The sequence below is a fragment of the Halomonas cupida genome (assembly GCF_900142755.1).
Classification (GTDB): domain Bacteria; phylum Pseudomonadota; class Gammaproteobacteria; order Pseudomonadales; family Halomonadaceae; genus Halomonas; species Halomonas cupida.
The window spans coordinates 750,952-958,871 of record NZ_FRCA01000001.1; the positions used below are offsets into that span (position 1 = coordinate 750,952).

192 protein-coding genes, 1 tRNA gene and 1 pseudogene (1 of these 194 running past the window's edge) are annotated in these 207,920 nt (G+C 59.2%); 116 read left to right on the plus strand and 78 right to left on the minus strand.

All coding sequences use genetic code 11. The annotated features are described in order from the left end of the window. Both BUE38_RS03230 and BUE38_RS03235 read left to right on the plus strand, forming a co-directional pair. Positions 1-876: the 3' portion of an adenosine deaminase gene (locus tag BUE38_RS03230; protein ID WP_073433547.1), read on the plus strand. The gene continues 144 nt to the left of window position 1, outside the view; 876 of the gene's 1,020 nt are visible here — the last part of the coding sequence; the start codon falls outside the window, past its left edge; its stop codon occupies positions 874-876. Between the two features lie 6 nt (positions 877-882). Further along, complete coding sequence (locus tag BUE38_RS03235; RefSeq protein ID WP_073433548.1) at positions 883-1,761, plus strand: LysR family transcriptional regulator; 879 nt, start codon at positions 883-885, stop codon at positions 1,759-1,761. Positions 1,762-1,810: 49 nt separating this feature from the next. Here BUE38_RS03235 and trhO read toward each other — a convergent pair whose 3' ends face one another. Further along, on the minus strand, positions 1,811-2,848 hold the full coding sequence (trhO, locus tag BUE38_RS03240; RefSeq protein ID WP_073433549.1) for an oxygen-dependent tRNA uridine(34) hydroxylase TrhO: 1,038 nt from the start codon (positions 2,846-2,848) through the stop codon (positions 1,811-1,813). Positions 2,849-3,103: 255 nt separating this feature from the next. Here trhO and BUE38_RS03245 point away from each other — a divergent pair, with 255 nt between their 5' ends. The 4 genes from BUE38_RS03245 (at position 3,104) to BUE38_RS03260 (ending at position 11,579) form a co-directional block, all read left to right on the plus strand. Beyond that, a complete protein-coding gene (locus BUE38_RS03245) occupies positions 3,104-3,880 on the plus strand; it encodes a formate dehydrogenase accessory sulfurtransferase FdhD (protein ID WP_073433550.1) in 777 nt (258 codons plus the stop codon). A 216-nt stretch (positions 3,881-4,096) separates the two neighbouring features. Beyond that, entirely contained in the window at positions 4,097-6,415 is a 2,319-nt protein-coding gene (locus BUE38_RS03250) for an FdhF/YdeP family oxidoreductase (RefSeq protein ID WP_073433551.1), read from the plus strand. A 184-nt stretch (positions 6,416-6,599) separates the two neighbouring features. After that, a complete protein-coding gene (locus BUE38_RS22315) occupies positions 6,600-6,932 on the plus strand; it encodes a hypothetical protein (RefSeq protein WP_143166173.1) in 333 nt (110 codons plus the stop codon). A gap of 378 nt (positions 6,933-7,310) precedes the next feature. Continuing rightward, complete coding sequence (locus tag BUE38_RS03260) at positions 7,311-11,579, plus strand: DUF4190 domain-containing protein (protein WP_143166174.1); 4,269 nt, start codon at positions 7,311-7,313, stop codon at positions 11,577-11,579. 80 nt (positions 11,580-11,659) lie between these two features. Here the strand turns inward: BUE38_RS03260 and guaD are convergent, their stop codons facing one another. From guaD to xdhA, 4 genes are all read right to left on the minus strand, one after another. Further along, positions 11,660-12,955 carry a guanine deaminase gene (guaD, locus tag BUE38_RS03265; protein WP_073433782.1) on the minus strand — a complete coding sequence of 432 codons (1,296 nt, stop codon included), beginning with the start codon at positions 12,953-12,955 and terminating at the stop codon, positions 11,660-11,662. A 116-nt stretch (positions 12,956-13,071) separates the two neighbouring features. Then, entirely contained in the window at positions 13,072-13,917 is an 846-nt protein-coding gene (xdhC, locus tag BUE38_RS03270) for a xanthine dehydrogenase accessory protein XdhC (RefSeq protein WP_073433554.1), read from the minus strand. Further along, positions 13,914-16,313, minus strand: a complete 2,400-nt coding sequence (gene xdhB, locus BUE38_RS03275) for a xanthine dehydrogenase molybdopterin binding subunit (protein ID WP_073433555.1) — start codon at positions 16,311-16,313, stop codon at positions 13,914-13,916. Before xdhB ends, xdhC begins: the two co-directional genes overlap by 4 nt. Continuing rightward, positions 16,297-17,811 carry a xanthine dehydrogenase small subunit gene (gene xdhA / locus BUE38_RS03280; protein WP_073433556.1) on the minus strand — a complete coding sequence of 505 codons (1,515 nt, stop codon included), beginning with the start codon at positions 17,809-17,811 and terminating at the stop codon, positions 16,297-16,299. The genes xdhB and xdhA overlap by 17 nt, the downstream gene beginning before the upstream one ends. Positions 17,812-17,974: 163 nt before the next feature. On the opposite strand from xdhA, the gene BUE38_RS22850 reads away from it, so the two are divergent. Together BUE38_RS22850 and BUE38_RS03290 are read left to right on the plus strand one after the other, a co-directional pair. Beyond that, positions 17,975-18,112 (plus strand): hypothetical protein, encoded by a 138-nt coding sequence (locus BUE38_RS22850; RefSeq protein WP_159438843.1) that lies wholly within the window; start codon positions 17,975-17,977, stop codon positions 18,110-18,112. A gap of 118 nt (positions 18,113-18,230) precedes the next feature. After that, a complete protein-coding gene (locus BUE38_RS03290) occupies positions 18,231-18,950 on the plus strand; it encodes a TetR/AcrR family transcriptional regulator (protein WP_073433558.1) in 720 nt (239 codons plus the stop codon). Positions 18,951-18,963: 13 nt separating this feature from the next. Here BUE38_RS03290 and BUE38_RS03295 read toward each other — a convergent pair whose 3' ends face one another. After that, a complete protein-coding gene (locus BUE38_RS03295; protein ID WP_073433559.1) occupies positions 18,964-20,349 on the minus strand; it encodes an NCS2 family permease in 1,386 nt (461 codons plus the stop codon). Positions 20,350-20,622: 273 nt separating this feature from the next. Here BUE38_RS03295 and hrpB point away from each other — a divergent pair, with 273 nt between their 5' ends. The 4 genes from hrpB to BUE38_RS03315 all read left to right on the plus strand — a co-directional run bounded on the left by hrpB (position 20,623) and on the right by BUE38_RS03315 (position 25,518). Next, positions 20,623-23,196 carry an ATP-dependent helicase HrpB gene (hrpB, locus tag BUE38_RS03300; RefSeq protein ID WP_073433560.1) on the plus strand — a complete coding sequence of 858 codons (2,574 nt, stop codon included), beginning with the start codon at positions 20,623-20,625 and terminating at the stop codon, positions 23,194-23,196. A gap of 135 nt (positions 23,197-23,331) precedes the next feature. Further along, on the plus strand, positions 23,332-24,240 hold the full coding sequence (locus tag BUE38_RS03305) for a glutaminase (RefSeq protein WP_073433561.1): 909 nt from the start codon (positions 23,332-23,334) through the stop codon (positions 24,238-24,240). 87 nt (positions 24,241-24,327) lie between these two features. Beyond that, a complete protein-coding gene (locus tag BUE38_RS03310; protein WP_073433562.1) occupies positions 24,328-24,825 on the plus strand; it encodes a YchJ family protein in 498 nt (165 codons plus the stop codon). Positions 24,826-24,858: 33 nt separating this feature from the next. Next, positions 24,859-25,518: a DUF938 domain-containing protein gene (locus BUE38_RS03315; RefSeq protein WP_073433563.1), complete on the plus strand. Its 660-nt coding sequence runs from the start codon at positions 24,859-24,861 to the stop codon at positions 25,516-25,518. Between the two features lie 66 nt (positions 25,519-25,584). Here the strand turns inward: BUE38_RS03315 and BUE38_RS03320 are convergent, their stop codons facing one another. From BUE38_RS03320 to BUE38_RS03335, 4 genes are all read right to left on the minus strand, one after another. Further along, positions 25,585-26,535 (minus strand): NAD-dependent epimerase/dehydratase family protein, encoded by a 951-nt coding sequence (locus BUE38_RS03320; RefSeq protein WP_073433564.1) that lies wholly within the window; start codon positions 26,533-26,535, stop codon positions 25,585-25,587. Between the two features lie 73 nt (positions 26,536-26,608). Then, positions 26,609-27,901 (minus strand): TRAP transporter large permease, encoded by a 1,293-nt coding sequence (locus BUE38_RS03325; protein ID WP_073433783.1) that lies wholly within the window; start codon positions 27,899-27,901, stop codon positions 26,609-26,611. A 2-nt stretch (positions 27,902-27,903) separates the two neighbouring features. Next, a complete protein-coding gene (locus BUE38_RS03330) occupies positions 27,904-28,431 on the minus strand; it encodes a TRAP transporter small permease (RefSeq protein WP_073433565.1) in 528 nt (175 codons plus the stop codon). Between the two features lie 88 nt (positions 28,432-28,519). After that, positions 28,520-29,494, minus strand: a complete 975-nt coding sequence (locus BUE38_RS03335; protein WP_073433566.1) for a TRAP transporter substrate-binding protein — start codon at positions 29,492-29,494, stop codon at positions 28,520-28,522. Positions 29,495-29,763: 269 nt separating this feature from the next. Between BUE38_RS03335 and BUE38_RS03340 the strand changes: the two genes are divergently transcribed. Continuing rightward, complete coding sequence (locus BUE38_RS03340; protein ID WP_073433567.1) at positions 29,764-30,813, plus strand: LacI family DNA-binding transcriptional regulator; 1,050 nt, start codon at positions 29,764-29,766, stop codon at positions 30,811-30,813. 8 nt (positions 30,814-30,821) lie between these two features. On the opposite strand, the gene BUE38_RS03345 is transcribed toward BUE38_RS03340, so the two are convergent. Both BUE38_RS03345 and BUE38_RS03350 read right to left on the minus strand, forming a co-directional pair. After that, positions 30,822-31,061 (minus strand): hypothetical protein, encoded by a 240-nt coding sequence (locus BUE38_RS03345; protein ID WP_073433568.1) that lies wholly within the window; start codon positions 31,059-31,061, stop codon positions 30,822-30,824. Positions 31,062-31,155: 94 nt separating this feature from the next. Further along, a complete protein-coding gene (locus BUE38_RS03350; RefSeq protein WP_073433569.1) occupies positions 31,156-32,769 on the minus strand; it encodes an OpgD/OpgG family glucan biosynthesis protein in 1,614 nt (537 codons plus the stop codon). 175 nt (positions 32,770-32,944) lie between these two features. Between BUE38_RS03350 and BUE38_RS03355 the strand changes: the two genes are divergently transcribed. The 6 genes from BUE38_RS03355 (at position 32,945) to BUE38_RS03375 (ending at position 37,515) form a co-directional block, all read left to right on the plus strand. Next, positions 32,945-34,006, plus strand: coding sequence for an HlyD family secretion protein (locus tag BUE38_RS03355; RefSeq protein ID WP_073433570.1), 1,062 nt, complete (start codon positions 32,945-32,947; stop codon positions 34,004-34,006). Continuing rightward, positions 33,996-35,078, plus strand: a complete 1,083-nt coding sequence (locus BUE38_RS03360) for a DUF2955 domain-containing protein (protein WP_084541682.1) — start codon at positions 33,996-33,998, stop codon at positions 35,076-35,078. The genes BUE38_RS03355 and BUE38_RS03360 overlap by 11 nt, the downstream gene beginning before the upstream one ends. A 169-nt stretch (positions 35,079-35,247) precedes the next feature. Then, entirely contained in the window at positions 35,248-35,544 is a 297-nt protein-coding gene (locus tag BUE38_RS22320; RefSeq protein WP_143166175.1) for a hypothetical protein, read from the plus strand. A gap of 25 nt (positions 35,545-35,569) precedes the next feature. Then, positions 35,570-35,719, plus strand: coding sequence for a hypothetical protein (locus BUE38_RS22855; protein ID WP_159438844.1), 150 nt, complete (start codon positions 35,570-35,572; stop codon positions 35,717-35,719). 132 nt (positions 35,720-35,851) lie between these two features. Beyond that, a complete protein-coding gene (locus BUE38_RS03370) occupies positions 35,852-37,060 on the plus strand; it encodes a BamA/TamA family outer membrane protein (RefSeq protein ID WP_143166176.1) in 1,209 nt (402 codons plus the stop codon). Between the two features lie 149 nt (positions 37,061-37,209). After that, a complete protein-coding gene (locus BUE38_RS03375) occupies positions 37,210-37,515 on the plus strand; it encodes a hypothetical protein (protein WP_073433573.1) in 306 nt (101 codons plus the stop codon). Positions 37,516-37,630: 115 nt separating this feature from the next. Here BUE38_RS03375 and BUE38_RS03380 read toward each other — a convergent pair whose 3' ends face one another. The 6 genes from BUE38_RS03380 to BUE38_RS03405 all read right to left on the minus strand — a co-directional run bounded on the left by BUE38_RS03380 (position 37,631) and on the right by BUE38_RS03405 (position 44,416). Beyond that, positions 37,631-39,040, minus strand: a complete 1,410-nt coding sequence (locus BUE38_RS03380) for an amidase (protein ID WP_073433574.1) — start codon at positions 39,038-39,040, stop codon at positions 37,631-37,633. A gap of 32 nt (positions 39,041-39,072) precedes the next feature. After that, positions 39,073-40,344: a M20 family metallo-hydrolase gene (locus BUE38_RS03385; protein ID WP_073433575.1), complete on the minus strand. Its 1,272-nt coding sequence runs from the start codon at positions 40,342-40,344 to the stop codon at positions 39,073-39,075. A 10-nt stretch (positions 40,345-40,354) separates the two neighbouring features. Next, positions 40,355-41,629, minus strand: a complete 1,275-nt coding sequence (locus BUE38_RS03390) for a TRAP transporter large permease (protein WP_073433576.1) — start codon at positions 41,627-41,629, stop codon at positions 40,355-40,357. Positions 41,630-41,644: 15 nt separating this feature from the next. After that, entirely contained in the window at positions 41,645-42,166 is a 522-nt protein-coding gene (locus BUE38_RS03395) for a TRAP transporter small permease (protein ID WP_073433577.1), read from the minus strand. A gap of 12 nt (positions 42,167-42,178) precedes the next feature. Continuing rightward, positions 42,179-43,180, minus strand: a complete 1,002-nt coding sequence (locus tag BUE38_RS03400; RefSeq protein ID WP_073433578.1) for a TRAP transporter substrate-binding protein — start codon at positions 43,178-43,180, stop codon at positions 42,179-42,181. Positions 43,181-43,369: 189 nt separating this feature from the next. Next, the gene (locus tag BUE38_RS03405; protein ID WP_073433579.1) at positions 43,370-44,416 is read right to left on the minus strand and encodes an asparaginase; all 1,047 of its coding nucleotides are present in this window, start codon (positions 44,414-44,416) and stop codon (positions 43,370-43,372) included. Positions 44,417-44,690: 274 nt separating this feature from the next. On the opposite strand from BUE38_RS03405, the gene BUE38_RS03410 reads away from it, so the two are divergent. Continuing rightward, the gene (locus BUE38_RS03410) at positions 44,691-45,383 is read left to right on the plus strand and encodes a FadR/GntR family transcriptional regulator (RefSeq protein WP_073433580.1); all 693 of its coding nucleotides are present in this window, start codon (positions 44,691-44,693) and stop codon (positions 45,381-45,383) included. Between the two features lie 41 nt (positions 45,384-45,424). Here BUE38_RS03410 and BUE38_RS03415 read toward each other — a convergent pair whose 3' ends face one another. Together BUE38_RS03415 and BUE38_RS03420 are read right to left on the minus strand one after the other, a co-directional pair. After that, entirely contained in the window at positions 45,425-45,775 is a 351-nt protein-coding gene (locus BUE38_RS03415) for a VOC family protein (protein ID WP_073433581.1), read from the minus strand. A gap of 169 nt (positions 45,776-45,944) precedes the next feature. Further along, a complete protein-coding gene (locus BUE38_RS03420) occupies positions 45,945-46,391 on the minus strand; it encodes a winged helix-turn-helix transcriptional regulator (protein WP_073433582.1) in 447 nt (148 codons plus the stop codon). Positions 46,392-46,601: 210 nt separating this feature from the next. Here BUE38_RS03420 and BUE38_RS03425 point away from each other — a divergent pair, with 210 nt between their 5' ends. Next, the gene (locus BUE38_RS03425) at positions 46,602-47,846 is read left to right on the plus strand and encodes an MFS transporter (RefSeq protein WP_084541683.1); all 1,245 of its coding nucleotides are present in this window, start codon (positions 46,602-46,604) and stop codon (positions 47,844-47,846) included. A gap of 25 nt (positions 47,847-47,871) precedes the next feature. On the opposite strand, the gene BUE38_RS03430 is transcribed toward BUE38_RS03425, so the two are convergent. The 3 genes from BUE38_RS03430 to BUE38_RS03440 all read right to left on the minus strand — a co-directional run bounded on the left by BUE38_RS03430 (position 47,872) and on the right by BUE38_RS03440 (position 49,297). Beyond that, a complete protein-coding gene (locus BUE38_RS03430) occupies positions 47,872-48,303 on the minus strand; it encodes a GNAT family N-acetyltransferase (RefSeq protein ID WP_073433583.1) in 432 nt (143 codons plus the stop codon). Positions 48,304-48,370: 67 nt separating this feature from the next. Further along, positions 48,371-48,844, minus strand: coding sequence for a DMT family transporter (locus BUE38_RS03435; protein ID WP_073433584.1), 474 nt, complete (start codon positions 48,842-48,844; stop codon positions 48,371-48,373). 21 nt (positions 48,845-48,865) lie between these two features. Further along, positions 48,866-49,297, minus strand: a complete 432-nt coding sequence (locus BUE38_RS03440; RefSeq protein WP_073433585.1) for a DMT family transporter — start codon at positions 49,295-49,297, stop codon at positions 48,866-48,868. Positions 49,298-49,383: 86 nt separating this feature from the next. On the opposite strand from BUE38_RS03440, the gene BUE38_RS03445 reads away from it, so the two are divergent. Further along, on the plus strand, positions 49,384-50,295 hold the full coding sequence (locus BUE38_RS03445; RefSeq protein ID WP_073433586.1) for a LysR family transcriptional regulator: 912 nt from the start codon (positions 49,384-49,386) through the stop codon (positions 50,293-50,295). A gap of 823 nt (positions 50,296-51,118) precedes the next feature. Here the strand turns inward: BUE38_RS03445 and BUE38_RS03455 are convergent. After that, positions 51,119-52,060 (minus strand): LysR family transcriptional regulator, encoded by a 942-nt coding sequence (locus BUE38_RS03455; protein ID WP_234986748.1) that lies wholly within the window; start codon positions 52,058-52,060, stop codon positions 51,119-51,121. A 114-nt stretch (positions 52,061-52,174) separates the two neighbouring features. Here BUE38_RS03455 and kynA point away from each other — a divergent pair, with 114 nt between their 5' ends. From kynA to BUE38_RS03475, 4 genes are all read left to right on the plus strand, one after another. Then, positions 52,175-53,020 (plus strand): tryptophan 2,3-dioxygenase, encoded by an 846-nt coding sequence (gene kynA, locus BUE38_RS03460; protein ID WP_371860367.1) that lies wholly within the window; start codon positions 52,175-52,177, stop codon positions 53,018-53,020. A gap of 9 nt (positions 53,021-53,029) precedes the next feature. Then, positions 53,030-53,659, plus strand: coding sequence for an arylformamidase (gene kynB / locus BUE38_RS03465; protein WP_073433589.1), 630 nt, complete (start codon positions 53,030-53,032; stop codon positions 53,657-53,659). Next, positions 53,659-54,900: a kynureninase gene (gene kynU / locus BUE38_RS03470; RefSeq protein ID WP_073433590.1), complete on the plus strand. Its 1,242-nt coding sequence runs from the start codon at positions 53,659-53,661 to the stop codon at positions 54,898-54,900. Before kynB ends, kynU begins: the two co-directional genes overlap by 1 nt. Before the next feature lie 106 nt (positions 54,901-55,006). Beyond that, positions 55,007-55,309, plus strand: a complete 303-nt coding sequence (locus BUE38_RS03475; protein ID WP_174788022.1) for an SLC5/6 family protein — start codon at positions 55,007-55,009, stop codon at positions 55,307-55,309. Positions 55,310-55,421: 112 nt separating this feature from the next. Here the strand turns inward: BUE38_RS03475 and BUE38_RS03480 are convergent, their stop codons facing one another. After that, positions 55,422-56,087: a DUF1826 domain-containing protein gene (locus BUE38_RS03480; protein WP_073433591.1), complete on the minus strand. Its 666-nt coding sequence runs from the start codon at positions 56,085-56,087 to the stop codon at positions 55,422-55,424. 356 nt (positions 56,088-56,443) lie between these two features. Here BUE38_RS03480 and BUE38_RS23450 point away from each other — a divergent pair. Beyond that, positions 56,444-56,788, plus strand: a pseudogene (locus BUE38_RS23450) (response regulator); the annotation flags it as partial. A gap of 33 nt (positions 56,789-56,821) precedes the next feature. On the opposite strand, the gene BUE38_RS23075 reads toward BUE38_RS23450, so the two are convergent. Both BUE38_RS23075 and BUE38_RS03495 read right to left on the minus strand, forming a co-directional pair. Further along, entirely contained in the window at positions 56,822-57,073 is a 252-nt protein-coding gene (locus BUE38_RS23075; RefSeq protein WP_073433592.1) for a hypothetical protein, read from the minus strand. Between the two features lie 92 nt (positions 57,074-57,165). Then, positions 57,166-58,095, minus strand: a complete 930-nt coding sequence (locus tag BUE38_RS03495; RefSeq protein WP_200802124.1) for a sensor domain-containing diguanylate cyclase — start codon at positions 58,093-58,095, stop codon at positions 57,166-57,168. Between the two features lie 726 nt (positions 58,096-58,821). On the opposite strand from BUE38_RS03495, the gene BUE38_RS03500 reads away from it, so the two are divergent. Together BUE38_RS03500 and BUE38_RS22330 are read left to right on the plus strand one after the other, a co-directional pair. Beyond that, positions 58,822-59,571 carry a Hint domain-containing protein gene (locus tag BUE38_RS03500; RefSeq protein ID WP_084541685.1) on the plus strand — a complete coding sequence of 250 codons (750 nt, stop codon included), beginning with the start codon at positions 58,822-58,824 and terminating at the stop codon, positions 59,569-59,571. A 144-nt stretch (positions 59,572-59,715) separates the two neighbouring features. Further along, complete coding sequence (locus tag BUE38_RS22330; RefSeq protein WP_143166178.1) at positions 59,716-62,079, plus strand: glycosyltransferase; 2,364 nt, start codon at positions 59,716-59,718, stop codon at positions 62,077-62,079. Here the strand turns inward: BUE38_RS22330 and BUE38_RS03510 are convergent. The 3 genes from BUE38_RS03510 to BUE38_RS03520 form a co-directional block, all read right to left on the minus strand. Next, entirely contained in the window at positions 62,045-63,094 is a 1,050-nt protein-coding gene (locus BUE38_RS03510; protein WP_073433594.1) for an alanine/ornithine racemase family PLP-dependent enzyme, read from the minus strand. The genes BUE38_RS22330 and BUE38_RS03510 overlap by 35 nt on opposite strands. After that, entirely contained in the window at positions 63,091-64,230 is a 1,140-nt protein-coding gene (locus tag BUE38_RS03515) for an N-acetyltransferase DgcN family protein (protein WP_084541686.1), read from the minus strand. Before BUE38_RS03515 ends, BUE38_RS03510 begins: the two co-directional genes overlap by 4 nt. A gap of 188 nt (positions 64,231-64,418) precedes the next feature. Continuing rightward, positions 64,419-64,928: an AAA family ATPase gene (locus tag BUE38_RS03520; protein ID WP_073433595.1), complete on the minus strand. Its 510-nt coding sequence runs from the start codon at positions 64,926-64,928 to the stop codon at positions 64,419-64,421. A gap of 693 nt (positions 64,929-65,621) precedes the next feature. Between BUE38_RS03520 and BUE38_RS03525 the strand changes: the two genes are divergently transcribed. Continuing rightward, positions 65,622-66,185, plus strand: coding sequence for a GNAT family N-acetyltransferase (locus BUE38_RS03525; RefSeq protein WP_073433789.1), 564 nt, complete (start codon positions 65,622-65,624; stop codon positions 66,183-66,185). A gap of 126 nt (positions 66,186-66,311) precedes the next feature. On the opposite strand, the gene BUE38_RS03530 is transcribed toward BUE38_RS03525, so the two are convergent. Both BUE38_RS03530 and BUE38_RS03535 read right to left on the minus strand, forming a co-directional pair. Further along, complete coding sequence (locus BUE38_RS03530; RefSeq protein ID WP_073433790.1) at positions 66,312-67,148, minus strand: APH(6)-I family aminoglycoside O-phosphotransferase; 837 nt, start codon at positions 67,146-67,148, stop codon at positions 66,312-66,314. Positions 67,149-67,204: 56 nt separating this feature from the next. After that, positions 67,205-67,465: a hypothetical protein gene (locus tag BUE38_RS03535; RefSeq protein ID WP_073433596.1), complete on the minus strand. Its 261-nt coding sequence runs from the start codon at positions 67,463-67,465 to the stop codon at positions 67,205-67,207. Positions 67,466-67,904: 439 nt separating this feature from the next. On the opposite strand from BUE38_RS03535, the gene BUE38_RS03540 reads away from it, so the two are divergent. From BUE38_RS03540 to BUE38_RS03565, 6 genes are all read left to right on the plus strand, one after another. Next, the gene (locus BUE38_RS03540) at positions 67,905-69,245 is read left to right on the plus strand and encodes a site-specific integrase (RefSeq protein WP_073433597.1); all 1,341 of its coding nucleotides are present in this window, start codon (positions 67,905-67,907) and stop codon (positions 69,243-69,245) included. Continuing rightward, a complete protein-coding gene (locus BUE38_RS03545; protein WP_073433598.1) occupies positions 69,242-69,700 on the plus strand; it encodes a hypothetical protein in 459 nt (152 codons plus the stop codon). The genes BUE38_RS03540 and BUE38_RS03545 overlap by 4 nt, the downstream gene beginning before the upstream one ends. Positions 69,701-69,796: 96 nt before the next feature. Continuing rightward, the gene (locus BUE38_RS23080; protein ID WP_073433599.1) at positions 69,797-70,105 is read left to right on the plus strand and encodes a hypothetical protein; all 309 of its coding nucleotides are present in this window, start codon (positions 69,797-69,799) and stop codon (positions 70,103-70,105) included. Further along, entirely contained in the window at positions 70,102-70,419 is a 318-nt protein-coding gene (locus BUE38_RS03555; protein WP_073433600.1) for a hypothetical protein, read from the plus strand. The genes BUE38_RS23080 and BUE38_RS03555 overlap by 4 nt, the downstream gene beginning before the upstream one ends. A gap of 109 nt (positions 70,420-70,528) precedes the next feature. Next, positions 70,529-73,030 carry a phage NrS-1 polymerase family protein gene (locus BUE38_RS23215; protein WP_234986749.1) on the plus strand — a complete coding sequence of 834 codons (2,502 nt, stop codon included), beginning with the start codon at positions 70,529-70,531 and terminating at the stop codon, positions 73,028-73,030. 29 nt (positions 73,031-73,059) lie between these two features. Continuing rightward, entirely contained in the window at positions 73,060-73,359 is a 300-nt protein-coding gene (locus tag BUE38_RS03565; protein ID WP_073433601.1) for a hypothetical protein, read from the plus strand. Positions 73,360-73,407: 48 nt separating this feature from the next. Here the strand turns inward: BUE38_RS03565 and BUE38_RS03570 are convergent, their stop codons facing one another. Then, positions 73,408-74,436, minus strand: a complete 1,029-nt coding sequence (locus BUE38_RS03570) for a tyrosine-type recombinase/integrase (RefSeq protein WP_073433602.1) — start codon at positions 74,434-74,436, stop codon at positions 73,408-73,410. Positions 74,437-74,675: 239 nt separating this feature from the next. Here BUE38_RS03570 and BUE38_RS03575 point away from each other — a divergent pair, with 239 nt between their 5' ends. The 6 genes from BUE38_RS03575 to BUE38_RS03600 all read left to right on the plus strand — a co-directional run bounded on the left by BUE38_RS03575 (position 74,676) and on the right by BUE38_RS03600 (position 77,734). Next, positions 74,676-75,632, plus strand: a complete 957-nt coding sequence (locus BUE38_RS03575) for a hypothetical protein (protein WP_073433603.1) — start codon at positions 74,676-74,678, stop codon at positions 75,630-75,632. After that, positions 75,629-76,114, plus strand: a complete 486-nt coding sequence (locus BUE38_RS03580) for a hypothetical protein (protein ID WP_073433604.1) — start codon at positions 75,629-75,631, stop codon at positions 76,112-76,114. Before BUE38_RS03575 ends, BUE38_RS03580 begins: the two co-directional genes overlap by 4 nt. Then, complete coding sequence (locus BUE38_RS03585; protein WP_073433605.1) at positions 76,107-76,628, plus strand: hypothetical protein; 522 nt, start codon at positions 76,107-76,109, stop codon at positions 76,626-76,628. Before BUE38_RS03580 ends, BUE38_RS03585 begins: the two co-directional genes overlap by 8 nt. Before the next feature lie 124 nt (positions 76,629-76,752). Next, complete coding sequence (locus tag BUE38_RS03590; RefSeq protein ID WP_073433606.1) at positions 76,753-77,121, plus strand: P27 family phage terminase small subunit; 369 nt, start codon at positions 76,753-76,755, stop codon at positions 77,119-77,121. Between the two features lie 9 nt (positions 77,122-77,130). Next, positions 77,131-77,376, plus strand: coding sequence for a hypothetical protein (locus BUE38_RS03595; protein WP_073433607.1), 246 nt, complete (start codon positions 77,131-77,133; stop codon positions 77,374-77,376). A 10-nt stretch (positions 77,377-77,386) separates the two neighbouring features. Further along, positions 77,387-77,734, plus strand: a complete 348-nt coding sequence (locus BUE38_RS03600) for a hypothetical protein (RefSeq protein ID WP_073433608.1) — start codon at positions 77,387-77,389, stop codon at positions 77,732-77,734. 181 nt (positions 77,735-77,915) lie between these two features. On the opposite strand, the gene BUE38_RS03605 is transcribed toward BUE38_RS03600, so the two are convergent. After that, a tRNA-Pro gene (locus tag BUE38_RS03605) sits at positions 77,916-77,992 on the minus strand. Positions 77,993-78,185: 193 nt separating this feature from the next. On the opposite strand from BUE38_RS03605, the gene BUE38_RS03610 reads away from it, so the two are divergent. The 7 genes from BUE38_RS03610 to BUE38_RS03640 all read left to right on the plus strand — a co-directional run bounded on the left by BUE38_RS03610 (position 78,186) and on the right by BUE38_RS03640 (position 84,401). Continuing rightward, a complete protein-coding gene (locus tag BUE38_RS03610; RefSeq protein WP_073433609.1) occupies positions 78,186-78,542 on the plus strand; it encodes a CidA/LrgA family protein in 357 nt (118 codons plus the stop codon). Next, positions 78,539-79,267, plus strand: coding sequence for an LrgB family protein (locus BUE38_RS03615; protein WP_073433610.1), 729 nt, complete (start codon positions 78,539-78,541; stop codon positions 79,265-79,267). The genes BUE38_RS03610 and BUE38_RS03615 overlap by 4 nt, the downstream gene beginning before the upstream one ends. A gap of 218 nt (positions 79,268-79,485) precedes the next feature. Continuing rightward, positions 79,486-79,659 (plus strand): DUF2970 domain-containing protein, encoded by a 174-nt coding sequence (locus tag BUE38_RS03620; RefSeq protein ID WP_073433611.1) that lies wholly within the window; start codon positions 79,486-79,488, stop codon positions 79,657-79,659. A gap of 238 nt (positions 79,660-79,897) precedes the next feature. Next, positions 79,898-81,016 (plus strand): cytochrome c oxidase subunit II, encoded by a 1,119-nt coding sequence (coxB, locus tag BUE38_RS03625; protein ID WP_073433792.1) that lies wholly within the window; start codon positions 79,898-79,900, stop codon positions 81,014-81,016. A gap of 52 nt (positions 81,017-81,068) precedes the next feature. Continuing rightward, the gene (ctaD, locus tag BUE38_RS03630) at positions 81,069-82,697 is read left to right on the plus strand and encodes a cytochrome c oxidase subunit I (protein WP_084541689.1); all 1,629 of its coding nucleotides are present in this window, start codon (positions 81,069-81,071) and stop codon (positions 82,695-82,697) included. 170 nt (positions 82,698-82,867) lie between these two features. Further along, positions 82,868-83,509 carry a cytochrome c oxidase assembly protein gene (locus BUE38_RS03635; RefSeq protein WP_084541690.1) on the plus strand — a complete coding sequence of 214 codons (642 nt, stop codon included), beginning with the start codon at positions 82,868-82,870 and terminating at the stop codon, positions 83,507-83,509. Between the two features lie 28 nt (positions 83,510-83,537). Then, the gene (locus tag BUE38_RS03640) at positions 83,538-84,401 is read left to right on the plus strand and encodes a cytochrome c oxidase subunit 3 (protein ID WP_073433612.1); all 864 of its coding nucleotides are present in this window, start codon (positions 83,538-83,540) and stop codon (positions 84,399-84,401) included. A gap of 161 nt (positions 84,402-84,562) precedes the next feature. Here the strand turns inward: BUE38_RS03640 and BUE38_RS03645 are convergent, their stop codons facing one another. Further along, a complete protein-coding gene (locus BUE38_RS03645; RefSeq protein ID WP_073433613.1) occupies positions 84,563-84,754 on the minus strand; it encodes a DUF2909 family protein in 192 nt (63 codons plus the stop codon). Positions 84,755-84,794: 40 nt separating this feature from the next. Here BUE38_RS03645 and BUE38_RS03650 point away from each other — a divergent pair, with 40 nt between their 5' ends. From BUE38_RS03650 to BUE38_RS03715, 14 genes are all read left to right on the plus strand, one after another. After that, positions 84,795-85,550 (plus strand): SURF1 family protein, encoded by a 756-nt coding sequence (locus tag BUE38_RS03650; RefSeq protein ID WP_234986750.1) that lies wholly within the window; start codon positions 84,795-84,797, stop codon positions 85,548-85,550. After that, complete coding sequence (locus BUE38_RS03655; RefSeq protein ID WP_073433614.1) at positions 85,547-86,116, plus strand: hypothetical protein; 570 nt, start codon at positions 85,547-85,549, stop codon at positions 86,114-86,116. Before BUE38_RS03650 ends, BUE38_RS03655 begins: the two co-directional genes overlap by 4 nt. After that, positions 86,106-87,188 carry a COX15/CtaA family protein gene (locus tag BUE38_RS03660; RefSeq protein WP_084541691.1) on the plus strand — a complete coding sequence of 361 codons (1,083 nt, stop codon included), beginning with the start codon at positions 86,106-86,108 and terminating at the stop codon, positions 87,186-87,188. The genes BUE38_RS03655 and BUE38_RS03660 overlap by 11 nt, the downstream gene beginning before the upstream one ends. Beyond that, a complete protein-coding gene (gene cyoE, locus BUE38_RS03665) occupies positions 87,181-88,086 on the plus strand; it encodes a heme o synthase (protein WP_073433615.1) in 906 nt (301 codons plus the stop codon). Before BUE38_RS03660 ends, cyoE begins: the two co-directional genes overlap by 8 nt. 116 nt (positions 88,087-88,202) lie before the next feature. Beyond that, entirely contained in the window at positions 88,203-88,670 is a 468-nt protein-coding gene (locus tag BUE38_RS03670) for a DUF2489 domain-containing protein (RefSeq protein ID WP_073433616.1), read from the plus strand. A gap of 316 nt (positions 88,671-88,986) precedes the next feature. Beyond that, a complete protein-coding gene (locus BUE38_RS03675; protein WP_073433617.1) occupies positions 88,987-89,793 on the plus strand; it encodes an OmpA family protein in 807 nt (268 codons plus the stop codon). Between the two features lie 339 nt (positions 89,794-90,132). Further along, a complete protein-coding gene (gene thrS / locus BUE38_RS03680) occupies positions 90,133-92,031 on the plus strand; it encodes a threonine--tRNA ligase (protein WP_073433618.1) in 1,899 nt (632 codons plus the stop codon). 63 nt (positions 92,032-92,094) lie between these two features. Continuing rightward, positions 92,095-92,634: a translation initiation factor IF-3 gene (gene infC / locus BUE38_RS03685; protein WP_073433619.1), complete on the plus strand. Its 540-nt coding sequence runs from the start codon at positions 92,095-92,097 to the stop codon at positions 92,632-92,634. Positions 92,635-92,721: 87 nt separating this feature from the next. Then, positions 92,722-92,916 carry a 50S ribosomal protein L35 gene (gene rpmI, locus BUE38_RS03690; protein ID WP_021817420.1) on the plus strand — a complete coding sequence of 65 codons (195 nt, stop codon included), beginning with the start codon at positions 92,722-92,724 and terminating at the stop codon, positions 92,914-92,916. Positions 92,917-92,952: 36 nt separating this feature from the next. After that, positions 92,953-93,306, plus strand: a complete 354-nt coding sequence (gene rplT, locus BUE38_RS03695) for a 50S ribosomal protein L20 (protein WP_073433620.1) — start codon at positions 92,953-92,955, stop codon at positions 93,304-93,306. Positions 93,307-93,498: 192 nt separating this feature from the next. Next, positions 93,499-94,518, plus strand: a complete 1,020-nt coding sequence (gene pheS / locus BUE38_RS03700) for a phenylalanine--tRNA ligase subunit alpha (protein WP_073433621.1) — start codon at positions 93,499-93,501, stop codon at positions 94,516-94,518. Between the two features lie 33 nt (positions 94,519-94,551). Continuing rightward, complete coding sequence (gene pheT, locus BUE38_RS03705; protein ID WP_073433622.1) at positions 94,552-96,933, plus strand: phenylalanine--tRNA ligase subunit beta; 2,382 nt, start codon at positions 94,552-94,554, stop codon at positions 96,931-96,933. A gap of 16 nt (positions 96,934-96,949) precedes the next feature. After that, positions 96,950-97,288 (plus strand): integration host factor subunit alpha, encoded by a 339-nt coding sequence (ihfA, locus tag BUE38_RS03710; RefSeq protein WP_255320719.1) that lies wholly within the window; start codon positions 96,950-96,952, stop codon positions 97,286-97,288. Between the two features lie 108 nt (positions 97,289-97,396). Beyond that, positions 97,397-98,557 (plus strand): AAA family ATPase, encoded by a 1,161-nt coding sequence (locus tag BUE38_RS03715; protein ID WP_073433623.1) that lies wholly within the window; start codon positions 97,397-97,399, stop codon positions 98,555-98,557. A gap of 16 nt (positions 98,558-98,573) precedes the next feature. Here BUE38_RS03715 and BUE38_RS03720 read toward each other — a convergent pair whose 3' ends face one another. Next, entirely contained in the window at positions 98,574-98,780 is a 207-nt protein-coding gene (locus BUE38_RS03720) for a DUF2788 domain-containing protein (RefSeq protein ID WP_073433797.1), read from the minus strand. Between the two features lie 175 nt (positions 98,781-98,955). On the opposite strand from BUE38_RS03720, the gene BUE38_RS03725 reads away from it, so the two are divergent. Continuing rightward, on the plus strand, positions 98,956-99,420 hold the full coding sequence (locus BUE38_RS03725; protein ID WP_073433624.1) for a flavodoxin domain-containing protein: 465 nt from the start codon (positions 98,956-98,958) through the stop codon (positions 99,418-99,420). Further along, on the plus strand, positions 99,420-99,806 hold the full coding sequence (locus BUE38_RS03730; protein WP_073433625.1) for a hypothetical protein: 387 nt from the start codon (positions 99,420-99,422) through the stop codon (positions 99,804-99,806). Before BUE38_RS03725 ends, BUE38_RS03730 begins: the two co-directional genes overlap by 1 nt. Positions 99,807-99,934: 128 nt before the next feature. On the opposite strand, the gene ppnN is transcribed toward BUE38_RS03730, so the two are convergent. Both ppnN and BUE38_RS03740 read right to left on the minus strand, forming a co-directional pair. After that, positions 99,935-101,305: a nucleotide 5'-monophosphate nucleosidase PpnN gene (gene ppnN / locus BUE38_RS03735; protein WP_073433626.1), complete on the minus strand. Its 1,371-nt coding sequence runs from the start codon at positions 101,303-101,305 to the stop codon at positions 99,935-99,937. A 14-nt stretch (positions 101,306-101,319) separates the two neighbouring features. Then, entirely contained in the window at positions 101,320-101,610 is a 291-nt protein-coding gene (locus tag BUE38_RS03740) for a hypothetical protein (RefSeq protein WP_073433627.1), read from the minus strand. A gap of 159 nt (positions 101,611-101,769) precedes the next feature. Between BUE38_RS03740 and BUE38_RS03745 the strand changes: the two genes are divergently transcribed. Beyond that, positions 101,770-102,708, plus strand: a complete 939-nt coding sequence (locus BUE38_RS03745; protein WP_073433628.1) for a LysR family transcriptional regulator — start codon at positions 101,770-101,772, stop codon at positions 102,706-102,708. A gap of 402 nt (positions 102,709-103,110) precedes the next feature. On the opposite strand, the gene gcvP is transcribed toward BUE38_RS03745, so the two are convergent. Both gcvP and gcvH read right to left on the minus strand, forming a co-directional pair. Beyond that, positions 103,111-106,005, minus strand: coding sequence for an aminomethyl-transferring glycine dehydrogenase (gcvP, locus tag BUE38_RS03750; RefSeq protein ID WP_073433629.1), 2,895 nt, complete (start codon positions 106,003-106,005; stop codon positions 103,111-103,113). Between the two features lie 148 nt (positions 106,006-106,153). Next, entirely contained in the window at positions 106,154-106,546 is a 393-nt protein-coding gene (gcvH, locus tag BUE38_RS03755; protein ID WP_073433630.1) for a glycine cleavage system protein GcvH, read from the minus strand. A 566-nt stretch (positions 106,547-107,112) separates the two neighbouring features. Between gcvH and BUE38_RS03760 the strand changes: the two genes are divergently transcribed. Together BUE38_RS03760 and gcvT are read left to right on the plus strand one after the other, a co-directional pair. Further along, the gene (locus BUE38_RS03760; protein ID WP_073433631.1) at positions 107,113-108,501 is read left to right on the plus strand and encodes an alanine/glycine:cation symporter family protein; all 1,389 of its coding nucleotides are present in this window, start codon (positions 107,113-107,115) and stop codon (positions 108,499-108,501) included. A gap of 81 nt (positions 108,502-108,582) precedes the next feature. Then, entirely contained in the window at positions 108,583-109,692 is a 1,110-nt protein-coding gene (gene gcvT, locus BUE38_RS03765; RefSeq protein ID WP_073433632.1) for a glycine cleavage system aminomethyltransferase GcvT, read from the plus strand. A gap of 88 nt (positions 109,693-109,780) precedes the next feature. Here gcvT and BUE38_RS03770 read toward each other — a convergent pair whose 3' ends face one another. The 6 genes from BUE38_RS03770 to BUE38_RS03795 all read right to left on the minus strand — a co-directional run bounded on the left by BUE38_RS03770 (position 109,781) and on the right by BUE38_RS03795 (position 115,157). Continuing rightward, positions 109,781-110,392: an alpha-ketoglutarate-dependent dioxygenase AlkB family protein gene (locus tag BUE38_RS03770; protein ID WP_073433633.1), complete on the minus strand. Its 612-nt coding sequence runs from the start codon at positions 110,390-110,392 to the stop codon at positions 109,781-109,783. A gap of 57 nt (positions 110,393-110,449) precedes the next feature. Next, on the minus strand, positions 110,450-111,025 hold the full coding sequence (locus BUE38_RS03775; protein ID WP_073433634.1) for a phosphatase PAP2 family protein: 576 nt from the start codon (positions 111,023-111,025) through the stop codon (positions 110,450-110,452). Next, positions 110,997-112,157 carry a glycosyltransferase family 4 protein gene (locus BUE38_RS03780; protein ID WP_073433635.1) on the minus strand — a complete coding sequence of 387 codons (1,161 nt, stop codon included), beginning with the start codon at positions 112,155-112,157 and terminating at the stop codon, positions 110,997-110,999. The genes BUE38_RS03775 and BUE38_RS03780 overlap by 29 nt, the downstream gene beginning before the upstream one ends. Before the next feature lie 165 nt (positions 112,158-112,322). Continuing rightward, positions 112,323-113,261 carry a LysM peptidoglycan-binding domain-containing protein gene (locus tag BUE38_RS03785; protein WP_084541692.1) on the minus strand — a complete coding sequence of 313 codons (939 nt, stop codon included), beginning with the start codon at positions 113,259-113,261 and terminating at the stop codon, positions 112,323-112,325. Beyond that, positions 113,204-114,079 carry an acyltransferase gene (locus BUE38_RS03790; protein ID WP_073433636.1) on the minus strand — a complete coding sequence of 292 codons (876 nt, stop codon included), beginning with the start codon at positions 114,077-114,079 and terminating at the stop codon, positions 113,204-113,206. The genes BUE38_RS03785 and BUE38_RS03790 overlap by 58 nt, the downstream gene beginning before the upstream one ends. Positions 114,080-114,251: 172 nt before the next feature. Next, complete coding sequence (locus BUE38_RS03795) at positions 114,252-115,157, minus strand: LysR family transcriptional regulator (protein ID WP_073433637.1); 906 nt, start codon at positions 115,155-115,157, stop codon at positions 114,252-114,254. A 230-nt stretch (positions 115,158-115,387) separates the two neighbouring features. Between BUE38_RS03795 and BUE38_RS03800 the strand changes: the two genes are divergently transcribed. From BUE38_RS03800 to BUE38_RS03810, 3 genes are all read left to right on the plus strand, one after another. Further along, on the plus strand, positions 115,388-116,089 hold the full coding sequence (locus BUE38_RS03800; protein WP_073433638.1) for a CoA transferase subunit A: 702 nt from the start codon (positions 115,388-115,390) through the stop codon (positions 116,087-116,089). A 49-nt stretch (positions 116,090-116,138) separates the two neighbouring features. Continuing rightward, a complete protein-coding gene (locus tag BUE38_RS03805; protein ID WP_073433639.1) occupies positions 116,139-116,798 on the plus strand; it encodes a CoA transferase subunit B in 660 nt (219 codons plus the stop codon). A 325-nt stretch (positions 116,799-117,123) separates the two neighbouring features. Further along, complete coding sequence (locus BUE38_RS03810) at positions 117,124-118,413, plus strand: MFS transporter (RefSeq protein ID WP_073433640.1); 1,290 nt, start codon at positions 117,124-117,126, stop codon at positions 118,411-118,413. Here BUE38_RS03810 and BUE38_RS03815 read toward each other — a convergent pair. From BUE38_RS03815 to BUE38_RS03825, 3 genes are all read right to left on the minus strand, one after another. Continuing rightward, the gene (locus tag BUE38_RS03815) at positions 118,389-119,147 is read right to left on the minus strand and encodes a VOC family protein (protein WP_073433641.1); all 759 of its coding nucleotides are present in this window, start codon (positions 119,145-119,147) and stop codon (positions 118,389-118,391) included. The two genes, BUE38_RS03810 and BUE38_RS03815, sit on opposite strands and share 25 nt — an antisense overlap. 163 nt (positions 119,148-119,310) lie before the next feature. Next, entirely contained in the window at positions 119,311-119,580 is a 270-nt protein-coding gene (locus tag BUE38_RS03820; protein ID WP_021817446.1) for a GrxA family glutaredoxin, read from the minus strand. Between the two features lie 215 nt (positions 119,581-119,795). After that, positions 119,796-120,662, minus strand: coding sequence for an inositol monophosphatase family protein (locus tag BUE38_RS03825; RefSeq protein ID WP_371860365.1), 867 nt, complete (start codon positions 120,660-120,662; stop codon positions 119,796-119,798). Between the two features lie 166 nt (positions 120,663-120,828). Between BUE38_RS03825 and BUE38_RS03830 the strand changes: the two genes are divergently transcribed. Further along, positions 120,829-121,593 carry a 3-hydroxybutyrate dehydrogenase gene (locus tag BUE38_RS03830; protein ID WP_073433642.1) on the plus strand — a complete coding sequence of 255 codons (765 nt, stop codon included), beginning with the start codon at positions 120,829-120,831 and terminating at the stop codon, positions 121,591-121,593. A 136-nt stretch (positions 121,594-121,729) separates the two neighbouring features. Here the strand turns inward: BUE38_RS03830 and BUE38_RS03835 are convergent, their stop codons facing one another. Next, positions 121,730-122,269: a response regulator transcription factor gene (locus BUE38_RS03835; RefSeq protein WP_073433643.1), complete on the minus strand. Its 540-nt coding sequence runs from the start codon at positions 122,267-122,269 to the stop codon at positions 121,730-121,732. Positions 122,270-122,276: 7 nt separating this feature from the next. Continuing rightward, the gene (locus BUE38_RS03840) at positions 122,277-123,551 is read right to left on the minus strand and encodes an ATP-binding protein (protein WP_073433644.1); all 1,275 of its coding nucleotides are present in this window, start codon (positions 123,549-123,551) and stop codon (positions 122,277-122,279) included. Positions 123,552-123,687: 136 nt separating this feature from the next. Between BUE38_RS03840 and BUE38_RS03845 the strand changes: the two genes are divergently transcribed. Further along, positions 123,688-124,938, plus strand: coding sequence for an efflux RND transporter periplasmic adaptor subunit (locus BUE38_RS03845; protein ID WP_073433645.1), 1,251 nt, complete (start codon positions 123,688-123,690; stop codon positions 124,936-124,938). Next, entirely contained in the window at positions 124,935-128,081 is a 3,147-nt protein-coding gene (locus BUE38_RS03850) for an efflux RND transporter permease subunit (protein ID WP_073433646.1), read from the plus strand. Before BUE38_RS03845 ends, BUE38_RS03850 begins: the two co-directional genes overlap by 4 nt. Positions 128,082-128,239: 158 nt before the next feature. Here the strand turns inward: BUE38_RS03850 and BUE38_RS03855 are convergent, their stop codons facing one another. Continuing rightward, a complete protein-coding gene (locus tag BUE38_RS03855) occupies positions 128,240-129,790 on the minus strand; it encodes an alkaline phosphatase D family protein (RefSeq protein WP_073433647.1) in 1,551 nt (516 codons plus the stop codon). 335 nt (positions 129,791-130,125) lie between these two features. Between BUE38_RS03855 and BUE38_RS03860 the strand changes: the two genes are divergently transcribed. Next, positions 130,126-131,715 (plus strand): peptide chain release factor 3, encoded by a 1,590-nt coding sequence (locus BUE38_RS03860; RefSeq protein ID WP_073433648.1) that lies wholly within the window; start codon positions 130,126-130,128, stop codon positions 131,713-131,715. A 91-nt stretch (positions 131,716-131,806) separates the two neighbouring features. Then, a complete protein-coding gene (locus tag BUE38_RS03865; protein WP_073433649.1) occupies positions 131,807-132,667 on the plus strand; it encodes a TatD family hydrolase in 861 nt (286 codons plus the stop codon). 27 nt (positions 132,668-132,694) lie between these two features. Here the strand turns inward: BUE38_RS03865 and ygfZ are convergent, their stop codons facing one another. Continuing rightward, positions 132,695-133,738, minus strand: coding sequence for a CAF17-like 4Fe-4S cluster assembly/insertion protein YgfZ (gene ygfZ, locus BUE38_RS03870; protein ID WP_084541694.1), 1,044 nt, complete (start codon positions 133,736-133,738; stop codon positions 132,695-132,697). Positions 133,739-133,988: 250 nt separating this feature from the next. Between ygfZ and BUE38_RS03875 the strand changes: the two genes are divergently transcribed. The 7 genes from BUE38_RS03875 (at position 133,989) to BUE38_RS03900 (ending at position 141,498) form a co-directional block, all read left to right on the plus strand. Continuing rightward, positions 133,989-134,186: a hypothetical protein gene (locus BUE38_RS03875; protein ID WP_073433650.1), complete on the plus strand. Its 198-nt coding sequence runs from the start codon at positions 133,989-133,991 to the stop codon at positions 134,184-134,186. Next, on the plus strand, positions 134,186-134,611 hold the full coding sequence (locus BUE38_RS03880; protein WP_073433651.1) for an OsmC family protein: 426 nt from the start codon (positions 134,186-134,188) through the stop codon (positions 134,609-134,611). Before BUE38_RS03875 ends, BUE38_RS03880 begins: the two co-directional genes overlap by 1 nt. A 96-nt stretch (positions 134,612-134,707) precedes the next feature. Beyond that, entirely contained in the window at positions 134,708-136,735 is a 2,028-nt protein-coding gene (gene uvrB / locus BUE38_RS03885) for an excinuclease ABC subunit UvrB (RefSeq protein ID WP_073433652.1), read from the plus strand. Positions 136,736-137,035: 300 nt separating this feature from the next. Next, positions 137,036-138,541, plus strand: coding sequence for a fumarate hydratase (locus tag BUE38_RS03890; RefSeq protein WP_073433653.1), 1,506 nt, complete (start codon positions 137,036-137,038; stop codon positions 138,539-138,541). A 184-nt stretch (positions 138,542-138,725) separates the two neighbouring features. Beyond that, positions 138,726-138,872 (plus strand): hypothetical protein, encoded by a 147-nt coding sequence (locus BUE38_RS22860; RefSeq protein WP_159438845.1) that lies wholly within the window; start codon positions 138,726-138,728, stop codon positions 138,870-138,872. Between the two features lie 119 nt (positions 138,873-138,991). Then, positions 138,992-140,410: a cardiolipin synthase gene (gene cls, locus BUE38_RS03895; RefSeq protein ID WP_073433654.1), complete on the plus strand. Its 1,419-nt coding sequence runs from the start codon at positions 138,992-138,994 to the stop codon at positions 140,408-140,410. Positions 140,411-140,580: 170 nt separating this feature from the next. Further along, positions 140,581-141,498 carry a LysR substrate-binding domain-containing protein gene (locus BUE38_RS03900; RefSeq protein ID WP_073433655.1) on the plus strand — a complete coding sequence of 306 codons (918 nt, stop codon included), beginning with the start codon at positions 140,581-140,583 and terminating at the stop codon, positions 141,496-141,498. 81 nt (positions 141,499-141,579) lie between these two features. Here BUE38_RS03900 and BUE38_RS03905 read toward each other — a convergent pair whose 3' ends face one another. After that, positions 141,580-142,671, minus strand: coding sequence for a bifunctional nicotinamide-nucleotide adenylyltransferase/Nudix hydroxylase (locus BUE38_RS03905; RefSeq protein ID WP_073433656.1), 1,092 nt, complete (start codon positions 142,669-142,671; stop codon positions 141,580-141,582). A 160-nt stretch (positions 142,672-142,831) separates the two neighbouring features. Between BUE38_RS03905 and BUE38_RS03910 the strand changes: the two genes are divergently transcribed. Both BUE38_RS03910 and BUE38_RS03915 read left to right on the plus strand, forming a co-directional pair. Beyond that, positions 142,832-143,974, plus strand: a complete 1,143-nt coding sequence (locus BUE38_RS03910; RefSeq protein ID WP_084541695.1) for a YihY/virulence factor BrkB family protein — start codon at positions 142,832-142,834, stop codon at positions 143,972-143,974. 11 nt (positions 143,975-143,985) lie between these two features. After that, positions 143,986-144,255 carry an acylphosphatase gene (locus BUE38_RS03915; protein ID WP_073433657.1) on the plus strand — a complete coding sequence of 90 codons (270 nt, stop codon included), beginning with the start codon at positions 143,986-143,988 and terminating at the stop codon, positions 144,253-144,255. 146 nt (positions 144,256-144,401) lie between these two features. On the opposite strand, the gene BUE38_RS03920 is transcribed toward BUE38_RS03915, so the two are convergent. From BUE38_RS03920 to BUE38_RS03930, 3 genes are all read right to left on the minus strand, one after another. Continuing rightward, entirely contained in the window at positions 144,402-145,343 is a 942-nt protein-coding gene (locus BUE38_RS03920; RefSeq protein WP_073433658.1) for a nucleoside hydrolase, read from the minus strand. Beyond that, the gene (locus BUE38_RS03925; RefSeq protein ID WP_073433659.1) at positions 145,340-146,248 is read right to left on the minus strand and encodes a ribokinase; all 909 of its coding nucleotides are present in this window, start codon (positions 146,246-146,248) and stop codon (positions 145,340-145,342) included. The genes BUE38_RS03920 and BUE38_RS03925 overlap by 4 nt, the downstream gene beginning before the upstream one ends. A 315-nt stretch (positions 146,249-146,563) precedes the next feature. Beyond that, the gene (locus tag BUE38_RS03930; RefSeq protein ID WP_073433660.1) at positions 146,564-147,505 is read right to left on the minus strand and encodes a D-2-hydroxyacid dehydrogenase; all 942 of its coding nucleotides are present in this window, start codon (positions 147,503-147,505) and stop codon (positions 146,564-146,566) included. Positions 147,506-147,709: 204 nt separating this feature from the next. Here BUE38_RS03930 and BUE38_RS03935 point away from each other — a divergent pair, with 204 nt between their 5' ends. Together BUE38_RS03935 and aspS are read left to right on the plus strand one after the other, a co-directional pair. After that, the gene (locus tag BUE38_RS03935; RefSeq protein WP_073433661.1) at positions 147,710-147,967 is read left to right on the plus strand and encodes an FmdB family zinc ribbon protein; all 258 of its coding nucleotides are present in this window, start codon (positions 147,710-147,712) and stop codon (positions 147,965-147,967) included. A gap of 91 nt (positions 147,968-148,058) precedes the next feature. Next, positions 148,059-149,837 carry an aspartate--tRNA ligase gene (gene aspS, locus BUE38_RS03940; protein WP_073433662.1) on the plus strand — a complete coding sequence of 593 codons (1,779 nt, stop codon included), beginning with the start codon at positions 148,059-148,061 and terminating at the stop codon, positions 149,835-149,837. 150 nt (positions 149,838-149,987) lie between these two features. Here the strand turns inward: aspS and ubiM are convergent, their stop codons facing one another. Next, positions 149,988-151,220 (minus strand): 5-demethoxyubiquinol-8 5-hydroxylase UbiM, encoded by a 1,233-nt coding sequence (gene ubiM / locus BUE38_RS03945; RefSeq protein ID WP_073433663.1) that lies wholly within the window; start codon positions 151,218-151,220, stop codon positions 149,988-149,990. 400 nt (positions 151,221-151,620) lie between these two features. On the opposite strand from ubiM, the gene ruvC reads away from it, so the two are divergent. The 10 genes from ruvC (at position 151,621) to BUE38_RS04005 (ending at position 160,181) form a co-directional block, all read left to right on the plus strand. Then, positions 151,621-152,154 (plus strand): crossover junction endodeoxyribonuclease RuvC, encoded by a 534-nt coding sequence (ruvC, locus tag BUE38_RS03955; RefSeq protein WP_073433665.1) that lies wholly within the window; start codon positions 151,621-151,623, stop codon positions 152,152-152,154. Positions 152,155-152,508: 354 nt separating this feature from the next. Continuing rightward, positions 152,509-153,120 (plus strand): Holliday junction branch migration protein RuvA, encoded by a 612-nt coding sequence (gene ruvA, locus BUE38_RS03965; protein ID WP_073433667.1) that lies wholly within the window; start codon positions 152,509-152,511, stop codon positions 153,118-153,120. A gap of 87 nt (positions 153,121-153,207) precedes the next feature. Further along, positions 153,208-154,236, plus strand: coding sequence for a Holliday junction branch migration DNA helicase RuvB (gene ruvB, locus BUE38_RS03970; protein ID WP_073433668.1), 1,029 nt, complete (start codon positions 153,208-153,210; stop codon positions 154,234-154,236). 18 nt (positions 154,237-154,254) lie between these two features. After that, a complete protein-coding gene (gene tolQ / locus BUE38_RS03975; RefSeq protein ID WP_073433669.1) occupies positions 154,255-154,944 on the plus strand; it encodes a protein TolQ in 690 nt (229 codons plus the stop codon). A 13-nt stretch (positions 154,945-154,957) separates the two neighbouring features. Beyond that, positions 154,958-155,404 (plus strand): protein TolR, encoded by a 447-nt coding sequence (gene tolR, locus BUE38_RS03980; RefSeq protein ID WP_073433670.1) that lies wholly within the window; start codon positions 154,958-154,960, stop codon positions 155,402-155,404. Positions 155,405-155,407: 3 nt separating this feature from the next. Then, positions 155,408-156,523 (plus strand): cell envelope integrity protein TolA, encoded by a 1,116-nt coding sequence (gene tolA / locus BUE38_RS03985; protein ID WP_073433671.1) that lies wholly within the window; start codon positions 155,408-155,410, stop codon positions 156,521-156,523. Positions 156,524-156,627: 104 nt separating this feature from the next. Next, positions 156,628-157,878 carry a Tol-Pal system beta propeller repeat protein TolB gene (gene tolB / locus BUE38_RS03990; protein ID WP_234986751.1) on the plus strand — a complete coding sequence of 417 codons (1,251 nt, stop codon included), beginning with the start codon at positions 156,628-156,630 and terminating at the stop codon, positions 157,876-157,878. A 67-nt stretch (positions 157,879-157,945) separates the two neighbouring features. Then, on the plus strand, positions 157,946-158,482 hold the full coding sequence (pal, locus tag BUE38_RS03995; RefSeq protein WP_073433673.1) for a peptidoglycan-associated lipoprotein Pal: 537 nt from the start codon (positions 157,946-157,948) through the stop codon (positions 158,480-158,482). Between the two features lie 32 nt (positions 158,483-158,514). Next, on the plus strand, positions 158,515-159,387 hold the full coding sequence (gene ybgF / locus BUE38_RS04000; RefSeq protein WP_073433674.1) for a tol-pal system protein YbgF: 873 nt from the start codon (positions 158,515-158,517) through the stop codon (positions 159,385-159,387). Between the two features lie 14 nt (positions 159,388-159,401). Beyond that, positions 159,402-160,181 carry a YciK family oxidoreductase gene (locus BUE38_RS04005; RefSeq protein WP_073433675.1) on the plus strand — a complete coding sequence of 260 codons (780 nt, stop codon included), beginning with the start codon at positions 159,402-159,404 and terminating at the stop codon, positions 160,179-160,181. Between the two features lie 76 nt (positions 160,182-160,257). On the opposite strand, the gene BUE38_RS04010 is transcribed toward BUE38_RS04005, so the two are convergent. Further along, a complete protein-coding gene (locus tag BUE38_RS04010) occupies positions 160,258-160,944 on the minus strand; it encodes an HAD-IA family hydrolase (RefSeq protein ID WP_073433676.1) in 687 nt (228 codons plus the stop codon). Then, entirely contained in the window at positions 160,941-161,666 is a 726-nt protein-coding gene (gene ubiG, locus BUE38_RS04015; RefSeq protein ID WP_073433677.1) for a bifunctional 2-polyprenyl-6-hydroxyphenol methylase/3-demethylubiquinol 3-O-methyltransferase UbiG, read from the minus strand. The genes BUE38_RS04010 and ubiG overlap by 4 nt, the downstream gene beginning before the upstream one ends. A 265-nt stretch (positions 161,667-161,931) precedes the next feature. Between ubiG and galU the strand changes: the two genes are divergently transcribed. Both galU and BUE38_RS04025 read left to right on the plus strand, forming a co-directional pair. Beyond that, a complete protein-coding gene (gene galU, locus BUE38_RS04020) occupies positions 161,932-162,822 on the plus strand; it encodes a UTP--glucose-1-phosphate uridylyltransferase GalU (protein ID WP_073433678.1) in 891 nt (296 codons plus the stop codon). A 4-nt stretch (positions 162,823-162,826) separates the two neighbouring features. Beyond that, entirely contained in the window at positions 162,827-164,119 is a 1,293-nt protein-coding gene (locus BUE38_RS04025) for a nucleotide sugar dehydrogenase (RefSeq protein WP_073433679.1), read from the plus strand. A gap of 98 nt (positions 164,120-164,217) precedes the next feature. Here BUE38_RS04025 and BUE38_RS04030 read toward each other — a convergent pair whose 3' ends face one another. Beyond that, positions 164,218-164,826, minus strand: coding sequence for a superoxide dismutase (locus BUE38_RS04030; protein WP_073433680.1), 609 nt, complete (start codon positions 164,824-164,826; stop codon positions 164,218-164,220). 341 nt (positions 164,827-165,167) lie between these two features. Here BUE38_RS04030 and BUE38_RS04035 point away from each other — a divergent pair, with 341 nt between their 5' ends. Genes BUE38_RS04035 through tamB form a run of 3 tightly spaced genes read left to right on the plus strand, consistent with a single transcriptional unit; the run spans position 165,168 to position 172,017 of the window. Continuing rightward, positions 165,168-166,007: a coiled-coil domain-containing protein gene (locus tag BUE38_RS04035; RefSeq protein ID WP_143166180.1), complete on the plus strand. Its 840-nt coding sequence runs from the start codon at positions 165,168-165,170 to the stop codon at positions 166,005-166,007. A 34-nt stretch (positions 166,008-166,041) separates the two neighbouring features. Further along, positions 166,042-167,910 (plus strand): autotransporter assembly complex protein TamA, encoded by a 1,869-nt coding sequence (tamA, locus tag BUE38_RS04040; RefSeq protein ID WP_073433682.1) that lies wholly within the window; start codon positions 166,042-166,044, stop codon positions 167,908-167,910. Between the two features lie 39 nt (positions 167,911-167,949). Next, positions 167,950-172,017 carry an autotransporter assembly complex protein TamB gene (tamB, locus tag BUE38_RS04045; RefSeq protein ID WP_073433683.1) on the plus strand — a complete coding sequence of 1,356 codons (4,068 nt, stop codon included), beginning with the start codon at positions 167,950-167,952 and terminating at the stop codon, positions 172,015-172,017. 81 nt (positions 172,018-172,098) lie between these two features. Here tamB and BUE38_RS04050 read toward each other — a convergent pair whose 3' ends face one another. From BUE38_RS04050 to can, 8 genes are all read right to left on the minus strand, one after another. Beyond that, complete coding sequence (locus BUE38_RS04050) at positions 172,099-173,082, minus strand: hydrolase (RefSeq protein WP_084541697.1); 984 nt, start codon at positions 173,080-173,082, stop codon at positions 172,099-172,101. A 4-nt stretch (positions 173,083-173,086) separates the two neighbouring features. Further along, entirely contained in the window at positions 173,087-174,043 is a 957-nt protein-coding gene (locus tag BUE38_RS04055; protein WP_073433684.1) for a LysR family transcriptional regulator, read from the minus strand. A gap of 156 nt (positions 174,044-174,199) precedes the next feature. Next, the gene (locus tag BUE38_RS04060; RefSeq protein ID WP_073433802.1) at positions 174,200-175,261 is read right to left on the minus strand and encodes an ABC transporter ATP-binding protein; all 1,062 of its coding nucleotides are present in this window, start codon (positions 175,259-175,261) and stop codon (positions 174,200-174,202) included. Beyond that, entirely contained in the window at positions 175,261-176,280 is a 1,020-nt protein-coding gene (locus BUE38_RS04065; protein WP_073433685.1) for an ABC transporter ATP-binding protein, read from the minus strand. Before BUE38_RS04065 ends, BUE38_RS04060 begins: the two co-directional genes overlap by 1 nt. Before the next feature lie 17 nt (positions 176,281-176,297). Then, on the minus strand, positions 176,298-177,260 hold the full coding sequence (locus BUE38_RS04070) for an ABC transporter permease (protein WP_073433686.1): 963 nt from the start codon (positions 177,258-177,260) through the stop codon (positions 176,298-176,300). Continuing rightward, complete coding sequence (locus tag BUE38_RS04075; protein WP_073433687.1) at positions 177,257-178,303, minus strand: ABC transporter permease; 1,047 nt, start codon at positions 178,301-178,303, stop codon at positions 177,257-177,259. The genes BUE38_RS04070 and BUE38_RS04075 overlap by 4 nt, the downstream gene beginning before the upstream one ends. Before the next feature lie 125 nt (positions 178,304-178,428). Continuing rightward, entirely contained in the window at positions 178,429-179,997 is a 1,569-nt protein-coding gene (locus tag BUE38_RS04080) for an ABC transporter substrate-binding protein (RefSeq protein WP_073433688.1), read from the minus strand. A gap of 278 nt (positions 179,998-180,275) precedes the next feature. Continuing rightward, positions 180,276-180,923, minus strand: a complete 648-nt coding sequence (gene can, locus BUE38_RS04085) for a carbonate dehydratase (protein ID WP_073433689.1) — start codon at positions 180,921-180,923, stop codon at positions 180,276-180,278. 149 nt (positions 180,924-181,072) lie between these two features. Here can and gorA point away from each other — a divergent pair, with 149 nt between their 5' ends. After that, the gene (gorA, locus tag BUE38_RS04090; RefSeq protein ID WP_234986752.1) at positions 181,073-182,434 is read left to right on the plus strand and encodes a glutathione-disulfide reductase; all 1,362 of its coding nucleotides are present in this window, start codon (positions 181,073-181,075) and stop codon (positions 182,432-182,434) included. A gap of 121 nt (positions 182,435-182,555) precedes the next feature. Here the strand turns inward: gorA and BUE38_RS04095 are convergent, their stop codons facing one another. Together BUE38_RS04095 and dcuS are read right to left on the minus strand one after the other, a co-directional pair. Then, a complete protein-coding gene (locus BUE38_RS04095; protein ID WP_073433691.1) occupies positions 182,556-183,299 on the minus strand; it encodes a response regulator in 744 nt (247 codons plus the stop codon). A gap of 9 nt (positions 183,300-183,308) precedes the next feature. Next, on the minus strand, positions 183,309-185,000 hold the full coding sequence (dcuS, locus tag BUE38_RS04100; protein ID WP_200802125.1) for a DcuS/MalK family sensor histidine kinase: 1,692 nt from the start codon (positions 184,998-185,000) through the stop codon (positions 183,309-183,311). A gap of 193 nt (positions 185,001-185,193) precedes the next feature. On the opposite strand from dcuS, the gene BUE38_RS04105 reads away from it, so the two are divergent. The 9 genes from BUE38_RS04105 (at position 185,194) to BUE38_RS04145 (ending at position 194,630) form a co-directional block, all read left to right on the plus strand. After that, positions 185,194-186,510 carry a 2-hydroxycarboxylate transporter family protein gene (locus BUE38_RS04105; RefSeq protein WP_143166181.1) on the plus strand — a complete coding sequence of 439 codons (1,317 nt, stop codon included), beginning with the start codon at positions 185,194-185,196 and terminating at the stop codon, positions 186,508-186,510. Between the two features lie 535 nt (positions 186,511-187,045). Further along, positions 187,046-187,630 (plus strand): diaminobutyrate acetyltransferase, encoded by a 585-nt coding sequence (gene ectA, locus BUE38_RS04110; RefSeq protein WP_073433692.1) that lies wholly within the window; start codon positions 187,046-187,048, stop codon positions 187,628-187,630. A 90-nt stretch (positions 187,631-187,720) separates the two neighbouring features. After that, complete coding sequence (ectB, locus tag BUE38_RS04115; protein ID WP_073433693.1) at positions 187,721-188,986, plus strand: diaminobutyrate--2-oxoglutarate transaminase; 1,266 nt, start codon at positions 187,721-187,723, stop codon at positions 188,984-188,986. A 206-nt stretch (positions 188,987-189,192) separates the two neighbouring features. After that, the gene (locus tag BUE38_RS04120; RefSeq protein ID WP_073433694.1) at positions 189,193-189,582 is read left to right on the plus strand and encodes an ectoine synthase; all 390 of its coding nucleotides are present in this window, start codon (positions 189,193-189,195) and stop codon (positions 189,580-189,582) included. 302 nt (positions 189,583-189,884) lie between these two features. After that, positions 189,885-190,892, plus strand: coding sequence for a TRAP transporter substrate-binding protein (locus tag BUE38_RS04125; protein ID WP_073433695.1), 1,008 nt, complete (start codon positions 189,885-189,887; stop codon positions 190,890-190,892). A gap of 47 nt (positions 190,893-190,939) precedes the next feature. Then, on the plus strand, positions 190,940-191,515 hold the full coding sequence (locus BUE38_RS04130) for a TRAP transporter small permease (RefSeq protein ID WP_234986753.1): 576 nt from the start codon (positions 190,940-190,942) through the stop codon (positions 191,513-191,515). Between the two features lie 2 nt (positions 191,516-191,517). Next, positions 191,518-192,798, plus strand: a complete 1,281-nt coding sequence (locus BUE38_RS04135) for a TRAP transporter large permease (RefSeq protein WP_073433697.1) — start codon at positions 191,518-191,520, stop codon at positions 192,796-192,798. A gap of 117 nt (positions 192,799-192,915) precedes the next feature. Beyond that, positions 192,916-193,716 (plus strand): NAD-dependent epimerase/dehydratase family protein, encoded by an 801-nt coding sequence (locus BUE38_RS04140; RefSeq protein ID WP_073433698.1) that lies wholly within the window; start codon positions 192,916-192,918, stop codon positions 193,714-193,716. A 155-nt stretch (positions 193,717-193,871) separates the two neighbouring features. Then, positions 193,872-194,630 (plus strand): FadR/GntR family transcriptional regulator, encoded by a 759-nt coding sequence (locus tag BUE38_RS04145; RefSeq protein ID WP_073433699.1) that lies wholly within the window; start codon positions 193,872-193,874, stop codon positions 194,628-194,630. A 119-nt stretch (positions 194,631-194,749) separates the two neighbouring features. Here BUE38_RS04145 and BUE38_RS22865 read toward each other — a convergent pair whose 3' ends face one another. Beyond that, positions 194,750-194,959, minus strand: a complete 210-nt coding sequence (locus tag BUE38_RS22865; RefSeq protein WP_073433700.1) for a hypothetical protein — start codon at positions 194,957-194,959, stop codon at positions 194,750-194,752. A gap of 38 nt (positions 194,960-194,997) precedes the next feature. Here BUE38_RS22865 and BUE38_RS23455 point away from each other — a divergent pair, with 38 nt between their 5' ends. The 3 genes from BUE38_RS23455 (at position 194,998) to BUE38_RS04170 (ending at position 200,329) form a co-directional block, all read left to right on the plus strand. Next, entirely contained in the window at positions 194,998-195,297 is a 300-nt protein-coding gene (locus BUE38_RS23455) for an autotransporter domain-containing protein (RefSeq protein WP_073433701.1), read from the plus strand. Positions 195,298-195,761: 464 nt separating this feature from the next. Then, the gene (locus BUE38_RS04160; protein WP_200802126.1) at positions 195,762-196,859 is read left to right on the plus strand and encodes a TIGR03032 family protein; all 1,098 of its coding nucleotides are present in this window, start codon (positions 195,762-195,764) and stop codon (positions 196,857-196,859) included. Between the two features lie 158 nt (positions 196,860-197,017). Next, positions 197,018-200,329: an autotransporter outer membrane beta-barrel domain-containing protein gene (locus BUE38_RS04170; RefSeq protein WP_159438846.1), complete on the plus strand. Its 3,312-nt coding sequence runs from the start codon at positions 197,018-197,020 to the stop codon at positions 200,327-200,329. Positions 200,330-200,416: 87 nt separating this feature from the next. Here the strand turns inward: BUE38_RS04170 and BUE38_RS04175 are convergent, their stop codons facing one another. The 5 genes from BUE38_RS04175 to BUE38_RS04195 all read right to left on the minus strand — a co-directional run bounded on the left by BUE38_RS04175 (position 200,417) and on the right by BUE38_RS04195 (position 206,462). Next, a complete protein-coding gene (locus BUE38_RS04175) occupies positions 200,417-201,601 on the minus strand; it encodes an MFS transporter (protein WP_073433704.1) in 1,185 nt (394 codons plus the stop codon). 121 nt (positions 201,602-201,722) lie between these two features. Beyond that, a complete protein-coding gene (locus BUE38_RS04180; protein ID WP_073433705.1) occupies positions 201,723-203,138 on the minus strand; it encodes an ABC transporter ATP-binding protein in 1,416 nt (471 codons plus the stop codon). Continuing rightward, positions 203,135-203,992 (minus strand): ABC transporter permease, encoded by an 858-nt coding sequence (locus tag BUE38_RS04185; protein ID WP_084541701.1) that lies wholly within the window; start codon positions 203,990-203,992, stop codon positions 203,135-203,137. Before BUE38_RS04185 ends, BUE38_RS04180 begins: the two co-directional genes overlap by 4 nt. Then, complete coding sequence (locus tag BUE38_RS04190) at positions 203,989-204,936, minus strand: ABC transporter permease (RefSeq protein WP_073433706.1); 948 nt, start codon at positions 204,934-204,936, stop codon at positions 203,989-203,991. Before BUE38_RS04190 ends, BUE38_RS04185 begins: the two co-directional genes overlap by 4 nt. Further along, the gene (locus BUE38_RS04195; protein WP_073433707.1) at positions 204,936-206,462 is read right to left on the minus strand and encodes an ABC transporter substrate-binding protein; all 1,527 of its coding nucleotides are present in this window, start codon (positions 206,460-206,462) and stop codon (positions 204,936-204,938) included. Before BUE38_RS04195 ends, BUE38_RS04190 begins: the two co-directional genes overlap by 1 nt. A 235-nt stretch (positions 206,463-206,697) precedes the next feature. On the opposite strand from BUE38_RS04195, the gene BUE38_RS04200 reads away from it, so the two are divergent. Beyond that, positions 206,698-207,234 carry a GNAT family N-acetyltransferase gene (locus BUE38_RS04200; RefSeq protein ID WP_073433708.1) on the plus strand — a complete coding sequence of 179 codons (537 nt, stop codon included), beginning with the start codon at positions 206,698-206,700 and terminating at the stop codon, positions 207,232-207,234. A 332-nt stretch (positions 207,235-207,566) separates the two neighbouring features. Here BUE38_RS04200 and BUE38_RS04210 read toward each other — a convergent pair. Beyond that, positions 207,567-207,920, minus strand: a 354-nt coding sequence (locus BUE38_RS04210) for an IS30 family transposase (RefSeq protein ID WP_143166183.1), incomplete at its 5' end; no start/stop codon positions are given.

Here is a 207,920-nt window from a genome sequence, read left to right on the forward strand (position 1 = left end):
GATGTCGAGGCGGCACGAGCCGCCTATGACTTCAGCGACCTGCAGTCCTTTCTCGACCTGTATTTCCTCGGCATGAGTGTTCTGATCACAGCCCGTGACTTTCATGATCTGGCCATGGACTACTTTCGGCGTGCTGCTGCCGAGGGTGTCGTCCATGTCGAGATGCATGTCGATCCCCAGGCGCATCTCGCTCGTGGCGTCTCCCTGGATACCGTCATGCAGGGGCTGATCAGTGCCAGCCGTGTAGCCCGGGATGAGCTGGATCTGTCCACGGCGATGATTCTCGCCTTCCTGCGTGACCAGCCGGTCGAGGATGCCTTGAAGGTGCTGGAACAGGCTGGTCCCTGGCTGGAACATTTCAGCGCGGTGGGTCTGGATAGCGCCGAGCAGGGTAATCCGCCGAGTCTGTTTCGCGAGGTGTTTGCGCGGGCGGGGCAGTTGGGGCTGGCACGGGTCGCCCATGCTGGCGAGGAAGGCCCGCCGAGCTACATTCGCGAGGCTCTTGATGAACTCGATGTGTGCCGCATCGACCATGGTGTCAGGGCGGTCGAGGATGTCGAATTGTTGGAGCGTCTCTCCGACGAGGGCGTTGTGCTGACGGTCTGCCCCTTGTCCAACGTGCGCCTCAAGGTGGTGGATCATCTCGAGCAGCATTCGCTGCCGCGTATGATCGATGCCGGACTCAATATCACACTCAACTCCGATGATCCCGCCTATTTCGGAGGCGGCATGCGCGACAACTTCGCCGCCTGTCAACGTGCCTTTGGTTGGTCGGACGAGACCATGCGCTGGCTGGCCAGCAATGCCATCGAGGCCGCTTTCATGGATGAATCACGTCGCGACGCTCTGCGAGCGCGCCTGGCCGACACCTGGTAGCGGGTTGTGGATCATCGACAGCTTGCCTTCCTGGCCGCCCTGGCCGACGAGCGCCATTTTGGACGTGCGGCCAGGGCCTGCCATGTTACCCAGCCGACTCTTTCGGCTCGTCTCAAGCAACTCGAGGACGAACTGGGAACAGCATTGATTGTGCGTGGGCACCGTTTCGAAGGCTTCACGGCTGAAGGGGAGCGGGTATTGGTTCACGCTCGGCGGGTGTTGGCGGAACTTGACGAACTGCGCGGTGAGCTGACTGCCGGCAGCCCCTTGAATGGACGCTTCAGTATTGGCGTGGTGCCGTCGGCATTGCCCGAGCTGGTGCCTCTACTCAGGCGCCTGCGTGAGAACTTTCCCCAGTTGTCGCTGCGTATTCGTGAACTGGCGACGTCCGCTCTGGCCCAGGGGCTGGAGGACGGTCAGCTTGATCTGGTAGTGGGCTTCCCCGATGCGCCAGCCATGGCGGGGTTTGCCTGCCGTCCGTTGTATCGCGAGTTACCGGTGGTGGTGGCCAATCCCGAATACTTCCCGCTACCTGAGCAACTGGGTTGGCAACAGTTGGGGAACTATCCACTGGTGCTGCTGACTCCGGAGATGCAGCAGCGGCGCAGGCTCAATCAGCGCCTTGAGCTGCATGGCATACAGCCGCGCCTGGTGCTGGAGGCCAACTCTGTCGCCGCTCTGCGGACCATGCTGGATGCCGGCTGCGGTGTCAGCGTGCTCAGTGAGGGCTGGTTGCAGGCATCGTTGGGTCAGGGGCTGGTGGCACGCCCGCTGGATGACGAGGGGCAGAGGGTCGGGCTGCTGTGGCGAGCGGAACAGCGCCACAGCAGGCGGCTCGAGGCCGTTCTGGCGGTCTTGCGTGAAGAGGGGGGAGGCGGTCTCTGACTGACCAGAAGCGCCAGGTCTTCAAGGCGCTTCTGGTCCTCAAGGGCGGTCAGTCCTGCTTCTGCTGGTTGGCCTGGCGAGCCGCTTCACGCTGGTGACGCTTGGCTTGACGACGTTGTTCCATGCGCTCCACCGCCTCGCTACCGAGGTGAGCTTCGCCGCGCTCTCGGGCTAGCTGCATCTGACGCTCGCGTTCGGCGAAGCGCGCCTTCTGTTCATCGCTCAAGCGGTCGTGGCAGTGAGGGCAGCAGACTCCCTGCTGATACAGACCACTGTGCTTGTCATCCTCGGTGATCGGCATGCGGCAGGCGTGGCACTGATCGTAGCTGCCGCGCTCAAGGTCGTGATTGACCGTGACTCGGTCATCGAACACGAAGCACTCGCCCTGCCAACGGGTCTGCCCTTTGGGCACGGCTTCCAGATACTTGAGAATGCCGCCCTTGAGGTGATAGACCTCGTCGAAGCCCTGTTCCTTCAGGTAGGCCGTCGACTTCTCGCAACGAATCCCTCCAGTGCAGAACATGGCAACCTTGCGGTGGCGGCTGGGGTCGAGTTCGCGTTTCACATATTCCGGAAAGTCGCGAAAGGCTTCAGTACTGGGGTTGATGGCGCCTTCAAAGGTGCCGACCTGCACTTCATAGTCATTACGGGTATCGATCAACAGTACTTCGGGGTCGGCGATCAATTCGTTCCACTGCTCGGGGTCAACATAGGTGCCGACCGTATGGCGCGGGTCGATACCCTCTACCCCCATGGTCACGATCTCACGCTTGAGCTTGACCTTGGTGCGAAGGAAGGGGGGCTTGTCGGTCAGTGACTCCTTGGTATCCAGATCGGCTAGACGTGGGTCGGAACGCAACCAGTCAAGCAGAGCATCGATTGCCTCGCGTTGCCCGGCGACTGTGCCATTGATACCTTCCCGTGCCAGCAGCAGTGTGCCGCGCACCTCGTGCTCGAGCATGGTGGCAAGCAGGGGCTCACGGAGTGCCTCATGGTCATCGAGGGTCACGAACTTGTACATCGCGCAAACCACAATGTCGGTGGCTGACGGATGAGAGGGCACAGCGGGCTGCGATGGAGCTGTCATCGAATAGGTTCTCCTTGCGGGCCGGAGCGTAAATCCGGAGCACTGAGTGTAGATTGGCGTCGTTGACGACGAATTCGGCGCGCATGATATCCGATTCCATGGGAGTTTTCCTCCTTCCTGGTATTGACCTGGAGCATTGTTGATAGATGCTGTCTATCATCGCGCTCCCATCATCAATTGGCCGGGAGATGCCGCAGCGTGCCAAAATGATGGAAGTGACAACAAGACAAGCCCCGACGATGAGGAATCCTGATCATGGCTGAGCCCCCCGCCTGCATTGATGGCTGGTCAGCAGGTTATGTTGATCTGACTGGGCAGGCCCTGCGCGATCATCAGGGGCCAACCGAGCTTCCCGTGAGCCTGGCACTCAACGATACGGCCATGGGAACCCTGCTGGCGACGCCTGATGTGCTGGAGCCGCTGGCTCTGGGGCATGCCTTCAGTGAGGGCTGGATCCAGCACCGTAGCCAGGTCACTGATATTCGCCTGTCGCGCCTGCGCCATGGTCTAGCCGTACGCCTGGAAGTCCCTCCCTCGGTGGTGCGGCAGGCGGAACCGCATCGTCGTGTCGAGACCAGTGTGTCGAGCTGTGGCGCCTGCGGGGCCAACGAGGAAGCCCAGTTGTTCTCCGGCTTGAAGCGCCTCGGCCCGCAACCGGCTCTGGCCGCGTCTGTCATCGAGAGTGCCGTTGCACGTCTGGCGTCGATGCGATGTCCGGGGCTACATGTCGCTGTTGGAGTCTCGGAGCAGGGCGACCTGCTTTCCTGTGGCCACGATATCGGTCGCCACAATGCCCTGGACCGGGTGATAGGCCACTCCCTCGACAGTGGCATATGGCCCGCCGCCATCGTCATCTCCAGTCGTTGTAGCGTCGAGCTGGTGCAGAAGACAGTGCATGCGGGAATCGCCACTCTGGTGACCCTCGCCGTACCTTCGCGGCTGGCGCTGGAAGTGGCGAGAGCCTGTGATCTCAATCTGGTCTGCGCCAACCGCGGCCATCAGTTGGAACTGTTGAGCGGCCAGTTGCCCTGAGCTGGTCAGGATCGCGGGCCTGCGTTTTCCGGTATCAGTGCATCAACCGCTGTCCGAGCCGCAAGTCATTGTTCATCACCATTTCATTTTTCTTTCTACCACTCATTTTCCTACCACCATTGCCATGTTGCCATGGTAATGCCGAGGGCTGCCTGCATGAATTGCACAGAACACCCCGAGAGCGAGCAGATTTCCACCCCACTGCAGGATAAGGCAATGACTCGCCATCCGCGCATAGCTCCCTATGAGGGGCCGGCGGGTGGTTGGGGTGCGCTGCGTAGTGTCGGCCGCCACGTCAAGCACTCCCGTGGCCCCTGGAAGAGCGTGCGTTCGTTGTTGCGGACCAACCAGGCGGCGGGGTTTGATTGTCCTGGTTGTGCCTGGGGCGACCCGGAACATGGCTCTTCCTTTGAGTTCTGTGAGAACGGTGCCAAGGCCGTTGCCTGGGAAGTCACCGACAAGCGTCTGGGGGCGGACTTCTTTACGCGCCATACGGTCGCGGAACTTCTCGACTGGGATGATTTCATGCTCGAGGATCAGGGACGCCTGACTGAGCCGTTGCGTTACGACTCCGAAACGGATCGCTATGTGACGGTGTCCTGGCAGGAAGCCATTGATGCCATCGCGGCTCGCCTTGCAGCGCTGGAGTCTCCGCATCAGGCCCTGTTCTATACCTCCGGGCGGGCCAGCAATGAAGCGGCTTACCTGTATCAGTTGTTCGTGCGTCTGTTCGGTACCAACAACTTTCCCGACTGCTCGAACATGTGCCACGAGGCCAGTGGTATCGGCATGACCGCCAGCCTGGGCGTTGGCAAGGGAACGGTGCTGCTGGAAGACTTCGAGCATGCCGACGCGATCTTCGTCTTCGGCCAGAACCCCGGCACCAACCACCCGCGTATGCTCGGCGACCTGAGGCGTGCCTCGCGTCGCGGTGCGCGTATCGTCAGCTTCAACCCGCTTCGCGAACGCGGACTCGAGCGCTTCGCCGACCCCCAGTCTCCATTGGAGATGATCACGCTTTCCAGCCAAGCGATCAGTTCGCGTTATTACCAGCCACGGATGGGTGGTGACATGGCCGCTGTGCGAGGAATGGCCAAGGCGCTGTTTGCGATGGAAGAGCAGGGCGGCTTCCACCGCAGCCAGGCATTCATCGCTGCCTGTACCCAGGGCATCGAGGAATGGGAGAGCCTGGTGCGATCCACCGACTGGGCAACCATAGAATCGCAGTCCGGATTGAGCCGGACTCAACTGGAAGAAGCGGCGGGTATCTATGCCGTGTCCCGCAGCGTGATCTGCACCTGGGCCATGGGCATTACCCAGCACCTGCATGCGGTGGACAGTGTGCGTGAAATCATCAATCTGCTGTTGCTGGGAGGCCATTTTGGTCGTCCCGGTGCGGGAGCCTGCCCGGTACGCGGTCACTCCAATGTCCAGGGGGATCGCACCATGGGCATTGATGAAAAGCCATCGGGATGGATGATTGACGCCCTCGAACAGCGCTATGGCGTCAGCATGCCGCGCCAACCCGGCTACAACACCGTGGAAAGCCTGGCTGCGCTTGAGCGGGGCGAGGCGCTTACCTTCATTGGTCTGGGCGGCAACTTCACCCGAGCGACACCGGATAGCGAGCGAACCGAGGCAGCGATGCGCCGGCTGGATCTCAATGTACAGATCAGTACCAAGCTCAATCGTAGCCATCTGGTGGTTGGCGCCCGAACCGATGCCTTTATCCTGCCATGCCTGGGACGTAGCGAAATCGACGCCAGTGATGAGGTGGAGCGTCAGGCGATTAGTGTCGAGGATTCAATGTCGATGGTGCACGCCAGTGTCGGCTTCAAGCAGCCCGCCAGCCCGCTGTTGCGTTCCGAGCCCTGGATAGTGGCCTCGATTGCCGAGGCAACATTGGCACTTGTGCTGCCGACCCGGGGCGAGAGTGCCGCTATCGACTGGAAGGCACTGGTCGCTGACCATGATCGTATTCGTGATGAGATCGCGGCCGTCATACCTGGGTTCGATGACTTCAATGCCCGCCTGGCCAAACCACGTGGCTTCCACCTCGCCAACCCAGTCCGTGAGCTGGACTTTCCCACCGAAAGTGGCAAGGCCTGCTTCTCGGCGGCGCGCTTGCCTGAAGCCGTTCTACATCAGCAGCTAGCGCAGCGCGAGGGGTGGTTGACGCTACAGACCATGCGTAGCCACGATCAGTACAACACCACGGTCTACGGCTACAACGACCGCTACCGCGGCGTATCCGGCCAGCGCCGAGTGTTGTTCATCAACGAGCGGGATCTGGAACGGCTGGGACTGGCCGATGGCGAATGGGTTGATCTGGTCGGCGAACCTCGCTTCGATGGCAGCGAGCGTAGGGCCCCCGGCTTCCGCCTGGTTCGCTACGATATCCCCTCGGGGTGTGTCGGTGCCTATTACCCCGAGACCAACGTGCTGATCGCTCTGGAGAGCCATGGTGCTGATACTGGCACCCCCGCCAGCAAGGCGGTTGCCATCAGGCTGGAACGCAACCATCGGATTATCTGAACCTGTAGAGATTGTCGGCCCTTGCTGATCTGTTGCCGGCGCCCTGAAGGCGCCGGGGTAGCTGTGGTTGACAAAATCTTACATATCGTAATGTCTTTACAACGCTCCGAGCATTGCGTTGCTGAAAGCTTGAGCTACCTTCTGATATAGCCCCATTCTGTACAGCGTTTTCGCTGGCCGTGGAATGATCAATATACTCACATATGATTCATTTGATCGGGGCTCGCCGCGTCAAGGCATGGCAGCTTCCATTTTCTCTGGACAAGCCTTGCCGCTTCCCGGTGGAGGTAGTGGTACTCAGCAGCTATTCAAGACACAGGAGCGTCCAATGTTTGTATTGAAATATCGAAAGGAAAACGTCGAAGGGGCCAATGGGGCAGGCGGCGGAGGTATTGATGTCGGCCAACTGAAGCAGGTGTTCGAAGAGGCTGCCCAGAAGTCCATGGAAGTGAGCAAGGCCAAGACTGAGGGTAATACTGAAGTCGATACAGCCCGGTCATCACGTCCAAATAATTGATACTTCAACGGATGGCGTGGTCACCCCTACCCGCGGTGACCACGCTATCCGAAAAAGTCGCCCTGCCTGGTTCACATGGCAGTCCGCATAACCAGGCTATTGCGCCCCAGGTTATTGCAATACGAGTGATCGCAACCCCTGCGAGCTCAACCCAGGTGACCCCAACCCATGTGATGAATATCGCGCCTTCCGGGAAGTCTCCCTCAGCCGATTTGATGGAGCCACCATACCAGACCGTATTACCAACCGGTCTGGTATGGGTTTCAACGGCATCACACTCGGAGTTCGTATGTTGTAACAAAGGAATACAACGACGAATACGGTGTTGGGAGGGTTAGCAAGAATGCTTTCTCATGGCCTGTCGAAACAAGGAGAATAATGATGTCAGTACAGCCCGCCAGGTTAAATTTGTCGTCCACTGCAGAATGGCAAGCTAGCGTCAAGCATGGCAGACAGAAGGAGAACAATGAAGTAGACGGAGAGGAGAATTCAAATGATGTCGAGAAGGCCGTAGAGGATTTCAAGAGCGATGCTGAAGAGAATGACTGGAAGATCCTCTCTGAAGGAGATGTTCTTCCACCCGTTTCTCAGCTGAGCCCGGAACGCCAGGATTCGACAACCATTACCTTCGAGTACAAAGGCGAGATATATGCGGTTTCCTCCTATATGGCCCCGTTCAAGTATTCCGTCCTGGGAAGCAAGATAGCTGGAACTGAAATAAGCCATGTGGATAATAATGTAAAGATAGATGTTGCCGATTCCGAAGCTACGGATTTCATGAATGCTGAAACGACCAAGGATGGAAAGACCGTCGGCGAGCTGTTTCATGACAAGATGAAAGATGAATGGGGCGACCTGGATCTGGATGATCCCCGCCGCCAGTATTACGAACTTCTGCAAGCCAAGACAGCGCTAGTGGGTGGGTTCGATTATCTTCCCTATCAAACTGAAAAGGATGCATTCTTCTGGGATGGCGATACCACTGGTTATCTAGATAACTCGACCATCATGGATCAAGCCAGCACTTATGGCTTGCTCAAGGAAAAGGAAATCAACGATAAGCTGGCTGAGCTGTCCGAAAATGAACAAGTTATTGATGGCATTGAAGGGTTTATGGAGGATGCCGTCAGCAAGATAAAAGACAAGAAAGGCCTGACCAACAGAATTTATGAGGCCATGAGCAGCCCGGAATACATGGAGATGCTCGAGGGAATGAACAGTGATGCAGCCAAGGTGCGTTTTTCCAACGACCTGAAGTCACTGGACTACCTGGATAGCGGAAAAGCCAGCGAGATCAGAAATAACGCCCTGGACCAGGGCTTGGTCGAAGAGATATCCAACATCATCGAGAGTGGAGACTATGCTGGCGAGTCCCTGGAACTTGCCATCAGTGATCATGTACAAACCGCACTACAAGGAACATGGTCTGCAATCTTTGGCCTCTCCTTCTCTGACAGGGCGGTACAGAACTACCTGAAGGATGGCAGCGGCAACCTGCCGGATGACGTGAAAAAGGGCCTGGATAGCTACAAGGCTGCGGTCAAGGTTGCTACCGATGCCATTACGGATTCCTTCAAGACCAACGGCAAGTTTGATATCCGCGATGTGTCTTCGAAAATTGCTGCTGCATTGAAGGAAGGTCATGAAGGAGCACCCAAAAGTGCTCAAGTCCGTAATGGTGCAGCCGCGCTATTACAAGCCAGCATGACCAGTGGAGCCCTCCCGGCCATTGCCGGCACCCTGACCGCAACTGCGGCGATCTACACCCTGACCAAGAACCAGGGGGACACAGTTGAAGAGCGGATGGCTGCCGCTCGTACGTTAATGATTACTCTGGCAACCTCCCCTGCGATGGTGACCGTTGGTGCCAAGGTACTGGAAACGATATTCGGCGAGCCCGGAATGGTCACTATGCTGGGGTTGGATGCGGGTTCCAATACACAGCTTCGTGAAGCCTACCTGAAACTATTTCCAAAAGCTGATGATGCTGTCAGTGTCCCATCGCAATCCATAAGCCTTGAGACGCTGGATCAGTATCGTACGGCTATCGGCGGTGGTTTGCCTCAAATAGATGGCATTGTTGAAGAAGGCTGGGCCGATGACATCATACGCAACTTTGATGACATTGGCTCAGGCACAAACGTAGATTTTGAACCGCTGTCCCGTGATGCAGAGATAAGCTTTCAGGAGGTCATGGAAGAGCCGAATGATCGCTTATCACGGGCCAGTTCGGACATCACCATCAACTGGGATATGTTGGAGGAAATGGACCCGGAGCGTCGAGCAGCCATTATGTCCACAGTAGATCAACGCATCGAAGGTATGGGTATTGATCCCAGTAGCATGGATACCCCCGATAAGCTCCGACTGGTGGGAACCGTGCTCAATACGGTAGGCGGTCTTGCCGATGTGGCCGGGGGGGTGCTGGACCTGGCGCTAGGGGCCATGTCGATTGACAAGCTGATCGGTAATCCCGATGCCCTCGATAGCGAATTTGCCGCCGCCTCTCTGCAGCTGCTATCCGGGATCAGTATCGCAGGAGCCGCAGGCACCAACCTGGCCAGCATGATCGCCGGTGGTTCCCTGGCCACCGGACTCGGCATTGCCTCCGGGGCCTTGGGTATTGCCGGGGTCGCTCTGGGGGGAATTGCCGCCATTGTGATGGGGGTCGTTGCCAAGCAGAAGTCGGATCAAAAAGCAGAAGAAGTGCTCAATACCTTCCAGGACTGGAGTACCCTTGGCATTACCGAAGACGATTGGGGCGATAAGCTCAACTATACCATCCACTCTCGCTACGAATACGACCGCGAATATGGCTCGGATGCTTATTACGACCTTTATCCGGAAGACAAGCCAGTCTGGGAGTCACGGCCAGAGCAGTATGAAGACTTTACTGATTATGTGGCGGAACATAAGAATATCTCGGATGACTGGTTTTCCGACTGGGATGATGAACATGATTCCGGTATCGGAGAGAATGGACCAGATCCTTCCGGACGGCAGCGCTTCGGCGATGGTGGCAGCCCGGGCAGCTTCGGTGAGTTCAAGGAAGATATCGACCGAGTCGATGTGGGATCGATCGAACTTGCCGACAATGGCCGGGTCTTCTTTACCAAGGATGGGGTAGAACAGGTCATCGATCCCTTTATCGGAGAAAAGGCCAGTGACTCCACTCGCCAGAACATCATCGACTATCTCACCCAGTTATATGAAATCTCGCACCCCGATGGAAAGAAAGATAGTGATATCGTCGATAGGATAACGGATCTTCATAATGAGTCGGATAAATATAATGATATAGACGCTCTAAAGCGTGCGCTGGATGATTCGGAACCACCGCTCTTCGGCGTTGATGATGACGATCCGGGTACCTTTTATGATTTCAAGATGGATGTTGATCGTGTCGATGTGGGTTCCATTGAACTGGACTCTGGTGATAGCAGTGTCATCACCTTTGAAAAGGACGGAAAGCGTTGGCAGATTGACAAGGATAATCACGGAGATTTGAGCGAGAGTGATGCAGAAGATATCTTCGATTACCTGAAAGATCTTCACATTCTTTCCCACCCAGATGGAAAGTTGGATCAGGATCTGGTCGATCGAATCACGGAATTACACGACGAATCCGACGATCACAATGATATTGATGACCTGCGCGAAGAACTCGACCTTGATATCGACCCCACAGGGCTCCCGGTGTTTGGCGATGGAGGGGATCCCGGCAGCTTCGGTGAATTCAAAGAGGATGTAGACCGCGTGGATGTTGAGGACATTGAGCTGTTGGACGATGGTCGCGTGATCTTTGTCAAGGATGGCGTCAAGCAGATCATCAACCCATCTCAGGGGGACTCTGCAACTCGTGATACTCGCGACAAGATCGTGGAGTATCTTGAAGGGCTATACGACCTGACTCACCCTGAAGGAGAGTTCAGTCAGGAACGCGCGGATATGATGAATGAGGCGTTTGGCCGAACAGATGAATATAACGACCTGGATGATATCCGATCTTACGTTGAGTCAGAAGAGGGGCTGAGTGAGTTCGGGAAAGAATTTATTGAAGATAATAGGGATAACATCAATACCGTTGTTGAGTATTGGGATGATTGGAACGGTAGTGATTCCATTGTCAGTATGAAGGACCTGGAGGGTATCAGTGAGGACGATGGAAGAACCAAAGAAGAAAAGGAAGCAGCGCAATTCCTGATGGATGAATGGAAGTTCTTCGAAATGCTGGATACGGCCAAAAAGAAAGGTGATGGTGATGAAAAAATCAGCACCAACGATCTGGATAGCTGGCTGGAATCTGTTGGCGAGGGTGGATTCGATGAATATCGCCAACAGATGGCCGCCAGTGGATATGGCCGTGCATTCTATGAAGAAAACAAGGATGTCATCGACCCCATGCTGGACAACTGGGATGACTGGAACGGCAGTGATGACATCGTCAGCAGGAAGGATCTTCGCAACCACGGCGGGGATGACGATCGCAGTGATGAGGAACATGCGGCAGCGGAGTTCATGCTGGAAGATGATGGCTTCTTCTCGATGCTGGACACCTTCCAGAAGGATGACGGTGAGGACAGCAAGATAAGCACCGGCGATATTCAGGACTGGCTGGATACCATAGGTGTTGAGAAGTCGGTGTAGTGCGTTGCGAGTCGACCGTGCCGTGCCGCCATTTCCGGCACGGCACGGTCGCGTTCTGGTTTGCGCTACAAGCTATTCTCTCACGGCTGCCGGCGATGCTGTAGTCTGCCGCCTGCCCAGGTTTCGTGTACGGCGCGGTCGTCGCCGAGCATCATCAATGTGAACAGTTCCTCGGCGAGACTGGTACAGCGGGCCATGCGCCTGGCCAGCAGCGGTGAGGCGTGAAGGTCAAGGACCACGAAGTCTGCTTCCATGCCGGGAGCGAGGCGGCCGATACGATCATCCAGGGACAGCGATACCGCGTTGCCACGGGTCAGGGCGTGGAAGCCGGCCCAGGCAGTGAGGGGCTGGCCTCGCAATTGACCGACCTGGTAACCGGCCTTGAGGGTAGCCAGTCCCGACAGGTCGGTGCCGGCGCCGATGTCACTGGCCAGGGTCAGATTCAGGCGGGTGTCGCGAGCAGCGGCTCTGTCGAACAATCCACTGCCGAGAAACAGGTTGGAGCTCGGGCAGAAGGCAATGTTGGCGCCGCGCTCGGCGAGGCGCCTGCGCATACCGTCGTCGAGGTGAATACCGTGGGCGAAGGTACTGCGCGGTCCGACAAGGTGCGACTTCTCGTAGACCTCGAGATAGTCACGGCTGTCGGGGAACAGCTCTGCCACCCAGTCCAGCTCGCCGAGGTTCTCCGACAGGTGAGTCTGCAACCACAGGCTATCATCGTTGCGTAGCAGACCCCCGGCGGCATCCAGTTGCTCGCGGCTCGACGTCGGTGCGAAGCGTGGCGTGACGCTGTAACCGAGACGTCCCGTCCCGTGCCACTCAGCGATCAGGCGTTCGGTATCGTGAATGCCTCCCAGAGTATCGTCGGTCAGCTCGGGCGGCGCATGGCGATCCATCAGTACCTTGCCTGCCAGCATGCACAGATCGCGACGACGAGAGGCGCTGAAGAAGGCGTCCACTGAATTGGGGTGGCTGGAACAGAACACCTGAGCGGTAGTGGTGCCGACCCGCATCAACTCGTCGAGGAAGGCGTCAGCCATCTGCTCGGCATGCTCACGCTGGGCGAAGCGGCATTCCTCGGGGAAGGTGTACTCATTGAGCCAGTCGAGCAACTGGCGACCATAGGACGCCATGATGTCGAGCTGTACGTAATGGACGTGGCTGTCGATGAAACCGGGCATAACCAGCTTGTCACGCTGATCGATCACGCTGACATCGGCAGGTAGTCGGTCGGTCAGTTCCTGCCAACTACCCACGGCACGAATCCGACCGGCCTCCCACCACAGGGCGCCGTCCTCATGATAGACAACACTGCCTTCTGCAGGAGTGTCGCCATCACCGGGGTCGGCATCGAAGCTCAGAATACGCGCACGCATGACCCAGCTGTTACGACTGTTGTGGAACGCTGTCGGCGTGTCCTTCTGTGGAGCCTGGTGCAAGGTCGGCTCAGGGGAGTTACTCATGGTTCGGCTCGCGTCTGGAGAGAGGTTGCTCAATTGAATAGGGAGCGCAGTGAGGCACCATCGATGCCCCGGCCTTCGCCACGTTTCAGATTCTTGTCGTCCAGGCGGGTGCAGATCGGCTGCAATTCCGCCACTGCCGAGAGAGCGACGGCGTAGGGCGCCTTGTTGCCGCCCGAGTCGCCGATGGGACAGCGTACCGTGGAGATGGCTTCGGCAGTGTGGCCTGCGGCTTCGAGACGACGGCGGAAGCTGACCCACTTGCTGCGTGAGCCGATCAATCCGATGGAGGCACAGTCGCCGCGTTTCAGTGCCGCGTCCACCAGCGCATAGTCCTCGGCATGGTCATGGGTCAGGATCAGCAGGTGGCTGTGGCTGGCCAATCCGTCCACCGCTGCCTGGGGATCCGGCATGGTGTGGCGGTGCTGGCGTGGGCTGGCGTCGGGCAGCTCGGCAAAGCCATCATCGCGACTGTCGTACCAGTCGAGGCGCCAGTCGAGAGGCTCGACCAGGTGGGCGATATGACGTCCGACATGGCCTGCACCAAACAACGCCAGCCGAACCTCGCTGCCTGGCCAGGTTTCGAGAATGACATTGACGAAACCACCGCAGCACTGACCGCTGCGTCCCCCCAGGGAAAACGCCTCGAGCTGCATGCCGGCCTTGCCGGCAGCGAGGTTGTCCCTCGCTGCGGCAATCACCTGCCATTCGAAGGTCCCGCCGCCGAGGGTGTCGTAGACCCGATCCGGGGTGATGATCATGCGCGCTCCGGGCTCACGTGGTGTCGACCCCTGGCTGGTTACCTGGGTCGCCACCACATGAGGCATGCCGTCACGCTGCAGGCGCGCCAGTGCCTCGTACCAGGGCTCCCGGTTCATGGCGCGGTCCCCGCTGCCTCGCGTGCAGCTTTGGCTGCCGCCATGACTCGCTCTGGTGTCGCGGGAGTGTCGAGGCGCACAGACTGGCGGTAGTCGCTGAGGCTGGCCAAAGCATCGCGCAGGGCGCACCACACTGACATGCCGAGCATGAACGGTGGTTCACCGACGGCCTTGGACCGATAGATGCTGGCCATGGAGTTGGGGTGCCCCTCCATCAGCCGGACGTTGAAGGTCTCCGGTAGATCCCCGTAGGTGGGAATCTTGTAGGTCGCGGGCCCCTGAGAGATCAACTGGCCCTTGTCGTTCCAGCGCAGCTCCTCACTGGTCAGCCACCCCATGCCCTGGATGAAGCCACCTTCGACCTGGCCGATATCGATGGCCGGGTTCAGCGAGTCACCCACATCGTGCAGGATATCCACGCGATCAACCTGATATTCACCACTCAGGGTATCCACGGAGACCTCGGCTACTGCCGCGCCAAAGGCAAAGTAGTAGAAGGGCCTGCCGTTACCGGTGGCACGATCATAGTGGATCAGCGGCGTGGCATAGAAGCCTTTTTCCGATAGGGAGATCCGCGACAGATAGGCTGTCTGGACCAACTCGCCCCAGACGATACGCTGCTCGCTCTCGCCCAGGCCCGCGACCAGAGCGCCATCTTCCATGCGCATGGCCTCGCGGTCGAAGTGGTAATGTTCGGCGGCGAAGTCGAACAGGCGGTTCTTCAGCTTGAGAGCAGCATCGCGTGCTGCCTGGCCATTGAGGTCAGCGCCACTGGATGCCGCGGTGGGCGAGGTGTTGGGAACCTTGTCGGTGCGTGTGGCGGTAATGCGCACGCGCTCCAGATCAAGTCCCAGCTCGCGGGCCACCACCTGACAGATCTTGGTGTGCAGCCCCTGGCCCATCTCGGTGCCGCCATGATTGATCATCACGCTGCCGTCGGTATAGACATGCAGCAGGGCACCGGCCTGGTTGAGGTGCTGGGCAGTGAAGGAAATGCCGAACTTGACCGGCGTCAGCGCCAGACCCTTGCGAATGATCGGGTTGTTGGCGTTGAACTGGCGGATCTCCTCACGCCTGCGCCAGTACTCGCTGGAGGTCTCCAGGTTCTCGACCAGTTCGTGCAGCAAGGCGATCTGGTCCACGGTCTGCCCGTAATGGGTGACATTGCGGTCCAGGCGATAGAAGTTGCGCTTGCGCACCGTCAGCGGGTCTTCGCCGACTCGGCGGGCGATATCTTCCATGGCCGCTTCGATCACCATCATGCCCTGGGGACCGCCGAAACCACGGAAGGCGGTATTCGAGGCAGTGTTGGTACGGGCACGATGCCCCACTACGCGAGCGGCGCCCAGTGAGTAGGCGTTATCCGAGTGAAACATGGCGCGATCAACAATGGCGTCGGACAGATCCGGGGAATAGCCGCAATCACCGATCACAGTGATATCGCTGCCCTGGATGACACCGGCCTCATCGACACCCAGACGATAGTGATTATGGAAGGGGTGGCGTTTGCCGGTGACACGCATGTCTTCACTGCGCGCCAGGCGAAGGCGGCAACTGCGACCGGTACGTCGGGCCACCAATGCTGCCAGGCAGGCCCAGGGAGAGGCCTGGGTTTCCTTGCCGCCGAAACCGCCCCCCATACGCCGTGTTTCTACGGTCACCGCATGGAAGGGAATGCCGAGCACTTCGGCGACCAGTTTCTGGGTCTCACTGGGATGCTGGTTGGAAGTGTGTACCATCACCCCTTCGTCCTCGGTGGGGTGAGCCACGCAGGCTTGCCCCTCGAGGTAGAAGTGCTCCTGGCCGCCGACGAACTGGTCGCCCTCGACGATATGGGTTGCCTCGGTCAGAGCCTGCTCCCATTCACCGCTGAGCTGCTGGTGGGTCGGACGAACGAAATCCTCAGCCTGTGCCGCTGCGACCGGGTCGAGGCTGGCCGGCATCTCATCGATCTCGATCACCGCCTGGCGAACGGCCTGGCGGGCTGCACGATGGCTGCTGGCGGCGACGGTAAAGAGCACCTGACCGGCGTAGAGAACCTCGCCATCCGCCATGATCGGATCGCCCGGAAAAACCGGGCCGATGTCGGTGTGGCCAGGGACATCGGCGACGGTGATCACGTCAACGACGCCCGGCGCATTGCGTACAGCGGCGAGGTCGAGTTTCGTGATGCGACCGTGGGCCACGGCAGACAGACCCACGGCCAGGTGCAGGGCATCCGCCGGGAGGGCGAGGTCATCGATATAGGCGGCACGCCCAGTGACATGTTTGATGGCACTCTCGTGGCGAGCCGAAGCCCCTGAGAACGACGAGCCTGAAGCCTGTGTCGGAGCTGGTTGTTGTTGAAGGCCCTGCTCGGCGGTGGTGACCGGGGGCAGTTCAGTGAGCGTACGCATGGAGCATCACCTCCTCGGATGTTGTGGCGGAAGCAGGGTGGGAGGTTGTCGCGGACTGACTGGCTATCAGTAAACGAAGGCGCTCGAGCAGAGCCGCTGCGGAGTGACTGCGATACTCAGCAGAGCCTCGCACGTCACTCATCGGCGAGAAATCACCGGCCAGCGCCTTGCGAGCGGCGGCAAATGCCTCCGCATTCGGAGCGTGGCCTTCCAGTGCCGCTTCCGCACCGGCAGCACGGGCGGGAATACCTGCCATGCCGCCGAAGGCAAGACGGACATCGCGCAGACAGCCATCATCGAGTCGCCAGCTGAAGGCGCCCAGTACTGCAGAGATGTCGTCCTCGCGGCGCTTGGAGAGCTTCCAGACCTTGAGCTGGCGTTCCGCCTTGCCCTCGAACTGGCGTGCCGGGATGAAGATTGCCTCCAGGCACTCATCGGCAGCCAATTCCGTCTGCTTGTAGGCATGGAAGAAATCCGCAGCGGCAATCTCGCGGCTGCCGGAAGGTCCGGTCAAGCGCAGGCGCGCGTCCAGTGCCAGCAGTACCGGCGGTGTGTCGCCGATGGGAGAGGCATTGGCCACGTTGCCGCCGAGGGTGCCACGGTTGCGAACCTGAGCGGAGCCCAGTCGGTGCAGTAGATGGGCGAAGGTCGGGTACTCGCGCTCCAGTAATGGCTCGAGGTTGGCGTAGGTCACGGCAGCGCCGACCCACCAGCCCTGGCGGCCCTCGCCGTCGTCACCGGGCTGGATATGGCAGAGTTCGTCGACGCGGGTGACGTCGATGACACGTGCAAAGTCAGCCAGGTGCTGTGTCTGTTCCAACCACAGGTCAGTGCCACCGGCCACCAGTCGGGCATCCGGGTAGCGGCTGCGCAGGGTCACCAACTGATCGAGGGTATGTGGCTGATGGAAGGTGGTGTCGTCTTCGTTCTTTAGATCCTCGCCGACATTGACCGCCAGCTGCTCAGCCAGCTCACTGCTGTTATCCAACCACCGGGGCTGGTGACCGGGCATCTCGTTCATGGCCAGGGCAGCATCGCGGATCGGTCGGTAGCCGGTACAGCGGCACAGGTTACCGCCCAGCGCTGCTTCCAGGCGCTCGGGTGTCAGTGGAGAAGGGCGCAAGCGTTGTTCTTCATGCAGAGTGAACAGCGACATCACGATGCCCGGGGTGCAGAAGCCGCACTGGCTACCGTGGCATTCGACCATGGCCGCCTGACAGGGGTGAAGCTGTTCGCCATCGGCCAGACCTTCCACGGTGACCAGGTGGCGTCCCTGCAGTTGATGAGCCGGCATGATGCAGGCATTGGCGCTGTGATAGCGCAGCTCACCATCCGCGGTGACTTCTCCGATGGCCACGGTGCAGGCGCCACAGTCACCGGACGCGCAGCCTTCCTTGGTGCCGGTCAGCAGCAACTGTTCGCGCAGCAATTCCAGCACACTGAGGTGGGCATCCGCCTGCACGCGCTGCGGCCGCCCATTGAGGTGGAATTCGATCATGTCAGGGTCCTGTTGTGATTATCACTGATCATTGTCATTGGGTATTTGATCGTCCTTGATTCAATAGTTGACCAAATGGTCAGATTCTTCAAGTCCTAATGGTAAAATTCTGTATCCATGGGTTGATGGAGTTATTAACCCGGCACGCTTTCATGTTGGGTTAATGGCGGCACAAGGACGTGCCGCGGCCGACGCGAGCCCGCATCACACCAGCAGATCCGCGCATCTGCGCCAGTGTGGTGCGGACGACAATCACATCGATCAGGATGAGCTGTTTGATTGCCATGTTGATAGCTGGTAAGGGCTGCTTGATGGATGTTGCCAACACGCCTCCCTTGCGTGCAGCGATTGCCTCGACGGGGCCCATCAGGCAATCTCTGTGTCCTTTCCATTGGATTGCACAACAACGAGCAGGTGCCATGGCAAGAGGGTCACAGGACAGGAATACTTCGGCCGCCGCAGCGGAACCCGCCGGGACGGAAACCGGAGGCGCGATTCGCCAGCGCAATGAACGCGACATTCTCGAGGCCGCCGAGCGGGTGTTTTCTCGCCATGGCTATCGCGGCGCCAGTGTTCAACTGGTCGCGGAGGAAGCCGGGTTGCCCAAGTCCAATGTGCTGTATTACATGGGCAGCAAGAAGGCACTCTACGTGCGACTGCTTGAAGGCGTGATGGCTCGCTGGAATACCATGCTCGATGATATCGACGAGGATGATGATCCAGCCCAGGTACTCAGTGCCTTCATCCGCTCGAAGATGGAGATGTCACGCCAGTATCCAGAAGCCTCGCGTCTGTTTGCGACCGAGATCCTGCAGGGTGCGCCCTTTCTCCAGGACTATCTGCGGGGCGATCTGCGCGAATGGGTCGAGGGACGAGCGCGGGTCTTTCGCCGTTGGTCCGAACTCGGCTTGATGGACCCTGTCGACCCGGTGTCGTTGATCTTCCTGATCTGGTCGGCGACACAGCACTATGCCGACTTCGAGGCTCAGGTGCTTGGTATTACCGGTCGTGATCACTTGGGTGATGAGGACCTGGAACGTATTACCGGCTTCCTGGTCGAGGTGGTGCTCAAGGGGTGTGGTGTCAGGTCCAACTCGGGATCCGGTTCACGGAGCCAGCCTGAGGCCGACTCCGTGTAGATGCCGGATATCGCTACTGGGCTGTGACCAGCATGACACCTGCGAGCACTGCCGAGACCCACATCGCCGGTTTGATCTCACTGAACTTGCCCAGCGCCAGCTTGATCAGCACGAAGCTCATGAAGCCGAAGGCAATGCCCAGCGTGATCGAGTACGTCAGCGGCATCAGTATGATGGCGAGGAAGGCCGGAAACGCCTCCTCGAAGCGACTCCAATCGATGCGAGTCACCGGCGCCATCATGAACAGCCCCACCAGCACCAACGCAGGTGCAGTGGCGATGCCGGGTACCAGCGACAGCAGCGGTGACAGGAACAGGAACGGCAGGAACAGCAAGGCAATCACCACCGCAGTCAGGCCTGTACGCCCACCCTGGGCGACGCCTGCACCGGACTCAATGAAGGTCTGGGCGGCGCTGGTGCCCAGCGGAGCGGCGATCATCGAAGCGAAGGCATCTACGGTCATCGAGCGTTTGAGATTGCGCGGATTGCCGTTGGCATCCTTGAGGTTGGCCGACTCCGAGAGTGCCATGAAGCAGGACAGTGCATCGAAGAAGTTGGTGAACAACATCACGAAGATAAAGGGTAGATAGGCGACCTTGAGTGCGCCGAGAATATCGACCTTCCAGACCGCCGAGAAGTCCGGCAGTGCGGCCAGACCGTTCCAGGCCACCAACACATCCTCGCCCCACAGTCGTCCCATGGGGGCCGCCAGCAGAGTGGTTACGGCAATGCCCAGAATCAGGGCGCCGTTGTAACCACGAATTACCATCACCGCGGTGGCTACCAGACCGATGAAGAAGGTCACCAGGCTGGGATCCAGGTTGCCCAGACTGACCAGTGTGGCTGGATTGGCGACGATGAAGCCGGCGTTCTTCAACCCGATGAAGGTGATGAACAGACCGATACCGCAGGTGATCGCGTAACGCAGCGACGGCGGAATCGCCTCGATGATCGCTTCACGAACATTGAACATGGCCAGGATGGCGAACATCACACCGGACCAGAACACACAGCCCAGAGCGACTTCCCAGGAGAGGCCGGCCCCCAGTACCAGGGTATAGGTGAACAGCGCATTCATGCCCATGCCCGGAGCCACCAGAATCGGATTTCTGGCGTAGAGCCCCATGGCAAGGCTACTCAGGAAACTGATCACCACAGTGGCCGAGAGCGCCGCGGAGAAGGGGATTCCAGCATCGGACAGGATCGCCGGATTGACCACGATGATATACATCCCGGCGAGGAAGGTGGCGATGCCGGCCAGGACTTCGGTCTTCACTGAAGAGCCACGGCGGCTGACGTTGAAGTAGCGGTCGAGCCAGCCGGGCGAGGGCGAGGGCGAGGGTGACTCGTTGGCCGACGCAGAAGACTGCGTTGCGTACGAGCTCGAGCTCTGTGTCATGGCGGGGTTCTCTTGTCATTGTCATGGAACGGAAGAAAAACCTGACCTTTTGGTCAGCATTCGGCAGCGTAGACAATAACGCCCATAAAAGGCAACAAACGATAGGGCAATATGTATACAAAGTAGTAGATGGCGTATACCCGACTCGCGCTGGAGGTTGGCCTCCGAGCCGTGACCCTGCGTGGTATGATTCCCGCCATCACGATGCCCCGAATCTGCGGGGGCTGCCGTGACCTGAAATTGCCTCTTGCCCGACTTTTTTCCGGATGCTGTATGGATCTGCCTGCCGACGTTCACAACGAATCTCACTTGCCTATCGAGTCCCGCCTGCCGGCGCTGAGCGATGCTCTGGCACACAGTAGCCGCGTCATGCTGGTGGCCGAGCCCGGTGCCGGCAAGACCACCCGGGTGCCTCTGGCATTGCTGGACAGCGACTGGTGCCGCGGCGAGAACGGCAAGGGGCGCTTGCTGCTGCTGGAGCCTCGTCGAGTGGCGGCGCGTCTGGCGGCAGGCCACATGGCCGCGCAACTGGGTGAGGAGGTTGGTGGGCGTGTCGGTTATCGCATGCGTGGAGAAAGTCGCGTCAGCGGGGATACTCGGCTGGAAGTGGTCACTCAGGGCGTGTTGACACGCATGTTGCAGGACGACCCGATGCTGGAAGGGGTGACCGGAATCATCTTCGATGAATTCCATGAGCGCAGTCTTGAGGCCGATCTTGGCCTGGCGTTGGCACTGGATGTCCAGCAGGGCCTGCGGGAGGATCTGCGCCTGCTGGTGATGTCGGCGACCCTGGATGTCGTGGCCGTCAAGTCAGTGCTCGGAGAGGCGACACCCTTGATCGAGTGCCCCGGTCGCCAGTTTCCTGTTGAAACCCACTATCGGCCTCAGCGCAGCCGTGTCGAGGCTGCAGAACACCAGACACGTGTGGTGACGGAAGCGCTCGCCCACGATGGCGATGTGTTGGTGATTCTGCCCGGTGTGGCAGAGATTGAGCGACTTCAACGCACCTTGAATCAACAACATCCAGAGCTGACCGTGCTGCCACTGCATGGGCGAATGACACTGGATGCCCAGCGACGTGCTCTGCGTCCGCTGGAGAAGAGGGCAGCAGACGGGAAGGGGCAGCGAAAGGTTGTATTGGCCACCGCCATTGCCGAATCCAGCGTGACGGTGGACGGTGTGCGTACGGTCATCGATGCCGGATTTGAGCGGGTGCCTGTCTTCCAACCCCGCAGCGGTATGACCCGTCTTGAAACCCGTCGTGTCAATCGCGCCAGTGCCGATCAGCGTCGCGGACGAGCCGGCCGTCAGGCGGAAGGCTACTGCTACCGGCTGTGGGCCGAGGAGCAGCCGCTGATTCCTCACGGTGAGCCGGAGATCCGCCAGGCGGATCTGGCTTCACTGGCCTTTGAGCTGGCGCGCTGGGGGGTTGCCGATCCCGGTATGCTGAGCTGGGTCACCGCGCCGGCACCGGCTGCCTGGCAGGTGGCAAGGCAGCAGTTGCAGAGACTCGGGCTGGTCAATGCCGACGGTGGTCTCAGCCGCCTCGGTCGCAGTGCAGGCCGCTGGCCGACCTCACCACCTGTTGCCGTGATGCTGGAACGAGCCCTTGAGCAGAGCCGTGAAGCGCTTGTCACAGCCTGCGGGATTGCCGCCTGGTTGGAAGGTCGCAGTGACGGGAGCTCCCGTGACCTGGACAGCTGCCTCGCCGAGCTGTGGTTGTGGCATGAGAAGGGACAGGCGCGGGAGCGAGCGGGGCAATGGTGGCGTGACCTGAAGCGACTGGCACGTGTCGTGGGTCGCGACCTCTCCAGCCGTGGACAGTTGCCATCGGCGCCGTTGTTGATGCATGCCTGGCCCGAGCGTGTTGCCCAGCGCGTGGCACCAGGACGCTTTCGCCTGGCAGGTGGCGGTATGGCTCGACTCCCCGAGAATCTGCCGCTGGCCCATGCCGATCTGCTGTTGGTGGTGGACACCGACGGCGACCCTCGGGAGGCCATGATTCGGCGTGCTGCGCGTCTTGAGCTCGCCGATCTCCAGGCGGCCTTCCCCGAGACCCTGGAGTGGCGCGAAAGCGTGGAATGGTGTGATCAGCAGAAACGACTGATTGGCGAACGGGTGCGTGGGCTTGGTGCCGTGGTTCTCGAACGGCGCCCTCTGGAGGGGCCTCCCAGCGCCGAGGCTCGCCGCGGGGCCCTGGTGCAGGCGCTGGTACGCGAGCCACGACTGCCTCTGGATTCGTCAGCCGAAATGCTACGCGCGCGAGTACAGTTGTTGCGCGCCGAACATGATGAACGCTGGCCTGACCTGACCGACGATGGGCTACGCGCACAGCTGGATGAGTGGCTGGGCCCGCATCTGGAGAACCTGTCGCGGTTTGACCAGTTGCGGGACTTGCCGTGGACGGAACTGTTGCGCCAATTGATCCCCTGGCAACTGGTCTCTCGCCTCGATGAATTGGCACCGCTCCGCATGACGTTGCCCAGTGGTGATAGCGCGGCGTTGCGTTATGACATCGAAGCGGTCACGGAGAGTGGAGAAGCCAGCCTGGAACAGGGCCAAGAGCAGGGCAGGACCCGGGTGGTACCGGTACTGGCGGCCAAGTTGCAGGCCCTGCTGGGATGGCGGGAAACACCACGTATCGTCGACGGGCGCGTCGCAGTACGTGTAGAACTGCTGTCACCGGCGCGGCGTCCTCTGGCGCGAACCATGGATCTGGAAAGCTTCTGGCGCAATGTCTACCCGGAGGTTCGCAAGGAGATGCGCGGCCGTTACGCGAAGCACCCCTGGCCGGAAGACCCGTTGACCGCCACGCCGACCATGCGCACCAAAGGCCGCGGGCGTTGACAGGTGCTGATGCCGGCGCCACCATCTCGCGTCCCGGCCCCGCCTGGCAGATGCCGAACACCCATTGCTTAACTGTCTGTTTTCATTCGTCAGGTGGGAGCGTTACCCTCAGTCCTTTTCCATATCGGGAATGTCATGCTTGAAGCACTGCTGAACACCCTTGATCGTGACGCCAGACAGCAGGAAACCTGGGGTACCGTGGCCAGTTATATTCCCGAGCTGGCCGCTGTCGACCCTGCGCAGTTTGCCATCAGTGTCTGTACGGTGGATGGACAGGAGTATCATGCCGGCGACTATCAGGTGCCGTTTTCGATCCAGAGTGTCTCCAAGGTCTTCACCCTGGCGCTGGCGCTGGGGCGCCTGGGTGATGGGCTCTGGGATCGTGTGGGACGTGAGCCGTCCGGCCGGGCCTTCAACTCCATTGTGCAATTGGAAGTCGAGGAAGGAATTCCGCGCAATCCCTTCATCAATGCTGGTGCCATCGTCACCACTGATGCGGTGCTTGGGCGTCAGGCGCCTCGCGATACTCTGGGCGAGATTCTCAGTTTCCTCCGCGAGGCCGCCGGTGACACCAACATCCACATCAACCGCCATGTGGCGCGTTCGGAACAGAAGACCGGTGATCGCAACTACTCACTGGCCTATTTCCTGAAGTCCTGCGGTAATCTCTCCAACGACTGTGATCGTGTGCTGGGGACCTATTTTCACCATTGCGCCATCGAGATGACCACGGTGCAACTGGCCCGGGCGGCACGGTTTCTGTGTGGTGGTTTCAGCCACCAACGGCTGATTGGTATCGAACGGGTGCGTTCCATCAACGCGCTGATGATGACCTGTGGCCACTACGACGGGTCGGGAGACTTTGCCTACCGGGTGGGGTTCCCCGGCAAGAGTGGAGTTGGAGGAGGCATCATGGCAGTAGTGCCCAATGTGGCCTCGATCGCAGTCTGGTCACCAGGGCTGGATCGCTACGGTAACTCGCTGCAGGGCACGGCTGCGCTGGCGCGGCTTTCCCGCGAAACCGGTTGGTCCGTATTTGCCTGAAATAGGTGCCTGAAATAGGTGCCTGAAATAGGTGCCTGAAATAGGTGCCTGAAATACGTACTTGAGGAGCGAAGGGGCGCTAGCCTGATGAATGATACAAGTCGAAAGCCCTGTCCCTGTGGAAGCGGAATGGCGTTGGCCGATTGCTGCCAACCGCTCCACGATGGTGCGGTGGCAGGCACACCCGAAGCCTTGATGCGTTCGCGGTATAGCGCTTTCGCGTTGGGCCGTCACAATTACCTGCTCAACAGTTGGCACTCGACAACGCGCCCTGCGGAATTGAACGCCGATGATACCCACTGGGTACGTCTGGAGATCGTCGACCATGGTGTTGATGAAAGTGATGGCGAGCCCCGCGGCCATGTCCACTTTCGCGCCTTCTTTTGTGAAGGACTTGAGGGGCGTGAAGGACGAGCGGGACGAAGTCGCTGGGGTATGCTGGAAGAGCGTTCACGCTTTCTGCGCGAACAGGGCCACTGGCGTTATGTCGATGGTCAGCCTCGGGTCAGCAGACTCAAGCCCGGGCGCAATGATGCCTGCCCCTGCGGCAGTGGACGCAAGTTGAAGCAGTGCTGTGGCAACTGAAGCTCCGAGATTTCCGACCGAATGGTGAGACCCATGGCCAATGCCCCGACCGACGATCGCCGCCTGTTCAGCCCGTCGACCGCACGCAATCGAGAGCCGATTCATGCTGTGCTGGAAGCGTCTCTGGTATCTTCAGCGCGAGTGCTGGAACTGGCCAGCGGCAGCGGTGAACATGCCGTCTATATGGCCGAGCGACACCCTGATTGGCGATGGCAACCCAGCGACGTCGATGATGACGCCATCCAGTCGATGGAAGCCTGGCGACGCCATACCGGCCTGAACAATATGCTCGCCCCTCAACGTCGCGACCTGTTGGAGGCTTGGGTTGATAAGGGGCAGGTTGAGGATAGCCAGGCCGACAACATTGACTCTGACAAACCCTGGGACGCCATGGTGGCCATCAACCTTGTCCATATCTCACCCTGGGCGGTCACCGAGCGCCTGATGCTCGCCGCCCAGCGGCACCTGGTCAGCGGTGGTGTGCTATTCCTCTACGGCCCGTACCGCAGGGGTGGTGAGCACACCGCACCGAGCAATGCTCAATTCGATGCCTGGCTCAAGGCGAGAGACCCTCGCTGGGGTGTTCGCGACCTTGAGCAGGTCGTCGCGGAAGCCGCCGACAACGGACTGACGCTCCAGAGTGTCGAGCAACTGCCTGCCAATAACCTTGCTGTTGTCTTTCGCCGCGCCTGACCTCCTGCGGCACGTGGCTGAGCCGACTTTTCGACGCCAGTGGATGTTCGAAGTGATTCAGTCGGCTCAGCTCTGGCCGAGTAACCAGCGCCGATAATCCTCCAGTCCCTCCCGAATATCGGCGTAGCGGGGAGTGAAGCCCAGATCATCACGCGCGCGCTGGATGTCCAGCGGTGCACCGCGAACGACAAAAGGTCCGGGGCCCAACTGCATGTCGCTATCGTAGCCGAGCTGTTCACTGACCAACTCGACGATTCGCTGATGACTCACGGCAACACCGCAGGAGATGTTGTAGTGGCGGTGAGGCACTGCGGGAGTGTCGAACAGGCGGACAATGCCCTGAGCGGTATCCTCGACGTGAGTCCAGTCGGTGATCTGATCGCGGCCATTGGCCGCATGCACTCCTTTCAGTCCTTCCAATGGTCCGAACATGGCCTGGTAGACCGCGTGCATATGGGATGGCTTCTTGCCGGGCCCATAGACAAAGAACAGGCGAGCCTGGCGGATGTCCATGTCATAGGTCTCGCTGTACTGGTCACCATAGAGCTCACCGGAGATCTTGGTGGCACCGTACAGATCGGTCGCCTTGTAGGGTGTTGTCTCGTGAAGCTGGCCGCTGGCATCACCGTAGACGGCACCTGAGCTCATGTTGACGATGCGTTTGATGCCAAGCAATCGGCAGGTTTCATAGACATTGAGCGTGCCCATGGCGTTGATCGAGAGATGCCGAAAGGGGCGTGTCTTGAAGGTTGGCCCAGCGATCACCGACACACCATGGATGACCCCCTCCAGCTCATCCTGGTAACGCAGGAAGGTCTCGAACAGGGTGTGAGTATCAAGCACGTCGACGGATTCGAGCACGATGTTGTCGCGGACTTCTTCCAGATAGTCGAGGCCCATGCGGTCGAAGTGGGCGGCCGCCATATCACAGATGATGACCTTGCGGCCTGCTCGTGCAAGGTGTGTGGCGACCCAGGAACCTACGTGGCCGAGGCCACCAGTGATCAATACGGCCATGTGTTGTCTCCTTGCCGGTTTTCGGTAGGGATGAGGCTGGCTGGTGCCTGGGCGACAGCGCAGCGGAAAAGGTTCAGTTGAGCAGCAGGTTGGGCAGGAACATCACGATGGATGGGAACAGGGTGATGACCAGCATGACCAACACCAGCGGGATGTAGAACGGTAGGGTGGCGCGCACCAGGCTCGAGAATGAGATATCGGTGATCTTCTGGATCGCGAACAGCACGGTGCCCACCGGTGGTGTTATCAAACCGATCATCAGGTTGAAGATCATCAGTACGCCAAAATGCACGGGGTCGATACCGTACTGCACCACTACTGGCACCAGCAGCGGTGTCAGCAGAAAGAGTGCCGGAATCGAATCGATGAACAGGCCGATCAGCAGGATAAACAGGCTCAGCAGCAGCAACAGGATCATTGGCTCGGTGACCGTCGCCAGGAGAAAATCCGCCACCAGCGCAGTCACCTGGTAACGCGCCAGAATCCAGCTGTAGAGCGCACTGCCGGCGATGATCAACAACAGCGACGAGGTGTCGATAGCAGTATCGCGCAGGATCTTGCCGAACTCCCGCAGCGTGATTGAGCGGTAGACACAGAATGAAATGCCCAGGCAATAGAGCAGGGCCACGACAGACGCTTCTGTCGGCGTGAACAAGCCAGACAGGATGCCGACCAGAATGATCACCGGAGTGAGCATGGGCAGGAAGCCCCGTGCCAGAGCGTGACCGAATTCGGCGAAGGTTGCGCGTGCTCGGGTCGGATAGCCGCGTCGATGGGAAATGATCGCCACCATCGCCATCAGGCCAAGGCCCATGAACACACCGGGCAGGATCGATCCCAGAAAGATGGCGGCAATCGAGGTATTGGCCAGCGCACCGTAGATCACGGCAGGAATGCTGGGTGGAATAATCGGGCCGATGGTGGCGGAGCTTGCGGTAACGGCAGCACTGAAGTCCTCAGGGTAGCCATCGTCCTTCATCGCCTTGATCTCGACCGCTCCCAGTCCCCCCGCGTCGGCTACTGCAGATCCGGACATGCCGGCAAACAGCATACTGGCCAATACATTGACGTGTCCCAGACCACCCTTGAGATGTCCCACTGCACAGCGCGCTACATCAAAGACGCGATCGGAAATTCCAGCAGAATTCATCAGTCTGCCGATCAGCAGGAAGGCGGGTATCGCCAGCAGAGTGAAGCTGTTGACGCCGTAAAGCGTGCGCTGGGCAATCATCTCCAGAGGGATCTCGGTGAAGCCTCTTGTCCAGGCAAGCACGATGGCCGAGGAGGCGATCATGGCAAAGGCGACGGGAACCCCCAGCATCAACAGGACAATCAGCCCGACGAACATGATGGCGAATATTTCCATGGTCATTCACTCCGCGAGGCGCGATCTGTCAGTAATGTCCTGCTGGGTTTGCCGAGCAGGCGTGCAATGAGACTCTCCACCAGCATCGCGACCATCAGAGCTGCGGCCAGGAGTTGCATCAGGTACAGCCAGGCAAAGCTCATGTCGAATGTGCTGGCGAACACACCAGCGGTGCGGCCCATCATGTTGAAGGCACCACCCATGATCATCAGCAGCACCAGGATGCTGATCAGGTCGGCGATGACAGCGGCTGCTTGTTGCAGGGATGGCGGCAACAGGTCGGTAACGACGGTGATGCGAATATGCTCCTGATAGCGCAGAGCAAGTACCGAGCCCAGAAAGATCTCGGTCAGGAACAGATAGCGGGAGACTTCATCTGTCCAGGGAACGGCGATGCCCAACGCATAACGTGAGATCACCTGAATCGCCATGACCACCAGCATCATGGTAAATGCGGCCACCACAATGATTGTCAGTAGACGCCAGAGAGTCTGGAAGATGCGGGCAGCAGGAGAGAGCGGCAGCGTCATGATTGAAGCTCCGGGTGATGTCTGCAACAGCGCGTGATATTCAGGGCGGGCGGATGGCGTCCGCCCTGAATGATGGAAAGGTCAGAAGCTACTCGATCAGTGACATGACATAGTCACGTACTGCAGGGTCATAGCCTTTTGCCACTTCCTCTATGGCCGGGCGGGCGGCGGTACGGAAGGCATCCACATCCGGTTCGATGATTTCCATGCCTTCCGCCTCGAGCTGGGCGTAGATTTCCTGTTGGCCCTGTTCGACCATTTCATCACCCCACTGGGTGGCTTCGTCGATGGCGTCAAGCACGATCTGGCGATGCTCGTCCGAGAGACTTTGATAGAAATCCTCGTTCATCAGCCAGTGGAAAAAGGAGTACACGTGCTGGGTGCGATTGATGTAGTCCTGGACTTCATAGAGCTTGCCGGCCTGAATCAGGTCGACCGGGTTTTCCTGCATATCGATGACCCCCGTCTGCAGCGAGGTGTAGACCTCCGGCCAGGCGATCGGGCTGGGCAGGGCACCGATCTGTTCCCAGATGGTGACCCAGGGAGCGATTTCCGGAACACGCAGGCGTACTTCACTGACGTCTGCCGGACTCTGTACCGGTTCCTTTGATGTCAGGTTGCGAGGATTACGTGTCGAGAGGCCAACCAGACGCATATTACCGTTGGCGATCAAGTTCTGGTTGAGTGCTTCGCCGGTTTCACCTTCATAGACCTTGCGTGCCTCGTCGCTGGAGCTGTAGACGAACGGCAGGTCTGCAGCGGCAAACTGAGGTGCGTATAGCGTCATCGGCATGGAACCACCCAGTGCGATGGCATATTCGCCATAGCTGGCACCCTCCAGGTGATCACGCTCACCTCCGACCTCGGTGCCCAGTAGCGTGACGGTAATCTCTCCGTCAGTTTGATCCTCGATGGCTGTCTTCAAGCGCTCGCCGACCTTGAACATGGCGTGGGAAGGGTCGACGTGAATGGCGATGGCCAACTCCTCTGCGTCAGCATGGACGCTGGTACCGAGGGACATCAGGCCAGTGAGGGCAAGAGCGGATACAAGGCGTGTTTTCATTGTTGTCTCCCAATCGCGGGATGGAGTGTCCGGCCCATGGTGCGGGCCATGGGTAGGCACAATCTGGCGGTGATGGCTGGAACTGGGCAGGCAGTACACCTTGTATATTCCAACGGATCACCATCGCTTCGATGAAAAGCTAGCAGGGGATTTATGGTAGCGCTACCATTTCGATGGTAGCGCTACCACTACTTTGGTATTGGGTTACACTGGCGGCATACAGCCGAGGCATCATGGCCGGCCCAACGTAGACAGGGGAATGAGTATCCATGGACGACAGGTCGTCAGGTAACGAGCCGCGGGGGCGCAAGCGTCATCGTGCCGGGGGACGAGTCACCTTGAGTGATGTGGCACGAGAAGCAGGCGTTGCGCCAATTACGGTATCGCGGGCATTGAACACTCCCCAGCGAGTATCGGATCGGGTCAGGGCGAGGATTGATGCCGCGGTCGAGACATTGGGCTACGTGCCCAACCTGATTGCTGGGGGGTTGGCCTCTGCGGGAACCAGAGTCATTCCGGTGATCGTACCTTCGCTGTCGATTCTGACCTTTATCGAGGTCGTGCATGGCATTCAGCAGACCCTGGAAAGGGCGGGCTATCAGATGCTGCTTGCCTCCACGGATTTCGACCTTGACCGTGAGGCTCAACTGGTCAATACGGTGCTTGGCTATTCACCTTCCGGGGTGATTCTCACCGGACTGCGCCATCGGCCGGCAGTGGGAGAGCGTCTCAGGGAGTGGGGGCGGCCTGTGGTCGAGATCATGGAGCACGGAGACAATTGCATCGACATGAGTGTAGGGGTGGACGGCCACGCTCTGGGCCGCTTCATGGCGGATTATCTCGTTGGCAGGGGCTATCGCCGCATGCTGTTTGCCGGTTCCAACATGGAGCGGGACTATAGGGCTCGTCAGCGCTGGGAGGGCTTCCGTGACCAACTGGCCACGCATGCACTCAAGGCAGATCTATTGGAGTACGCTGAAGCGGCCTCGTATCGAGTCGGTGTGGAGGCGCTGGATGCTGCTCTTGCGTTGCCCGAGCCTCCGGATGCCATCCACTTCTCCAATGACATCCTGGCCACAGGCGCCTTGCTGGAGGCCCAACGCAGGGGAGTGAAGGTTCCTCAGCAGATTGCCATCACTGGCTATCTGGGCCTGGAGCTGGGGGAGTTTCTCAATCCGTCGCTGACGACTCTATCGGTGGCGAGAACACAGATGGGTGTGGAGGCCGCCTCGATGCTGCTGGCCCGACTGGATGGAGAGCAGCCGGAACCAGTGCAGCGTGATATCGGCTATGCCCTGATCGAAAGAGGCAGTGCCTGATTGCCGGCCTACTCAGGAATCTCGCCGGGTTCTCGGTACTGTACGCCTTCTGCCTGGCGCTCCTGCTGGGTTTTTGTCTCATCCTCGGTGGGAACGCCCCACACGGTTTCCTTGCGGCCATCATCCCAGGTGTAGGTTGTACAGGCACTCAGGGTCGTGGCCATCAGAAGGGCGGCCAGGGGTAGCGCGTAGGCGCGGCGCGCCGGTTGATGAGACGCGGTCGGACAGAAAGTGGGGTGCTGTGGCATGGAGAGCTCTCTACTCAAGGCGATCATGACGGCGAGAGTTGATCCCTCGCGCCGTCATGATGCCGTTCTGCCCGGCTTCTGTGCAATGGGCGGTCTACAGATGCCCGGGGTTATGAAGCTCGCGTTGGTCGGCGGGCGGCGGACTCCACTGATACAGCCAGGTTTCGGTCAGCGGAGTACCCTCAGCGTCGCGCAGGTAGAGGCGCAGGTCGATGGGATCAGTACTGTCGTCGGGCGGAACGACATCGAACATGGCACGGTAGCCCTGAATTGCCTCCAGGGGGCGTGCGGAGGTGATCTCGATACGACCGCGACTGACCTCGATGACCGCCTCGATCTCGCCTTCGGCAGGGGGCTCTTCGAACGGGAAGGGGCCACCGCGGAAATCCACGGCGAATCGCCAGCTGAAGTACTCACGTCGTTGGCCAACCACGCCGCCCAGACCGGTGCGCGTTGCCACGCAGCGAGCCAGGCTCGGTTGCTGGGGAGGCAGGCCGTACCAGCTCAGTCGCCAGGCATAGAGGTACTCCTGGCCGGGTTGGAGCGGGTCGACGGGGTGCCAGTAGGAGACGATATTATCGAAGGTCTCATCCATGGCAGGAATCTCGACCAGGTCAACAGTGCCTTCACCCCAGTCGCCCCGCGGCTCTACCCAGACGCTCGGGCGTCGATCATAGAAGACGCCATCATCTTGATAGTGGTCAAAATCATGGTCGCGCTGCACCAGGCCGAAGCCCTTTGGCGAAGTGGTGGCAAAGGCGTTGTAGCGTAGCTGAGGCGGGTTGACCAGTGGGCGCCACAGCCACTCGTCCTCGCCACTGTGGATCGCCAGACCATCCGAGTCGTGGATCTCCGGACGCCAGTCGTAGTTGACCTCCTTATCATTCTCACCGACCAGATACATGCTGGTCAGCGGAGCCACGCCGACCCGTGAGATCTCCTGACGAGGATAGAGGGCGCTATCGATATCCATGGTCACGCCTTCCACGTCCTTTGCAATCTCGAAGCGATAAGCACCGGTGACACTGGACGACTCTAGCAGGGCATGAACGATCACCATCGAGCGATCATCGATCTGCTCCAGCCAGAAGCGGGTGAATACCGGGAACTCTTCTTCACTGTCCGGGGCGGCGGTATCAATAGCGAGACCGCGTGCCGACAAGCCGTATTGCATGGACTGGCTGACCGCACGGAAATAGCTGGCGCCGAGAAAGGAGGCAATGTCGCGTTGCCAGTCGCTCTCGTGGTGGAGACGGAAGCCGGCGAAGCCCAGTCGTTCGGAGAGCTGTGAGGCGTCGAGGTCAGTCTCCTCGAGGTTGAACATCGCGGGATCATAGGCGATCTCGCGAGCTTCGCCTTCGCTGACTTGATAGATGCGTACCGGCGTGGTGAAGGTACGCCCGAGATGAAACATCTGGGCGCGGAAGGGGGATTTGCTGTCGCTCCACAGAGCATGGTCGGGGCGATAGGTAATGGCCTGGTAATCATCCCAGCTCAGCTTCTGCAACTGCTCCGGGATCTGCCCACTGTGATCCTGGTGGGGTTGTTCGGACAGGTGGCGAGCCAGGCCCTTGAGCCAGGCGTAATCGAAGGGTTTGGCGTCACCGGTGGTGATGACTCGGCCGTCCATTGCAGCCAATAGTGGTGAGATAGGCAGCAGACTGGCGCCGAGTACTGTTGCCGACTTGAGAAAATCGCGTCGTTTCATCTCCATCGTCCTTGTGGGGGCGTTCAGATGTTCATCAGTGCGACTGCTCGTATCGGCATAGGTTCAATGCCTATCAAGATGGATATTGTTAGCGTGCTAATAAGGTGGTAGTCTGCTTCATCCTTGTGCGCTCGACGCAGTGCAGCAAGTTGAATCATTTCAAGGATGTTCCTGCATGTCCCCTGATCAGCGTTTTGCGCTCCTGGTGCGAACGGCCATCGGGCTGTTCTGCGTATTGTTTGTCTATTTCCTGGTTGCCGATATCTGGATGCCGATGACACCAGAGGCGCGGGTGATGCGCCCCGTTGTACGTGTGGCACCTCAGGTCAGCGGGCCGGTCAGCGAGATGTCGCTGCACAACAATCAGAATGTACAGCGCGGTGAGCTGCTGTTTCGCATCGACGAGGCTCCCTTCGTACTGGCGCGCGACAAGGCGCGTCTTGAGCTCGAACAGGCTCGTCAGGACAACGCCAGTCTTGCCGCCAGCCTCGAGGCGGCGAGAGCAGAGGTCGAGGCGGCCCGAGCGCACGCCGACGAGTCCCGCCGTGAACGGGCGCGCGCCGAGAGCCTGATTTCCCGGAACAGTATCTCGCGCCAGCAATTGGATAGCCTGGTGGCGGCAGACCAGGCAGCTCAGGCAGAGCTGTTGGCCACCGAGGCCCAGGTCCGCCAACTCGAAGTGGAACTTGGTCAGGAAGGTGCTGCCAACCTGCGGTTGCGCCAGGCGCGTAATGCGCTCGCCCAGGCGGAACTGGATCTGGCCCATACCCGTATCAGAGCCGACCACGATGCGACCGTCAGCAACCTACAGCTGGAAACCGGTGACTTCGTGAGTCAAGGGCAGGCAGTATTGGCCATGGTGGTGGATTCCCTGGATCTCGTGGCCGATTTCCGAGAGAAGAGCCTGCGTCAGGTCAGCGAAGGCAATTCGGCGCTGGTGGTTTTCGATGGTATTCCCGGCAAGGTGTTTGACGCTCATGTGGTGTCGCGGGATGCCGGTGTCCAGGATGGCCAGTTGATTGCTGATGGTAGCCTCGCCGACATTCCGTCCACCGATCGCTGGGTACGAGATGCTCAACGCATTCGTATCCATCTCGAACTGGATGAAGCCTTGCCGAAAGATCTGCCGAGCGGGGCTCGGGCGACGGTTCAGTTGCTTCCCGGAGACAACTTCCTGGCGCATACCATGGGCGCCATGCAGGTGCGCTTGATGTCCTGGTTGCACTATGTCTACTGACCCTCGGTTATCCTCTGAGCCCCAACGGCCCAGCGCGTCACAGTCTGGCGGAACGCAGTCGCGGCTGAGCGCCAATGACCTTCGTCAGTGTCTGCGCATCGCCATTGGTGCCAGCATCGGCTTCCTGATCAGCAAGCTGATGGGCTGGAACTATGGGGTGTTCTTCACTGTGTTCCCGATGTTTCTGCTTGGCATGGTGCCAGTCATCAACATGCATGTCGTCCGCCAGTTCCTGGCCAATGCCTGCCTTAATATCGTCGAGGTCTCACTGGTGGTGGGGTTGACCCAGCATATGCCGGTGGTCATGACCGGGTTGGTATTCATGCTGTTCCTGTGGCGCTTCTCGCTGATGGCCAGTGGGCCGCTATTCCTGTTCGGGGCCAATGGGGTGCTGACGCTGAGCATCATGCTGCACTTTGCCAGCTATCCGGACCTTGACCTGTTCGATCTGCTGGCCAGCAATACCCTGGCCAGCGTACTGGCGGTGTTGATTGCCTTCCTGATGCATGGCCTGTTGCCGGATCGTTACCCGCGCCAACCCCCGCAACCGGTGGTCAAGTCGCGGGAACTCCGGCGCCACCAGACGCTGATCGGGGCCATCACCGCAACGTTGTCCTTCGTGGTCTTCCAGTCGCTGGATCTGCGTGACTCGCTGTCGGCCCAGATGGCGACCATCCTGATTCTCTTCGCGCTGGGTTATCACGGAGCGAGGGCCTCGGCACGCAAGAGGGCCATTGGTACGCTGCTGGGTTGTAATCTGGCTCTGGTGCTGCAGATGGTGCTGTTCACCCAGAGTGATCATCTGTTGCTGGTAATGGTCAGCTACTTCGGAGGTCTGTTGCTGTTTGCCCGCGAGCATATCCTGGAAGGTGGTGGATCCGGCGTGGGATTTGGAGGCATGACCACCCTGGGCATCCTGTTCGGCCAGTACCTCGGCCCCAATCAGGATCTGGTGCTCGATGCCCTGTATCGCTTCAGCTCGATGTGTGTGGCACTTCTTGCGACTCTGGTGGTTATGGCGGTGCTGCATCGCCTGCTGGACCGCTGGCCTGCGGTTTCCAGTCACGGGTAACGACCGGCCACAAGCTGGCCGGAATGGACGGGAGAGGGAGGCCGTGAGCAGGCGACAGTGGTTGCGCAATAGCTGCACAACATTGTCATCGGATGTCGCCGGTAGACCACATGGCAGGGCAGCCAGGCGTTGCTAGCATCGCTACAAACAAGCAAGCACCGGAGTCCCCATGCGCCTGTTACCGATTCTTCTGAGCGCGGCCCTCATCGTCACCCTGGCGGGGTGCAGCTACCATCCTGCACGTATCCATGGGCCCCATGGCGTTATCATCGACCGTGACCATGACCGTGACTACCGGCGGTATCGCGACCATGACAAGCGCTACGATCGCGACTGGGATCGCCGTCATGGGCACTACCGCTCCGAACGCCATGGACATCGGGGTTGGGACCGTGGTCGCGGCCGTGACTGGAAGCGCGACCGTCACCGTAGTCGTGGGCATCACCGAGGCCATCATCGCCATTGACCCGGCAAATTCTTGTGTTGGGTAAATGGCGGCACAGGGACGTGCCGCCGTCGGCCATCAGGTCGATGCAACCCCTGTGGTGCCCTGGCGCATGCCTGAGTTGAGGCGACGTGGCTATCCTTCGAGAGAGGCGGGTAATACCTCCGACAGCATTACCCGCAGCAGCAGATTTTGATCTATCCTGGTTCAATGAGTAATACCTGAAGTGGTGGCAATGCCGCTGTGTCTCCTTGCCTGGCAGGGAGACACAGCTTGAGGCCAGAATGTGGCGTCAACCACTGCTCTTGTCTTGTTCCTGGGGATCTTCATGAACCAGCTCGTACGCTCGACGCTGCTTGGTAGTCTGCTGTTGATCTCGCTGGCGCCTCATCTCGGTCTGGCTCAGGACACGCGGTCTGACGCCTCAACCGACAGTGTGGCAGGGACTGCCCCAGGCAATTCTTCTTCCGACTTTTCTTCCGGGACGGTACCGCCAGGACAGGCGGGCTGGCGCAGCAACTTCTTCGACGAAGTGGATGGGCAACTGGATATGTCCAACCTGCTCGCCAAGGGGGGATTTATTCCCATGCCAATCATCATTACCGAGCCCGCCGTGGATGACGGTCTGGGCATGGCGGCGTATTTCGTAGAGAACCCACCGCCAGGCTCGGATCTACCTCCGACTCGTACCATTCTTGGGGGAGCTGTGACCGGTAACGGTTCCTGGGGCGGAGGCATCATGCGTTCCGGCTCATTTGCCGGTGGGCGCTGGCTCTATGATGTTGCCGCTGCCACGGGGTTGGCCGTGCTCGACTTCCACCCCGGCAACCGGGATCTGGCGCTGCGTTACAACAACGATATCGATTACATCGGTGTGAAGACCCGCTACCGTTTCGGCGATAGTGGCTTCTCGCTGGGGCCTTCGCTGCGCTGGCGACGCAATGACATCAATCTGGATACCGAGGACCAGTTTCCGCGTATAGAGGAACTGGCCGAGCGCAAGATCGAACTTGTCTCTCTGGGTGTGGCGGGGCACTTCGACAATCGGGACAACCCTCTCACGCCCACTCGTGGACTCAATGTGGTTGCCGAGTTCCAGCGTTTCGACGAAGCCATCGGCAGCGATGCCGACTTCAATACCGCCTCGCTGTTCGGCGCCTGGTTCCACTCCCGGGACCAGTGGACATTCGCTGCCATGGCGGATGCTCAAGTGGCCTCGGAGGATGCTCCGTTCTTCATGCAGCCGGATATCAATATCCGTGGCCTGGCACGCAATCGCTACACCGGCGACGAGGTATTGTCCTCGGAAATCGAAATCAGAAGGCAGCTCACGCCTCGCTGGGCAGCAGTCGGCTTCGGAGGTTATGGCCGTGCCTTCGGCAATGACGACGCGGATGCTGCTACCTGGGGCGGTGGAGTGCGCTATCGTATTGCCCGCAAGCTGGGGCTGGATGTCGGGCTTGATTACGCTGTGGGGCCGGAGGAGGAAGTGGCCTACATCCAGTTCGGTCATGCCTGGGGCATGCAGATGGACTAATTGCTGTTCAATACCGTATGGCATGCAGATGCTCTTTGGAGGCTCCCGCTGCTGTTCAACACATGCATGGCATGCAGCACAGGCGGGTGCTATCGCGTATCATATCGGCCCCGTCCCGGTCTTGTTGTCCAGAACTCAGGCGTCGTGCAATGCATAACCTCTATATCCCCGTGGTACTGATTCTTCTCTCCATTGCGGCATTGTTCGGCTATGAGTACATGGCTGATAGCCATGTTGACGACGATATCCAACAGGCCATCAGCGCTGCCCTCGGCACCCCGAGCCAGATGACGTTGCTTGACCTGAGAGAGGTCAATACAGGCTATGGCGTCTGCGGCAGCTATCGGTTGGCCAGTGGGCAGGACGAGGTTGCGCCGTTCTTCTACAGCAAGGTGGATGACAATGCGGAGCTGGATGCCGAGTCGCGTCGCTATCGCATGAACTGTGGGGAGTGAAGGGCAGAATAGGGCAGCCGGTGGGTCGGACTGCCGCTGACTCCTTCACTCATGCTCGAGAATGTTGAGCAGCTTGCCGAATGGATCGCGGACGTAGAACCTGGCAAGAGTGAAATCACTGGACCACCCGAGCTTCTGGTTCTCCCAGAATGGCGGAGCCGTTGCCCAGCAGATGCTCGATACTGATTCCCATGGCAAGTAGGCGGGATTCCTGCATCGGACCGGCCATGACCTGCAGTCCGACCGGCATGTTCTCGGCATCTCGTCCCACCGGCAGGGTGAGGGCGCAGAGTCCCATGAAGTTGGCAATCATGGTGTTCTTCAACGCGGTCATATTGGCTTTGGCGTAGGCTCCCGCCGGCTCCAGACTGGTCAGTGCCGGTGGCGTAATGGCCACGGTCGGAGTCAGGACAGCATCCACGTGACGCAGTGCCTCGCAGGCATCGGTCGATAGTGCCGTGATCAACCTGCGACGGCGTATATATTCCGGGGCTGGCATCTGGTCAGCGACTCTGACGCGTGCTGCAACATTGGCATCGAGACGATCCACAGTGTCGGGAAGTTCGCTATTGAGGAACTCGGCCAGTTCCGCCGCAGCGAGCCCCCCTTCCTGAAATAGGGTCAGTGCCTCCCCGGTTCGGGGGATGTCGAGGGGCACCAGGCGGACTCCTGCGGCTTCCAACTGCCGGATAGCCTGTTGCACCGCTTCTGCAACGCCGGGACTGCAGTCATCCCAGAAATAACTATCGGGTACGCCAAGGGTGAGCGATGCGAGTGGTGGTGGCGAAAGCACTCTGTCCTCGTGGCCGGTCAGCCCCTGATCGAGGGCGTCGAAGGCGAACGCCAGATCGTCGACACAACGTGCCAACAGGCCCGGGGTATCCAGAGTGCTGGAGAGCGGTACGATACCGGCGGTGGGCCAGCGTCCTGCGGTGGTTTTCAGACCGGCAACACCGGTCATGGCAGCAGGTATTCGTACAGAGCCTGCGGTATCTGTGCCCAGCGCCAGGCTGGCTGTACCACCGATGAGTGAAACGCCTGCCCCGGAGCTGGAACCTCCTGGCGTGCGATGTACCGCAGTATCCCACGGGTTTCTCGGCGTACCCCAATGTGCATTGGTGCCGAGGCCGCCGAAAGCAAACTCCACGGTATGCGTCTTGCCCATGATACTGGGTAGCTGTGCCAGCAACTGGCGGATCAGAGGGCCCGAGTGTTCCCATGGCTGGCCGAGACGTCTGGATGATCCTGCGAAGGTAGGAAGCCCGCTGACCGCATAGATGTCCTTGATGGACACGGCCATCCCCATCAGTGGTCCGGTATCCGCGCCCTGGGTCAGCAACTCATCCACGCTCCGTGCCTGGACCATGGCCGCATCGCCATTCCAGGTCCGGTAGGCATGATCATGGTGACCTCGATACTGCCAGGCGGTCATGGCCGTCTCGACCAGTTGCACAGCATGTAATTGCCCGTTGCGCAGTTGCTGATATTGGGTGCGTAATGGTAGTGCAATGGGGGAGGCTGTCATGGGAAATGGCTCCTTGCAGGATTCCATGTGATTTACTGATGCAGTAGCTCGAAAGCGGTCTGGGCCAGCACACGTACCGCTGGAGCGGCGTCCTGTTCTTCCACATGTTCATCCGGATGGTGACTGAGGCCGTCGCGGCATGCGACGAACAGCATTGCGGAAGGGCACAGATGTGCAATATGAATCGCATCATGAAAGGCTCCGGATACCAGCCGTGGAGCACCGGGAGCGTATTGCTCAATGCTGCGTTCCAGGAGGCTGACGATGTCTTCATCAAAGGCGACCGGAGGAACACGTGAAGATACGTGTAGGGTCGCCTCGCAGCCTTCCCAGAGCTGCTGTGCCAGTTGCTGGAACTCCGCATCGATCACCGCGAGGGTCTCGGCTTTCGGGTGGCGGAGATCCACGCTGAAGGTGGCACGGTCAGCGATAGTGTTGACTGAACCTGGGGCAAGGGCAAACTTGCCAATGGTGAACCGTAGTTGATTGTCCTGATGCTGGACGGCAGTTCGTTCGATGACACTCTTCAGCTCGGAAATCAGGGTGTGGGCAGCCATCAGAGCGTCGTAGCGCATCTCCATCGGTGTAGTGCCAGCGTGATTGGCGACCCCGACCAGTTCGAAGCGATACCAGTTGACCCCCTGGATGCCACTGACCGCACATACAGGGAGACCACTAGCGTCCAGAATCGGCCCTTGTTCAATATGCACTTCGAGGTAGGCGTGCGGCGTGAAGGAATCAGGCCTGTCGATAGCGTTGGAGTCTCCCAGTACTGACAGGCAGTGGGCGAGGGCGTCACCGAATGTTGTTCCACTGTCGTCGCACAGGGGAAGAATTTCCTCCAACTCCCGCTTTCCGGCAAACCATGCAGAACCTGGTGTTCCGGGAGCGAAGCGGGCGCCTTCCTCATTGGTCCAACTGACGACCTCGATGGAACGTGGATGCGAAATATTCTGTTCATGCAGGGTGCGCAGTACGGCCAGGCCCGCAACCACTCCCAGGGTGCCATCGTAGGCACCACCACAGGGTTGGCTGTCGAGATGACTTCCAATCAGTAGTGGAGGCAGTTGCGGATCCAGTCCTTCGCGGCGTAGGTACACATTGCCAATGAGGTCGTAGAACGTCTGGCACCCCAACTTATGGCCTTCATCGATCAGCCACTGCCGTGCCCTGATATCGTTGTCGTCCAGCGCCAGCCTTCCCAGGCCGCCACCAGGGAGAGCGCCGATACAGACTTGATGTTGCAGATCGCGCCAGAAATGCTGGGTATCCACCTGACCGCCGAAGGTCTCGTCATTCTGCATCGGTCTGTTCTCAGTAGATCAGTGAGGGTAGCCAGTTACTCAACCAGGGAACATAGGTGATGACCACCAGCGCCACCAGCATCATCGCGATGAAGGGGAGGCAGGCTCGAAACACCTGTTGCAGCGACATTCGGGATATCGACATGGCAACAAAGAGGTTGAGACCGACGGGCGGGGTAATCATGCCGACCGAGAAGTTGACCAGGGTAATCACCCCGAAATGCACAGGGTCGACACCCACCTGAGCTGCAATAGGCTGTAGCAGGGGGGAAAGCACAATGATGGCGGAGGCGCTGTCGAGGAAGAAACCAGCAATGATCATGACGACGTTGAACAGTGCCATGACTTGAAGTGGATCGTCCGTGAGCGACAGGACCTGACTTGCCAGTTGAGTGGGCGTGCCGGTAATCGCCAGAAGCCAGGAAAAGGCCGACGCGCCCGCCGTAATCAACAGCAGGGTGGCTGAAGTCAGTCCCGAACTGCGCAATGTAGTGAGCAATTCAGGCCAGCGGATGGTGCGATATACCACCATGCCGATGAACAGGCCGTAGACACAGGCAACCGCTGCTGATTCCGTGGGGGTGAACACGCCACTATAGATGCCACCCAGCAGAATGAACGGCAGGCCGAGTCCCCAGGCGGCTGCCTTGAACGCCTGAATGATCTCGCGCAGTGTGGGGAAAGGGGCTCGCTCGTAACCCTTGATGGATGCATACACCATACAGTAGACAATCAGTAGTGTCGCAATCAGCACGGCTGGGAGAAGGCCTGCCGCGAATAGTTGCCCCACGGAAGTACCGGTCACCGAGCCATAGATGATCAGCGCAATACTCGGTGGAACAATGGGGCCCAGGGTGCCGGCAGTGGCGATCAGACCGATGGCAAACAGCTTGTTGTAGCCTGCCGCGACCAGTGCCGGGAACATGATCGAGCCGATCGCCACCACCGTGGCCGGACTGGAGCCGGAAATCGAACCGAAGAACAGGCACGACAGTACGGTAGCAGCGGCCAGGCCACCAGGCACCCAGCCTACCAGCGCCTTGGCGAGATTGATCAGGCGATCGGAGAGGCCGCCGATGCGCATCAACTCAGCGGCAAGGATGAAGAAGGGGATCGCCATCAGCGAGAAATTGTTCATCCCGGTGAACATGCGCATCGGTACGATAACTGGATTGGTGGAGCCGAAGAACTCGATGGCGACGAATACGGCAAGCGACAGGGCCGCGAAGATCGGCAGGCCCAGCAGCAGCACGGCGAAGAAAACGGGCAGAAGTGCCGTGATCATGGCAGTCTCCAGAAGTTAGACAAGCTTGTTCGCTTCGTCTGCGAGTTCGTCGGCATGGCGCCTGGGCGGATGTGACCAGGCGTCCTGAATCACTTTCAGGTAGCGAATGATCAGCAGTACACCGGAGACACCGATGGGGAGGTAGAACCAGGCCATGGGCAGGCGGAGCGCGGCGGTCAACTGGCCGCGTCCCAGGGTGTTGATGAATAGCTCAAAGCCGTACAACACCATGAACGCCGCGAACACGATGCCAAGTCCGGCCGAAACGAGGTGCAGCCAGCGATTGATCCTTGGCGAGACGATGGCATTGAGCACATCGACCGAGATATGGGCGCCATAGCGGACACCCATACTCGCACCGACAAAGCTCATGCAGATGATGGAATAGATCACGACTTCTTCGGCCCAGAACAGTGAGCTGTTGAAACCGTAGCGATAGACCACCTGGATGGCAGTGATGATGGTCGCGATCGACATGAACACGACCATCGCAGCCCCTTCCAGGCGATCAATCGCTGCATTGAGCGTCTTGATCATGGTGTCGAGGCCTCAGTGTTCAATACCGATGGCGTCATAGACCTTGTGCAGCAGGTCTGCTGTCACGATTTCGGTATATTCCTCATGTACCGGCATGCTGGCCTCGACAAAGGCCTGACGATTCTCTGGCGTGATGTCGTTGATGGCAATCTCGTCCTGGATTTCCTCGAGAATGGTGGTTTCATCTTCCTGTGTCAGACGCCGTGCTGTGTCACGGCCATTGTCGAAGGCCTCCTGCATGACCAGTTGAAGGTCTTCCGGCAATGACTCCCAGGCGTCACTGTTCATCACAGCAGCGTAGGCGTGATAGGCATGGTTGGTCAGTGACAGGTAGTCCTGAACTTCGTGGAAGCGCATCGTATAGATATTGGCCAGCGGGTTCTCCTGGCCCTCGACTACCCCCTGCTGAAGGCCGTTGTAGACCTCCGTGAAGGCCATGGCAGTGGCATTGGCACCATAGTTCTCATAGGTCGAAATGATGATGGGTGCCTGCATGGTACGCATGCGGATGGCTGTGAGGTCTTCGGGAGTCTCGATGGGGCGCACATTGTTGGTCATGTGCCGGAAGCCCGCACCCCAGAAATTGAAGGCATGCATGTTGTCGTCTTCGAGAGTATCGAGAATTTCGCGACCCACCTCACCATCCAGCACGGTCTCAACATCATCGTAGGAGGAGATCAGGAAGGGCAGGTCCAGTAGCTGCATACGTGGTTCAAAGTTTCCCAGCGTGGCGGTAGGCGGAATCCCGATATCCACCAGTCCCATCTGGACCTGCTCGATGATTTCTACATCGCCGCCGACCTGGGCGGCTGGCAGCACGTTGATGCTGATACGACCGCCGGACTGTTCCTCGACCTCCTTCTTGAAGGCAAGGGCCGCCTGGCCGTTCGGTGTCTCTTCAATCAGGACGTGGGCAAACGAGAAGTTGTAGTCGGCGGCCTGCGCCTGACCGAGGCCGATTGATGCCACCGCGATGGCGGTAACCAGAGATGCGCGAGTGAAGTGAGTTTTCATTGGAGCACCATATTGTTGAGTGTTATGTGGTTGGTGGTTGCTGCCTGTGCGTTGTTGTTGGTTGTTGGTTGTTGGTTGTTGGTTGTTGGTTGTTGGTTGTTGGTTGTTGCGATGTTGATTGCTGCGATGTTGATTGCTGCGATGTTGCAAGTGCGTTGGTTTATCTGGGCGACTCCACTGCTGGGTCAGTCACGCTGATGAGGTACAGCGAGTCTGAATAACGTTGTCATTGAACCGAGACGGTTCCGACAGAGCCTTCAACTTGATTGCCAGGTTCGAGGTGTCGCTCTCGGCGAGTAGTACAGAAAGAGCGATTCGAGCCTTTCGTGCATTGAGGTCCCGAACGGGAATGGCACCAGCCTGTTCCAGACTGGCCAGGCTGCCGGCAAACTCGTAACTCTGATGGACCGGGCCAGCAAGGCAACTACTGACCACGACTATCACCACCTGCAGGGCTCGGGCTTGGCTGATGATATCCACCCAGGTGGGAGGGACATGGCCACGCCCTAGTCCCTCGATGACGATGCCGCAAGCACCACCGGAAATGGATGCCTGGATGAGGTCCGGGCTGGCATCGAGATAGGCCGTCACAATGTCGACCCGGGGCATGGCTTGAACCGGTTGGAGGGGCAGGACTGGTGCCGAGCCTGGTTGGTTGAGAAGGCATACGTCATCTCCATCCACGTAACCCAGTGGGCCGGTTGTGGGTGAGGCAAAGCCGTGTAGTTGATAGCTTGAGACCTTGCGTGCATGGCGAGCTGCAAGAAGTGTCTGATTGAATACCACCAGCACGCCCAATCCTCGTGTGGCAGGAATGGCGGCTACTCGTATGGCATCGGCGATATTGCAGAATGCATCGGTGCCTGCCTGGTGTGGCGGACGCTGGGAGCCGGTTACCACCACCGGCAACTTTCGGGGAAGGGTAAGGTCGAGGAACCAGGCCGTATCCTCCAGAGTGTCGGTGCCGTGGGTGATGACGATTGCCGAGACATTGCCCTCCTGGATGAGCTCGAGGCAGTGCTGGCGCAGCATCGATAGGTCATCAAGCGTAATGGCGTTACTGGGCTTCTGTAGTACTGAATGCACTTCCACGCAGGAAGCCAGGTGCTCGGGCAGGCTGGCGCGTGACAGCAGGTCCGCACCTGCAAGAGCACCGGAAAGACTACGGCCGGAGACATCCCGCTCGCTGGCGATCGTACCGCCGGTGGTCATGACGACGATTCGGGGGGCTGGCATTCAGGAGATCCATTATTGTTGTGGATGGGGATTGTCGTGATGGATAGCCAAGGTGATCAGACATCTGATGTCTGATGTCTGATGTCATGTGACATGCTAGACTCGAATCCGTTGGAGCGCCAGGCTCCGCAAATGAAAAGCACGATAAGGTCAACGGGAAAGCCCTTGCCATGGAGCAGGCGAGAACCTGATTTCCAGCGATATTTCCAATGCCTTGCTGACATTCGCGCAAGCCTTGACCGTACCAGTAGAACGCCAGCCAAGGACGCCGCCCATGGAGCCATTCGGGGAATCGATTGACCGTAGTTCCGTTGCCCTGCAGTTGCTTGAACGTATCAAAAGCGCACTGATCAGCGGGGAGCTTCAACCAGGCGATTATCTGCCTTCAGAAACGGAGTTGACTCATACACTGGGTATCGGCAAGTCCAGTGTCCGTGAAGCGATCAAGATGCTGCAGGCTATCGGTATCGTGGAAGTGAAACGCGGGCAGGGTACCGTCATTCGCAAGGAGCCAGGCGATCCTCTGGTGGATCCCATGGCTTTCGGCATGATTCTCGCGCGTGGCATGACTCGTGATGTGCTTGAATTCCGCATGATGTTTGAACCGGCTTACACCATCCAGGCCATGAATAATGCCACTGAGGAAGACCACCGGTGTATTCAGGCGGCTATTGATGCCATGGGTGAGGCCATCAAACGAGGTGAGCAGACGTCAAGACACGACGCAACCTTCCACCGCTCGATTCTGAAGGCCACTCACAACCCCATGACCATCCGGGTCGGAGAAACCCTGATCCAATTGGTCGAGGCGGGACTGGAGACCTCCATGCGTACCTTGCCCAAGGTCGCGCTCAAGGATCACAAGGCCATTTACGCGGCTTTCTGCGCCAGAGATGAAGAGGCGGTCAAGGCTGCGATCAAGGTCAGTAGCGAGAGCTGGGAAACCAATCTGACCTATGTGGAGTAGAAGAGCGGTCTGACGCCGGGGCAAGGACGGAGCAACATCGCTCACTCATGCTCGAGAATGTTGAGCAGCTTGCCGAATGGATCGCGGACGTAGAACCGGCGTACTCCCCAGGGCTCGCTCACTGGCCCATACTCGATGGGGACGGCGTGTTTCTCGATTCTGGCCAGGGCTTCGTCCAGGTCGTCGACTTCGATCGATAGATCCGGTACCGGGGTACCGGAGCCCCCTTCGGTGCCGAAACTGATCTGCACCGTCATCTGCTCGCCGGAGCCATAGGTCTGGAACCAGCCATGGTTCATGATCAGCTCCATGCCCAGAATATCCCGATAGAAGGCAGCTGCCTTGTCGAGGTTCTCGGTCCGGATATTGGCCATGATGCGCTTGACCTTCATTTCATGCCTCCCATGGTTCATCTCGCGGGTTCTGAGCCCATCTTCAATCTGATAGCGCTCAAATCTGTCTGGACTGTAGAACTGTCAGGTGATTGTTGTTCCCCGAGAGCACCTGCGTAGGGACCTTTCTCGAATGATCGGTAACAGAGGAAGGGGGGGCTGCGTACGCCTATTGAAGTTTCTTGACCACCGTCCCATCCGGCTCCAGCGGTTCGCCATCACTCGTTTTCGGGGCCATGAAGGGCACGGGCTGTCCTGTCGACCTGTCGATGAGTGTGGAGTGCGGTTCTCCGCGCTCGAACAAGTGCTGTTCGCCCCATTGACGTAGTGCCACAACGAGTGGGAAGAGACGTTCTCCTCGGGCTGTCAGTACGTATTCCTGGTAGGCAGTACCGTCCGATGCCGGCCGAGTGGTCAGGATTTCCGCTTCAACCAGACGACGCAGGCGCTCAGCGAGAATGTTGCGTGCTGCGCCCAGACTGCGTTGGAAGTCGCCGAATCGACTCACACCATCGAAAGCATCTCGAACGATGAGCAAGGACCAGCGGTCTCCGATGACGTCAATGGAGCGCGCTACAGGACAGGTTTCGGTGCTCGCGGACTTCCGAGAGGGCATGACACTCTCCTTTGACGACATTGTGCAACTCACGTGGTTGCATTTTAAAACCAGGGTGCTTACCATCCAATTGGTTTTTATTTGAAACTAGTCTCTGTTCAAAACTGCCCGTTCAAGACTGTCTGCTCATAACTGCCCGTTCAAGACTGTCTGCTCAAAGCGGTCTTTTCAGAACTGTCTGCTCGAAACTGTCTGGTCTGGAGGGTTGTCATGAAAGATTCCCCGGGGTTACCTGCATCGCTGTGTGGCGACAGCGAGTCTGTCGCGTGCTCGGGGACTCCCCGCGGCCTGGTGCTGCTGTTTTCCGCTGCCAGTGGAGCTAGCGTTGCCAATGTTTATTACGCTCAGCCACTGCTGGACGCGTTGGCGCGAGATTTCGGGATCAGTCATGCCGCTGTTGGTGGCGTGATCACTGCCACTCAAGTGGGATGTGCTCTGGCCTTGCTGCTGCTTGTGCCACTGGGTGACCGAATGAATCGTCGCCGGCTGATGGTGTTCCAGCTGATGGCGTTGGTGGTGGCATTGGGTGTCGTGGCACTGGCGCAATCCACCACGGTACTGCTGGCGGGGATGCTCGGAGTAGGCCTGCTTGGTACTGCAATGACACAAGGTTTGATCGCCTATGCGGCCAGTGCGTCGGCACCGCATGAACAGGGACGTGTGGTTGGTGCTGCACAGGGTGGCGTTTTCATTGGCCTGTTACTGGCTCGTGTGTTCGCCGGTGGGGTAAGCGATCTTGTGGGGTGGCGGGGTGTATACCTGTGTTCTTCGGCAATGATGTTGGCGCTTTCGTTGCCTCTGTGGCACCGGTTGCCGGCGCTGAAGCCCGCATCAGGGTCTATGAGCTATTCCCGCTTGATTGTCTCGATGCTGGAGTTGCTGCGGGAAGAGCGGGTGTTGCAGATTCGTGGTGTGCTGGCCTTGCTGATGTTCGCTGCGTTCAATGTCTTCTGGAGTGCTCTGGTGTTGCCTCTTGGCGCGCCACCATATGAGTTCTCCCATACCGTCATTGGCGCCTTCGGATTGGCAGGAGTTGTGGGGGCGTTGGCGGCTGCCCGCGCCGGAGAATGGGCTGATCGTGGACTTGGCCAGCGCACCAGTGCAGTTGCGCTGGTGTTGCTGCTGTTTTCCTGGTGGCCAATATCACTGCTGGAAGAGTCGCTATGGGCACTGCTGGTCGGGATCGTATTGCTGGACCTGGGAGGCCAGGCACTTCATGTCACCAATCAGAGCATGGTCTTTCACACTCGACCGGAGGCACATGGTCGCCTGGTGGGCTTGTACATGCTGTTCTACTCAATCGGGAGCGGCCTGGGGGCCATCAGCACGACGGCTGTCTATGCCCATGCTGGCTGGCCCGCTGTCTGTGCTCTGGGAGCGTCTTTCAGTCTGTTGGCCCTATTGTTCTGGGCTGCGACGCGACGTTACATGCCGGGCGAGAGGGCGTCTGTTTAACCGCCGAATCAGGGACTGTGGGCTATTACGTGTTCTCCGCACCGCCATTGATGAATGAATAGAGCTCCACATCATCGCGCTGTTGCCAGCCCATTTCCGCCCAGAAGCGCTTGCCCACCTCATTGGTGTTCAGAATCATCACATGGGATTTGAGTATGCCGACTCGGGCGAGGGCGGCCAGGCAGCGTTCCACCAGGGCAGAAGCAATACCGGCACGTCGTTGTGACTGCGAGACGGCGAGATGCTGTATATAGCCTCGCTTGCCGTCATGGCCCGCCATGATGGTGCCGACAATGACGCCATCCACCTCCGCGACAAGGCTCAGACCGGGATTGCGTTCCAGGTACCTGGCGATGCCTTCGGGGGAATCCGCATCGCGCAGACGAACCCCCTCGAGCTCCATCCATAGGTTCAAGGCACCATCGTAGTCATCCATTGTCATCTCGCGGTAGATCATGGGGGCATCCGTACCGTTTTGCTGGAGGTGGGGGATGGGCAGCAATAGCCTGGTGGAGAACCTGTCGTCAAGAACTGCACGCGACCAGACGTTCACGACGAGTGTTGCTCATGTAGATCAGGCACAGTGCACTGGCCAGCAGGATGATTGCCATGATTCGTGGACCATCCAGTGGCAGACGAGCATTTCCCAGCCAACCGAAGTGGTCAATCATCAGGCTCATCAACATCTGTCCCGAGATGACGGCCACAGTGGCTGCGGCAGTCCCGACGCGGGGAATGGCGAACACAATAGCGAGCATATAGATCACGCCAAACAGAGCACCAGTGAGCTGCCACTTGGGGACGCTGAACAGTGTTGCCTCGTGGTGCGGTTCGAAGAAGAACACCAGCAGAAAGGTGACTACGGCACCCATGGAGAAGGTCAGCCAGGCGCTGGTCAGCACGCCAACCGTGGAGCCGAGGCGTCCGTTGACGGATGACTGGGCGGCAAGCACAGCGCCGCCCAGCAGCAGAAGTGGATACATCAGGGTCAGAAGCATCGAAATTCTCCTTATGGGGATTCAGTAGATAAGCCACAGTGCTGCCAGAATCAGCACCAGCGCACCGACCCGGTAGCTATCGACAGCCCGCCGCTCGCTACCCAGCCAGCCGAAGTGATCGATGACCAGGCTGGCAGCGACCTGGCCACAGAGGATGCCCACCATCGTCATGCCTACGCCGACCAGGGGGGTGGTGACGGTCAGTACCACGACGTAAACCGGCCCGAGCAGGCCGCCAGTCAACAGCCAGCGGGGCTGGTTGAACAGGATGGAGATCGAGGGGCGGGCAACGAAGACCATGGCCAGCGACAGCAACAGAGCTCCCACCAGAAAAATCGACAAGGTCGCCGACAAGTGGCCGACCTGTTCTCCCAGGGGCCCCAGAAGGCCGGCTTCAACCGACAGGCCCATGCCGGCGCACAGCACCAGTATCAAGATCGTGAGTTGTGGCATGTCTGCCTCCGCTTCAGGAAAGCCGACATCCTGGATTTGTGCTGTAATTGGCACAATACCGATATAAAGCAAAGGTGTGTTGTCTTGTGAGCAATGATGTGCAGCTATTGTCGCTGCGGCTTCTTGTCCGAGTGGCCCATTCCGGCAGTTTTACTGCAGCGGCGCACGACTTCGATCTTCCTCCATCTTCGGTGTCGCGCCGCATCTCGGCATTGGAGCAGACGCTTGGCCAGCGCTTGCTGTATCGGCATTCTCGTGCCGTCAGGTTGACCGAGGTAGGGCAACGTTATCTCAGCCAGGTAAGCGAGGCCCTGACTCTGCTGGATATGGCTGCCGACGAAGTCTCCGGGACAGCAAGCGGTCCTCGCGGTGTATTGCGGATCAATGCGCCGGTAGCGTATGGCCGCAAGCACATCGCTCCGTTACTGGAAGCCTTTCAGTCCAGGTACCCTGAGCTGGAGGTTGAGCTGACGCTGACCGATGCGTTTGTCGATCCAGTACAGGAAGGGGCCGATATGGTGGTACGTATCGGCATGCTGGAGGATTCGAGTCTGGTGGCACGAGAGTTGTCGCCGCAGCGCTTCGTGATTGCGGCGTCCCCAGGATATCTGGCCCGATACGGGACGCCCGAACGCCCCGAAGACCTCGCGGATCATAACTGCCTGGTCTACAAGGGCACTCGGGGAAAGCAGCCCTGGTACGTACGTCGCGAAAGTCACGAGGCATTCCGGGCTATCGAGGTGCATGGCAACCTGCGCAGCAACAACGCCGAGAGTCTGATTGAAGCTGCAATCAACGACCAGGGCGTGGTGCTCTTTCCCACATGGCTGTTGCAGGACGCATTGAATGAGCGAATATTGGTACCGATGCTGGAAGGATGGCAGGCTGCCAACCAACCACGCATCGACGGTATTCACCTCATCTTTCCGGAGAACCGGCTGCGCTCTTCCAAGGTAGGCGCCTTTGTCGACTACCTGCTGGCCCATCACCTCAACTAGGTCGACTGGCTCGCGAAAGTACTCCCTTTTGGGAACCATCCAGAGCTCCAAGATTGTCGCCAAGGGGAAGAGGCTGACTTGGTAGGAGAGAGAGGTTCGTATACTGGATTTAGCTATAAATAGTGTATAGATGTTCTGGTAAAGCATTTGACCTTCCTACGATCAGATAAATTTTTGTCGCGGGAAGAGTGAGTTCATAGCGAAAGATGGATAACAAGCCGAGCCGTGAACCGGCACCGGCCTGCGTGAGACTATATGTTGTTCAGGTGGTATGGCATGGGTTGCAGCAGTAATAGCAACCGTTGATTCTAGTGCCGGGGTGCTGCTGTTTTGCATAGGAAACCGCATCATGGCATGTGGCGTGGGCGCCTAGGTTAATCTGATTCTGAAGTTCTGGCATGTAAGAACAACGGGCTGTAGTGCTGTGAACCTCATGGTCGCCATTGGATTGAGCATTTTTATTGATAATGAATGCCTGCATTTCTATTTTCCTTATGTCATAGGTCTTGTTGTATCGCAATGCGCCGATAAGCGTTATGGGCGCATCTGCTGCTCTCCCTCGCTAACATCTCCCTGTGTCTCTTTTAGCAGACAATATGATTTTTGTGCAGAATCGAGCTGGTAATTTATTTGTTGAATTATTTGTGGTTTTGTGATTTTTGGTGGTTTTGTGGCAGTCCCATCCAGGCAGGACGGGGCGGTTTAGAGCTGTCGGATGCCGTAGTCCAAGGTGTGAGGGCCGAGTAGAGAGCTTGGTATTGGCGCGTCTTGGGCGGGGAGGGAAATTCAACGCACCAAGCTTTTTTGGCGTGCGGGCTTCGCTCTACAAGTTGCCTGAGTAGGTGGAAAGCTGCTGCGTGGGGCGAAGCCTTCCGGCCGCGTCTGTCAGTGCCCGAGCCAGTATGGTGGCAGGGGAGTCGCGGCGTTCGTCCTTGCGCAGGGCGACCTGCCAGTCGATATACAGGCCTTTCCTGGTCGCTCTTGCCATACGCAGGCTCTTGTCGTGCTGCCAGGGTTCCAGTACCCAGGTGGGCATGATGGTGATACCGACTCCCGCGCGAACGAATTCCACGACCGCTTCTGTGACGCCGGCGCGGATCACCCTCGGTGGCAGCAGTTGGTAGTGACTGAACAACTGTTCGTATTCCCGGCCAGGTCCTGGATTGGTGTGGTAGGTGATATAGGTGCTGTCGGCGATCTCTTCCGGCGATAGCCATTCCCGATCTGCCAGGGGGTGACTGTCGGGCATTACTACCACCATCTCGTCGCGGAACAGCTTCTGGGTGCGAAAGCCGCTCTTGATCGGTGTACCCGAGATGATCGACAGGTCGATGCTGCCGTTGCGTAGTGCGGTGTAAGGATCCATCGAGACATCCGGAATGATCTCGACGCTGATGCTCGGCTGTTCGGCCATGAACCCTTTCAGAAAGCGGGGCAACCAGTGGTAGCTGCCGTAGGCCTCGTTGCCGATTCTCACCACGTGCTCGATGCCGACCGATAGCTTGTTGATGTCGTTCTCTGCCCGTTCCAACTCCCCCAGCACCACCTTCGCTGATTGCAGCAGCCTTTTGCCGGCGCTGGTCGGGATCAGCTTCTTGTGCTTGCGATAGAACAGCTCGGTATTGAGCAGTCGCTCGGCCTCACGGATGCGGTGACTCAACGCCGACTGGGTGAGTCCGATCTGGCTGGCAGCCTCCGAGACGCTGCCGGTGGTGGCAATAGCCAGGATCATCTGTAGGTGGCGAGTGCTGATACGAGCGTGCATTGAGTATGTATAAAATTAATTGATATTGGGATTTTTATGAAATTTACACGCTAAAAACTGCTGCGTAAACTTTGAGTTAGTCGATAACTTAGCCAATAACAACAATGGTGGTGAATGATGACAGGCCAAGGTAGACAACAGGTCAATCTTGATGACGAGAAGGTCCACTGGGACCAGGACATGAGCTATGGCCAGTACCTCTCGCTGGAGCCGCTGCTGGCCTGCCAGAAGACGGTGTCGGGTGAGCACGACGAGATGCTGTTCATCGTCATCCATCAGGTGTCCGAACTGTGGATGAAGCTCTGCCTGCACGAGGCCTATGGCGCGGTCGACCATATTCGCCAGGATCACCTGCGTCCGGCGTTCAAGATGTTGACCCGGGTGGCGCGAATCCAGGAGCAGATGATTCAGGCCTGGGAAGTGCTGGTGACGATGACGCCGGCCGATTACGCCAGTTTTCGCGACCAGCTCGGCCAGAGCTCGGGCTTTCAGTCGTACCAGTATCGCGAGCTGGAGTTCCTGCTCGGCAACAAGAATGCGCGCATGATCGAAGCGCACCGAGGCCATCCGCAACACTACGAATATCTGCAATCGGTGTTGAAGGCGCCGAGTCTCTACGATGTCACGTTGCAGCTCCTCAGTAAGCGCGGCTTTGCGATTCCCGACAGTCACCTGAAGCGCGACTGGGCTGAACCCTACGTTGCCAGTCCCGAGGTCGAGGCAGCCTGGTCGGAGATCTATCACCACACCGACAGGCACTGGGACCTCTATGAGCTGGCGGAAAAGCTGGTCGATATCGAGTTCAACTTCCAGCGCTGGCGATTCAATCATATGAAAACCGTCGAGCGAATCATCGGCTACCGCCGCGGTACCGGTGGCACTGCCGGCGTGAACTATCTGGTCAAGGCACTGGACCTGCAGTTCTTCCCGGAACTGTGGTCCGTGCGAACGTCCATCTGAGGATCTGTCATGAGTCGCATCTGGGATATTTCACAGACGCTACGCCAGGGCTTGCCGGTGTGGCCCGGCGATACGCCTTTCGATTCCTCGCCGCACTGGGTGATGGATGACAACTGTCCGGTCAATGTCGGGCGCTTCCAGCTCTCGGCCCATTCCGGCACTCACGCTGACGCACCGCTGCACTATGACGGTTCCGGTCAGGCCATTGCCGAGGTGCCGCTTGAGGCCTACATCGGACCTTGTGTGTTGCTCGACGTTGTTTCGACCTCAGGGCGGGTAGAACCCGAGGACATCATCGACCAGTTGCCGGAGCGGGTGGAGCGCGTCCTGCTGCGGACTACTGCGCAGTTCCCGCATGACGCCTGGGTCGAGGATTTCACCACTGTCTCGGCTGATGCCATCGAGCTCATGGCCTCTCGTGGTGCTCGACTGATCGGTACCGATAGCCCATCGCTGGATCCGCAGCAATCGAAGACGCTTGACGCGCACCGGGCGGTGAACCGCAATCGCATGGCGATTCTCGAAGGCCTGGTGCTGGAAGGGGTGCCCGCGGGCACCTACGAATTGATCGCACCGCCACTGAAACTGGATAACCTCGACGCCTCACCTGTACGAGCCCTGCTGAGGAGCATTGGATAATGGACACATTGACGCGCGACGTTTTCGTCGAGTTGGACCGGCAGGACTCTCTGGCCGGATTTCGGAATCAGTTCGAGCTTCCGGCTGGGCATATCTACCTCAACGGCAATTCCCTCGGTGTACTACCGAAAGCCGCAAAGGCGCGAGCCCGTGAGGTGGTCGATCAGGAGTGGGGACAGGGGCTGATTCGCAGTTGGAACAGCGCCGACTGGATCAATCTGCCGCGGCGAGTGGGTGACAGGATCGCCGGGCTGATCGGCGCGGAGGCGGGCGAGGTCGCCGTGGCTGATTCCACGTCGGTCAACCTTTTCAAGCTGGCGGCAGCGGCGGTAAAGCTGCGTCCTGGCCGCAGCAGGATTCTATCGGAGCCGGGCAACTTTCCCACCGACCTCTATATCCTGCAGGGGCTCGAGACGTTCCTCGACGGCAAGGTGCAACTGAACACGGTCGATCGCGATGAGATACTCGCGGCGATGGATGAAGACACGGTCCTCGTCGTGCTGACTCATGTTCATTACAAGAGTGGTGCGCTGTTTGATATGGCAGCAATCACTCGACGTGCCCACGAGGTAGGGGCCCTGGTGCTCTGGGACCTGAGCCACAGCACCGGTGCCGTGCCGGTGGCGCTGAACGAGGCCAACGTCGATTTCGCCATCGGCTGTGGCTACAAGTACCTCAATGGTGGCCCCGGCGCACCAGGCTTCCTGTTCGTTGCCGAGCGCCACCAGGCCGAGTTGCAACAGCCACTCAGCGGTTGGTTTGGCCATGCAAATCCGTTTGCGATGCGTGATGATTATGAGCCTGCCGAGGGCATCAAGCGCATGCTTTGCGGCACGACGCCGGTACTCGGAGCCAGCCTGCTCGAGGTGGGCGTGGACATCATGGCGTCGGCTGATATGAGCTTGATCCGCGACAAGTCGCTCAGAATGGGCGAGCTCTTCATCGAGCTGGCGGGGCAGCGCCTCTCCGAGTATGGCTTTGGCATTGCCTCGTCAAAAGACCCAGCACAGCGAGGTAGTCAGGTCTCGCTGACCCATGAACAGGGTTATTCCATCATGCAGGCGCTGATTTCGCGCCACATCATCGGCGACTTCCGCGCGCCGGATATCCTTCGTTTCGGCTTCGCGCCCCTCTACGTCCGCTACGTCGATCTCTGGGATTGCGTCGAGGCCATGGCCGAGATCATGGCGAATGGTGAGTGGGATCGCGCTGAGTACAGAAAACGTACCGCCGTCACCTGAACCGCCGTCAGCTGAAGAAAGGGGCTGGCGGACCGGGATCCCCGGTTGCCTCGAGGTATCTGGATGGTTTTCAGGATGGTGCCTGTCGCGGATCAAGGCAGGGCTGATGACATCGGGCGGTATCTGGCTGTTGAGTCTGGGGTCGGTCTTCTCGTTCAACATCTGGCAACAGCATCAGGTATTCGGCAAGAACTTCCTTGAAGTGCTGGATTATCTCACCAGTGGTTGGGTCATGCCGCTGAGCGGTCTGGCGATGGCTGTGTTCACCGGCTGGGTGATGAGCCACGCGGCGACTCGTGACGAACTCGGCGATGGCCTCGGTTATCGGATCTGGTGTCTGCTGATTCGCTATGTGGTACCGGTGGGTATCGTGGCCATCTTCCTTCACGCCATCGGAGTGCCGGGGTAAGCAACAGGGGTAGGTGTTGGATCGGGCCGCCTTGATAGTGGCGGCCTGTCTTTATATCGCTCTGGTCGACGACTTTGACGAGATGCTTACAACGCCTTCTTCAATGTAGTTCTCATGCGGGATCAATGGTCAGGAGCAACCGCTTTTGCCCGCTGGAGAGCTCGGGACTGCGGTGAACCAGAGCGTGTTCCTCGTTGCCGACCCAGCCACTGCCCTTGAGTAGGGCGATATCACCCGGTTGGAGTCGTTGGATAGCGCCCCGGTCAGCCAGAATCTCGGGCTTGTCTGCTCCTGGAGCTCCCAACCCAGCGCGGTTGACGGCGGATTCCGGTAACCACTCGCTGCCGGGCCCGGAGTAGGTTGTAACCAGACGCACGGGAAGGTTGTCGCAGTGGAAGCGCGGACACATTGCCGCGTCCAACAATCGTAGGCGTATCCCGACGGTATCGGTATCAAAGAGATAGGCCATAGCTTCTGCCAACAGCTGAATATCCTCGACCAGCGGCTCTGCGGCCTTTGGAACTGGCAGCTTGCGGACCAGGTCAGCGCGTAGTTCGTCATCCGGCTTCCCGAGCCAGGAAAGTTGCCATGCGCGCTCCACCTGGCACTGAGCCTGAATGCTGATCCTCAAGGAGGCGGACAGATTTCGGTGCATTACAGCGAGGTTGATGTTGTCGTCGAAGATCCGCGGCAGCACCGAGATTTCGCTACCTGTGGCCCAATGTGAGGCGCGGTTTTCGCTGTGACTGGTCCTGGACGAAGGCGAGAGTGTGGGCATCGGCACCAATGGAGCTCCATTGTGATAAAAATGTTATGTTATAACGTACATTCTGATCTATGTGAAGCGCCGTGGTGAACTCGGTTGCTGACTGTGCCCCCACCTCTCTCGGGTTCCCTCCAGCCCCCTTGGGCGCTTCGGGACGAATGAAACTATCCGGAAAGTATCCTGCTCACCAGTTTGGGAATTTTCCTGATGGGTTTGAGGATGCTTCCGATGAGGGGTGTTTTCGTCCTGTGCAATGATGCAGGAGGGATGAAATATGATGAATCTCTATATGTAAGCATCTTGCTGTCCTGCCTGTTATGTGTCGTTGCAGGTTTGCATGGAGAGTTCGTCTTACCATGAGGTGATACATGCTCGATAGAAAAGTACCGCGCATATTGATCATCGATAGGCACCCTGTCGTCTTCGAGGGATTGTCGCTATATTTGTCATCCCTTGAATATATGGTTCTAGGGGGTGTGACAAATACAAGAGAGGCGAGAGAATGTATAGGAGCTCAGGCCCCAGATGTGGTGATTCTTGATATCGATCTTGTTGATGGGGACGGGATCGATCTGGTTCACGGTTTTTCGGAAAGTAGAGACCGCCCCGATTTTCTGGTGTTCAGTGCCCAGCCGACAAAGTACTATGCGATTCGTAGTCTGGCGGCCGGAGCATCCGGCTTTGTCAGCAAGAGCGACGATATTTCAAAAGTTGCTCAAGCACTGGCGGCTATCGGTGATGGCTACTCATATTTTCCAGAGGGCACCCGGAGGCATGGTAAGAATATCCTGTCGGATCAGCAGATGATTGAAGCGCTGACTGATAGAGAAATCGCCGCCTTCAAGGTGTTTGCACAAGAGGGTGGTAGGCAACATGCACAGGATGCTTCGGGTGCCAGTAGACGTAGTTTCAGTGCTGTAAAACCAATTCTTTACAGGAAGCTTGGTGTGTCCAGTGTAGTTGAGCTGGTTGATCTGGCCAGACGTAATGGGTTTCATGATCCCCGTCCCCTGTCGCTATACCGAGTTTCCGGTTCATCGATAAATGCCTGTAGATGCTGGTCCGGAAGAGGCTCACGCTGGGGGGCGAGTTATTCAGGTCGGGACTCATTTTGGCTGGAAAGCGCCTCGCTGCAGACCTGGTCACGGCCCTGTGCCTTGGCTCGATACATGGCCCTGTCTGCCGCTTTCAACATGTCGTTGAGGTCGGCTTCTGCGCATGTGGTTGCCGCCACCCCAAGGCTTGCGGTGACCAGAAATGGCTGGCCAGCATACTCCATCGTATGTGAGCGCAAAGCCTCATGGAGGCGCTTGGCCAGAGCGGTCGCGCAGGGGAGGGATGTATTCGGTAGTACCAGAGCAAACTCCTCGCCTCCCAGTCGGCACAGGATATCCAGGGGTTTCAATTGAGCCTGAAACAACTCGGCAACGACCTTCAGTACATGATCTCCCGCAGCATGTCCGCGAACGTCGTTGACCATCTTGAAATGATCCAGATCGATCAGCACTAACGCCAGCGGCTGATCCGGGGTAAGGGTTTCCATCTGTTTCCGGTAGGACTCGAAGAACGCACGACGGTTCGGGAGTTGAGTGAGGTCGTCACGATAGGCCAGCTTCCTGGTCTGTTGGTTTGAGGCCTTTAATGCTTCTTCCAAAGTCTTACGTTCAGTGATATCCGTCGCGATTTCAACGCGCACCATACGCCCATCATGCCATTGCATGGCCTGGTCCCGGCACTGATACCATCGCCCGTCCCTTGTATTGCGGAACTCCCATACGATGGTGGGGGGCGGGTGGCCATCTGCGCCGAGAAGCTGCGGGTTGGTGCAGAAGTCACAAGGGCCTGACTGACCATCCTGCAATACCTGCCAGCACTTGCGACCGTTCGGCGCTCCCCAGCGTTGGCGCCCATAGGCGTTGATGAAGAGCATTTCATGGGAGTGCATGTCACTCACATAAACGAGCGCATCAAGGCTTTCGAGAATACGTAGGAGGTCTTCTGCTTTGGGAGAGTCGTTCACGTCCTCATTCGTTGTCGGGGACGTTGTCATGCTGCTCATGGAACGCCGTAGAGCGACTCCTTGCGAAATGTCGAGCGAGTATACGGAATAGCGTATGCGACCGGTGGCTGAAAAGTTGTCAATGCCAGGTAAACCGTAGATACATGCTCGTTTGTGCAAAGACGGATCCATTCTAGTGCTTTTGTCCCTTGTCGCGGGACTTCGTTCTTGCCCCTTTCTCGACACGCTCTACTTCTGCCCCGGCCAGTGGCGGGACGTGGCATATCTCTGGTTGCTGAACAGGATTGAGCTGGAAAGGGAAAAGTGTTTCTTTCTGGCAACAGCTCTGATGGCTCCAGAGTGGAGTATGTATTGCCACAGATCTCTCAACGACAAGTAATACTTCACTGGATTCTGTTTTATTTTGTGAGGTTAACGCTATCAAATGTAGTGCAATGGGTAACAAAATATTTATAAGATGTTTCTTACATACAGTTATTCTTAGCGCTAATTCAACGCTGAATCTTTCCTGGAAAATTCATTGATCAGCGGTGCTAGGGTATGGCCGGGCCATGACCGAGTTTGCCTTCGGCAACCCGTTTCAGTACATGGAAGCGAAAATTCCACCGCTGTCATTTCCACTTGAGCTGGTCACCTTTTGCAATCACCTGAGGGGGCTAGTGGCATATGCATCGGTGCTTTCCATCCAACTGATGGCCCTACAATAAACCGAGGAAGGAGAAAGTCATGGCAGACGAAAAGCAGACCGAACCACATTCTGGTGGGGAGCATCCTGACGCGGATCCCACGGAGTCCCGCCCCGGCATACCAAACTCTGGAAACCCTCACCCCGATGCAACGCATCCCGGCAAGCCCCACGAAGGCGAAGAGCATCCTGGTGAAGGGCTTTGCTTCGCCGCAGGCTCGATGATCGAGACGCCTGACGGTGAGGTGGCTGTAGAGACACTGCAGATCGGTGATCTGGTGATTACAGTAAGTGGCCAGCAGGTTCCTGTGAAGTGGGTCGGGCGTCAGACCTTTCGCCCGGCAGCGTCAAACGACGAGAAACTTCAGCCAGTACGTATCAGCGAAGGCGCGCTGGAAGCCGGCAAGCCCAATCGCGATCTGGTCCTCACGGCTAGCCATGGCGTCATTATCGATGGTCTGGTAATCAACGCTGGTGCGCTGGTCAATCACAGCTCGATCAGCTTTGTGCCGTTGCATGAGCTGCCCGAGACGGTGACCTATTACCATATCGAAACGGAAGCGCATGAGGTGATTCTGGCCAACGGTACCGAGGCCGAAACCTATGTCGATTATATCGAGCGTCAGGCGTTCGATAATTACGACGAGTATGTCGAGCTCTACGGTTCTGAAACCCGAATCATTGAAATGCCGCGTCATCGCATCTCTTCGCGTCGCCTGCTGCCGCTGGCCTTGCGCCAGAAGCTCGGCATCGGTATGGCACGTGATCCCTTGATGGCCAGATCCGCCTGATCGACTGACACGGTCCTGTAATCTGCGACTGTAATTCCACAGCACCGGCTGGGCGCGGCTGTTCTTTTGCCCAGCCGGTGATTTGTGTCTGAAGACTCCCTCCCCGAAGCCGTAACTTCATAACAGATTGATTCGAGTGATGTCATGGATGATGCATTAGTACAAGGTCGTCTCAGCGATGAGGCGGGCGAGCAGAAGCGTGCCTTTCAAGATGCCCGACGCGCGATGTCCGACGGCGACCCGGATAGGGTAGAGAAATTGCTCGGACATACTGTTCGTGCCGGTAGCACGCACCCCGGCGTGTGGCGACTCTGGGTGCGGAGTGCCTTTAACCAGGGGAGGGTCGCAGTTGCACGGATGCGGGCAGAACAAGCGGTGAAGGCTCGTCCTCGTGATCCGGAATTTGTTGTCCTTGCCGCTCAGATGCAAGCTGCCGTCGGAAGACCTGGCCAGGCTCTGGGGCGCCTTGATCGCGTCATTTCACGATGGCCAGGCGATTTCCGGCCGCGTCTCCTGAAGCTCAATCTCCTGCAGCGTCTGGGACGCAAGGCTGCTGCCTTGCGAGCGCTTGGCGAATTGCGGAAACGCTGGTTTGATCAGCCAGCAGTAGTGATGGCTGCAGCGCAGTTCTACCGTAGTCACGGTCGTATTCGGGCCGCTAAAGCCGTTCTCGACTACCTGCTGGTGGAGCACCCGGATCACCAACAGGCGTGCATTGTTCGGTTGACTCTGGACAGTAACCTCGTGAATGAGGGTGATCCCTCTCCTGTTTCCGCCTTGCTGACCCAGACCGTGAATGAGGCCGAGCTTTCCACTGTTGAGGCCGTGGAGCTGCTGCAGGCGTTGAAGCTTACGGCAGATCCCGAGTTGTCTCCCGCATGTATCAGTGCCCTGGACCGACTGAGCGACATCACTGATCAGCTGTCAGAGCACGACAAACTCACCCTGTTTACCCAGGCTGAGCGGTTTGGGCATTCCGCCGCTGCCCATCGTGCCCTCGATGGAATACTGAACAATGGCCCGCGTCGTGTTCCTGTGGCACTCGCGCTTTTCCGCAAGGCCATGGCTTCGGTGGGCAGTGACCAGGCCGATGCGGTCGCATCTCGCCTGCTGCAGTATATTCCGGAGGCCCAGAAGGACTCACTCGCAGCAGAGTTCTCACTGCATGTTGATGGTCCTCAGGCAGCCCTCGAGAGTTTGCTCAAGGTGCGACGCAAACGACGCTCTCCCCGTGACGCCCTGAAACTCGCTCGCCTGTTGAGGTTCGCCAGGGCTGATCTTGGGTTGCGTTACCTTCGCTTCTGTCGCAAGTTCTGGCCGAATGACAACGAGATTCGACTGTTGCATGCCAGATTGTTGATGGAGATGGGGCAGCCCGATTCTGCGCTGACGGAGCTTTCATCGCCTGGTCCTGCGGCGAAGCGCAATATCTTTGCCCATGTTCGTGCGCATAGTCTGGTGGAAAGTGGTCAGCTGCATGCTGCGCGGGCTGAACTCGATAAGGCCAGTGCCTACGGTGCTGCCCAGGGGATCGTCGGCATGCGCCTGCGCACGCTGATCTCTCTGGGACGAGAAGAGGAGGCGCGAGAACTGGTCAAGGAGGAGCAGCAACGTGGATGGCAGAGCCGCATTTCCTCGGGGCACTTCTCGACTTCTCTTCACGGGGGCCAGCTGAGCGACCTTGAGCTGTATCGCATGGAGCGTGCATCGTTGCCATCAGGAGACCATGATGACTGGCTGGCTTCACGCTATATCTATGCCGCGAGTGTGATTATTGAGCGCCATTCCGAGGATGGTCCGCTGCGGAACGACTCCGGACAGAAACGTATTCCGCGTCAGGTGTTCCAGTACTGGAACGATCCCACGCCGCCACCGGAAGTGGTGGATATCATGGACTCCTGGTCGAGTTTGCCTGGCGTGAAGCATGTGCGCTTCGACAGTGAGAGCGCTTCCAACTTTCTGAGGGAGACCTTTGGGGCTGACTATGAGCGTGCATTCCACCTGGCCAACAACATCGCGGAGGGCGCCGACCTCCTGCGTCTTTGTTATCTCCGTCACCACGGCGGGCTCTACGTGGATGCAGATGACCGCCTGTACGGAGACCTGGATGCGCTGATTCCTGCCGATGTCGGTATGGTGTGCTTCCGCGAGCCTTTCAACATTCTGGCCAATAATGTCATTGCCGCTGTGCCTGAGCACCCGGCGATCGTGCTTGCTTCGGAGATGGCGGTCGAGGCCTTGCTGGCGCGCGATAACGAGAATACATGGAGCAAGACCGGGCCGGGTATGCTCTCTCGAGCTGTGGCCAGTTATCTTGCGAGTACCACGCCCACCGAATCAGCAGATAAGGTCGCCATTCTGCCGAACTACGTCCTGCGTAGACAGGTTCAGATTCATATCCAACTGCCACACAAGAAAACCCGTGGTTACTGGAACGCTGCCAATACCACCGGGGTGGATATGAGCCCTTTCTTTACGTCTGCTTCGTCACAAATGGCGATGTCATGACGCGCAGTAGTGCTGAGTAATTAAGCCCGAAACGGATCTCTGTACCGGGTGCCATGCGCCGCTGCGTTTCGAGCACCAGGTGATCGCTGCTGGCTGCGAGCACGGTAACATCCTGTGGTGGTACCAGCCCGTCCGGATCGACGTCCTGTCGGCCGATGGCGGCGATGGTCTGGGTGATGGTGCCACGCTCTTGCATTGGCGTCGGCACGCCGAATGCTGCTTCGCCGGTCGAACCTCGTGGCGATGTTGGCTTGTCCAGCGACTCGATGACGGGCACCACCAGGGTAAAGGCATCGCTGTACAGACCGGCCAGAGGCATCCGCGAGAGCGGATCGCATCCCAGCAGGATCGACTCACCGAGTCGCAGATCGTTGACCCGGCCGGCAGGCGCCATCATGGCCCAGGCGAGATTCGCCGAGTTGCCGCCGGAAATGATCGGCAAATGCAGGCCCAGTTCCTCTTCGATCATGGTCGCGAGAGCAGTTAGCTCGCCCATGTTATCGCTGCTCGGTACGACACCGGCGCGACACGCGAGATTGCTGCCGAGTCCGGCAAGCGTCAGATGGGGAGTAAGCGTTATGCATCGGGCGAGGTAGAGCACGTCTTCCGGCATCACTCCTTCGCGCAGGTCGCCGAGCTCGACCATCACTACCAGACCGTGAGTGATGGCGCGTCTGCCGGCTGCCGCCGACAATGCCTCGACGACCTCGTACTCGCTCACCTGACTGAAGTTGGCGCATGCCACAGCACGTCCGGCCTGATCGGGGGTGGGGGAGCGCAACAACGTCAGAGGAATATGGATGCCAGCGTCGCGGAGCGTCTCAAGGTTGTCGATCCGAGAGTCGCCGAGACGTGTCACCCCACCCGCGATCATGGCTCTGGCCACCTCGGGGCAACCCAGGGTGGCCTTGGTGACCCCGGTGACATCGATACCACGATCTGACAGTCGGGTTACCAGTTGGCGAGCATTGTGCTCGACCTTGGTTAAATCAATCTCGACCCGTGGGCAGGTCACGCCATTTCCAGCGATTCGCGCACCTGTAGCGAAGGAAAGGCGGCGGTGACCATTGCCACCAGTTCCGAGGGATCGCGCCACAAGGCATCGGTGGCAGGGATCTCTAACTCGGTGTTGTAACGGGCGATGGCCGCCGTGACCTCGATCTCGGTCATCTCCTCGTGATTGATGGCGATGCCGATAACCCTCGTCTTGCCGAACATCTCGATAAGCTTGATCTCCGCAAGGGGAGACGGCATGGGTACCAGCGGGTAGTCACTGAGCATTCTTCGGGCCGGCGCATGTTGCATGATGACGGCCTGTGGTCGACTGGCACGCAACACAACCGTCGAGCTCAGGTAAGCGGGATGGCTGAGCGCACCTTGGCCCTCGATGACGATGACGTCGGGTCGTTCACCTTCATAGGCGGCGAGAACCGCCCCTTCCAATTCGCCGACACCGAACTGGGCGGGAATCGCATCGAGGGCGACACCGTAGGCGGCACCCTGCATAAGACCAGTCTGCCCAGTACCCACCATCACGGTGCGAATCCCGGCATTGTTGAGTGCCAGGGTCAGAAGCGTTGACGTCGTGCGTTTACCGATAGCGCCGTCCGTACCCAGTACAGCGATACGTATGCACTTAACGTCTTCGATCGCACCATCGAACATGCGCAGGTGCTTGGTCGGCCGGGGACGACGGATATCGTAAAGCGTGACCTCTGAGGCAAGTGCCGCCGCCGATATCTCCGGGTCGTCCGCGAGGAATTCGTGAAGGCCGGACACTACGCTGATGCCAGCTGATATAGCAGCCAACACCACTTTACGATCTGACCCGGACATCAGCCCCGATAGTGGCGCGAGTCCGAAGATCAGGACGTCGGGAGGGCCATCTCTTGCCGTGAGTGCTGTTTCCAGGTCTGCCACGATGGGGATGCCTGCCGTCGCTTCGCCCAGAGCAGCACCGGCGTCCTGACCCGCAAGGGTGCTGTCGATAACGGCAAGTATTCGGTATTTCTCGCTGCTGCGTACTAGCCCATTGGCCGTCTTGCCATCGATGCGGGCGAAATTGCCCTCACAGTAGATAATCGCCGACTGCCGAGCGTCACCATAGACAGAGGATGAGTCGAGAATGGCGTGAAGGGAGGTGGGAAGCATGATGCGCGTACCTCGAGTCTTGACTCAGAGGAGGCGACGGGGTGGTCCCGGCCAATGCGGCCGACAGTCAACGAGAGGTCTCCACTAAGGTAAGTGGATGGTAGGTCAGGATACACGTATTGAAGGCCCCCGTATGTTTTGTCTCCTTTGGCGGAGCTGAAAGGCGGCCTGTGGCGTTCTCGGCTTCGTCATGTGCGGTAGAGCCACTCACATACTTCTTGCGCAAGAGTTTCGGGCTCTTGAATGGATTCCAGCGGTAGAACCGGGCATGTTCTATCTGCAAGCCAGCTATTGTGCCTGGCAAGGCTCCTTCCCGGCATCATGCCGCTATCATACTGAGCAGCCCAGTCGAGAAACTCCGAATCAACAGCTCCAAAACGCTGAATATCTCTTTGCTTGAGTCTTTCAAGGCGTAACTGAGTCGGTGCAGTCAGGAAGACAATCGCATCGAAGGCATTCTCGATCTCTCTTCCCCAGGACATGACTGATCCGGCAACGACAATGCCTCCGGCATTGCTGAGAACCCCGTCCATCATCTCATGACGTTCGGCGTAAGGGCGCTTGTGCTGAAAGGGCGGGATGGAAGGAAGCCAGTAGATATCGTCGGCTTCCTGAAACTCGAGACCCAAGCGCGCCGCCAATAGCTGTCCTAGTGTCGACGTGCCGGAACCAGCTGCTCCTGTGACCAGTAGCCTCATGGCGATTTCCTGTAGTAAACACGGTGTCCGCTGAGTGGCAGAGGGGAATATGAAAAGCCCGGAGCCTCAACTACGTCAACCTGCATCACCGTGAGCTGCTGTAACGTGACGAATATGGGGCCATGCTCCAGCCACCAGTGGTGATTGAGGTGTCCGCACACCTACTGCTGTTTGCGCCGATGGCGTCAAGGTGATGGTCGCGCGATGATGAGGCCGAGAAGTGCGAGAGCATACCCGGCTACGAGGTCCTGGCCTCAGTGCCCTATATCGGCCGGTAAACTCCCGATGCCATCTATGCAGCGCCTCTTGGCGGACGGACCCTGAAGTAAAAACCAAGTATGACAGTGTGTACGACTCCAGGCCGTGTGAGGTCGGTGACGAGGAGGGCGGCACAATCACCGTAACATCGGTTGAGAGAGTTGGTTTGATGGTGTAACGATATTGATGGAGTCGGTGGCATTGCCACAGGCACTCTTTTGTTAGACTGCAGCAGTTGAGTTTATTTGATGGATAGCGGCCAATAATGGGCAGTCCGATTCAACGGTTGATGGGGAGCCTTTTCCCCACCACTCTCAGATGGTTATAAATCGTTCTCCGATTAACTGGATAGCGGAACGACGGGCCGATTCGTTGAGGATGATGAGACGGAGCGCTTTGAACGGATCACTTGGTGACCACAGGGCAGACCAGACAATGGCATCGTTGCGAGGACATGATGTAACTGTTCGCCGCGGCGATGCCGCTGGGCTTTCGCGGCTGGCCCAGTGCGACTTTTCATTCGAGGTCGATGCTGAGTTTGCCGAGCCTTATGACGGGAGGCGAATTGTTCCTGTTGATCCTTCATACCGGAAGGCGTATGGCTTCGATTCAGGCGAGTTGGCCGAGTACCTTGACCAGCCTGACGCGGAGCTTTTCGTCGCCGAGATGAAGGGCATCCCTGTCGGCTATGCCGCCGTGTCCCAAGGCTGGAATCGCTTCGCTGTCGTCGAGGACATCGCAGTCGATGCCTCTCACCGAGGAAGCGGCATCGCTCGTCGTCTGATGGACGCTGCCGTGGAGTGGGCGCGTGGAGCTGCCCTCGCGGGAGTGCGGCTCGAGACTCAATCGAACAATATTGCGGCGTGCCGATTCTACGATCAGTACGGCTTCATTCTCGGCGGGCATGACCGTTTCCTCTACCGTGGGATATACCCCGATACTCCAGAGGTGGCCCTGTACTGGTACCTGTTGTTCCCAACGACCAACAAAAGCCGGTAGAAATAGTGCCTCAAGAATGTTGAGAACTGCCAATGCTCTCTCTATCTTCCCGGCGCATGGATACTGCGTCTGGCAGCGGTCCTCTCGTCACTTTCTGTCCGCTCCCAGTGTGGCACGGGCGCGAGGCTAGTAGAGCATCCGACGAGCTATCGTGTTGATTGCAAGGTCAATCTTGACGCCCTCATCATCGCCATCACCAATGAACCACGCTGCCGACAGCCCCGTCCAGGCTACGATCCAGCGAAGTAGCCGTTCGGGCTCAATCCCGGTTGCGTTGGCTACGATATCCAGTCTGGCCTCCAGCCGGCCCGGGAGGGTTGCGAGTGGCTGGCTGGGGTCGCTAAGGTCGGGGTTGGTAAAGATATTGGCATAATCGAATGCGCGCTCGCCCAGCAGCCCATGGGGGTCGACGGCCAACCACCCACGCTCGCCGAAGTCGAGCACGTTCTCGTGGTGCAGGTCGCCGTGGAGAGGGCCGACATCGCGCTGTGCTGCGAGGAGCTCGCCGGCAACTTCAGCAGCTGGCACAAGTACCGCGTTATCTGCGGCAAGTTGAAACAGTGGCTGAAACCAGTCCTGCAGCGGATGAAGATCGGGAAGCGGTCCGCGCTGCTGAGCGTGCAACCGAGCGGCAGTGTCACAGAGGATCCTGCAGGTCTCGTCGTCCTGACCGGACCTGGCCATCTGCGCGAGGTCGCCGGCCCCCGACGCCCGCTCCATAAGCAGAGCACCCGCAGCCGAGGCGAAGACCCGGGCTGCGCCTTGACCGTTCCACCAGGCCAACAGGCGGTAGCCGGCCTCTTCGTCGGAGGTACGAGCGATCTTCAGTACTGCGGGCGAACCTGCGTGCCGGACTGGAAGCAACCAGCTGGACTGCGTGGTTAGCAGATCCCCGTCGGCAATCAGGCTCCAGCGTTCTAGCCATGTAGTGACTTGCGGCGGAAGTTGAGAAGGTGAGTTCATGGAGTTGCCAATAACATGCCCGACTGACAGGGCCACATGTTTTCAGTTCCGCCATGTCAGTCGAGTGCCGAGTTGAAAGGAATGCTGTGGGCTTGGGAAGAGTCGTAATTACCGCTCGAGGCTGGGTATTCGGCAATGGGCGCCAGCAATATGGCAAGAGCGCCAGATATCTGCAATTTCCTGGCCAGGTCCATGGCGAATGGGTTCCATAGATAAAAGGCCACCGGAACAAGCACGGCAATAGCATAGAAGACCCAGAACCATGAGATGTACTGTTTTGTGTGCTCAACATGGTCAGATTTTGGTTTTGGCAACATTGATGCTGTCTCTGACTATGGTCGCGAGCCTTCTGCTGCGACGAAGGTTTCGATACAACCCCTACAGGATAGCCGGAATGTAAGAGGCATAGGGAAGAGGGGGGCAGAGATAGGGGGCAGGCACTACTCCGTTGCAGAATTTTTCCAGAGTTTTACCAAAATTTTATAGGCAACGAAAAAACCGCCACTCGGAATGTTCCGTAAGTGACGGTTTGATCTGGAATCTCAGTGGTCGGAGCGACAGGATTCGAACCTGCGACCTTTGCAACCCCATTGCATAATCATGGTATATCTCGATATACAACGAAGTACCAACAGGATAGAAAAAATACAAGAATAACAATGGGTAAAGTTCATATCTGTTGTATTTCATTGTATATGGAAATATCTCGTTATATCTTACCGTTGGAACCTATTTGGAACCTGGAATGGTGAGGGTATGACGAAGATAACAGAGAAGTTGACCACGAGAACGCTCGAGCGATTGGCCCGTAATCTGGCGGATGGGGATGAGGCCTGGGACGCTGACCTTGCCGGCTATCACGTCCGAGCGGGCAAGCGCGGGCTGTCGCTGAGAGTGAGTTATTACAACAGCGTGGGCAAACGTCGGGTACTGACGCTGGGGCGCTATGGTGACTTGACGGCGGCTCAGGGTCGTAATGATGCCCGTGAGGCATTGGGAGTCATCGCTCAGGGAGGTGATCCACGTGCCTTGCTGGAAAAGGCCAGGGAGGATGCGGAGCACCGAGAACGGCAAACCCTTCGCGCATACCTGAGTGGCCCGTATACCGCGTTTCAGAATCGGGCCAAGGATGGCAAGGGTACGCTGCGCCGCATCGAGAAGGATTTTACCGATTGGCTGGATAGACCCATGTCTAGCCTTGACCGTGCTGCTGTGGAGCGATGGCAAGCCGACCAGGAGGCAGTGGATAAGCCCCGCAGCTTTGCGACGCTGAAGCGCTCCTATGACGCCCTGCAAGGGCTTCTGGCGCATGCTGTCGAACGAAGGGTGATATCTGAGCACCCACTCCTGCGCGTCAAGTTGCAGAAACCAGCGCTGACAGAGGAAGAACTGGCCGAACAGGGCGCTGAACGCCGGTATCTGGAACCAGAAGAAGTTGATGCTTTGTTCGCTGGCTTGGAAGCATACCAGGAGCAACGTCGGGCTGAGCGCCGGAATAGCAGGCAACATGGTCGGTCATATCTGCCGGATCTGGATCACGCTATCTACGTCGATCATGTCAATCCGTGGATCTTGCTGATGTACTTCACCGGTTTCAGGCCCGGCGACCTGTTTGGCTTGCGCTGGGAACACACAAACCTGACATTCAAGACGGTTCGAAAGGTCATCGAGAAGTCCGCCCACAAGCGCCCCGAGCCTCAGACGTTCCCGCTGTCTGGTGCCGCCACCAAGGTACTCAAGGCCTGGCATCGACAGCAGGGCGAACCCAAATCAGGCTTGGTGTTCCCGTCGCCAGTGAATGGTAGACGGCTGTCGCAGACCGCCATGCAGCGACCATGGGCAACGGTTCGAAAGCTGGGCGGACTGCCGGAAGGTCTACAGCTTTACGCGCTACGCCACAATTTTGCCAGCCAACTCGTGATGGCCGGTGCTGACCTGCTGGCAGTCTCCCGCCTGATGGCTCACAGCAGCATCGAGACGACAATCAAGTTTTACGCTCACCTATCCCCCGATCACACACGAGACCTTGTGGAGGCGTTCGCCAGGAAGGCCCCTGGTGGTGATGTCGGAGAAGCCGAAGAGCGAGGTGTGGTATGAAGCGCACACCGCAAGGCTGGCCCAAGGGGGCGGAATACTGGTCGTTAGAGCAGATCGAGGAGTTTCTGACGAGTGAGCAGGAAAAGCCATTCCAGTATGGTATGGAAAAATTTACTCGATTGGTCAACGACTGTGCCACCGATCGCAAGTTTGTTGAAGATTCGCCGGGGCTCCTGGAGCTTCTATTGCTCGTGAGAGACGGCATGGTGGATGGAGCCACCGAGCATTGGACGCTAGATGACTACCTGGAGTGGTTGATCAGTGCGAGAAATAAGCGCGTGAGCAAACAGCGCCATGCAGAGACACAAGACTTCAAGAGGGATGTGTATCAGTACTACCGCGAGCATCAAGGCACATTCCGAAGCAAGCGAGCAGCAGCAGCGGCAATCCATGAAGCCAAGCTTGTGCCGGTCGAGGAGCGGACCATCTATGGTTGGCTGCGTGAGCTGGACTGATTGCGAAAGTGTACAGTCTCCCGGGAGACTGTACATACAGCATCAAAGTCATCGTTAACCATTGGATATATCTCCATATGAAAAGGGATATATCCAATGACCAAGCAACAAAACAAAGCAACCAAGACACCCAGTGAACTTCTGGCAGAAGCGCTTGAGCTATACCGCTCAGGGTATGATGCAGAAGTTTCAGAGAAGTGTGTCTTTCCCGCCCTCATTCCTGCCTCAGTGAATACCGGAAGACAGGCCCGCAATAGTGGGCGCTTGCTCGGTCGCCCCGGTCCTAGATTCATCAAGCGTGGTCGAATGGTTCGATACCGGTTATCGGATGTTTTTGCATGGCTAGAGGAAGCGAACATTGCGACTTCCACCGCAGAAGCTATGGCGATGGAGGTTCAGTCATGAGCCAGGAATGGTTCCATCTACGCGACTTTTCTGGATTTCAATATCGAACCATGAGCGAGACATTGCGCCTCTCTCGACTGCTGCAAGGTAAGCCCACGGGACAACATCATTACATCAATGAAGCACTCATGATCGATCACGTGCTATTCGGCGAACACCTTCGCCGAGACCGGGACACTTTGAGTTGTGATGAGCTGCGCTACGTCATCGATGCTGAGCAATACAACTGTTTCAGCCTGTTTCGTGGCATGGACTATGGAGAGCGCAAGGCCGCATTGCTTGAACATGTGAAGCGTCAGGAGGGGAGAGAATGAAAACGCCCATCGATGACGAGGCGATGGGCGCTACCACACAGCAGAGAAGGGACCAACATGCCGATATTCATTGTGGAACCCCGAGTTCCCACCCTCGAAGGATCGAAACATGTCGAATTGTATCCAAAAACCCGAACTCATCACACCTGATTTTGAGCACATTCCCGGCGAACTCAAGAGTCACACCCAGTGGATCCTCTGGAAACTGGAGTACCAGAAAGACCGCTGGACCAAGGTGCCTTATGCAGTCAGCACCGGGAAACGAGCGAGCGTCACGAACCCAACCACGTGGACAACCTTCGCAGAGGCGGAAGACGCCTATTCCAGAGGGGAATGGGATGGTGTCGGTTTCGTACTCACCAGCGAGGATCCCTTTACCTGCATTGACCTCGACCACTGCCCGGAGGCCCCCTGGGCGCTGGGGATTATCAATCATGTGAACAGCTATACGGAGGTGTCACCCAGTGGTGATGGCTATCACATCTGGATGGTCGCCACCAAGCCCGCCGGCATGCGATGCAAAACCAGCAAATTCCACGAGGGTGCCGTCGAGGTCTATGACACCGATCGGTGGATGACCATGACGGGGAAACCACGCGATCACGCATCCGGGCGCGTAGAGGCCCGTCAGCCGGTGCTGGAACGTGTCTGCGCACCGTTACTCAAGAAGCCGGCTCAGACAGCCTCGGCGGTGCCAGTCAGGCCTCCTGCACACACCACGGTGGATAGTAATGTTCTGCTTTCCGAGCTGAAGCGTATCAAGCCACCGGCACATAGGCTGTTCACCGGTGAAGATACCGGTTTGGATGACGCCAGTGCGAGTGACCAGTCGCTTATGAATGCCCTTGCCTGGCTGACGGGGTCGGACCCGGAACGCATGGATCTGCTCTTTCGGCAATCTGCCCGAATGCGCAGCAAGTGGGATGAGCAACGCGGCGAGTTGACCTATGGGCAGCGGACCATCCATACCGCCATTCAGGGATGTACCGGTGCCTATGATCCAGACCGCCGTATCAATGGGCAGGCACCTGTCCACAGTGGTGGTGGGCTCACTTCAGAAGAGTGCTCGCGCATGGAAGCCAAACGGCGACAGAACCACCAGACCATGGCGGCGGACACAACAACACCTTTCGAACAGGTGATGGCGGCCATCAAGGATGAAGACCCCGGCAAGGTGTTCGAGCGGCCCATTCTGGACCTGATGACAGCGATTCGGCGGGACTCTCCCCCGGACTGGCAGCGCATTCGCAAGGCAGTCAAGGATGCCAAGGGAATAGCGTTGACGGATCTACTAGCCGAACTGGAGAAGCGGGAACGTACGCAAGCCAAGGCAGACAGTGGTGAGATATTCCCTGTCATTGAGCCGTGGCCAGAGCCGGTAGAGGGTGCCGCCCTGGTGCGTGAACTCTCCGACACCCTGAGGCGCTACGTGGTCTGTGAGCCTTATGTGGCGGATGCTGCCGCCCTCTGGATTGTGTTCACGTGGTTCATTGATCAGGTCTATGTTGCACCGATCGCCAACATCACAGCGCCCCTGCCGAACTGTGGGAAGTCGATATTGCTGGACTTCATGGGCGAATTCTCCTTTCACCCTCTCAAATGTGATGGCATCAGCCCGGCGGCACTGTTTCGCTCCATGGATATGTGGGGTCCGACCCTGCTGATCGATGAGACAGATGCCTTTCTGAAGGAAAACGAAGAAGCACGAGGCGTGCTCAACAGCGGCCACAAGCGGAACGGTTTCATCATCCGTGTGGAAGGCGAAGGCGCCGACCGCAAGCCCGTACGCTTTTCCACGTGGGGGGCCAAGGCGCTATGTGGCATTGGTGCCATCGCTGACACGCTGGCCAGCCGCTCGATACGCCTGGAGCTGCGCCGAAAGCTTCCCACCGAAAAGATAGAGAATCTCCGTCACATGCCGTCAGAGCTGCGTGACCGGCTTTTGCGGCAGTTGGCCAGGCTGCATGAGGATCTGGCTGGAGAGGTAGCCGAGGCACGTCCTGAACCTGTTCGCGGACTGAACAACCGTGCTGCTGACAACTGGGAACCCCTTCAGCAGATAGCGGAAGTTATCGGCGGTGAATGGCCGGAACGTGTCCAGAACGTTGCCGTCACTATCGCTCAAAACGATGACGAGGAATTGTCGTCAGATATTAATGTTGAGCTATTGAAAGATGTAAAGTCGGTGTTTGAAGGAAAGGGCGTGGAGTCCATATTTTCCGCTGCATTGACTGAAGCACTTTGCGCTGATGGGGACGCACCTTGGGGTACCTGTGACAAGGGAAAACCGATGAGACAGCGTCAACTGGCATCACGATTGAAAGGATTTGGTATTCGTCCGCAACAGATCAGAATCGGGGAGGGCACCAAGAAAGGCTATTACCGACGGCAATTCCAAGAGGTTTTCAAACGGTACCTTTCCCCAGCCCCCCTCTCTGGATCCGAAACAACGAAACAATCCAGCAACCACGCGGGTTACAGCGATGTTGGAAACGAAACACAAGGGGGTAATGTTTCGTTTGAAAATTCCCGCGAGCCCAGTAACCATGCGGTTTGTTTCGATGTTTCGGATGAAACACCCCCCTCGCCAGGAGAGAAAGAGCAGTTTTGATGAAAAGGTCTTGATGGCGAGGTTCTCACATGGCCGCAATCGACTATCTGAGAGAGCACGGTTTGTACGCTGAGGCCGCGTGTGATGGGCGTCTCAGCGTATGGCCGGTGCAGAACATCACTCCAGAGTTGCGCACATGGATTCGTGCGCACAAGCAAGAGCTGTTGGACGACATCGCCAAAGGTCTTGATCCTCGCCGTCGATGCTGGCGTGTCGTCGTTGGACGAAAGTCTATGGTGATGTTGTCGCGATACTGCCAGTTGTCTCCAGAGGAGGCGCTGGAAGTTGCACGTGCTCGATGGTCGGAAGCCAGGGTGTATCAGTATTGACTTTTATAATTATAAGACACGTCCATTTATTGGCCATTTTTGGTCAAGTCACTTGTTTCTCCATGGTGCAAGTGTTCTCTTTCTGTTATGTCGTATTTCGTCTTGATCATGACCCGTTTTTGGTGTGTTTTCTGGAGAATTCCACAGTACATGTTCGGCAGGTGAGGCGGTAATAGCGGCCTTGACGCGCTCGGCAAAGGCGCGTTGTTGGTGCTCACTGAGCGGGCCTTGTGCGAGGGCGTAGTAATAGTCCTCGAGCCAGGTCTGCATGACACGCCGGGGGCCGATGAACTCGGCATGGTTATAGAGGGCTTCCACGCTGCCACTGATGTGGTGAAGCTGTCTCTCGATCCAGGGCGTTGACCAGCCATGCTCCTCGAGGACAGTTTTGCCGATGTGCCGGAACCCGTGCAGGGTCTGTTCCTTCTCCCAGTGAATCCGCTTGAGGGCATCGCGCACGGTATCCACGTGAACCGGGAACAGGCGGCCTTCCCGGTGGGGGAGTCGCTGCAATACGTCCCACAGGCGCGGCGTGACGGGGATGGAATGGTCACGACCGTTCTTGCAGGTCGCCGCCGGCGGATACCAGACCATCCGGTCGAGATCGAGATGCTCCCAGCAGGCCAGCACCAGGCATCCTGGGCGTAGCGTGGTCACCACGAGGGCGCGCAGGGCCAGGTGACTGATGCGGTCGTCGAGTGCCTCGATATCACGCAGCAGGGCAGGGAGTAGTGCCGGGCTGACGAAGCGGTGATGATTGGGGGGTTGTCGCTTGTGGGGTTCCAGTGTGGAGCGCAAGGCGCTGGTGGGGTCGCGGTCAAGTAATCCCATGCTCATGGCGTGGTGAAGGGTCGCGGTAAGCAGGGTGCGGCATTGGCGGAGTGTCACCATCTGGCCGCGCACCTTGAGGGGGTGGAGGCATTGCCACAAGGTGGGGTGGTCGAGGTCGCCGATGTCGGTGTTTCCGATGGCGGGCGACAGGTGGAGGTCCAGGCATTGCTGGGCGCGTTGTCGCGTCCGGGGTTTGAAATGGTGTTGTTCGGCGAGCCACAGGGAAGCGAGTTCATGGTAGGTCATGGAGGAAATCCTCAAGCTGGTATTCTGGTAGCTGGAGGTCCCTCACTATCAGGGTAGTCCAGCCCGGTCATGCCATGGCATACGGCCTGTTCGGCTATGCTGGGAGTGCCGGGCCATCGAACCCGGAAGCGGTGCAGGTCACTCCTGGAAACGGCGGCCTGCACCGCGCTGTCTGGCAGTATCGGTGGAGGTTGCCTAGCCTTGAGGCGAGGGGCCACAATCTGCCGGAGATCGTTCCGATGCATTCCTCTCGTCTGTCCAATCCTCGCTTGCGAGCCTTCCACCGGCTGGTGGCCCTCAAGGGCCTGACCGAGCCGAAACAGTTTCACCACGCGCTGGCCAGCAGTGATCTACCGCTGCTTCGTGACTATGCCCAGGAAAAGGCCAGTGCCATGACCGCTGGTGACATCGGTGCCAATGAGGGCCTCGATGAGCTGACCGCTGCCTACCTCGCCAGCCATCTGGCCTTCAGTCTCGTGGATCAACTGGTGGCCATGGCACCCGCCCTGCCGGTCGGCATGAACCGGATCCTGCTCGCCGGTGGCACCAGTGCCGAGGTCACGCCGGAAGGTGCCGCCAAAGTGGCCACTACTGTCGCTCTCAGTCTGGCCGATGCCCCACCCACGAAAGTCTCCAGCCTGGTGGTCGTGAGCCGTGAATTCCTCGCCACCGGTGCCGCCGCGGAGGTGATGGTGCTGTCCGAGATGGGCACCGCACTGGATTCCACGGCCAATGCTGCGATCGTGGCGGCCTTCCCGGAATCCGTCTCGCTGCCCGGCTCCGGAGATGCCGAGGCGGACTTGAAGTCCGGTATCTCCGCCAGCCAGCCCAGCCTGAACGGCTATCTGATATTGGCCGCGCCGAGTGTGGCCGCCGAACTGGCCCTGTCCGACAAGGCCGGTGCCGGCATGAGTGTTTCGGGCGGCAGCTACATCGACGGCATTCAGGTGGTCGCGGATGACGCCATGACCAGCGGCATGGTCATCCTTCCGGTCTCGAGAGTGATGATCCGCGATGATGGTCTGTTCCTGCGCACCACCGAGCAGGACGCCATCCAGATGGTCGACACGCCGACCCCGACGCCCACGCAGATGGTCAGCTTGTTTCAAACAAACAGCGTCGCATTGCTGCTCGAGCGGCGCTGGCGGCTGGCGACGCAGGACGCGGTGATTGTCGAGGTGGGAGTGTCGTCATGAGTGCCCCCGATGCCGACAACGATACTGGCTTTAGCTTTGATCGGTTTGAGGCGGTGCCGGCGAATATCCGCCGCCGCATCCACCAGGAGCGAGAGGTCATCGCTGATGCCATGTCCCAGGTGTTGAGACCGCATCTCGAGCGAATCAGCCAACTGGAGAAGCGCCTCGACGCCATGCCCGAGCCAACGCCGCCCACGTTGAAAGGGCTGGATTCTGCCGGGCTGGGCAGACTGGCCACGCTCGAGCACAGGTTCGCCGAGCTGGAACGGCGCGGGGTGGAGTATTGCGGTGTCTGGCGGGCAGACAAATCCTACCGCATTGGTCAGATGGTGACATGCAGGGGCAGCGGATGGGTTGCCCGCGAGCCATGCGACGCCGGCGAGAAGCCCGGCACCGAGGGCAGTGGCTGGACGCTGGCCATTAAATCCGGCCGAGATGCCAAGCCGTGCCGCTGCAACCGAGGAGGCAATACCCATGAGTAATGCATATACCGAACCAACCGCCGCCGAGATTCGGGCACACCTTCCCCTGCCCGATACCAGCCTGATCGGCCTGAGCAGCGAGGAAGTTATTCAGGTGCAGGCACTGTATGCAGAGTCCGCTTGCCGCGCTGTGGCATTGATCATGCAGAACCGAGGTTCGACCCCGCCCGAGGAGGCGCGCGACATGGCCATCGAGGCGGTGTGGCGCTGGATGGTTGGCGCGTTGGCGTCAGGCTATTGGCAGGAGGTGGTAGCCGATCGTCACCAGGCCGAGACATTGCCCTCGGGCGTAACCTCGATGCAGGCGATCCGGGACAAGCAGATGCTCGACAGCTTCCAGTCCGAGATGGAACGCTGGCATGCCCAGTTCAATCGGCTCACAGGTCGCCCACCATCGGCGGCCGAGATCATGGAAGAAGGGGCCAGACATTGCTTCCCTGGTGTCCCATTGCAATTACTCGAATGGAGTACTAATGCGGATGGCCATCTGTGCGTGAGACGCAAGCCGGAGTGAGGACAGGAGTGGGCAGCGCCGCTAAGCGCCGGGGGCGTGGGTCCAGTCTCAAATACCGGGCCTGCTCGGGAACGGCGTGGTACTCGTCAATTGTTGTAATTGAGTATTTTCTCTAGGAGGATCAATGGTTTGCAAAAAACCACCAAGTAAGCTATCCACTGAGGCAAGACGATTATATACCGCACTGGCCACCGACTATGACATCACGGATGAGGCCGGTCTTGCTCTGTTGAGGAGTGTGGCCGAGTCGCGGACGCTGATCGATGAGTGTCAGAAGGTCATCTCGGCCGAGGGCATCACTTATCTGGACCGATACGGCCAGCCGAAGCCACACCCATTGCTGGCGGTGTCGCGGGATGCGCGGGGGCAGATGATGTCGGCATTGAAGGCATTGAATCTGGATCTGGAACCGTTGCGCGATGCCGCCGGCCGTCCCCCGACCTTGAGCACCGTGGGGGGGCGGGATCTCAGCACCCCGATAGAGAACCTGTAGGAGGCCACCATGCCCACCAAGCGCACTCGCCGGTCAGGAGCAGGAGCATCACCGCTCGATCAGCGCCTGATCGGCCTGTTCAGTTGCGGCACGTCCTGCAACCTCATTGACGACGATGATCAGGAACGTCTGTGGCGGAAGCACGGTGAGCGCTTTCTGCGTCACTACTGGAAACAGCCAGGGCCTTGCTGGATGCAGCGAGCCTTCGGTGAGCCCTGGAACGACATTCCGCCCCATGGCTTTGGTCACGACTGAGGAGACTCTCATGCCCACGAAACGATCCCGCCAGTCGGGTGTAACCCCACTCGACGACCGCCTGATCGGTCTGTTCTCGGTCGGTACCAATTGCCACCAGATACCCAACAAGGTGTTTCACCGCAAGTGGCTGAAGTACGGGGAGCGCTATCTGGCCCAGTACGACGATGGCACGCGGATTTCCTGGGGCGAGATGTTCTGGGGCAGACCGTGGCTCGACATTCCGCCCGTGGGTTTCCGGCCGGCGCAGCTCCATGACTACGGCGAAGCGGTCTTCGTTGGTGCCTTTGGCAGGGAGCCTCTCGCCCGCTGCCAGGCGGTGCTGGACCAGCGCGCCAGGGTATTGAACCAGGACTGACACGGCTCACCTCTTGGGGTGGGCCTTTTTTGTGCCTTGGAAGGTTTGGTGAGGTCGGTGATGGAGTCAGAGTAGGGCTTTGGTTCTGCTGACCGTTGGAACCTATTTGGAACCTGGAGGCTCCACAACGAAAAACGTCCACTGCGATGATTCGCTAAGTGACCGTTTTTTCTGGAATTTCTGGTCGGAGCGACAGGATTCGAACCTGCGACCTTTGCAACCCCATTGCAACGCGCTACCAAGCTGCGCCACGCTCCGACTTGGCCCTCGAATAACTTCTACCTTGTTGGCAGCAGTCCCCGAGAACGAGGCGTATACTATCGTGTTCGTCGGGAAATGAAAAGCCCCTTTTGCGCTTTTATTTCAATTGGTTGGTTATTGACCAGCAACCGGCTGGTGATTTGTGTAGCCTTTGCGATCCACGTTTGTTGACCTTCGAGGAGAGGTATCGATGCCTTTGATTCTGGGCATGAGTATTCTGCTGGCCTGTCAGTTCGCCGGTGAGTTGTTGGTGCGTGCGTTTGATCTGCCGATACCGGGGCCGGTGATCGGTATGGTGATCCTGTTGGTGGGGCTGCTGGTGCGTGGCAAGGTGCCGTCCAGCCTGCGCACCACCGGTGAGGGGTTGCTGCGCTACCTTACCTTGCTGTTTGTACCGGCAGGGGTGGGCCTGATGTTACATGGTCGCTTGATTGCCGATGATTGGTTGGCGATTGGGATGACCCTGCTGCTGTCGACGGCATTGACCCTTGCCGTGACGGCCTGGGTGATGCAGCGGCTGGCCAACCGGTTTGGTGGGCGCCAATGAAGGTCGCGGAGCTGGGCGAGCTGTGGGTCTATCTATCAGGCAACCCATTGCTGTCGTTACTGGTCACTCTGTTGGCGTTTGCGCTGGCCGTGCGCATCAATCGAATGCTCGGTGGTACTCCGCTGTTGCATGCCGTCACCTTGAGTATTGCGCTGATCATTGTCTTCCTGTTGATATCGGGAATTGATTACGCCACCTACTTCGAAGGCGCGCAGTTCATCCATTTTCTGCTTGGCCCGGCTACGGTAGCGCTTGCCATACCGCTCTACGACCACCGTGAGCGGGTGCGCCAGTTGATGGCACCGTTGCTGTTGGCCTGTCTGGCAGGTATCGCCACTGCTGTTGTTTCGACCATCGGGCTCGCGCTGTTGTTCGGCGCAGACCACGTGACAGTAATGTCGTTGGCACCACGCTCGGTGACGTCACCGATTGCCATGGGGGTTGCCGAGAAGATCGGCGGAATTCCCTCGCTGGCGGCGGGACTGGTGTTGATCACCGGCTCGATTGGTTGTGCACTTGGTCCGGGCATCTTCCGGCTGCTGGGGATTCGCGATCCTGTCGTTCAGGGCTTCACCATGGGCCTGGCCGCGCATGGTTTCGGTACGGCGCAATCCTTTGCGCGCCTGGGGGCTATGGCCGGCGCCTTTTCGGGGCTTGCCATGGGTCTGACGGGGCTGGTGACAGCCTTTATCCTGCCATTGATTGTGGGCCTGTTTGGTCTGTAGCTGGTTCCGGCATAGCTGAGAGCCAGCTGATTTTCGCCTGCCGGGCGACACATGCTGCGAGTCATTCCATTGATTTAACTGACTTTCCTTCAGGCGGTCCCTGCAGGGCCGCCTGGCAGCCTTGTGTGGCTCACGTATCTAACCTTGGTCTAATGCCCTGGGCGCGTTGCCTTTTCCTGAACTATGGTCAGGCATAAGGGATCCGTCTGGAGGTCAATATGTGGAAGACCGTCAAATCTGTGCTGGCAGCGTTCTTCGGTGTCCAACGCGAAGCGCAGCGGCGGGAAGACTTCACCTCCGGCAAGCCCATCAGCTTCATTCTGGTGGGCATTCTCATGGGCATCATTCTGGTACTGATCTTGATTGTGGTTGCCATGACGGCAGCAGGATGACTCCTGTCATTCTGTTGAAACGTCATGGCTGGGGAGAAAAGCCGTAGTGAAGGTCAGCAGCACAGGAAGCATGCAGCAGTGGGACGGTTGAGGACCCGCAGTTCAGCAACATCAGAACCAGAAGTTGAGAGTTCAAGGACCGTAGTTGAGAGGGGGTCGGAAACCGGGTTCGGAGATGATCGTCGGCCCGGAGCAATCCGATGGTGATAACGACAATAACTGGCTCCAGGAGGCATCGATGCGAAAGCGGCACGTATGGATGACTGCAGGAATGCTGTTGGCAGCACTGAGCAGTCACACCCTTGCGGCGGAATGGAACATGCCGATAGGGGTGACGGATGTCAGCCGCGAAATCTATTCGCTGCACATGACGATCTTCTGGATCTGTGTAGTGATCGGGGTGGTGGTATTCGGCGCGATGTTCTATTCGCTGTTCCGCTATCGTCGTTCGAAAGGGGCTGAGGCGGCCCACTTCCATGAGCACACCATGGTGGAGGTGATCTGGACGGCGGTCCCTCTGCTGATCCTGGTCGGCATGGCCATTCCGGCCACGGCAACGCTCAAGAAGATGTACGACGCCTCCGAGGCCGACCTGGACGTCATGATCACCGGCCAGCAATGGCGGTGGCACTATTCCTATCTCGGCGAGGATGTCGAGTTCACCTCCAATCTTGGCACGCCGCGGGAGCAGATCACTGGCGATGGCGAGCGGAGTGAACACTATCTGCTGGAAGTTGATGAGCCTCTGGTCTTGCCGGTGGGCAAGAAGGTGCGCTTGTTGTTGACCAGTGACGATGTCATTCACTCCTGGTGGGTGCCGGATCTCGCCGTCAAGCAGGATGCTGTGCCGAGCTTCGTCAACGAAAACTGGGTTCGGATCAATGAGCCGGGCATCTACCGTGGCCAGTGTGCGGAGCTGTGTGGCAAGGATCATGCCTTCATGCCGGTTGTGGTGGAGGCGGTCGAGCCGGAAGCGTTTGAGGCCTGGCTGGCCGAGCGCAAGGCCGCGGCCGAAGCGGAAGCCTCGGGAGTGGATCGTGAATGGGCCCTCGATGAATTGATGGAGCGTGGCGAGCAGGTCTATGGCTCTATCTGTGCCTCCTGTCACCAACCTGATGGCTCTGGTCTGCCGCCAAGCTTCCCGGCATTGGCGGGAAACCAGGCGCTGATGGACGATTCCGCCCTGCATATCGACACTGTGGTCAATGGTGTTGCCGGTACGGCGATGCCAGCGTTCAGTACCACGCTCAATCCGGTGGAATTGGCAGCGGTCATTACCTATGAGCGCAATGCCTGGGGTAACGATACCGGTGAGGCTATCCAGCCTGCGGATATCGCCGAGATGATGGCGGAGTAGCGGCGCTTGATTGCGCTCCAACTTGATTGCATTGCCAACAGGGAGAATTCGCATGGCGTCACTGCCTCCCAAGCACAGGCTACAACAGGGTTCCGCCGATGCTGTCGGCGGCTCAGACACTCACCATGACCGCCCCCGGGGCATCATGCGTTGGGTATTGACCACCAACCACAAGGAAATCGGAACCCTTTATCTACTGTTCTCGTTGCTGATGTTCATGATTGGCGGCGTCTTTGCGTTGGTGGTACGTGCAGAGTTGTTTCAACCCGGTTTGCAGCTGGTGCAGCCGGAGTTCTTCAACCAGATGACCACCATGCATGGCCTGATCATGGTGTTTGGTGCTGTCATGCCGGCCTTCGTGGGGTTGGCCAACTGGATGGTGCCGCTGCAGATCGGGGCTCCGGACATGGCGCTGCCACGGCTGAATAATTTCAGCTTCTGGCTGCTGCCGGTGGCATTCACGCTACTGCTCAGCACTCTGATCATGCCGGGAGGGGCACCCAATTTCGGTTGGACCTTCTACGCGCCACTGTCGACGACCTATGCGCCGCCTTCGACCACCTACTTCATTCTGTCGCTGCACATCGCCGGTATCAGTTCGATTCTCGGCGCAATCAACATCATCGCGACCATTCTCAACCTGCGTGCACCGGGTATGCGCCTGATGGACATGACACTGTTCGTCTGGACGTGGTTGATCACGGCCTTCCTGTTGATTGCGGTCATGCCGGTGCTGGCGGGTGTGGTCACCATGATGCTGATGGATATCAACTTTGGCACCAGCTTCTTCAATGCTGCAGGTGGCGGTGATCCGGTGCTCTTTCAGCATCTTTTCTGGTTCTTCGGTCACCCCGAGGTCTACATCATGATCCTGCCGGCCTTCGGTATCGTGTCGGTGATCATTCCCACTTTCGCTCGCAAGCGGCTGTTCGGCTACGCCTCGATGGTTTATGCCACAGCCTCGATCGCCATCCTGTCGTTCATGGTCTGGGCGCACCACATGTTTGTGGTCGGCCTGCCATTGGTGGCGGAGCTGTTCTTCATGTACAGCACCATGCTTATCGCTGTGCCCACCGGAGTGAAGGTGTTCAACTGGATTGCCACGCTGTTCCGAGGGTCGATCACCTTCGAGCCGGCCATGCTGTTCGCCATTGCCTTTGTGGTGCTGTTCACCATTGGTGGTTTCTCGGGGCTGATGCTGGCCATATCGCCAGCGGATTTCCAGTATCACGATACCTATTTCGTGGTCGCGCACTTCCACTATGTGCTGGTGCCGGGAGCGATCTTCTCGATCATGGCGGCCGTCTATTACTGGCTACCCAAGTGGACTGGCCACTATCCGCATCTGCGGCTTTCCCAATGGCATTTCTGGTTGTCGATCATCGGGGTGAATCTGACCTTCTTCCCGATGCACTTCTCGGGACTGGCCGGTATGCCGCGGCGGATTCCTGATTACTCACTGCAGTTTGCCGACTTCAACATGATCTCGAGTGTCGGGGCGTTCATGTTCGGCCTGTCACAGCTGTTGTTTGTGGTCATCGTCTTCATGTGCGTACGCGGTGGGAAGAAGGCCCCGGCCAAGGCGTGGGATGGGGCGGAGGACCTCGAGTGGACAGTACCGAGTCCCGCGCCCCTGCATACCTTCGAGCACCCACCGCAGTATCGGCCCGTTGAGCACTGAGCGCCGTGCAAGCCCTGTTACAAGGGCTTGCCGGTCGTGATTGTCTGGCTTGGGAGCGAACCCATTGTGAGCAAGACCATCGTGTTCAAGACCAGGATGAATGAGCCTGGGGTTAATGTGCCGTCGTAAGCGAGTCCGTTGTGAGGGCGCCGTTGATGAGGAAGCCGGTCATGTCGAAGGCAGAAGCTGAGGAAATTACCGACAGAGCACCTCAGGTGCGTCGCACCGTGACGCGCACCCTGGTGGTGTTGGCCGGGATGTTTGTCTTCGCCTTTGCCTTGGTGCCGCTGTATGACGTGTTCTGTCAGGTCACGGGCCTCAATGGCAAGACATCAGCCTCTGCACAGACGCTGGCCAACCAGGATGCGGACATGAGTCGTACGGTGAACATGCAGTTCATCACTCGTTCCAGTGCCGGATTGCCGTGGCAGTTGGAGGCTCATACACGCCAGGTCCAGGTCCATCCCGGGGCTAGCGTCGAGGTCTACTTCACCTTTACCAATCTGAGTGACCGGACCATGGTGGCTCGGGCGGTGCCAAGTGTGACGCCCTCTGAAGCAGCAACACATCTACGCAAGCTGGCGTGTTTCTGTTTCCAGAACCAGCAATTGGGGCCGGGAGAAAGCTTCAAGGCTCCACTGGTCTTCCAGTTGACTCGTGAGCTGCCGGACGACATCCGCACCGTCACTATGGTGTACACCCTTCACCCCCAGGATTCCGGACCGCGGCAGGTTCAGGTCAGTGATCCAACATTCGACCAGTGGTTGGCAGGGCATGTCAGCGCACTGGACCTGGCGATGGACAACAGTTGATGAGACAGGATTGCGCAGGAGGTTACACATGAGCGGTGGAAGCTACTACGTACCTGCAACCAGCCGATGGCCGATTCTCGCCTCGCTGGCGCTGGGGTTGATGATGGTTGGAACCGGCACCTGGTTGGTGCATGGGAGTATTGGCTCGCTGATCATGTTGGCTGGCCTGGTGGCAATCCTCGCGATCATGGCGCTGTGGTTCCGTGACGTGATTCGAGAGTCGATGGATGGGCTGTACGACAGCCAGATGGATCGTTCCTTCCGCTGGGGAATGGCCTGGTTCATCTTCTCCGAAGTGATGTTCTTCGCGGCCTTCTTTGGTGCGCTGTTCTACGTGCGTACCTTTGCGCTGCCATGGCTGGACGGCGAAGGTGCCAAGGGCGTTACGGCCTTGCTGTGGCCGGACTTCACTGCCAGTTGGCCATTGCTGAATCCTCCCGATCCGTCGATCCAGGGGCCGGAGCACATCCTGGATCCCTGGAAACTACCGCTGATCAACACGCTGTTGCTGGTGACATCAAGCATCACCTTGACCTTCTCGCATGAGGCGCTGAAGAAGGGGGATCGCTACGGGGCTCACACCTGGCTTGTCGTGACGGTACTTTTCGGGGCGGTCTTTATCTGCATCCAGGGAATCGAGTATTACGAGGCCTGGGTACACCTCGGTCTTACGCTTCAGGCCGGCATCTACGGTTCGACCTTCTTCATGCTCACCGGCTTCCACGGGCTTCACGTCATCATCGGCACCATCATTCTGTTCACCCTGCTGCAGCGTGTGAAAAAGGGGCATTTCGATGCTCACAACCATTTCGCCTTCGAGGCAGGCGCCTGGTACTGGCACTTTGTGGATGTCGTCTGGATCGGCCTGTTCCTCTTTGTCTATGTGTTTTAAGCCCATGTACTCCAGGGCCATGTACTCCAGGGCCATGTGTTTCAGGTCTATGTGTTTCAGAGCTATGTGTTTCAGGTCTGTGTGATCCGGGCCTGGGGGTTCCAGACCCGAGCGGGACCAGGGACGGGTGCTGCAGAAGAGTTGCAGAAGATAAGCGCCGGTCAGCCCAGCGGACCGCCGAAGAACCCGTAGGCAAGCAGCACTACCAGCAGGGCGGCGAGACAGACCCGAATCTTCAGGGAGGTAAGCAGGCGGCGCGACTGGCTATCGTCCTTGAGCAGGAACCCTGCTCCGGCGGCGAGGCTTGCCAGCATGGCGATGAACACAACGGCGATAAGGGTCTTGAGCAACATGGCACGAGTCCGTTCTGAGGCAATGACAAGGCAACCGAAAGTGCGTCACAGGGGCCGATTGGTGTTCTGGTGTGTACTCTGCGGCTTGCTGATGACGCTCGGCATCTGTCTTGGACTATGGCAGTGGCAGAGGGCAGCCGACAAGCGCGAATGGCTCGAGGCAATGGCCAATGCTCCGCTGGTCGAATCGCCACGAGGTACTCCTGCTGAAGGGAGTGAGATAGTGATTGAAGGGCGCTTTCTTGGTGGCCAGACGCTGTTTCTCGATAACCGTACCTTGAATGGCCGTCTTGGTGTCGGTGTGCTTGTGCCCCTGATGGATGAATATGGCCAGCGCTGGCTGGTGGATCGAGGTTTCCTCGAGACCGGTATGTCGCGTGCCACGCCCGCGGTATCGACGCCTGAAGGAACTGTGCGCATCACTGGCCGTTGGCAGTCTGATGGGCGCCAGGCTCCCGTCTTTGGTGAGAACCTCGAGGGTCAACGCCTGCAACAGATCGAGCCGGCGGCCTGGCAGCAAGGTTTCAGCTTCGATGGCTGGGTGCACCAGCACAGCGGTAAAGGGCAACTGCCGGTGTGGTGGACACCGAATGTCATGCCACCAGAACGCCATACGGCCTACGCGGTTCAGTGGTGGTCACTGGCCACGGTAGCTTTCATTGCATTGTTGGTCGGCGCTAGACGGCTCAACGCCGATCGACGACGGTTGGGGCGGACCAGACCTGAGGAGCTATTGGGTAGAGGTCGTGGCGTACCGGACAAGGCAAACTCCAGGGCAGGGGAGGTTCGTGGATGATCGTTTCAGCACGCGTCAAATTGTTGGCTCTGATGGCTATCTTCGCTCTGCCCATGGTGGTGGCCTGGGCAATGGTCACCTTGCAGTGGGGGATCCCTGAGGGGCGCACAGCCCACGGCAATCTCGATGTGGAACTGCCGATGCTGGGTGAGTGGCCCATTGATCAGTTCCACAAGGAGGACGCCAGTGACTGGGTGATCGTCTATGACTGTGGTCAGCAATGTACCGAGGATGCTGATCGTTGGTGGCGGTTGCATCGTGCCCTGGGGCGAGAGGCGCATCGCCTGAGCCGGGTCAGGATTGGTGGCGATGGGGACGCCTTGCCTGGTGAGCATGTTGCGCACTGGCAGCAGCAGCCCGATTGGACCACTGACGGTCGTGTCTGGATTGGTGATCCCGAAGGCATGGTAATGCTCGAGTACCCATCGAATATTGAAACGGCTCTGGTGCTGGACGACATCGAGAAGCTGTTCAAGATGAATCCCGAGCCGGAATTCTCTCCGTTGGATGAGTCGTCCCGGGCGCTGTCGGTAGAACCAGCCGAGGAGACGCGTCATGAAAGCTGATCCCATGCCAGCAGACCGTCGGGCAGATGGAAACACCAAACGTATGGCGCTGCTGCGCACGTTGAGCCTTTGTGGCGCCATGTTTGCCGTGATCGTGATCCTCGCCGGAACCTGGACGCGACTTCTGGATGCCGGGTTGGGTTGCCCGGATTGGCCGGGTTGTTACGGGGCCCTTGTGGTGCCGGATGCCGAGATTGCCAGCCAGCATGCGTCAGGTGTGCCACTGGAGGCTTCCAAGGCATGGATGGAAATGATCCATCGTTACCTGGCCACCACGCTCGGCCTGCTGGGGCTGGTGTTGGTGGTGATCGGCTGGCGGATGCGTCGGCACACCGGCTTTCCCTGGCGGCTGATCGTGATGCTGTTCACCATGCTGATGGTGCAGGGGGCTTTTGGTGCCTATACCGTTACGCTCAAGCTCTGGCCGCAGGTCGTGACGCTTCACTTGCTGGGCGGTATCAGTGTGCTGGCGCTGTTCATCTGGCTACACCTGCGTTTGCGTCGATTCCATCAGCGGCGAGTTCTGGTGTCAGCGCCAATGGGGCGACTTTGGTGGGTGGCGGCAGCGCTGCTGGTGATGCAACTGGCGCTCGGTGGTTGGACATCGAGCAACTACGCAGGGATTGCCTGCCAGGGCTTCCCTACCTGTAATGCCCAGTGGTGGCCGGAAACCGACTGGGGCGAGGGCTTTCATTTGACTCAAACGGTTGGGCCCAATTACCTCCATGGTCAGCTGCATGCCGAGGCACGCAGTACCATTCATCTCGCTCATCGACTCGGTGCCGGAGCGCTGGCTCTGGCACTGTTCAGCCTGGCTTTTCGTTATTGGCGCGAGGTAGCAATGCGCCCCTGGTTGGCCAGCCTGGCGGCAGCTCTGGTGCTTCAGGCTGCACTTGGTATCGCCAACGTTCTGCTATGGTTACCGTTGGGCCTGGCGTTACTGCATACCGCCGGGGCGGTGCTGTTGGTGTTCGCCTTCAGCCTGGTGAGCTGGAAACTACGTCATCCAATACCGGCCAGGGCACGCCGGACTGCGGCTCTCGGCAAACGTGAGGAGTGGCTCCATGCGTGATGCGCTGCCATTACAGGTGGTCACTGCCGCTGAGCTTTGGCGTGATCTGATGACGCTCTGCAAGTGGCGTGTGGTGTCGGTGATGCTGGTATGCGCGCTGGTAGGGATGTTGCTGGCAGCGCCAGTACCGGCATTCAGCAATGTCGTTTTCGGTATTGGTGGTATTGCTCTGGCGGCGGCTGGAGCCGCTGCCATCAATCATGTCGTGGATCGCCGCCTGGATGCGCAGATGCTGCGTACCTCTCGCCGTCCTCTGGCCAGTGGTCGCATGACCTGGCCGTTGGCGCTGGGCTGGGCGGTGCTGCTGAGTGCGTCCGGAATCGCATTGCTCGCAGTAGCGGTGAACGCACTGACGGCGTGGCTCACATTGGCATCCCTGATCGGCTATGCACTGATCTATACGGTGTTCCTCAAGCGTGCTACACCTCAGAATATCGTGATTGGCGGCGTCGCAGGTGCTTCTCCGCCGCTGCTCGGCTGGACAGCGGTGACGGGATCCCTGGGGCCGGAGCCCCTGTTGCTGATGTTGATCATCTTCGCCTGGACGCCTCCCCATTTCTGGGCACTGGCAATCTACAAGCGTGACGAATACGCCGAGGCAGGGGTCCCCATGTTGCCCGTGACCCACGGCTGTGACTTTGCGCGCCTGCAGGTGTGGCTCTATGGCTGGTTGACTGTTGCCGCCACCTTGCTGCCGTTCTCTATCGGAATGAGTGGCTGGCCCTATCTAATCGGGGTAGTTGTCCTCAATATTCGCTTCATGATCTGGAACTTGAGAGTCTGGAAGGGGCATGATGGTCAGGCACCTCTGCAGGCTTTCTGGTTCTCCATTCATTACCTGCTGTGGGTATTCGTGCTGCTGCTGGCCGACCATTACCTGGCAATGGTGGTGGACTGAAGCAGATTCATGCGGGTGCGGCCGGTTGTCGCCCGGGAGATTTCCTACGACATTGTGGGGTTTCTCTGGCGATAAGGTTGTGTAAAATGCCAACCTTTTGAAGTGATGGGGAAATCATGTCCAACACCGTAGCACTGAGTCTGCTCGGCATCGGCACGGTCGTGATTGTTGCACTGGCGTATTACGCAATGTCCCTGCGCCGACAAGTGGCTCTTCGTGAAGCCTTTCGGCGTGATGAGGATCGTCGTGCGCGGGACAATGCCCTGGAGAATCTGGAGTTGGTCGCTTCAGCGCTGGTTCAGGGGCAGGTGGAGATCACCGAAGGCTGCTGGCGCATCAAGGTATTGCTGGAGATGCTGGATCCATCGCTATTGGTGCGCTCTGAGTTTCGTGTCTTTGCCGATGTTCATGAAGAGACCCGGCACCTGCATACTCACGACGCCCGCAAGGAATTGACTGCCAGACAGCGCTTCGCCGAGGACCGTCACAGGTTGTCGGTGGAAGACCGTTTACGCGAGGAAGTGCTGGAGGCGGCAAAGTTTGTACTGGACTTTCGGGCCCGTTACCCAGAGAGTCTCACTTGAATCAATTCGAACACTGTTCGAAGATGTCGGTGTGGGGGTATACTTGTAGCGTTCTCGTGGTGACTTGATATGGAAGTGTCATCAACTGGGTCGCACAATAGGCTGGCTGCTGCGTGATACCGCCACATGGCAAAGCTGTTGTGAAAGCGTGGGAAAACCGGGCTGTGGTACTGGCCAGGCATTATTTTTCATGCTTATCTTGCCATTGGGGAATTAGGGTACCTATCCTGTTTCTCGTCCGGCACAACATTGGACCCGCTGAAGAACAGGGTTACCCGGTATTCAGCATTGAGTGTCAAAAAAGAAGGAGTCTTACATGAAAAAATCAACGACTGGCTTGCTGCTCGGCTCTGCTCTGGTTGTCGGCCTTTCCGGCTGCGCCAGCTCTGCATCAACTGATACGAGCTCCAATGCCGACAAGGCATGGTATCAGCATCCGTTCGTCTGCGGCGTTGCCGGCGGCCTGATCGGTGGCGGTATCGGTTACGGTACTTCCGGCGAGAGCGACGAAGACACCGGTGCTGCTGTTGGCGCTACTCTCGGTACCGTTGCTGGCGCACTGCTGTGTGCAGAGCCCAACAAGGAGCCGGCGGTAGCTTCTCCGGTTGATTCCGATGGCGACGGCGTCTACGACGAAAACGACCAGTGCCCGGGTACTCCGGCTGGCGTTGCTGTCGACGCAGTCGGCTGCCCGCTGGATTCCGATGGCGACGGTGTGCCGGACTTCCAGGACCAGTGCCCGGGTACTCCGGCTGGCGTCAAGGTCAACGCTCTGGGTTGTGAAGCCGACCTCGTGCTGCGTGACGTGAACTTCGAGTTCGACTCCGCGACTCTGACTCCGCAGGCTGAGCAAGTGCTGCTGGGTGTGGCCGAGCCGCTGCGCAACAACTCGAACGTTGGCGTTGTCATCGAGGGTCACACTGACTCTACCGGTTCTGCCGAGTACAACAAGAAGCTGTCTCAGGAGCGTGCCGCTTCTGTTGCTCGCTTCCTGGCCAGCCAGGGCATCGACCCGAGCCGCATGCGTGCTGTGGGTTACGGTGAAGAGCAGCCGATCGCGTCCAACGAGACCGATGCAGGCCGTGCCGAGAACCGTCGCGTTGAGCTGGGTGAGTGGCAGTAATATTGCCATGAACCGGGTTTCCACCGGCCAGTGGCCGGGTTAAGGAGATTCTGCCGGCCTCTGGCCGGAGCGATGAAAGACGGGGCGCCTTCGGGCGCCCCGTTGTCGTGTGTGCTGTATGCACGACCTGGAGCGTTCCACGAGGGGGACGTCGCGCTCGGGGCAGGCCGGTGTTGGTCCTTCATGATTCGGCGCTAGGGCAGGAGGATGGTGATTGGCGATAGCCTCTGAGGGGCTGTTTCTGGTACGCTATGTCGCTGTTTCAACTCCTCGAATCCATCTGATGGCGGCATGTGGTCCCTGGTATGGATCACCACTGCTGCACAAGGACAAGCTTTCATGCCCATCGTGACACTGCCTGATGGCAGTCAGAGAACCTTCGACGAACCCCTGAGCATCATGGATCTGGCCGCCAGTATCGGCCCCGGCCTGGCCAAGGCCTGTATTGCTGGCCGTATTGACGGCGTACTGGTAGATGCTGCCGATGTGATCGAGCGTGATGCTCGAGTGGATATCATCACCGCTCGTGATGAAGACGGTCTGGAGATCATTCGTCACTCCTGTGCCCACCTGATTGGTCATGCCGTCAAGCAGTTATACCCGGAAGCTCACATGGCCATCGGGCCTGTGATCGAGGATGGGTTCTATTACGATATCGATTTCGGTAGATCGGTGACCCCCGAGGATCTCGAGGCCATCGAAGCCCGAATGAAGCAGCTGATTGACGAAGAGTATGACGTTGTTCGCGAGTATGTTGATCGCGACAAGGCGTTGGCTGCCTTCGTTGAGCGTGATGAACCCTACAAGCAGGAACTCGTGCGCGGGATTCCCGAGGGTGAGACCATTCGTCTCTATCATCACCAGGAATATACCGATATGTGTCGTGGGCCCCATGTGCCCAATACACGGCATCTCAAGGCGTTCAAGCTGACCAAGCTGGCTGGTGCCTATTGGCGCGGCAACGCCGAGAACGCCATGCTGACACGTATCTATGGCACTGCCTGGGGCGACAAGAAGCAGCTCAAGGCATATATCCAGCGTCTCGAGGAAGCCGAGAAGCGCGATCACCGCAAGCTGGCTCGCCGTCTGGACCTGTTCCACATGCAGGAAGAGGCGCCGGGGATGGTGTTCTGGCACCCCAATGGCTGGACGCTGTGGCAGGTGGTCGAGCAGTATATGCGTGGCGTCTACAAGGAAGGCGGCTATCAGGAAATTCGCTGCCCGCAGATCATGGATGTCTCGCTGTGGAAGAAGTCCGGTCACTGGGACAACTATGCCGATGGCATGTTCTTCACCGAGTCGGAAAAACGCGAGTATGCACTCAAGCCGATGAATTGCCCTGGCCATGTCCAGGTCTTCAATTCCGGGCTGCGTAGCTATCGCGAATTGCCGGTACGTTTCGGTGAGTTCGGTGGTTGTCATCGCAACGAGCCGTCCGGCGCGCTGCATGGTATCATGCGGGTAAGGGCCTTTACCCAGGACGATGGTCACGTCTTCTGTACCGAAGCTCAGGTCGAATCGGAGGTTACCAGCTTCCATCGGCAGGCCCTGAAGGTCTATAGTGACTTCGGTTTCGAGGATATTGCGATCAAGATTGCCCTGCGCCCGGACAAGCGCATCGGCGACGATGAGGTCTGGGATCGTGCCGAAGACGCTCTGCGCAGCGCCCTGAGCGCCTGCGATGTCGAGTGGCAGGAACTGCCGGGCGAGGGGGCCTTCTATGGTCCCAAGATCGAGTATCACATGAAGGACTGCCTGGGTCGCGAATGGCAGGTAGGTACCATGCAGGTTGATTTCATGATGCCGACACGTCTCGGTGCGCAGTATGTGACCGAAGAGGGCGAGCGCAAGCCGCCGGTCATGCTGCACCGGGCCATCGTGGGTTCCATGGAGCGCTTCATTGGTATCCTCATCGAGCACTATGCCGGGGCCATGCCGTTGTGGTTGGCGCCGGAGCAGGCAGTGGTGATGATCATCACCGATGCTCAACGCGAATATGCCGAAGCCTTGACCTCTCGCTTGCAGAATCTTGGCTTACGCGTCAAGTCGGACTTGAGGAACGAGAAGATCGGCTTTAAAATCCGCGAGCATACGTTGCAGAAGGTCCCTTATCTTCTTGTCGTCGGAGATAAGGAAGTCGAGGCCGACTCGGTGGCTGTGCGAACGCGCAGCGGTGAAAATCTGGGCACCATGACGGTGGATGCCTTCATCGAGAGAGTCCAGGCCGAGCGGTATTGAGGGTAGGCGGCATGTGGCCGCCGCCCGTTCGACATCTTCCAAGGCTAAAGTGGAGACGCAACCATCAAGCGTAGCAACCCAAGAGGACGCCCCCAGGAAAAGCGTCCGCCAATGAACGAGCGCATCACCGAGGATCAGGTTCGCCTGATCGCGAGCGACGGCGAACAGTTGGGCATCGTTGACACCAGCGAAGCTCTCGAGCGTGCCGAAGCCGAAGGGATGGATCTCGTCCAGATTTCCAACGCCGATCCTATCGTCTGCAAGATCATGGATTACGGCAAGTTCGTCTTCGAGCAGAAGAAGCAGAAGGCTGCTCAGAAGAAGAAGCAGAAGCAGATTCAGGTCAAGGAAGTCAAATTCCGGCCTGGCACCGACGAGGGTGACTATCAGGTCAAGCTGAAAAACCTGATTCGTTTCCTCGAAGGTGGCGACAAGGGCAAGGTCACCCTGCGTTTTCGCGGGCGTGAAATGGCGCACCAGGACCTCGGCCGCAAGCTGATGGAACGCATTGCCTCGGATCTCGAAGAGATCGGGACAGTGGAAGCCTTCCCCAAGATGGAAGGGCGCCAGATGATCATGATCATTGCCCCCAAGAAGAAGTGATCCGACGGCCAGTTGAACGGATTGCCGGTCTCACGGCCGGCAATAGGCCCCGGGTTTTCTAAAAAATATCGAGCGGAGTTTATCCTCATGCCGAAAATCAAGAGCAACAGTGGCGCAGCCAAGCGCTTCAAGAAGACTGCCAATGGTTTCAAGCATAAGCAGTCTTTCCGTAGCCACATTCTGACCAAGAAGTCCACCAAGCGTAAGCGTCAGCTGCGTGGCATGCAGCAGATCCACGATGCCGACAAGGCACTCGTGCGTCGCATGCTGCCGTACATCTGATCCTTGGTGAAACTTAATTAACGTCAGGAGAGTGCTATGACTCGTGTCAAGCGTGGTGTCGTCGCCCGTCGTCGTCACAAGAAGATTCTCAAGCAGGCCAAGGGTTACTACGGTGCCCGTTCGCGCGTTTTCCGCGTGGCCAAGCAGGCCGTCATCAAAGCCGGCCAGTATGCTTATCGTGACCGTCGCCAGCGCAAGCGTCAGTTCCGTGCCCTGTGGATTCAGCGTATCAACGCTGGTGCCCGCCTGCACGGCCTGTCCTACAGCCGCTTCGTTGGTGGCCTGAAGAAGGCTGGCATCGAAATCGACCGTAAGGTCCTGGCTGACCTGGCTGTTCACGAGAAGGCTGCATTTGCTGCCATCGTGGAAAAGGCCAAGGCTGCCCAGTAAGCGCGTCCGATTAGCGCGTCGCATCCCTGAAAGCAGGGGATGCCGAAGCATGATCGTCCCAGGGGAAGAGCAGCCGCTCTTCCCCTGTTTTTTTGCCTGGCCCAGTGACCGAGTACAGACTGGTGACAATGGGTAGGTTGGGATGATCGATACATACTAGATTGCAAGACCAACGACATCGGAGCTCTACGGATGGACCATCTACCTGTATTGGTTCAACAGGCTCGCGAGGCCATCACGGCCGCAGACAACATGGTGGCGCTCGACGAGATTCGAGTGCGTTATCTGGGCAAGAAGGGTGAGTTGACGGCGTTGCTCAAGGGGCTTGGCAAGCTGCCGCCCGAGGAGCGTCCGGCAGCCGGCGAGCAGATCAACCAGGCCAAGCAGGCGCTGGCACAGGAACTCGACACACAGCGCGAAGCGCTGGCCCGGGCGGAGCTGGAAGCACGCCTGGCGGCAGAGCGTGTCGATGTCACTCTGCCCGGGCGCGGTCAGCCCACGGGTGGCCTGCATCCCGTGACCCGTACCCTGGAGCGTATCGAATCGCTGTTCCGGCGTATCGGTTACGACGTTGCCGTTGGCCCGGAGCTCGAGGATGACTATCACAACTTCGAAGCCCTGAATATTCCGGCTCATCATCCGGCGCGAGGTATGGCGGATACCTTCTATTTCGATGCCACACGGTTGCTGCGCACCCACACTTCGCCGGTACAGGTGCGGACCATGAAGGCCGGTGAGCCGCCAATTCGTATCGTCTGCCCAGGCCGTGTCTATCGCAGTGACTCGGATCTGACTCATACCCCGATGTTCCACCAGGTGGAAGGCCTGCTGGTCGATGAGGGCGTCAGTTTCGCGGATCTCAAGGGGACTATCGAGGATTTCCTTCACGCCTTCTTCGAGCGTGATGACCTCTCTGTACGCTTCCGTCCGTCCTACTTCCCGTTCACCGAACCTTCGGCTGAAGTCGATATCGAGTGCGTGATGTGCTCCGGCGACGGCTGTCGTGTGTGCTCCCACACCGGTTGGCTCGAAGTCATGGGGTGTGGAATGGTGCATCCGGAAGTGTTCCGCCATGGCGACATTGACGCCGAGCGCTATACCGGCTTTGCCTTCGGTATGGGTGCGGAGCGTCTGGCCATGCTGCGCTATGGTGTCAACGATCTGCGCCTGTTCTTCGAGAATGATCTGCGCTTCCTCAAGCAGTTTCACTGACATTCGCCAGCAACAGAAGCAACAGGAGCCGAAATGAAAGTTTCCGAACAGTGGCTGCGCGAATGGGTCTCGCCGCAGCTTTCGACCCAGGGTCTGGCCGATCAGATCACCATGGCGGGTCTGGAAGTCGATGCAGTGGAGCCGGTCGCGGCAGATTTCACCAGAGTGGTGGTCGGTGAGGTCGTCGACAAGGTTCAGCACCCCGATGCGGACAAGCTGAATGTCTGCCAGGTGCAGGACGGCAGTGGCGAGACCGTGCAAGTGGTCTGTGGTGCGCCCAACGTCGCCATAGGGCAGCGTATTCCCTTCGCTCAGGTTGGCGCTGTGCTGCCGGGCGATTTCAAGATCAAAAAGGCCAAACTGCGCGGAGTCGAGTCCTTCGGCATGATCTGCTCAGCCTCGGAGCTGGGGCTTGAGGAGGGCACGTCGGAAGGTATTCTGGTTCTGCCTGACGAGGCTCCTGTGGGCACCTGCCTGCGTGAGTACCTCAACCTCGACGACCACACCATTGAAGTTGATCTGACGCCCAATCGCGGTGATTGTCTCAGTGTGCTGGGTCTGGCGCGGGAAGTGGGGGTTCTCAACCGTCTACCGCTGAATGCGCCGGAAGGCTTGGATGTTGCTGTTGGGCATGACGAGACCTTCCCGGTCAGGGTCGAGGATGCTGAACGCTGCCCGCGCTATATCGGTCGTGTCATCAAGGGGGTCGACATCAGCGCCGAGACACCAACCTGGATGGTGGAGCATCTGCGGCGCAGCGGGATTCGTGCCATCGATCCGGCGGTCGATGTGACCAACTACGTCATGCTCGAGTTGGGGCAGCCGCTACACGCCTTCGATCTGGCCAACCTCGACGGGGCTGTGGTCGTGCGCCTTGCCCGTCAGGGAGAGGAGCTGATGCTGCTCGACGGTCAACAGGTCAAGCTGGATGCCGGCACTCTGATCATCGCCGACGAGAAGGGACCTCTGGCCATCGCTGGGGTCATGGGCGGTGAGCACTCCGGGGTCAGCACCGCGACGCGGGACATCTTCCTTGAGGGTGCCTTCTTTACGCCGCTTTCTGTGGCTGGTCAGGCGCGCTCCTATGGCCTGCATACCGATGCCTCGCACCGCTTCGAACGGGGAGTCGATCCCGAGATGACGCGGCGCGCCATTGAGCGTGCGACCCAATTGCTGATCGATATCTGTGGTGGAGAGGCGGGTCCTCTCAATGAACAGGTTAACGACGCGCATCTGCCGCGTGGACGTGAGGTCACCCTGCGTGAAGAGCGTCTCGCCGCTGCCTTGAGCAAGCGGCTCGACAACGCTGAAGTCGCCGAGATTCTCGAGCGCCTCGGCATGGTTGTCGAGGTCGTGGACAAGGGTTGGACGGTCAAGGTGCCGAGCTGGCGTTTCGATATCAGCATCGAAGAGGATCTGATCGAGGAAGTTGCGCGAATTCATGGCTACAACCGATTGCCGGTGCGCCGTCCAGCCGTGCGTCTGGCGCTGGAGCCCGAGGCCGAGTCGCGTACTCCGCTGGCCCGTCTGCGTCGCCAGATGACTGCCCGTGGCTACCAGGAAGCCATTACCTACAGCTTCGTTGCCCCTGAGCTGCAGAAGACGCTGTTGCCCGAGGCGAAGTCACCAGTGCTGGCCAACCCGATCTCTGCCGACCTATCGGTGATGCGGGCCAGCCTGTTTCCGGGGCTGATTCGTGCGCTGGAGCACAACCTCAACCGTCAGCAGAGTCGTGTGCGACTATTCGAGAGCGGGCTGGTGTTCCGTGGTGAGCTTGATCATCTCGAGCAGATTCCCATGCTCGGCGCTCTGGTATGTGGGTCGCAATTGCCCGAAGGCTGGACCGGTGGTCGTGACAAGGTCGACTTCTTTGATCTGAAGGGAGATCTGGAGAGCCTTCTGGGCGTTGCCGGTGACGCTTCGGCCTGGCGATTCGAGCCGGGCGAGCATCCATCACTGCATCCGGGCCAATGTGCTCGCGTCCTGCATCGTGGTCAGGAAGCCGGCTGGATCGGGGCTCTGCACCCTGCGGCGCGTGCCAAACTGGGCCTGAAGGCAGAGGCCATTCTGTTTGAAGTGCGTCTCGATGCGCTGACCGAAGGACGTATCCCGGCGTTTACTCCATTGTCGCGTTATCCTGAGGTACGTCGCGACCTGGCCTTCGTCGTGGCAGAAACCACGCCGGTTCAGGCGTTGATGGACGCTGTACGTAGCGAGGCCGGGGAATGGCTGACGGATGTGGCGCTTTTTGACGTGTATCAGGGCAAGGGAGTTGCGGATCAGCATAAGAGTGTCGCTCTGGGCTTGACCTGGCAGCATCCTTCGCGCACGCTAAATGACGAGGAAATCAATCAGTTGGTCGATGCCATCGTGACCACGGCTCGACGGCGCCTGCAAGCAGAGCTGAGAGCCTGAGTGCAAGGAGCAGTATATGAGCGCTGAGGGGTGGCAAGACCATCACCATGAGGACGACAACATGGGAGCGTTGACCAAGGCTGAACTGGCTGAGCATCTGCACACCGAACTCGGTCTTTCCAAGCGGGAAGCGAAGTCCATGGTGGAGGCTTTCTTCGAGGAAATCCGCGGGTGCCTGCGCGAGAACGAACAGGTCAAGTTGTCCGGATTCGGCAACTTTGATCTGCGCGACAAGCGTGAGAGGCCAGGGCGCAACCCGAAAACCGGCGAGGAGATTCCGATCTCCGCCCGTCGTGTGGTGACCTTCCGCCCCGGGCAGAAGCTCAAGAGTCAGGTCGGGCACCCCGACTCCTGACCACAGGAGGCAAGACCTCGACAGCGCCCCTCCTTCAGGGAGGCGGCGCTGTTGTTGTTGCCTATTCCTTCTGATCGTTGAATATGTCCATTGAGTGGGAGCCGCACCATGCTGATTTCGCTGGCGGTATCCAACTATCGCTCGCTGCGTGACCTGCGAGTCGAACTGGGCGCGCTCAATGTCATTACCGGTGCCAACGGCAGCGGCAAATCCAACCTTTATCGTTCCTTGCGTCTGCTCGCGGCCACCGCCCAGGGCGACGTGGTGTCGGCGCTGGCCTGTGAGGGCGGATTGCCATCCTGTTTCTGGGCGGGCCCTGAACAGTTCTCGCGTAGTATGCGTGAGGGCCGAGAAGCGATTCAGGGCGGGCCACGTCAGCAGGCGGTGCGCCTCAAGCTCGGTTTCAGTGCCGAGGATTTCGGTTATCTGATCGAGTTGGGGCTGCCAAGGCCGGATGCGACCAGTCTTTTCAATCTCGACCCCGAGATCAAACGCGAAGCCATCTGGGTGGGCAGCGCCTGGCGACCAGCCAGTGCCGTGGTGGATCGGCGTGGACCACTGGTCAAGGTGCGGGAAGGGCGGCGCTGGGTCGTTGCCAGTGAACAGCTTGCCAGTTTTGATAGCCTGTTCAGCCAGCTCGCAGATGCGCGGGCGACGCCATTGGTGCTGGAGCTGCGTGAACGAATTCGCAACTGGCGCTTCTACGACCAGTTTCGTACCGACCCGGAAGCGCCGGCTCGACAGGTGCCGTTGGCAACGCGCACTCCGGTGTTGCATCACGATGGTCGTGACCTCATCGCAGCACTGCAGACCATTCGTGAAGTCGGCGATTCGAGCGCTCTCGATGAGGCCATCGAGGATGCTTTTCCTGGTGCGCATGTGCAGATTGATACCATAGGGGGCGGTCGTCTTGCGCTGGGCTTCCACCAGCATGGTCTGCTGCGGCCGTTGTCCAGCGCTGAGCTTTCCGATGGCACCCTGCGCTACCTGTTGTTGATGGCCGCATTGCTGACGCCACGCCCGCCATCTCTGATGGTGCTCAACGAGCCGGAGAACAGCCTTCATCCTGATCTGCTGCCGGCACTCGCCAGGTTGATCATTCGCGCCAGTGAGGCCACACAGTTATGGGTAGTAACTCATTCCACTCGACTGGTGGCGGCGCTCAACGGCTCGCAGCGCTGTCACGCGATCGAGCTGGACAAGCAGTTGGGCGAGACGCAGATCCTCGGTCGCGGCATTCTGGATATGCCTACCTGGCACTGGCCGTGACTTGCCGGTCAGGACTTCAGATACCCTGTTGCTCCAGCCACCACGTAATCACCACCTTGAACACATAGCCGAGCATGCCGGCGCCCAACACGACGAACATCATCAGGGTGCCGAAGCGGCCAGCCTTCGATCTGCGTGCCAGGTCGAGGATGATGAAGCACATGAACAGCATGAGTGCGCCGATCATGATCGGGGTGATCCAGGCGTCAAAGGTCTCTCGCATGGCAGGTTCCTGGTGTAGATCAAAGGGGACGATGACGCCATGGTAGCCTGAATGGTGGTTGCCCTGCAGCGTGGCGGTCCTGAGGACAGACTGTGGGGCGAGTGCGCCGACCAGGGAGGGCATGGTAGAATCTGCCCAGATTTTTCAGCCCATTCTTCTATAAGCCTAGCCTCACATGCCTACTCTCAAGATACTTGTCGGCACCATGTATGGTGGTGCGCTGGACGTGGCCGAACAGGTCAAGCCGTTGTTCGAGGATGCCGGTTACGAGGTGCAGATACTCGACCAGCCCGGCCTCGCGGATATCACCGGGGAGGATACCGACCTGGCGCTGTTCTGTGTGTCGACCACAGGAAGCGGTGATTTTCCCGGGAACTTCGTCCCCTTCGTCAGAGAATTGCAGGACCAGAGTCCAGGCCTGCCGAACCTGCGGTATGGCCTGATTGCCATGGGTGACAGCTCCTACGGCGACACCTTCTGCGGCGCCGGAAGGCGCCTTGACGAGATTCTCCGGGATCAGGGTGCGACACGGCTCGATGAGCGCCTCGAGATCGATGCCATGGAAACCTTCATGGCTGATGATGCGGCCTTGCCTTGGGTCGAGGGTTGGATCAGCGCACAGAACCTCAAGGTGGCCTGATGAGTGGCACAGGAATCTCCGGTCGGAAAGTGGCCAGCCCGGCACGCTTGAGCCTGATGGTCGGGCTGATGGTGGTGCTGGCGTTCACCCTGCCGCGTTACTCCGTGGCTGGACATGCCACTCGGGAAACGCTTGGCTGGATTGTCCTCGCGGTGCTGGCGATTGCCAGCGTAGTACAGTGGTGGTTTCTCGATGGCTCGGGACGTTCACGCTTTCTGCGTCTGCTGTTCACCCTGTTTGGCTGCCTGGTGGTCGGCATGCTTGGCATGATTGCCTGGAAGACGGTGGGTGGAGGTGTGCCGCTGGGATTTGCCACCCTGTCTCAGGGAGCGACTGCCGGTGTACTGTTGCATGCCATCGTTCTGGTGTTCGCACGCAAGGATTGAGACGACATCCTGTCAGGTTCAATCAACAGGTTTCAGGTGGAACGAAGCGGCCCGAGTCTTCTGGACTCGGGCCGCTGTCGTTTGTCGTTACTGTAATAGCGAATAGCGCATTGGTGAGGACTACCGGCTCAAACGGCGCTGCCCAGGGTATAGCAGGGCACGTAGTCACCGGTGAGCTTCATGCGACCCTGGGCCACAAAGGATGTCAGCAGGTCATCCAGCCGAGCCATCAGGTCGGCATCGGCATGCAGGCGGAATGGGCCATGGGCCTCGATGGCGCGTAGCCCCTGTTCCTTGACGTTGCCGGCGACGATACCCGAGAAGGCGCGGCGTAGATTGGCCGCCAGCTCATGCTTGGGCAGCTCGCGACGCAGCGCCAACGACGCCATGGCCTCATGGGTCGGAGTGAAGGGTTCCTGAAAATCGCGAGCAATGGTCAGCCGCCAGTTGAAGTGGAAGGCATCCTGACGTGAGCGGCGGTATTCGCTGACCTTGTCGATGTCGGCGCGCATGGCCCTTGCCACAGCAGCCGGGTCATCGACGATGATGCGATACAGGCTACGTACGGACTCACCGAGGGTGTAGACCAGGAATTCGTCAATGCGCTCGAAATAGTCTGCAGCACTCTGTGGTCCGGTGAAGATCAATGGTAGTTGCATGTCGGCGTTGTCGGGGTGCAGCAGAATGCCGAGTAGATAGAGAATCTCCTCGGCAGTTCCCACGCCTCCGGGAAAAACGATGATACCGTGTCCCAGTCGTACAAAGGCTTCGAGACGCTTCTCGATATCCGGCATCACCACCAGCTCATTGACGATGGGGTTGGGGGCCTCGGCGGCGATAATGCCGGGTTCCGATACCCCCAGGTAGCGTCCCGCGCGATATCGCTGTTTGGCGTGGGCGACGTTGGCGCCCTTCATGGGCCCCTTCATTGCGCCCGGACCGCAGCCGGTACAGATGTCGAGGTCACGCAGGCCAAGTTGGTAGCCCACGTGCTTGGTGTAATCGTATTCCTCGCGTGAGATCGAGTGACCGCCCCAGCAGACCACCAGACTGGGGTCCAGGCCCGGTTTGAGCGTCCCGGCCTTGCGCAGGATATGGAACACGGCGTTGGTGGTGCCTTCGCCGGTGGAAAGGTCGAAGCGGTCGTGGCTCTGGATCTCGTTGTAGACGTAGACAATGTCGCGAAGTACGGACGAGAGGTGCTCGCGGATACCGCGAATCATACGCCTATCGACGAAGGCCTCGGCAGGTGCGCTGGTCAGCTTGAGGCGCACACCTCTGTCCTGCTGCTGTACTTCGATATCGAAGTCAGGGTAGGTCTCGAGCAGGGCGAGACCATCATCCATGGGATTCCCCGAGTTCAGCACTGCCAGGGCGCAGCGGCGCAGGATTTCGTGCAGGCCAGTCTGAGAGGTGTCGCGCAGGCGGTTGACCTCGTGCTGGGAGAGGATTTCAAGACTGCCTTCCGGGGAAATGGTGGCAGAAATGGTCTCTGGCATTGGTGGCTTCCTTGTCAGGGCGTGCTGGCCTGTTGGCACGCCTGGTTGAAGAATTGGCGAACGGCGGTCTGGTCGGTTTCGCTCATGCCGTCCTGGGCAAAGGTATCGTCCAGCCAATCATGAAAGACGGCGTCGAATTCCTCGCCGTCCACATCCGTTGGATCGTAGTCGAGTTGATCGACGACGAGCAGGACCTGCGGAATGAGATAGCCCAGCGGAAAGAGGTCGTCGGCGCCGGCCTCTCGCTCCATGGACAACAGGGCTTCATGGATGGCGTCGGCGCGGGCGGCGATAGGGTCAGACATAAAAAGGGCTCTCGAACGGGTCAAACAGGTTTATACAGCCAGTGCTGTACGAATTGGCTGATGTCGATGCTAACACGAGCGGCAGGCCCGCGGGCAGCGCTGCCGGAGATGCAGCAAAGTGGTAGAATATATGCGCTTTCCCGGACTGGCCGATTGCTCATGTTCAATGCCCAATACTTCCGCACCTTCATCACTCTGGTCGAGACCGGCAGTTTCACCGGCACGGCCAGGCGCCTGTCGATGACTCAACCCGGTGTGAGCCAGCATATGCGCAAGCTGGAACAGTATCTCGGCAAGCCGCTGATCGAGCGTCAGGGCCGACGCATTCGCCTCACCGAAGCGGGACGCCGCGCGCATGATTATGGTGTCAGGCTGTTTTCCGAGCATGAGCAGTTCCGGCATTCGCTGGATGATGACAGCCTGTTCAGCGGTGAGTGCCGTATTGCCTCCACCGCCAGCATCGGCGTGATGCTGTATCCTTTCCTGCTTGGCCAACAGCAGTTGAACCCCGGACTCAGCGTGACCTACTGCTTTGCCTTCCAGCCTGAGATCATCACCGATGTCATCACCGGTCGCCATGACGTAGGTGTGGTAACCGAGCAGCCCCGCGACGAGGCGGTCGATGTCGAGGCCTGGTATGACGAACCCCTGTGTCTGGTGGTGCCGGCGGATTTCGCAGGAGGCTCGCTCAACGACCTGTTGGGCCTGGGGTTCATCAATTACAGTGAAGGGCTCGACAAGGCGCGTGCACTACTCAAGGCCAACTTTCCCGAGGAGTTTCGCTCCATGAGCCAGTTCCCCAGTCAGGGGTTCACCAACGAGGTGGGCATGGTGCTGGATGCTGTCGCGCGGGGACTTGGCTTCAGCGTGGTGTCACGCCTGGTACTGGAAACCTCACCCTGGCAGCGCCAGGTACGTGAGCTGCCTTTGTCGCAACCAGTCGATGAGACCTTCTATCTGATCAGTCGTCGCGAGGCTAGAGTGCCGGGGCGCTATTTCCGGTTGTTGGAGGCCTTTCGTGAGCAGCGGCGTCTGGAGCGCTTCGGCCATCCGGATAATCGCCAGCCTGGCGAGCAGGAGATTGTCGGCGGGAGTTGATGCCGCTCCCTTGTCTTCAGGGGAAATTGTATTCAGAGGCAATGGTATTTCGGGGCACCTGTTTTCCAGCGGACCTGTCATCCAGGGGACCTGTGTTCCCGGGTCATCCGAGCACGCGTTCAGCAAGCCTCTTCTGACGGTCTGCACCGCCTCCCTGCACTTATTAACATGGCAATCAAATAGCTCATCCTGATCGATTTGATTGTCGTCCGCACCCCACTGGTGCAGATGCGCGGATCTGCTGGTGTGGTGCGGTCTCGCGTCGGCCTGATGGCCGACGGCGGCACGTCCCTGTGCCGCCATTAACCCAACATGAAAGCATGCCGGGTTAATAAAACCCGCACTTTAAAACCAAAGCACCCCGCCGAAGCGGGGTGTTGGTCTTTCAATTGACCGAAGGCATCAGTCGCGATATTCGTCGATGCTCGGGCAGGAGCAGATCAACTGACGGTCGCCCAGTACATTGTCGACACGGTTGACGGCGGGCCAGTACTTGGCAGCCTTGACTGCCTCGGACGGGAAGGCGCCGACCTCGCGGGAGTAGCCGCGTGTCCACTCTCCATCCATCAGGTCAGCCATGGTGTGCGGTGCATGCACCAGGGGGTTGTCCTCGACGCTCCACTCACCATTTTCCACTTTGGTGATTTCCTCGCGGATCGCAATCATGGCATCGCAGAAGCGATCCAGCTCGTAGAGCGACTCCGACTCGGTTGGCTCGATCATCAGTGTGCCGGGCACCGGGAAGGACATGGTTGGCGCGTGGAACCCATAGTCGATCAGACGCTTGGCGATATCTTCCTCGCTGATGCCGGAAGCGGCCTTGAGCGGTCGAATATCGATGATGCACTCGTGAGCCACGGTGCCGTTCTGCCCCTTGTATAGTACCGGGTAGTGCTCGCCCAGGCGGCGGGCGATGTAGTTGGCACCGAGAATGGCCAGTTCGGTGGCTTCACGCAGACCGCGTGCGCCCATCATCTTGATATAGGCCCAGGAGATCGGCAGGATCGAGGCCGAGCCAAAGGCAGCCGCGGAGACTGCGCCGGAGTCGGCTTCAACGCCGTCGAGTGGCGTGACCACATGGTTGGCGACATAGGGGGCGAGGTGTGACTTGACGCCGATCGGGCCCATGCCCGGGCCGCCGCCACCATGAGGGATACAGAAGGTCTTGTGCAGGTTGAGGTGGCTGACATCGCCGCCGAAGTCGCCGGGGCGTGCCAGACCGACCTGAGCATTCATGTTGGCGCCGTCGATGTATACCTGACCACCGTTGGCATGCACGATCTCGCAGGCCTCGCGGACGCCTGCCTCAAAGACACCGTGAGTAGACGGGTAGGTGAGCATGATCGCGGACAGGTTGTCGGCGTGCTGCTCGGCCTTGGCGCGCAGGTCAGTGAGGTCGATGTTACCGCTGTCGTCACATTCCACCACCACCACTTTCATGCTGCACATGGCGGCGGATGCCGGATTGGTTCCGTGGGCAGAGCTGGGGATCAGGCAGATGTCACGGTGTCCTTCGCCCTGGGCGGCCTGATAGCGGCGAATCGCCACGAGGCCGGCGTACTCGCCCTGCGCACCGGAATTGGGCTGCATCGAGATGTGGTCGTAACCGGTGATCTCGACCAGGAAGGCGGCCAGTTCATCGATCATCTGACGGTAGCCGGCGACCTGATCCTTGGGCGCAAAGGGGTGAATTCGCGCAAATTCCGGCCAGGTGATCGGCATCATTTCGGTGGTGGCGTTAAGCTTCATGGTGCAGGAGCCCAGCGGAATCATTGCGTGGGCCAGCGACAGATCCTTGTTCTCGAGACGCTTCAGATAGCGCAGCATCTCGGTCTCACTGCGATAGCGCTGGAAGGTCGGGTGATTCAGGAAATCGCTGCTGCGCTGGCAGGCCGCCGGAACGCCACTGGCCTGGTCGGCGACCACGCCGTCGTCGAGTTCACGAACACCAAGGCCGTGCTCCTCGCCGAGCAGCACGTCGAAGAGGGCGTCGAGGTCGTGAGCGGTAGTGGTCTCGTCCAGGCTGACACCGACATCACCGTTGTCGAAGTAACGCAGGTTGAGGTCGTGGGTCATGGCGCGACCAAGTATCTTGCCACGATCAACCCCTGTCAGGCGCAGGGTGTCGAACCAACTGTCATTGACCAGTTGAATGCCTTTCTGTTGCAGGCCACGCGCCAGAATGGTGGTCAGGCGATGAATGCGCCCGGCGATGGTGCGCAGGCCTTCCGCACCGTGGTAAACGGCATAGAAGCCGGCAATATTGGCCAGCAGTGCCTGGGCGGTACAGATGTTGGAGGTGGCCTTCTCGCGGCGGATGTGCTGCTCGCGAGTCTGCATCGCCATACGCAGGGCGGTGTTCCCGCGGGCATCCCGCGACACGCCGATGATGCGGCCGGGGATCGACCGCTTGAGCTTGTCGGTAGTGGCGAAGAACGCCGCATGTGGACCACCGAAGCCCATCGGTACACCAAAACGCTGCGATGAACCGAGCACGATGTCCGCTCCCAGTGCCCCCGGTTCCTTGAGCAGTACCAGAGCCATCAGGTCGGTGGCGACACAGGTCATCACGCCACGCTGGCGAGCCGCGTCGATCAGTGGTGCGATGTCGTGGATACGGCCATCGTTGCCCGGATACTGAAGCAGGGCACCGAAGACATCGTGCTCGGCGAGGGTGTCGGCCGGCGCACTGATGATCTCGTAGCCGAACCAGGCCGCACGGGTGCGCAGTACGTCCAGGGTCTGGGGGAAGACATCCTCGGCGACGAAGAAGGCGTTGCTCTTCGATTTCTTGTTCGAGCGGCGGCACAGCGCCATGGCTTCAGCGGCGGCAGTGGCTTCGTCGAGCAGTGAAGCATTGGCCAGTTCCATGCCGGTCAGGTCCATGACCATCTGCTGGAAGTTGAGCAGACCCTCCAGGCGCCCCTGGGAAATCTCCGGCTGATAGGGAGTGTAGGCGGTGTACCAGCCCGGGTTTTCCAGCACGTTGCGCTGAATGACTGCCGGCAGGTAGGTATCGTAGTAGCCCTGACCGATATAACTGCGTGCAACGCGATTCTGCCGCGCCAGGCGGTAGAGATAGTCGAGGGCTTCCGCTTCGGCCTTGGGTGGATCAAGGTCCAGTTCGCGTCCGAGACGGATGTTGGCAGGCACTGTGCGATCGATCAGCGTTTCTACGCTATCCATGTCCAGGGCGGACAGCATGGTGAGGCTGTCGTCCTTTCGCGGTCCATTATGGCGACGAATGAAGGCATCGTGATCGGCCAGTTCGGCCAGGTGGCGTGTATCAAAAGCCATGGAACACCCTGGTAGCGTGATGGGCACATGGCCCATTGGTGAACGAAGCGCAGTGTGCGCGGGTTGGTAGTGCAATCAGGTTGATGACCGCTGCCTGCGAGAGGCGGGCAGCGGTGTATCCATCCTCTGATCGGATGGGCAAGGGGAATCAGCCCTCGGCGTCGATGACCGCCTGGTAACCGTCGGCGTCGAGCAGATTGTCGACAGCGCTTTCGTCATCGAGACGGACCTTCATGATCCAGCCATCTTCATAGGGAGCGTCGTTGACAGTCTCCGGCGCATCTTCCAGTGCTTCGTTCACTTCGACGACTTCACCGTCGACCGGGGCGTAGAGGTCGGAGGCCGCCTTGACGGATTCGATGACACCGAATTCGTCGCCACGAGCCAGCGACGTGCCGACTTCCGGAAGTTCAACGAAGACCACGTCGCCCAGGGCTTCCTGAGCGTGGTCGGTGATGCCGATGGTCACGGTGCCGTCGCCGTTGTCCAGAATCCACTCGTGGCTATCGGTGTAGCGCAGATTGGCGGGAATAGAGCTCATCACGATTTCCTATACGAAAATTGGTTTTCCGATGGTGCGCATGCTAACGCCAAAAAAGACGTTTTGCGAGTCCCAGTATCAATAAGTGTTCCCTGAGAATTCGGGATGCGCCGAAATCCTCTGCTGTAGATTGGAACGTCAGGCGCGCCGCGTCCAGTAGCAATATGGTCATGATGTCGAGGAAAGGAGGTACAGGGCAGAGGATAGCCTTCCGGCCGATAAATGTGATGGTCGCTGACTATTCCTGCAACGGCATCCGAGTATCCAGGCGCGACAGTTATCCGTTGGGCCAGGGAGGGATTGCACCCCGGAGAGACTCGCACTAGAGTGTCGCAGGTTTCTTATAAGAAATTAATTGCGAGAGACAGAAACGTTGAGCTCTTGCGTGGTAGCAGCGTGGACCGATGCTGCTGGTGCGAATTCGCTTCTATCCGCTATCGTAAGCGGGTTCGCACTGTCTATGCTGCCAGGGGAGGTCGGGCGTCGTCGCGGTTGATGTCTGGCTTGCCGCATCCGACAGATCGTCAGTGCATAAAAACAACTTGCCTTTGCAAAGGGAGACTTCCGTGGAAGCACTCAACAATATCTTCACTGCCATCAATGGTGTGGTGTGGGGACCCCTGATGTTGATCCTGCTATTGGGGGTGGGTATCTATCTCCAGGCAGGTCTCAAGATAATGCCGATCCGCAAGCTGGGGACCGGTTTCAAGCTGATGTGGGCGGGGCGTGAGAGCAAGGACGACAGCAAGGATGGTGAGGTCTCGCCATTCAACGCCTTGATGACAGCACTTTCGGCCACTATCGGTACCGGCAACATCGCCGGTGTGGCGACTGCCATTGCGCTGGGTGGTCCGGGGGCCGTGTTCTGGATGTGGATCACGGCGCTGGTCGGTATGGCAACCAAGTTTGCGGAGGCAGTTCTCGCCGTGCGCTATCGCGAGACTGACTCCACTGGTAATCATATCGGTGGGCCGATGTTCTACATCAAGAACGGCCTGGGGCGTAAGTGGCTGTGGCTGGGTGGTGCCTTCGCCTTCTTCGGTGCTGTGGCTGCCTTCGGTATCGGCAACACGGTGCAGTCCAATTCGGTGGCTGACGCGCTGGACTCGAGCTTCGGTGTTCCGCCCTGGGTGACCGGTCTGGTTCTGATGCTGCTGTCCGCCGCAGTGATTCTTGGTGGTATCAAGCGAATCGCCAAGGTGGCCGGTAAACTGGTCCCGATCATGGGGATTGCTTATATCATCGCTGGTGTGGTCGCGCTGATTGCCAATGCCGACCAGATCATTCCGGCCTTCGGCAAGATCTTCTACTATGCCTTCAACCCGCATGCGGCCATGGGTGGCTTCGCAGGCGCGGCGGTCATGGCTGCCATTCGCTTTGGTGTTGCGCGAGGCATCTTCTCCAATGAGGCAGGTCTGGGGAGTGCGCCAATTGCCCACGCAGCAGCTCAGACGAAGAACCCGGTGCGTCAGGGCCTGATTGCCATGTTGGGGACCTTCATCGACACCATTGTAGTGTGCTCGATTACCGCGCTGGTCATCCTCACTTCGCCGATCTGGGAAGAGGGTGTGCAGGGGGCTACGTTGACGGCACAGTCATTCAGCCATGCTCTGGCAGGCACCTCGGGTGACAGCATTGTTGCCATCGCTCTGGCCGTTTTCGCCTTCACCACCATTCTTGGCTGGTCGTTCTATGGCGAGAAGTGTTTCCAGTTCCTGTTCGGTACCCGGTCGATCATGCTCTACCGCATCCTGTTCGTGCTGGCCGTACCGGTGGGCGCCATGGCCAATCTCGGTATCATCTGGCTGATGGCGGATACCTTCAATGCCATGATGGCCATCCCCAACCTTATCGCCCTGGCGCTGTTGTCGCCGGTGGTATTCAAGCTGACCCGCGACTACTTCGACGGCAAGGATATCCTGCCCGGAGAAGACCTGGGCCACGATAAATCCTGAATCCGGCTGGACCTTGAGGCGCCCCGCGGGGCGCCTCTTCGCAATGGGCCGGTTGTTGAACGACAGACGAGTGAATTCGCCATGACAGAACTCAAGACCACACCACTTCACGCACTGCACCAGGAGCTGGGAGCGAAACTCGTGCCCTTTGCCGGTTATGAGATGCCAGTACAGTATCCGTTGGGCGTCAAGAAGGAGCATGAGCATACCCGTGCCGCCTGTGGCTTGTTTGACGTCTCGCACATGGCGCAGATCCTTATCCACGGGGAAGACCCGCTGAGAGCACTGGAGACACTGGTGCCTGCGGATCTGGTGGGTCTTCCGATTGGTATGCAGCGTTATGGACTATTCACCAGTGAAGATGGTGGCATCCTGGATGATCTGATGACAGTCAATGCCGGCGATCACCTCTATCTGGTGGTCAATGCTGCCTGCCGCGATCAGGACCTGGCACACCTGCGCCGTGGTCTTGCCGAGCATGAGGTCGAGGAGCTGGATCGAGGTCTGCTGGCACTGCAGGGGCCGAAGGCGGCAACAGTCATGGAGCGTTTGTGCCCCGCTGCCTGCAAGCTGGTGTTCATGCAGCATGCGCGCTTCGAGATCGAGGGCATTGAGGTCTGGGTCAGCCGGAGTGGCTACACCGGTGAAGACGGTTTCGAGATTTCAGTACCTGCGGATCAGACCGAGTCCCTGGCGCGTTTGTTGCTGGCCCATGAGGAAGTCGAGGCGATTGGTCTGGGGGCACGTGACTCGCTCCGTCTCGAAGCTGGGCTGTGCCTCTACGGTCATGACGTCGACACCACGACCACACCAGTGGAAGCCGGTCTGATCTGGGCAATCGGCAAGCCGCGTCGCCGTGGCGCAGAGCGTGCGGGTGGGTTCCCCGGTGCAGATGTGATCCTCCATCAGATCGAAGTCAAGAATCATCAGCGCAAGCGCGTCGGGCTGTTGGCCGAAGGCCGTGCTCCGGTACGCGAAGGCGCTGAGCTGTACAGTGAAGCCGGTGATCATATCGGTACGGTCACGTCCGGCGGCTTTGGTCCCACTGTCGGCAAGCCGGTGGCCATGGCATACGTTGCCATTGAGCAGGCCGAGATCGGCAATACGGTCTTCGCCGAAGTGCGTGGCAAGCGCCTACCAATGACAGTCAGTAAGATGCCGGTGATCACGCCGGGATATTATCGGGGCTAGGGCTACGAGCTTCGAGCTTCGAGCTTCGAGCTTCGAGCGGTTCAGTGCAAGGCTGGTCGCTCGCCACTCGTAGCTCGAGGCTTACCGCTTACCCTTCGACCCACCGATAAGTCAGATTGATGCGTTCGCCGTCGATGCGGCGTGGCAGCAGGGCGTGTTCGAGCTGTTGCTGAATGCCGGGTCCCATCAATAGCAGGCTACCGTGTTCAAGCCAGACGTTGAATGCCGCTCGCGAGCGGTCTTTCCAGCGAAACCGTAGCGGACGTGCGACTCCCAGGCTGATCGAGGCAATGCAGGGCCGTTCTCCCAGCTCGGCTTCGTTGTCGCTATGCCACCCCATACGCTGCTCGCCGTTTCGGTAACGGTTGAGCAGCAGGCTGTTGAAGCGCCAGCGCCCAGGCTGGACGCGAGCCAGGTGTTGTTCAATCTGCTGTCGCAATTGCATCGCCAGGGGATGCCACGGGCTGGGTTGGAACCATTGCCCGGAATAGCGATAGGGGTGATCCCCCATCCATACCTGCTGGCGGGGAATGCGTACGCGGCGCCCATGAACCTGGATCTCCGGAGATTGCCAATCCAGCTCGTGGCTGAAACGGGTCAGAGCGTCACTGGCCTGATGCGCGGACAGGAAGTCGGGGAGGTAATGAAGGCGAGGCGAGTCGAGCAGGCATTCGCCAGGCAATATCGTTGAGTGGGACATGGTTGCAGCATGCCATGCCGATATTCATGCTGCCCAGTGCGGACTGGCGTGGCTCCTTCAAGGTGCGCCCTGGACCACCAGCAGCGTGGTGGGAGACAGGGCCAGACTGGCGACAGCAAAACCATAGCCGAGTGCTGCGCCTGCCATCACATCGCTGATGTAGTGCAGGCCGAGACCGACACGGGAAAAGGCAATCAGAGCGGCCAGCGGCACCAGCCAGGGTAATAGCAGAGGGCTGTGTGCTGCGACCAGCACACAGAACATGATGGCATGCATGGTGTGGCCGCTGGGAAAGCTGTAGCGGTCCCGTGCCGGCTCGTTGCAGAGGATGCTCTTGCCGAAGGTGATGAAGGGGCGCTCGCGACACAGCCGAGTCTTCACCAGCTTGTACACCGCAATGGCCACGAGGGCGGTTACAGTGTACTCGAGCATCAGGCGCACTCCGATGTCACGTCCATGAATGGCCGGTTGTGCGGCAATCAGGGCCACCCATACCGGCCAGTCACCGAGCTTGCTGGCAAGCTTGAGTGTCGATAGCCAGGGCCGGTGGATCGACAACCCTGCCATGCGTTGGCAGAGGTGCCACTCCAACATGTCGAGACGGTCAAACACCTGCGGGGTTCGAGATGGCATGGCGGGACTCCCTTGCAGTGCGGTGGGCATCGAGGAAGGTCTTGGCAATGGCGGACCAGCGATAGGTCAGGGCACGTTGACGGGCGGCTCTTCCCAGGCGGGCGTAACGCGCCTGTTGCTGGCACAGCTCCACTGCCGCCTGGCGAAATCCCTGGCTGTCGTCGGCGTCCAGACTCAGGCCATCCTGGTCGTGACTGATCAGTTCAGCGCCGGCGGCATGCCGATAGGCCACGACCGCCAGACCACTGGCCATGGCCTCGAGAATGACATTGCCCCAGGTCTCCGATAGCGACGGGAAGATGAAGATATCGGCGCTGGCATAGTGGGTCTGGAGGTCCGTTGACGGGATGAAACCGGTGAAGATGGCATCCGGCAGGGCCTTCTGCAGCGAAGCCTTGCCGGGTCCGTCTCCGACAATTACCAGGCGCAGATCTGGACGAGCCTCCTGCATGTCGAGAAAGGTGTCGCGCAACAGGTCCAGGTTCTTTTCCGGGGCTAGACGGCCGACGTAGAGCGCGACGGGCTGATGCGCGTTGGCCCCCCAGCTGTCTCGCAACGTCTGGTCGCGCTTGTCTGGAGTGAAGCGATCACCTTCAATGCCCCGAGCCATCACACTGACCCGCTCGAAGCCGCGGCGAGTCAGATCTTCCGCCTGCAGATGAGTTGGTACCAGGGTAGCGTCACAGCGGTTATGGAACTGACGCAGGCGCTGGCGGACCAGCGGCGACAGCCAGGCGACCCCATAGTCGTGGCAGTAATGGTCGAAGTTGGTATGCCAGCCGCTGACCACTGGAATCGATAGACTTTCTGCGGCACGCAGCGCCGACCAACCCAGCGGACCTTCGGTGGCGATGTACACGGCATCGGGGCGCTGTTGTTTCCAAAGGCGCTTGATGGCACGACCGGAAGGCCAGCCGATGCGGACTTCACGGTATCCAGGCACCGACATGCCACGCACCTGCACCTCCGCCTCGATGCCTTGTGCCGCAGGGGCATCGGCCATCGCCGGGCGTGGGCGAACCAGCTGTAGAGTGACACCCATCTCTCGTAGCTCGTGACTTATGCGGCCAAGAGTGTGTGCAACGCCGTTGATATCGGGGGACCAGGTTTCGCTGACCAGACAGATTCGCATGGGGTTCCTCGTGCCAACAGGGCCATGAACGGCCACCTTTTTCACAAGGGTGGGGGGGATTCGTGACAGAAGAGGGTCAATTGGATGAAGACCCTGTGACGCTCCAGGAGAGCGCCACAGGTTGGGGCAATCAACGACGGCGGTAAAGGAATCGAAGAATAAGGATCAGCGAAGGATCGTATTCGGGTTGATCGGCTTGCCGCCATGACGCATATCGAACAGCAGATCGTAACGCCCGGTGCTGCTGTGACGTCCTACCCGGCACAGTGGCGTGCCGGCAGAGACCTGCTGGCCACTCTTCACCAATACACTGTCACACAAAGCATAGACACTCTGCAGGTTGTCGCTGTGGTGGACGATCACCACCTTGCCGAGTTGACGCATGCTGTCGGCAAAGCTGACCTCTCCGTTGGCGACGGCTCTGGCTTCCGCACCTTCATCGGTGGCCAGCAACATCGGTTGCAGTACGCCCCTGGCATCCGGTCCGTAGTTGCGCACAATGCGGTAATCCTCCAGCGGCCAGGGCCAGCCGCGTGCCGTGGAAGGCACCTTGCCCGGGTTCGGCAATCTGGCCGACGCTGAAGACGTTGATGGCGCAGCCGTGGAAGGGGACGCCGCCGTCTTGCTGCCTGATGTCAGAGGTACCTGGACCAACTGGCCGACGCGCAGGTTGGTCGCGGAGACGCCAGGGTTGGCGCTCTGGATGCGGCGAGCATTGGCACCGAAATGACGCCCTATCGACGAATAGGTGTCACCCGGGCGAATCTGGTAGCGGTAGGGGCCCCCAGAGGGGGCACGCTCCTGTTGGCTGGGCACCAGCAGTCGTTGACCCACTGCGAGCCCACGTGCATCGGCGCTCGGATTGAAGCGTTGCAGACGTAACAGCGGAACCCCGGCGCGTGACGCGATGCTGCCGAGGGTGTCGCCACGCTGCACGGTAATCCAATGGCCGGCGATACTGGCACTGGAAGAGCTGATGGTCTGGCCACTGGACGGGCCCGACGTACCGCCCGACTGGCTGGCACAGCCGACCAGAGCCAGTGCAATTACCAACGGTGCGAGTCGAGTGAGGCGTCCTTTTCTCGCCACAGCGCGTTCAGCCATGAATGGAAGCGTTCCTTGTAGTCCGAGTCGTGATGATACATGCCATCGAGCATCCAGTCGGCAATTTCCAGTGTGCGAGCCTCCAGCCGAATGCCCTGTTCGCGGCCACACAGAAATTTCCAGAAGCTGGGCTTCGGGGATTGGTAGTCGATGGTCACATCGATGATACCCGTGAGGCGGTCGCCAAGCAGGTTGAGGACCTGTGCTATACCGCCAGCCTTGGGTCTGAGCAAATGGTTGAAGGGGCTCTGTCTGGCGTCACGTTTGGCCTCGGTAAATCGAGTCCCTTCAACGAAGTTGATGATGGCGAGAGGGGTGTCCTGCGCTCGTTCGCACATGCGCTCGGTGGCCTTGCGATCACGCTTGGCCAGCGCAGGATTGCTGTCGAGCTGCTCCTTGCTGTAGCGGCGCATGAACGGAAACTCCAGAGCCCACCACGCCATGCCGACCACTGGTACCCAGATCAACTGCTGCTTGAGGAAGAAGCGCGGCATGGGAATTCGCCGATGCAGTGCCATCATCAGGATGAAGATGTCGGTCCAACTGCGATGATTGGAAAGAATCAGCCACCATTGCTGAGGGCTCAGGTCATCCGGTACCTCCAGTTGGAGGTCGGGGCGTATCCAGTGCTTCATCCACCAGAGGTTGAAACCGATCCAGTTGAGGGCGATGGCATTGAGGCCTGCCAGCACCCTGCGCTGTAACGGGCGCCCTGGCGCCACAAGCTTGATCAGGGTCAAGGCCAGCAGTGGCAGGGTCCAGAACAAGGTGTTCATTATCAGCAGCAGGACACTGACCAGGCCCTTGAAGGTCGACATGCAGGCAAGGCTCCTTGACTTTGTGTACCCCGGACCTTGTGTACACCGGACTTTGTGTTTTCCGGAGTTTGTATCACCCGGCGAACGATGAAGTTCGCCAGAGGTGTGGTCCGGTCAAGCGAGCAATGCTAATGGATCGCGACTCCCATGCCCAGTGGATGGTGACTCTGGACTACGCTGAGTCAGGCAGTGACGGTGGAACACTGATCGATTCCAGCATCTCGACCATGATACGGGCGGCGACTGAGAGTTCGTGTGGGTTCCAGGTAACAAGGCCGACCGCACGCTCGATCTGTGGATCGATCAGTGGGCGGCAGACTGCGCCGATCTCATGCATCTGGCGGATACACAATGACGGCACGGCGCTGACACCGAGACCGCTGGCCACCATGCGGCCGACGCTGGCGAGCTGGTGGGCCTCGAAAGCGACCTTGAGTGATGCATGCCTGGGTCCCAGTTGCTGCTCGAGCAGGCGGCGAACCATGGACGGTCGCTGCAGGGCGACAAAGTCCCGACTCATCAGGGTGTCCCAGTCGAGACGAGCATGCTGGGCAAGCGGTGAGTCGGGAGGAACCACGGCGACGAAGCGGTCGGTGTACAAGGGGACGAAGTGCAGGTTGCCACTGGCCTCGGGCTCAAAGGCGATACCCAGTTCGACCTGACGTTGGCGAACCATGTCGATCACCTGCTCGTTGATCACATCATGTACGGTGACATTGATGCGTGGGTGCTTTTGACGAAACAGGTTGAGGGCCGCCGGCAGCAGGTTGCCGGCAAAGGAGGGCATGGCTGCCAGGGCGAGGTGCCCGAGTTGCAGGCTGAAGCGTTGGCGCAGCAACTCCTCGGTGTTGTCCCAGTCAGCCAACAGCCGCTTGGCCAGAGGCACCAGAGATTCACCCTCAGGAGTGAGGCGGACACTGCGAGTGGTGCGAATCATCAGGCGTCCACCCAGGCTTTGTTCGAGGCCCTTGATGGCGAGACTCAACGCCGGTTGCGACATGTGCAACTGGTCGCAGGCTTGAGTGAAACTGAGGGTGCGTGCCACGGCGAGAAAGGCACGCAGTTGTTTAACTGTCATATGGGGGGCAGCTTCGTGGAGGAGTATTCAATGATGTATGGCCGGTTCTCTGTATGAGGCCAGTCATCTGGGTAAGACCAGGCATTTGTATAAGACCAAGGTAAAATTCATTGGGAAGATAAATCAATCGATAAGAAAAACAAACTTAACAAATATATTGCGTGGGGCAACACTGTCCTTATCGCCAGGCAACAGAACTATCCACATCAGACAACAGATGAGGCGCCATAATGGCCGGATTCGACAAGCGCGTGTATTCGTATGAAGAGGCAATGGACGGCATCGAGAGCGGAATGACGGTGGTCGCTGGAGGTTTCGGGCTCTGTGGTATCCCCGAGAACCTGATCAGTGAGATCAAGCGTCGCGGAGTCAAGGACCTGACCGTGGTTTCCAACAACTGTGGCGTTGATGGCTTCGGGCTCGGTGTTCTGCTTGAGGACCGTCAGATCAGTCGTATCCTGGCATCCTATGTCGGTGAGAATGCGCTGTTCGAGCGCCAGATGCTCGACGGTGAGATCGATGTCCAGCTCACGCCCCAGGGCACTCTGGCCGAGAAGCTGAGGGCTGGAGGGGCAGGCATTCCTGCGTTCTATACTGCCACCGGTTACGGCACGCCCATTGGTGAAGGTAAGGAAGTGCGCGAGTTCAACGGGCGCAAGTTCATCCTCGAGGAAGGCCTTATCGGTGACTTTGCCATCGTCAAGGGCTGGAAGGCCGATCACTACGGCAATGTCATCTATCGCAAGACCGCGCGTAACTTCAATCCGATGGCCGCCACGGCAGGCCGCATTACGGTGGTTGAAGTCGAGGAAATCGTCGAACCGGGTGAGCTGGATCCGGACCAGATCCATACGCCGGGTATCTATGTCGATCGCCTGATCCAGGGAACCTTCGAGAAGCGCATCGAGAAGCGCACCGTGCGCGAGTCCTGAGTCGGACTCGACACCGCGAACTTCTCCACCGAACACAAGAGGTATCAAGATGGCACTCACTCGTGAACAAATGGCGCAGCGTGTCGCACGCGAGCTCGAAGACGGCTTTTATGTGAATCTGGGGATCGGCATCCCCACTCTGGTCGCCAACTACATTCCTGAAGGGATGGATGTGATGCTGCAGTCCGAGAACGGGCTGCTGGGGATGGGGCAATTTCCGACCGAGGATGAAGTTGATGCCGACATGATCAACGCCGGTAAACAGACGGTGACCAGTCGTCCCGGTTCGGCGATCTTTTCATCGGCGGAGTCCTTCGCCATGATCCGTGGCGGGCATGTTGATCTGACCGTGCTGGGCGCGTTCGAGGTCGACCAGAACGGTAATATTGCCTCCTGGATGGTGCCCGGCAAACTGATCAAGGGCATGGGCGGCGCCATGGACCTGGTGGCAGGTGCCGAGAACATCATCTGTACCATGACCCATGCGTCAAAGGATGGTACCTCGAAGCTGCTGGAGCAATGCACCTTGCCGTTGACGGGAGCCGGCTGCATCAATCGAGTGCTCACTGACCTGGCCTATCTGGAAATCGAGAATGGGACCTTTGTTCTCAAGGAGCGTGCGCCAGGCGTCAGTGTCGAGGAGATCAAGGAAAAGACCGCGGGCAAACTGATCGTTCCCGAAAATGTCCCGGAAATGACCTTTGACTGAGGCAGTGATCAGCTGTCATGTGACAGCCTCTCGGCGGTAGGTATCGGCCCGGCTGTATGCCGGGCCGATCACGTACAGGGGTGCCGATTTTATGACCAACTTGAGTCGAGACCAGAGATTGTCGTGCGCGAGGAGGCCTTAAACGCGTTGATGCACAGTGTTATCCACAGAAACTGTGGATTATCCTGCCAGCGAGGGATGGATGATCCGGTGGATATGGGTAAAATGCCCGGCCCATCTGGCTATCCAGCTGCCGTGAACCTTGTTCTCGGCTGACCCCGGCAGCCTGTTCCGTTCTCGATTCTGAACCTCTCTGGAGCTTGTCTTGCGCGCCTTGCCTGCCACCTTGCCGATCCTCTTCCTGTGCGAGATCAGCTTTCTGCTGGGGCACGGGTTGATCATGACACTGCTCGGCGTGCGCATGTCGTTGGAAGGCTTTCCTTCGCAGATGGCAGGTCTGCTGATGTCGAGCTTTTCCCTGGGCTTCGTGTTCGGCAGCTACTGGCTGGAAAAGCGTATTCGTGGTGTTGGGCATATTCGCGTCTTTGCCGCCTGCGCGGCCTCGCTCGCTGTCACCGCCATGGCACACGGGCTGTGGATCAACCCCTGGGCATGGCTGGTATGGCGGCTGGTGGGTGGGGCCGCCACGGCGGGAATGCTCATGGTGATGGAGTCCTGGGTCTCCGGGGAGTCCACCAATGACAACCGCGGCCGGGTACTCGGGTGGTACATGGTGATTTCGACTACCTCGTTGGCTGCCGGTCAATGGATGCTCAACCTTGCCGATCCTTCTGGCCCGGTGCTGTTTTCCGTGGTGGGCATGTTGTTTGCGTTGTCACTGGTGCCGCTGTCGATCCACCGTATTCATGGGCCCAGCCGCCACCACGATATCCAGCCTCGCAAGATTCATCTCAAGACGCTGTATCAGCGTGCGCCGGTCGGTTTGGTGGGCGCTTTCACCGGCGGTCTGATGGCTCAGGCGTTCTTCGCCATGACGCCTTACTATGGTCAGGAAATCGGTCTGACAACGGCGCAGACAGCGCGTTTCATGGCGATCACCACGCTGGTGGCGCTGGTTGCTCAGTGGGCGCTGGGGCGCGTCTCCGACCGCCTGGATCGGCGGCGAGTGATCCTGTGGATGGCGATCGTGATGACGGTTACCGGGGCGATCATTTCGGCGGTGGCCAATGCCAGCTTCTGGATACTGTTGGTGGTGGCCTGCTTCCACACGGCCATGCTGCATACGCTCTATTCACTGAGTCTTGCTCATACCAATGATTGGCTTGAGCCGGAGGAGATCGTCGCTGCCAATGCCAAGCTGATGATCTGGTACGGCATCGGTTCGGTGGTTGGGCCCTTCAGTGCTTCACTGGTCATGCAAGTTGCCGGCCCTGATGGACTATGGTTGTTCCTGGGAGCGGCGGCGTTCAGCCTGGCCATGTTCGTGATGGTGCGGTTGCATGGTGAACGCCCCGACACGGTCACGCAGGAACCCTTTGTGGCGGTACCGGTGATGGAAACACCACACTTCACGGAGATGGACCCGCGGCTGGAGCCTCAGCAACTGGAACTCGATCTCGAGGGGGCGCCTCAGGACATCTCACACCATGCATAGGGCGGCAGGAGAACATCTGCGGTGCGTTCGCGACCGGCGCCAGGTGCCTGGCGCACCAGTTGTATCGCGCCAGCAGTGATGCGGTGCTCATCGCCATCGGCAAAGGCCAGACGTCGTGAGCAATTGGGATAGTAGCGATGTTCGATCAGCGGTGATACCGGCAGCATTTCATCGACCTCCGAGGCGGGCATGAAACCATGCTCCTGCATCTCGCTGTCCAACTGCGCCAGTGACTTGCCGATTTGGGTGCAGTCATAGCCGACGTGGTGGACACGAGGTCCCATTGCAGCCAACCAGCCGGCCAGAGGGTGTTCGTTACGCAGGAGCTGGTAGGTTGCCCAGTCGGGCATTGGCCAGGGGCGACAGGCACCGAGTTCGGTCCGGGAGTCGGAGCTTTCTCCGGAGGTCAACTGCTGGAGAGCGGCACGTGCAGGACTGGACAGGCGGGTGGTCTGGAGCTCGATGACAATCAGCCGTGGGGAATGAATATCCCCGGCGAGCAGTGTCACCAGTAACCCACGATCTGCCAGCGCATAATGGCGAGTGGGGCGATAGCCACGTTCAGCAAGACGTGACAGCGTAGCGGCCATGCTCCACGGCGACTGGCTGATGGTTGCCAGCACCAGATATTCCAGCGGAGTGTCGACGGGCCAGAGGCGTAGGGCACCGATTTCCGGGTGCTGATGAATGAAATCCAGCCATAGTTGTTGGCTGATGGTCTGCTGCTCAGTCATTGCCGATCCTTACGCCTGCCGGGTGGTCCCTTGCACTGCAGGGTGCGCCTTGAGTATAGGCGCAGACCCGAAACGCATATTCAACGGGGCAACAGGGACGGTAAACGCAGGGCCAGCAAAAAGGCCGCCTTCAAGGGCGGCCTGGGCTCATCGGTTCGGCAGTTCAGGACGCTTCGGTAGCCAGAGCGTTGTCGCGTACGTACTGATCGAACTCGGTAAAGCCACCGATATGCGTCTGGTCGACGAAGATCTGCGGCACGGTCTCCACCGGCTTGCCGATGGTCTTCTCCATGTCGGCCTTGGTGATGCCTTCCTCGTGGATATCGATATAGCGATAGCCTTCGATGCTACCGGCGTCGCTCAGACGGGAGGCCAGTTCCTTGGCCCGCACACAGAAGGGGCATGCGGGGCGACCGAAGATGACGACAAACATGAAAACTCCTTGCATCGGGGATGCATTGAAGGGGGTGGGAATATGGATGAGCGCATTGTGACGGATTGTCTCGCCCATCGCCAATAGTCAGTGCCTTCAATGGCTGATCGATCCTTGCTATGGACCTGACCCGTCAGGCAGCCACCACCGAGTAGCTCCGGGACCCACCCGACCTGAAGGCATGGTCGGAAGCCTCTCTCAAGGGGGCAGGACGATCACTGGTTGTCGAGCTTGCCGGCATCGGCGTCGCGCAACAGATCACCGAGTTCGTCGAAGATGTCGGCGTGGCTGACCAGCAGGTTCTCGCCGTAGAGATCTTTCGGTAGACCCTCGGGGCATGGGTAGAGGTGGCCTGTTGAGGCGCCTGCCTCTCTGGCGATCAGCAGCCCGGCTGCGAAATCCCAGGGGGATACCGTCTCGTAGTAGGCATCAAGGCGTCCGCAGGCCACGTCACACAGGTCGAGAGCGGCGGAACCGTTGCGTCGTACGTCACGGCAGTGGGTAAGCACAGCCTGAAGGCGGCGCATCAGTGGCGGACGGCTATCGCGGCGATACGGGAAGCCGGTCGCGACCAGACTGTGCTCGAGAGGCTTGCCGGCACTGGCCTTGATGGGGTTGCCGTTGCGCCAGGCACCGGCGCCCCGCAGTGCGGTAAAGGTCTCGTTGAGGAAGGGTGCATGAACCACGCCCAACTGGGTGACGCCATCCTTGACGTAGGCAATGGATACCGCCACATGGCGCAGCCCATGGGCAAAGTTGACGGTGCCATCGATGGGATCCACGACCCACAGCGCGCCGTCCTGTTCCACCGCATCGCGATCCGGCGCCAGCTCCTCGCTGAGACGTTCCTCTCCCGGGAAGTGCTGCTCAAGGTACTCGCGAATCAGGGTGTCCACCGCTACGTCGGTGGTCGTGACCAGCTCCTGACCATCCTTGTAGTGGTGCTCGAGGTTGTCCGCCTCGCGAGCTTCAAGAATCATGCGGCCGGCAGCGGCGGCGATCTCGAGGGTCTTGTCGAGCCGTTGCTGTAGAGACATGTGCTGTGGGGACATGGCCTCTGGAGAGTGCGGATCTGATGACATGGACAACTCCGTGATCACTGGGCAATGGGTGCGATGCTACCACTCCATGGCGATTTGTGCAGTGCAATGCTCTGGTGCGGCGACGCAGCATTACCTATGCTGTGGTCTTGTGTTGGGCATCTTCGCGGATGGAAATCGAGACGCACCTGGATAGAAGGAGACATGCATGTCAGCAACAACCCCCAGAGTCGCTGTTGTTACCGGCACCACCAGTGGCATTGGTGCTGCTGTGGTGGCGCATCTACGCGAGCAGGGCCTGCAGGTACTGGCCGTGGATTTCAATCCGGATGGCGCGACGGTCGCCGAGAAGGCCGGCGCCGTCTTCCATCAGGCGGACCTGACGGATGCGGATGCCTGTCGCGGCGCCATCGCCGATGCAATAGCTCGATTCGGCCGTGTCGATATCCTGGTCAATAATGCCGGTATCCAGCATGTCTCGCCGATCGAGGATTTTCCTGAACAGAAGTGGCGCCAGATCATCGACCTGATGCTCACCGCTCCCTTCCTGCTGACTCAGGCTGCCTGGCCATCGATGCGCGAGAACGGTTGGGGCCGCATCATCAATATCGCGTCGGTTCATGCCCAGGTGGCATCGCCGGGCAAGGCCGCCTACATCAGTGCCAAGCATGGTCTGATTGGCCTGACGAAGACCGCAGCCCTTGAAGGCGGCTCACAGGGCATTACGGCCAATGCGCTGCTGCCGGCCTATGTCAAGACGCCGCTGGTCGACAATCAGATCGCTGATCAGGCAAGACTGCATGGCATGGACGAGCAACAGGTGATCGAGCAGGTCATGCTCAAGAATGCGGCGGTCAAGCGGCTGATCGAGCCTTCCGAGGTAGCAGCACTGGTTGGCTATCTGGCCTCGGACGCTGCCGGAGCCGTTACCGGGGCGAGCTGGAACATCGACCTGGGCTGGACCGCGCAGTAACGACTCTGTCACCACAGTGTCCAGCGGGCCCTTGTCCGTTGCTGAGCAGGAGACCGCCTCAAGAGGCGGTCTCGGTCATTCGGTCTTGATCATGGCAGGGCAAACACAACAGCTGGGGGAAAGTAGCCCGCAGAGATCAGCGCCGCACCGGACGTTTCTGCAGCTTGCGTTGCAGGGTGCGGCGGTGCATGCCCAGAGCTCGGGCAGTGGCCGAGATGTTGCCGTCGTGTTCCTGTAGCACCTTCTGGATATGCTCCCAGGTCAGGCGGTTGATCGAAGGGGGATTGTCGGCTACCTCGGCTTCCGGGTTGCCTTCCGTCTTTTCCAGTGCAGCAAGTACCTCGTCCGCATCGACGGGCTTGCACAGGTAGTTGACGGCTCCCAGTTTGATGGCCTCCACTGCGGTGGCGATGCTGGAGTAGCCGGTCAGAATGACGACCCGACAGTCGGGCACGATCCTGAGCAACTCGGGTAGAATCTTCAGTCCGGACTCATGTTCGAGTTTGAGATCCAGAGTGGCCAGTTCGGGCTGGTGACGTTCCGCCATTTCCAGCGCCTGCAGGCCGTCGTGAGCTACTGCCACGTCGAGACTTCGGCGCTGCATGGCGCGTTCCAGTACATGGCAGAACATGTCGTCGTCGTCGATGATCAGAAGGCGTTGTGCGGAGTCTTGCATGATGTCCTCAAGGGTGTAGCCCCTGGCCGGAGCGAGGTAGCGTGACTTCGGTCAGAGTGCCGCCGTCGGGGTGATTATACAGACTCACGCCACCTCCAAAGCGGTTGATCGTGGCGTGGGTCAGGAACAGGCCAATACCGAGGCCTCTGCTCTTGGTGGAGACGAAGGTCTCGCCGAGCTGATCGGCGATGTCCATGGCGATCCCCGGACCATGATCGCGGATGTCGATGATGACGTTCTCCGAAGTCCAGTCCAGGCCGATCTCGATATCGTCGGGCTGGGCGTCGGCCGCATTGTTCAGCAGATTGGTCAGAGCCTGGTCGAGGGTGGTATCGACTACCAGTTGTGCCTGGCCACGCCGCCGCGCGACCTCAAGATGGAAGGTCACGTCAGGCCGCAACACCAACCACCGGTTGATCAGCGCCCTTAGCCAGGTTTCGACGTCGCGAACTTCAGGTTCGGCCATGCGACGTCGGTCGGCGTTCTCCACCAACTGGCGCAGGTGCGCCTTGCACACATCGACCTGCTGGCGCAGCAGTGTGAGGTCCTCTCCAAGAGGGGTGTCCTTGCCTGCCTCCTCTTGCATCTCGTTCAGCAGCACCGCCATGGTGGATAGCGGGGTGCCGAGCTCATGGGCGGTTCCGGCGGCCTGGGTTGCCACGGCAAGCACCTGCTCGTTACGCAGTGCGGATTCGCGCGTACGGGAAAGTGTCTGGTCGCGATGACGCAAGGCGTGGGCCATCTTGTAGATGAAGAAGGTGACCAGGCCTGCGGACAGGAAGAAGTTCAACCACATTCCCAGAACGTGAAGGTTGAGGTTCATCGTATAGTGCGAACCCAACTGCGGGACTGGATGATAGACCAGCATCAGGATGCTGTAGGCGCCCATTGCCGTACAGGCCAGCACCCAGGCATAGTGCCAGGGTAAGGTAGCGGCGGCGATGGTCACCGGTACCAGGTAATAGGTGATGAAGGGGTTGGTCGCGCCTCCTGTGAAGTAGAACAACAGACTGAGCCCGGCGACATCCAGCATCAGATGGATGAGATATTCCAGATGGCTGACATCCCGCGGCCAACCGAGGCGCCACCAGGTCGCGATGTTGATCAGTCCCATGGCCACGATCACGGCGATGACTGCGGGCACATCGAGGACGAAGCCGAGCAACTCGATGCCGACGATGATGCCAACCAGAAACCCGGTCCAGGTGATGCCTCTGACGTAGGTCAGACGCACCAGGTTGCGGTTGGGGGTGGATAATGGCAGGGGCAGGGCGGCAGGCATGATCTCTCCCTTTGTGTGCGTGGCGATGATAGCGCATCACAGCCGCTGACGTCGCGCGAGGGAGAATAGAGCACCGACTGTCGGTAGTACGGATTGCCTGTAGAGGGTCAAGCCCCGTTGGATAAGGATGCCTGCGATGGGAAAGAGACTGTTGCCGCTGTTGGTTGTTGCGTTGGGGATTGGCATGTTCGTGCTACTCCAGGTCACCAGAACCCCACCTCCGGCGGTGGATGTTGCCGAGCGGGCGTGGCCGGTATCGACTGTCGAAGTGTCGCTGGGTACGCATCATTCTCACGTATCGCTCTATGGTGAAGTGGTCGCCCCCGGACGGGTGACGATCACTGCACCGCTGCCAGGACGTATTGCTGAACGTCCGGTCATGGAGGGCAGTCGCGTTGAGGCGGGTGACCTGCTGGTGGCGCTTGATGATGACGATATACAGCCCGTTGTGGTGCAAGCCGAGGCCGAGCTGGCGCGTATCGAGGCCGAACTGGAGGCACAGCACGTTCGCTTTGCCAGTGATACGGAGGTCCTCACGCGGGAGAACGAATTGCTCGCCAACGCGCGTCAGCAGGTCGAGCGCATGCGCTCGCTGGTGCGCCGTAACCTGGCCTCCCGGGCGGAGCTGGATCAGTACGAGAACGACATCGCCCGAGCGGAGGTGACCAGACTCACTCGTCAGGGGGAGCTCAACCAACAGCCTGCCAGGGTTGCCGAGCTGGAGGCGCAGCGGGCTGCGGCCCGGGCGCAGCTGAACGAAGCCCGTCGTGATGCCGAGCGGGCACGCGCCCATGCGGAGTTTGCGGCGATCGTGACGGAACTGGCGGTGGCCCCTGGCGACCGCGTAAGGGAGGGAGATGCACTGCTGGATATCATTCCTCTACAGGGAATGGAGGTCAGGGCCAGGGTGTCTGCAGATCTCGAGCCCGAGTTGCTGGAAGCCCTGGCTGCCTCGAGTGCCTTGGTGGCACATGACTCGCAAGGAAACCGGTATCGTCTGCGTGGCATGGCGGGGGTTGGTGACCCAGCAGGCACGGAGGCCATTTTTACTTCCGATCGACCTCCTCTGTGGCTGAGGCCGGGAAAACTGGTGACGTTGTCATTGGAGCGACCTGCAACGGAGGCCAGTCTCGCCGTGCCCCATGACGCGCTGTATGGCAACGATCTTCTCTATATCGTCGAAGAGAGCCGCCTTCTTCCTCTGCCGGTGACCTATGTCGGTGAAATCCCCGGACCTGACGGCTCTCCGTGGGCGCTGGTCAAGGGCTCCGAGCTGGTCGATGGTCAGCGGGTTGTTACCACCCATCTGCCCAATGCCGTTGATGGCCTGGCAGTCGAGCCAGTGCCAGTGGACAGCGGGGCCCGGGAGTCAGAGGATGCCCCGTGAGTGATCTTCCCAACGCCGCAGCCGAGCGCAATGGTTGGATCGGTTTCCTCGCTCGGCATCGGGTCGCCGCCAATCTGGTGATGCTGCTCATGCTGTTCGGTGGCGTTCTGGGACTGTCGCGCATGAATGTGCAGTTCCTCCCGGATTTCGCACTCGACATTGTCACCGTTCGTACCCTGTACAGCGGCGCTTCGGCGGAGGATGTGGAGAGCGGCATCACCGTCCCGCTGGAGCAAAGGCTGCGCAATATTGATGGCCTCAAGCGCATGACCTCGACCTCCGCCCAGGGCGTATCGAGTATCAGTCTGGAGTTTATCGAGGGCAGTGATCCGGTCCTGGCGCTGGACGATGTGCGCGAGCAGGTCGACTCTTTCACCAACCTGCCTACGGATGCCGAAGAGCCTCGAGTCTCGCGGGTCGTCAACTACGAGCCGGTGGCCAGAGTGTTGCTGTATGGTGATGTCGATAGCGAGGCACTACGCAAGCTGGCGCGCCGCTACGAGGACGAGCTGCTGGCCGATGGCATCGATCGCGTGGATATCAGTGGTCTCCCCGAGCAGCAGATCAGCGTCGAGGTGCCGGTCGAGCGCCTCGGACAACTGGACCTCACTCTGCCGGAGATTGCCGAACGCCTCGATGGTATGTCGGTGGACCTCCCTGCCGGAATGCTGGGGCAGCAGGATGGTGCGCGGGAGTTGCGTGCCGTGGAGCAACGGCGCAGGGCCGAGGATTTCGCCGATATCAGTGTGCTGGCAGGGACACGAGTCCGCCTGACACTGGGTGATATCGCTATCCTGCGGCAGCAGGCGAGACCGCAACAGACGACCTTGAACAGGGATGGACAACCGGGAGTCGAGCTGCTGTTGCAGAGATCCGAGAGTGGTAATGCGCTCGAGGCTGCCGAGGTGCTCAATCAGTGGCTGGAGCGTACCAGACGCGAGCTGCCGAACAGCCTGAAACTGGAAGTCCATGATCAGTCCTGGCAACTGATCAGCGAGCGCATTCAGTTGCTGATCAACAACGGTGTCGGTGGCCTGGTACTGGTACTGGGCCTGCTTTACCTGTTCCTGCCGGCGCGAGTCGCGCTGTGGGTGGCGGTAGGCATCCCCACCGCCTTTCTGGGTGCCATGGCGGTGTTCTGGTTGGGTGGTGGCTCGGTCAACATGATCTCGCTGTTCGCCTTGATCATGGCGCTGGGTGTGATTGTCGATGACGCCATTGTGGTGGGCGAAGACGCTGATGCCCACTGGCGCAATGGAGAAGCACCAAGGTTGGCTTCGACAGGGGCGGCACATCGTATGCTGTGGCCGGTGGTGGCGTCCTCGCTGACGACGGTTGCCGCCTTCATGCCGTTGCTGATGGTGGGTGGTCCGATCGGCAGCATTCTGCGTGATATCCCGTTGGTGATGATCTGTGTGCTGATTGCCTCGTTGCTGGAGTGCTTCGTGATTCTGCCGGCGCATCTGCGCAATGCCTTTGTGGCTGGTGCTACGACGTCATCCGACAATGGCGAGGGCGTGGCCGTATCCTGGCGCCGATCCTTCGACGAGCGAGTGGACCGCTTGCGGCACGGTAGCTTTCGTCGCTTCTCCGCCTTCACGCTTCGCCATCGTGGTCTGACTCTGGCGTCGGCGGTGGCGCTGGTATTGACCATGGCAGGACTGGTTGCCAGTGGGCGTCTGGCCTTCGACTTCTTTCCCACGCCGGAGCCCAGCGTGGTTTATGCCAACGTGAGCTTCGTTACCGGCACGCCGAGTGAGCAGGTCGCGGCGTATCTGGATGAGATGAATCAGGCATTGGAGGAGACGCTGGACGAACTGGATGAAGACATCGTCAAAGTCGCCATCACACGCCAGGGGGCGACGCTGGCGCCTGGTGCCGAGGCGCGGACCGGCGATAACGTCGGCTCGGTCATGGTCGAGCTTACCGCATCGGATCATCGCCGGACGCGCAATCGCGAGTTCATCCGCAGCTGGAGGGAGAAGCTACCGCAAGCAGCGGGACTGGATGTGCTGTCGATTCGCGAGCGTGCTGGTGGGCCGCCTGGTGACGATGTCAGCGTCAGGCTGACTGGGGACGATGCGGGGGCGCTCAAATCCGCTTCCGAGCAGTTGGCTCAGGCCATGGCACAGATCCCCGGAGTCCTGCAGCCCACCGACGACCTTGCCTGGGGACGTGAGCAATTGATCTATTCGGTCAATGCGCAGGGGCAGGCATTGGGATTGACCACCCGAGAATTGGGGCGCCAGCTGCGGGCCGCTTTCGAGGGTGTGCTGGTTCAGACGTTCCAGGATGGCGCCGATGAGGTAGAAGTCCGGGTCCTGTTGCCGGAACATCAGCGCGAACGACTGGCGACCCTTTCGCAATTGATGATTCGAGTTGACGATGGTCGCCTCGTACCGGTGGGACAGATCATGGACATCACCTACCGCCAGGGCTTCGATGCCCTGCGCCATGCCGATGGTCGTCTGGCGGTGGAGGTCAGTACCAACCTCGACAGCGAGGTGACGACAACGGCCACAGTGATCGAGGCATTGGACTCCTCACTCATGCCGCAGCTCGTCCAGCAGTACCACCTGAATTACAGCTATGAAGGCCAGGCCGCCGATCAGCGTGAGGTATTCGCCGACATGCAGACAGGGCTGATGGTGGGACTGGGACTGATGTATGCCGTACTGGCCTGGGTGTTCTCGTCATGGAGCCTACCGCTTATTGTCATGGCGACCATCCCGCTGGCGCTGGTGGGTGCCATGCTGGGGCATTGGGTCATGGGACTGAATCTGACCATCCTGTCGTTGTTCGGCCTCTTCGGCCTGTCGGGGATCGTCGTCAACAATGCGATCATTCTGGTGAGTTTCTACCGACATCAAAGAGCGGCGGGGCTGGCCATCAATGCGGCACTTGAAGAGGCGGTGGTGCAACGTGTGCGTGCGGTATTGCTGACGACCCTGACCACCATTGGCGGCCTCACTCCACTACTGTTCGAAACCTCTCTGCAGGCGCAGTTCCTGATCCCGATGGCAGTCACCATTGCCTTTGGTCTGGGCGTCTCCACCATGCTGGTACTGGCTGTCATCCCGGTATTGCTGAGTTACCTGGAGGGCTGGAGAGAACGTTTCCACGCTGTTGAACAGGCGGAATGATCGGCAGTTGGACCGTCCCGTCACGTTGTCACATATCGGACGGGCTACCGTTCAGCCGCAGATCCATCAGCAGTGGATCAATAGGTGAGAAAGCCAGTACAGGCATGGCCCCGGGAGGCTTCCCGAGGCCATGGGGCAGATCTGAAGAAGAGTTGTAATCAGGCCATCTGCGGCTTCAGTACTTCGGTATGCAGGGTGGAGCCCTCGACGTCCTTCAGAGTGACGGTCAGTTCCTTGGTCTCGGCGTCCAGATCGACCTGGCCGAAGAACTGGTAGCCTTCACTGGGCGCCAGGTTGGCACGGCCGTCTTCCGGGGCCTTCTGAAAGACCACTTGAGGGCCAAAGGTGGCATCCAGTGCATTGGGGCCGAAGGTGCCGGCATGCAGGGGGCCGCTGACGAACTCCCAAAAGGGGGTGAAGTCCTTGAAGCTGGCGCGGTCGGGGGCGTAATGGTGTGCTGCGGTGTAGTGCACGTCTGCGGTCAGCCACACCACATTGGCAATGCTGCCTTCGTGGATGGCCTTGAGCAGGCGTGCAATCTCGTGCTCGCGGCCTGCCGGTGCGCCATTATCACCATTGGCCACTGCCTCGAAGTTGTCGCCGTCGGCGACCACCAGACCCACGGGCATGTCCGAGGCGATGACCTTCCAGGTGGCGCGAGACGCAGATAGTGCGGCGATCAACTCGTCGACCTGGGTGGCGCCCAGCAGTGCCGCTGCCGGATCATCGGCTGACTGCATATTGGCCGAGTTGGCGCCGCGGTGAGTGCGCATATCGAGCATGAATACCTCGAGGTCAGGGCCATAATCGAAGCGCCGACGGATGCGATCCGGGGCTTCCGGCCACTGGCGAATCGGCATGTATTCCAGAAAGGCTTTTCGGGCACGAGCCGCCAGCAGAGATACATTCTTCTCGGTGTAACGCGGATCTTCGAGAATCTCGCCGGGATACCAGTTGTTGGTGGTTTCGTGATCGTCCCATTGGGCGAACATCGGTACTTCTGCGTTGAAGCGTTTGAGGTTCTCGTCAAGCATGTTGTACGCATACTGGCCACGGTATTCATCCAACGTCTCGGCGACCTTGGATTTCTCGGCGGTCATCAGGTTGCGCCAGGTCTCGCCGTTGTCCATGGTGACGGTCTCTTCCAGCGGGCCATCGGCATAGATGGTGTCCCCCGAGTGAAGGAAGAAGTCCGGCGACTGCTGGCGCATGGTCTCGTAGATGCGCATGCCGCCGCGGGAAGTATCGATTCCCCAGCCCTGACCGACAGTGTCTCCTGACCAGACGAAACGGACATTGCGGGGCGTGTCGCTGGGCAGGCGCAACTTGCCCACCACCGGTTCGCTGATGGCGCGGTGATCTCCCAGCGCGGCAAATCGGACACGGTAGTGAAGGTCGGTGTCGCTGGCGAGACCGGTGACGTCGATCTTGCTGGTCATGCCCGTGGATGGCAGGGCATCGGGGCCGGTCAACTGGCGAGCATTATGGAATTCGGCGTTGTCTGCGACCTCCAGCAGCATCTGTGAGGGTCGGTCGGCGCGTGACCAGATCATGGCGCGATTGGTCCAGAGATCACCGCTCATGACACCGGAAGTGATCATCGGGCGTCGGTTCTCGGCCAGCACGATACCGGGAGCGGTCGTCAGCAGACCCAGGCCGGCACTGGCCTTCAGGCCGAATCCCAGAAACTGACGTCTTGTGGTGCGCATCATCTTCCTCCTTGCTGTCGGTTTGATAGTTGTTCCAGGGCACGAGTCATGGTCAGGGAGCCGGACACCCGATATCCCCTGGTTTCATATTCTCGTGTTTCATGTTGGCTGAGAGACCTGCCGGAAGGTCTTGTGGCGATGGCGGATGGGGACGCGTGATCGGCCTTGATCTTGTACAGCGATAATGACAAACAGGTCGCAGCAAGATGACAGTCTGATGGCGAAGGCGAGACCGTACTGGTCGCCCTGGGGCCTGGCGCGGTATCATCTGGCGGTTTCAGCGCTGCCGATTCGGCAGATGCCCTCTATATTCGAGCAAGCAGGCGACACCCTTCATGTCCAACCCGAAACAGGCCCAGCAGACCGATCTACGCAGGACCTTCGCGATCATCAGTCACCCCGACGCGGGCAAGACCACCATCACCGAAAAGATGCTGTTGTTCGGAAACGCCATCCAGATGGCGGGGTCGGTCAAGAGCAAGCGGGATGACCGGCATGCGACCTCGGACTGGATGAAGATGGAGCAGGAGCGGGGCATCTCAGTGACCACCTCGGTCATGCAGTTCCCCTATGGGGGCCGTATGGTCAATCTGCTGGATACGCCCGGGCACGAGGACTTCTCCGAGGATACCTACCGCACGCTGACGGCGGTGGATTCGGCGTTGATGGTTATCGACGGGGCCAAGGGTGTCGAGGATCGCACCATCAAACTGATGGAAGTCTGTCGCCTGCGTACCACGCCGATTCTGACCTTCGTCAACAAGATGGATCGCGATATCCGCGATCCCATCGAGGTGATGGACGAAGTCGAGACGGTACTCAATATCCAGTGTGCGCCCATGACCTGGCCGATTGGCATGGGGCGTCACTTCAAGGGCGTCTACCACCTCTACAACGACGTCATTCATCTCTATACCCAGGGGCAGGGCAGCCGAATCCCCGAAGACAAGCGTATCGAAGGCCTCGATAATCCCGAGGTTGATGCACTGCTGGGCGAGGACGGTGCTGAGGAACTGCGCATGGAGGTGGAGCTGGTGCGCGGTGCTTCTCATACTTTTGACCATGAGGCCTATCTGCGCGGCGAGCTGACGCCGGTCTACTTCGGTACCGCCATGGGCAACTTTGGTGTTCGTGAGATGCTGGATGGCTTCGTCGAGTACGCACCGGCACCGCAACCTCGCGAAACAGATGCCCGCGCGGTGGAAGCGAAGGACGAGCGCTTCACTGGCTTCGTGTTCAAGATCCAGGCCAACATGGATCCCAACCATCGTGATCGCATTGCCTTTCTGAGGGTCTGCTCCGGCAAGTACGAGAAGAACATGAAGATGCGTCATGTACGTATCGGCAAGGACATCAAGATTGCCGATGCTCTGACCTTCATGGCCGCCGATCGTACTCATGTCGAGGAAGCCTGGCCGGGTGACATCATCGGCCTGCACAACCACGGCACCATCCAGATCGGTGATACCTTCACCCAGGGCGAGGATATGCGCTTTACCGGCATTCCCCACTTCGCACCGGAACTGTTCAAGCGCGTACGCCTGAAGGATCCGCTGAAGATGAAGGCGTTGCAGAAGGGCTTGCAGCAGCTCTCCGAGGAGGGGGCGACGCAGGTCTTCATGCCGCTCGACAACAATGACCTGATTCTCGGCGCTGTGGGTACCCTGCAGTTTGATGTGGTAGCCCACCGCCTCAAGGAAGAATACAAGGTCGATTGCATCTACGAGGGCGTCAACGTGCATACCGCACGCTGGATCTATTGTGACGATGCGAAGATGCTTGAAGAGTTCAAGCGCAAGGCAAGTACCAACCTGGCCATCGATGGCGGTGGCTACCTGACCTATATTGCACCCACTCGGGTCAATCTGCAGATGACTCAGGAGCGCTGGCCGGACGTGCGTTTCGGCGAGACCCGAGAGCACTGAGCCAGACGGCCTGCCGAGTCCCCTCGGCAGGCCGGGATTGCGGTCTCCATGGGGGCCGCATGATTCCTGGGTCAGCTCCTGGAGTAGCCCGATGTCTACTGCCCGTATGATCGATGCTCATTGCCACCTGGACTTTGCGGTCTTCGATGACGATCGCGATGAGGTGCTGGCGCGTGCACGAACTGCCGGTGTGGAGCAGTTTGTTGTCGCGGGGACTACGCGTTCGCGCTGGCACGGTTTGCTGGCGCTGGCCAGTCGGGGTGATTGCTATCCCTGCCTGGGGCTGCATCCCCTGTTTCTTGGCGACCATGTTCTTGACGACCATGTTCTCGACGATCATGTCCTCGGCGAGCATGACGTTCAGTACAACCGTCTTGAGGGTCAGGGCGGCGAGCGGGGGAGTGACGACCTCGCTGAGCTGGCGCGGACACTCAAGGACCACTCTGAAGTCGTCGCGCTGGGCGAGTGCGGGATCGACGCGCGCTTTTCCGATAGCCTTCCTCGGCAATGGACGCTATTTGACGCCCAGTTACGTCTTGCTCAAGAGCATGACCTACCGGTCGTGGTGCATTGTGTACGAGCCAACGACGATGTGGCTCGGCGTCTGCGCCAGTTGGGGCCAGCGAAAGGTGGCTTGATCCACGCCTTTTCCGGTTCTGCCCAGCAGGCGCTGCGCTTCGATGAGTTGGGCTACGTGCTGGGGTTGGGCGGTGCGGTCACCTACCCGAGAGCCGCCCGCCTGCGCAGGGCAGTGACCAGTCTGCCCGATCACGCCTATGTGCTGGAAAGTGATAGCCCCGATATGCCGCTGGCTGGCTATCAGGGACAGCGCAACGAGCCGGCTCGAGTCGCCGAGGTCTGCAGGGTGGTGGCGGAGTTGCGTGGTCAGTCCTGTGACGAGGTGGCCGAGAACAGCTCGGCCAACGCTCGCCGCCTGTTTGGTCTTCCCTGAGAGGAGGGCAGCATCACCTGGCCAGGTTCACGATTGGCCCGGTGGTGCCAGACTCTCGGGATCGAGGCGTTCGATGCTATAGGGTAGCTTGAGGAGTTGCATTCGGCGCCCTTCGAAGGACAGGTTCATGTCTTCGGCGCTGATGTTGAGGACAGCAAGGACCTCGGACTGTCCATAGGCATCCTGCTGGCAGGCAATTATCTCACCGACGCGCTTATCATCAGTGTTGGTCACCTGGCTGCCGATGGAAATCATCTCGCTACCCTCGACCTGGGCCCGAAACAGGCGCTTCTTGACCTGGCCGCGAAAATGCGCGCGTGCCACGACTTCCTGTCCGGTATAGCAACCCTTCTTGAAGCTGATGCCTGCCTGGGCCTCCCAGTTGAGCATCTGCGGCAACCAGGTGTCCTGCTGCTCGTTGGTGATGAAATGCAGTCCTGACTGGATGTCAGTGAGCTTCCAGATGGCGTTGCCTACGGCAACGCACTGCTTGAGCAGTCGCTCGAACAGGGCATCGGCTTGGGGGCCCGGCACCATGATCAGGTAGCGGGGCTGCGGCCCGGGGTAGCCCAGGGCAATGGTGCCGTTGCTGTTGGCCTGATGCCATACACCGGGGGCGTTGAGGTCACAGTCGACTTCGGTCAGCGCGGCAGACTCTGGGCCCATGATGCCGATCAGTGCAATATCGGGATTGGGTTCCAGCTCAGCCTTGTAGAAGGCGGCAAAACGCCCGAGATGCTGAGCAAGGGGCTCCACCAGGCTGCGGTCAAGAATCAGCCGAAAATGGTCTTCGCCAACCCGCAGCAATTGGGCGTTGGCGACCACTCGTCCCTTGACGGAGCAGAACGCCGTCAAGGGCGCGAAATGACCGTCGATCAGGTTGAGCTGGGCACTGGTCTGGCCCTGCAGAAAGCGTATCGAATCGGGGCCGCGGACATCCAGAATGCCGAGGTGTGCCAGCGGAATGGCCACGGTCCGCTCGAGCGCGGTACGTGCCGGGTCCGGGGTGTCGAATTCGACGTCTGACGGGGAGCTCAGGCGCCCCCCGTGGGTAGTGATCCAGGTAGTCATGGAGTTCCTGTCGGTTGTCGCGAGACGGCAATGGTCTTGATGACCAAGGCTGCGCTATACAGGAAATGTGCGGTCGTTGGTCGCCTTTTGCAAGCGTACCAGGCTGTGCCCAGCGGAAAAGCGTCATGCTAAGCTTGGGCGATCATTACCTGTTGTCGGCGAATACACCGGAACCGCTTCCAGTGACCATCTCTGGCTTCAAGTGAGAGCCCCGGTTTCAAGTAAAAGTCCATCTCAAGGAGAGCTGCATATGACCCAACAGTCGCTGATGTTCAAGGGAGTGGAGAATGCCGACCAGATCAACCAGATCACTACTGCATTGATGATGCTCGACGGCGTCGATAGCGCCGAAGTGGGCCGCCATGGCGCCGATGTGGAAGGTCGTGCGACACGCCAGCAGTTGATCGCCGCTGTCAAGGCTCAGATTCCGGGCATTGAGGTACAGTGATGAGCATTCATCTTCGCAGTGAGCGTGATGGCGTGCTGCGCCAGCGTGCCAGCATCGAGAGTTTCGACGATCTGTTGGTGGATGTCCCCGAAGCCTTTGGTGGAGAGGGGCAGGCACCGGATCCCCACGACTATTTCGATCTTTCGCTGGGGGCGTGCAAGGCCATTACGGCGCAGATGTATGCGAAGCGCAAGGAATGGCCGCTGACCGATGTCAGCGTGGTGGTGACGCGGGACGAACGTGACGAGCGGCGTGGTGTCTACCGACTGGACGTGGCGATGACCTTCCATGGTATCGAAGACCCACAGCAACTGGCGCGCCTTGAGGAGATCAGTCACAAGTGCCCGATTCACCGCTTGATGACAACGTCCACGGTGGAGGTTACCACGCGGACCCTGGCCACGAGCCTCGGCACGGCTCCCTGAGCATTGCCGGGATGCATTGTCGTCCCGTCCCTTGTTCTGCATGACCACCTCGAATGACGCTCGTTTCCGTCATCATTCATGATACCAGGAGCTGAGATGAGCAAGCCCTTTCGACTCGTATCAAAATACCGGCCAGCGGGAGACCAGCCTGCCGCCATCGAAGGGCTGGTTCAGGGCCTGGAAGCGGGTCTGGCTCACCAGACCATGCTGGGTGTCACCGGTTCCGGCAAGACCTTCACCATGGCCAATATCGTCGAGCGCATGCAGCGTCCGACCATCGTCATGGCGCACAACAAGACACTGGCGGCGCAACTGTATGGGGAGTTCAAGTCCTTCTTCCCCGACAACGCCGTCGAGTACTTTGTCTCCTACTACGACTACTATCAGCCCGAAGCCTATGTGCCGTCGTCGGACACCTTCATCGAGAAGGATGCCTCGATCAATGACCATATCGAACAGATGCGTCTGTCGGCTACCAAGGCCTTGCTCGAGCGACGTGACGCGCTGATCGTGGTGTCGGTGTCAGCGATCTACGGCCTCGGTGATCCGGATCAGTATCTGAAGATGCGTCTGCACTTCACTCGTGGAGAGTTGATTGACCAGCGGGGCTTTCTGCGCCGTCTGGCGGAGCTGCAGTACACTCGCAATGATATGGACTTCCGGCGTGGCACCTATCGGGTGCGGGGCGATGTCATCGATATCTTTCCCGCGGATGCCGAGGACGAGGCAGTGCGGGTTGAGCTGTTCGACGACGAGATCGACTCGATCAGCCTGTTCGATCCGCTGACCGGGGAGCTGCGTGGCAAGGTCCCGCGCATGACCATCTATCCCAAGAGCCACTATGTGACGCCACGCGAGACCATTCTCGGTGCGGTGGATCAGATCAAGGCAGAACTGGCAGAGCGCCTGGCCTTCCTGCGCAAGGAGGACCGCCTGGTAGAGGCCCAGCGCATCGAGCAACGCACGCTCTATGACATCGAGATGATGATGGAGCTGGGCTACTGCAATGGCGTCGAGAACTACTCGCGCTATCTTTCAGGGCGCGCGCCCGGTGAGCCGCCGCCGACCTTCTTCGATTACCTGCCGCCGGATTCCCTGCTGTTCATCGACGAATCCCATGTCAGTGTGCCGCAGGTCGGTGGCATGTATCGAGGGGATCGCTCACGCAAGGAAACCCTGGTCGAATATGGTTTTCGCCTGCCCTCGGCACTGGACAATCGCCCCATGACCTTCGAGGAATGGGAGTCCATCTGTCCGCAGGCCATTTTTGTCTCGGCGACGCCGGGCCCATATGAGGCAGAGCACGCTGGCCGGGTGGTGGAGCAGGTCGTGCGTCCGACTGGCCTGCTGGATCCCGAGATCGAGGTGCGTCCTGCCTCGACACAGGTGGATGACCTGTTGTCCGAGATTCGTCTGCGCACCGATGTGGGTGAAAGGGTGCTGGTGACCACCCTGACCAAGCGCATGGCCGAGGATCTCACCGAGTATCTGGATGAGCACGACATCAGGGTGCGCTACCTGCACTCGGATATCGATACGGTGGAACGGGTCGAGATCATCCGCGACCTGCGTCTCGGCAAGTTCGATGTGCTGGTCGGTATCAACCTGTTGCGTGAAGGCCTGGATATCCCCGAGGTGTCACTGGTGGCGATTCTCGATGCCGACAAGGAAGGCTTCCTGCGTGCCGAGCGCTCGCTGATCCAGACCATCGGCCGGGCCGCTCGTAACGCCAACGGCAAAGCCATCCTCTATGGCGATCGGATCACCGACTCGATGCGCAAGGCAATCGACGAGACCGAGCGTCGCCGGGAGAAACAGAAGGCCTTCAACGAGGAGCACGGCATCACGCCGCGCACCGTGACGCGTTCAGTGGCTGATATTCTCGAGGCCGCTCAGGCGCCGGGTAGCCGTCGAAAGGGACGCAAGAGCGACCGCAAGGTGGCCGAGGACAAGGCAGGCTACGATCCGACGGCAATGTCCGGCGAGGAGCTGCGCAAGGAAATGAGCCGGCTCGAGAATGCCATGCTCGAGGCCGCCCAGAACCTGGAGTTCGAGGAAGCGGCACGACTGCGCGACCGTCTCCATGAGCTGCGAGAGCAACAGTTGGCGCTTGGCGAGGTTTGATTCAAGGTCCAGCGGGAATATCCCGGTCACACTGCTCAAGCCGTTGCTCTGGAAACCGGGTGTGGTGAAGCCCACACTCTGACCGTCGTCGTCCAGATGAGGAGGGTTGCCGAATGGCAATCCTCCTTTCTCATGTTCCTATAGTTATACCGTTATCTGTCTTTTCGTCAGCCATGGTTCCACCCTGGCGGGCCTGCCGAAACGCAGAGGATGGGGTACAATATGCCACCACGAAAGCCCGGCGCCGCGGTGATCCACCGTATAGAAACGGGCTCGCCCGACCCAGCCAAGGAGTCAGCCATGACCGTGATTCGACAGGACGACCTCATCACGAGTGTCGCCGACGCTCTGCAGTACATTTCCTACTACCACCCGAAGGATTTCATCGATGCCATGGCCGCGGCGTATGAGCGCGAGGAAAACCCGGCGGCGAAGGATGCCATCGCCCAGATTCTGATCAATTCGCGCATGTGTGCCATGGGCCATCGCCCGATCTGTCAGGACACTGGTATCGTTACCGTCTTCGTGCATGTGGGCATGAATGTACGTTTCGAAGGTGATATGAGCCTCGACGACATGATCAATGAAGGCGTACGCCGCGCCTACAACTTCCCGGATAACGTACTGCGGGCCTCGGTGCTGGCCGATCCTGATGGCAAGCGCCAGAACACCCGCGACAACACCCCGGCCGTCATCCACCACAAGCTGGTGCCGGGCGATACCCTTGAGGTGCATGTCGCCGCCAAGGGTGGGGGTAGTGAGGCGAAGTCCAAGTTTGCCATGCTCAATCCGTCGGACTCCGTGGTCGACTGGGTCATGGAACAGTTGCCGAAGATGGGGGCGGGCTGGTGTCCTCCCGGCATGCTGGGGATCGGCATCGGCGGCACCGCCGAGAAGGCCATGGAACTGGCCAAGGAAGCACTGCTTGACCCCATCGACATTCAGGACCTGCAGGCTCGTGGCGCCGCCAATCGTGCCGAGGAACTGCGTCTGGAACTGTTCGACAAGGTCAACCGTAGTGGCATCGGTGCCCAGGGGTTAGGTGGCCTGACGACGGTACTGGATATCAAGGTCAAGGATTACCCGACCCACGCGGCCAACAAGCCGGTGGCCATCATTCCCAATTGTGCTGCCACTCGCCATGCGCACTTCAGCCTCGATGGATCCGGCCCGGCTGCACTCAAGGCCCCCCGACTCGAGGACTGGCCGGAGATCACCCGAGAGGCCGGAGACAACGTCAAGCGCGTGAACCTGGACGAGATCACCGCAGAAGACGTCAAGAGCTGGCAGCCGGGTGACACCCTGTTGCTCAACGGCAAGCTGTTGACTGGACGTGACGCCGCACACAAGCGCATGGTCGATATGCTGGCTAAAGGGGAAAGCCTGCCGGTGGATCTCAAGGGACGCTTCATCTACTACGTGGGGCCGGTGGATCCCGTCGGTGATGAAGTGGTGGGTCCGGCTGGCCCGACCACGGCAACTCGCATGGATAAGTTTACCCGCACCATGCTCGAGCAGACCGGCTTGCTGGGCATGGTCGGAAAGGCCGAACGTGGACCGGTGGCGATCGAGGCGATCCGCGACAACGAAGCGGTTTACCTGATGGCGGTGGGGGGTGCCGCGTACCTGGTGTCACAGGCGATCAAGGCGTCACGAGTGGTCGGCTTCGAAGACCTGGGGATGGAGGCCATCTACGAGTTCGAGATCGAAGATATGCCGGTCACGGTGGCGGTCGATAGTCAGGGGACATCGGTACACCAGACCGGCCCGGCCAAGTGGAAGGAAATCATCGCACAGACGGCTTGATGCTCTGAGCATCAGTTCGTCCGGTGTTTGACGTTACGACCCCGCCTGGTGGCGGGGTCGTAACGTTTGCGAGTATGCTGATTCGGTTGTGCCGGAGCTCGGATACGCCTTGGTGGCTCCTGTGAGGAGCTATACAGACCACGGAGTTGGTGATATTAACCCGGCCTGCTTTCATGTCGGGTTAATGGCGGCACAGGGACGTGCCGCCGTCGGCCATCAGGCCGACGCGAGACCGTACCACACCATCAGATCCGCGCATCTGCGCCAGTGTGGTGCGGACGACAATCAAATCGATCAGGATGAGCTATTTGATTGCCATGTTAATAGGTGAAACAAGGGCGCAGACAGGTTTCGGGAATAAGGTCGACAAGACGTATTCCGGCAGGATGGTTTCGGAACAGAGTACTGAAACGGCAGAGCTGAAATCGACAGGGACGGTGGAGAGGCGCAATGGCGGCATGGCTGCTTGGGTTGATGATATTTCTCGTGCATGTCGGAGGGGCCTTGTCGGCGGTACTGGCCTTGATGTCCAGTCGTACCTCCCAGGGGGCCATTGCCTGGATCATCTCGTTGGTGACGATGCCTTACCTGGCGCTACCGGCGTACTGGATCTTTGGCCGACCGCGTTTCTACGGCTATGTGTCTGCGCGAGGGCAGCGGGATACCGTGCTGCGGCGTGTCCTCCAGCAGTATCGTGACCGTTTCGATTCCCATGTCGTCGATAGTGACGACCCTGATGTCCGAGTGGTCGAGCAACTCGCCATGATGCCGATGACCAGCGGCAATCAAACTGAATTGCTGATCGATGGTGAAGCGACTTTCGACAGTCTGTTCGCCGGTATAGATTCGGCCCGCTCCTATATCCTGATCCAGTTCTTTATTGTTCGTGATGATGCCCTGGGGCGACGCCTCAAGAAGCATCTTATCGGCGCTGCTGGGCGTGGGGTTCGCGTCCATTTTCTGTATGACGAGATCGGTAGCCGTCAGCTTGGCGAAGGTTACCTCAAGGATCTACGCCTTTCCGGCATCGGGGTCAGCGCATTTCACTCGTCACGCGGTTGGCGCAATCGCTTCCAACTCAACTTCCGTAATCATCGCAAGATTCTGGTGGTGGACGGTGAGCAGGGTTGGCTGGGTGGGCTTAATGTTGGTATCGAGTATCTCGGCCAGAGTGAGCGACACGGCGCCTGGCGCGATACCCATCTCAAGCTGATGGGGCCTGGTGTGCTTGGTCTGCAGGAAGCCTTCTGGGAGGACTGGCACTGGGCGACCGGGTCAATGCTCAATTTGAGCTGGCAACCATGGGTGGCGCATGAGCAGGGGCGCAATGTGGCTATCGTTCCCTCTGGGCCAGCAGACCCTCAGGAGACCGCCAGCCTATTGATACAGCACCAGATCCACAGTGCCCGCGAGAGATTGTGGGTCACCAGCCCCTATTTCGTGCCGGATGAAGGGGTACAGGACGCGCTGCGGCTGGCCGCCATGCGTGGTGTGGATGTGAGGATCATGATTCCGGAGCGACCGGATCACCTGCTGGTATTCCTGTCCGCCTTTGCCTTCCTGCCGGCGATGCTGAAGGCCGGCATTCGCGTCTATCGCTACCTGCCGGGGTTTCTGCATCAGAAGGTCATGCTGATTGATGATCAGGCGGCCAGTGTCGGGACGGTAAACCTCGATAATCGCTCGTTCCGGCTCAATTTCGAAATCACGGCACTGGTCGCCGACAGGGCCTTTGCTGCGGAAGTTGCCAATATGCTCGAGGCGGATCTTGCCCACTGTCGCGAGGTGACGCTTCAGGAGCTGCGGTCGCGCTCCTTGTGGCGGAAGCTGATTTCGCGGGGCGCCTATCTGCTTGCACCGGTGCAGTAGAACTTGCATGGTGAGCATGGCTGCCCAGGCGAGCATAGCTGCCGGTGGGCGTGAACAAGGCTCGGAGATAGATTGATAACCTTGCTGGATCGAAACTTTGCCTACGATAGCGCCGCTGTTACAGGCATAATAACGCCCTGGAATACCTGTATGCCCTGCGAGGAGTGGTAGTGAATCTCGAGACCAAATGGCTGGAAGACTTCGTGGCATTGTCCAACACACGCAGCTTCTCCGCCTCGGCACGTCAACGTCATGTCACTCAACCCGCATTCAGTCGCCGCATTCGGTCCCTCGAGCAGGCAGTGGGCGTGACGCTGGTGGATCGCTCGACCACTCCGATCGACCTGACGCCCCAGGGGCAGCTGTTCCTTGTGACCGCGCGCAATGTCGTCGAGCAGCTCAATGAATCTCTTGGGCACTTGCGTGGCTTGTCGATGGCCAATGAGGCACTGGATATCGTTGCCGCACATTCTCTGGCGCTGAGTTTCTTTCCGCCCTGGATCTCGCGTCTACAGAAGGGGTTGGGGGAGCTTCCTACTCGCCTGATCGCCATGAACGTTGGCGAGGCCATTCATGTGTTGCGCGAAGGCAACTGTGATCTGATGCTCGCCTATCACGATCCCTATGCGACCATGCAGCTGGATGCGGAAGTGTTCCCTTCCTTTTCCATTGGCAGCGTCAAGATGGTACCGGTCTGTCTACCGGATGAGCAGGGCCAACCGATGTTTCCGCTGGAGGGTAGTGACCCTCTACCTTATCTCGCCTACACCCAGGGAGCTTTTCTCGGTCGCAGTGTGCGGATGCTGCTCAAGAACGATCCGCTGCGAATGCGCTTGCGTACTGTCTATGAGACCGCCATGGCGGAAGGGCTCAAGGGCATGATGATGCAGGGAGTCGGGATGGCCTGGATCCCGGATTTCTGTCTGCGTCAGGAGCTCAACGAGGGACGCGTGGTGCGTGCTGCCGCGGAGAACTGGGATATCCCGCTGGAAATTCGTCTCTATCGCTGCTCGCTGGTCCACAAGCCGGGCGTGGAGAAGCTGTGGCGACAGATGATGAAGTTGCCACGGGACTTTCTTGAGGCCTGAGCACTTGAGGGCTAAGGACTCGAGGGCTACATGAGCCTGAAAGCGCTGGAAGCACTCCTGCCGGCCTCCAGCGGGTTGCCATCAGCTGCGTTGATCCGCCGGTAGCCCCAGAAAGTTCTGGATGATGAAGAAGTGGTCCTCGAACAGGCTCTCCGGCTCCAGTTCCGCCAGTGGCACCCAGCGTGCGTGATCCCCACCCTTGACCGGCTTGAGCTTCGGTAGTTGCTGATCGGGACGCAATGCAAAATAGAAGGCTTCCGCCAGAGTGCGACCCCGCCAACTGCGATGAGGTTCATCGAATAACCGCTGGCCTCGCAGCGAGCCCTTGAGTACGGGTTCCGGTACCTTCAGGCGGATGCGTTCGCGCAATTCGCGCAGGCATGCATCCATCAAACGTTCCTGGGAGTTGATGAAGCCTCCCGGTAGGGCGTAGAGCCCCTTGCCAGGGGCCGAGGTGCGCTTGACCAGCAATACATGACCTGATTGTACGACGACGGCACAGACCGTGACAAAGATGGGCGGGTAGGGCGCCTGGGCCCAGGCCGACTGATACTGGTCGAGCAGTTGTTGCTCTTCGACCAGTTGACGAAACGGCAGGTCATTCATGAAGTCGCGCAGACAGGCGACCACGGGTGGTGGCAGGTCGTGGCTGGCATTGGTGCTCAGGTATTCGATCGCCGAGGCGTCGGATCGGAACAGCCGTTGACGAATCTGGCTGGCCGAGATGGCCTCGACAAGAGGAACGCTGACCGACTCCCACTGAGGGAAGAGTGACAGGAAGTAACTGGATTGCCCGCGACTGGCACCAATCAGGCCGATGCGGGGCAGACGAGCATGCTCCGGGTGTGCCAGGTCACGTACCTTGCGCTGGACATCGTGTACCCAGACGTCATCATTGTAGAGAGCATCCAGCAATGGGACGATTTCGAGTCGTGCATTGTCTTCGTCATCGAATGCGCTACGTACCATACTGCGGCGTTCATCAAAGCGCCATGGGTTACGTAGTGAGCGCGCCTGCCAAGCCGACCCGACCAGCACAATCACCTGGCGGGCTCGCTTGAGAGCGGCGCGGATTACGGCAAGGTGGCCGAGGTGCGGCGGCTGGAAGCGTCCGATGAATACCAGACAGTCAAAGTCGCTGTCGGCCCCAGTGGGGTCTTCCACAGATGACATTCCATGCTCCTCGGTTCAAGACGCCGCCATTATGGTGGTGCCATGCACACTGTGCAATGTGCACAGTTGTTCGTTGTGACGCCCAGTGGTGCCTGGTTTCGCTATAGTGGCGCTCAGTTTCGTTATGCTGTACCCAGACAAGAATGGATGAGGGAACTTCATGATCAAGGATGCAATAGGGTTCTGGTGGAGCGTGCTGCGCAACGCTATTCAACTGTGGCTGGAACGCAATGCCTTCAGCTACGCCGGTTCACTGGCCTTCTATACGCTTTTTTCCCTGGCACCAACGGTGATCATCGCGGTGACGGTAATCGGCTTGGTGCTCGGTGAGGATGCGGCTCAGGGCGAGATCTTCGCGCAGCTCCACAGCGCCATGGGGCCGGAGGCGGCCAGGGCCATCGAGCAGGCAGTCGCCCAGTCGAGCATTGATCAGTCTGGTCTCCTGCCGACACTGCTCGGGTTTGCCACTCTGGCGATAGGTGCGACGACGGTCTTCGGGCAAATGCAGTTCTCGCTGAACACCATCTGGGGAGTAACGGCTCGACCCAACAGCAATAGTCTACTGTTGTTCCTCAAGAAGCGATTGCTGTCCTTGACCATCGTATTGTCCATTGGCTTTATCTTGTTGGTGTCGTTGGGACTGGGGGTGTTCGTACGTGCGGCATTGCGTGCAGCCCACGACATCCTGCCGTTCGTCAGCCTACTGACCAAGGGGGCGGAATTCCTGGTGTCGCTGGTGGTGATTACGGCCTTGTTCGCCACCATCTTTCGTGTGCTTCCCGATGTGGTGCTGCGTTGGCGTGATGTCATTGTCGGGGCCGCTGTCACCGCAGTGCTGTTCGCAGTGGGGCGCTCGGGAATCGCCATGTATCTGGCCTACACAGCCACGGCCTCGACCTATGGTGCAGCGGGGTCGGTGGTCATCGTATTGCTGTGGGTTTACTACTCATCATTGATACTGCTGTTTGGTGCTGCCTTCACCAAGAGTCACCTGGTACAGCGACGCAAGCCGATCATCCCGCGCAACAGCGCGGTACTGGTCAAGCAGGAACTGGTTGATCAGGCCAGCATACGAGAGCAGTTATCCGCCGAGGAGCGCCGTGAGTATGATGAGGAACGGCGGAGTCGGGTGCGGGCCGCTGCCGAGGAGGCCGGGGAGGTCGAAGCGGGTGTCGAGGTTCATGGTGACGTGGGTGCGGATGAGGCCAGTCAGAGAGCCGAGAACTATGCTGATGTCAGTCCTGATGAAGAACGGCAGGGTGATGCAGAGACCGATGGCAAAGCTGCGGCAAGGGAGCGGTGAGGGAGGTTGAGATGTATTGCGTCAATGTGCTGGTGAGTGGCCTGGTACAGGGTGTCAGCTATCGTTGGACCACTCGCGAACAGGCTCGGCAACTTGGCGTGACCGGACATGCCATCAACCTTGAAGATGGGCGTGTAGAGGTGCTGCTGTGCGGCGACCAACCAGCTGTCGAGCAGATGGCTCAATGGTTATGGCGGGGCCCTGATGCGGCCAGAGTCACCTCGGTAGAGGTCATGGCCGTGCACCTTGATTGCCCGCCTGCTGATTTTACTGTTGGCTGATCTACTGCGGGGCCCGGTAGACAACTCGTATTACAGAGCATGAAACGCAGACCGCCGGCCTGGAGCCGGCGGTCTGCGTTGATATCCAGCTTGGGGTGTGGCCAGGACAGGGTGTGCTCAGAATAGTGTGACTCAAGCGTGGGCACTCAAGAAAGAGTGTCGGCGATCCAGTTGCTGACGGCATCGCCATCAACGTCCAGGCACACGGTCTGTTCTGGTGTCAGCGACCAACGGTCTTCGATGAACAGCCTGCCCAGCGGTGCGAACAGCGTCTGTCCTTCCGCGGGTCCTTCCGTGACCACATGGAGATGTCCCTGGTCCGTGGTAAAGAGTTCCGGGCGTACCAGCCACGCCAGCGCCACACTATCATGCGGGCAACAGCCATCGATGCCCAGGGCGCCGCGGTAGAACTCGCGGTAGAAGGCATAGCTACCTGCCAGTACCTTGCCCAGTTCGCCTTGAGCAGATTCGATGCGTGCCATGTGCTCCGGTGTGAGCACACAGCGGTGGGTAACATCCAGACCCACCAGTGTCAGCGGCCATGCTGCGGTCAGGACACGCTGTGCGGCATGCGCATCATTGAAGATGTTGGCTTCGGCCACCGGTGTCACATTTCCGCCTTCGCGAATCGAGCCCCCCATGATGATGACGTTCTTGACCTTGCCGGTAATGCTCGGGTCAAGCTGTAGGGCTGCGGCCAGGTTGCCCAGCGGGCCGACCGCCACCAGACTGACTTCGCCAGGGCGCTGGTTGACAGTGTCGACGATGAACTGTGCTGCATTGCGTGGATCGGGCTGGGTGGTGACTTCCGGCAGCTCGATATTGCCCAGGCCGTTGTCGCCATGGATATGCTTTGGTGCCGGGTGACGAGGTTTGACCATCGGGCAGGCGGATCCGCGGGCGACAGGAATGTCGGCGTCCGCCAGTTGTGCCAGCAGTAGGGCATTGTGGGTGGCGGTCTCGACATCGACATTGCCGAAAGTCGTAGTCATACCGAGCAGCTCGATATCGGGGTGGCGCAATGCGATGGCAATCGCCTGGGCGTCATCGACGCCGGGGTCGGTATCAAAGATGATGGGGTGGCTCACGTATGGCTCCTTATGCTGGCCAGGACCTGTTCGACTTCATTGCGTCGAGGAATGCTGTGGGCGGCGCCTTCACGCTGAACGCCCAGCGAGGCGGCAGCGGCGGCCAATGCCAGGCAACCTGCCACTCCAGCGCCTTCCTGCACGGCGGCGAGGTAATAGCCAATGAAGGTATCACCGGCGGCAGTGGTATCTACTGCTTCCACCTTGATGGCGGGCTGGAAATGGCGTTGTCCCTTGAACTGATACCAGGCGCCATCGCCTCCCAGGGTCAATACCATCTGGCATTCCGGTAACCGGGCATTCAGGGCGGTGAGCAACTCCTCGGCGCTGGCATCTTCAGCGACGCCGGCCAGCCAGGCGGCTTCGCCCTGATTGACGAACAGCAGATCGCAGGACTCAAGCGGAAGATCGAGCACGGAGTTGGTCATGGGCGCAGGGTTGAAGGCGACCTTGAGTCCAGCCTGGTGGGCCAATTCGATGGCGTCGGAGAGGGCGCTGCATTCATTCTGCAGCAGCAACCAGTCACCGGTAGTAGCGCCGGCAATCATTTCGGCCAGTTCCTTGCGACCGCAGATGTGATTGGCGCCGGGGAACAGCAGAATGCTGTTCTCGGCCTGATCATCGACCTGAATGATCGCATGACCGGAGGGGCCGCTGGTCTCGAGAACACCTTCGACGTTGACTCCGGCTTCGTCGAGAAGGTCTCGGGCCCAGAGATCCCTGGTATTGAGGCGTCCCCAGTGAGCGACCTGACCTCCGGCCCGGGCCAATGCCAGCGACTGGTTGGCTCCCTTGCCTCCCAGACCGACCTGGTAGGCGTGGCTGGCGAGTGTCTCACCTGGTCGGACCAGGTGGGGAACACGATAGACATGGTCGAGGTTGATCGACCCGTAATTGTAGAGCATGCGATTTCTACCTGGCATACGAATGACGAGAGTGACGGGCACCCAGGTGCGAATTACAGCGAAGCGCACACGGCATGATCATGTCGTGCGACATTTCACCGAAGACTGAACTCAAGCGGTAGGCGCAGTATCGGAATCTCCATCGCCGCATGCAAGCGATGGTCAGTGAATTCTCCATTTATACCGTTATCTTTTATTGATGGATCAATAATTTCAGCTGACCTGTTGGAAGAACTCCTTCAGAAATCGTTGCAGCAGGTTCTCGTTCGGGCACCAGCGCAACTGCCAATACTCGAACGAGAGAAGACTCACGGGTCAGGGATGAGCTGCGCGCTTCAGGTTCTCTGCTGTCAGTTGAATGATGTTCTGCCGTGCTTCAGGAGTGATCCAGGCGCTGTGGGGCGTAACGATCAGGTTCAATGCAGGATCCACGCTCAGGGCATCGATCAACGCATGTCCGTCGCGGGGAGGCTCGCTCGGTAGTACATCCACGGCCAGGCCGCCGAGTCTGCCCGCCTGAAGGGCAGCGAGAGCGGCGTCCTCGTCAATGACACTTCCGCGTGCGCAGTTGATCAGCAATGCGTTGCCCTTCATTCGTTGCAGTCGTTGTTGGCCAACCAGGTGCCGTGTCTGCTCGGTCAAGGGGCAATGCAGGCTGATGATGTCTGCCTCGGGAAGCAGATCGTCCAGCGCCGGTCGAGAATCGTTGGCCTCGTTGCCCGGACGCGCGGCAAAGTCGACCCGCATGCCGAAAGCTTCGGCGAGACTGGCAACCTTTGAGCCCAGTTCGCCCTGGCCAACGACGACCAGTCGTTTGCCTTCCAATTGCAGTGTGGTGTGACTCATCAGGCAGAAGAAGGGGCTTTGTCCCCAGTCACCCGAGGCAACATCCCGCTGATAGAGTGGTAGACGAGTGGCCAGAGCAAGAATCAGCATCAGAGTGTGCTGTGCGACACTTGCTGTACCATAGGCACTGACGTTGTCGACTCGGATGCCCAACTGGCGAGCGGCCTCCATGTCGATGTTGTTGGTGCCGGTGGCCAGCACGCAGATATGCTTGAGGGACGGCAGGGCCGCCAGTGTCTCGCCATCGAGTACAACCTTGTTGACCAGCACGACTCCAGCATTGTGCAGACGCTGACGAGCCTCTTCCGAGGTACTGGTGGCAAATACCTCGAGTTCACTGACATGGGCACGGATTGGTGTGAGGTCGATATCCGGTCCGAGACTATCGGCATCAAGCATGACGGCTTTCATCGCTTCTCCTTGCTGGGCGAGGGAATAACGTTGTCAGGGGTGGGACTGTCGGTCATCGACAGGCTATAATATGGCGCTTTGGCCCGGGCCTGGAATCTATAGGGTCTGGAATTCATGGACTTGGAATCTATAGCTTCCGGCCCTATATCGCACATCGGGTTTCATTATCCTTCTTTGGCTCCGAGGCGATTGGAGATTTTTACCATGCCCATCTACGAGTATCAGTGCAAGGCTTGCGGTCATCGTCTGGAAAAACTGCAGAAGATCAGTGCCGCTCCCCTGACCGATTGCCCTTCCTGCGACGCGTCCGAGCTGAATCGGTTGGTGTCGGCTGCTGGCTTCCGCCTTGCTGGAGGTGGCTGGTACGAGACCGATTTCAAGACCAGCGGGAAGAAGAATCTGGCAGGTGACAGTGGTTCCGGCAGCTCCAGCGCTTCACCCGGTGATGGCGCAGCTGCCTAGATTGTGCACATGAACCAGGTTGTGTACGAAACGTCGACCTTCTGAGTCGATTATCCGCATTCTTTTATTACGCAAACAGACAGGACGAAACATGCGCAGCCATTATTGCGGCCAGCTTAACGAAACCCTGGTGGACCAGACGGTCACCCTGTGCGGCTGGGTTCACCGCCGCCGTGACCACGGTGGGGTTATCTTCCTCGACCTCCGCGACCGTGATGGTGTCGCCCAGGTCGTGGTTGATCCCGATACCGCCGAGGCCTTCGCCAACGCCGACCGCGCTCGCAGTGAGTATGTGCTGCGTATCGAAGGCCGTGTGCGGTTGCGCCCTGAAGGTACCCAGAACCCCAACATGCCTACAGGCATGATCGAGGTGCTGGCCAAGCAGGTCGAAGTGCTCAACACCGCTGCGACACCTCCCTTCCAGCTTGATGAGCACGGCAAGGTAGGCGAGGAGGTTCGCCTCAAGCATCGCTATATCGATCTGCGTCGCCCTGAGATGCTCGACAAGCTACGTCTGCGTTCGCGCATTTCCCACAGCGTACGTGCCTTCCTCGAGGGCGAGGGTTTCCTCGACATCGAGACGCCGGTGTTGACTCGTGCGACGCCGGAAGGTGCCCGCGACTATCTGGTACCCAGTCGTACCCATGCCGGCAGCTTCTTTGCGCTGCCCCAGTCACCTCAGCTGTTCAAGCAGTTGTTGATGGTGGCCGGTTTCGACCGTTACTACCAGATTGCCAAGTGCTTCCGTGACGAGGATCTGCGCGCCGATCGTCAGCCGGAGTTCACCCAGATCGATATCGAGGCATCCTTCGTCGAGGAAGCCGACATCATGGGTGTCACTGAGTCGATGATCCGCTCCTTGTTCAAGGATGTCCTTGGCGTCGAGCTGGGCAACTTCCCGCGCATGACCTGGCATGAAGCGATGCAGCGCTTCGGCTCCGACAAGCCGGACCTGCGGATTCCGCTGGAGCTGGTGGATGTCGATGACCTGATGAAGGGCGTCGACTTCAAGGTCTTCTCCGGCCCGGCCAATGCTGATGATGGTCGCGTTGCTGCGCTCAAGGTCACTGGCGGTGCCAGCCTGTCGCGCAAGGAAATCGACGAGTACACGAAGTTCGTCGGTATCTATGGTGCCCGTGGCCTGGCATGGATCAAGGTCAACGAGCGCGCCAAGGGCATCGAAGGTCTGCAGTCGCCGATCGTCAAGTTCATGGAAGACGTCATCGAGACCCTGCTGGATCGTGTCGATGCGAAGGATGGTGACATCATCTTCTTCGGCGCCGACAAGGCACGTATCGTCAACGAAGCGCTCGGTGCGTTGCGTGTCAGGATCGGTGAGGATCTCGACCTCTACACCAGCGAGTGGTCACCGCTGTGGGTGGTGGATTTCCCGATGTTCGAAGCTGATGACAATGGCCGCCTGAGCCCGCTGCATCACCCCTTCACATCGCCGTCCTGCAGCCCGGAAGAGCTCAAGGCCAACCCGGCAGAGGCGCTTTCCCGTGCCTACGATATGGTGCTCAACGGTACCGAGCTGGGTGGCGGTTCCATCCGTATCCACGACCAGGCCATGCAGAAGGTAGTGTTCGAGATTCTCGGCATCGCCGAGGATGAGGCCCGCGAGAAGTTCGGCTTCCTGCTCGATGCTCTGCAATACGGTGCGCCGCCCCATGGCGGACTGGCCTTTGGCCTCGACCGCTTGGTGATGCTGATGACCGGTGCGCGCACCATTCGTGAGGTCATTGCCTTCCCGAAGACCCAGAGCGCCGCCTGTCTGATGACCGATGCACCCGGCGAAGTCAGCGCGGATCAGCTCAAGGATCTGAATATCCGTCTGCGCCAGAAGGTCAAGACCGAAGACAGCGAGTGATACCTTGCGGGCCTCGGGACATCCTGCGGCCCACATTTTCACTCCAGAGACACAACAGCCCCGCTATTCGCGGGGCTGTTGTCGTTCAGGGCTCAGTCTTTCAGAACCGGTCTTTCAAATCCAGTCTTCCAGCTCCCGTCTGTCCATCGCTCAGGAGTCGAGCGGTCGCGGCAGAGGTAGCCTGGGCAAGGCCGGATGAGGCAACTCGCTGATGCGAGGAGGGAGCAGGTCGCCCTGGAGGTGGCGTGAGACCAGTTCACGCACTGGAGACAGCTTGTCGCCCAACCGCAGCCCCAGGCGGCGCAGGGCTCTTGCCGGCGGGCGTTCGTCGGTATACAGCCGGACAATGGCCTGGGTGGCGAGATAGAGAGGACGGGTGGCCAGCCGATGTTCTCGGTCATAGGTCGCCAGTAAGCGCGATGAGGCGATATCCTCGCCACGCTGGAAGGCGGCTATGATCCGACGTGCCAGGCGCTGCTGGCTGTGAACGCCGAAATTGAAACCGTGCGCGGTGACAGGATGCATACCCACCGCCGCATCACCGACCAGCGCGAAACGTCGGTCATGAAAGCGCTCGGCATAGGTACTGACCAGTGGATAGGCATGGGCCTTGTCGGCCAACGTCATGCGTCCCAGGCGCCCGCCATAACGCTCGGTGAGCTGGGTGCTGAGCGCGACGTCATCCAGAGCCATGAGTTCCGCTATCTCACGTTCCGGCAGGGTGACCACTGCGGATGAAAGGTGCTCGGATATCGGCAGAAGAGCCAGCGTCTGGCCGTGGTCGAACCACTCCCAGGCAGATTGATCATGAGCGACTTCATGGGTGACACGGCACACCATCATCGAGCGACCGTTGTCGCGCATCTCGGCAGCGATGCCCATCTGACGTCGACTGATCGAGAAACGGCTGTCGGCGGCGACGGCCAGCCGTGCCTGAAGGGTAGTGCCATCCTCCAGTTTCAGGCTGGCACAGTGGGCATTGGTGGAGATGCTTGTCAGCCCGGTATGAAGAAACCGGATGCCGTCCAGATTCGCCGCCTGCCAGGCTGCCCGGCGAATGGCATGATTGGGCACCATGAAGCCGAGAGGTGAATCGCTGCTGGCGTCGCCGAAGCCCATGGACCAGGTCGATTGTCCATTGAAGACACGGGCCTGCTGTAGCGGAGCGATCTCGTCATCAGCCAGTCGCTGCCAGACTCCCATGTCGTTGAGCAGCTGTTTTGAGCCGTGTGTCAGGGCGATCTCTCGACCGTCGGGAGGCGGGCAGGAGAGTTCCTCTGCGGACAGGCGGTCGATCAGGATAACCTCAAGTCCGGCAGAGGCGAGTGTATTGGCCAGGCAGAGTCCTGTCGGGCCTGCTCCAATGATTGCGACATCCCTCACGTTTCTCTCCTTGCTGGACGCGGGTGCTGAATATGTGTGGATGGGCTGTGCGGTTATCGAGCCTCCATTGCCTATGCTATTCGAGCCTCGATCGAATCTCGAATAGATTCCGCCCGGACATTGATCCAGACCAGGATTCCATATGCATCTGCAGGAGGCTTTTGTTGCCGATGGGGCTCAGGCAGACTGTGTTCTCGACGCTGGTAGGATGCCATATCGTCGAGCAGTTCCCGGTCAGGATGGCCGTTGCAGGAGAAAAGGCGATGTTCAGGGTTCAGCCCGACAGCAAGCGAAAGATGCAAGATTCTTTCACCAATCAGCGGCGCAATGATGCGATTCTAGCCCGATTCAGGGTCGATGGTTCGGCCACCACGGATGATGTCACCGGGAGAGGTGTCAGGTGCTGATACTGGGAATTGATCCGGGGTCGCGGATTACCGGCTTTGGCGTAATCGATGCCAGCGAGCGTGAGCCTCGCTATATCGCCAGCGGCTGTATCCGCTTGAAGGATGACGAGCTGGCTCAGCGCCTGGCTCAGGTCTATGCCGGTATCAGCGAGCTGATTGCGGTGCATCGGCCGTCCGAAGTTGCGATCGAGCAGGTGTTCATGTCGAAGAATGCCGATTCGGCATTGAAGCTGGGCCAGGCGCGTGGCGCTGCGATCGTGTGTGCGGCCAACCATGGTCTTCCGGTGAGCGAATACGGCCCACGCCAGATCAAGCAGGCCGTTACAGGCACAGGCGCGGCCGACAAGGCTCAGGTCCAGCATATGGTCACGGCGGCACTGCGCCTGTCAGCAACGCCTCAGGCGGATGCCGCAGATGCCCTGGCGATCGCCTTGACCCATCTGCACAGCTGTCGTGGACTTGTCACCAGCGGCAGTTACGGTAGCCGACGCACCAACCGCTCGTCCTGGCGACAGTATCGTCCTTGAGGGTGGGGCCAGGTGTCTCCACGGAGTGACATATCAATTGTCGAACGGTGTTTGATTCATCTGGTGTCCGGGTATGTTCGCCAGTTATAGTGGCGGGTCGGTATAGTGGTCAGTCGGTAATGCTCGGTAAAATCAGCACATAGCGCCATGCAGCTGCGAGTCACTGGCTGAAACAGTAATGGATTCAGGGCAGGGGAGCGTGATTGACCTCCCCGCTCTAAATCGACAGGTTCAAGGCCTGATGCAATCAAGCGCCCGTGTATTTCATGGGCACCGGAGCATCAGGGGCAGGGAAACATTCAAGGCCATGGAAACATTCGAGGCCATGGAAATATTCAAGGAAAGTAGCGCGCCATGATTGGACGCATCACGGGCATTCTGCTCGAGACACAACCGCCCTGGCTGGTGGTCGACGTCGCCGGTATCGGCTATGAGCTGGAAGCCTCTATGACGACGCTGGTCGCACTGCCAGGCCTGGGGGAGAAGGTGTCTCTGTATACGCACCTTACCGTGCGTGAAGACGCCCATCTGCTGTATGGCTTTGCTCGGGAGCAGGAACGCGCCTTGTTCCGTGCGCTGATCAAGGTCAATGGCGTTGGTCCCAAACTGGCGTTGGCGATCCTCTCGGGGATGGACGAGGACGCCTTTGTGCGCTGTGTGATGGATGACGATATCAAGTCGCTTACGCGACTACCGGGTGTCGGCAAGAAAACCGCAGAGCGGTTGATCATCGAGATGCGCGACCGTTTTCCGCACTGGGAGCACCCGGACAGCACACTGACGATGGCCGCCGGCACAGCCCCGACGCCAGGCAGTACACGTGATCCATTGGCAGACGCGGAAGCTGCGTTGGTCAGTCTCGGCTACAAGCCTACCGAAGCCAGTCGAATGCTGTCCGGCCTGGAGAACGAAGGGTCGACCGAAGCCATCATCAAGGCCGCTCTGGCCAAGCGTATGGCCGGATAGCAATGATGTCCTGCAACGATACCCAGAGAGCTCGTTGGCACTGGTGCGCGGCCGGCATCATGGCGGTTCACACACAGGGAGACTGGCATGATTGACAGTGATCGGCTGGTCACAGCAGATGTCGGGGACGGCGAACAGCGTGTTGATCACGCCATACGTCCTCGTCGTCTGGCGGACTATATCGGCCAGCCACGGGTTCGGGAGCAGTTGGAGATATTCATCCACGCAGCGCGAGCAAGGGATGAAAGCCTCGACCATACGCTGGTGTTCGGCCCCCCGGGGCTGGGCAAGACCACCCTGGCCAACATCATCGCCACCGAGATGGGCGTAGGGCTGACATCGACATCCGGTCCTGTGCTGGAGCGGGCTGGAGACCTGGCGGCAATGTTGACCAATCTCAAGGCCGGTGATGTGCTTTTCATCGATGAGATTCATCGCCTGTCACCGGTGGTCGAGGAGATCCTCTATCCAGCGATGGAAGACTTCCAGCTCGATATTGTCATCGGCGAGGGGCCTGCAGCGCGCTCGATCAAGCTCGACCTGCCGCCTTTCACGCTGGTTGGGGCCACGACCAGGGCGGGGCGTTTGACCTCACCGTTGCGTGATCGCTTCGGCATTGTGCAGCGACTCGAGTTCTACGCCATCGATGAACTGACCGAGATTGTCTCGCGCTCGGCACGCTTGCTCGGCGTTGATACTGATGAGGGCGGCGCCCATGAGGTGGCTCGCCGCTCGCGTGGTACACCGCGGATTGCCAATCGCCTGTTGCGACGGGTGAGGGATTTCGCTGAGGTACGCGCAGAGGGGCACATTACCGCTCAAGTGGCGGATGACGCGCTCAACATGCTGCATGTCGATCACCATGGCCTGGACCACATGGATCGTCGGCTGCTGCTGGCCATGATCGAAAAATTCGACGGCGGACCTGTCGGAGTGGACTCCCTGTCGGCGGCGATCGGTGAGGAGCGTGACACTATCGAAGACGTGATCGAACCCTATCTGATTCAGCAAGGTCTGATGATGCGTACCGCGCGGGGACGCGTGGTGACTCGGCAGGCCTGGCAACATTTCGGCATCGCCCCTGATGACAGGGCCGTTGATGCAACCACTGATTGACACGAGACGAGGATTCCCGTGAACGATTCCATGTCCATTCCACACCTGATCATGAACGCCAGCGGCGTGGTCCAACTGGTGATGCTGCTGCTGCTGGTCGCCTCCATTCTGTCCTGGGTGGTGGTCTTCCAACGCAGCTTCGTGATGCGCAAGGCACGCAAGACCCATCGTCAGTTCGAGGATCGCTTCTGGTCAGGTGTTGATCTCAACGAGCTGTATCGCGAGACACCGGCGGAACAGGAAACCCAGGGCGCCGAGCATATCTTTCGCGCCGGTTTCCGCGAATTCAATCGCCTGATGCCGAAGACGCGCAGTCCTCAGGCGATTCTGGACGGCGTCCAACGCAGCATGCGGGTGGCCTGGTCGCGTGAGGAAGAGCGCCTCAACCTGCACCTGGTGTTCCTCGCCACTGTTGCTTCGGCCAGCCCCTATATCGGCCTGTTCGGTACCGTATGGGGCATCATGGGCTCCTTCCAGTCATTGTCCATGGCTCAGCAGGCGACTCTGGCGACGGTGGCTCCCTGGATTGCAGAGGCCCTGATCGCCACGGCGATGGGTCTGTTTGCTGCCATCCCGGCGGTGATCTTCTACAACCGTCTGTCGTCTGAATCCTCACGTCTACTGGGCAAGTACGAGGATTTTGCCGAAGAGTTCCACTCGATCCTGCACCGCAATCTACAGGGCCGCTCCGATAGCGGCACGGCCTGAGGGAGGAGGATCGATGCTTGGACCCTTCAACCGTCGTGGGCGCAGCAAGCCCATGGGCGAAATCAATGTCGTTCCCTTCATCGACGTGATGCTGGTACTGCTGGTGATCTTCATGATCACCGCGCCGATGCTGACTCAGGGGGTACAGGTCGACCTGCCGCAGGTTACCTCGGAACCCATCGAGGATATCGAGAACAAGGACCCGATCATCGTCTCGGTGGATCGTGGTGGTCAGTTCTTCATTGCTCTGGGCGGAGACGAAACTCAGGTCAGCCTCGATGAACTGAGTGATCGAGTGATCATTCTACTCGAGCGTAACCCGGGCACGCCGGTGATGGTGCGCGGTGATCGCAATGTCGCCTACGGCCAGATCGTCACCCTGATGAGCACACTGCAGGTGGCCGGGGTCGAGAATGTCGGCTTGATCTCTGAACCTCCTCCCGCGGATGGCCAGGGGTAATCCATGGCGAAACGACAGCGTCGCATCAGGGCGCCGGGTGAGGGCTATACACTGCCCGCGATACTGGCAGTTGGTCTGCACCTGGGGCTGCTGATACTCAGTGTCATCAAGTGGCCGGTTTCTCCACCGGAAACGCCCAACACCGCCATTGTGCAGGCGACCCTGATCAGCACAGAGACCACTACCGATCAGGCACAGCAAGCAGCCGAAGCTCGTACTCGGGCAGCCCAGCGTGCCGCCGAAGAGGCCGCCGCCGCAGAAGCGGAGCGTCAGGCACAGGAACAGGCCGAGGAACAGGCACGCCAGGAAGCTGAGGCAGAGGCTCAGCGCCAGGAGGAAGCTGAACAGGCAGCACGACGCGAGGCTGAGGCCGAACGTCAGCAGGCCGCCGAAGAGGCTCAGGCCGAAGCTGAGCGCCGCGCCGCGGAGGCAGAAGCAGCCCGTCAGCGCGAGGCCGAGGAAGAAGCCCGTCGTCAGGCCGAGCAGCAGGAAGCCGAGCGACAGCGTGAGGCCGAAGAAGAAGCTCGTCGCCAGCAGGAAGCCGAGCGCCAGGCCCAAGAGGAAGCTGAGCGTCAGGCTCAGGAAGAGGCCGAGCGCCAGGCCCAGGAGGAAGCTGAGCGTCAGGCACAGGAAGAAGCCGAGCGCCAGGCCCAGGAGGAAGCTGAGCGTCAGGCACAGGAAGAAGCCGAGCGCCAGGCCCGGGAGGAAGCGGAACGCCGTGCGCAGGAAGAAGCCGATCGGGAGGCCCAGCAACAGGCGGAGCAGGAGCTTCAGCGTATCATCGAAGGTGATACGGATGCGGTATCCAATGCCGCTCAGGGCGAGCAGGCGGCCAACGGTTTCATCCAGACCGTCAAGGCAGCAGTTGAGCAAGCCTGGAATATTCCGCCTAATGTGGGAGATGGAGCCTCGGCAACACTGGAGGTGCGTTTGGGGCCGTCCGGCGAGATATTCGCTGTGACCGTCAGCCGGTCCAGTGGAGATAGTGCATTCGATAACTCGGCTATCGATGCGGTTGAGGCAGCGGGGCCGTTCTCGGAACTGTTGCAGCTGCCCAGCGGTTTACAGCGTGATTATCGTCAATTCAGTTTGAACTTCAGTCCAGGAGGTATTCGCTGATGAGAGCCTTGTTCGCGAGTTGGGAAGGGCCTGGTGGGTTATCAACCAGAGGCGCAGGGAAGTCGGCCAGAAGAATGATCGTTGGCGCACTGGCATTGGTTGCAATGGCAGCAGGTTCTGTGGCTCAGGCCGACCTGACCATTGATATCACTCGGGGGAACGAACGGGCGACGCCGATTGCCGTGGTGCCCTTTGCCAGTGAAGCTGGCAACCTGCCGGAAGATGTCGCTCAGATCGTCGCCGATGATCTCGAGCGCAGTGGCTATTTTGAACCCCTACCACGCTCCTCGATGTTCGAGCAGCCCTCCAGCAGTGAGGAGGTTCGCTATGGCGATTGGAAGGCACTCGAGACCCGTTACATGGTGGTTGGCAAGGTCTCGCAGAGTGGCGGCCAGGCCGAGATCCAGTACGAGCTGCTCGACGTCAATGGTGAGTCGCGCCAGATCGGTGAGACAGTAACGGCCAACGGCTCAGATCTGCGCAGCGCCGCACATTACATCAGTGATCAGATCTTCGAAGAGATCACCGGCATTCGCGGCGCCTTTTCTACTCGCATTGCCTACGTGACCTCTCAAGGACTGGGTGACAACACCCAATATGGTCTGTACGTTGCCGATGCGGATGGTCAACGCAGCCAGCAGGTGTTGACCTCCGATGAGCCGATCATGTCGCCGGCCTGGTCACCGGATGGGCAGAAACTGGCCTATGTATCCTTCGAGACCGAGCGGCCGTCGATCTACGTGCAGAATCTCGGCACCGGCCAGCGTGTCAAACTGACCGACTTCGAGGGTCTCAACAGCGCACCAGCCTGGTCGCCGGACGGCCGCCGTCTGGCAATGGCCCTATCGCGGGATGGCCAGCCGGAGATCTATGTCATGGACATCGCTTCACGTAATGTCCAGCGTCTGACCAATACCAACAGTATCGAGACCGAACCGGCCTGGACGCCGGATGGCCAGAGCATCATCTTTACATCCGACCGCTCCGGCGGACCACAGATCTACCGCATGAGTGCCTCAGGCGGCAGTGCCGAGCGACTGACCTATACCGGCAACTACAACGCCCGCGGGCGCATCTCACCGGATGGTGAATCACTGTTTCTGATCCACCGTGGCAACAACGGCTACCAGGTTGCCAAGCAGGACCTGGGCACTGGTCGTCTGGTCGAGATCAGTGATGCTCAACAGGCAGAATCACCCAGTGTCGCGCCGAATGGCACCATGGTAATCTTTGCCACCCAGCAGGGTAGTACCGGCGTGTTGGGGGCGGTAACCGCAGATGGGCGAGCGCAGTTTCGCCTTCCCGCTGCACAGGGCGACGTACGTGAACCTTCATGGTCGCCATTCCTGAACTGATCGATTCGCCAACCCATAAAAACTGGTCAATGAATCGACTGTGATACATCAAGCAAGGAGTCATACGATGTTTCTGAAGCCCTATGCCCGTTCGCTGGTTGTTGCCGCTTCCCTGGCGGTACTCGCGGGTTGTTCCAGCACAGGTGGTACCCAGGATGGCAGCATGGACGGTAGCGGCACTGCTGGTGGCGCAGGTACCGGGACCGCCGGGACAGGCCAGGTGAGCGGTACCGGTGTCAACGGTAGCGGTGCAGGCCAGATGGCTGGTGCCCAGATTCCGCAGGGACGTACCATCTACTTCGACTACGACAGCGATACCATTCGCTCCGAGTTCGAGTCGCTGGTCAACTCCCATGCTGATTACCTCAGCAGTAACCCTAATGCCCATGTTGTACTTCAGGGCCACACCGACGAGCGCGGTACCCGTGAGTACAACCTGGCCCTGGGTGAGCGTCGTGCAGGAGCTGTCGAGCGTTATCTGAACCTGCGCGGTGTTTCGCCGTCTCAGGTTGAGGTGGTCAGCTACGGCGAGGAACGTCCGGCTGCGCGTGGCAGCAACGAAGATTCCTTCGCCCAGAACCGCCGCGTGGTGTTCGCCTACTGATGGGCGGACTCCTGACGATACGGGAGTAATCGATGAAACACGGTCTCAAGGGACTGTGCGGTGCGGGAGCCCTGGTGCTCCCGCTGTCCGTCATGGTTCCCATAATGACAATGAGCAGCAGTGCGCTGGCTCAGCAGCCAACGATCCAGGAGATCGGCGGCAGCAACTCGATCTACAGCCAGACGGCTACGCGCAGCGAAGCTGGTGGTAGCCTGCAGCTGTTCAACCAGGTGGAAGGCCATTCCCGTGAGTTGCGTGAACTGCGTGGTCAGATCGAAGAACTGAAGTATCAGCTCGAGCAGCTCAAGCAACAGAGCCGTCAGCAGTACATGGACCTGGATTCGCGCCTGTCGGAAATGCCCTCGGGTCAAGCACCCGCGGCGGACTCGGGGAGCAACGCTGAAGGCTCGAGTTCTGGAAACAACGCTGATGGCTCCAGTTCCGGGAACAGCGCTGATGGCTCTGATTCGCGGAATTCCGGAGATGGCCGTGACAGTGCGTCCAGTGGTAATGGCAGCTCGGCCAGTGGCGAGGCACGGGATGCCTACCAGTCGGCTTTCAGCAAGGTGCAGGACCGCAATTTCGATCAGGCCATCAGCGAGTTTGATAGCTTTGTCGAACGTTATCCGGACACTTCCTTGACGGCCAACGCCTGGTATTGGCTGGGTGAGCTGCATTCGGCTCAGTCGTCTCCGGCAGATGCCTCACATGCCTTCGAGAAGGTCCTCAGCGATTTTCCGGACAGTGCCAAGGTACCGGATGCCATGTACAAGCTGGGTGTCCTCAAGGCGCGCAATGGCGATAGAGATGCTGGATTGGCACTGTTGCGTTCGATCAAGGACGATTATCCTGACAGTAATGCCGCAGCACTGGCCGACCAATATCTGCGCCAGTCTGGCGCCTGACTTCAGGAGCGCGCATGAGCAGTTGCAGGATTGACTACCAGGCCGCACCGGATCTGCTCAGGGACAGGGTGATACTGGTGACGGGGGCCGGTGATGGCATCGGCAAGGCGGCAGCACTGAGCTTTGCCCGCCATGGAGCGACTGTGATCCTGCTTGGTCGCACCACCGGAAAGCTCGAGAAGGTATATGACGAGATTGTCGCCGAGGGGGCGCCAAAGCCAGCGATCATCCCGCTCAACCTCGAGGGCGCTACGCTCAAGGACTACCACGATATGGCCGAGGCGTTGGACAAGGAGTTCGGCCGCCTCGATGGCATCCTCCACAACGCCAGTCTGTTGGGCCGTATCACGCCTTTTGTACAGTACAACCCTGAGCTCTGGGAACAGGTCATGCAGGTCAATATCAATGGCCCTATCTGGATGACTCAGGCCATGATTCCGTTGCTTGAACAGTCGCCGGATGCGTCGGTGGTATTCACCTCTTCCAGTGTCGGCCGCAAGGGGCGGGCGTACTGGGGCGCCTATTCGGTCTCGAAGTTTGCGACCGAGGGGTTCGTTGAACTGCTTGCCGATGAGCTGGAGCATCTCGGCACGATCCGGGTCAACTCATTGAACCCTGGCGGTACCAGGACCGCCATGCGCAAGTCAGCCTATCCGGGTGAGGATCCGCTCTTGCTGCGTACCCCGGATGACATCATGCCGACCTATCTATGGCTAATGGGGCCGGATAGCCAGGGCCATAATGGCGAGAAGTTCGACGCCCAGCCTCCGAAGGCATCGACCACTGAAGCCTGAGGTTACGGGAAGAAAGCTTCTTGACGCATGCAGGTTGCCACGGCGCCGCCAGAGACTCTGACGGCGCCGTCGTCGTTCAGGCAGATACTGATGTGGTGTCCGGGGCCAGTAAGGCCTCGACCAGTGCCTGGCTGGTATCGAACCACAGATCGGCCGGCCAGCGTCGATAATCGTCGTCCTCGGCGATATAGCCATAGCCGACGGCTACGGCGGTCATACCAGCAGCCCGCGCCGCTTCCATGTCGCGGAGATGGTCGCCGACATACCAGCAGTCCTTTGCTTCCACACCCATGCGTCGTGCCGCTTCCCACAGCGGTTCAGGGTGCGGTTTGCGAACCTCGAGGTCGTCGGCACACAGCAAGGCGTCGGGCGCGAGCCCCAGTGCAGCGACCAGGGGAGCGGCATAGGCACGCGGCTTGTTGGTGACAATGCCCCAGCAACGGCCGTCGCGGCTCCAGTGGTCAAGCAATTTGTCCAGCGGGGAGAAGACACAGCTATCGACGGCCACTGACTGACCATAGGCACTCAGCAGGAACTCCCGTGCCTGCTGGTGGCCGGGGTCATCCACCGGGCTGCCGAGTGCCAGTGTCACCAGCGCACTGGCGCCATTGGATACCTGGGCGCGAATACTGGGATAGGGCAGTGCCGACAGGCCATGATGTTGGCGCAGGGCGTTGGTCGCCCGCGCCAGATCCGGAGCGGTATCCACCAGGGTGCCATCCAGATCGAACAGCATGCCCCGGGGTAGGGCCAGTGACGTCATTCGGCCTCCTTGCGGGTGTGCATCAGATAATTTACCGCAACATCTGTTGCATCAAGGCGGAAGCGGCGTGTCAACGGGTTGTAGGTCAGGCCGCTCTGCTCGCAGATCCGAGCGCCAGCTTCGCGACACCAATGCGCCAGTTCCGAGGGACGAATGAAGCGTGAATAGTCATGAGTGCCGCGCGGTACCAAGCCCAGCACATACTCGGCTCCGAGGATCGCCAGCGCATAGGCTCTGGGGTTGCGGTTGATGGTCGATAACATCAGGTGACCACCGGGCTTGAGGAGCCGAACGCAGGCCTTGATCACAGACTCGGGGTCAGGGACATGTTCAAGCATCTCCATGCAGGTCACCACATCGAAGTGCTGCGGCATTTCCTCTGCCAGCTGTTCGACACTTATCAGGCGATAATCGACCTCGACTGGCTGGGATTCGGCATGACGGCGGCCCGCATCGAGTGCGGCCTCAGACAGGTCAATGGCTGTTACTCGAGCGCCGCGGTGGGCCATGGATTCTGCCAGAATTCCTCCACCACATCCCACATCCAGTACCTCGCGGCCTGCCAGGCAGGCGCGAGCGTCGATGAAATCAAGTCGTAGTGGGTTGATCTCGTGAAGTGGCTTGAATTCACCTTCTCGATCCCACCAACGATCGGCGAGTGCAGAGAACTTGTCGATCTCGCTGTGGTCAACGTTGGCAGTGTGCATGTTCGATACAGTCATCTATGTCTCCGGGGCTAGCCGTTTACCCGAGCGGGAGAAGTCCGCGTCCTGTATAGAAAGGTCAAGGTATGTCCAGTCACATCCGTGATGTAGCGGAAATGTAATTGGTGTCTGGCAAGACTGTCACCATCGACCGACAACTTCTGATACAGGTCATCTATTCGGTATGATGCGTATTCTACGCATTCCCATCCCCGGATTCCCATGACGGTGATGAGCATGGATGTAAATTCGACTGAATGACAGAAAGAAAGGGAAGCATCCTATGATTCGCAAGGCCGTTCTCCCGGTTGCTGGTTTCGGTACTCGCTGTCTGCCGGCGTCCAAGGCGATTCCCAAGGAAATGATCACTATCGTCGACCGACCAGTGATCCAGTACGTTGTCCAGGAGGCGGTTGCTGCCGGTATTCGGGATATCGTACTGGTCACTCATGGAACCAAGAGTGCCATCGAGAACCACTTCGACAAGCATTTCGAGCTCGAAGCCACTCTCGAAGCCAAGGGGAAGACCGAGCTGCTGGAAGAGCTCCGTGCCATTGTTCCCTCTGACGTCAATATCATCAGTGTCCGTCAGCCGGAGCCCCTGGGCCTGGGCCATGCCGTTCTCTGTGCACGCCCAGTGGTCGGTGATGATGAGCCCTTCGTTGTACTGCTACCGGATGTTCTGGTGGATGACGAGGGACTGTCGCGCAATGACCTGGCCGGTATGATCGCAGCCTATGAGGACACTGGTCGCAGTCAACTGATGGTCGAGGAAGTACCCCGTGAGATGGTCTACAAGTACGGCATCGTGGCTCCCCGCGGCGATGCACCGGCTCCTGGTCAGTCCTGCGAACTCAATGGGGTAGTGGAGAAGCCTGCTGTCGAGGACGCTCCCTCCACACTGTCAGTCATTGGCCGCTATATTCTACCGGGGCGTATCTTCCCGATGCTGGCCGAGACCGCGCCCGGGGCCGGCAATGAAATCCAGTTGACCGATGCCATTGAGCAACTCCGTCAGGAGGTTGGTGTCGACGCCTACCGCATGCAGGGCAAGACCTATGATTGCGGCCATCAGTTGGGCTACCTCGAAGCCATTCTGGCCTACGGCCGCCGTCACCCACGTTACGGTGCTGGCTTCATCGAGTTGCTCCAGCGCTACGCAGCAGAGGAATAACACCATGCGCGTGATGATTCACGGCAGCGAGCTTTCGGCGGCGACTGCCGCAGCCGCGTTGTCCTGGGTCGGGCATCAGGTCTGCTGGCAACCCTCGGGCATCTCCTGGGAGGAATTGCAGCGCAGTGGCTGGTTGGCCCGAGAGCCTCTACTGACACAGTACATCGAGGAGGCCCTGGCCCGAGGACAGTTGCACATTGGTGATCAGCCGAACCCGTCCGACTCATCACTTGACGTTCTGTGGTTGGCCTTGTCTCCCGGACAGCGCGACGAGGCCTCTCGGCTGGTGGAAGATGCCACCGAGCAGTTGGGGCCTCGGTCGATCGTGGTCAACAACTCGACCTTCCCGGTCGGAGATACCGAGCGCCTCGAGGCACAGGTTGCTGACCGCGGTGCGGTTGCCGTTGCGCTGGCGGATACGCTGGAGGAAGGCCGAGCCTGGGAAACCTTTACCCGTGCCCGCCGCTGGTTGCTGGGCTGTGACGATGATCGTGCAGAACAGCAGGTGCGTGAGCTGATGCGTGCCTTCAATCGGCGTCACGAGGTGTTCCAGCGCATGCCACGCCGCGCCGCGGAACTGACCAAGCTGGCGATCAACGGCATGCTGGCGACGCGGATCAGTTACATGAATGAAATGGCCGGTCTTGCTGACACCCTCGGCGTAGATGTCGAGCATGTTCGCCAGGGAATGGGCGCCGATCCACGTATCGGCTATGAATACCTGTACCCCGGCTGCGGTTTTGGCGGTCCCAATTTCAGCCGCGACTTGATGGGACTAGCGGATGTCCAGTCTGCAAGTGGCCGCCACTCCGAGCTGCTCGACCAGGTGCTCGAGATCAACGAGCACAAGAAGGAGACGCTGTTCCGCAAGCTCTGGACCCATTTCCATGGGCGTCTGGAAGGGCGACGAGTCGCCATCTGGGGTGCGGCATTCAAACCGGGAACCGCCCGGATCGACCAGGCACCGGTGCTGACCTTGCTGCGCGCACTCTTCGCCCAGGGGGTGCATGTGCGACTGCACGATCCGGCAGCGCTTCCGGCGGTGCGTGAGGAGGTGGGAGATCACCCGTTATTGACGTTGTGTGAGGGAGAACCCATCGAGGCCTGTGAGGATGTCGATGCCCTGATGCTGGTCACCGAGTGGAAGGCCTATTGGAACCCTGACTGGCAGGCCTTGAGCAAGTGCCTTTCCGAACGTCTGTTGCTGGATGGGCGCAATATCTACGACCCACAATACGTTGCTGCCCAGGGGCTCCACTATCGTGGAATCGGGCGGCGTGCAGATCCTGCGCACTGAAATGGATCCTGCCAGCGGTTATCCTTGCGATTGATGAAAGACCAGAGCGGCGCCCATTCGGGCGCCGCTCTGGTTTCGAACATCCACAAGCGGCCACATCATTGAGCAGGCGGGGCGATCGAGATGGGGTTGAGATCATTCTGAGTAACGAAGTCCCAGTTGATCAGCGAACGGATAGCCTTTAGATAAGCCGCGCGATCATTCTGGTAATCGAGATACCACGCATGTTCCCAGAGGTCGATTCCGAGCAGCGGTGTTCGGTCAGCGGCCAGTGCTGTCTGTCCGTCGCCAGTGATGATGATTTCCAGTGGTCCCCGGGATCGGCGAACCAGCCACAGCCAGCCACTGCCGAAGTGATTCAGTGCCGCTGCCTCGATGGCGTCATGCAGGGCGGAAAGCGAGCCGAAGGTAGTATCGATATCGGCGCCGAGACGAGCATCCGGTGTGGCGCTTCCCCAGGGGGAAAGGCAATGCCAGTAGAAGGTATGGTTCCAGGCTTCGGCGGCCAGCCACGCAAGCTCTTCATCCTCTGACCACAGCAGCAATTCCAGTGAACCTGCCGTCTGGCCGGTGTTTTCCAGCCGAGCATTCAGGCGTTTGAGGCAGGCGAGATGATGGCCCGAGTAATGGGCATCCAACGTTGTGGCCGATAGATGAGGTTCAAGGGAGTGTCGATCATAGGGCAATGCCGGGAGCTCGAAGCTCATACAGGCTTCCTCGTCGATTGCGAAAGTCAGAGATGGCGGCCGGTGACCATAACGTTCCGACGCCGAATTCGCCAGCCAGAGTAATGTCAATACAGAATTGAACTGACAATGGCACGAATGGGCGTGCGCTTCGCTGGCGAAAAAACTTACACTATCAGTAAGCTGGTGCATTTCCCAGGGCAGGGAGCGAATGTCGGCAAGCCGACGTTCTGTATCCGGGCCGGCGCTACGTTCAGGGACACTGCGCCCCGACCTCGACGTTCAGGCATGCAATGTCACGCAATTGCTGTCCGGACCTTACTGTCCTGAGCACAGACTTTGATTTGAACGAGGAGAACAGAATGCCACAGCCACCAGACACCAGACAGGGGGCGCAGCCGATAGTGGCGGACCCTGGAGAGAGTGTGTCGGCCACGCGTTATCTCCGGCCGCGAGGCCCCAGAGTCTGGCCACTATGGTTTTTGATTCTGTTACTGTGCGGGACAGTGGCTGCTGGCGGTTGGTTTGCGTGGCAGGAACGCCAGTCCTTTCGACAGGAGATCACCCGTCTCGAAGCGGATGTTTCCAATATGCATGCCCGCTTTGACGCCGAGGATGGTCGTGGTGATGTTATTGGTGACTTTCATCGGCGCCTCGATCAGCTCGAAGAGCAACAACAGTCACTGTTGACTGTGCAGCAACAGCTAAAGGATCAGGCTGATGAACAGCGTGTCGAGAGTACGCAACAGTTTACCCAACAGCTTCAGGAGCTGACGGAAGTTCAGCAGGATCTCACCCAGCAGATGGATACTCTGGAAACGACATTGACAGCAACACGCACCTCCCTTGCTGCGGTCGAGCAGGCCGGGGACGCGGCTCGTGGGGCGCTGGATTCGCGAGTGTCCAGGTTGGACGATGCGCGAGAGTCCCAGGCTGGACGTGTCGCTTCCCTGACCACGAGAGTCGATGAGGTTGTCAGTCGTCTGGATACACGTCTGGGGCAGATGATTCCCGACCTTGAATCCCTTGGTGATGAGCTGCAGAACACATCCACTGCCGTTGAAGCCATGGGGCATTCATTGGAAGATGAGCAGGAGCAGCAAGACGCTCTCGAAAGGCGCCTGGATGATCTGGTGACGCAGGTACAGGAGTTGAATCGCAGCCAATTGGCATTGACAGCCCAACTCGAAGCGCTGCGCTGAACGGCACCACCGCCACCGTCAGGAAGTGAGGATTATGGATAATCGTCGACCCTTGCAAGGGGGACTGCTGTACTGGGGATCGGCTCTGGTGATGCTGACCATTCCCGTGTCCGCGTTGGCACTTGACGCGGAAATCGAGGGTATCGAAGGGGATATGGCCGACAACGTCGAGATCTACCTGAAGAACCTCGACGGTAGCGAATACAGTGTCAATCGCCTTCGAGCGGAGGTCATGCGCCTTACTCAAGAGGCCATGCGCGTCTATGGCTACTACGAACCGCAGATCGAGATGCAGTTCGACGACGAGGAGACTCCCGAGGAGGTGGCGCTGGTCATCGACAAGGGCGAGCCGGTCAGGCTGGAGGTGATCGACTTCACTCTGGCGGGAGATGCCGCCAACGACGAGCCATTCCAGCAGGCCATCGACGACTATCCACAACAGCTTGATGATGTACTGCTGCACGAGCCCTACGATAGCCTGAAGGGGCGCTTGCAGGCCTTGAACATCCAACGTGGATACTTCGATTGGCAGTTTACCGACGAGCGAATGGAAATCCGTCCCTGGGCCCACAGCGCGCGCCTGTACCTCGGCATCGATAGTGGCCCGCGTTATCGTTTCGGCAAGGTTGCGATCCATGGCAACCATATCCTTGAAGAGCGTCTACGCAATCTGAAACCGTTTGATTACGGCGATCCCTACCTGGCCAGCGAGGTGGCGGAGTTCAACAACGAGCTCGGTTCCACTGAATGGTTCGGGTCGATCAGCGTGCGTCCACGGCTTGATCGCCAGAAAGGCGCTCTGGCACTTCCCGAGCACGACTCCTGGTGGTCAGCTCTCGATGTCGAAGAGATTCCCATGCCTGAGCAGGGGCCGAGAATCAACCGTCAGGCACTGGTGTCGGCGACGTCGCTGTATTCACCTGAACAACCCTATATGCCGATCGATGTCGTGGTGACACCGGCGGATCGCCATCAGTTCGAGACCGGTATCGGCTACGCCACGGATGTCGGTCCGCGCCTGCAGTTCTCATGGGAGCAGCCCTGGATCAACCGCTACGGGCATAGCCTCGATCACAAACTGTACCTGTCCGGCCCGGACCAGCAATTCAGCGGCACCTACAATATCCCGCTGGATGACCCGCTGCGTGACAGCTATCGGCTCCAGTACGGCTTGCGCAACCAGGATATCGAGGACACCGAGAGCTTCGAGAGCACCATCGACTTCGGGCGCCACTGGGTATTCGACAATGACTGGGAACAGACCATCTATCTGCGTGCCACCTACGAGGACTTTACCCAGGGTAATGAATCGAATCAGGTGCTGCTGCTGTACCCGGGGGTGCAGTGGACGCGGACGCGAACACGTAACCCACAGTTCCCGACCTGGGGGGACCGCCAGACACTGAACCTGCAGTACTCCAGTGAGGCCTGGGGATCCGATGCAGAGTTCTTCCGCATGACAGGGGACACGGCCTGGATCCGCAAATGGGGCGATGACAACCGCTTTATCGGCCGCCTGGGTGTCGGCATGATCGAGACCGACGACTTCTCCAATATTCCACCGTCGCTGCGCTTCTTCACCGGGGGGGATACCACGGTCAGAGGCTATAGCTATGAATCGCTGTCACCGGAAGACGAGAACGGCAAGCTGACGGGGGGCCAGAACCTGTTGGCAGGTAGTGTCGAGGCCCAGCGCCGCATTACCGGCAAGTGGTGGGGAGCCGTATTCTTCGATGCCGGTGATGCTTTCACTGATTGGTGGCCGGACGAGGTGAACAAGAGTGCAGGTCTCGGGGTACGCTGGATCTCTCCGGTAGGACCGATTCGCCTTGACCTGGCGCACCCCTTTGATGATGACGACAACAGTGTGCGATTCCATTTCGCCATTGGTCCCGAATTCTGAGTTGCGGGTAGCCCCGCCAATAAGTTGACGAGAGCCCAAATGAAGACAGGACGTTTTGCCTGGGCCGTGATCCGGCTGGTGATCTTTCTACCGCTATGGCTGCTTGGCCTGGCGCTGTTGCTGATCGGACTGGTGCTCAGTCCCTGGGGCACGAGAGTCGCTCTGGATCAGGGGGAAAACCTCGGTCTGCTGGAGTACGAGAGCGTTGAAGGTGCGCCGCTCGACAGCATGGAGCTTACCGGGTTTCGCCTTGAACTCGGAAGCACCCGTGTGGTGGTGGATGAGTTATCACTGGCCTGGGCGGAAGACTGCCTACTGGATGGCCGGCTGTGTCTGGACCGTCTAGCGGTGACCGGTGCTGATGTTCGTATCGGAGCAAGCGAAGCGGAAGACGAACCTCCGGCCGAGGAGCCGCCGGCCGCCGGTGGCCTGCCCGATGTCGATCTGCCGTTCCCGATGGAAATTCGCGAAGTCAGCGTCAACGACGCTGCCGTATATCTTGACGATGGTACTCGCCTGGCGTGGCAGTCATTCACCACCGGCGCTATCGCCGAAACGGATACCATCAAGGTCCAGCCGACCCGACTTGCAGGGCTGAGGGTGACCTTGCCATTGACGCCAGGGGCGATGCTGGCTCTCAGTGCCTCGGAACATGACGGCCCCGTGGTCAACGCTCAGGCCATTGATGCCGCGCTTGATGTGGGCTCTCCGGTACCGGTAGAGGTACAGGGGCTGGCTACCAGGCCGTTACAGGAACGTGACCGTATCCAGTTGCCGGAGATTACCCTGCCTCTGGCAGTAGAGGTCCCGGAACTGGTGGTGGAGGACGCGGCAGTTGTTCAAGGGTCGAAGGAATATGGCGTAGAACGTCTGAACCTGTCGCTCAATGGGAAAGGTCAGACGGTTACGATCGAGCCGCTGGCGGTCTCGGCAGTGGAGGCTGACGCACGTCTGCAGGCCAATGTGACCCTGAGCGGTGATTACCCGCTGGATGCCTTGCTGGAAGCCGATCTCTATCTACCCAACCGCTTCCCGGCGCTGGACGGCGAGCGGGTAGAGCTGCAATTGTCGGGAAACATGGCGGCACTGCAGGTCAACCTGGATCTTACCGGCCCGGTTGAGGCGAGACTTGATGCCCAGCTCGATACCCTGGCGCCGACGTTGCCGTTCGAGGCCAGCTTCTCCAGTCCTCATCTACAGTGGCCGTTGGAAGGCATGAAGGTTGGCGCGCCTGCCCCTGAGGAGAATGATGAGGGCAAGGAAGTCGGCGATGATGGTGAAAGCCCGAGTACTGATGATGGTGAAAGTCCGAGTACTACGGCCGAGCAGCAGCCCTGGATCGCCAGAGATATCGATATCCAGACCTCAGGTAGCCTGATCGATCATCGGATCCAACTGGCATTGAATCTTGAAGGCCCGCAGTTGCCCGCCACTCAGATCGAGCTTGAAGGCGGCGGAGACTTCAACCATTTCCGTTGGTCGCCGCTATCGATGAGCATGGAGGCCGGTCAACTGTTGACCGAAGGTGAGGTGAGCTGGGGCGAGGGGGTCGATGTTCAGGCCAGCCTGACGCTGGACTCGGTGAATCCAGCGCCCTTTGTCGAGGGACTCGAGGGCGACCTCAACGGACAGGCCGAGGTGGCCTTCCGTCAGACTGAGGACGGCTGGGAGCTGGATGTTCCGCTGCTCGACATCAGCGGCACCCTCGATGAACGCCAACTTGCGTTGACTGGCGAGCTTTCCGGCAACAGCGACATGCAATGGGATATCCGTAACGTCGATTTCCGCCAGGGTGAGAATCACATCAACCTCGCCGGTTTGATCAGCGAATCTCGGCTGGATATCGATGGCCGACTCAATCTACCCAATATGGCAGCCCTGTACCCCGGTTTGACCGGCAGTCTCAGCGGCGACATCGCTGCCGGAGGTAGCCTGAAGGCGCCACAACTGGATGTGTCGTTGGAAGGTTCAGGAACCGGTTTCGAGGATAACCGGGTCGGCCAGTTGGACCTGACCGCCCGAGTTGCTGGTCTTGAGGACCCGGAGCTCGACGTGCGCCTGGATGCCAGTGCGATTGAGGCGGGCGGCCAGCAATTCAACAGCGTGGATCTCGACCTGTCGGGGCGCCTTTCCAACCATCGCCTGGAGTTGCAGGTGGATGGTAGTGAGGACGGGCCTCTCAATAGCCTGCAGTTGGCACTGGATGGTGCCATGAATGCCGCTCGCGATCGCTACCGAGGCACCCTGTCGCCGCTGCAGGTCGTCTTGCCACAAGGCACCATTGAACTCGACCAGCCGCTGACCTTCGCTGCCAACCTCAACCAGTCTGCCGTGACAGCGGAACCTTTCTGCCTACGCCGGGAGCAGGGTGGCAATATCTGTGTCACGGAACCTCTCGAGGCGTCCGCAGATAATGGTCGTGTGGCCCTGGCGATCAATGAGTTGCCCATGGACCTGGTCAACGAATCACTGCCGGAAGGGTGGAGTATCGACGGTGATACCCAGGCACAGTTCACAGCGGGTTGGTCAGCGGGAGGAAGCCGCTGGCAGGCCGAGGCTGATCTCGGTAGCGATATCAGCGTGACTGGTGTGGACGCCTACGGAAAGGAGTGGACGGTTCCGGCCACCACGCTGTCTCTGCAGGTCGACGCCAGCGAAGCACGGGTCAATACCGACCTGGATCTGGCCCTGGCCGATAGCGGTAACCTTGGGCTCGAGCTGGTAGTCGATGACCCCCTCGGCACGGGTGCTCTCAGCGGCCAGCTGAGCCTCGATGATATTCGTCTCGCCCCCTATCGTCCTCTGGCTGTTGGACTTGACCAACTGGAAGGGGCAATCAATGGCGATATCACCATTGCCGGAACGAGCTCTGCACCTGACCTGAGTGGCAACATCAACCTGTCGGGACTGCGTGTACATGGTTCGGATATACCGGTCGCCGTCACCGACGGTAACCTCGATATCCGTCTGGCCGGTGAGCGTGCCGATATCTCGGGCTACGTAAACGCCGAGCAAGGCCGTCTGAACATTGATGGTGACGCCAGTTGGCCGGACGGCAGCTGGGAGGCCAATGTGGCGCTGTCCGCTGTACAGGACCCGCTGCTGGCGACCATGCCGGCCTTCGGACGCATCAAACTGGCCCCGGACCTCACCATCAGTGCCAACCCTTCGCGACTGCGGGTACGTGGCGAGGTCACCATCCCCTGGGCCCGTCTTGAAGTGGGGCAGGTTCCCCCCTCGGCGGTCTCACCCAGCGGCGATGAAATCATCATCACTCGCGAGATGGACGAAGCGGCAAGAGAGGCAGAAGAAGCCGCCGCTGAAGCCGAGCCCGGTGCATCCACCGCCGAAGCAATGGCCGATGCCGGTATGGCCATCGACATCCGTATCAAGTTGATACTCGGCCGCGATGTGCAGTTGAGTGCCTATGGCCTCGAAACAGAGCTGGGAGGCACACTCGAGGTAATCCAGAGCGATGGACCTCTGGAGCTGTATGGCGAAGTCAATCTGATTGATGGGCGCTTCCGTGCCTATGGACAGGACCTCCATATCCGGGAAGGCAACATCGTCTTCGGTGGCGCACCGGGCCAGCCACTACTGGACTTCGAAGCGATCCGCAACCCGGCCAACACGGCGGATGGTGTTATCGCGGGTCTGCGTGTGACGGGAGTCGCATCTCAGCCGGATCTGGAGATATTCTCGGAGCCGTCGATGGACGAGACGCGTGCACTGTCCTATGTGCTCACTGGTCGCTCGCCCGAAGATGGCGGTGGTGGCGGAAGTGGGGCGCTTACCTCAGCGTTGATCGGTATTACCCTCGGCAAGACCGGTGGTGCCGTGGGTGCTTTGGGTGAGAGCTTCGGCATCCAGGACCTGAGCCTCGATACCGCCGGCAGCGGGGAGGATAGTCAGGTAGTGGTCAGCGGTCGGCTTACCGACCGTCTCGAAGTGGGGTATGGCGTCGGCGTATTCTCGCCAATCGCCGAGCTGACCCTGACTTACCAACTGTGGCGAGACCTGTACCTCGAGGCGGTATCAGGTGCGGCTCAGGCGGTAGACCTGATCTATAGCTTCAGCTTCCCTGGTGATCCACCCGAAGTGCAGTGATCGACAGCACGACGCCCGGCCTGAAAGCCGGGCGTCGTGCTTGCGGTGGTAGGGTGGGTGCGGGGAAATCGCGAACGAGAGTCAGCCAGCGAGGAAGTGGGCCGTTCGCTCCGTCAACCACGAGGAACAGCGCCAACCCCGCCCTTGCATGAAGCCGACATGGCCACCATGACGGCTCACCTCGACCTTCAACTGCTCGGCCCGTTCCGGAAAACGTTGCAACAGGTCCGGGGGCATGAACGGGTCATCCTCGGCATGAATCAACCAGGTGGGGGTCGTGATGCGATCCAGCACCGGACCACTGGATGCACGGGCATAGTAGTCCTCGGCGTCGGCAAAGCCATGCAGGGGAGCGGTGATGATGTCATCGTAGTCGCGCAGACGTCGGAGCCTCGCCACCTGTTCGACACTGACATCGAGCGGTAGCTCCCCCCTTGCCAGACGAGGCATGACCTTGCGCTTGAGTGACTTCAACAGATGGCGTTCATAGATGCGCGAGAATCCCCGACTCAGCCGCTCTGAACAGGCGGCCAGATCCAGTGGTGGACTGATCACCAGCGCCGAGGTGATATCGAGGTGCTGACTGTCCGGTTCAGCAAGCAGCCGCAGCAACATATTGCCCCCGAGGGAAACGCCACAAAGACGTATCGGTGCCTGTGGATAGCGACGACGAAGTTCCGTCAGCAGCACTAGAGCATCGCCGGTATCACCGCTGTGATAGGCCCGGGGACGTCGATTGGGTCGTGACCCACAGCCGCGGAAATGCATGATCAAGGCACGCTGTCCCATTCGGCAGGCCGTACCGAGAATCGCGGCGGCGTAGGGTGATGCGATACTGCCTTCCAGGCCATGGAACAGCACCAGTATCGGTGCGGTATTGTCCCGCGGCTCCGGAGCCACCCAGCACAACTCCACTTCGTCGCCATCCGGAAGATTCAGCCACTCACCACGCCATTTCAGTGCCAACGGCCGCAATACCCGTGGCAGCAGTGTCTGGACATGAGGATTGCGAATCAGCGCAGGAGCGCGAAAGGAGGGGCTTTCCAGCGGCAAAGACGTCATCATCGAATCATTCCCGTGGCATGGTCGTGTTTATGGATCTACCGTGTTCACGGATCTGTTGCCAGGTGTCGGTCACCGATGCTCGTCCGGTGCTCAAATGCCGGTAGAGACGAATCTCGAACTCGACGTTCCAGCGAGGCTGACCCGCGGCGACCAGTTCACCACTGCTCATGGCTCCCCCCAGGCTGCGTTCCGGCAACCAGCCGAGCCCGTAGCCCAGTGATACCAGCTCACGAATATTGCCACTCTGGATGCTCTCATTGAGCACCGTGAGGGTCGGGCAGTCGCCGAGCCTGTCCAGATGGGCACGTATGGCGGCATCAATCATTCCACGAGGGTGATAGGCGATCAGCGGCAATGAGCGTGTCTTGCCACTCTTGCTGCTCCGGCCACTGTCCAGTGCAAAGCGCGGGGTGCCGCTGGCATCGGGGAGGCTGACGGGAATGAAGCGCTCATGTCCGAGGACCACATACTCGGTGTCGTCATTGGCCAGTTCCAATGGACTCCCCGAGAGCGGCCAGTAGCAGATGGCCATATCAATCTCACCGGATGCCAGTGCCTGGAAATAATCGCCCATCAGCCAGGCTGTGGCACGGAGATAGGGCACCAATGGCGGCGGGTTTTCCCAGCTTGCCAGCCATGCCGGCAGAAAGCTGGTGAGCAGCCCCTGGGGAGCGCCAAGGCGCAGCTGTCCCGCCTGCTCCTCAGCCATCTGTGCCAGTCGCTGCCGAGTCGCGCCGACGCGGCGAGTGACATCGTGACACATGCCCAGAAAGGCCTCACCCGCCGGCGTCAATGACAGTGGCAGAGTCTGCCGGTTGATCAGTGTTGTGCCCATCTCTTCCTCCAGCAACTTGATGCGTCGCGAGAAAGTAGGCTGAGTCACGTTCTGTTCCTCGGCAGCACGGGAGAAATGCCGCGTACGAGCCAATGCCAGAAAATCTTCCAGCCAGCGGATTTCCATTGTGTTCTCGAATTACCTGCGTCGTTGTTTATTATGCCAGAACGTCAATCTGTGTACGCCCTGGTTATATCAGCCGTTGCCCCTGACACCGGACAGGCATCACCAGAGGCGCACGCAGCGCCCCCGGTGACGAGCGGTTCAACGTCATGGGCAATATCAGGAGAGCCGACCTTCTTCCACACCATGGCAGGCTACCTGGCCGCCATCATCGGTGGCGATAAGTCTGGGCACTTCTCTGCGGCAACGTTCATTGGCCGCCGGGCAGCGGCCATGGAAAACGCAACCGGACGGCAGGTTGACCGGTGTTGGGACTTCTCCGGTCAGCCGAAGATGCTGCGGCCGGTCATCCTCGAGACGCGGGATCGCCGACATCAAGGCCTGAGTATAGGGATGGCGGGGACGCGCAAACAGCGTCGCCGTGGGAGCCACCTCGCACACCCGGCCCAGATACATCACCGCGACCCGAGTGCCGAAGTGCTCGACCACAGCGAGATCGTGGGTAATGAACAGATAGGTCAGGTTGCGCTCCTGTTGCGCTTCCATCAACAGGTTGAGTACCTGCGCCTGGATGGATACATCCAGTGCCGAGATCGGCTCATCGGCCACGATGAACTCCGGGTCCACTGCCAGAGCACGGGCAATAGCAATGCGCTGCCGCTGGCCCCCGGAGAATTCATGACCGTAGCGGCTGCCCCAGTCCGGGGCGATGCCGACATCGGTCATCACTTCTGCGACCTTGTCCCTGACCTGTTGTGGCGTCCAACTGGCGTTGTGCAGGCGAATCGGCTCTTCCAGCGTCTGCTGGATGGTCATGCGCGGGTTCAGCGAGGCATAGGGGTTCTGGAAGATCATCTGCATGCGCTTGCGCCAGGGGAGCAGGGCACGGGATTCCAGGTGATCAATACGCTCACCGTCGTAGTGGATCTCGCCAGCGGTGGGGCGCAGCAGACCCATGACGGTTCGCGCTACGGTGGACTTGCCACAACCGGATTCACCGACAACGCAGAGAGCTTCCCCGCGCTGGACGGTCAGATCGACGCCATTGATGGCGTGGACATGGGCTTGCTCGCGGACAATGCGCCCTCGGCGAAACTTCAGCTGCTCGAGAAAGTCGCCCGACAGCGAAAAACGCTTCTCGAGACCACGGATCTCCAGCAGTGATTCGGCAGGCTGCTGATCGTCGGCGGGTGCCCGATGGCTTGCTGCGGTAGCCGTCATCATTGCTTCTCCTCTACCGGAATACGTTCGGCCTGCTGCATTTCCGCTACCATGTGGCAGGCCACCTGGCAGTTGCCCGAATCGACGAATTGGGGAACCTGGTCAACGCAGGCAGGACGAAGTTCTCCCTCGGGCCGTGTCGCGAAATCACAGCGAGGGTGGAAGGCACAACCGCTGGGAAGCTTGTTCAATGAGGGCATGCTGCCGCGGATCTGATTGAGCCGAGAGCCGGGGGTCGCCATTTGCGGCAGGGCATTCATCAGCCCCTGAGTATAGGGGGGCTGGGGATCATTGATGATCTCGCGGGTGGGGCCCTGTTCGATCACTCGGCCAGCGTACATGACCAGCATGCGTTGAGTGACCTGACTGACCACGCCGAGGTCGTGGGTGATCAGGATCAGCGCCACATTGTGTTTCTCACAGAGTTCCAGCAGTAGCGCCATGATCTCGGCCTGAATGGTGACATCCAGTGCCGTGGTCGGTTCATCAGCAATGATGATATCCGGGTCCAGAAGCAGGGCGATGGCAATGATGATGCGCTGACGCATCCCCCCGGACAGCTCGTGGGGATAATGGTCGAGGCGCTTGTCCGGCGAGGGAATCTGCACCTGCTCGAGCTTGCGTAGCGAGATGGCACGCGCCTCCCGCGAGGAAATCCGGCGGTGAGCCTTGAGACACTCGATCATCTGTTCGCCGATGGTCAACACCGGGTTGAGGGTCATCATCGGGTCCTGGAAGATCATTGATATACGATGACCGCGGATCTTGCGCAGTGCTCGATCACTCATGGAGGTCAGTTCGTGACCATCGAAGTTGATGCTGCCGCCAGCGATGTAGCCGGGACGAGCAATCAGGTTGAGCAGGCTGAAGGCGGCGACGGACTTGCCGGCGCCGGACTCGCCGACGATACCCAGACGCTCACCGCGATCCAGGCTGAAACACACATCGCGCAATGCTCTGACATCGCCCTGACGCAGAGCGAAACGCACGTCGAGATTGTTGACTTCGAGTAATGCCATGGTTTCTCCTCCTGGCCTCAGCCCTTGTACAGACGCGGGTTGAGCACGTCGCGCAGCCAGTCGCCCAGCAGGTTGATGACCAGCACCACCACCACCAACACCAGCCCCGGAATCAGCGTGATCCACCAGGAGCCCGACTGGATATAGTCGAAACCGGACTTGATCAAGGAACCCAGCGAAGGGTGGGTTTCCGGCATACCCAAGCCAAGAAACGACAGCGCCGCCTCGGAGATGATGGCGTTAGCCACCTGCACCGTGGAGATGACGAAGATCGGTGACAGCGTATTGGGCAGGATGTGCCGGAACATGATGCGGCGACTGCGCAGCCCCATGACACGTGCTGCATCGACATATTCCCGGGACTTCTCGGCCAGCACTGAGGCCCGTACGGTACGTGCATACTGCGGCCATTCGGCAAGACCGATGATCAGCACCAGCAACCAGACGGCATAATCGCTGAAAGTCGCACCACCGAAGATCGCCTTGACCAGTGCACCAACGATGATCGCCACCATCAGCGTCGAGAACGAGAGTTGGATGTCAGCGACGCGCATCAGAAAGGCATCAATACGCCCACCCATGTAGCCGGCCAGCAAACCAAAGCAGACCCCCAGGGTCGCCTGCAGAATGACCGCGCCGAAGCCGATGATCAGTGACACGCGCAAACCATGGAGAATGGTCGACAATAGATCGCGTCCCTGGGCATCGGTGCCCATGACATACATCGGGTCGCTGCCATCGACCCAGAACGGCGGCAGCTCCGAGGCCAGAATGTCGATCTGGGCCAGATCATAGGGGTTCATGCTGGCCAGCCAGGGAGCAAACACAGCCGCTGCGATCATCAGCAGGAACACCAGCATACTGAGCTGAGCGACCAGGTCACGCTTGAAACTGTAGAACAGAAAGGAGTCACGGAAGCGCTGCCATCTGCTGGGCGGTGCTGCAGTTGTGGCAGGCGCTGTCGTTGTTGTAGTGCTCATGCGGGCTTACCTGTGAGCTTGACGGTGGGATTGACCAGGCCATAGATCAGATCAACGATCGTGTTGGTGATCACGAAGATCAGACCGACGATCATCAGGTAGGTCACGATCAGAGGAATGTCCGAGCGCTGGATGGCATCGAGAAACATCAGGCCCATGCCCGGCCACTGGAAGACGGTCTCGGTGAGGATGGTGTAGGCCACCAGGGTACCGATCTGCACACCGCCGACGGTGATAACCGGCAGCATGGTGTTCTTCAGCGCATGCAGGAAGTAGATCCGCCGCATGGGGATGCCCTTGGCCCGGGCGAACTTGATGTATTCCGACTGGAGCACTTCCTGCATTTCAGCGCGAATCAACCGAATGAACAGCGGCAGCATGATCGAGGCCAGCGAAATGGCCGGCAATACCAGGTAGATCAGCCCATCAAGCGAGGAGAAGTTGGTGTACCAGGTGCCGAACACGTGGGTCGGGTTGCCACGACCATAGGCTGGCATACCACCATCGGTGCTTAATATCCCGTTTAGCGTCGCGCCCCATCCGGTGTCGGCGGGGAAGGGTGACCAACTTACTCCGATGGCAAATATCTGGATCAATACGATGGCAGTCAGGAATACCGGAATGGAAATGCCGATGATCGACACCCCCATGAAGAATCGTGACAGCCAGGCACGCGGGCGAATGGCACTGTAGACACCAATCGGCACCGACAGCACGATGATCAGGATGCTGGCAGCAAACACCAGTTCCAGGGTGGCCGGCAGGTGTCGCAATACCACCTCGGTGGTCGGCTCATTGAAGACGTAGGAGTAGCCGAAATCGAAATGCAGGGCATTGCTGGCAAAGCGCAGATACTGCACCGGGAAGGGGTCATTGAGCCCCAGTTGCTCGCGCAGCGCTTCACGCTCACTCTCGGGGACTGACTGGCCCACCATCTGTTGAATGGGGTCGCCAAGATTGTCCTGGATGGCGAAGGCGATCACGCTGATGACGAACATCACCAGCAGCGCGTGAAAGAGGCGCTTGATCAGAAATGCAATCATGGGGCATTACCGAATATGACAGTCGGATACGACAGTTGCCAACGAAAGCCACCACGGCGGCCTTCGTCAGCTGGCTGTGCATTGATGGATTCGACAATCCCGGCCCGCATGGGCCGGGGAAAGTCTTACTCTTCGATGACCAGATCCCCGAGATAGGGGAAGTTCATCACGTTGAGGATCGGCTCGATATTGACATTGGCGGCAGATGCCCAGGCCAGGTCCTGCCAGTGCAGCGGGACGAAGGCGGCATCGTCGTACAGGCCCTGCTCGATCTGCTGGAGCATCTCGGCACGTTTCTCGAGATCCAGTTCGAGATTCGCTTCGGTCAGCAGTTGATCGAGTTCCGGGTTGCAGTAATTACCCGCATTGTATTGACCAGCACCGGTCTCGGCGTCGGGGCATTCGGTGAGATACTGGAAGAAGTTGGCTGAGTCCTCGGTGTCCGAGTGCCAACCGATCATCATCATATCCGCCGCTCGGTCGTCATATTCGCCCCAGTATTGGGCCTTGGGCAAAGTCTTCAGGTCGACGGTGACGTTGATACGCGCCAGCATGGCAGCAACGGCCTGAGCGATCTTGGCATCATTCACGTAGCGGTTGTTGGGCGCCATCATGGTGATCGAGAAGCCGTCCTCATAACCGGCTTCAGCCATCAGCTCCTGTGCACGTTCGAGATCGAAACGTAGCTCCAGGTCGGGGTTGTGACCGACATAACCTTCCGGCGACAGTTGGGCGGCTGGAGTGGCAAAGCCCTTCATCAGACGATCGGCGATGCCCTGCTGGTTGATGGCATAGGTAAACGCCTGACGCACGCGCGGATCCTTGAAGGCCTCGACGCGCTCCTGGTTCATGTGCAGCAGGATGATGCGTGTCCCGGACATGGTCACTAGATTGCTGTCGGCATCCCCTTCAATACGCTCCAGATCATTGGGAGGAACCGGAGCAATGAAGTCCACGTCACCAGACAGCAGGGCCGCCACACGAGTGGCATTCTCGTTGATCGGCGTCAACACGATATTGTCGACGTTGCCGGGGGACTCGCTGTCCCAGTAGTCCTCGAAACGCTCGAAATTGACACGAACACCCTGCTGACGATCGGTGACTCGGAAGGGGCCAGTGCCGGAGATATTGCGTGAGGCGTAGGAGTTGCCGTTCTTGACGATCTCGTCACGGGCACTGCCATCCTCGGTTTCACCACTGTAGAACTGGCTGTCCAGCGGGAAGATGTAGGTGGCCATGTTCATCAGCAGCGGGTTGGGGCGCTTGCTGACGATTTCGACCGTGTGTTCATCGATGACGTTGACGGTCTCGATGGGCTCGAAGATCGCCTTGAAGTCCGGGCTGCGCTTGAGACGCTCCACGGTCCAGGCGACGTCTTCCGCGGTGAAGGGATTGCCGGAGTGGAAGGTCACGCCTTCGCGCAACGTCATGCGCATGGTGGTGTCATCGACCTGTTCCCATTCGGTAGCCAGACGCGGCTCGAACTCGAAGTCCTGAGTCCAGCGTACCAGGGGATCAAAGGCCATATGCGACAGCTGCAGAATACCGCCCGAGAGCTGTTCATGGATGTCGAGGCTGACCGGGTCGGCGTCATAGGCCATGCGCAGCGTGTTTTCGGCCATCGCCGCCTGGGGCAGCGCAGCGGTGAGCATGGCAGCGCCGAGCGCGCCCGCCAGTAGAGTCTTCTTGAACATCGGAAGGATTCCTGCTTTTTGAGGTTGTTGTATAGTCCATCAGCAACAGACGTTGTAGGAAATCAACGCCAGTCGCGGTCAGAAAGAAGATAGAGATGAGCTGCGTTGAAGCACAATCGAAATTGTGAGAGGCGTCATTCGGAGGATGAATACAGGACGGCGGAGCGGGCGGGAAAGCCGGTTCCTGACGTTACGGCGAGATCACAGGGAAGGGTGGGGATGGCAGACACGAAATCAGAATCCGTGCCTGCCGCAAGATTACCCCGAGCGCAGCGGGTTCAATCCTCCGGTGACCAGACACGGTCAATACGGTACAGCTGGGCGACCTGATCAAGCCCATGCACGCTGCACTCCAGATCGGTCACGTGGCCATCCTTGAGGCCATAGACCCAACCATGTACCGAGAGCTCCTGTCCGCGCTGCCAGGCACGCTGGATGATCTTGGTGCGACACAGGTTCTTTACCTGAGCCTCGACATTGAGCTCGCACATGCGATCGACCTGATCGTCCATCGACAGGGTTTCAAGATCCGGGCGATAACGGCTGTAAAGTTCGCGGACGCTGTGCAACCAATAATCGACCACACCGCATTCACCGCCGGTCACCGCGGCACGAATACCGCCGCACCCGTAATGGCCGACGATCATGATGTGCTTGACCTTGAGGACATCAACCGCGAACTGCACCACCGAAAGGGCGTTCATGTCATTGTGATGCAGAAGGTTGGCGACATTGCGATGAACGAAGACCTCGCCGGGAGGAAGGTCGATGATCTGGTTGGCCGGAACTCGGCTATCGGAACAGCCGATCCACAGATACTCGGGGGTCTGCTGATTGGCCAGGCGAGTAAAGAAATCTGGATCGTCCTGGCACATGCGGTCGGCCCAGGCACGATTGTTGGCCAACAGGTTGTCGATATCACTCATATCCATATCCCGGCAGTGGTGAGAAACGTCATTTGCGGAGCTTTTTTACCTGTGGTGCTCGAGGGGGTCAAGAGTACTTCCTCGGTGGTATCATGTTGCGCCACATCATTCATCCAGGCCAGCCTGGCCAGCAACACTGGGAGAAACCTGTGTCCAATTTCGATTACGACCTGTTCGTCATCGGTGCAGGATCCGGCGGCGTCCGCGCTGCCCGAACGGCTGCGGCCACCGGCGCTCGTGTGGCTGTTGCAGAAGATCGTTATCTGGGCGGCACCTGCGTCAACGTCGGTTGCGTGCCCAAGAAACTGTATTCCTATGCCGCACATTTCCATGACGCCTTCGAGGACGCACATGGGTTCGGTTGGCAGCTCGAGCAGGCGCCAACCTTTGATTGGCCTACTTTGCGTGACAACAAGATCGGTGAGATCAAGCGCCTCAATGGCATCTACGGCAAGCTGCTCGACAACGCCGGGGTTCGCCTGATCAACGGCCGAGCGACAGTCATCGACGCCCATACCGTGGAAGTCGCCGGCGAGCAGGTCAGCGCCGAGAAGATCCTCGTTGCCGTGGGAGGCTGGCCCTGGGTACCCGAGTTTCCGGGGAGTGAACATACCCTGAATTCCAACCAGATCTTTGACCTCGACGCCTTCCCGAAGCGTTTCCTGGTACTGGGAGGCGGTTATATCGCCGTGGAATTTGCCAGCATCTTCAATGGTCTGGGCGCCGAGACTCATCTGGTCTATCGCGGGGAGCTGTTCCTGCGTGGTTTCGATCAGGAAGTCCGTGAGTTCACCCGTGACGAGATGGGCAAGAAGGGCGTCAATCTGCATTTCGGCGCCAACATCGAGACCATCGAGAAGCTCGATGACGGACTCAAGGTCACCTTGACCAACGGTGATGTCCACGAAGTGGACGTAGTGCTGGCCGCCACGGGCCGCAAGCCGCATCTGCAGGGGCTGGGCCTGGAGCAGTTGGGTATCGAGCTCAACGAGGATGCTTCCATCAAGGTCAATGATCGCTTCGAGACGTCGGTGCCCTCGGTTCTGGCGCTGGGCGACGTCACCGGAGGGCCGGAACTGACGCCAGTGGCACTGGCTGAAGCCATGCACCTGGTCGCGCATCATTTCGGCGAGGCACCGAAGGCTGCGATGAACTACGACAATATCGCCACCGCAGTATTCTGCCATCCCAACATCGGCACTGTGGGGTTGTCGGAAGAAAAGGCCCGCGAGAAATACGACGCTATTCGCGTCTACAGCGCGGATTTCCGCCCCATGAAACACACTCTGTCGGGAAGTGAAGAACGCTGCCTGATGAAGCTGATCGTCGATGACGCCAGCGACGTGGTGGTAGGCGCGCATATGGTCGGCGAAGAAGCCGGCGAGGTCATTCAGGGCATCGGCATCGCCGTGCGTGCCGGTCTGACCAAGGCTGACTTCGATGCCACGGTGGGCATTCACCCCACCGGCGCCGAAGAGTTCGTGACCATGCGGACTCCGACGCGTAACTGATCCAGGTTGTCACCTGACCTGGGGTTTTACCGGTTCTGAGTTTTCCCCCTGCGAGCGTCGCGTCTCGCAGGGGGACGTGCCGCGAAACCCAGCACAGAAGCTTACTGGGTGAATATGATCTTTAACGCTTGCCACCGGCGAGCGCTCTCAACCCTTCGAGGTCAAGGCATCGGTAAGTAAAAGATGGTCGTCCCACCTGACCATAATGGAAGGACTCGCCGAGCACACCCCGCTCGGCGAGGTACTTGAGATACTTGCGTACCGAGACCCGCGACATTCCCGTTGTCGGCATCAGGCTTTCCGTAGTGAAGCTCTCTAGCTCCAATGCCAGAATAGCGCGAGCAATCTGTGTCAGAGAGGGTGCGGTGAGCCCCTTCGGAAGGCCATCGCTTCCCATGGATCTGGCGGGTTTGAGCGGCCTGGCAGGCTGGAAGAGGTGGTCCAGATCATGCTGAGACGCCTGTTCACTGATGTGCTTGAGTGCGTGGCGGGCGCGGCGACATGTCTCCACGGCTACCTGAAAACGCTCGAACTCGAATGGCTTGATCAGATAGTCGCGTACTCCCAGACGACGTGCATCGCGCACGGTGTCCATTTCACTGGCTGCGGTAATCAGGATGACATCGGTGTCGTGGCCCCCACGTTGCAGGTGACGCACGATTTCCAGGCCACTGCGATTGCGTAGATAGACATCCAGCAGAACTACGTCGACCTGTTCGTGCTCCAGTACATCCAGAGAGCTGGGAACGTCGTTGCACTGGGCTACCAGGCTGACGTTGTCGAGTCGATTGAGATATTCGACATTGAGCCGCATGACCATGGGGTCATCCTCGACGATCAACACTCGCAATGGCACATCAGCCATGGAAACTCCTCAATCCCGTGCGCCGGAACCTGCCCTGTACGGCAGAGTGACTTCGATCAGAGTGCCATGCGGCGGCTCCGAGTAGAGTGCCAGATCACCGTCATGGGCTTCGATCTGTTCGCGTACCATCGCCAATCCCAGTCCGCGGTGAGCTCCCTTGGTCGAGATCCCGCGTTGAAAGATGCGTTGCTTCAGGGCATCGCTGATCCCTGTTCCGGTATCCTGGACATGCAGTGACAGCAGCGACTCATCATGGCCGAGTGTCAGCGTGACGTGGCGTTCATCCTGCTCACTCACGGCATCAAAGGCATTTTCCAATAGATTGCCGATGATGATCACCAGGGTATGAATCAGTGTTGAGGACTCAGGAGCAGGAATCGGCTCTTCCACTTCAATCGACAGGACAATGCCCCGCTCGCGAGCCTCACTCTGCTTGCCGAGCAGAAATCCAGCCAGTACCGGTTCCTCGACTTCCCTGACCAGCGCCGCTCCCGGGGCAACATGGTGATCGGCCAGCTCGAGCATATAGTCATGCAATGCCGTGTACTCCTTCATCTGCACCAGACCCAGCATGGCATGGAGCTTGTTCTTGAACTCATGGGTCGCCGCACGTAGTGCTTCCGCATAGCGGCGAACCCCAGTCAACTCCTCGGCCAGCATATGGACCTCACTGGTATCGCGAAAGGTTGCTACGGCACCAATGATCTGCCCCTGGTGGCGAATCGGCATGCGATTGGTGAGCAATGACAGACCATTGATGAGCACTTCTCTATCCAGCGACGCCTTACCCTCCCTCAACACCTCCATCAATCCCGCCTGGGGCAGCCAGGTGTCTATCCGGGTGCCGTAGGTCGGTACATCCAGGCCCGCGCGGTGCAGCAATTGATGTGCTGCAGCATTGGTCAGCGAGATTCGCCCCTCGCTATCGATCGCCAGAATGCCTTCATGCACGGAGCCGAGAATGGCCTGGCGTTCTTCCACCAGACGCGCGATCTGGTGCGGTTCAAGCCCCATCAATACATGTTTAAGATAACGTGCCAGCCAGCTTGCCCCCAATACCCCAAACAGCATCAACAGCGCGACGCCGAGAAGTACGCTCAAGCGATTCTCGGCGAGCCGATCGCCCAGGGTGGCCAGGGTTACGCCAACAGCAACGGCGCCTATCACCTGGCCGTTGCCATCCATGACTGGAGAGAAGCCTCGGATACTGGTGCCCAGTGTTCCCTGGGCACGGGAGGAGTAGGTCCTGCCCTGCAGGGAAGGACCCTCATCGCCACCTTGAAATGGCAGGCCAACAAGTTCGGGATCGGGGTGCGTCAGACGCAGGGACTGACGGTTGAAGATGGAGATGAAATCGATGCCCAGGCGTTGGCGCAGGCGGTTGATGTCACGCTCCAGAGCACTATCGGAGGAGATGTCCGTTCCCGGCTGGTTCGCCTGCTGCAGCGCCTGCACAACATTGCCGTGCGCTGCCACGGTCTGGGCAATATTGATCACCCGTGCCGATTGCGCTTCTGCCTGGACGTGACGCAGCGTGGCATCAAACAGCCACAGTGCAATGGCGAGAGTTACCGCAATGCTGCTGGCCACGAGTAGCGAAATCAGAATGTTGAGGCGCGGATAGGGGAGTTTCAGCAACGACGATACCTCAATGTAGTTATGGCCTGCGCTCGCATCGGAATAGCGAAAGTCGCAGAACATATCGTTTGGAATTCTACCTTTGTGCAATACCCAAGACACCACTGCCATGCCGGAAAGTGGTTCAACGCTTTCATTAATGACAAAACGATTTAGTAACTTTGCAAAGCTTGGTCATTGGTGTGGGGCGCTTATCCTCGGCGACGTCCATCATTCCGCTTCATCGTGCGGATCCACACTACATGGGAGCACGCCAATGAACAGTGCCTCGACACAAACGCTGCAGGATGTGCAGCGTACTTCAATGGCCACAAGTGTGCCGCGGGTCTTTGGTCTGCCGCTGCCACTCTTTTTCATCGCGCTTGCCGTCATGGTGATCGCCATGGCGACGGATACACTACCGACAGGAATGATCAGCGCTCTGCTGGTAATGATGTTGCTGGGGGAGCTGCTTGGCTTTATCGGTGACCGCCTGCCTGTCGTCAAGACCTACCTGGGGGGAGGCGCCATCGTTGCGATTTTCGGCGCTGCGACGCTGGTATATCTCGACTGGTTGCCCGAGGCTGTCTCCGGTAACGTCACGACCTTCATGAAGGATGGCGGCTTTCTCAATTTCTATATTGCCGCACTGATCACCGGCAGCATACTGGGTATGGAGTCCAGCGTACTGGTCAAGGTCGGCTCTCGTTACGCGCTGCCGTTGTTGTGTTCGGTTCTGTTTGCCGGGGTGTTCGCCATGGGCGTCGGTGCCTTGTTGGGCTTCTCGCCTCAGGATGCACTGGTCGTTATTACGCTACCGATCATGGGCGGCGGGATGGGCGCCGGAGCTGTACCGATGAGTCAGGTATACGAGCAACTACTGGGCCAACCGGCCAGCTACTACATTTCGATTCTGGTCCCTGCGCTGGCACTGGGCAATGTCTTCGCCATCATGATTGCTGGTCTGCTCAACGGGTTGGCAAAGCGCTTTCCCAGTTGGACCGGCAATGGTCAGATGATGCCGGGGGTGGAGATAGAGGAACGCGAGAGCACCTTCGACCTCGGCCGCCTTGGGATCGGCCTGGTGGCTGCGTTGACCTTCTTCGTCGCCGGTGAAGTATTGGGTGATGTGATTCCGCTTCACCCCTATGCCTTGATGATTGTTCTGGTTGCAGTGCTGAAGATCACCAACGTTGTGCCGGAAAGTGTCAACGAGGCTGCGTCCCAATGGTTCCAGTTTGTGGCGAGGAACTGGACCTTCGCGCTGCTGTTTGGCATCGGTATCGCCTATACCGACCTGGGGCAGGTGATTGACGCGATTTCCCTGACCTATGTGGCGGTCGTCTTCGCTGTGGTCGCTGGAGCAGCCTTCGGCGCAGGTATCGTGGGTAAGCTGGTCGGGTTCTATCCGATTGAATCGGCCATTACCGCAGGATTGTGCATGGCCAACATGGGAGGGACAGGTGATGTAGCCGTGCTCTCGGCGGCTCGCCGTATGCAATTGATGCCGTTCGCGCAGATTTCCTCGCGCCTCGGCGGTGCACTGATCCTTCTGATCTCGAGCATCATCGTGCCGCTGTTCTTCTCTGGCTAGTGGTGTGAGCCTATCAGTCTCTTATTAACCCGGCATGCTTTCATGTTGGGTTAATAGCGGCACAGGGACGTGCCGCCGTCGGCCATCAGGCTGACGCGAGACCGCACCACACCAGCCGATCCGCGTATCTGCGCCAGTGGGGTGCGGACGACAATCAAATCGATCAGGATGAGCTATTTGATTGCCATGTTAATAGTGAAACGCCCCGGACCGGGGCGTTTCACGTTTATATGGGCTTGCCGCGCCAACCTGCAGTATCGGGGCCAGTGAGGGTAGGGACGTGCGCCCCTATCCTGTGCCATCTCGTCGCAGCCCTGGTTTTGAAATCCTGCTTTTGAAACCCAGCCTTCATGGAACACGACTATGCTGAAACTGTCACCCTGAGCGGTTGGCAGCACGAAGCACTGGTGCCCCGCCAGCCCCGTGGTATAAATCTCTGTTATGGGTAAGCGCCTGAAGAATAATGGCGAATTTGAAATGCGTTATTGTGCTGTTATAATCTTTCACCGAAATCGCTACAGCGAAGCATAACTCAATGACCGCAAGCACAGAGCCCTTCACACCTTCCGCCGACCTCGCCAGGCCCACTGTGGCAGACGCCGTGGTCGGCAATGACGCGGCATCCCTGTTCATTCGCAAGCCCAATCCGGACGACGGCTGGGGTATCTACGAACTGGTCAAGGCCTGCCCACCGCTGGATGTGAACTCGGCTTATGCCTACCTGCTGCTGGCTACGCAATTTCGTGACAGCTGCGCGGTGGCCACCGATCAGGATGGTGAGATCGTTGGCTTCGTTTCGGGGTATGTAAAATCCAATGCACCCGACACCTACTTTCTCTGGCAGGTAGCGGTGGGTGACAAGGCCCGTGGCACCGGATTGGCGCGCCGCCTGGTCGAGGCGGTGATGAGCCGTCCGGAACTTGCTGAAGTACACCATCTGGAAACCACCATCACGCCGGACAATCAGGCGTCGTGGGGGCTTTTCCGTCGCCTTGCCGAGCGCTGGCAGGCACCGCTCAACAGCCGCGAATACTTCTCTACCGATCAGCTCGGCGGTGAGCATGACCCCGAGAACCTGGTACGCATCGGTCCCTTCGTGACCACACGCATCCAGGCCTGACGCCATCTTTCCTGCATGCAGCAACGATGAAATATCAGTGCTGTATGCCCCCCTTACCTTGTCGATCCAATATCAATCAGGAGGTCGCAGATGCAGACCCAGACCCTCGAACGCATGGAATCCGAAGTCCGTACCTATTCCCGCTCCTTTCCGGTGGTGTTCAACAAGGCGCTGAATGCGCGCCTCACCGATGAGGACGGGCGTGAGTACATCGACTTTCTGGCGGGTGCAGGAACGCTCAACTACGGCCACAACAATCCGCACATCAAGCAGGCCATGGTCGATTACCTGGCTTCTGATGGCATCATCCATGGCCTGGATTTCTGGACCGTCGCCAAACGCGACTATCTGGAGACGCTGGAAGAGGTGATCCTCAAGCCGCGTGGCCTCGACTACAAGATTCACCTGCCGGGACCAACTGGCACCAATGCCGTTGAGGCCGCCATCCGCCTGGCTCGCGTGGCCAAGGGGCGTCACAACATCGTGTCGTTCACCAACGGCTTCCACGGCGTCACCATGGGCGCTCTGGCGGTGACCGGCAACAGCAAGTTCCGTGAAGCCACCGGCGGTGTACCGACTCTGGGCGGCACCTTCATGCCGTTCGATGGCTACATGGGCGAACATGCCGATACCCTCGACTATTTCGAGAAACTCCTCGGCGACAAGTCCGGCGGTCTGGATACTCCGGCGGCGGTGATTGTCGAGACAGTGCAGGGCGAGGGCGGCATCAATGTTTCCAGCATCGAATGGCTCCAGCGGCTGGAGAAGATCTGTCGTGCTCACGATATTCTGCTGATTGTCGACGATATCCAGGCCGGCTGCGGCCGTACCGGAAAGTTCTTCAGCTTCGAACATGCTGGTATCACGCCGGATATCGTGACCAATTCCAAGTCACTGTCTGGTCTTGGTCTGCCGTTCGCGCATGTTCTGATGCGTCCGGAACTCGACAAGTGGAAGCCGGGCCAGTACAACGGCACCTTCCGCGGTTTCAACCTGGCCTTTGTCACCGCAACTGCAGCGATGCGTAAGTACTGGAGTGACGATACCTTCGAGCGTGACGTTCAGCGCAAGGGGCGTATCGTCGAGGAACGTTTCCAGAAACTCGCGCGTCTGATCAGCGAGAAGGGAAATCCCGCCAGTGAACGGGGCCGTGGCCTGATGCGTGGCATCGATGTCGGCTCTGGTGAACTGGCCGACCGTATCACCGGTCGTGCCTTCGAGAACGGCCTGGTCATCGAGACCAGTGGTCAGGCAGGTGAAGTAGTCAAGTGTCTGTGCCCGCTGACGATTACCGATGAAGACCTGCTTGAAGGTCTTGATATTCTCGAGCGCAGCATCGTGGAAGTGCTCAACTGAGCAGTGGCCCGGCGGATGAGGGCGTTAGCCGTTCCTCGTCAGACGAGCCCTTAGACAACAATATCCTGCCGGATAGGGAAATGCTGAATGAATTGACGAGCAGGCATTTCATCAGTGTTTCCATAACGGTATGTCCGAGTGGCATCGGCAGAATCTGATGCCATTCAATCCCCTCTGATAATTCGAATCAGCCTGGAGAAAGTTTCATGATCGTCCGTAATCTCGAGGAATGCCGCAAGACTGATCGCCTGGTGAAAGCCGAGAACGGCAACTGGGACAGCACACGCCTTTCGCTGGTGGATGATGGCGGCAACTGCTCCTTCCACATCACCCGTATCTTCGAAGGTACCGAAACCCACATTCACTATAAGCATCACTTCGAAGCGGTCTACTGCATCGAAGGTGAGGGCGAAGTGGAGACTCTGGCCGATGGCAAGATCTGGCCGATCAAGCCGGGTGACATCTATATCCTCGACCAGCACGACGAACACCTGTTGCGTGCGAAGAAGACCATGCACCTGGCCTGCGTATTCACGCCGGGTCTGAGTGGCAACGAAGTGCATCGCGAAGATGGTTCCTACGCTCCTGCCGAGTGATTGAGAGGGCCAGGGCCAGTGTTCGGGCCAACTTTCATTGATGCCCTGATCTGACCCTGACCGGCGCCGTGCCCTTAGTGGTAACGGCGCCGTTTTCATTACTGACTCACGTTTTCCGATAACTGACCGAAGTGGGAGCAGGGCTGCACTTTAGTCGAAACATCGTATATCGGGTCTTGCACAATGGCCCTCGCATTATCTACTTTGTCATACATATTATGTCGGATAAGAAGACTAATGCCCGTGCAAGTGCTACCACGCACGCCCCACAACAACGACAAACCCTGCAAAGAGGTTGCAACATGCGTCTCGTCAGCTCGTCAAAAACCGTCCAGACCCTGAAAATCAGTGCACTCGCCGGTGCCATCGCCATTTTCTCGACCCCTGTGCTGGCGGAGCAGTGGCGGGGCTGGAATGTTCATCCCCCCGAATATCCCAACAGTATCGCACTGGAGAGTTTTGCCTCCGAAGTCGCGGAGAAGACCGAAGGGCGTGTAGAACCCAAGGTCTTTCATAACGGTGTACTGGGAGCTCAACCCGATGCCATCGAGCAGACCCGCAACGGTGCACTGAACTTCGGTAACTTCAATATGGGCCCGATGGGCCCAGTCGTGCCCGAGACCAACGTCCTGTCGCTGCCCTTCATCTTCACCAGCGAGGATGAGATGTATCGCCTGATGGATGGTGAAATCGGCGACAGGATTGCCGCTGCCATGGAAGAGAAGGGGCTGGTGGCGCTGTCCTGGTTCGGTTCCGGTGCCCGCAGCCTGTACAACACCGACCACCCGATCGAGACGCCGGCTGATCTAGAAGGGCTCAAGGTCAGGGTGATGAGTAATGACCTGTATGTCGACATGATCGATGCACTTGGTGGGAACGCCACACCAATGGCCTATTCAGAGGTCTATCAGTCGCTGAAAACCGGCGTGATCGATGGAGCCGAGAACAACTATCCCTCCTATGACTCCAGTGGTCACTATGAGGTAGCTGGCTACTATTCCAGGACGGAGCATCTGATCCTTCCCGAGTGTCTGTGCGTGGCCAAGGCCACCTGGGATGGATTGTCGGAAGAAGACCAGCAAATCGTGCGCGAGGCTGCTGTAAACGCCGCCCAGGAGCAACGACAGCTTTGGGCAGAAGGTTCTCAGGCGAGTCACGATGCCGTTGTAGAGGCCGGTGCCGAGATCAATGAGGTGGCCGACAAGGCGGAGTTCCAACAGGCCATGCAACCTGTCTATGATGACTTCCTTGCTGAGTACCCTGATCTCGCATCGCTCGTGGAAGACATTCAGGCCGCACAGGCCAACTGATCGAATAACGTCCCAACAAGCCTCCGGTTCGTCGCCGGAGGCATTTCGTGAGGTTGAATCCTGTGACGCATCCTGGTGAATTTTCCGACTCCCTCGGCTCGCCCCATGGCCAGGTCGGGCGCGTCGATCGAATGCTGGATGGCCTTGCCCATTTGTGCATCATTGCGGCCGGTGTACTGCTTGTCTATCTCATCGCGAGCTTCGGCTGGCTGGTGTTCGGCCGCTATGTCCTCAACGACACCCCGACCTGGGTGGAGCAGTCGGCTCTGCTCTGTGTGGTCTACATCACCTGTCTTGGTGCTGCCGCTGGCGTGCGCCAGGGCACACACCTGAGCATCGAGATGGTCCGCGAGGCCGTCCCGGCCATTCCCAGACTGGTGATGCTCCATCTCGCAGATGTATTTGTTGTCCTGTTCGGTGCCTTCATGTGCTGGCAGGGCGGTCTGATGATGCTCGACAACCTCGATCGACCGATTCCCATGATCGGCCTCTCCGAAAGCTGGCGGGCCGCTCCGCTGGTGGTCTGTGGCGTGCTGATGGTGCTGTTCAGCCTCGCCAATATTCTGCGTCGTGGACTTTCATCTGATCATGCGACGGCAACCGACTCTAAAGAGGAGCAGTAAACATGGGGTTGGCAATCCTGTTCGGGGTATTTGCACTGGGCCTGGTGATTGGTGCTCCAGTAGCGTTTTCTGTAGGACTTGCCGCTGTGGCTGCCTTCTTCTACGAAGGTCTGCCGATGTTTGTGGCCTTCCAGCGCATACTGTCAGGTATCTCGGTATTCTCGTTACTGGCCATTCCGTTCTTCATCTTTGCTGGAGAGCTGATGTTGCATGGCGGGATTTCCCAGCGCCTGGTACGCCTGGCGTCCGCCGCAGTCGGTCGAGTGCGCGGTGGCCTCGGCATGGTCAACGTGTCGTCCTCTATGCTGTTCGGTGGTATCTCCGGCTCCGCGGTGGCCGACACATCAGCACTGGGCTCGATCTTGATTCCGGTCATGAAGGAGAAGGGCTACGACGCGGACTATGCGGTCAACGTCACCGTGACCTCGTCCATCGCTGGGGTGGTGATTCCCCCCAGCCACAACATGATTCTCTATGCCGTAGCAGCGGGGGGCGGCATCTCGATCACCAAGCTATTCATGGCAGGGATCCTGCCCGGTATCCTGATGTGTGGCTTCCTGGCGCTGGCAGCCTACCTGGTAGCGGTAAAGCGCGGCTATAGTGGCGAAGCCTTTCCGGGCTGGAAGGCTCTGGTGATCAGCTTCGCTGCTGCGTTGCCGGGCCTGTTCACGGCGGTGATCATCGTTGGCGGGGTGCTGTCGGGTGTTTTGACGGTCACCGAATCCGGCGCTTTCGGTGCCATCTATGCCATCGTCGTTACCGGCCTCGTCTATCGTGAGCTACGCTGGGAATCCTTCAAGCAGGCGGTCTATCAGGCGGTGCGCACCACTGCGCTGGTGATGATCCTGGTCGGCTGTGCCTCGGCATTCTCCTACATGCTGGCTCTATACAGTGTCCCCGAACTGCTGTCTGACGCGCTGCTGGGTATTACCGATAATCCGCTGATGATCCTGCTGATGCTGAACCTGATCCTGTTGGCGCTGGGCATGGTGATGGACATGGCAGCGTTGATTCTGATCTGTACTCCCATCTTCCTGCCGATTGCCACGCAATTTGGCATGGATCCTATCCAGTTCGGCATCATCATGATGATGAACCTCGGCCTCGGACTCTGTACGCCACCAGTCGGGGGATGCCTGTTTGTTGGTAGTGTGATCGGCAAGATTCGTATCGAACAGGCAGTACGTACCATCTGGCCATTCTATCTGGCGTTGTTTGCGGCACTGATGCTGGTGACCTATGTACCGGCATTATCCATGACGCTGCCGAATCTTATGGACTAACCCCGTGCTGCGAGCCGGGCCTCGAAACCAGAGGCCCGGGTGGCGGCAAAGAGTAACAACAGCATCGCAGGATGAAATTCCTGCATAACGGAACAGCAACGACAAGGGAGTAGAACCATGTTGAATCGACTACTGGTGACAGGAGCAGCAGGAGGACTCGGCCAGGCGATTCGTCCCCATCTCGCCCGCCTGGCCCGTCATGTGCGTCTATCTGACATTGCACCGATCGAGTCGGGTGAAGGGCATGAGGAAATCGTTCTCTGCGATCTAGCCGATGCCGAAAAGACCTCGGCACTGGTCGAGGGGTGCGATGGCATCATTCACCTGGGCGGTGTCTCGGTGGAGCGCTCCTGGCAACAGATCCTGCCCGCCAACATCATGGGCACCTACAACCTGTATGAAGCGGCACGCCGGCACGGTAAGCCTCGCGTAGTTTTTGCCAGCTCCAACCATACCATCGGCTTCTATCCCCGTACCCAACGACTGGACAACCAGGTACCACGGCGGCCCGATTCGCTGTATGGCGTCTCCAAATGCTTCGGTGAGGATCTCGCCAGCCTGTACCACGACAAGTTCGGTCTCGAGACCCTGGCCGTGCGCATCGGATCCTGCTTTCCAAAGCCGGCCGATACGCGAATGCTGGCGACCTGGATGAGCGTCGAGGACTTCGTGTCTTTGCTGGAACGAGCGTTCATCACGCCCAAGCTCGGTTATACCGTGATCTATGGTGCCTCCAACAACCGAGAGCAGTGGTGGGATAACGGCCAGGCCGCCTTTCTTGGCTGGACACCGGAGCACAGTTCAGATCCCTGGCGGGCGGAAATCGAGGCGCGTGACACCGGCCTGGACTCGGCGGATCCGGCAGTGGTCTACCAAGGCGGCAAGTTCGTCAGTCAGGGGCACCCTGACGACGAATGAGTCTTCCATGCATGTTCAGTACCCTTGTATGTCCAGCACCCAGTCTTTCCGGGGCACGAGGTCGCCCGACAAGGGCGACCCGTACTCCAAGGGCTGGTAGACTCAAGGTGCGCACTGTGCGTAAAGGGACTTCGGTATGAATGAGGAATCACATCATGGCAGTCAGGCCTGAACCCCGCAGCGAGACGGCAACGCTCAATGTTCAGAAGCTCACCAGGGAAGGCAGCCTGTCAATGCACGTGGCCGACCAACTCGAGGGGCTGATTACCGGTGGCGACATCTCCGTAGGGGATCGTCTGCCGACCGAGAGTGGCCTTTGCGAGTCCTTTGGTGTCAGCCGCACCGTGATCCGTGAGGCGGTGGCACACCTCAAGTCGCTCGGTCTGGTCGAGGCAAGGCGGGGCGTCGGCACTACCGTGATACGCACCGCACCAGCCGAGGCAATGCCGGCCAAGCGGATTCGGCCGACCACAGTGGAGGATATCCTGCATGTGATCGAGCTGCGCCTGAACCTGGAGCCTGCGGCTGCAGCGCTGGCCGCGGAGCGTCATACCGAGGAAGACCGCGAGCGCATTCTCGCCGGTCACAAGGCCTTCGTCGAGGCTCGCGCAAAGCATACATTGGCCCGGGAAGAAGACTTCGAGTTCCATCATGCCATTGCTCGGGCGACACATAATCCCTTCTTCGCGGTATTGTTCGAGCAGCTCAATCTGAGCGCCATTCCGCGCTCGAAATTGGTCAGCAGCGAAGTCAATACCGCGACTGCAGATGTTTACCTCAAACGCGTCGAGGATGAGCACCAAGCGGTGGTGGACGCCATTCTCGCCCGGGATCCAGAGCAGGCTCGTGAGGCCATGCAACAGCACCTGAGTCGTGCCCGCCAGACCTACCAGCAGTTTCAGGTCAGTGAGTAACGACGATTTCAGCGGCGGTTTGAAGCGACACCGATGATATCACCACTTGCCCAGGTCAATGCCCGCGATAGCCGCCTGGACCGTCATATTGACAATGCCTTCCATCAGCGAGGTGCGCTTCAAGGCACGCCCGCTGATGCCGGACGGAAATTTTTGTCCAGACCATCATGGAAAGTACTCTTCAGCGTGCTGCAAGAAATAACAATTGCATCCACCTCCTCGCGCAGGTGAGCAACAATAGACTCAACATCAGCCCCATTGCTGCCTTCGGATGCTATGACAAAGGCATCCTTGATCCTGTACCCAGCCTTTAGCAGCATCATTGCCATCAACACATCAGCTCCATGCTTCAGTAGATGCCGACGTTTTGAGCCCCGACACCACTTCCACGGCACTGGCGTGGGGGCGACCGGAACATGGTATTTCGACAACGCCACCTACCTCGATCTGCAGGGCCAGTACAGAGTCTTCCGTCCCGATCTGCACAGATCTCGTCGACAACAATGACGGCGACGGCTATGCGCTGTCCACCGAGAGCGGCAGGAGCATCGCGATGGGAGCAGGGGACTGGACCCTCACTCCCCAGGCCCAACTGATCTGGTCCAGCGTGGACTTCGACAGTTTTGACTGTCACGGGAGGAAAGGTCGAGGCGGCCGACACCGATAGCCTGCGCCTGCGAACCGGTGCCTCTCTGGACAGTGAATTCGTCAGCGACGCTGGCAGCGGCATGGCCGAACTGGTTCATTTTCAGGCCTGCCAAATGAATAAACCAGGCTCATGGCTATAAACCGTCCTGCAACGAGTCGTAATAATTCTTTATATTCATAGTAGCTAATGCTTCATTACTACCTCCTGAAATCAGTTTCTGTATTTGAGAGGCAGTAATTGAAAACACCCTAGGGATTTTTAAGGGAAGTTATCGTGAATAAATTGTGCCATTTCAATCACGTGTCATTTATTTGACTGGAATTCGAGGTCTTTTACAACCACTTCCAGTAGATTTATCCACAATGCATCAACATGATATAGCAGCCACTACCGGTTGTTTTTACGCATATGCGCTACAGAGAAAACAACAAGAAAAACAGAACAATCAGAATAAACAGTAGGTTGCATTAAAGGGGTTGCGCATGCAGGAACTATCCAATCCGGTCAGAAATGACTCCGATAAAGCCAATGACACAACCACTTTCAGCATATCGCCGGGCTTTGGGCGACGATTATACCAGGGGCGGTTTTCCTTTGCGTTTACCTCCTATCAATCGGGGGGATTATACCTGGTGGGTCTTGGCCTTGGTGCGAAGTCGGAGTTGAACATCCACCAGGCAGCGGTTTCACGGCCCATGGGAATCGCGGTGGATGATGCAGGCGGCTTTGTACTCTCTGGACGAGCCGATATCCAGCGCTTCAGCAACGGACTGAATCCCGATCAGCGGGTCAACGACCATTTCGACGCCTGTTATGCCCCTCGGATGGTCCATATGACCGGTGCCCTGGATGCGCACGATGTCGGAATCATGGCAGATGGAACCCCGGTTTTTGTCAACACGCGCTACAACTGCCTTGCCGTTCCCGATCCGCAGCATTCCTTCGTGCCGATCTGGCGCCCCCCCTTCATCTCGGCAATGGTCGCCGAGGACCGCTGCCACCTCAACGGTCTGGCGATGCAGGACGGCGCTCCGGCCTTCGTCACCGCCGTATCACGCTCCGATACCATCGATGGTTGGCGAGATCGTCGGGGCTCTGGAGGGATCATTATCGATGTGACCAGTAATGAGGTCATCGCCAGTGGGTTATCGATGCCACATTCCCCGCGCTGGTATCGCGATCAGTTATGGGTACTGAACTCCGGGAAGGGAGAACTGGGCACGGTTTCGCTCGAAGGTAAAACGCAAGACCGGTTTACTCCCGTGGCATTTTGCCCGGGCTTTGTCCGAGGCCTGGCCTTTGTCGACAATTTTGCTCTTGTGGGACTTTCCCGGCCTCGCTACGAGCGATTCGAAGGACTTGAGCTGGATCGCCGCCTGGCAGAAAAGGATAGTGAAGCCTGGTGCGGCGTACAGGTGATCGACCTGGATAGCGGGCTTTGTGTGGACTGGTTAAGGGTAGATGGAGCAGTGGGAGAGATTTACGACGTGGCCATCCTGCCGGGCGTACGCACCCCTATGGCAATTGGTGCAGAGGCGCCGGAGATCAATCAGTACATCACGATAGGGCAGCAACAATAATGATCATACAGGGAGTGATATTCGCCAGAACAGAGCAATCGGAGCGGGAGCCGTTTCCATCTCATAATGGGTGGGTTCCGAAGTCAAAGGTAAATGTTATCGGCCTCGGCAAGACGCCGAGTCAGCCAATGCCCTCGAGTGACGCCTTACGGTCATGGGTGAGTGGAATTTCTCTGGCCTTCGGCACAGCCCTGTTGCTGACCCCGGTCATGAGCAGCTCTGTCCATGCAGGTGACTGCAGTGAAGAAGCGGCGGGTGTCTGGACTTGTTCGGGAGTCGCATCGGACGACGACACGACAATCACGCCTATCCCTGCAACGGACGGTAGCCTCACCGTTACGACCAAGGGCGACTTTGGACTAGAAACCATATCAGGAGACGGACTTGTCCTGAAGAACAGCAATTCCGCCACCGGTGATATCAACTTTACCGATGAGAATGCCTCCGACATCACAGGGTATCGTGATGGCATTCTTGCCCGTAACAGGGGTAGCGGCACAGTGTCGATCACCTCGACAGGAACGGTTACGGGGACGAGCAGCAGTGGAGTCCGCGCAGCCCAGTATGTAGGTGGCGGGCTTACAGTCGATGTGGTGGATGTGTCCGGTGGTAAGGATGGTATCAGGGCCGTGAATGAGAGTTACGGTGCACTATCGATCACCTCGACGGGAACGGTGACGGGGGCGGGGACAGGAGCTACCGACGCTGGAATCTATGCAGCTCAGTCTGCGGCCAGCGACTTGACCGTCAACACCGTGGATGTGACCGGTGGCACACATGGCATCAGAGCCCGGAGCAGCGGTAGGGGAGCAGTGTCGATCACCTCAACGGGAACGGTGACGGCGACAACGGCGACCAACAATATTAGAAAAAGCGCTGGAATCAGTGCCGTGGTGTCGCGCCCGACCGGCACCACCTTGACGCTCAATGCCATGGATGTGACCGGTGCCGAAGATGGCATCAGAGCCCTGAATGACGGCACCGGCGCAGTGTCGATCACTTCGACAGGAAAGGTATCGGGAACGAGCCATCATGGAATCTATGCCTTTCAGTCTGCGGGCAGCGGTCTGACGGTCGATGTTGTGAATGTGACAGGTGGCACGGACGGCATCAGAGCCCAGAACGGGAGAGAGCTATTTAAAGGCAATGGCACAGTGTCGATCACCTCGACAGGAACGGTGATGGGGACAGACGACTCTGGGATCCATGCAGTTCAGTACGCAGACAGCGACTTGACGATTCATGCTAGAGATGTAACGGGAGGCAATACTGGTATCGTCGTCAACAGCCACGACAATGGTCTGATGTCGGTCGTAACCACCGGCGATGTCGCCGGGAGCCGGGAAAATGGCATTCGTATCACTGCCCCCGGTGATGCTGCGGCGGATGTTTCCGGCAACGTCACCGGAGGCAATGGCACAGCCATCCTGATGGACGAAGTATCCGGCGTGGCCTCGCTGGTACTGCGAGATGACTGGAGCCTTTCCGGGCAGGCCCTCACAGATGATACCGATACCGATGACCGACTGGTGCTGGCCGATACCACACTCGATCTTGGCATGATCGGTGATACCGCTGATCCGAATGCGATCATCGGCTTCGACCACCTGATCACGAACGGTACCGACATCACGACACTGACCGGCACGCAGACCGCGGGTAACTTCCACTCGGGACTGGTCGAGAGCGGCACGCTGCGTCTGGATAACGCAACCCTGGCCATGCTGAACAGCAAAACCACACTGAATATTCGGCAGGGCGCGACACTGGCGGTGAATGGTACCTCGCTGCTCGAGGGCAGCCTGGACAACCGTGGAACAGTGTCAATGGTCAACGGTACCGCCGGTGATGTGCTGACCGTGAGCGGCGATTACGCCGCAGGCTCTGATCTGTTGATGGAAGCCGTACTGGAAGGTGATGACTCGGCCAGTGACCTGCTGGCGATCGATGGAGGCACCAGCGGAATAACAGATGTGTCGGTCACCAATCTGGGTGGCGTCGGAGCCCAAACTATCGTCGGCATTCCGTTGGTCACGGTCGGGGGCACCTCAACAGGTGAGTTTCTGCTGGTGGATGGAGATTACGTCACTGACGGTGGCAAGCAGGCACTGATCGCCGGGGCTTATGGCTATACGCTGGACAGGACCGACTCAGGTAATTGGTATCTCACTTCGGCAATGTCGGAGCCCGATGAACCGATCGTGGACCCGGTGGAGCCTGATGACCCCATCGTAGACCCGGTGGAGCCCGATGAACCTGTCGTAGACCCGACGGAACCGGATGACCCAGTCGTAGATCCGGTAGAGCCCGATGAGCCTGTTGTGGACCCGACGGAGCCCGATGAACCTGTCGTGGATCCGGTAGAGCCCGATGAGCCTGTTGTGGATCCGGGAGAGCCCGATGAGCCTGTCGTGGACCCGGTAGAGCCCAATGAGCCTGTTGTGGACCCGACGGAGCCCGATGAACCTGTCGTGGAGCCTGAAGAGCCAGTGATTCCGCTGGATCCGACATCGCCGCGTCGGCTGCAGCCCGCCGTACCCATTGCCCTGGCCTACCCACAAAACCTCATGGCTCTGAATCAATTGCCATCCCTGCGCACACGCGTAGGCCAACGTCATGCCGAATTGCTCTCGACCATGGGTGATGGAGAGGTCGATAGCAGAGGCTGGATACGGGTGGAGGGTGGCCGTCGTCGGTTTGACGACTCCACCGCCGATGCCTCGATCCGCAACAATACCGGGAAACTGCACTTTGGCATGGATATAGCCAGGGATTCCGGAGAGTGGTTCGACCAGGTGTTTGGCGTCAATGCCTATGTTGGACGCTCAACCAGTGACATCGACTCTACCTTCGGCGATGGCCGGATCGAGACCGATGGCTATGGACTGGGAACAACCGGAACATGGTACTTCGACGAAGCCACCTACCTCGATCTGCAGGGCCAGTACAGCGTATTCCGTTCCGATCTGCACAGCAGGCAACTGGGTGATCTCGTCGACAGTAATGATGGCGACGGCTATGCACTGTCTATCGAGAGCGGCAGGGTCTTCGCGGTGGGCAAGGAGGGCTGGACCCTCACTCCCCAGGCCCAATTGGTCTGGTCAAGTGTGGACTTCGATAGTTTCAACGTCATTGGAGGGAGGGTCGAGGCTGCTGATATCGACAGCCTGCGCCTGCGCATCGGTGCCTCGCTTGATCGTGAGTTCAAGGCCGATACGGGTACCGCGGCTTTCTACACCGAGACCAACCTGTACCAGGAGCTGATGGATGAGCCAGGGATCCGCCTCGGCGGCAGTGAATTCGTCAGCAACGCCGACAGCAGCATGGCCGAACTGGTCGTGGGAGGTGAATATCAGGCAGCCAACAGCAACATAGCGCTTTATGGAGAAGTTCGTCTGGGAACCGGCATCGAGGACTTCGGAGACCACCTCAACCCCAACGCCAATATCGGCATCAAGATCCGCTGGTAACGATACCCTCCTGCGGGGCAGTCCTCTTGCCCCGCAGCAATTCATCCGGCCACGACCAAAGGAGAGATATCAAGCTCTCCTGCGGTGTTACCCATGATTGCCGGGCAAGGACAGAAAAGAAGATCGTTGAATACTGGCCGCGATCAAGCTGGCCAGTACCAGTAGCCCCACCAGTATCAACAGGGCAGAAACCAGACTGGTGGCGTCTGCGACAAAGCCGATTGCCGCCGGTCCTGCGAGTATGCCGGCATAGCCCATGGTGGCCACCGCGGGCAAGGCGATGCGCTCAGGCATCAGTGTCTGGCGACCGGCCAGCGAGAACATCACCGGCACCAGGTTGGCGCAACCGACTCCCACCAGAATGCAACCCATGGCGACTCCCGACCAATGCGGAATGAGACAGATCAGCAACATTCCGAGCGCAGCAAGAATGGGGCCCAATGTTGCCACAGCTACGTGACCGAAGCGGGTGGTAATTCTGTCGCCGGTGAGTCTGCCCACCGTCATGGTGACGGAGAACAGGGCATAGCCCAGACCAGCGTAGGCGGTATCCACCTGGCGATACTCGTGCAACAGGACAGCGACCCAGTCGAGCATGGCGCCTTCCACCAGAAAGCTCACGCCACACACCACGCCCAGCAACAGCACGACTCCTCGTGGCACGGCAAACAGCGGCCCCTCTGCGGGTGGCGCGCCTCCAACCAACAAACCTTCCCAGGCCACTACCAGAGCGACAAGTGATAGTGCCACCACCACCAGGGTCGCCATCACTGGCGATGTCCCCCAGGCAAGCAGTGCCATCATGATGCCCACCCCCGCCAGAGAGCCGAGGCTGAACATGCCATGAAAGCCGGACATGATCGTGCGGCCGCTTTCACGCTCGACGACCACGGCCTGTAGGTTCATCGCCACATCCAGCATGCCGATGGCGCCACCGAATACCAGCAGCACAACAAAGGCCACCGGCAGCCAGGACAGCCCGGCAAGCAGTGGCAGGCAAGCCAGGGCGACCAGAGAGCTACAGACAATAACGGGACGAGCACCATGGCGGGCCACCAGGGCGCCGGTTACCGGCATGGCCATCAGTGAACCGATTCCCAGACACAACAGCAGCACACCAAGACTGCCCGCATCGATTGCCAACCGGTTCTTGACGTAGGGAACCAGCGGCGCCCAGCTCGCCATGGCAATGCCTGCCAGCAGAAAGACCAGGCGAGTAGCACGCTCACGTCGTGACTGTTCAGCCGCCATGTTGCACTGCAGAGTTGTCATCGTGGGCTTCCTTGACCGAGATGCGAGAGGATGGAGCGGGCTCTCACAGAGTGTGACCTGACGAGGAGCCGCCCAGTATGCCCGTGCCAACCCGGTCAGGGAATCCATGACCACGACTGGATCAACCCCGTATCGGTGCTTCCAGCGACAACTGACGATCGCAGGCATGATCGATCAAGGCCTTGTCATGGCTGACCAGCAACAACGCGCAATGGCGCTCACGGGCCAATTCAACCAGCAACTCAAGTGTCTGTTGCTGAGTGATCGGATCCAGCCGTGAAGTCGGCTCATCGGCAAACAGAAACACCGGCTCCAGCAACAGTGCGCGCAGAATCGAGAACCGCTGCAGCTCACCCCCGGAGATGCTGTCCGAGCGTCGTTCCAGCAGGTCCGGCGCCAATCCCAGTCGTTCCATCAGCGGCGGTACGCTATCCCAGCTCAGTTTGTGCAACCGACAAAGATCGTGCAACAGCGTGCCCAGCGACCAGAAGGGCGAGAAGGCCGCGGGTGGATCCTGATAGAGCTTGAGAAAGCGCGTCGAAGCAATTCCCGGCGCACGTTCAACCTTACCGGCATCGGGCTTCACCAACCCCAGCAACAGGTCGCCGAGGCTGCTCTTGCCGCTACCACTGGCACCATTGATACCCAGCACCTCTCCGCGATACAGGTTGAGTGTGAGGTTATCGAACAACGACTTCCCGCCCCGTGACAGGGAGACAGATCTGGCCTGCAGCACCGTATCGTCGGCAGGGTTGAAGTGTTGGTGGCGCGCCAACCAATGCTGCGGGTTGGCGGCCATCAACTGCTGGCCGTAAGCACTCTGCGGGGCCTTCAGTAGCGTCTCGGCGCTGCCACTCTCCAGGCACTCTCCGCGACGCATGATCATCACCGTACCGCCAAGCTGTTCAGCCACTGCGATGTCGTGGGTAATGGTCAACAGACCACCGTTGGAGCCGAGGGCCTGAGCGAGTAGACGGACCACATCGTCCCGGCGTGCGCTATCCAGCCCCTTGGTCGGTTCATCGGCAATCACGATGGGTGCATTGCCGGCACGTGCAGCAGCAAAGGCCGCACGTTGGGCCATGCCCCCGGACAGTTGAGCCGGCAACTTGAACTCGCTATCCGCCAGCCCCAGACCTTCCAGATCATCGTACATGGCATGCCTGGCGGCAGCAGGCTCCAGCCCAGCCACCAGTCGATGGCCTTCGTTGATCTGAGCCCCCACACGCATGGTGGGGTCGAGTGCATGCCAGGGCTCCTGTGGCAACATGGTCATGCGTCGTCCCCACCAGCGACGACGCTGCTGGGGCGGCATCTCCAACAGATTCTCGCCATCGATGATGACCCTTCCACTGGCGTTGAGAGCAGGCGGTAGATTGCCCATCAACGCCTGGGCCAGCAGGCTCTTGCCGGAGCCGGTCTCTCCCAGCAGGGTCAATGGCACGCCGGCCTCGAGGGTAAATGAGATCGGCCATACCAGCGTGGCGCCCTCAGAGGTCGTGACACTCAGGTCATGCACTTCCATGATCGCCTTCATTGCGGCTCCTTGCCGGCCAGCAGGTGGAAACTCAGGACCATGAAAAACAGGGCCAGCACAGGCTGAGCAAGCACCCAGGGCGCTTCCTGATAGTACGGAAACAGCTCGGTCATCATCAGGCCGAGTTCCGCCGTGGGCGGCTTGAGGCCAATGCTCACGAAGCCCAGAGAAGACACAGCCAGAATCGAGGTCGCCGCACCGAAGGCGGCCAGGGTAGTGACCTGAGGGGCCAGTTCCGGCCACAGGTGTCGGCGGAAGATATACCAGCGTCCAAACCCCAGCAGCCGGGATGACTCGACCTGAGGCGACTGGGCCAGTATCCGCGTGGCACTGCGTACGACGCGGAAGTACTCGACCCACAACACCAGCGCGATCCCGATATACAGCGTCCAGAAGTTACCCGGAGCAATAGCAGCAAGCATCAGCACCAGCAACAGGCCGGGCAGCGCCAGTACACAATCGGCAACCGTGCTCAACAGACGGTCGCACCAACCACCTCGCCAACCGGCGGTGACCCCGGCCAGCAAACCGGGCAGTGCAGCGGTGACCACACTCAGCAGGGCAAGTCCCAGTGATAGTCGAATCGCAGCGGCGACACGCGCCAGCATGCTGCGTCCGAGGTGATCGGTGCCCAGTGGATGTTGCAGGCTCGGCGCCGCCAGGGTGCTCATCAGATCCTGACGCGTTGGGTCAGCATCGAGGAACAGCGGCACCACCCATGCGAATACCAGCAGTGCGGCCAGCAGCGAAATCCCCCAACGTTGAGCATGGGAGAGGCGGCGCCGCGTATGTGAAGAAGCCCAGCGGAATCGTGCCACGGAGGGCGCAAGACCAGGCGAACGGGAAGCCATCATGACAGGCGCCTCCGGGGATCGATATAGAGAGAAACAAGGTCGACCAGGGTGTTGAGGGTAACGAACAGCAGGCCCATGACCAGTGCTGTGCCCTGGATCATTGGCACGTCCCGAGCGACGACGGCGTGCACCAGTGCATGCCCGATACCGGGCCAGGCGAACAGCGATTCGATAACCACCACGCCCTCGACCAGATAGACCAGTTGCACACTGAGGTAGGCGATGACCGGAACAGCAACGTTACGCAGACCATGCCGCGCCAGTGTCTGACCTTCGCTGAGCCCGCGTGTGCGTGAGAAGGCGTAGTAGGGCGAGCCAGCCACTCGGGCCATGCCATGCCGAGTGACCCGGGCCGATACCGCAGCCAGACCCAGCGCCAGAGCCATGGCCGGTAACCACAGATGGCTGCCACCACCGTGTCCAGCCGCGGGCAGCCAGCCCAGTTGGACGGCAAACAACATGATCAACAACAGACCGATCACAAAAGGGGGCAGGGAACGCAGGGCGACCGCCGATACAAGAGCCAGGCGATCCACCCAGCCATTGGGCCGGAGTCCGCTGAGAATTCCCACCGGCACGCCGATCACCAGAGCCAGCAGCATTGCCATCAACGCCAGGTCAAGAGAATGGCCCAACTGGTGAGCCAACTCGCTGACCACGGACTCTCCACTGACCAGTGAGTGGCCCAGGTCCAGTGACAACAGATCGGAAAGCCAATGGAAATAGGCGATCAACGGCGACTGATCCAGACCCAGTTCGGCCTGCACTGCCGCCGCTGCTTCGGCATTGACCTGTTCGTAACCGTAACGACCCGCAGCGATCCGAAACGCCATGTCGCCAGGCAGGGCCCGGGTCAGGATGAACGTCAGTGTGCCCACCACCCAGGCCACCAGGCCTGCCTGCACCAGACGCTGAAGCAGCAGCGTAGAAATCACTCGATTCATCATTCCTCCCAGTGCAGATCGGACAGACGATAACTGCGCTCGAAGGGATCGATGGCAAAGCCACCGAGACGGGCATTGACCGACGCCGTCTGCACATACCAGGCGACTGGAATCACCGGCATCTGCTCATGCAGTATTTCTGCCGTCTGCTTTTCAAGTGCGGCCTTGCGCCCCTCGTCAGTTGCACTGATCAGCTCACCCACCGCGCTGTTCAGTGCATCGCTGGACCAGTTCATGGCGCCCCAGTCACCGCCTTGCGGGCCGAAATCCTGACGGACGATGGCCAGCGGGTCCGGCACCAGGCCAAAGTTGCGTGCCAACAGGCCCATGTCGAGTGAGCCATCATTGTGGCTGGAAGGGATCTCACTGGAGTTGCCTACATTCACTGCCACATCGATCCCCAGTTGCCTCCACTGGTCCTGCAATGCCGTGGCGATAACCGGCAATTCCGGGCGGTCGGCAAAGGTGGTCAGGGTCACGCTGAAGGGCTGACCATCCTGCTGAAGAATGCCATCCTCGCCGGGTGTCCAGCCCTGAGATTCGAGCAGGCGACGCGCTTTCTCCAGGTTCTTCTCTGGCGCTGCCAGTCCTTCCAGATGCCAGGCGCCCATGCCGGCGGGCATCAACTGATTGGCTGCCGCATCCTCGACACGCATCACACCACGGGCAATGCCCTGTCGATCGATGGCAAGGCTCAACGCACGGCGCTCCTCGACACTGTCGAATGCCTCACGTGCGGCATTCAACTTGACCGTGACGGTACGAGGAATGGGTTCGGCATGCAGTGCCACACTGGGTGTCATGCGCAGTCTGGCCTGACTGGCGGCATCCAGGGTAAAGGCGATATCGGCGTCGCCACTCTGGGCCATCAGGGCGCGTGTCTCGCCGCGGGGAGCAGCCAGATAGCTGGTGGCAGTGATAGCAGGCGCCTCACCCCAGTACTCGTCGAAACGTTCGGCCTCGAGCCGCTGCGGAGTATTGAGGCTGACAATGCGGAAGGGGCCTGTGGCGATCAGTTCCTGGACCTTGCCGTCCTCGGTATAGCTCGCGGGAGCCAGAATCTGGGTCGAATAATGGGTAAGCAGGGCAGGCAACGCCGAATAAGGGGCATTGAGCATGATACGAATGGCATCGCCATCGGCCTCAATGCTGTCGATATCGGCCTGGGACAGCACACCGGGATTGGCCAGAGTACGGTTCAGCGACTGTGCCACGCTCTCGGCGGTCATCCTGCTGCCGTCGTGGAAACGTACTTCGGGGCGCACATTGAACCGCCAGCTCAGGCCGTCATCGCTGGACTGCCAGTCGGTGGCCAGCCCCGGGACCAGGTTACCCTGCAGGTCGGTATCCACCAGGGTTTCGGCAATCTGCATACGACCGTAGACATGTCCGGCCTGTACAGGATCCAGACTGTTGATTTCCCAGGGGGCGACAACGTCGACACGGTCATCTGCATGGACGTTGATCGGAAACAGCAATGCGCCGCCGAGGGCCGCCATTGCCAGGTTGCGCCAGTGGTTTGTCATGGAGGGGCTGCTCTTTATGATGAGGTCTTTGTGATGGCTTGTGGGTGAAAACCGCACGAAATGTTATACCATATCGTTTAGCAAAGGCAGCCCCAGCGCAATGCAGGAATCCCTTGGCAAGTACGCCAGCTTCTTCCATGGCTACAAGCCGGCCGCCGCAGCGTCGAATCACTGGTGACAGGCCAGATCCTCAAGGTATGGTAGAAGGGCCAGCGTTCAGGCAAGGAGGCCAGACGTGCCCATTTACCAGACACAACGGCTGGGGCTGCGTCATCTGTCATTGGATGATCTGCCAGCCCTGAACTGTATCCTCTCTGACCCCGAGGTAATGAGATTCTCGATCCGTGGCGTGTGCGATGAACAGGCCACACGGCGCTTCATCGAAGGCAGCCTGCTGAGCTATGCCAGAGACGGTTTCGGCCCCTGGGCAGTTGTGGCCAACAACACCGCTGAGCTGCTGGGGTTCTGCGGTATCGGCCATGAGCCTGTGGGTGGACGCAATGAAATCAGCCTCGGATACCGGCTGGCGAAGCAGCAGTGGGGGAAGGGGTTGGCCACGGAAGCCGCGGAGGGCGCCCTGAACCTGGCGTTCACCCGCTTTGAACTCCCCAGGATCGTCTGCCTGGTGGAACCCGAGAACCGTGCCTCTCTGCGGGTTGCCGAGAAAGTCGGTTTTCAGCAGTTCTCCGATATCAGCTTTCACCGGCGGCCGGTGCGCTGCTACCGGATGACACGGCATGATTGGCTGGGAACTCACCCAGCAAGGGGCTGAGCTGGCGGATTACTACAATCAGTACCGTGGCCTCACAGCCACAACGTTGGATATGAAGATATTTTATGAATCCAACTAATCAACACCGTTATAGTTGAATAAGCTGCTTCTATATATTTAATAGAGAGATTTATGTTCAGAGCGGGTGCTGCGATTCTCTTTGTTTTATTCTCTTCTGATGTGTTTGCAATGGTGGATGTCTATCCGGGAACCATCACTATCGAAGGGGATAAAGTCATATTGACCAGGTGCGATCTGGTCAGCAACCGATACACGCTGATAAGCGAGCAACATGAGAATGAGGGCGGATGCAGGTTCTGAGTGCAACACTATTAATGAGTCAATGACGGTGCTTCATGATACTTCGCCATCAGTTCGCTCATCATCTCAATGGGACACTTGAAGTCGAAGCGCTTTCGCGGGCGCATGTTGAGTTCAAGCGCTATTTCATCCAGTTCTTTCTGGCTGTAGACCGATAGGTCCGTTCCCTTGGGCAAGTACTGCCGTATCAGTCCATTGATATTTTCGTTGGCGCCTCTCTGCAACGGGCTGTGCGGGTCGCAGAAGTAGATGGCAACGCCGGTGTTCTGGGTGATTCTGGTGTGCTTCGCCATCTCACGTCCCTGGTCATACGTCAGGCTCTTCCGTGCGGCCAATGGCATGCGATTCAGCGCCGCGCTGAAGCC

Excerpts from the sequence above, each read along its gene's own strand:
- aspS (WP_073433662.1), top strand. The coding sequence starts at position 148,059 with ATGCGCAGCCATTATTGCGGCCAGCTTAACGAAACCCTGGTGGACCAG.
- BUE38_RS04160 (WP_200802126.1), top strand. The coding sequence starts at position 195,762 with ATGCAGGAACTATCCAATCCGGTCAGAAATGACTCCGATAAAGCCAAT.
- BUE38_RS03645 (WP_073433613.1), bottom strand. The coding sequence starts at position 84,754 with ATGTTGCTCAAGACCCTTATCGCCGTTGTGTTCATCGCCATGCTGGCA.
- BUE38_RS04180 (WP_073433705.1), bottom strand. The coding sequence starts at position 203,138 with ATGAAGGCGATCATGGAAGTGCATGACCTGAGTGTCACGACCTCTGAG.
- xdhC (WP_073433554.1), bottom strand. The coding sequence starts at position 13,917 with ATGAACCGGGAGCCCTGGTACGAGGCACTGGCGCGCCTGCAGCGTGAC.
- BUE38_RS03565 (WP_073433601.1), top strand. The coding sequence starts at position 73,060 with ATGGCCGCAATCGACTATCTGAGAGAGCACGGTTTGTACGCTGAGGCC.
- BUE38_RS22330 (WP_143166178.1), top strand. The coding sequence starts at position 59,716 with ATGGATGATGCATTAGTACAAGGTCGTCTCAGCGATGAGGCGGGCGAG.
- pheT (WP_073433622.1), top strand. The coding sequence starts at position 94,552 with ATGAAAGTTTCCGAACAGTGGCTGCGCGAATGGGTCTCGCCGCAGCTT.
- BUE38_RS04070 (WP_073433686.1), bottom strand. The coding sequence starts at position 177,260 with ATGAGCACTACAACAACGACAGCGCCTGCCACAACTGCAGCACCGCCC.
- tamB (WP_073433683.1), top strand. The coding sequence starts at position 167,950 with ATGAAGACAGGACGTTTTGCCTGGGCCGTGATCCGGCTGGTGATCTTT.
- BUE38_RS03635 (WP_084541690.1), top strand. The coding sequence starts at position 82,868 with ATGTCGAAGGCAGAAGCTGAGGAAATTACCGACAGAGCACCTCAGGTG.
- BUE38_RS03380 (WP_073433574.1), bottom strand. The coding sequence starts at position 39,040 with ATGACAGCCTCCCCCATTGCACTACCATTACGCACCCAATATCAGCAA.
- BUE38_RS04145 (WP_073433699.1), top strand. The coding sequence starts at position 193,872 with ATGGCAGTCAGGCCTGAACCCCGCAGCGAGACGGCAACGCTCAATGTT.
- BUE38_RS03640 (WP_073433612.1), top strand. The coding sequence starts at position 83,538 with ATGAGCGGTGGAAGCTACTACGTACCTGCAACCAGCCGATGGCCGATT.
- BUE38_RS03800 (WP_073433638.1), top strand. The coding sequence starts at position 115,388 with ATGGCCGGATTCGACAAGCGCGTGTATTCGTATGAAGAGGCAATGGAC.
- BUE38_RS03250 (WP_073433551.1), top strand. The coding sequence starts at position 4,097 with ATGACTCGCCATCCGCGCATAGCTCCCTATGAGGGGCCGGCGGGTGGT.
- dcuS (WP_200802125.1), bottom strand. The coding sequence starts at position 185,000 with ATGTTCTGCGACTTTCGCTATTCCGATGCGAGCGCAGGCCATAACTAC.
- BUE38_RS04185 (WP_084541701.1), bottom strand. The coding sequence starts at position 203,992 with ATGATGGCTTCCCGTTCGCCTGGTCTTGCGCCCTCCGTGGCACGATTC.
- uvrB (WP_073433652.1), top strand. The coding sequence starts at position 134,708 with ATGAGCAAGCCCTTTCGACTCGTATCAAAATACCGGCCAGCGGGAGAC.
- BUE38_RS03385 (WP_073433575.1), bottom strand. The coding sequence starts at position 40,344 with ATGCAGAATGACGAGACCTTCGGCGGTCAGGTGGATACCCAGCATTTC.
- BUE38_RS03245 (WP_073433550.1), top strand. The coding sequence starts at position 3,104 with ATGGCTGAGCCCCCCGCCTGCATTGATGGCTGGTCAGCAGGTTATGTT.
- ybgF (WP_073433674.1), top strand. The coding sequence starts at position 158,515 with ATGAAACACGGTCTCAAGGGACTGTGCGGTGCGGGAGCCCTGGTGCTC.
- ihfA (WP_255320719.1), top strand. The coding sequence starts at position 96,950 with ATGAGCGCTGAGGGGTGGCAAGACCATCACCATGAGGACGACAACATG.
- BUE38_RS03805 (WP_073433639.1), top strand. The coding sequence starts at position 116,139 with ATGGCACTCACTCGTGAACAAATGGCGCAGCGTGTCGCACGCGAGCTC.
- BUE38_RS03715 (WP_073433623.1), top strand. The coding sequence starts at position 97,397 with ATGCTGATTTCGCTGGCGGTATCCAACTATCGCTCGCTGCGTGACCTG.
- coxB (WP_073433792.1), top strand. The coding sequence starts at position 79,898 with ATGCGAAAGCGGCACGTATGGATGACTGCAGGAATGCTGTTGGCAGCA.
- BUE38_RS03430 (WP_073433583.1), bottom strand. The coding sequence starts at position 48,303 with ATGATCTACCGCGAGATGACAATGGATGACTACGATGGTGCCTTGAAC.
- BUE38_RS22860 (WP_159438845.1), top strand. The coding sequence starts at position 138,726 with ATGGCGGCACAGGGACGTGCCGCCGTCGGCCATCAGGCCGACGCGAGA.
- BUE38_RS03660 (WP_084541691.1), top strand. The coding sequence starts at position 86,106 with ATGAAAGCTGATCCCATGCCAGCAGACCGTCGGGCAGATGGAAACACC.
- BUE38_RS04025 (WP_073433679.1), top strand. The coding sequence starts at position 162,827 with ATGCGCGTGATGATTCACGGCAGCGAGCTTTCGGCGGCGACTGCCGCA.
- BUE38_RS23075 (WP_073433592.1), bottom strand. The coding sequence starts at position 57,073 with ATGAAACCCATTACGTCTGGCCAGATCAACCAGCTCAACTACACTGGA.
- BUE38_RS04035 (WP_143166180.1), top strand. The coding sequence starts at position 165,168 with ATGCCACAGCCACCAGACACCAGACAGGGGGCGCAGCCGATAGTGGCG.
- BUE38_RS03610 (WP_073433609.1), top strand. The coding sequence starts at position 78,186 with ATGCCTTTGATTCTGGGCATGAGTATTCTGCTGGCCTGTCAGTTCGCC.
- BUE38_RS03880 (WP_073433651.1), top strand. The coding sequence starts at position 134,186 with ATGAGCATTCATCTTCGCAGTGAGCGTGATGGCGTGCTGCGCCAGCGT.
- BUE38_RS03545 (WP_073433598.1), top strand. The coding sequence starts at position 69,242 with ATGAAGCGCACACCGCAAGGCTGGCCCAAGGGGGCGGAATACTGGTCG.
- BUE38_RS03515 (WP_084541686.1), bottom strand. The coding sequence starts at position 64,230 with ATGCTTCCCACCTCCCTTCACGCCATTCTCGACTCATCCTCTGTCTAT.
- cls (WP_073433654.1), top strand. The coding sequence starts at position 138,992 with ATGGCGGCATGGCTGCTTGGGTTGATGATATTTCTCGTGCATGTCGGA.
- galU (WP_073433678.1), top strand. The coding sequence starts at position 161,932 with ATGATTCGCAAGGCCGTTCTCCCGGTTGCTGGTTTCGGTACTCGCTGT.
- BUE38_RS04055 (WP_073433684.1), bottom strand. The coding sequence starts at position 174,043 with ATGGAAATCCGCTGGCTGGAAGATTTTCTGGCATTGGCTCGTACGCGG.
- BUE38_RS22320 (WP_143166175.1), top strand. The coding sequence starts at position 35,248 with ATGCGCCTGTTACCGATTCTTCTGAGCGCGGCCCTCATCGTCACCCTG.
- BUE38_RS03415 (WP_073433581.1), bottom strand. The coding sequence starts at position 45,775 with ATGAAGGTCAAGCGCATCATGGCCAATATCCGGACCGAGAACCTCGAC.
- ygfZ (WP_084541694.1), bottom strand. The coding sequence starts at position 133,738 with ATGACTACCTGGATCACTACCCACGGGGGGCGCCTGAGCTCCCCGTCA.
- BUE38_RS03315 (WP_073433563.1), top strand. The coding sequence starts at position 24,859 with ATGGCCAATGCCCCGACCGACGATCGCCGCCTGTTCAGCCCGTCGACC.
- BUE38_RS04195 (WP_073433707.1), bottom strand. The coding sequence starts at position 206,462 with ATGACAAACCACTGGCGCAACCTGGCAATGGCGGCCCTCGGCGGCGCA.
- BUE38_RS03830 (WP_073433642.1), top strand. The coding sequence starts at position 120,829 with ATGTCAGCAACAACCCCCAGAGTCGCTGTTGTTACCGGCACCACCAGT.
- BUE38_RS03655 (WP_073433614.1), top strand. The coding sequence starts at position 85,547 with ATGATCGTTTCAGCACGCGTCAAATTGTTGGCTCTGATGGCTATCTTC.
- BUE38_RS03455 (WP_234986748.1), bottom strand. The coding sequence starts at position 52,060 with ATGCACGCTCGTATCAGCACTCGCCACCTACAGATGATCCTGGCTATT.
- pheS (WP_073433621.1), top strand. The coding sequence starts at position 93,499 with ATGGACCATCTACCTGTATTGGTTCAACAGGCTCGCGAGGCCATCACG.
- BUE38_RS03875 (WP_073433650.1), top strand. The coding sequence starts at position 133,989 with ATGACCCAACAGTCGCTGATGTTCAAGGGAGTGGAGAATGCCGACCAG.
- BUE38_RS03260 (WP_143166174.1), top strand. The coding sequence starts at position 7,311 with ATGATGTCAGTACAGCCCGCCAGGTTAAATTTGTCGTCCACTGCAGAA.
- BUE38_RS03375 (WP_073433573.1), top strand. The coding sequence starts at position 37,210 with ATGCATAACCTCTATATCCCCGTGGTACTGATTCTTCTCTCCATTGCG.
- kynB (WP_073433589.1), top strand. The coding sequence starts at position 53,030 with ATGAGTCGCATCTGGGATATTTCACAGACGCTACGCCAGGGCTTGCCG.
- BUE38_RS03915 (WP_073433657.1), top strand. The coding sequence starts at position 143,986 with ATGTATTGCGTCAATGTGCTGGTGAGTGGCCTGGTACAGGGTGTCAGC.
- guaD (WP_073433782.1), bottom strand. The coding sequence starts at position 12,955 with ATGCGTGCGCGTATTCTGAGCTTCGATGCCGACCCCGGTGATGGCGAC.
- BUE38_RS03405 (WP_073433579.1), bottom strand. The coding sequence starts at position 44,416 with ATGCCAGCCCCCCGAATCGTCGTCATGACCACCGGCGGTACGATCGCC.
- BUE38_RS04140 (WP_073433698.1), top strand. The coding sequence starts at position 192,916 with ATGTTGAATCGACTACTGGTGACAGGAGCAGCAGGAGGACTCGGCCAG.
- BUE38_RS03480 (WP_073433591.1), bottom strand. The coding sequence starts at position 56,087 with ATGCCCACACTCTCGCCTTCGTCCAGGACCAGTCACAGCGAAAACCGC.
- BUE38_RS03420 (WP_073433582.1), bottom strand. The coding sequence starts at position 46,391 with ATGCCCTCTCGGAAGTCCGCGAGCACCGAAACCTGTCCTGTAGCGCGC.
- BUE38_RS03330 (WP_073433565.1), bottom strand. The coding sequence starts at position 28,431 with ATGACGCTGCCGCTCTCTCCTGCTGCCCGCATCTTCCAGACTCTCTGG.
- BUE38_RS03425 (WP_084541683.1), top strand. The coding sequence starts at position 46,602 with ATGAAAGATTCCCCGGGGTTACCTGCATCGCTGTGTGGCGACAGCGAG.
- BUE38_RS03345 (WP_073433568.1), bottom strand. The coding sequence starts at position 31,061 with ATGCCACAGCACCCCACTTTCTGTCCGACCGCGTCTCATCAACCGGCG.
- BUE38_RS03335 (WP_073433566.1), bottom strand. The coding sequence starts at position 29,494 with ATGAAAACACGCCTTGTATCCGCTCTTGCCCTCACTGGCCTGATGTCC.
- BUE38_RS03620 (WP_073433611.1), top strand. The coding sequence starts at position 79,486 with ATGTGGAAGACCGTCAAATCTGTGCTGGCAGCGTTCTTCGGTGTCCAA.
- BUE38_RS22865 (WP_073433700.1), bottom strand. The coding sequence starts at position 194,959 with ATGGCAATGATGCTGCTAAAGGCTGGGTACAGGATCAAGGATGCCTTT.
- BUE38_RS03730 (WP_073433625.1), top strand. The coding sequence starts at position 99,420 with ATGAGTGGCACAGGAATCTCCGGTCGGAAAGTGGCCAGCCCGGCACGC.
- BUE38_RS03540 (WP_073433597.1), top strand. The coding sequence starts at position 67,905 with ATGACGAAGATAACAGAGAAGTTGACCACGAGAACGCTCGAGCGATTG.
- BUE38_RS04105 (WP_143166181.1), top strand. The coding sequence starts at position 185,194 with ATGAACAGTGCCTCGACACAAACGCTGCAGGATGTGCAGCGTACTTCA.
- BUE38_RS04060 (WP_073433802.1), bottom strand. The coding sequence starts at position 175,261 with ATGACGGCTACCGCAGCAAGCCATCGGGCACCCGCCGACGATCAGCAG.
- BUE38_RS04190 (WP_073433706.1), bottom strand. The coding sequence starts at position 204,936 with ATGAATCGAGTGATTTCTACGCTGCTGCTTCAGCGTCTGGTGCAGGCA.
- BUE38_RS03835 (WP_073433643.1), bottom strand. The coding sequence starts at position 122,269 with ATGCAAGACTCCGCACAACGCCTTCTGATCATCGACGACGACGACATG.
- BUE38_RS03725 (WP_073433624.1), top strand. The coding sequence starts at position 98,956 with ATGCCTACTCTCAAGATACTTGTCGGCACCATGTATGGTGGTGCGCTG.
- BUE38_RS03320 (WP_073433564.1), bottom strand. The coding sequence starts at position 26,535 with ATGGCCGTATTGATCACTGGTGGCCTCGGCCACGTAGGTTCCTGGGTC.
- ruvA (WP_073433667.1), top strand. The coding sequence starts at position 152,509 with ATGATTGGACGCATCACGGGCATTCTGCTCGAGACACAACCGCCCTGG.
- BUE38_RS03795 (WP_073433637.1), bottom strand. The coding sequence starts at position 115,157 with ATGACAGTTAAACAACTGCGTGCCTTTCTCGCCGTGGCACGCACCCTC.
- BUE38_RS03790 (WP_073433636.1), bottom strand. The coding sequence starts at position 114,079 with ATGTCGACCTTCAAGGGCCTGGTCAGTGTCCTGCTGCTGATAATGAAC.
- BUE38_RS03535 (WP_073433596.1), bottom strand. The coding sequence starts at position 67,465 with ATGTTGCCAAAACCAAAATCTGACCATGTTGAGCACACAAAACAGTAC.
- BUE38_RS03745 (WP_073433628.1), top strand. The coding sequence starts at position 101,770 with ATGTTCAATGCCCAATACTTCCGCACCTTCATCACTCTGGTCGAGACC.
- BUE38_RS03555 (WP_073433600.1), top strand. The coding sequence starts at position 70,102 with ATGAGCCAGGAATGGTTCCATCTACGCGACTTTTCTGGATTTCAATAT.
- BUE38_RS03890 (WP_073433653.1), top strand. The coding sequence starts at position 137,036 with ATGACCGTGATTCGACAGGACGACCTCATCACGAGTGTCGCCGACGCT.
- BUE38_RS03310 (WP_073433562.1), top strand. The coding sequence starts at position 24,328 with ATGAATGATACAAGTCGAAAGCCCTGTCCCTGTGGAAGCGGAATGGCG.
- rplT (WP_073433620.1), top strand. The coding sequence starts at position 92,953 with ATGACTCGTGTCAAGCGTGGTGTCGTCGCCCGTCGTCGTCACAAGAAG.
- ruvB (WP_073433668.1), top strand. The coding sequence starts at position 153,208 with ATGATTGACAGTGATCGGCTGGTCACAGCAGATGTCGGGGACGGCGAA.
- kynA (WP_371860367.1), top strand. The coding sequence starts at position 52,175 with ATGATGACAGGCCAAGGTAGACAACAGGTCAATCTTGATGACGAGAAG.
- gcvP (WP_073433629.1), bottom strand. The coding sequence starts at position 106,005 with ATGGCTTTTGATACACGCCACCTGGCCGAACTGGCCGATCACGATGCC.
- BUE38_RS03775 (WP_073433634.1), bottom strand. The coding sequence starts at position 111,025 with ATGCCATCTCGAACCCCGCAGGTGTTTGACCGTCTCGACATGTTGGAG.
- BUE38_RS03520 (WP_073433595.1), bottom strand. The coding sequence starts at position 64,928 with ATGAGGCTACTGGTCACAGGAGCAGCTGGTTCCGGCACGTCGACACTA.
- kynU (WP_073433590.1), top strand. The coding sequence starts at position 53,659 with ATGGACACATTGACGCGCGACGTTTTCGTCGAGTTGGACCGGCAGGAC.
- BUE38_RS03340 (WP_073433567.1), top strand. The coding sequence starts at position 29,764 with ATGGACGACAGGTCGTCAGGTAACGAGCCGCGGGGGCGCAAGCGTCAT.
- ectB (WP_073433693.1), top strand. The coding sequence starts at position 187,721 with ATGCAGACCCAGACCCTCGAACGCATGGAATCCGAAGTCCGTACCTAT.
- BUE38_RS03530 (WP_073433790.1), bottom strand. The coding sequence starts at position 67,148 with ATGAACTCACCTTCTCAACTTCCGCCGCAAGTCACTACATGGCTAGAA.
- BUE38_RS04075 (WP_073433687.1), bottom strand. The coding sequence starts at position 178,303 with ATGATTGCATTTCTGATCAAGCGCCTCTTTCACGCGCTGCTGGTGATG.
- BUE38_RS03525 (WP_073433789.1), top strand. The coding sequence starts at position 65,622 with ATGGCATCGTTGCGAGGACATGATGTAACTGTTCGCCGCGGCGATGCC.
- ectA (WP_073433692.1), top strand. The coding sequence starts at position 187,046 with ATGACCGCAAGCACAGAGCCCTTCACACCTTCCGCCGACCTCGCCAGG.
- BUE38_RS22315 (WP_143166173.1), top strand. The coding sequence starts at position 6,600 with ATGATCAATATACTCACATATGATTCATTTGATCGGGGCTCGCCGCGT.
- BUE38_RS03325 (WP_073433783.1), bottom strand. The coding sequence starts at position 27,901 with ATGGAAATATTCGCCATCATGTTCGTCGGGCTGATTGTCCTGTTGATG.
- BUE38_RS03720 (WP_073433797.1), bottom strand. The coding sequence starts at position 98,780 with ATGCGAGAGACCTTTGACGCCTGGATCACCCCGATCATGATCGGCGCA.
- tolB (WP_234986751.1), top strand. The coding sequence starts at position 156,628 with ATGGCAGCAGGTTCTGTGGCTCAGGCCGACCTGACCATTGATATCACT.
- rpmI (WP_021817420.1), top strand. The coding sequence starts at position 92,722 with ATGCCGAAAATCAAGAGCAACAGTGGCGCAGCCAAGCGCTTCAAGAAG.
- BUE38_RS22855 (WP_159438844.1), top strand. The coding sequence starts at position 35,570 with ATGGCGGCACAGGGACGTGCCGCCGTCGGCCATCAGGTCGATGCAACC.
- BUE38_RS22850 (WP_159438843.1), top strand. The coding sequence starts at position 17,975 with ATGGCGGCACAAGGACGTGCCGCGGCCGACGCGAGCCCGCATCACACC.
- cyoE (WP_073433615.1), top strand. The coding sequence starts at position 87,181 with ATGCGTGATGCGCTGCCATTACAGGTGGTCACTGCCGCTGAGCTTTGG.
- BUE38_RS04080 (WP_073433688.1), bottom strand. The coding sequence starts at position 179,997 with ATGTTCAAGAAGACTCTACTGGCGGGCGCGCTCGGCGCTGCCATGCTC.
- BUE38_RS03855 (WP_073433647.1), bottom strand. The coding sequence starts at position 129,790 with ATGCGCACCACAAGACGTCAGTTTCTGGGATTCGGCCTGAAGGCCAGT.
- gcvH (WP_073433630.1), bottom strand. The coding sequence starts at position 106,546 with ATGAGCTCTATTCCCGCCAATCTGCGCTACACCGATAGCCACGAGTGG.
- ubiG (WP_073433677.1), bottom strand. The coding sequence starts at position 161,666 with ATGACTGTATCGAACATGCACACTGCCAACGTTGACCACAGCGAGATC.
- xdhA (WP_073433556.1), bottom strand. The coding sequence starts at position 17,811 with ATGATCGAATTCCACCTCAATGGGCGGCCGCAGCGCGTGCAGGCGGAT.
- BUE38_RS03865 (WP_073433649.1), top strand. The coding sequence starts at position 131,807 with ATGTCTACTGCCCGTATGATCGATGCTCATTGCCACCTGGACTTTGCG.
- BUE38_RS03600 (WP_073433608.1), top strand. The coding sequence starts at position 77,387 with ATGCCCACGAAACGATCCCGCCAGTCGGGTGTAACCCCACTCGACGAC.
- BUE38_RS03350 (WP_073433569.1), bottom strand. The coding sequence starts at position 32,769 with ATGAAACGACGCGATTTTCTCAAGTCGGCAACAGTACTCGGCGCCAGT.
- BUE38_RS03670 (WP_073433616.1), top strand. The coding sequence starts at position 88,203 with ATGTCCAACACCGTAGCACTGAGTCTGCTCGGCATCGGCACGGTCGTG.
- BUE38_RS03305 (WP_073433561.1), top strand. The coding sequence starts at position 23,332 with ATGCTTGAAGCACTGCTGAACACCCTTGATCGTGACGCCAGACAGCAG.
- BUE38_RS04030 (WP_073433680.1), bottom strand. The coding sequence starts at position 164,826 with ATGAGCTTCGAGCTCCCGGCATTGCCCTATGATCGACACTCCCTTGAA.
- BUE38_RS03360 (WP_084541682.1), top strand. The coding sequence starts at position 33,996 with ATGTCTACTGACCCTCGGTTATCCTCTGAGCCCCAACGGCCCAGCGCG.
- BUE38_RS03500 (WP_084541685.1), top strand. The coding sequence starts at position 58,822 with ATGGCAGACGAAAAGCAGACCGAACCACATTCTGGTGGGGAGCATCCT.
- trhO (WP_073433549.1), bottom strand. The coding sequence starts at position 2,848 with ATGACAGCTCCATCGCAGCCCGCTGTGCCCTCTCATCCGTCAGCCACC.
- BUE38_RS04175 (WP_073433704.1), bottom strand. The coding sequence starts at position 201,601 with ATGACAACTCTGCAGTGCAACATGGCGGCTGAACAGTCACGACGTGAG.
- BUE38_RS03675 (WP_073433617.1), top strand. The coding sequence starts at position 88,987 with ATGAAAAAATCAACGACTGGCTTGCTGCTCGGCTCTGCTCTGGTTGTC.
- BUE38_RS03435 (WP_073433584.1), bottom strand. The coding sequence starts at position 48,844 with ATGCTTCTGACCCTGATGTATCCACTTCTGCTGCTGGGCGGCGCTGTG.
- BUE38_RS03355 (WP_073433570.1), top strand. The coding sequence starts at position 32,945 with ATGTCCCCTGATCAGCGTTTTGCGCTCCTGGTGCGAACGGCCATCGGG.
- xdhB (WP_073433555.1), bottom strand. The coding sequence starts at position 16,313 with ATGCGTACGCTCACTGAACTGCCCCCGGTCACCACCGCCGAGCAGGGC.
- BUE38_RS23215 (WP_234986749.1), top strand. The coding sequence starts at position 70,529 with ATGTCGAATTGTATCCAAAAACCCGAACTCATCACACCTGATTTTGAG.
- tolR (WP_073433670.1), top strand. The coding sequence starts at position 154,958 with ATGCTTGGACCCTTCAACCGTCGTGGGCGCAGCAAGCCCATGGGCGAA.
- BUE38_RS03410 (WP_073433580.1), top strand. The coding sequence starts at position 44,691 with ATGGAGCCATTCGGGGAATCGATTGACCGTAGTTCCGTTGCCCTGCAG.
- hrpB (WP_073433560.1), top strand. The coding sequence starts at position 20,623 with ATGGATCTGCCTGCCGACGTTCACAACGAATCTCACTTGCCTATCGAG.
- BUE38_RS03785 (WP_084541692.1), bottom strand. The coding sequence starts at position 113,261 with ATGGCTGAACGCGCTGTGGCGAGAAAAGGACGCCTCACTCGACTCGCA.
- BUE38_RS03840 (WP_073433644.1), bottom strand. The coding sequence starts at position 123,551 with ATGCCTGCCGCCCTGCCCCTGCCATTATCCACCCCCAACCGCAACCTG.
- BUE38_RS03370 (WP_143166176.1), top strand. The coding sequence starts at position 35,852 with ATGAACCAGCTCGTACGCTCGACGCTGCTTGGTAGTCTGCTGTTGATC.
- BUE38_RS03440 (WP_073433585.1), bottom strand. The coding sequence starts at position 49,297 with ATGCCACAACTCACGATCTTGATACTGGTGCTGTGCGCCGGCATGGGC.
- BUE38_RS03910 (WP_084541695.1), top strand. The coding sequence starts at position 142,832 with ATGATCAAGGATGCAATAGGGTTCTGGTGGAGCGTGCTGCGCAACGCT.
- BUE38_RS03740 (WP_073433627.1), bottom strand. The coding sequence starts at position 101,610 with ATGTCTGACCCTATCGCCGCCCGCGCCGACGCCATCCATGAAGCCCTG.
- tolA (WP_073433671.1), top strand. The coding sequence starts at position 155,408 with ATGGCGAAACGACAGCGTCGCATCAGGGCGCCGGGTGAGGGCTATACA.
- BUE38_RS04125 (WP_073433695.1), top strand. The coding sequence starts at position 189,885 with ATGCGTCTCGTCAGCTCGTCAAAAACCGTCCAGACCCTGAAAATCAGT.
- ctaD (WP_084541689.1), top strand. The coding sequence starts at position 81,069 with ATGGCGTCACTGCCTCCCAAGCACAGGCTACAACAGGGTTCCGCCGAT.
- BUE38_RS03615 (WP_073433610.1), top strand. The coding sequence starts at position 78,539 with ATGAAGGTCGCGGAGCTGGGCGAGCTGTGGGTCTATCTATCAGGCAAC.
- BUE38_RS03595 (WP_073433607.1), top strand. The coding sequence starts at position 77,131 with ATGCCCACCAAGCGCACTCGCCGGTCAGGAGCAGGAGCATCACCGCTC.
- BUE38_RS04005 (WP_073433675.1), top strand. The coding sequence starts at position 159,402 with ATGAGCAGTTGCAGGATTGACTACCAGGCCGCACCGGATCTGCTCAGG.
- BUE38_RS03475 (WP_174788022.1), top strand. The coding sequence starts at position 55,007 with ATGACATCGGGCGGTATCTGGCTGTTGAGTCTGGGGTCGGTCTTCTCG.
- BUE38_RS03770 (WP_073433633.1), bottom strand. The coding sequence starts at position 110,392 with ATGTCCCACTCAACGATATTGCCTGGCGAATGCCTGCTCGACTCGCCT.
- BUE38_RS04120 (WP_073433694.1), top strand. The coding sequence starts at position 189,193 with ATGATCGTCCGTAATCTCGAGGAATGCCGCAAGACTGATCGCCTGGTG.
- BUE38_RS03400 (WP_073433578.1), bottom strand. The coding sequence starts at position 43,180 with ATGAAAACTCACTTCACTCGCGCATCTCTGGTTACCGCCATCGCGGTG.
- BUE38_RS04050 (WP_084541697.1), bottom strand. The coding sequence starts at position 173,082 with ATGATGACGTCTTTGCCGCTGGAAAGCCCCTCCTTTCGCGCTCCTGCG.
- BUE38_RS03905 (WP_073433656.1), bottom strand. The coding sequence starts at position 142,671 with ATGTCATCTGTGGAAGACCCCACTGGGGCCGACAGCGACTTTGACTGT.
- gcvT (WP_073433632.1), top strand. The coding sequence starts at position 108,583 with ATGACAGAACTCAAGACCACACCACTTCACGCACTGCACCAGGAGCTG.
- BUE38_RS03590 (WP_073433606.1), top strand. The coding sequence starts at position 76,753 with ATGGTTTGCAAAAAACCACCAAGTAAGCTATCCACTGAGGCAAGACGA.
- BUE38_RS03570 (WP_073433602.1), bottom strand. The coding sequence starts at position 74,436 with ATGACCTACCATGAACTCGCTTCCCTGTGGCTCGCCGAACAACACCAT.
- BUE38_RS03925 (WP_073433659.1), bottom strand. The coding sequence starts at position 146,248 with ATGCTCTACAATTACGGGTCGATCAACCTCGACCATGTCTATCGTGTT.
- BUE38_RS04135 (WP_073433697.1), top strand. The coding sequence starts at position 191,518 with ATGGGGTTGGCAATCCTGTTCGGGGTATTTGCACTGGGCCTGGTGATT.
- BUE38_RS23080 (WP_073433599.1), top strand. The coding sequence starts at position 69,797 with ATGACCAAGCAACAAAACAAAGCAACCAAGACACCCAGTGAACTTCTG.
- BUE38_RS03845 (WP_073433645.1), top strand. The coding sequence starts at position 123,688 with ATGGGAAAGAGACTGTTGCCGCTGTTGGTTGTTGCGTTGGGGATTGGC.
- BUE38_RS04065 (WP_073433685.1), bottom strand. The coding sequence starts at position 176,280 with ATGGCATTACTCGAAGTCAACAATCTCGACGTGCGTTTCGCTCTGCGT.
- BUE38_RS03580 (WP_073433604.1), top strand. The coding sequence starts at position 75,629 with ATGAGTGCCCCCGATGCCGACAACGATACTGGCTTTAGCTTTGATCGG.
- tamA (WP_073433682.1), top strand. The coding sequence starts at position 166,042 with ATGGATAATCGTCGACCCTTGCAAGGGGGACTGCTGTACTGGGGATCG.
- BUE38_RS03935 (WP_073433661.1), top strand. The coding sequence starts at position 147,710 with ATGCCCATCTACGAGTATCAGTGCAAGGCTTGCGGTCATCGTCTGGAA.
- BUE38_RS03585 (WP_073433605.1), top strand. The coding sequence starts at position 76,107 with ATGAGTAATGCATATACCGAACCAACCGCCGCCGAGATTCGGGCACAC.
- BUE38_RS04010 (WP_073433676.1), bottom strand. The coding sequence starts at position 160,944 with ATGACGTCACTGGCCCTACCCCGGGGCATGCTGTTCGATCTGGATGGC.
- BUE38_RS04095 (WP_073433691.1), bottom strand. The coding sequence starts at position 183,299 with ATGGCTGATGTGCCATTGCGAGTGTTGATCGTCGAGGATGACCCCATG.
- BUE38_RS03820 (WP_021817446.1), bottom strand. The coding sequence starts at position 119,580 with ATGTTTGTCGTCATCTTCGGTCGCCCCGCATGCCCCTTCTGTGTGCGG.
- thrS (WP_073433618.1), top strand. The coding sequence starts at position 90,133 with ATGCCCATCGTGACACTGCCTGATGGCAGTCAGAGAACCTTCGACGAA.
- pal (WP_073433673.1), top strand. The coding sequence starts at position 157,946 with ATGTTTCTGAAGCCCTATGCCCGTTCGCTGGTTGTTGCCGCTTCCCTG.
- BUE38_RS03575 (WP_073433603.1), top strand. The coding sequence starts at position 74,676 with ATGCATTCCTCTCGTCTGTCCAATCCTCGCTTGCGAGCCTTCCACCGG.
- BUE38_RS03860 (WP_073433648.1), top strand. The coding sequence starts at position 130,126 with ATGTCCAACCCGAAACAGGCCCAGCAGACCGATCTACGCAGGACCTTC.
- BUE38_RS03930 (WP_073433660.1), bottom strand. The coding sequence starts at position 147,505 with ATGAAAGCCGTCATGCTTGATGCCGATAGTCTCGGACCGGATATCGAC.
- BUE38_RS03395 (WP_073433577.1), bottom strand. The coding sequence starts at position 42,166 with ATGATCAAGACGCTCAATGCAGCGATTGATCGCCTGGAAGGGGCTGCG.
- can (WP_073433689.1), bottom strand. The coding sequence starts at position 180,923 with ATGAGTGATATCGACAACCTGTTGGCCAACAATCGTGCCTGGGCCGAC.
- BUE38_RS03780 (WP_073433635.1), bottom strand. The coding sequence starts at position 112,157 with ATGCGAATCTGTCTGGTCAGCGAAACCTGGTCCCCCGATATCAACGGC.
- BUE38_RS03295 (WP_073433559.1), bottom strand. The coding sequence starts at position 20,349 with ATGACACAGAGCTCGAGCTCGTACGCAACGCAGTCTTCTGCGTCGGCC.
- BUE38_RS03825 (WP_371860365.1), bottom strand. The coding sequence starts at position 120,662 with ATGTCATCAGATCCGCACTCTCCAGAGGCCATGTCCCCACAGCACATG.
- ppnN (WP_073433626.1), bottom strand. The coding sequence starts at position 101,305 with ATGCCAGAGACCATTTCTGCCACCATTTCCCCGGAAGGCAGTCTTGAA.
- BUE38_RS03390 (WP_073433576.1), bottom strand. The coding sequence starts at position 41,629 with ATGATCACGGCACTTCTGCCCGTTTTCTTCGCCGTGCTGCTGCTGGGC.
- BUE38_RS03815 (WP_073433641.1), bottom strand. The coding sequence starts at position 119,147 with ATGACTGAGCAGCAGACCATCAGCCAACAACTATGGCTGGATTTCATT.
- BUE38_RS03290 (WP_073433558.1), top strand. The coding sequence starts at position 18,231 with ATGGCAAGAGGGTCACAGGACAGGAATACTTCGGCCGCCGCAGCGGAA.